Source organism: Mesorhizobium sp. ES1-1, from assembly GCF_020164785.1.
GTDB lineage: Bacteria > Pseudomonadota > Alphaproteobacteria > Rhizobiales > Rhizobiaceae > Mesorhizobium.
On sequence record NZ_JAIUGX010000001.1, the window covers coordinates 57,672 to 288,357 of the forward strand.

General features: G+C 62.6%; 202 protein-coding genes and 2 riboswitches (2 of these 204 only partly in view). Of the genes, 92 read left to right on the plus strand and 110 right to left on the minus strand.

Going from position 1 to position 230,686, the window contains the following annotated elements:
• Positions 1–641, minus strand: the 5' portion of a protein-coding gene (gene ctaD / locus LB513_RS00245) for a cytochrome c oxidase subunit I (RefSeq protein ID WP_224661442.1). 1,012 nt of this gene lie to the left of the window's left edge; 641 of the gene's 1,653 nt are visible here — the first part of the coding sequence; the start codon lies at positions 639–641; the stop codon falls past the left edge of the window.
• Positions 642–678: 37 nt separating this feature from the next.
• Positions 679–1,710, minus strand: coding sequence for a cytochrome c oxidase subunit II (gene coxB / locus LB513_RS00250; RefSeq protein WP_224661443.1), 1,032 nt, complete (start codon positions 1,708–1,710; stop codon positions 679–681).
• A 258-nt stretch (positions 1,711–1,968) separates the two neighbouring features.
• On the opposite strand from coxB (LB513_RS00250), the gene LB513_RS00255 reads away from it, so the two are divergent.
• The 3 genes from LB513_RS00255 (at position 1,969) to LB513_RS00265 (ending at position 4,968) form a co-directional block, all read left to right on the plus strand.
• Entirely contained in the window at positions 1,969–2,538 is a 570-nt protein-coding gene (locus LB513_RS00255; protein WP_224661444.1) for an invasion associated locus B family protein, read from the plus strand.
• Between the two features lie 157 nt (positions 2,539–2,695).
• Entirely contained in the window at positions 2,696–4,108 is a 1,413-nt protein-coding gene (tldD, locus tag LB513_RS00260; RefSeq protein ID WP_224661445.1) for a metalloprotease TldD, read from the plus strand.
• A 203-nt stretch (positions 4,109–4,311) separates the two neighbouring features.
• On the plus strand, positions 4,312–4,968 hold the full coding sequence (locus LB513_RS00265; protein ID WP_224661446.1) for a transglutaminase-like cysteine peptidase: 657 nt from the start codon (positions 4,312–4,314) through the stop codon (positions 4,966–4,968).
• A gap of 10 nt (positions 4,969–4,978) precedes the next feature.
• Here the strand turns inward: LB513_RS00265 and LB513_RS00270 are convergent, their stop codons facing one another.
• Positions 4,979–6,214 (minus strand): class I SAM-dependent RNA methyltransferase, encoded by a 1,236-nt coding sequence (locus tag LB513_RS00270; RefSeq protein ID WP_224661447.1) that lies wholly within the window; start codon positions 6,212–6,214, stop codon positions 4,979–4,981.
• Complete coding sequence (locus LB513_RS00275) at positions 6,211–6,975, minus strand: TlyA family RNA methyltransferase (protein WP_224661448.1); 765 nt, start codon at positions 6,973–6,975, stop codon at positions 6,211–6,213. Before LB513_RS00275 ends, LB513_RS00270 begins: the two co-directional genes overlap by 4 nt.
• A gap of 179 nt (positions 6,976–7,154) precedes the next feature.
• On the opposite strand from LB513_RS00275, the gene LB513_RS00280 reads away from it, so the two are divergent.
• On the plus strand, positions 7,155–7,556 hold the full coding sequence (locus LB513_RS00280; protein WP_224661449.1) for a GFA family protein: 402 nt from the start codon (positions 7,155–7,157) through the stop codon (positions 7,554–7,556).
• A gap of 33 nt (positions 7,557–7,589) precedes the next feature.
• Here LB513_RS00280 and LB513_RS00285 read toward each other — a convergent pair whose 3' ends face one another.
• From LB513_RS00285 to LB513_RS00305, 5 genes are all read right to left on the minus strand, one after another.
• Positions 7,590–7,877 carry a hypothetical protein gene (locus tag LB513_RS00285; RefSeq protein WP_224661450.1) on the minus strand — a complete coding sequence of 96 codons (288 nt, stop codon included), beginning with the start codon at positions 7,875–7,877 and terminating at the stop codon, positions 7,590–7,592.
• A gap of 249 nt (positions 7,878–8,126) precedes the next feature.
• On the minus strand, positions 8,127–9,047 hold the full coding sequence (locus LB513_RS00290) for a pirin family protein (protein ID WP_224661451.1): 921 nt from the start codon (positions 9,045–9,047) through the stop codon (positions 8,127–8,129).
• A 30-nt stretch (positions 9,048–9,077) separates the two neighbouring features.
• Positions 9,078–9,344 (minus strand): DUF2277 domain-containing protein, encoded by a 267-nt coding sequence (locus LB513_RS00295; protein ID WP_224661452.1) that lies wholly within the window; start codon positions 9,342–9,344, stop codon positions 9,078–9,080.
• A gap of 88 nt (positions 9,345–9,432) precedes the next feature.
• Positions 9,433–9,684: an exodeoxyribonuclease VII small subunit gene (locus LB513_RS00300; RefSeq protein ID WP_224661911.1), complete on the minus strand. Its 252-nt coding sequence runs from the start codon at positions 9,682–9,684 to the stop codon at positions 9,433–9,435.
• A gap of 2 nt (positions 9,685–9,686) precedes the next feature.
• Positions 9,687–10,613, minus strand: coding sequence for a histone deacetylase family protein (locus tag LB513_RS00305; RefSeq protein WP_224661453.1), 927 nt, complete (start codon positions 10,611–10,613; stop codon positions 9,687–9,689).
• A gap of 121 nt (positions 10,614–10,734) precedes the next feature.
• Positions 10,735–10,915: riboswitch (cobalamin riboswitch) on the plus strand.
• Positions 10,916–10,960: 45 nt separating this feature from the next.
• Between LB513_RS00305 and bluB the strand changes: the two genes are divergently transcribed.
• Complete coding sequence (gene bluB / locus LB513_RS00310; protein ID WP_224661454.1) at positions 10,961–11,698, plus strand: 5,6-dimethylbenzimidazole synthase; 738 nt, start codon at positions 10,961–10,963, stop codon at positions 11,696–11,698.
• On the opposite strand, the gene LB513_RS00315 is transcribed toward bluB, so the two are convergent.
• The gene (locus tag LB513_RS00315) at positions 11,699–12,682 is read right to left on the minus strand and encodes a hypothetical protein (RefSeq protein ID WP_224661455.1); all 984 of its coding nucleotides are present in this window, start codon (positions 12,680–12,682) and stop codon (positions 11,699–11,701) included.
• Between the two features lie 94 nt (positions 12,683–12,776).
• Positions 12,777–13,385, minus strand: coding sequence for a TetR/AcrR family transcriptional regulator (locus tag LB513_RS00320; RefSeq protein WP_224661456.1), 609 nt, complete (start codon positions 13,383–13,385; stop codon positions 12,777–12,779).
• Between the two features lie 118 nt (positions 13,386–13,503).
• Here LB513_RS00320 and LB513_RS00325 point away from each other — a divergent pair, with 118 nt between their 5' ends.
• Positions 13,504–14,727 carry an MFS transporter gene (locus LB513_RS00325; RefSeq protein ID WP_224661457.1) on the plus strand — a complete coding sequence of 408 codons (1,224 nt, stop codon included), beginning with the start codon at positions 13,504–13,506 and terminating at the stop codon, positions 14,725–14,727.
• Between the two features lie 53 nt (positions 14,728–14,780).
• Here LB513_RS00325 and ribB read toward each other — a convergent pair whose 3' ends face one another.
• Together ribB and aroC are read right to left on the minus strand one after the other, a co-directional pair.
• Complete coding sequence (ribB, locus tag LB513_RS00330; RefSeq protein ID WP_224661458.1) at positions 14,781–15,881, minus strand: 3,4-dihydroxy-2-butanone-4-phosphate synthase; 1,101 nt, start codon at positions 15,879–15,881, stop codon at positions 14,781–14,783.
• 105 nt (positions 15,882–15,986) lie between these two features.
• Positions 15,987–17,087, minus strand: coding sequence for a chorismate synthase (gene aroC, locus LB513_RS00335; RefSeq protein WP_224661459.1), 1,101 nt, complete (start codon positions 17,085–17,087; stop codon positions 15,987–15,989).
• Between the two features lie 180 nt (positions 17,088–17,267).
• On the opposite strand from aroC, the gene LB513_RS00340 reads away from it, so the two are divergent.
• Positions 17,268–17,528, plus strand: coding sequence for a DUF1344 domain-containing protein (locus LB513_RS00340; RefSeq protein ID WP_224661460.1), 261 nt, complete (start codon positions 17,268–17,270; stop codon positions 17,526–17,528).
• A 28-nt stretch (positions 17,529–17,556) separates the two neighbouring features.
• On the opposite strand, the gene LB513_RS00345 is transcribed toward LB513_RS00340, so the two are convergent.
• From LB513_RS00345 to LB513_RS00360, 4 genes are all read right to left on the minus strand, one after another.
• Entirely contained in the window at positions 17,557–18,144 is a 588-nt protein-coding gene (locus LB513_RS00345) for a histidine phosphatase family protein (RefSeq protein WP_224661461.1), read from the minus strand.
• Positions 18,145–18,187: 43 nt separating this feature from the next.
• Positions 18,188–19,006 (minus strand): enoyl-ACP reductase FabI, encoded by an 819-nt coding sequence (fabI, locus tag LB513_RS00350; protein WP_224661462.1) that lies wholly within the window; start codon positions 19,004–19,006, stop codon positions 18,188–18,190.
• 103 nt (positions 19,007–19,109) lie between these two features.
• On the minus strand, positions 19,110–20,030 hold the full coding sequence (locus LB513_RS00355) for a DnaJ C-terminal domain-containing protein (protein ID WP_224661463.1): 921 nt from the start codon (positions 20,028–20,030) through the stop codon (positions 19,110–19,112).
• A 97-nt stretch (positions 20,031–20,127) separates the two neighbouring features.
• A complete protein-coding gene (locus LB513_RS00360; protein WP_224661464.1) occupies positions 20,128–20,589 on the minus strand; it encodes an RT0821/Lpp0805 family surface protein in 462 nt (153 codons plus the stop codon).
• 39 nt (positions 20,590–20,628) lie between these two features.
• Here LB513_RS00360 and pdxH point away from each other — a divergent pair, with 39 nt between their 5' ends.
• Positions 20,629–21,246: a pyridoxamine 5'-phosphate oxidase gene (pdxH, locus tag LB513_RS00365; protein WP_224661465.1), complete on the plus strand. Its 618-nt coding sequence runs from the start codon at positions 20,629–20,631 to the stop codon at positions 21,244–21,246.
• 5 nt (positions 21,247–21,251) lie between these two features.
• Here the strand turns inward: pdxH and LB513_RS00370 are convergent, their stop codons facing one another.
• Both LB513_RS00370 and LB513_RS00375 read right to left on the minus strand, forming a co-directional pair.
• Positions 21,252–22,004 carry a crotonase/enoyl-CoA hydratase family protein gene (locus LB513_RS00370; RefSeq protein ID WP_224661466.1) on the minus strand — a complete coding sequence of 251 codons (753 nt, stop codon included), beginning with the start codon at positions 22,002–22,004 and terminating at the stop codon, positions 21,252–21,254.
• A 19-nt stretch (positions 22,005–22,023) separates the two neighbouring features.
• The gene (locus tag LB513_RS00375; RefSeq protein WP_224661467.1) at positions 22,024–23,793 is read right to left on the minus strand and encodes an acyl-CoA dehydrogenase; all 1,770 of its coding nucleotides are present in this window, start codon (positions 23,791–23,793) and stop codon (positions 22,024–22,026) included.
• Between the two features lie 805 nt (positions 23,794–24,598).
• Here LB513_RS00375 and LB513_RS00380 point away from each other — a divergent pair.
• A complete protein-coding gene (locus LB513_RS00380; RefSeq protein ID WP_224661912.1) occupies positions 24,599–25,708 on the plus strand; it encodes a glycoside hydrolase family 25 protein in 1,110 nt (369 codons plus the stop codon).
• On the opposite strand, the gene purD is transcribed toward LB513_RS00380, so the two are convergent.
• Positions 25,705–26,997 (minus strand): phosphoribosylamine--glycine ligase, encoded by a 1,293-nt coding sequence (gene purD, locus LB513_RS00385; RefSeq protein WP_224661468.1) that lies wholly within the window; start codon positions 26,995–26,997, stop codon positions 25,705–25,707. The two genes, LB513_RS00380 and purD, sit on opposite strands and share 4 nt — an antisense overlap.
• Before the next feature lie 316 nt (positions 26,998–27,313).
• Between purD and ubiA the strand changes: the two genes are divergently transcribed.
• Positions 27,314–28,297, plus strand: a complete 984-nt coding sequence (gene ubiA / locus LB513_RS00390) for a 4-hydroxybenzoate octaprenyltransferase (protein ID WP_224661913.1) — start codon at positions 27,314–27,316, stop codon at positions 28,295–28,297.
• 166 nt (positions 28,298–28,463) lie between these two features.
• Here ubiA and LB513_RS00395 read toward each other — a convergent pair whose 3' ends face one another.
• The 3 genes from LB513_RS00395 to LB513_RS00405 all read right to left on the minus strand — a co-directional run bounded on the left by LB513_RS00395 (position 28,464) and on the right by LB513_RS00405 (position 31,630).
• Complete coding sequence (locus tag LB513_RS00395; protein WP_224661469.1) at positions 28,464–29,030, minus strand: DUF6101 family protein; 567 nt, start codon at positions 29,028–29,030, stop codon at positions 28,464–28,466.
• Between the two features lie 185 nt (positions 29,031–29,215).
• Positions 29,216–30,646 carry an FAD-binding oxidoreductase gene (locus LB513_RS00400; RefSeq protein WP_224661470.1) on the minus strand — a complete coding sequence of 477 codons (1,431 nt, stop codon included), beginning with the start codon at positions 30,644–30,646 and terminating at the stop codon, positions 29,216–29,218.
• A gap of 9 nt (positions 30,647–30,655) precedes the next feature.
• The gene (locus LB513_RS00405; RefSeq protein WP_224661471.1) at positions 30,656–31,630 is read right to left on the minus strand and encodes an L-threonylcarbamoyladenylate synthase; all 975 of its coding nucleotides are present in this window, start codon (positions 31,628–31,630) and stop codon (positions 30,656–30,658) included.
• 171 nt (positions 31,631–31,801) lie between these two features.
• Between LB513_RS00405 and LB513_RS00410 the strand changes: the two genes are divergently transcribed.
• Together LB513_RS00410 and LB513_RS00415 are read left to right on the plus strand one after the other, a co-directional pair.
• Complete coding sequence (locus tag LB513_RS00410; RefSeq protein WP_224661472.1) at positions 31,802–32,242, plus strand: hypothetical protein; 441 nt, start codon at positions 31,802–31,804, stop codon at positions 32,240–32,242.
• Positions 32,243–32,406: 164 nt separating this feature from the next.
• Positions 32,407–32,796, plus strand: coding sequence for a hypothetical protein (locus LB513_RS00415; protein WP_224661473.1), 390 nt, complete (start codon positions 32,407–32,409; stop codon positions 32,794–32,796).
• Positions 32,797–32,873: 77 nt separating this feature from the next.
• On the opposite strand, the gene LB513_RS00420 is transcribed toward LB513_RS00415, so the two are convergent.
• The 5 genes from LB513_RS00420 to LB513_RS00440 form a co-directional block, all read right to left on the minus strand.
• Complete coding sequence (locus tag LB513_RS00420; protein WP_224661474.1) at positions 32,874–33,194, minus strand: ATPase; 321 nt, start codon at positions 33,192–33,194, stop codon at positions 32,874–32,876.
• 110 nt (positions 33,195–33,304) lie between these two features.
• Positions 33,305–35,683: a glycine--tRNA ligase subunit beta gene (gene glyS, locus LB513_RS00425; RefSeq protein WP_224661475.1), complete on the minus strand. Its 2,379-nt coding sequence runs from the start codon at positions 35,681–35,683 to the stop codon at positions 33,305–33,307.
• Between the two features lie 303 nt (positions 35,684–35,986).
• Positions 35,987–36,907 carry a glycine--tRNA ligase subunit alpha gene (locus tag LB513_RS00430; RefSeq protein ID WP_224661914.1) on the minus strand — a complete coding sequence of 307 codons (921 nt, stop codon included), beginning with the start codon at positions 36,905–36,907 and terminating at the stop codon, positions 35,987–35,989.
• A gap of 172 nt (positions 36,908–37,079) precedes the next feature.
• Positions 37,080–38,855, minus strand: coding sequence for a tetratricopeptide repeat protein (locus LB513_RS00435; protein ID WP_224661476.1), 1,776 nt, complete (start codon positions 38,853–38,855; stop codon positions 37,080–37,082).
• Between the two features lie 164 nt (positions 38,856–39,019).
• Positions 39,020–40,036 carry a polyprenyl synthetase family protein gene (locus LB513_RS00440; RefSeq protein ID WP_224661477.1) on the minus strand — a complete coding sequence of 339 codons (1,017 nt, stop codon included), beginning with the start codon at positions 40,034–40,036 and terminating at the stop codon, positions 39,020–39,022.
• A gap of 200 nt (positions 40,037–40,236) precedes the next feature.
• Between LB513_RS00440 and LB513_RS00445 the strand changes: the two genes are divergently transcribed.
• The 6 genes from LB513_RS00445 to moaB all read left to right on the plus strand — a co-directional run bounded on the left by LB513_RS00445 (position 40,237) and on the right by moaB (position 43,985).
• On the plus strand, positions 40,237–40,461 hold the full coding sequence (locus LB513_RS00445; protein WP_224661478.1) for a DUF2007 domain-containing protein: 225 nt from the start codon (positions 40,237–40,239) through the stop codon (positions 40,459–40,461).
• Positions 40,458–41,261 (plus strand): tRNA1(Val) (adenine(37)-N6)-methyltransferase, encoded by an 804-nt coding sequence (locus LB513_RS00450; RefSeq protein WP_224661479.1) that lies wholly within the window; start codon positions 40,458–40,460, stop codon positions 41,259–41,261. Before LB513_RS00445 ends, LB513_RS00450 begins: the two co-directional genes overlap by 4 nt.
• Positions 41,262–41,335: 74 nt before the next feature.
• A complete protein-coding gene (locus LB513_RS00455; RefSeq protein ID WP_224661480.1) occupies positions 41,336–42,196 on the plus strand; it encodes a S49 family peptidase in 861 nt (286 codons plus the stop codon).
• 139 nt (positions 42,197–42,335) lie between these two features.
• Positions 42,336–42,521 (plus strand): hypothetical protein, encoded by a 186-nt coding sequence (locus LB513_RS00460; RefSeq protein WP_224661481.1) that lies wholly within the window; start codon positions 42,336–42,338, stop codon positions 42,519–42,521.
• A gap of 5 nt (positions 42,522–42,526) precedes the next feature.
• The gene (locus LB513_RS00465) at positions 42,527–43,447 is read left to right on the plus strand and encodes a 4-(cytidine 5'-diphospho)-2-C-methyl-D-erythritol kinase (protein WP_224661915.1); all 921 of its coding nucleotides are present in this window, start codon (positions 42,527–42,529) and stop codon (positions 43,445–43,447) included.
• Positions 43,434–43,985, plus strand: coding sequence for a molybdenum cofactor biosynthesis protein B (moaB, locus tag LB513_RS00470; RefSeq protein WP_224661482.1), 552 nt, complete (start codon positions 43,434–43,436; stop codon positions 43,983–43,985). Before LB513_RS00465 ends, moaB begins: the two co-directional genes overlap by 14 nt.
• Before the next feature lie 21 nt (positions 43,986–44,006).
• Here the strand turns inward: moaB and LB513_RS00475 are convergent, their stop codons facing one another.
• Both LB513_RS00475 and LB513_RS00480 read right to left on the minus strand, forming a co-directional pair.
• Positions 44,007–44,981, minus strand: coding sequence for a hypothetical protein (locus tag LB513_RS00475; RefSeq protein ID WP_224661483.1), 975 nt, complete (start codon positions 44,979–44,981; stop codon positions 44,007–44,009).
• A gap of 147 nt (positions 44,982–45,128) precedes the next feature.
• Complete coding sequence (locus tag LB513_RS00480; protein ID WP_224661916.1) at positions 45,129–45,650, minus strand: glycosyltransferase; 522 nt, start codon at positions 45,648–45,650, stop codon at positions 45,129–45,131.
• Between the two features lie 150 nt (positions 45,651–45,800).
• On the opposite strand from LB513_RS00480, the gene LB513_RS00485 reads away from it, so the two are divergent.
• Both LB513_RS00485 and LB513_RS00490 read left to right on the plus strand, forming a co-directional pair.
• On the plus strand, positions 45,801–46,955 hold the full coding sequence (locus LB513_RS00485) for a PA0069 family radical SAM protein (protein ID WP_224661484.1): 1,155 nt from the start codon (positions 45,801–45,803) through the stop codon (positions 46,953–46,955).
• Between the two features lie 152 nt (positions 46,956–47,107).
• Positions 47,108–47,803 (plus strand): ribonuclease HII, encoded by a 696-nt coding sequence (locus tag LB513_RS00490; RefSeq protein ID WP_224661485.1) that lies wholly within the window; start codon positions 47,108–47,110, stop codon positions 47,801–47,803.
• A 228-nt stretch (positions 47,804–48,031) separates the two neighbouring features.
• Here LB513_RS00490 and LB513_RS00495 read toward each other — a convergent pair whose 3' ends face one another.
• From LB513_RS00495 to LB513_RS00525, 7 genes are all read right to left on the minus strand, one after another.
• A complete protein-coding gene (locus tag LB513_RS00495) occupies positions 48,032–48,523 on the minus strand; it encodes a F0F1 ATP synthase subunit B (RefSeq protein ID WP_224661486.1) in 492 nt (163 codons plus the stop codon).
• 10 nt (positions 48,524–48,533) lie between these two features.
• Positions 48,534–49,133, minus strand: a complete 600-nt coding sequence (locus LB513_RS00500) for a F0F1 ATP synthase subunit B (protein ID WP_224661487.1) — start codon at positions 49,131–49,133, stop codon at positions 48,534–48,536.
• Between the two features lie 67 nt (positions 49,134–49,200).
• On the minus strand, positions 49,201–49,425 hold the full coding sequence (locus LB513_RS00505) for a F0F1 ATP synthase subunit C (RefSeq protein ID WP_013896722.1): 225 nt from the start codon (positions 49,423–49,425) through the stop codon (positions 49,201–49,203).
• Positions 49,426–49,497: 72 nt separating this feature from the next.
• Positions 49,498–50,256, minus strand: a complete 759-nt coding sequence (locus LB513_RS00510) for a F0F1 ATP synthase subunit A (protein WP_224661488.1) — start codon at positions 50,254–50,256, stop codon at positions 49,498–49,500.
• A gap of 83 nt (positions 50,257–50,339) precedes the next feature.
• The gene (locus LB513_RS00515) at positions 50,340–50,744 is read right to left on the minus strand and encodes an AtpZ/AtpI family protein (RefSeq protein WP_224661489.1); all 405 of its coding nucleotides are present in this window, start codon (positions 50,742–50,744) and stop codon (positions 50,340–50,342) included.
• A 253-nt stretch (positions 50,745–50,997) separates the two neighbouring features.
• Complete coding sequence (locus tag LB513_RS00520; protein ID WP_224661490.1) at positions 50,998–52,185, minus strand: cell wall hydrolase; 1,188 nt, start codon at positions 52,183–52,185, stop codon at positions 50,998–51,000.
• A 135-nt stretch (positions 52,186–52,320) separates the two neighbouring features.
• On the minus strand, positions 52,321–53,625 hold the full coding sequence (locus LB513_RS00525; RefSeq protein ID WP_224661491.1) for an MFS transporter: 1,305 nt from the start codon (positions 53,623–53,625) through the stop codon (positions 52,321–52,323).
• Between the two features lie 114 nt (positions 53,626–53,739).
• On the opposite strand from LB513_RS00525, the gene LB513_RS00530 reads away from it, so the two are divergent.
• Complete coding sequence (locus tag LB513_RS00530; RefSeq protein WP_224661492.1) at positions 53,740–54,660, plus strand: LysR substrate-binding domain-containing protein; 921 nt, start codon at positions 53,740–53,742, stop codon at positions 54,658–54,660.
• Between the two features lie 56 nt (positions 54,661–54,716).
• On the opposite strand, the gene der is transcribed toward LB513_RS00530, so the two are convergent.
• Positions 54,717–56,153, minus strand: a complete 1,437-nt coding sequence (gene der, locus LB513_RS00535; protein WP_224661493.1) for a ribosome biogenesis GTPase Der — start codon at positions 56,151–56,153, stop codon at positions 54,717–54,719.
• Entirely contained in the window at positions 56,150–56,815 is a 666-nt protein-coding gene (locus tag LB513_RS00540; protein ID WP_224661494.1) for a tetratricopeptide repeat protein, read from the minus strand. Before LB513_RS00540 ends, der begins: the two co-directional genes overlap by 4 nt.
• A gap of 192 nt (positions 56,816–57,007) precedes the next feature.
• Here LB513_RS00540 and LB513_RS00545 point away from each other — a divergent pair, with 192 nt between their 5' ends.
• The gene (locus tag LB513_RS00545; RefSeq protein ID WP_224661917.1) at positions 57,008–58,012 is read left to right on the plus strand and encodes a polysaccharide deacetylase family protein; all 1,005 of its coding nucleotides are present in this window, start codon (positions 57,008–57,010) and stop codon (positions 58,010–58,012) included.
• A 33-nt stretch (positions 58,013–58,045) separates the two neighbouring features.
• On the opposite strand, the gene sbmA is transcribed toward LB513_RS00545, so the two are convergent.
• Positions 58,046–59,305 carry a peptide antibiotic transporter SbmA gene (gene sbmA, locus LB513_RS00550; RefSeq protein WP_224661495.1) on the minus strand — a complete coding sequence of 420 codons (1,260 nt, stop codon included), beginning with the start codon at positions 59,303–59,305 and terminating at the stop codon, positions 58,046–58,048.
• 104 nt (positions 59,306–59,409) lie between these two features.
• Positions 59,410–60,570 carry a YbfB/YjiJ family MFS transporter gene (locus tag LB513_RS00555; protein ID WP_224661496.1) on the minus strand — a complete coding sequence of 387 codons (1,161 nt, stop codon included), beginning with the start codon at positions 60,568–60,570 and terminating at the stop codon, positions 59,410–59,412.
• 190 nt (positions 60,571–60,760) lie between these two features.
• Between LB513_RS00555 and LB513_RS00560 the strand changes: the two genes are divergently transcribed.
• Positions 60,761–62,017: an aminopeptidase gene (locus LB513_RS00560; protein WP_224661497.1), complete on the plus strand. Its 1,257-nt coding sequence runs from the start codon at positions 60,761–60,763 to the stop codon at positions 62,015–62,017.
• A gap of 77 nt (positions 62,018–62,094) precedes the next feature.
• On the opposite strand, the gene LB513_RS00565 is transcribed toward LB513_RS00560, so the two are convergent.
• Entirely contained in the window at positions 62,095–62,433 is a 339-nt protein-coding gene (locus LB513_RS00565) for an ArsC family reductase (RefSeq protein ID WP_224661918.1), read from the minus strand.
• A 156-nt stretch (positions 62,434–62,589) separates the two neighbouring features.
• Between LB513_RS00565 and LB513_RS00570 the strand changes: the two genes are divergently transcribed.
• Positions 62,590–63,294, plus strand: a complete 705-nt coding sequence (locus LB513_RS00570; RefSeq protein WP_224661498.1) for an SOS response-associated peptidase — start codon at positions 62,590–62,592, stop codon at positions 63,292–63,294.
• A 29-nt stretch (positions 63,295–63,323) separates the two neighbouring features.
• Here the strand turns inward: LB513_RS00570 and LB513_RS00575 are convergent, their stop codons facing one another.
• The 8 genes from LB513_RS00575 to LB513_RS00610 form a co-directional block, all read right to left on the minus strand.
• On the minus strand, positions 63,324–63,638 hold the full coding sequence (locus LB513_RS00575; protein WP_224661499.1) for a hypothetical protein: 315 nt from the start codon (positions 63,636–63,638) through the stop codon (positions 63,324–63,326).
• A gap of 112 nt (positions 63,639–63,750) precedes the next feature.
• Complete coding sequence (locus tag LB513_RS00580; RefSeq protein ID WP_224661500.1) at positions 63,751–64,836, minus strand: ABC transporter ATP-binding protein; 1,086 nt, start codon at positions 64,834–64,836, stop codon at positions 63,751–63,753.
• On the minus strand, positions 64,826–65,434 hold the full coding sequence (locus LB513_RS00585) for a helix-turn-helix domain-containing protein (RefSeq protein ID WP_224661501.1): 609 nt from the start codon (positions 65,432–65,434) through the stop codon (positions 64,826–64,828). The genes LB513_RS00580 and LB513_RS00585 overlap by 11 nt, the downstream gene beginning before the upstream one ends.
• 88 nt (positions 65,435–65,522) lie before the next feature.
• Positions 65,523–66,593 carry an ABC transporter substrate-binding protein gene (locus LB513_RS00590; protein ID WP_224661502.1) on the minus strand — a complete coding sequence of 357 codons (1,071 nt, stop codon included), beginning with the start codon at positions 66,591–66,593 and terminating at the stop codon, positions 65,523–65,525.
• A gap of 35 nt (positions 66,594–66,628) precedes the next feature.
• A complete protein-coding gene (locus tag LB513_RS00595; protein WP_224661503.1) occupies positions 66,629–67,444 on the minus strand; it encodes an ABC transporter permease in 816 nt (271 codons plus the stop codon).
• Positions 67,441–68,325, minus strand: a complete 885-nt coding sequence (locus LB513_RS00600; protein ID WP_224661504.1) for an ABC transporter permease — start codon at positions 68,323–68,325, stop codon at positions 67,441–67,443. The genes LB513_RS00595 and LB513_RS00600 overlap by 4 nt, the downstream gene beginning before the upstream one ends.
• Positions 68,326–68,411: 86 nt before the next feature.
• The gene (locus LB513_RS00605; protein ID WP_224661505.1) at positions 68,412–69,695 is read right to left on the minus strand and encodes an NAD(P)/FAD-dependent oxidoreductase; all 1,284 of its coding nucleotides are present in this window, start codon (positions 69,693–69,695) and stop codon (positions 68,412–68,414) included.
• A 46-nt stretch (positions 69,696–69,741) separates the two neighbouring features.
• Positions 69,742–69,885, minus strand: a complete 144-nt coding sequence (locus LB513_RS00610; protein WP_224661506.1) for a hypothetical protein — start codon at positions 69,883–69,885, stop codon at positions 69,742–69,744.
• An 18-nt stretch (positions 69,886–69,903) separates the two neighbouring features.
• On the opposite strand from LB513_RS00610, the gene LB513_RS00615 reads away from it, so the two are divergent.
• The 5 genes from LB513_RS00615 to LB513_RS00635 all read left to right on the plus strand — a co-directional run bounded on the left by LB513_RS00615 (position 69,904) and on the right by LB513_RS00635 (position 75,321).
• Positions 69,904–71,061: a fumarylacetoacetate hydrolase family protein gene (locus LB513_RS00615; RefSeq protein WP_224661507.1), complete on the plus strand. Its 1,158-nt coding sequence runs from the start codon at positions 69,904–69,906 to the stop codon at positions 71,059–71,061.
• A 275-nt stretch (positions 71,062–71,336) separates the two neighbouring features.
• Positions 71,337–72,272, plus strand: coding sequence for a substrate-binding domain-containing protein (locus LB513_RS00620; protein WP_224661508.1), 936 nt, complete (start codon positions 71,337–71,339; stop codon positions 72,270–72,272).
• Between the two features lie 117 nt (positions 72,273–72,389).
• Positions 72,390–73,376: an ABC transporter permease gene (locus LB513_RS00625; RefSeq protein WP_224661509.1), complete on the plus strand. Its 987-nt coding sequence runs from the start codon at positions 72,390–72,392 to the stop codon at positions 73,374–73,376.
• 3 nt (positions 73,377–73,379) lie between these two features.
• A complete protein-coding gene (locus LB513_RS00630; RefSeq protein WP_224661510.1) occupies positions 73,380–74,171 on the plus strand; it encodes an ATP-binding cassette domain-containing protein in 792 nt (263 codons plus the stop codon).
• A 127-nt stretch (positions 74,172–74,298) separates the two neighbouring features.
• Positions 74,299–75,321: a LacI family DNA-binding transcriptional regulator gene (locus LB513_RS00635; protein ID WP_224661511.1), complete on the plus strand. Its 1,023-nt coding sequence runs from the start codon at positions 74,299–74,301 to the stop codon at positions 75,319–75,321.
• A 349-nt stretch (positions 75,322–75,670) separates the two neighbouring features.
• On the opposite strand, the gene LB513_RS00640 is transcribed toward LB513_RS00635, so the two are convergent.
• A complete protein-coding gene (locus LB513_RS00640; RefSeq protein WP_224661512.1) occupies positions 75,671–76,261 on the minus strand; it encodes a TetR/AcrR family transcriptional regulator in 591 nt (196 codons plus the stop codon).
• Between the two features lie 240 nt (positions 76,262–76,501).
• Between LB513_RS00640 and LB513_RS00645 the strand changes: the two genes are divergently transcribed.
• The 4 genes from LB513_RS00645 to LB513_RS00660 all read left to right on the plus strand — a co-directional run bounded on the left by LB513_RS00645 (position 76,502) and on the right by LB513_RS00660 (position 82,190).
• On the plus strand, positions 76,502–76,753 hold the full coding sequence (locus LB513_RS00645) for a hypothetical protein (RefSeq protein ID WP_224661513.1): 252 nt from the start codon (positions 76,502–76,504) through the stop codon (positions 76,751–76,753).
• A complete protein-coding gene (locus LB513_RS00650) occupies positions 76,747–79,923 on the plus strand; it encodes an efflux RND transporter permease subunit (protein WP_224661919.1) in 3,177 nt (1,058 codons plus the stop codon). Before LB513_RS00645 ends, LB513_RS00650 begins: the two co-directional genes overlap by 7 nt.
• 14 nt (positions 79,924–79,937) lie before the next feature.
• The gene (locus LB513_RS00655) at positions 79,938–81,092 is read left to right on the plus strand and encodes an efflux RND transporter periplasmic adaptor subunit (RefSeq protein WP_224661514.1); all 1,155 of its coding nucleotides are present in this window, start codon (positions 79,938–79,940) and stop codon (positions 81,090–81,092) included.
• Positions 81,093–81,425: 333 nt separating this feature from the next.
• Positions 81,426–82,190 carry an SDR family oxidoreductase gene (locus LB513_RS00660; RefSeq protein WP_224661515.1) on the plus strand — a complete coding sequence of 255 codons (765 nt, stop codon included), beginning with the start codon at positions 81,426–81,428 and terminating at the stop codon, positions 82,188–82,190.
• Between the two features lie 48 nt (positions 82,191–82,238).
• Here the strand turns inward: LB513_RS00660 and LB513_RS00665 are convergent, their stop codons facing one another.
• The 4 genes from LB513_RS00665 to LB513_RS00680 form a co-directional block, all read right to left on the minus strand.
• Complete coding sequence (locus LB513_RS00665; RefSeq protein WP_224661516.1) at positions 82,239–85,385, minus strand: efflux RND transporter permease subunit; 3,147 nt, start codon at positions 85,383–85,385, stop codon at positions 82,239–82,241.
• A gap of 226 nt (positions 85,386–85,611) precedes the next feature.
• Complete coding sequence (locus tag LB513_RS00670) at positions 85,612–86,769, minus strand: efflux RND transporter periplasmic adaptor subunit (protein WP_224661517.1); 1,158 nt, start codon at positions 86,767–86,769, stop codon at positions 85,612–85,614.
• A gap of 47 nt (positions 86,770–86,816) precedes the next feature.
• Entirely contained in the window at positions 86,817–87,422 is a 606-nt protein-coding gene (locus LB513_RS00675) for a TetR family transcriptional regulator (protein WP_224661518.1), read from the minus strand.
• A 251-nt stretch (positions 87,423–87,673) separates the two neighbouring features.
• The gene (locus tag LB513_RS00680; protein WP_224661519.1) at positions 87,674–89,314 is read right to left on the minus strand and encodes an acyl-CoA synthetase; all 1,641 of its coding nucleotides are present in this window, start codon (positions 89,312–89,314) and stop codon (positions 87,674–87,676) included.
• 240 nt (positions 89,315–89,554) lie between these two features.
• Here LB513_RS00680 and LB513_RS00685 point away from each other — a divergent pair, with 240 nt between their 5' ends.
• From LB513_RS00685 to LB513_RS00700, 4 genes are all read left to right on the plus strand, one after another.
• Positions 89,555–90,514 (plus strand): sugar-binding transcriptional regulator, encoded by a 960-nt coding sequence (locus LB513_RS00685; protein WP_224661520.1) that lies wholly within the window; start codon positions 89,555–89,557, stop codon positions 90,512–90,514.
• Positions 90,515–90,599: 85 nt separating this feature from the next.
• Positions 90,600–92,654 carry a bifunctional aldolase/short-chain dehydrogenase gene (locus tag LB513_RS00690; RefSeq protein WP_224661521.1) on the plus strand — a complete coding sequence of 685 codons (2,055 nt, stop codon included), beginning with the start codon at positions 90,600–90,602 and terminating at the stop codon, positions 92,652–92,654.
• A 95-nt stretch (positions 92,655–92,749) separates the two neighbouring features.
• Positions 92,750–93,010, plus strand: coding sequence for a type II toxin-antitoxin system ParD family antitoxin (locus LB513_RS00695; protein ID WP_411962675.1), 261 nt, complete (start codon positions 92,750–92,752; stop codon positions 93,008–93,010).
• Positions 93,003–93,290, plus strand: coding sequence for a type II toxin-antitoxin system RelE/ParE family toxin (locus tag LB513_RS00700; RefSeq protein WP_224661523.1), 288 nt, complete (start codon positions 93,003–93,005; stop codon positions 93,288–93,290). The genes LB513_RS00695 and LB513_RS00700 overlap by 8 nt, the downstream gene beginning before the upstream one ends.
• A 70-nt stretch (positions 93,291–93,360) precedes the next feature.
• Here LB513_RS00700 and LB513_RS00705 read toward each other — a convergent pair whose 3' ends face one another.
• From LB513_RS00705 to LB513_RS00715, 3 genes are all read right to left on the minus strand, one after another.
• Complete coding sequence (locus LB513_RS00705) at positions 93,361–94,413, minus strand: substrate-binding domain-containing protein (RefSeq protein WP_224661524.1); 1,053 nt, start codon at positions 94,411–94,413, stop codon at positions 93,361–93,363.
• Positions 94,414–94,461: 48 nt separating this feature from the next.
• Entirely contained in the window at positions 94,462–95,457 is a 996-nt protein-coding gene (locus LB513_RS00710) for an ABC transporter permease (RefSeq protein ID WP_224661525.1), read from the minus strand.
• 82 nt (positions 95,458–95,539) lie between these two features.
• The gene (locus LB513_RS00715) at positions 95,540–97,051 is read right to left on the minus strand and encodes a sugar ABC transporter ATP-binding protein (RefSeq protein ID WP_224661526.1); all 1,512 of its coding nucleotides are present in this window, start codon (positions 97,049–97,051) and stop codon (positions 95,540–95,542) included.
• Between the two features lie 137 nt (positions 97,052–97,188).
• Here LB513_RS00715 and mtnK point away from each other — a divergent pair, with 137 nt between their 5' ends.
• The 4 genes from mtnK to fba all read left to right on the plus strand — a co-directional run bounded on the left by mtnK (position 97,189) and on the right by fba (position 101,519).
• Positions 97,189–98,460, plus strand: coding sequence for an S-methyl-5-thioribose kinase (mtnK, locus tag LB513_RS00720; protein WP_224661527.1), 1,272 nt, complete (start codon positions 97,189–97,191; stop codon positions 98,458–98,460).
• On the plus strand, positions 98,457–99,551 hold the full coding sequence (gene mtnA / locus LB513_RS00725; RefSeq protein ID WP_224661528.1) for an S-methyl-5-thioribose-1-phosphate isomerase: 1,095 nt from the start codon (positions 98,457–98,459) through the stop codon (positions 99,549–99,551). Before mtnK ends, mtnA begins: the two co-directional genes overlap by 4 nt.
• A gap of 57 nt (positions 99,552–99,608) precedes the next feature.
• Positions 99,609–99,751: riboswitch (FMN riboswitch) on the plus strand.
• 76 nt (positions 99,752–99,827) lie between these two features.
• Complete coding sequence (locus tag LB513_RS00730; protein ID WP_224661529.1) at positions 99,828–100,295, plus strand: 6,7-dimethyl-8-ribityllumazine synthase; 468 nt, start codon at positions 99,828–99,830, stop codon at positions 100,293–100,295.
• A gap of 159 nt (positions 100,296–100,454) precedes the next feature.
• Entirely contained in the window at positions 100,455–101,519 is a 1,065-nt protein-coding gene (gene fba / locus LB513_RS00735; protein ID WP_224661530.1) for a class II fructose-bisphosphate aldolase, read from the plus strand.
• A gap of 63 nt (positions 101,520–101,582) precedes the next feature.
• Here the strand turns inward: fba and ftsZ are convergent, their stop codons facing one another.
• Positions 101,583–102,614 (minus strand): cell division protein FtsZ, encoded by a 1,032-nt coding sequence (ftsZ, locus tag LB513_RS00740; RefSeq protein WP_224661531.1) that lies wholly within the window; start codon positions 102,612–102,614, stop codon positions 101,583–101,585.
• A 296-nt stretch (positions 102,615–102,910) separates the two neighbouring features.
• Between ftsZ and LB513_RS00745 the strand changes: the two genes are divergently transcribed.
• Positions 102,911–104,026: an anhydro-N-acetylmuramic acid kinase gene (locus LB513_RS00745; protein ID WP_224661920.1), complete on the plus strand. Its 1,116-nt coding sequence runs from the start codon at positions 102,911–102,913 to the stop codon at positions 104,024–104,026.
• A gap of 32 nt (positions 104,027–104,058) precedes the next feature.
• On the opposite strand, the gene LB513_RS00750 is transcribed toward LB513_RS00745, so the two are convergent.
• The 6 genes from LB513_RS00750 to LB513_RS00775 form a co-directional block, all read right to left on the minus strand.
• Entirely contained in the window at positions 104,059–104,514 is a 456-nt protein-coding gene (locus tag LB513_RS00750) for a GNAT family N-acetyltransferase (protein ID WP_224661532.1), read from the minus strand.
• On the minus strand, positions 104,511–105,920 hold the full coding sequence (locus LB513_RS00755) for an FAD-binding oxidoreductase (protein ID WP_224661533.1): 1,410 nt from the start codon (positions 105,918–105,920) through the stop codon (positions 104,511–104,513). Before LB513_RS00755 ends, LB513_RS00750 begins: the two co-directional genes overlap by 4 nt.
• A 98-nt stretch (positions 105,921–106,018) precedes the next feature.
• Positions 106,019–106,675, minus strand: a complete 657-nt coding sequence (locus LB513_RS00760) for a GntR family transcriptional regulator (protein WP_224661534.1) — start codon at positions 106,673–106,675, stop codon at positions 106,019–106,021.
• Between the two features lie 11 nt (positions 106,676–106,686).
• Positions 106,687–107,991: an aspartate aminotransferase family protein gene (locus tag LB513_RS00765; RefSeq protein WP_224661535.1), complete on the minus strand. Its 1,305-nt coding sequence runs from the start codon at positions 107,989–107,991 to the stop codon at positions 106,687–106,689.
• 6 nt (positions 107,992–107,997) lie between these two features.
• Entirely contained in the window at positions 107,998–109,056 is a 1,059-nt protein-coding gene (locus LB513_RS00770) for a phosphotransferase (protein WP_224661536.1), read from the minus strand.
• A complete protein-coding gene (locus LB513_RS00775) occupies positions 109,053–110,354 on the minus strand; it encodes an ArgE/DapE family deacylase (protein ID WP_224661537.1) in 1,302 nt (433 codons plus the stop codon). The genes LB513_RS00770 and LB513_RS00775 overlap by 4 nt, the downstream gene beginning before the upstream one ends.
• Before the next feature lie 162 nt (positions 110,355–110,516).
• On the opposite strand from LB513_RS00775, the gene LB513_RS00780 reads away from it, so the two are divergent.
• The 8 genes from LB513_RS00780 (at position 110,517) to LB513_RS00815 (ending at position 119,629) form a co-directional block, all read left to right on the plus strand.
• Positions 110,517–111,242: a GNAT family N-acetyltransferase gene (locus LB513_RS00780; protein WP_224661538.1), complete on the plus strand. Its 726-nt coding sequence runs from the start codon at positions 110,517–110,519 to the stop codon at positions 111,240–111,242.
• Positions 111,239–113,950 carry a LuxR C-terminal-related transcriptional regulator gene (locus tag LB513_RS00785; protein WP_224661539.1) on the plus strand — a complete coding sequence of 904 codons (2,712 nt, stop codon included), beginning with the start codon at positions 111,239–111,241 and terminating at the stop codon, positions 113,948–113,950. The genes LB513_RS00780 and LB513_RS00785 overlap by 4 nt, the downstream gene beginning before the upstream one ends.
• 92 nt (positions 113,951–114,042) lie before the next feature.
• Positions 114,043–115,167 (plus strand): class II histone deacetylase, encoded by a 1,125-nt coding sequence (locus tag LB513_RS00790; protein WP_224661540.1) that lies wholly within the window; start codon positions 114,043–114,045, stop codon positions 115,165–115,167.
• Positions 115,112–116,029 carry an urea ABC transporter permease subunit UrtB gene (urtB, locus tag LB513_RS00795; protein WP_224661541.1) on the plus strand — a complete coding sequence of 306 codons (918 nt, stop codon included), beginning with the start codon at positions 115,112–115,114 and terminating at the stop codon, positions 116,027–116,029. The genes LB513_RS00790 and urtB overlap by 56 nt, the downstream gene beginning before the upstream one ends.
• A complete protein-coding gene (locus tag LB513_RS00800; protein WP_224661542.1) occupies positions 116,026–117,012 on the plus strand; it encodes a branched-chain amino acid ABC transporter permease in 987 nt (328 codons plus the stop codon). Before urtB ends, LB513_RS00800 begins: the two co-directional genes overlap by 4 nt.
• Positions 117,009–117,713 (plus strand): ATP-binding cassette domain-containing protein, encoded by a 705-nt coding sequence (locus LB513_RS00805; RefSeq protein WP_224661543.1) that lies wholly within the window; start codon positions 117,009–117,011, stop codon positions 117,711–117,713. The genes LB513_RS00800 and LB513_RS00805 overlap by 4 nt, the downstream gene beginning before the upstream one ends.
• Positions 117,714–117,715: 2 nt before the next feature.
• Positions 117,716–118,417, plus strand: coding sequence for an ABC transporter ATP-binding protein (locus tag LB513_RS00810; protein ID WP_224661544.1), 702 nt, complete (start codon positions 117,716–117,718; stop codon positions 118,415–118,417).
• A gap of 42 nt (positions 118,418–118,459) precedes the next feature.
• Positions 118,460–119,629: a substrate-binding protein gene (locus LB513_RS00815; RefSeq protein WP_224661545.1), complete on the plus strand. Its 1,170-nt coding sequence runs from the start codon at positions 118,460–118,462 to the stop codon at positions 119,627–119,629.
• Between the two features lie 43 nt (positions 119,630–119,672).
• Here the strand turns inward: LB513_RS00815 and LB513_RS00820 are convergent, their stop codons facing one another.
• Positions 119,673–121,319, minus strand: a complete 1,647-nt coding sequence (locus LB513_RS00820) for an acetolactate synthase large subunit (protein WP_224661546.1) — start codon at positions 121,317–121,319, stop codon at positions 119,673–119,675.
• A gap of 342 nt (positions 121,320–121,661) precedes the next feature.
• Here LB513_RS00820 and LB513_RS00825 point away from each other — a divergent pair, with 342 nt between their 5' ends.
• Positions 121,662–122,666: a Tim44 domain-containing protein gene (locus LB513_RS00825; RefSeq protein WP_224661547.1), complete on the plus strand. Its 1,005-nt coding sequence runs from the start codon at positions 121,662–121,664 to the stop codon at positions 122,664–122,666.
• Between the two features lie 97 nt (positions 122,667–122,763).
• Here the strand turns inward: LB513_RS00825 and LB513_RS00830 are convergent, their stop codons facing one another.
• The 7 genes from LB513_RS00830 to LB513_RS00860 all read right to left on the minus strand — a co-directional run bounded on the left by LB513_RS00830 (position 122,764) and on the right by LB513_RS00860 (position 130,194).
• Positions 122,764–123,600 carry an amidohydrolase family protein gene (locus tag LB513_RS00830; RefSeq protein ID WP_224661548.1) on the minus strand — a complete coding sequence of 279 codons (837 nt, stop codon included), beginning with the start codon at positions 123,598–123,600 and terminating at the stop codon, positions 122,764–122,766.
• Between the two features lie 194 nt (positions 123,601–123,794).
• Entirely contained in the window at positions 123,795–124,649 is an 855-nt protein-coding gene (gene fghA, locus LB513_RS00835; RefSeq protein ID WP_224661549.1) for an S-formylglutathione hydrolase, read from the minus strand.
• Positions 124,650–124,782: 133 nt separating this feature from the next.
• Positions 124,783–126,171: an MmgE/PrpD family protein gene (locus LB513_RS00840; protein WP_224661550.1), complete on the minus strand. Its 1,389-nt coding sequence runs from the start codon at positions 126,169–126,171 to the stop codon at positions 124,783–124,785.
• Positions 126,172–126,192: 21 nt separating this feature from the next.
• Entirely contained in the window at positions 126,193–127,101 is a 909-nt protein-coding gene (locus tag LB513_RS00845; RefSeq protein WP_224661551.1) for an NAD(P)-dependent oxidoreductase, read from the minus strand.
• 44 nt (positions 127,102–127,145) lie between these two features.
• Entirely contained in the window at positions 127,146–127,946 is an 801-nt protein-coding gene (locus tag LB513_RS00850) for an N-acyl homoserine lactonase family protein (protein WP_224661552.1), read from the minus strand.
• Positions 127,947–128,004: 58 nt separating this feature from the next.
• A complete protein-coding gene (locus LB513_RS00855; protein WP_224661553.1) occupies positions 128,005–128,808 on the minus strand; it encodes an SDR family NAD(P)-dependent oxidoreductase in 804 nt (267 codons plus the stop codon).
• Between the two features lie 183 nt (positions 128,809–128,991).
• Positions 128,992–130,194 carry a LacI family DNA-binding transcriptional regulator gene (locus LB513_RS00860; protein ID WP_224661554.1) on the minus strand — a complete coding sequence of 401 codons (1,203 nt, stop codon included), beginning with the start codon at positions 130,192–130,194 and terminating at the stop codon, positions 128,992–128,994.
• Between LB513_RS00860 and LB513_RS00865 the strand changes: the two genes are divergently transcribed.
• Complete coding sequence (locus tag LB513_RS00865; RefSeq protein ID WP_224661555.1) at positions 130,178–130,654, plus strand: hypothetical protein; 477 nt, start codon at positions 130,178–130,180, stop codon at positions 130,652–130,654. The genes LB513_RS00860 and LB513_RS00865 overlap by 17 nt on opposite strands.
• 23 nt (positions 130,655–130,677) lie before the next feature.
• Complete coding sequence (locus LB513_RS00870; RefSeq protein WP_224661556.1) at positions 130,678–131,556, plus strand: N-acyl homoserine lactonase family protein; 879 nt, start codon at positions 130,678–130,680, stop codon at positions 131,554–131,556.
• A gap of 48 nt (positions 131,557–131,604) precedes the next feature.
• On the opposite strand, the gene LB513_RS00875 is transcribed toward LB513_RS00870, so the two are convergent.
• Positions 131,605–132,387, minus strand: coding sequence for an SDR family NAD(P)-dependent oxidoreductase (locus tag LB513_RS00875; protein ID WP_224661557.1), 783 nt, complete (start codon positions 132,385–132,387; stop codon positions 131,605–131,607).
• 422 nt (positions 132,388–132,809) lie between these two features.
• Here LB513_RS00875 and LB513_RS00880 point away from each other — a divergent pair, with 422 nt between their 5' ends.
• From LB513_RS00880 to LB513_RS00890, 3 genes are read left to right on the plus strand one after another with little or no spacing between them, the layout of a single operon-like run.
• Positions 132,810–133,739, plus strand: a complete 930-nt coding sequence (locus LB513_RS00880; RefSeq protein WP_224661558.1) for a sugar ABC transporter substrate-binding protein — start codon at positions 132,810–132,812, stop codon at positions 133,737–133,739.
• 37 nt (positions 133,740–133,776) lie between these two features.
• A complete protein-coding gene (locus LB513_RS00885; protein ID WP_224661559.1) occupies positions 133,777–135,324 on the plus strand; it encodes a sugar ABC transporter ATP-binding protein in 1,548 nt (515 codons plus the stop codon).
• Positions 135,321–136,334 (plus strand): ABC transporter permease, encoded by a 1,014-nt coding sequence (locus tag LB513_RS00890; RefSeq protein WP_224661560.1) that lies wholly within the window; start codon positions 135,321–135,323, stop codon positions 136,332–136,334. Before LB513_RS00885 ends, LB513_RS00890 begins: the two co-directional genes overlap by 4 nt.
• A 39-nt stretch (positions 136,335–136,373) precedes the next feature.
• Here LB513_RS00890 and LB513_RS00895 read toward each other — a convergent pair whose 3' ends face one another.
• The 3 genes from LB513_RS00895 to LB513_RS00905 are packed head-to-tail and all read right to left on the minus strand — an operon-like array spanning position 136,374 to position 139,850.
• Positions 136,374–137,102 (minus strand): ABC transporter ATP-binding protein, encoded by a 729-nt coding sequence (locus LB513_RS00895; protein WP_224661561.1) that lies wholly within the window; start codon positions 137,100–137,102, stop codon positions 136,374–136,376.
• A complete protein-coding gene (locus tag LB513_RS00900; protein ID WP_224661562.1) occupies positions 137,099–138,940 on the minus strand; it encodes a branched-chain amino acid ABC transporter ATP-binding protein/permease in 1,842 nt (613 codons plus the stop codon). The genes LB513_RS00895 and LB513_RS00900 overlap by 4 nt, the downstream gene beginning before the upstream one ends.
• Before the next feature lie 10 nt (positions 138,941–138,950).
• Positions 138,951–139,850, minus strand: coding sequence for a branched-chain amino acid ABC transporter permease (locus LB513_RS00905; RefSeq protein ID WP_224661563.1), 900 nt, complete (start codon positions 139,848–139,850; stop codon positions 138,951–138,953).
• 562 nt (positions 139,851–140,412) lie between these two features.
• On the opposite strand from LB513_RS00905, the gene LB513_RS00910 reads away from it, so the two are divergent.
• Positions 140,413–141,579, plus strand: coding sequence for an ABC transporter substrate-binding protein (locus LB513_RS00910; RefSeq protein WP_224661564.1), 1,167 nt, complete (start codon positions 140,413–140,415; stop codon positions 141,577–141,579).
• Positions 141,580–141,662: 83 nt separating this feature from the next.
• On the opposite strand, the gene LB513_RS00915 is transcribed toward LB513_RS00910, so the two are convergent.
• Together LB513_RS00915 and LB513_RS00920 are read right to left on the minus strand one after the other, a co-directional pair.
• The gene (locus LB513_RS00915) at positions 141,663–142,535 is read right to left on the minus strand and encodes an MBL fold metallo-hydrolase (RefSeq protein ID WP_224661565.1); all 873 of its coding nucleotides are present in this window, start codon (positions 142,533–142,535) and stop codon (positions 141,663–141,665) included.
• A gap of 166 nt (positions 142,536–142,701) precedes the next feature.
• The gene (locus LB513_RS00920; RefSeq protein ID WP_224661566.1) at positions 142,702–143,628 is read right to left on the minus strand and encodes a LysR substrate-binding domain-containing protein; all 927 of its coding nucleotides are present in this window, start codon (positions 143,626–143,628) and stop codon (positions 142,702–142,704) included.
• Positions 143,629–143,694: 66 nt separating this feature from the next.
• On the opposite strand from LB513_RS00920, the gene LB513_RS00925 reads away from it, so the two are divergent.
• The 4 genes from LB513_RS00925 (at position 143,695) to LB513_RS00940 (ending at position 147,515) form a co-directional block, all read left to right on the plus strand.
• Positions 143,695–144,735, plus strand: coding sequence for an NAD(P)-dependent oxidoreductase (locus LB513_RS00925; protein ID WP_318011137.1), 1,041 nt, complete (start codon positions 143,695–143,697; stop codon positions 144,733–144,735).
• Positions 144,736–144,758: 23 nt separating this feature from the next.
• Entirely contained in the window at positions 144,759–146,180 is a 1,422-nt protein-coding gene (locus tag LB513_RS00930) for an MmgE/PrpD family protein (RefSeq protein WP_224661568.1), read from the plus strand.
• Positions 146,181–146,203: 23 nt separating this feature from the next.
• The gene (locus LB513_RS00935; RefSeq protein WP_224661569.1) at positions 146,204–146,590 is read left to right on the plus strand and encodes a carboxymuconolactone decarboxylase family protein; all 387 of its coding nucleotides are present in this window, start codon (positions 146,204–146,206) and stop codon (positions 146,588–146,590) included.
• Positions 146,591–146,777: 187 nt separating this feature from the next.
• Entirely contained in the window at positions 146,778–147,515 is a 738-nt protein-coding gene (locus LB513_RS00940) for an SDR family oxidoreductase (protein ID WP_224661570.1), read from the plus strand.
• A gap of 47 nt (positions 147,516–147,562) precedes the next feature.
• Here LB513_RS00940 and LB513_RS00945 read toward each other — a convergent pair whose 3' ends face one another.
• From LB513_RS00945 to LB513_RS00965, 5 genes are read right to left on the minus strand one after another with little or no spacing between them, the layout of a single operon-like run.
• Positions 147,563–149,056, minus strand: a complete 1,494-nt coding sequence (locus LB513_RS00945) for a sugar ABC transporter ATP-binding protein (RefSeq protein WP_224661571.1) — start codon at positions 149,054–149,056, stop codon at positions 147,563–147,565.
• On the minus strand, positions 149,053–150,165 hold the full coding sequence (locus tag LB513_RS00950; RefSeq protein ID WP_224661572.1) for a strictosidine synthase: 1,113 nt from the start codon (positions 150,163–150,165) through the stop codon (positions 149,053–149,055). The genes LB513_RS00945 and LB513_RS00950 overlap by 4 nt, the downstream gene beginning before the upstream one ends.
• A complete protein-coding gene (locus LB513_RS00955; RefSeq protein WP_224661573.1) occupies positions 150,162–152,282 on the minus strand; it encodes an ABC transporter permease in 2,121 nt (706 codons plus the stop codon). Before LB513_RS00955 ends, LB513_RS00950 begins: the two co-directional genes overlap by 4 nt.
• Positions 152,283–152,308: 26 nt before the next feature.
• Positions 152,309–153,313 (minus strand): sugar ABC transporter substrate-binding protein, encoded by a 1,005-nt coding sequence (locus LB513_RS00960; protein ID WP_224661574.1) that lies wholly within the window; start codon positions 153,311–153,313, stop codon positions 152,309–152,311.
• 33 nt (positions 153,314–153,346) lie between these two features.
• Positions 153,347–154,324 carry an ABC transporter permease gene (locus tag LB513_RS00965; RefSeq protein WP_224661575.1) on the minus strand — a complete coding sequence of 326 codons (978 nt, stop codon included), beginning with the start codon at positions 154,322–154,324 and terminating at the stop codon, positions 153,347–153,349.
• Between the two features lie 256 nt (positions 154,325–154,580).
• On the opposite strand from LB513_RS00965, the gene LB513_RS00970 reads away from it, so the two are divergent.
• The 3 genes from LB513_RS00970 (at position 154,581) to LB513_RS00980 (ending at position 157,111) form a co-directional block, all read left to right on the plus strand.
• On the plus strand, positions 154,581–155,108 hold the full coding sequence (locus tag LB513_RS00970) for a DUF982 domain-containing protein (protein WP_224661576.1): 528 nt from the start codon (positions 154,581–154,583) through the stop codon (positions 155,106–155,108).
• A gap of 10 nt (positions 155,109–155,118) precedes the next feature.
• The gene (locus LB513_RS00975) at positions 155,119–156,189 is read left to right on the plus strand and encodes a YihY/virulence factor BrkB family protein (RefSeq protein WP_224661577.1); all 1,071 of its coding nucleotides are present in this window, start codon (positions 155,119–155,121) and stop codon (positions 156,187–156,189) included.
• 91 nt (positions 156,190–156,280) lie between these two features.
• Positions 156,281–157,111: a Ku protein gene (locus tag LB513_RS00980; RefSeq protein ID WP_411962666.1), complete on the plus strand. Its 831-nt coding sequence runs from the start codon at positions 156,281–156,283 to the stop codon at positions 157,109–157,111.
• Positions 157,112–157,372: 261 nt separating this feature from the next.
• On the opposite strand, the gene LB513_RS00985 is transcribed toward LB513_RS00980, so the two are convergent.
• Positions 157,373–157,681, minus strand: coding sequence for a hypothetical protein (locus tag LB513_RS00985; protein ID WP_224661578.1), 309 nt, complete (start codon positions 157,679–157,681; stop codon positions 157,373–157,375).
• A gap of 209 nt (positions 157,682–157,890) precedes the next feature.
• Here LB513_RS00985 and LB513_RS00990 point away from each other — a divergent pair, with 209 nt between their 5' ends.
• Positions 157,891–158,247 (plus strand): hypothetical protein, encoded by a 357-nt coding sequence (locus LB513_RS00990; RefSeq protein WP_224661579.1) that lies wholly within the window; start codon positions 157,891–157,893, stop codon positions 158,245–158,247.
• Between the two features lie 2 nt (positions 158,248–158,249).
• Positions 158,250–158,408: a hypothetical protein gene (locus LB513_RS00995; protein WP_224661940.1), complete on the plus strand. Its 159-nt coding sequence runs from the start codon at positions 158,250–158,252 to the stop codon at positions 158,406–158,408.
• 164 nt (positions 158,409–158,572) lie between these two features.
• On the opposite strand, the gene LB513_RS01000 is transcribed toward LB513_RS00995, so the two are convergent.
• The 8 genes from LB513_RS01000 to LB513_RS01035 form a co-directional block, all read right to left on the minus strand.
• The gene (locus LB513_RS01000; RefSeq protein ID WP_224661580.1) at positions 158,573–159,211 is read right to left on the minus strand and encodes a hypothetical protein; all 639 of its coding nucleotides are present in this window, start codon (positions 159,209–159,211) and stop codon (positions 158,573–158,575) included.
• A gap of 266 nt (positions 159,212–159,477) precedes the next feature.
• Entirely contained in the window at positions 159,478–160,719 is a 1,242-nt protein-coding gene (locus tag LB513_RS01005; RefSeq protein WP_224661581.1) for a flavin-containing monooxygenase, read from the minus strand.
• Between the two features lie 61 nt (positions 160,720–160,780).
• Positions 160,781–161,527 (minus strand): SDR family NAD(P)-dependent oxidoreductase, encoded by a 747-nt coding sequence (locus LB513_RS01010; RefSeq protein ID WP_224661582.1) that lies wholly within the window; start codon positions 161,525–161,527, stop codon positions 160,781–160,783.
• Positions 161,528–161,532: 5 nt separating this feature from the next.
• Positions 161,533–162,288, minus strand: a complete 756-nt coding sequence (locus LB513_RS01015) for an ABC transporter ATP-binding protein (RefSeq protein ID WP_224661583.1) — start codon at positions 162,286–162,288, stop codon at positions 161,533–161,535.
• A complete protein-coding gene (locus LB513_RS01020) occupies positions 162,281–163,066 on the minus strand; it encodes an ABC transporter ATP-binding protein (RefSeq protein ID WP_224661584.1) in 786 nt (261 codons plus the stop codon). Before LB513_RS01020 ends, LB513_RS01015 begins: the two co-directional genes overlap by 8 nt.
• A gap of 8 nt (positions 163,067–163,074) precedes the next feature.
• Positions 163,075–164,121: a branched-chain amino acid ABC transporter permease gene (locus tag LB513_RS01025; RefSeq protein WP_224661585.1), complete on the minus strand. Its 1,047-nt coding sequence runs from the start codon at positions 164,119–164,121 to the stop codon at positions 163,075–163,077.
• Entirely contained in the window at positions 164,102–164,974 is an 873-nt protein-coding gene (locus LB513_RS01030; protein ID WP_224661586.1) for a branched-chain amino acid ABC transporter permease, read from the minus strand. Before LB513_RS01030 ends, LB513_RS01025 begins: the two co-directional genes overlap by 20 nt.
• 124 nt (positions 164,975–165,098) lie before the next feature.
• Positions 165,099–166,280: an ABC transporter substrate-binding protein gene (locus LB513_RS01035; RefSeq protein ID WP_224661587.1), complete on the minus strand. Its 1,182-nt coding sequence runs from the start codon at positions 166,278–166,280 to the stop codon at positions 165,099–165,101.
• A 354-nt stretch (positions 166,281–166,634) separates the two neighbouring features.
• Between LB513_RS01035 and LB513_RS01040 the strand changes: the two genes are divergently transcribed.
• The 7 genes from LB513_RS01040 (at position 166,635) to LB513_RS01070 (ending at position 179,847) form a co-directional block, all read left to right on the plus strand.
• The gene (locus LB513_RS01040) at positions 166,635–167,231 is read left to right on the plus strand and encodes a CGNR zinc finger domain-containing protein (protein WP_224661588.1); all 597 of its coding nucleotides are present in this window, start codon (positions 166,635–166,637) and stop codon (positions 167,229–167,231) included.
• Between the two features lie 330 nt (positions 167,232–167,561).
• Complete coding sequence (locus tag LB513_RS01045; protein ID WP_224661589.1) at positions 167,562–170,684, plus strand: autotransporter domain-containing protein; 3,123 nt, start codon at positions 167,562–167,564, stop codon at positions 170,682–170,684.
• A gap of 273 nt (positions 170,685–170,957) precedes the next feature.
• Positions 170,958–171,854, plus strand: a complete 897-nt coding sequence (gene bcsN / locus LB513_RS01050; RefSeq protein WP_224661590.1) for a cellulose biosynthesis protein BcsN — start codon at positions 170,958–170,960, stop codon at positions 171,852–171,854.
• Positions 171,855–172,035: 181 nt separating this feature from the next.
• Positions 172,036–174,231 carry a UDP-forming cellulose synthase catalytic subunit gene (gene bcsA / locus LB513_RS01055; protein WP_224661591.1) on the plus strand — a complete coding sequence of 732 codons (2,196 nt, stop codon included), beginning with the start codon at positions 172,036–172,038 and terminating at the stop codon, positions 174,229–174,231.
• Positions 174,228–176,636 carry a cellulose biosynthesis cyclic di-GMP-binding regulatory protein BcsB gene (locus LB513_RS01060; protein ID WP_224661592.1) on the plus strand — a complete coding sequence of 803 codons (2,409 nt, stop codon included), beginning with the start codon at positions 174,228–174,230 and terminating at the stop codon, positions 176,634–176,636. The genes bcsA and LB513_RS01060 overlap by 4 nt, the downstream gene beginning before the upstream one ends.
• Before the next feature lie 38 nt (positions 176,637–176,674).
• Entirely contained in the window at positions 176,675–177,694 is a 1,020-nt protein-coding gene (locus LB513_RS01065; protein ID WP_224661593.1) for a glycosyl hydrolase family 8, read from the plus strand.
• A complete protein-coding gene (locus tag LB513_RS01070; protein ID WP_224661594.1) occupies positions 177,691–179,847 on the plus strand; it encodes a tetratricopeptide repeat protein in 2,157 nt (718 codons plus the stop codon). Before LB513_RS01065 ends, LB513_RS01070 begins: the two co-directional genes overlap by 4 nt.
• A gap of 135 nt (positions 179,848–179,982) precedes the next feature.
• Here LB513_RS01070 and LB513_RS01075 read toward each other — a convergent pair whose 3' ends face one another.
• Positions 179,983–180,999, minus strand: coding sequence for an NADP-dependent oxidoreductase (locus LB513_RS01075; protein WP_224661595.1), 1,017 nt, complete (start codon positions 180,997–180,999; stop codon positions 179,983–179,985).
• A gap of 93 nt (positions 181,000–181,092) precedes the next feature.
• Between LB513_RS01075 and LB513_RS01080 the strand changes: the two genes are divergently transcribed.
• Entirely contained in the window at positions 181,093–181,998 is a 906-nt protein-coding gene (locus LB513_RS01080; RefSeq protein ID WP_224661922.1) for a LysR family transcriptional regulator, read from the plus strand.
• Positions 181,999–182,094: 96 nt separating this feature from the next.
• Here the strand turns inward: LB513_RS01080 and LB513_RS01085 are convergent, their stop codons facing one another.
• From LB513_RS01085 to LB513_RS01105, 5 genes are all read right to left on the minus strand, one after another.
• On the minus strand, positions 182,095–182,784 hold the full coding sequence (locus LB513_RS01085) for an ABC transporter ATP-binding protein (RefSeq protein ID WP_224661596.1): 690 nt from the start codon (positions 182,782–182,784) through the stop codon (positions 182,095–182,097).
• Entirely contained in the window at positions 182,784–183,932 is a 1,149-nt protein-coding gene (locus LB513_RS01090; protein ID WP_224661597.1) for an ABC transporter permease, read from the minus strand. Before LB513_RS01090 ends, LB513_RS01085 begins: the two co-directional genes overlap by 1 nt.
• Positions 183,929–185,056 carry an efflux RND transporter periplasmic adaptor subunit gene (locus tag LB513_RS01095; protein WP_224661598.1) on the minus strand — a complete coding sequence of 376 codons (1,128 nt, stop codon included), beginning with the start codon at positions 185,054–185,056 and terminating at the stop codon, positions 183,929–183,931. The genes LB513_RS01090 and LB513_RS01095 overlap by 4 nt, the downstream gene beginning before the upstream one ends.
• A 65-nt stretch (positions 185,057–185,121) precedes the next feature.
• Positions 185,122–194,274: a type I polyketide synthase gene (locus LB513_RS01100; RefSeq protein ID WP_224661599.1), complete on the minus strand. Its 9,153-nt coding sequence runs from the start codon at positions 194,272–194,274 to the stop codon at positions 185,122–185,124.
• 160 nt (positions 194,275–194,434) lie between these two features.
• Complete coding sequence (locus LB513_RS01105) at positions 194,435–195,166, minus strand: 4'-phosphopantetheinyl transferase superfamily protein (RefSeq protein WP_224661600.1); 732 nt, start codon at positions 195,164–195,166, stop codon at positions 194,435–194,437.
• Between the two features lie 391 nt (positions 195,167–195,557).
• On the opposite strand from LB513_RS01105, the gene LB513_RS01110 reads away from it, so the two are divergent.
• The 9 genes from LB513_RS01110 to LB513_RS01150 all read left to right on the plus strand — a co-directional run bounded on the left by LB513_RS01110 (position 195,558) and on the right by LB513_RS01150 (position 206,978).
• Positions 195,558–198,239, plus strand: a complete 2,682-nt coding sequence (locus LB513_RS01110) for an EAL domain-containing protein (RefSeq protein WP_224661601.1) — start codon at positions 195,558–195,560, stop codon at positions 198,237–198,239.
• A gap of 635 nt (positions 198,240–198,874) precedes the next feature.
• Positions 198,875–201,262 (plus strand): FdhF/YdeP family oxidoreductase, encoded by a 2,388-nt coding sequence (locus LB513_RS01115; protein WP_224661602.1) that lies wholly within the window; start codon positions 198,875–198,877, stop codon positions 201,260–201,262.
• A 68-nt stretch (positions 201,263–201,330) separates the two neighbouring features.
• Positions 201,331–201,897, plus strand: coding sequence for a c-type cytochrome (locus LB513_RS01120; RefSeq protein ID WP_224661923.1), 567 nt, complete (start codon positions 201,331–201,333; stop codon positions 201,895–201,897).
• Positions 201,898–201,920: 23 nt separating this feature from the next.
• Positions 201,921–202,889 carry a cytochrome c oxidase subunit II gene (gene coxB / locus LB513_RS01125; protein ID WP_224661603.1) on the plus strand — a complete coding sequence of 323 codons (969 nt, stop codon included), beginning with the start codon at positions 201,921–201,923 and terminating at the stop codon, positions 202,887–202,889.
• On the plus strand, positions 202,886–204,796 hold the full coding sequence (gene ctaD, locus LB513_RS01130) for a cytochrome c oxidase subunit I (RefSeq protein ID WP_224661604.1): 1,911 nt from the start codon (positions 202,886–202,888) through the stop codon (positions 204,794–204,796). Before coxB (LB513_RS01125) ends, ctaD (LB513_RS01130) begins: the two co-directional genes overlap by 4 nt.
• Positions 204,793–205,395: a cytochrome c oxidase subunit 3 gene (locus tag LB513_RS01135; protein WP_224661605.1), complete on the plus strand. Its 603-nt coding sequence runs from the start codon at positions 204,793–204,795 to the stop codon at positions 205,393–205,395. The genes ctaD (LB513_RS01130) and LB513_RS01135 overlap by 4 nt, the downstream gene beginning before the upstream one ends.
• 32 nt (positions 205,396–205,427) lie before the next feature.
• Positions 205,428–205,700, plus strand: a complete 273-nt coding sequence (locus tag LB513_RS01140) for a hypothetical protein (RefSeq protein WP_224661606.1) — start codon at positions 205,428–205,430, stop codon at positions 205,698–205,700.
• Positions 205,701–205,720: 20 nt separating this feature from the next.
• Positions 205,721–206,572, plus strand: a complete 852-nt coding sequence (locus LB513_RS01145; protein WP_224661607.1) for a cytochrome c oxidase assembly protein — start codon at positions 205,721–205,723, stop codon at positions 206,570–206,572.
• Positions 206,556–206,978: a c-type cytochrome gene (locus LB513_RS01150; RefSeq protein ID WP_224661608.1), complete on the plus strand. Its 423-nt coding sequence runs from the start codon at positions 206,556–206,558 to the stop codon at positions 206,976–206,978. The genes LB513_RS01145 and LB513_RS01150 overlap by 17 nt, the downstream gene beginning before the upstream one ends.
• Here LB513_RS01150 and LB513_RS01155 read toward each other — a convergent pair.
• The 3 genes from LB513_RS01155 to LB513_RS01165 are packed head-to-tail and all read right to left on the minus strand — an operon-like array spanning position 206,975 to position 209,540.
• Positions 206,975–207,895 (minus strand): c-type cytochrome, encoded by a 921-nt coding sequence (locus LB513_RS01155; protein ID WP_224661924.1) that lies wholly within the window; start codon positions 207,893–207,895, stop codon positions 206,975–206,977. The two genes, LB513_RS01150 and LB513_RS01155, sit on opposite strands and share 4 nt — an antisense overlap.
• Positions 207,896–207,947: 52 nt before the next feature.
• The gene (locus LB513_RS01160) at positions 207,948–208,325 is read right to left on the minus strand and encodes a hypothetical protein (protein WP_224661609.1); all 378 of its coding nucleotides are present in this window, start codon (positions 208,323–208,325) and stop codon (positions 207,948–207,950) included.
• 21 nt (positions 208,326–208,346) lie between these two features.
• Positions 208,347–209,540, minus strand: coding sequence for a M20/M25/M40 family metallo-hydrolase (locus tag LB513_RS01165; RefSeq protein WP_224661610.1), 1,194 nt, complete (start codon positions 209,538–209,540; stop codon positions 208,347–208,349).
• A 101-nt stretch (positions 209,541–209,641) separates the two neighbouring features.
• Between LB513_RS01165 and LB513_RS01170 the strand changes: the two genes are divergently transcribed.
• Positions 209,642–211,435 carry a PAS domain S-box protein gene (locus LB513_RS01170; protein WP_224661611.1) on the plus strand — a complete coding sequence of 598 codons (1,794 nt, stop codon included), beginning with the start codon at positions 209,642–209,644 and terminating at the stop codon, positions 211,433–211,435.
• A gap of 90 nt (positions 211,436–211,525) precedes the next feature.
• On the opposite strand, the gene LB513_RS01175 is transcribed toward LB513_RS01170, so the two are convergent.
• The 4 genes from LB513_RS01175 to LB513_RS01190 all read right to left on the minus strand — a co-directional run bounded on the left by LB513_RS01175 (position 211,526) and on the right by LB513_RS01190 (position 216,367).
• On the minus strand, positions 211,526–212,977 hold the full coding sequence (locus LB513_RS01175) for a trehalose-6-phosphate synthase (RefSeq protein ID WP_224661612.1): 1,452 nt from the start codon (positions 212,975–212,977) through the stop codon (positions 211,526–211,528).
• A gap of 202 nt (positions 212,978–213,179) precedes the next feature.
• The gene (locus LB513_RS01180; RefSeq protein ID WP_224661613.1) at positions 213,180–214,031 is read right to left on the minus strand and encodes a TIGR01459 family HAD-type hydrolase; all 852 of its coding nucleotides are present in this window, start codon (positions 214,029–214,031) and stop codon (positions 213,180–213,182) included.
• Positions 214,028–215,314: an FGGY-family carbohydrate kinase gene (locus LB513_RS01185; protein WP_224661614.1), complete on the minus strand. Its 1,287-nt coding sequence runs from the start codon at positions 215,312–215,314 to the stop codon at positions 214,028–214,030. Before LB513_RS01185 ends, LB513_RS01180 begins: the two co-directional genes overlap by 4 nt.
• A 9-nt stretch (positions 215,315–215,323) precedes the next feature.
• Positions 215,324–216,367 (minus strand): class II aldolase/adducin family protein, encoded by a 1,044-nt coding sequence (locus LB513_RS01190; RefSeq protein ID WP_224661615.1) that lies wholly within the window; start codon positions 216,365–216,367, stop codon positions 215,324–215,326.
• Positions 216,368–216,545: 178 nt separating this feature from the next.
• On the opposite strand from LB513_RS01190, the gene LB513_RS01195 reads away from it, so the two are divergent.
• From LB513_RS01195 to LB513_RS01220, 6 genes are all read left to right on the plus strand, one after another.
• A complete protein-coding gene (locus tag LB513_RS01195) occupies positions 216,546–217,328 on the plus strand; it encodes a DeoR/GlpR family DNA-binding transcription regulator (protein WP_224661616.1) in 783 nt (260 codons plus the stop codon).
• Positions 217,325–218,704, plus strand: coding sequence for an FGGY-family carbohydrate kinase (locus LB513_RS01200; RefSeq protein WP_224661617.1), 1,380 nt, complete (start codon positions 217,325–217,327; stop codon positions 218,702–218,704). The genes LB513_RS01195 and LB513_RS01200 overlap by 4 nt, the downstream gene beginning before the upstream one ends.
• Entirely contained in the window at positions 218,701–220,245 is a 1,545-nt protein-coding gene (locus LB513_RS01205; RefSeq protein WP_224661618.1) for a sugar ABC transporter ATP-binding protein, read from the plus strand. The genes LB513_RS01200 and LB513_RS01205 overlap by 4 nt, the downstream gene beginning before the upstream one ends.
• Positions 220,242–221,243, plus strand: a complete 1,002-nt coding sequence (locus LB513_RS01210) for an ABC transporter permease subunit (RefSeq protein ID WP_224661619.1) — start codon at positions 220,242–220,244, stop codon at positions 221,241–221,243. Before LB513_RS01205 ends, LB513_RS01210 begins: the two co-directional genes overlap by 4 nt.
• A gap of 82 nt (positions 221,244–221,325) precedes the next feature.
• Complete coding sequence (locus tag LB513_RS01215; RefSeq protein WP_224661620.1) at positions 221,326–222,264, plus strand: ABC transporter substrate-binding protein; 939 nt, start codon at positions 221,326–221,328, stop codon at positions 222,262–222,264.
• 100 nt (positions 222,265–222,364) lie between these two features.
• Complete coding sequence (locus LB513_RS01220; RefSeq protein ID WP_224661621.1) at positions 222,365–223,264, plus strand: sugar phosphate isomerase/epimerase family protein; 900 nt, start codon at positions 222,365–222,367, stop codon at positions 223,262–223,264.
• 200 nt (positions 223,265–223,464) lie between these two features.
• Here the strand turns inward: LB513_RS01220 and LB513_RS01225 are convergent, their stop codons facing one another.
• Entirely contained in the window at positions 223,465–224,574 is a 1,110-nt protein-coding gene (locus LB513_RS01225) for a helix-turn-helix transcriptional regulator (protein WP_224661622.1), read from the minus strand.
• A gap of 250 nt (positions 224,575–224,824) precedes the next feature.
• On the opposite strand from LB513_RS01225, the gene LB513_RS01230 reads away from it, so the two are divergent.
• Entirely contained in the window at positions 224,825–226,318 is a 1,494-nt protein-coding gene (locus tag LB513_RS01230) for a hypothetical protein (RefSeq protein WP_224661623.1), read from the plus strand.
• Positions 226,315–227,418, plus strand: a complete 1,104-nt coding sequence (locus tag LB513_RS01235; RefSeq protein ID WP_224661624.1) for a glycosyltransferase family 4 protein — start codon at positions 226,315–226,317, stop codon at positions 227,416–227,418. Before LB513_RS01230 ends, LB513_RS01235 begins: the two co-directional genes overlap by 4 nt.
• Here the strand turns inward: LB513_RS01235 and asnB are convergent.
• The 3 genes in view from asnB to LB513_RS01250 are tightly spaced (at most 15 nt apart) and all read right to left on the minus strand, a layout consistent with a single transcriptional unit that may run on beyond the window.
• Positions 227,391–229,322 carry an asparagine synthase (glutamine-hydrolyzing) gene (asnB, locus tag LB513_RS01240; RefSeq protein WP_224661625.1) on the minus strand — a complete coding sequence of 644 codons (1,932 nt, stop codon included), beginning with the start codon at positions 229,320–229,322 and terminating at the stop codon, positions 227,391–227,393. The genes LB513_RS01235 and asnB overlap by 28 nt on opposite strands.
• 15 nt (positions 229,323–229,337) lie before the next feature.
• Positions 229,338–230,576, minus strand: a complete 1,239-nt coding sequence (locus LB513_RS01245; protein ID WP_224661626.1) for a glycosyltransferase family 4 protein — start codon at positions 230,574–230,576, stop codon at positions 229,338–229,340.
• Positions 230,557–230,686, minus strand: the 3' end of a protein-coding gene (locus tag LB513_RS01250) for a nucleotide sugar dehydrogenase (RefSeq protein WP_224661627.1). Its footprint extends 1,184 nt past the window's final position; the window shows 130 of its 1,314 coding nt (coding positions 1,185–1,314); its start codon lies off the right edge, out of view; its stop codon occupies positions 230,557–230,559. The genes LB513_RS01245 and LB513_RS01250 overlap by 20 nt, the downstream gene beginning before the upstream one ends.

Here is a 230,686-nt window from a genome sequence, read left to right on the forward strand (position 1 = left end):
GTCATGCCAGGCGCGCGCATGTTGAAGATAGTGGTGATGAAGTTGATGGCGCCGAGGATCGACGACGCGCCTGCGATGTGGATCGACAGGATCGCCAGATCCATGGCTGGCCCGGGCTGGCCGGAAGTCGACAGCGGCGGATAGAGCGTCCAGCCGCCACCGACGCCAAAGGCGCCCGGCGCGCTCGGCACGAACATCGAGGTGAGCAGCAGGATGAAGGCGGGCGGCAGGAGCCAGAAGGAGATGTTGTTCATGCGCGGGAACGCCATGTCGGGCGCGCCGATCATGATCGGCACCATCCAGTTGGCGAAACCGCCGATCAGCGCCGGCATGACCATGAAGAAGATCATGATCAGGGCGTGTGCGGTGGCGAAGGCGTTGTACATGCTCTTGCCGCCATCAATCGCGGCGTCGCCGTTCATGCCGTAGACCATCTGGGCCAGACCGCTGAATATCTGGATGCCAGGCTCCTGCAGCTCCATGCGGATTGCAACCGACAACGCGCCGCCGATGACGCCGGCCATGATCGCGAAGATCAGGTAGAGCGTGCCGATGTCCTTGTGGTTGGTCGAATAGACCCAGCGAACCCAGCCGCGATACGGCTTGTGGTCGTGCCCGTCGTGAGCTGCAGCGTCTGCCATGTTCCGCTCCGTTCCCTGATCTTTTCTGGCCGTCGGCTCAGTTGCCGGCGACCGCTACCTTGTTCTGGCCGTCGATCTCAGCCATCAGCGCCTTGTTGGCGCCGGGCAGATCGGTCTTGGCCGCTGCCAGCCAGCTGTTGAACTGCGCTTCGGATACAACACGGACCGCGATGGGCATGAAGGCGTGGTCCTTGCCGCATAGCTGCGAGCACTGGCCATAATAGATGCCTTCCTTTTCCGCCTTGAACCAGGTTTCGTTCGTGCGTCCCGGAATGGCGTCCATCTTGATGCCGAAGGACGGCACGGCGAAGGAATGGATGACGTCGGCCGCGGTGACCAGCACGCGCGTCATCGTGTTGACGGGCACCACGAGCTCATTGTCGACGGCCAGCAGACGCGGATAGACCTTGCGATCTTCCTTGCCGGCCGCCTTACGGTCGCCGTCCTGGAGGATGGCAGAGTTGAAGGAGAGCGTATTCGCGGTCTGGTACTCATAGTCCCAGTTCCACTGGTTGCCCGTCGCCTTGACGGTGAGCTTCGCTTCTTCCGGCGGCGTGTACTGTGCGGTGAGCAACTGGAAGGACGGGATCGCAAGGCAGAGCAGAACGACGACCGGACCCACTGTCCAGATGACCTCGATCAGCGTGTTATGGCTGGTCTTGGACGGGACCGGGTTCGCGCTCGCGCGGAACTTGACGATGCAAAAGGCGAGAAGCAGCAGGACGAGCACGGTAATCGGGACGATGAACCACATCGTGTAATTTCCGAACCACTCGATCTGCCGCATCATGTCTGTGGCCGGCGCCTGGAAGGTCGTCTCCCATTCCACGGGCTGGTCGGCACGGGCGGAGCCCCCGGCGAAAAATGTCGCGGCGGCGCAGGCGCCAAGAAACGTGGCGCTCAAAAACCCGGCGCTTGCTGGAAACCTGGCGCTAGCTAGGAATTTTCTCATCGCCCTCATCGTCTCCCAGTTCCTCGCGATTGTGGCCGCGCGAATAACCAACAATGCCGGGACGGGAATCCCGACAGTCTCAAGCTGGTTCAAACCATACTCTTTTTCCCTCCGCAAGAAAGGAGCGGGCGAAACCGTGCGGCATTTTTGCGCGCGAGCCGGCATGTCTCGGTAGCGTCAACACAGCCAGCTCCGGTCGGATACGCCAAGCCAAGATCACATACTTGCCCCAGGGGACGTGCTCGCCGTCGCAATTCGGGCGAAATTGGTCAGGAAAAGCGCCATACTGACCTTTTCGGGACAGCCGAGGCGCTGTCTTATCCTTTACTTGGCTTTGGCGCGGCTTAAAGTGCCGTGATTCGCAATGGAGCCGTCATGAACTCTTGGCTATCGGGATCTGGGCTTTCGAGAATAATGGCGAAGGCCATCGTTCTCGCCGCCTTGACAGCAATCGGCCTGCCCGTGGTCAGCCTGGCTCCGGTCGGCATGTCCACCGTGGCCCAGGCCGCCCAACCGAGCGGAACCGTCCGCTCGACGCATGGCGCATGGTCGATCATCTGCGATACGCCAGCCGGCGCGACCTCCGAACAGTGCGTGATGATGCAGAACGTCGTCGCCGAGGACCGTCCGGAGATGGGACTGTCAGTCGTGGTCCTGCGAACCGCCGACAACAAGGCGGAAATCCTGCGCGTCCTGGCGCCGCTTGGCGTCCTGTTGCCCAATGGCCTTGGCCTCAACGTCGACGGCAAGGACATCGGCCGCGCCTATTTCGTACGTTGTTTCCAGGACGGCTGCTACGCCGAGGTCATCCTTGAAAAGCCGCTGCTCGATACGCTGAAGACCGGCACCTCGGCCACCTTCATCGTCTTCCAGACTCCCGAGGAAGGCATAGGCATCCCGGTCGATCTCAAGGGCTTCGCCGACGGTTTCGCCGCCCTGCCCTGACGGCAGGGCTCTTCATTCGACTGAGGATCGCTTAAACCGTTGGCGCCGGTCGCGTGGGGGTCCATTTGTCCCCGCGGCGCGGCGCAACGATTGTCTCGGCGCGCCTTCGCGCCTACATCGGGGCAAAGAACCATTCCTCCTTGCGAACGGACCCGCCATGAACAGCCTGATCGGCCAATTCGACATTTCAGACGATCGCATCAAGCAGATCGTTGCCGACACCATCAACGGCGCCGATGACGGCGAGCTGTTTCTCGAATACAGCGAAAGCGAAGCGCTGATGTTCGACAATGGCCGGCTCAAGACCGCCAATTTCAACACCGACCAGGGTTTCGGACTGCGCGCGGTCGCGGGCGAGGCCAGCGGCTATGCTCACTCCAGTGACCTGTCCGAAGCATCCCTGTTGCGCGCCGCTGACGCCGTTTCGACCGTCAAGGACGGCTATTCCGGCACGCTTGCCACGCCACCCGCTGGGACCAACCGCCACCTCTACGGCGAGGAAAATCCCATTCCGTCGCCTTCCTTCGAGGCGAAGGCAAAGCTGCTGCAGGAAATCGACGCGTGGCTGCGCGCCGAGGATCCGCGCGTACGCCAGGTATCGGCCTCGCTTGCCGCCTCGTGGCAACATGTCGAGATCGTGCGCGCCGACGGCCAGATCGTGCGCGACGTTCGCCCGCTGGTGCGCATCAACGTCTCCGTCGTGGTCGGCAATGGCGACAGGCAGGAGAGCGGCTCTTACGGCATGGGCGGACGCAAGGCGTTTGGCGAGTTCCTCATCGAGGATAGTTGGAAGCATGCGGCCAAGGAGGCGTTGCGGCAGGCCCTGGTGAACCTGGAAGCGATCCCGGCACCGGCCGGCACTTTCGACATCGTCCTGTCCAGCGGCTGGCCGGGCGTCATGTTGCATGAGGCGGTCGGCCATGGCCTGGAAGGTGACTTCAATCGCAAGAAGACCTCGGCCTTCTCCGGCCTGCTCGGCCAGCAGGTCGCCGCCAAGGGGGTCACGGTCGTCGACGACGGCACCATGCCGGAGCGGCGCGGTTCCCTCACCGTCGACGACGAGGGCACGCCCTCGGCTCGCAACGTGTTGATCGAGGACGGCAAACTGGTGGGCTACATGCAGGACCGCCAGAACGCCCGGCTGATGGGCATGAAGGCGACAGGCAATGGCAGGCGCGAAGGCTATGCGCACCAGCCCATGCCGCGCATGACCAACACCTACATGACGTCAGGCGGGATGGACCCGGAAGAGATCATCGCCTCGGTCAAGAACGGCATCTATGCCGTCTCCTTCGGCGGCGGCCAGGTCGACATCACTTCGGGAAAATTCGTGTTCGGCTGCACCGAGGCCTACATGATCGAGAACGGCAAGGTCACGCAGCCGATCAAGGGCGCGATGCTGATCGGCAACGGACCCGATGCCATGCACCGGGTTTCGATGATCGGCAACGACATGAAGCTCGACGCAGGCGTCGGCATGTGCGGCAAGGCCGGACAGGGCGTCCCGGTGGGCGTTGGCCAGCCGCATCTGCGCATGAACCAGATGACCGTGGGAGGCACCAGGGTCTGAGCCGTCAGCTTGGCTCCAAGGCGGAGCAGACCTCTCCAGACCCCTAGGCAGAATGTCGAGACCAATGGAGCTTATGGCTACGTGATTTTTCGTCGATACCTTGAAGCGGACACAATCGACGTTAGGAATTGGTTAAGTCTTTAAATGTCTGGGCCGCGTTCTCCTAAAGCGCGGAACCAGCCTCGGGGAGGTGGTATCTGGCCATGCGGCGTTGCTCCGGCGTTCTGACCTCGTCGCTGCTCTTCGGACTTGCTGCATTCATTGGCGCGATTTCGCTTCAGGCCGGTCCTGCAGAAGCAAAATCGACCTGGTCTTCTTCTACACCGTCCTCCCCCAGCGTCGGCGCAAGTACGAGCGTTCCCTATGGCTGGCTCGATTTCTGCCGCCGGCGGCCTAGAGAGTGCAAGGTACCTGCCTTGCCGGCCGTCGACGTCAAGCTGACGGCCCAGAAATTGAGCACTCTGAAGCGGGTCAATCAAAAAGCCAACAATTGGATCAAGCCGGTCAGCAATTTCGATCATTGGGGCACGATGATGGACCACTGGGATTATCCGGTGGACGGCAAGGGCGATTGCAAGATCTACGCACTCTACAAGCGCAAGCTGCTGCTCGAAGCAGGTTTTCCGCGGCAGGCGCTGCTGATGACCGTTGTGCGCGACCTGCATAATGAGGGCCACACCATCCTGACGGTGAAGACCGACAAGGGCGATCTCGTCCTCGACAATCTGGTCGATGAGATCAGGCCGTGGAATGCGACGGGCTACTACTTCCTTAAACGCCAGTCACAGCAGAACCCGAACATCTGGGTCTCGATCAACCAAAGGGGCGGCACGCCTAAACGGCCGTCGAGAAGCTCGTAGCAGCCTTCAGCTAACGCCGCCGCTTCGGCTTCTCCAGCAGCGCGATCGCCTCGACATGCGGCGACCACAGGAATTGGTCGATCGGTGTCACGCTCTTCAGCGTGTATCCCCCGTCCAGCAGTATGCGCAGATCGCGCGCGAGGGTCACCGGATTGCACGACACGGCTGCGACAAACGGGACATCCGAACGGGCGATCTGCTTCGACTGATCCTCGGCGCCAGCCCGCGGTGGATCGAACACCAGGCCGTCAAAGGCGTTCAATTCCTTGAATGTCAACGGTCGGCGAAACAGGTCACGGCGCTCGCCCGTCACCCGCTTGAGGCCCGTCGCGAAACGCGATCCTCGCTCGAGCGCCGAAAGCGCCGCGGCATCGCCCTCCACCGCATGAACTTCAGACTTCGCCGCCAGCCGCAGCGCGAAGCTGCCGCAACCGGCGAACAGATCGGCGACCTTCTTGGCACGCTTCAAATGCTCGCCAACGATGTCGGCCATTGCCTGTTCGGCTGGCTGCGTCGCCTGCAGGAAAGCCCCTGGGGGCGGACTGACGGCGACGTCGCCGAACATGACAACCGGCTTTCTGGGTTCGATGACGATCTCCTCATCGATCGAAAGCCGGGCAAACCCCTGAGCCATGACGAAGTTGGAGGCGATCCGGCGCTGGTTCTCCCCCAGTTTGCCCGACTCGTAGACCGCGACATCGAGCCCTGAACCGGTCACCGTCACCGCCATCCGGAACGATTTTGTGGTGGCGCAGACCAGTTCGGCAAGCGCTTTCAACCGGTCAAGCGCGGCGACGATCTCCGGCAGGGAAATCGGGCATTCCGATATGGAGATGATTTCCGGTGACAGATGACGATGGAAACCCAGTGCCATGCCGGCATCGGTTCGCCGGGCGGCAAGTACGACACGGCGACGCGTGTGCGGCGCGCACGACACCAGCGCGCCGATTTCGGAAGTGACACCTCTGAGGGCGTGGACCACCTTTTCGCGTTTCCATTGCCGGTAGGCCTCGGCGTCAAGATGCTGGACGGCGCAGCCGCCGCATTCCGTGAAATGGCGGCAGGCGGGTGCGATTCGCTGCGGCGAAGCTTCCAGAACGGCCATCAGCATGGCGCGGTCCCTCTCGCGCGCGGCGTTGACGACCTCTCCGGGCAGGGTGAAGGGAATGAACAGGTCACCGCTCTCGGTTTCGGCGATGCCATCGCCCTGGGCGCCTAGTTTTCTTATGGTGAAGCGCGCGCTCATCGATCCTTGATCCCACCGAGCAGGAATTCACGGTTTCCGTCGCCCCCATCGATGGGCGACAAATGCAGACCGAGGGAGCGCCAGCCGGGCAATGTATCCAGCCAATCCTGCAACGTTCCGGCTACCCGGGCGGCATCATAGGGATCTTTCAACAGACCGCCCTTGCCAATGGCTTCGCGGCCTGCCTCGAACTGCGGCTTGACCAGAAACACAGCCAGGGCCCCATGCTTTGCGAGGGCCAGCGCCGGCGGCAGGGCCAGTTTCAGCGAGATGAAGCTGACATCGGAAACGATGAAGTCTGGAACACGGCCGTCAAGATCGGCGGCCGTCAGGTCGCGGGCATTCAACCCCTCGATGACCGTCACGCGCGGGTCGCCGCCAATATGGGGGTGTATCTGACCATGGCCGACATCGATTGCGGTGACATGTGACACGCCCCGTTCGAGCAGCACCTGGGTGAATCCTCCCGTTGAGGCGCCGATATCGAGGGCTTCGCGGCCAGACGGGTCCAGGCTGAAATGATCGAGCCCGCCGATCAGCTTGAGCGCCGCGCGGGAAACATAGGGTTGCGCCGGATCGTCGATGACGACGAGGCAATCCGGCAGAACGTTCTGGCCGGGCTTGCGGGCCACGGCACCGTCGACGGTTACCGTCCCGCGCTCGACCGCATCGCGCGCGCGCGATCGGCTGGCAAACAGGCCGCGCTGGACGAGCAGGTCGTCGAGCCGCTGGCGTGTGCTGGCTTGCAGGGGCGAGTTCATCGGCCTTCATGGCGAAAGGTGGTCGCGAAGGCAAGGAGGTTGGGGGCGCAATCGCCTTGTTGGAAACGCAGTGGGACCGGGTTGGCGCGGATCGAATTGGCGCCGACTTGCGAAGGCCGCGTCGAATCCGCCACAATGACAGGGATGATTTCCGCCTGATGTCGAGATTGAGAGGCCGAATGCTGAGGGGAACCTGCCACTGCGGCGCGGCGCACTGGACACTTGAGGGCGATGCCGGGGCTGTCACGGCCTGCAATTGTACGCTCTGCCGCCGCTACGGCGTGCTCTGGGCGTATGACTATGTGGATGGACGTATCCAGGTCGAGGGACCGACGAACAGCTATACGCGTGCCGAAAAGAAAGCGCCCTCGCTTGAGATTCTGTTCTGCCCGACCTGTGCCTGCGTGCTCGCCTGGCGAGGCCTGCGGCAGGACGCGAGGGGGCGGAGGCGAATGGCCATCAATGTGAGGCTGGCGCCGCCAGAGGCCGTCGCCGACCTGCCAATCGATCATTTCGATGGCCTCGAAAGTTTCAACGACCTACCACGCGATGGCCGGTGCGTGCGCGACATGTGGTTCTAGACGCGTTCAGCCGGCGGGTGGATCGAGTGAGATTTAAAGTCCAGGTCTCGAAGCCTGTCGCTCGACCACAGGCTTCAGGCCAACAACATCGGCTGCAGTACCCGCTGGCTGGCGCGGGATGGAGATGGATACGTTCTGCCTGGCATTCGGCAGCAGAACCAGTTGCGGGACTTGGCCAAAGGAAAAGCCGCCACGTATGTCGCCCATCCTGCTCGCGACTATCTCCATTGCCGCCTTTTCGAGATTGCGGTCGTAGCGCGCCTCCGCCTTAACCGGCGCGACAGCGGCCAGAAAGGCGACGCCGCAAAGAAGTGCTTTCATATCGTTATCCCCTGCCTTGGCGTCGGTCTAGCAGGATGCCGTTGAAAAACGGCCAAGAGACAGGGTAAGCAAAACGCCAAACGGCAGCGTTAACAGCGCGTTAGGGCTTCAAGACTGCAAATTGAATCAAGTCTTTGAGACGTTGATGAAGGCCCATTTGGCTTTCGGAATGCGCGGCGCCCAGGATAGTCCGAGTCTAGCGTGCCGCGCCAACATGGTCAGGCAAACCGACTGTTGTGTTAAGACCTGCTAGCCCTGCGGCAGTGGAATAAACTCTTCCGCGTCACCGGGAACGATGTCGAAGCGGCCCGTTTTCCATTCTTCCTTGGCCTGTTCGATGCGTTCCTTGGAGGACGAGACGAAATTCCACCAGATGTAGCGCTTCGAGCCAAGCGAGGCGCCGCCGAACAGCATGAAATGCGCGCCCGTGTTCGACGAGACGACGATCTCGTCGCCCGGCCGGAACACGAGAAGCCTTTCGGCTGGGAATACATCGCCTGAAATCGTGACCTCGCCTTCGAGCGTGTAGATGGCGCGTTCTTCCGCGTCGGGCGGGATCTTCACTGTGGCGCCCGGCGTCAGTCTCAGGTCGGCGTAGAGCGTCTCGGAATCGGCCCTGACCGGGGAGCGCAGTCCGTGGAAATCACCCATGACGATGCGGCCCGTGATCCCTTCGGCATCGATCTCGGGAAGCCTGAGCGCCGCGGTGTTCTCGAACACCGGTGCCACTTCCTCCTTGCCGTCCGGCAGTGCCAGCCATGTTTGCAGGCCGGAGATCGACATTGGCGCGCCGCGCAGTTCCTCAGGCGTGCGCTCGGAATGAACGATGCCGCGCCCGGCGGTCATCAAATTCACGTCGCCGGGCTCGATCACCATTTCGGTGCCCAACGAGTCGCGGTGCCTAATCTTGCCGTCGAACAGATAGGTCACCGTCGAGAGGCCGATATGCGGGTGCGGGCGGACGTCGAGTGCCTGGCCGGCCCGCAGGATCGCCGGACCCATGCGGTCGAAGAAGATGAACGGGCCGACCAGCCGCCGCTTTGCGGTCGGCAGGGCGCGACGCACCTCGAAGCCGCCAATGTCCTTGGCGTTCGGGATGACCATCAGTTCGATCTGGTCGCTGGCGAAGGCGTCGCCGGCTTCAGGGTCTTGCCCGGGAAAGAAGCTCATGAACCCTCCTGCTCAGCTGAGAGGCGCGCATCAGGCAAACCGGGCCGCTGATTTTGCCCGCAACTTGGCTGCAACCTCTTCGCGATTGCGCGGATGCTGATGGGTTTCAAGCGAATCGAGTAGTTGGCGCGCCGATGCCGCGATGGCCTCGACCGCATGGTCGAAGGCATGCTGGTTCTGCTTCGAGGGCCGCGTCGACCCGCTCAGCTTGCGGACGAACTGGAGGGCCGCGTCGCGGACTTCGTCATTGGTTGCCGGTGGATCGAAATTGAAAAGGGTCTTGATGTTTCTGCACATCGCTTCCGTCTCCTCTCATCGCTTGGGCGTTCCACCGGAACGCTATCCTCGATCCTGATTTGTCCAGAACCAGCGGGGCGCTGCCGCCTTATTCCGCGTCGAGCGGTTCGGTGCCGACAGGCTTGCCGTCGCGCGACAGCCTGATCTTCTCGACCTTGTCCTCGGCGGCTTTCAGCAGCCGGTCGCAATGCGCCTTCAGCGCCTCGCCGCGCTCATAGATCCTGATCGACTGGTCAAGGGGCACGTCGCCGCGCTCCAGATCATCGACGATCTTTTCCAGCGCGTCGAGTGCCTGCTCGAAGCTCATCGCCTTGACGTCTTCGTTGATCTCACCGGACATCATCATCCTTTCATCAGTCGCCCGACATGGGCGGCGACCGAAAATGCCAATCCCTGCAGATCATAACCGCCCTCGAGCAGGCTGACGAGCCGGTTGCCGCTGTGGCGAGCCGCACGCTGCATCAACTGCCCGGTCGCCCAGTCGAAATCGTCTTCTGTCAGGTTGATTTCGGCCAGCGGATCGCGGTGATGCGCATCGAAGCCGGCCGAAATGATGATCAGGTCGGGCGCGAAATCGTCGAGCGCAGGCAGCACGCGCGACAGGAAGGCGTCGCGAAACAGATCGCTGCCGGTCCTGGGCGCCAACGGCGCATTGACGATGTTGCCGGCACCGGTCTCGCTCTTCGCGCCGGTGCCCGGATAAAGCGGCATCTGATGCGTCGAACAATAGAGCACCGTCGGATCATCCCAGAAGATATCCTGCGTGCCGTTGCCGTGGTGCACATCCCAGTCGACGATGGCGACACGCTCGACGCCATGTTCCTTCTGCGCATGGCGTGCCGCGATCGCGGCAGTATTGAAGAAGCAGAACCCCATGGCCGTGTTCTTCTCGGCATGGTGGCCAGGCGGCCTCGCGGCGACGAACACATTGTCGGCGCGGCCCGCGAAGACGTCATCGACCGCTGCGTTGGCAGCGCCGATCGCCGTGATCACCGCCTGCCAGCTTTTCGGGCTGGCTGTCGTGTCGGCATCGATGCGGGCGATGCCCTCACTGGGAATGCCGACGCGCACGCGGGCGACGAAATCGGCGGGATGCGCGTAGAGGATGGTGGCTTCATCGCCCTCCGGCGCCTCGACGCGGTCGAGTTCGGCGAACGCCTCGTCGTCCAGCACGCGCTCAATTGCGCGCAGGCGGTCCGGCCTCTCGGGGTGGCCGGGCGGCGTGATGTGCTCGAGAAAGATCGGGTGCGTGTAGAGACGGGTGGTCATCGTTCCTATCTAGTGCCCCTGCGCGGCTATGGCCATGCGTGGCGGCTCGATGACTGGGGAAAATCACGTCGGCGTCGTCAAGCATCGCACCGGCTATTGGCGTCGCCGGGGCTTTGGCCTAGGATTGTCGTTACTGCCTGGTGCCCGCCGCGAGCGGGAGAATCGGGAACACGGTTGAATTCCGTGGCGTGCCCAACGCTGTAAGGGGGACCGCGCCGGTAAGTGCCACTGTCGATGACGGGAAGGCACCGGACGCGGGTTGATCCCGAGCCAGAAGACCGGCCTGGCAGGCATCGTCATCCGCATGGTGAGGCGGAGGACATCGTAGCAATCGCAGGGGACACGCGATGCCGGAAGCCATGACCGTTCACGATGAAGACGGATTCGACCAGCCAGCGCGAGACGCGGTCTACCGCGCCATGTTCACGCGACGCGACGTGCGCAGCCACTTCCTGCCTGCCGCGCTCGATGACGCGGTGCTGGCGCGGCTGCTGCTTGCCGCCCACCACGCGCCGTCGGTCGGCTTCATGCAGCCATGGAACTTCATCGTCATTCGCGATGCCGAGCGTCGGGAAAAGGTGCGCGACCTGTTCCTGGCGGCGCGTGACCTGGAATTGCCCGCGATCGAAGCCGAAAGACAGGCGCTCTACCGCCAGCTCAAGCTGGAGGGCATCCGCGAAAGCGCGCTCAATATATGCGTCACCTGCAACCGCGAACGCTCGAAGCATTCACCACTGGGGCGCTGGCACAATCCGGAGATGGATCTCTACAGCACGGTCTGCGCGGTGCAGAATTTCTGGCTGGCGGCGCGAGCCGAAGGCGTGGGCGTCGGCTGGGTCAGCATTATCGAGCCGCAGGCGCTGAAAAGCCTGCTGTCGATTCCCGAGCATGTAACGCCGATCGCCTATCTCTGCGTCGGCCGCGTCACGGAACTCGCACCCAGACCTGACCTTGAAACGCATGGCTGGGGGCAACGGCTGCCGCTGTCCGAACTGATCATGAGCGAGACCTTTTCCGGCCCGGGGGAAACTCTGCTGAAGTCGGCCATCGCGGAACTCAAGACGGGCGGCGCCCCGCCCGGCTGATCATGGCACGGCCCCTGCAGCGCCCCGGCGCGACCCACCGAAAGATCCCAGAGCCTTGTCCCTGAGATCCCTGAACTTCGACGATGCCTCGGCGAGCCGGGCGTCCCAGGCCGGATCGGGCGTCTGCCCGGCGATGGTCTTGAAATAAACCTGCATCAGGCAGGCGATGGCGAATGGCTCGACGAACGCTGCCTTGAAAGCCCAGGCGAAGACAATGGCAAGCACGAAAGCCCAGCCGGCCAGTTGCCCCGGCATCATAAACAGAATGGCAGCGGCGGGGGCCAACATAGCCAAGAAGATGACGAAGGACACGCCCCACATAATGACTGCCAGCCAGACGGCATTCTTGACCATGATCCTGCCGTTCTGCGCATAAAGCACGACGCCTTGCCGAGCCGTCTCGAAGGGCGAGGCGGAATCGATGCGGATGTTGTAGCCGAGGATGATTTCGTCGACATAGGTCAGCGACAGGCGGATCACCGTGTTCATGAAGGAGACCAGCCCGCTTAAGCCCGGGATCGGCAGGAAGGCTGCGATGCCGCCGACCAGGCCGGTGATGGCGCGGATTGCGCCCTTGACCAGTTGGTCGACGAGGAAAAGGATGTTGGCTTCGGCAAATCGCCGGGTGACGATTTGCCTTGCATAGGCGATCTGGTCCTGGCCGCCCGGAATGTCGCGCCCGTCGATCAGGTGGACCATGACGGCGACGTGACCTGCCTTGACGACATAGAGGATATATTCGCGGATCCAGTAGACGGCGATCGAGACGACGCCGAAGCCGACCACGCCGCCCCACAAGGCAAAGGACAGCGGCCCGTCTGGATCGGCGGAGATATGGCCGACCCCATAGCCGACCGAAGCACCTGTGCCGGTCGCCGTGATGTAGGCCAGCGTGATGCCGAAATAAACGATCATGCGGAAGACGATGAAGGGCCAGGTGCGCATCATGATGGACACCGAACTACCGATATCGAAATCCCACATGCCCCGACTCTCCCCTCAGAGATGGCCTGGGAAGGATGCGCCCAAACCGGAGATTGTCAATTGCGACAGCAGCGGCTGGCGCTCTTTGGTGCCGTCAGTTCGATTGGCGATCCGGCTTTCGGAGCAGGCCCTCGAGCAACTGCCTGAAGGCCGCCACGACCATCTTCGATGTCGCTTCGGGGTCGCTCGAATTGGCGATACGCTGTGCCGCCTGGCTACTGGCGCCGTTGATCAGCCGTGCGGCGGTTTCGGGATCGACGTTGGAGACGACCACCCCCTCCTCTTGCAGCGCTCTCAGATGATCGGTCATTGACCCGACGCAGGCATTGGCATTCGACCATTGTGCGGGATCCCCCAGCACCGCCGGGCCGTCCCGGAACATGATGCGCTGAATTTCCGGATCCAGTGCCATCTCGATATAGGTCGTGCATTCATCGACGAAGTGTTGCCACCGTGTCGGCGCTTTCGAGGCAACCTCATTCACCCGAGCCGCCATCTCGCCATCGATTTCGGCGATAACCGCTTCCAGCAATCCCTTCTTGTCGCCAAAATGGTGATAGAGCGCGCCGCGCGTCAGGCCTGCGGTCGCGGTGAAATCATCCATCGACGCTTCGGCATAGCCTGTGGTGCCGAAGGCCTGACGGGCCGCAGCTATGAGCTTGGCGCGCGTCTCGGCGATCATTTCCTTGCGCGGTCTATGCATTGCGGCTGGCCCTATTGACCTACGGTCCGTATGCCAATTGACATACGCCGCGTATGATTTATCTCTACTCATACGCCCCGTATGTAATTGGCAAACTGCGGTCTGTCGAGGAGTTACTATGCAAAACCCCTATGCTGAAATCTTTCGTCCCCCAGGAGCGAAGGGCTTCGCGCTGGCGGGCTTCGTAGCGCGCCTGCCGATCGCCATGGCGCCGATCGGTATTGTTGCCATGCTTTCGCAGACTCGCGGTGAATACTGGCTGGCGGGCGCAGTCTCGGCGACATTCGCCTTGGGCAACGCATTCGTTTCGCCGCAAACCTCGAGGCTGGTGGATCGCCTTGGGCAGACGCGTGTTGCTGTCCCAGCCAACCTCATCACAGTCATCGCCTTCGCGGTGCTGATTGTCGCGACCAACCAGGATTGGCCGGCGTGGACACTGTTCGTCGCGGCGCTGGGGGCGGCGGTCATGCCCAGCATGCCTGCAATGGTTCGCGCGCGCTGGACCGAGCTCTTCCGCGGGCGTCCGCAAATGAACACTGCATTCGCCTTCGAGTCGGTCGCGGACGAGCTGGTCTATATTGTCGGCGCGTCGCTTTCGGTAGGGCTTAGCGCCGCGCTGTTTCCGGAAGCCGGCGTCCTGGCAAGCACGCTGTTTCTTGCCATTGGCTGGACCGCGTTCATCCTGCAGCGTTCGACCGAACCAAAGGTGAGGCCGGTGGGTCGCAGCTCGGCCGGCTCAGCAATCAGCCTGCGGCCGGTGCAGATCATAACCTTCGCCATGGCTTTCGTTGGTGCAACCTTCGCGACGACGGAGGTCGGCACGATCGCGCTAACCAAGGCGTTCGGGCAGCCCGGTGCGGCCAGCCTCGTCATCGGCGTCTATGCACTGGGATCGTTCTTGCTCGGTATTGTGGTTGGCGCTCTCAACCCGAAGGCGCCGCTACAGCGACAACTCGCCATTGCGCTCGCCGTCCTGGCGCTCGGCGCTTTGCTGCCGCTTACGGCCGGCTCGGTGCCCTTGCTGGCCTTGACCGTGTTCCTTAGCGGCGTGGCGATCTCGCCTACCTTCATCACCGCTTTCGGACTGATCGAGCGGCATGTACCGGAAGCGCTGCTGACCGAAGGCATCACCTGGGTGACAACGGGCATAGGCATCGGCATGGCGCTGGGCGCGTTCGTCGCGGGCGCGGTGGTGGATGCGTTCGGCGCCCAGAGCGGGTTCTGGGTCTCCGTTGCATCGGGCGCGATGGCACTGGCCACCGTGCTGCTCGGCCAACGCAGCCTGGCTATGCGCGAATGCGACCTGGACGGATGCGAGGCGACTGTCATACCCGCCGAATGATCGGCGAAGCGCCCGGTTGTCAACGGCCTGGCGCCATCCTCTGTCGACCGATCTCAGAGAATCTCGGTCCTGGCGATGTGGATGCCAAAGCCTTCGAGGCCGACATAATGGCGTTCGCGTGAGGCGATCAGATTGATCGAGGAGATACCGAGATCCTTGAGGATCTGCGCACCGAGCCCGATCTCGCGCCATTCGTTCTCGCGGCGGCGCGCCTCTTCGTGATCCTCGCGGTCGCCGCTCGACGGCCGCTTGCGCTCCTGGTGGGCCACGCCGACCGAGCCCTCGCGCAGATAGACGATGACGCCGCGCTTGCGCTCGCCCAGCAACTTCATGATGTTGTCCAGCCTGTGGCTGGTGCCGAATACATCCGCGATCACATCCTCGGGATGCAAGCGGACGGGCACGTCCTCGCCGTCGCGAATGTCGCCGAAGACAAGCGCCACATGGTGCGTGGAGTCCCAGGGCAGCGTATAGGTGTAGATCTGCGCCCTTCCGCCAGGCGTTTCGATTTCCGAACAAGCCACGCGTTCGACCAGCGTCTCCTTGCGTTGCCGGTAGGCAATGAGGTCGGCAACCGAAATCTGCTTGAGGCCGTGTTCCTCGGCGAAGGCCGAGACTTGGGGGCCGCGCTTGACCGTGCCATCGTCATTGACCAATTCGGAAATGACGCCGACGGGCGGCAGGCCCGCAAGCTTGCACAGGTCGACGGCGGCCTCGGTATGGCCCGAGCGCATCAATACGCCACCTTCGCGCGAGATCAGCGGAAAGATGTGGCCGGGGCGGACGAAATCCGACCCGCCGACATTGCCGTTGGCGAGGTTGCGCACGGTCAGCGTGCGGTCCTCCGCAGAAATGCCGGTCGTGGTGCCGTGCTTGAAGTCGACGCTGACGGTGAAGGCTGTGGTGTGGGCGGAGTCATTGTCGGCCACCATTGGCGACAAATTGAGGCGCTTGGCCTCCTCGCGTGGCATCGGCGTGCAGACGATGCCGGAAGTATGCCGGACGATGAACGCCATCTTTTCGGGCGTGCAATGCACCGCGGCAACGATCAGGTCGCCCTCGTTCTCGCGCCCGTCATCATCCATGACCACGACGATTTCGCCGCGTTCGAAGGCGCGCAGGGCTTCGACGATCTTCTTCTGGTCGTAAGGCATTGGCTCGCTCTGCTCGCAGGGAATTTGGGAATAGGGCAGTAGGGGACTGGAGAAAAGGAATAATTTGGCTGTTTCAGTGGGCTGCGTAGCATACCGCCTGCTAAACTATTCCCTCCCCGTCTGTCCCCGATGGCGCAGATAATGATCGGCGATAGCGCAGGCCACCATCGCCTCGCCGATCGGCACGGCGCGGATGCCGACGCATGGGTCGTGGCGGCCCTTGGTCATGACCTCGACGTCATTGCCGTCCTTGTCGATCGACTTTCGCGGCGTCAGGATCGACGAGGTCGGCTTGACGGCGAAGCGGGCGATGATCGCTTGGCCCGTCGAGATGCCGCCGAGGATGCCGCCGGCCTTATTGGACAGGAACACCGGCGTGCCGTCATTGCCCATGCGCATCTCGTCGGCATTCTGCTCGCCGGTGATGCGGGCGGCCTCGAAACCGTTGCCGATCTCGACGCCCTTGACGGCGTTGATCGACATCAGTCCCGACGCGATGTCCTGGTCGAGCTTGGCGTAGATGGGTGCGCCGAGGCCTGGCGGAACGCCGTCGGCGACGATCTCGATAATCGCGCCGACCGAGGAGCCGGATTTGCGGATGCCGTCGAGATACTCTGTGAAGATGGGCACAGATGCGGGATCCGGGGTGAAGAACGGATTTTCCGCATCACCGACGAAATTCCAGTTCCAGTTGGCGCGGTCGATAGACATCTCGCCCATCGAGACCAGCGCGCCGCGCACCACCATGCCCGGCACAACCTTGCGGGCCAAGGCGCCGGCCGCCACCCGCGCCGCCGTCTCGCGTGCCGAGGAGCGGCCGCCACCGCGATGGTCGCGGATGCCGTATTTGACGTCATAGGTGTAGTCGGCGTGACCCGGCCTGTACTGGCGGGCGATCTCGCCATAGTCCTTGGACCTCTGGTCGACATTCTCGATCAGCATCGAGACCGGCGTGCCGGTGGTGATCATCGTCTCGCCGTCGTCGTCGAGGACGAAGCCCGACAGAATCTTCACTTCGTCGGGCTCGCGGCGCTGCGTGACGAAACGCGACTGCCCCGGCCGCCGCTTGTCAAGTTCGGCCTGGATTTCCGTCCGGGTGAAGCGGATGCCGGGCGGACAGCCATCGACCACGCAACCGAGCGCAGCGCCATGGCTCTCGCCCCAGGTGGTGACGCGGAAAAGATGGCCGAACGTGTTGTGAGACATGGAAAGCGCCCTGCCCGGCAATCCGAGCCGGGTGAGCCTGCCTTCTATTGGCGTTTTTCGCAGGGGTCAAACTGTGATCCGGCGGATTTAGTTTTGACACATTCGGTTGGTTTCTGCTCTCTTCCATTTGCGTTGAAGAGCCGCCGCCACCGTGCCGGCGCAATGACCAAGAGGACGATGATGCGTACCCTGATTGGCGCTGTTGCCGCTACATTGCTGCTCTCGAGCGCCGCTTTCGCCGGTCAGACCGAGGGGCTGATCAAGAAGATCGACAAGGACGCGCTGACGCTGACCCTGGACGACGGCAAGTCCTACAAGCTGAATGCCGAGACCGATCTCGATGCGCTGAAGCCCGGCATGGATATCGTCATCGCCTACGACGTCACCAATGGCGAAAACGTCATCACCGATATGGAACTTCCGGACAGTTCGGCGGACTAGACAAGGTCAGCTCGACAACCCGAACAGCTCACAGCCATTCCAGGCTGTTCCCTTCAAGCTTAAGCAGGCGGTCCTGAGGTATGTCCAGGTTCGACGCCTCTTCCTCGGCCATATCAAGCACGAAGCGAAACAACGTCCGTATGACGCCGCCATGCGTGACGCATACGGTGTTCCGGCTCAAACCGTCGAACCAAGGCTTCACCCGATCGAGTAGCATGCGGTAGCTCTCGGCGCCGTCGCCAGGGGGCTGAAAGTTCCACTTGTCGAGAGTGCGTGCCCTGCTTGCGCCCGGGTATTTCGCCTCGAGCTCGGCAAAGGTGAAACCCTGCCAATCGCCGAAATTGACTTCGACAAGTCTAGGATCGGTCGCGTAGGCGTCCGGATCAAGCTGCATCGCGGCCCGGATGCGCTGCATCGTCTCGCGCGTACGCTTCATCGGGCTGGCGACGAAGTCGAAATCGCGTGCATTGCCGATGTATTCGGACAGCCGACGGCCGTTGCGTGTCGCCTGTTCGCGTCCAAGTGCATTGAGATCGGTATCGGCCTGCCCCTGCAGCCGGAATTCCGCGTTCCACGCTGTCTGGCCGTGGCGCGCGATATAAACCAGCGGGTACATCAGGTCTTCCGGTCTGGGGCGGGGCGGATGAAGGGCGCGGGTGTCAGTCCTTGACCGTCGAAATATCCGGCGCGTCGACGGCCTTCATGCCGACGACATGGTAACCTGAATCGACGTGATGCACTTCGCCGGTGACGCCGCGCGACAGGTCAGAGAGGAAATAGACGCCGGAATCGCCGACCTCTTCCTGCGTGACCGTCTGCTTCAGAGGCGAATTGTATTCGTTCCACTTCAGGATGTAGCGGAAATCGCCGATGCCTGATGCCGCCAGCGTCTTGATTGGGCCGGCGGAAATGGCGTTGACGCGTATCTTCTTGGCGCCGAGATCGACGGCGAGATAACGCACGCTCGCCTCAAGCGCGGCCTTGGCGACGCCCATGACGTTATAGTGCGGCATCACCTTTTCAGCACCATAATAGGTGAGCGTCAGCAACGAGCCGCCATTTGTCATCAGCGCCTCGGCGCGCTTGGCGATGGTCGTGAAGGAATAGACCGAAATGTCCATGGTGCGCAGGAAGTTGTCGCGCGTCGTCTCGACGTAGCGGCCGGTCAGCTCGTCCTTGTCGGAAAAAGCGATGGCATGGACGAGGAAATCGAGCTTGCCCCAATGCTGGGCAACATTGGCGAAAACCTCATCGAGGCTCGCCGGATCGGTGACGTCGCAATGGCCGGCGACAAAAGCGCCCAGTTCCGCCGCCAGCGGCTCCACTCGCTTCTTGAACGCCTCGCCCTGATAGGTCAGCGCGATCTCTGCGCCATGATCGACGCAGGATTTGGCGATGCCATAGGCGATCGATCTGTTATTGGCGACGCCCAGAATAAGGCCGCGCTTGCCGGCCATAAGGCCCTGTCCACCCGCCATGTAAGCGCTCTCCGCAAGGTTCTGCTTTGTGGAGTGCGTATCGCACAGGCACAGAGGCCCTTCAAGCACTCAACCGGACAGTTCGGGGGACAACAGCCGCCAATCAGCCTTTTTGGCCGCGCAACAGCGATTCGAGAGCAGCATCGCCGCCTTCCGGCAGCATGATCCGCACATGGGCGTAGAGATCGCCGTGGCCGCCGGCTTTTTCCGGCAGACCTCTGCCCTTCAGCCGCAGCACCTTGTCGGAACTCGACCAGGCGGGAATGTTGACAGCCAGCTTGCCAGTCGGCGTCTCGACCGGCACCTTGGCGCCGAGCACGGCATCCGCCAGCGTCACCGGGAGATCGGCGTGCAAGTCGCGACCCTCGATGCGGTAGCGCGGATGCCGGCGAATATGGATCTTGACCAGCGCGTCGCCGGGTTGGCCCGGCCCTTGCTCGCCCTGGCCCTTGAGCCGGATGGTCTGGCCGTCCTCGACATAGGCCGGCAGCTTCACCGCCACCTTGCGGCCATCGGGGAACATCGCGGTCACCTTTTCGGCCGTTGCGGCTTCCTCGATGGTTACGTCGAGCGTGACGTTCAGATCAGCGGCGGCAGGCTGGCGCCTGGCACCCCCTGCACCCCCGCGGCCGCCCGCAAAAGCATCGCCGAAGATCTGGCTGAAGATGTCGCTGTTGCCGTCGAAAGGATCGCCGCCAGGGCGGCCGGAGCGGAATTCGAACCGCGAACCGCCTGCGCCTTGCTGGCGAAAGCCGCCGAACGGATCGCCGCCGGCAGCGCCTTCAAAACCCTGGAATCTCGGCTTGCCCTCGGCGTCGATCTCGCCGCGATCGAAGGCGGCACGGTTCTTCTCGTCGCCGACGATCTCATAGGCCTGATTTGCCGCGGCAAAACGATCCTTCGCCTTGGGGTCATTCGGATTCTGATCCGGATGATGCTTCTTGGCGAGTTTCCGATAGGCCGATTTTATGTCCTTGGCCGATGCGTTCTTGGCAACGCCCAGCACCTCATAGGGGTCGCGCATGCTACTGCCCTGGAAATGAGTTGAGTCCACGTCGCCCTCTATATGCGCTCGCATAGGAAGAAATTCCAGTGCAGACCATCATATCGGCAGCGGAAAATCAGAGCGCCTTGAAGTCCTGCATGCGCCAGCCGCCGGCAGCCGCCAGGCATAGCTCACCCTGGAACATGGCGACGCCATCAAAGCTCTCACGCGAGGCCTTGAACCGGCGGCAAGTCTGGCCGTTGTCCTTCAATTCCGCAAGGTTGGTGATTGAACCGCGCGACCCTGTGCCGGCATTCGCCCAGGGCACCGATTGGCCGCCCAGTTGCTCGATGTCGGCGGAGGAGACCGCATTGCCGATCGTCGTCTGGTCGGAATCGCGATCCGTATCGGCAGGCCCCGTCGACGCCGGCGTACTGCTGGTCAGGATAGAGCGGTCGACCTCTGCCTTCTCCAGACTGAAGCCGCCCGCGCCGCAGGCTGCAACCGGCAAGGCGAGCACCACGACCGCGGCTTTCGCGCTGGCCGAAACGATTGCACGCCATTGCCTGCTGTCAAAGGCTTGCGCGATACGCGACAATCGGCAACCTCCTCTGCTTTGCGACGATTTGAGAAAACTATGAGTGACACAGAGTTAACAAGCGGTGACTTTACCGAGGCTGCCGAGCCGTTTCGCCTCTTTGCCACCTGGCTGGAGGACGCCACGAAGAGCGAGATCAACGACCCAAACGGCGTCGCGCTGGCGACCGTCGACGCCGACGGCATGCCGGATGTGCGGATGGTGCTGCTCAAGGGGTTCGATGAAACCGGATTTGTCTTCTACACCAATTTCGAGAGCGCCAAGGGCCAGGAAATATTGGGCAGCATGAAGGCGGCTATGTGTTTCCACTGGAAATCATTGCGCCGGCAGGTGCGCATTCGCGGACCGGTGGAGATCGTCAGCGATGCGGAAGCCGACGCTTATTACCAGACGCGGCCGCGTGGCAGCCGTATCGGCGCATGGGCCTCGAAGCAGTCGCGTCCCCTCGAAAGCCGCTTTGCACTGGAGAAGGCAGTTGCCGAATATACGGCGCGGCACGCCATCGGCGAGATTCCTCGGCCGAAGCATTGGTCGGGTTTCCGCATCGTGCCGCGCACGATCGAATTCTGGCACGATAGGCCATTTCGGCTGCATGACCGGGTGGTCTTCAGCCGTGATGCTGCGGACAGCTGGACCAAGAGGCGGCTTTATCCCTGAAGGGCTCAGCCTTTCTTCCTGGTCATGAATGCCGTCAGCGCAGCGCGCGCCTCGTCGGATTGCAACCGCTCTCGGAAGTGCGCGCTCTCCTCGGCGATACGGGCGACAAGGTCGTCGCGCGAACCGCGCATGAGATCGCGCGCTATCTTCAGCGCCTGTGGGGGCTTGGCGGCGATCTGGCCGGCCGCCGCCAGCACCGAGGCCTCCAGCGAACCCTCCTCGACCACTTCGTGGATCAAGCCTGCGACTTTCGCCCGTTCGGCCGAAAGGCCTTCGCCTAAACCCAGCAGCGCAAACGCGCCTTGCTGTCCCAAGATGCGCGGCGCCAGCAGGCTGGAGCCAGCCTCCGGCACAAGGCCGAGATCGACGAAAGGCGTCCTGAAAACGGTGCGGGGCGTGGCGAAGGTCAGGTCGCAATGCAAATTGAGGGTCGTGCCGATGCCCACCGCAATACCATCGACGCCGGAGACCATGGGCTTTTCGACCTTGGCCAGGGCCATGAGAAAATCCCAGACCTCGTTGCCACCCTCGCCGCCGGTGGCCACGACCATGAAATCGGCAAGGTCGTTGCCGGATGAGAAGGCGCCAGGTGCGCCGAGGAAGACATGCACCCGCACGGAAGGGTCGGCATCGCCCTCGCCGAGGGCGGCCGACATGCTCTCATACATGGCCCGCGTCAGCGCATTCTTCTTGTCGGGGCGGTTCATGCGGATGATCTGGATGGCGCCCTGGCGCTCTATGAGGATGTGCTCCGTCACGGTTCTTTCCTTGTGAGTTTCAGGCCGAAATCAGCGTCTCACCGGCAATTGTGAGGCTTTCGGCGCCATCGACAACCCGTTCCCTCAAGGCGCGCGCCTCGCCGAGAAGGTTTTCAGCAAAGAAGCGGCAAAGGGCAATGCGGCCGCGATCGGCAAGCCCGCCCCGCGCCAGATAGGCGGCGCCGGCAGCCAGCGACATTAATCTGAGGTAGGGCGTGGCACCGGCCAGCGCTTCGTCCGTCCGACCCTCGGCCGCCAACTTCTGCAGGAAGCGGGTCGCTAGCGTCAAATCGGCGAATGCCTCGTCCAGGACATCCGCGGTGCGCCCGAATCCTTCCAGATTGGATGTCCGCAGGGCATTGGCGACCGCGGCAAGTTCGGCGATGTAGCCATGCACATGCGCGCCGCCACCAAGCGGCAGCTTGCGCATCACCAGATCGATCGCCTGGATGCCGTTGGTGCCTTCATAGATCGGCGCGATGCGGGCGTCGCGAAACAGCGCGGCTGCTCCCGTTTCCTCGATGAAGCCCATGCCCCCATGCACCTGGACACCGAGCGATGCGACGTCGACGCCGACATCGGTCGAGAACGCCTTGGCCAGCGGTGTCAGCAGATTGGCACGGTCGCGCCAATGCGCCGCTTCGTCGCCGGATAGCAGGCGCGCCATGTCCATTGCGTGGGCACAGGAATAGGCGACCGCCCGAGCGATCTGGGTCAGCGCCTTCATGGTCAGGAGATTGCGCTGCACGTCGGGGTGGTGGACGATTGGAGCCATGCCGGCCCCGGTGTAGCTCGCCGCCTTGCCCTGGCGACGGTCATTGGCATAGGCGATCGCCTTCTGCGTCGCGGCTTCGGCGACGGCGACGCCCTGCATGCCGACAGACAGACGCGCGTTGTTCATCATGGTGAACATGCAGGCGAGACCCTTGTTCTCCTCGCCGATGAGCCAACCCACTGCGCCCGGGCTGGCACCCTCGAAACCGTCGCCATAGATCATCGTGCAAGTCGGCGAGGTGTGGATGCCCAGCTTATGCTCGAGACCCGAGCAGAAAACGTCGTTGCGCTCGCCCAGCGAACCATCGTCCCCGACCAGGAATTTCGGCACCAGGAACAGCGAGATGCCGCGTGTGCCGGCCGGCGCATCGGGCAGCCGCGCCAGCACCAGATGGATGATGTTGTCGGTGAGATCGTGCTCGCCATAGGTGATGAAGATTTTCTGGCCGAAGATGCGGTAGGTGCCGTCGCCGGCTGGTTCGGCGCGCGCGCGCAGGGCGTTAAGGTCCGAACCGGCCTGCGGCTCGGTCAGGTTCATCGTCCCCATCCATTCGCCCGAGACAAGCTTTGCGAGATACTTGGTCTTGAGTTCCGGGGAGGCGTGTTTGTCGAGCGCCTCGACCGCGCCCATGGTCAGCGTCGGCCCGATGCCGAAGGCCATCGAGGCCGAGTTCCACATTTCAAGCGCGGCGACGCCAAGCATGGTCGGCAGCGCCTGGCCGCCATATGCTTGCGGGCCGGAGAGAGCATTCCAGCCGCCGCCGATCCATCGGCTATAGAGGTCCTTCCAGCCAGGCGGCATGGTGACGTTGGCGCCGTTCAGCGCTGCACCATGTTCGTCGCCGATCTTGTAGAGGGGCGCCACTTCCTCGCTGGCGAAACGGGCGGCCTCAATGAGAATGGCGTCGACCATATCCTCGTCGAGATCACCGAACGAACCGGCATCGAGGGCCGGCTTCATACCGGCCACATGCTTGAGTGTGAAAGCGATATCGTCGACTGGTGCCCGATACATAGCCCGCTCTTCCTCCTGCCCGCCGGCCCTGGTCCACCCCAGGCGTGGCGTTGACGCAAAGCCATTCGGCCTTGGCTGTCCGATCTTCTTTTACGTAAACGTCAAATGTTGTCACGCGATTTTGCAATCGCGCCAACGCTTATTTGATTGCGTGGAGGCCGGACAGGTTGACCGGCCACAGACCGACAGCGACCGGGAACCACGCATGCTTGCCGGCCCGATCTTTATCGCTGCATCGAATGCGGCCTGCCCTATCGGGCCGCCGAATTCCAGTACCGTGAGGGAAGATTCGCGGCGGCGCCTCCTACTGTTCGGATCGCGATATATATTATGCTCGTCGCAATGCTCTCGCCCATCACCAAAAACGCGCCGCGGAAGGTACGCTGAGACAACAGCCCGCACGCGACCCGTTCGAGATGCGTCCCTAGCCTGAAACCGAGTGGTCTACGGGGCCACGACGACCAGGCCATCCAAGGCCACTGGCCCAGAACGCGATCGTAAGCCCAGCTTGCCGAGGATCGATTGTTCCCGGACAATTTGCCCGCCTCTTCTCCCGTTCAGCGGTGGGGCATTGGTGATGTGTTCCAGCATGGCTTCGGGAAGCATTCCTTAACCATGACGGTCCAGACTTTGCCCTTGGTCAACGGGATTGCCTGTTTTGAGATTTCCGGGGCGTTTTCATCGCCGTTCAGGGGGCGCCGTGCGGACTGCCGTTGACAGCCTGTTCCGCGCCCATGCCGTGGCCCCACTATCCCCACGCATCTTCGGGGGGCACGCGCTGACACTTCTCGCTTTAGCGACGAGCATGGCGCTGTCGACGGCGGCGAAAGCATCGGATTTTTCTGAGCCGTGGAAGAAAACCGACCGGGCCCTGGTGGTCGACGCTTACGAGTACAATTCGATCGACTGGGCGAAACTTGCCACCGACAAACGCATTGTCGGCTTCATCAACAAGGCGTCGGACGGACTGCCGCCGCCCTATTTCTGTTTCGGCGGCGACATCGAGGTGAGGCTCTGCAAGGCGTTGTGGAAACGCCATGCTGTAACGCGCGAGCTGTTCCAAACCCGCAGGGTGGTGGCCAAGGCCCTCGGCCTGAAATGGGGCGCCTACCATCTCGCGCGTCCAGGCAATCCGGTCGAGCAGGCCAACAATTTCCTCGATTTCGCCGACCCCGCGCCTGACGATCTTCTGGCACTTGATATAGAGGGCATCGACCCGACACAGTTCATGTCGCTGGAAGACGCCGAGGTCTTCGTGCGCCAGGTGCACCGGCGCATCGGCCGTTTCCCCGTCCTCTACACCAACGGCAAGACCGCCCAGTACATCGCCGACAACAGCTACAAATATGGCCTGCTGTCGCGGCTGCCGCTCTGGTATGCGCGCTACAGGCCCGACATCGACATGCATTTCCCATTGGGCAACTGGCAGCGCTACGCGCTCTGGCAATTCGCGGCGCAAGCCAATTGCGGCCGGGCGCGTTGCCCTTACAGGGTCGCCGGCACGCCGAACGACATCGACGTCAACGTCGCCCCGGTGGATGCCGCCACGCTGCGCGAGCAGTGGCCGTTCGGTGGCCTGATAGACGTCCCTGCCGATTATCTGGCGAGCGTACCGGTTCCCCTCTCTCGAGAGGCGGCCTTGGCCGGCAAGAGCACCATCATCTATGCCGATGTGGCAGCGCCGCCGACTTTAGAGGAAATCGCCGCCGTGCTCGGTTCGGGTTGGTCACGCTTCCGGGATGGCTTCCGCATGCCAGTCATGAACGCGGTGCCCCGGGGGACAGACTTCGGCATTGTCCAATATGTCGCCTGGAATCGCGCCGAGCGGCATTCACCCGGGCAACCCGACGCCGCCTTCGAAGCGGTTGATCCGATCAATACGGCCTCGACCGGAACCGATCGGGATCGGCGTTAAGCTTTCATTCCCGAATGTGCCCGTTCCCGCGCCACGGCCTGCCAGCCGATGTCACGGCGGCAGAAGCCGTCCGGCCAGTCGATGCGGTCGAGCGCGGTATAGGCTCTTTCCTGCGCCTCGCCGACAGTCGCGCCTGAAGCCGTGATGTTGAGGACGCGGCCGCCATTGGCAACCAGCGCACCGCCGTTGATGGCGGTGCCGGCCTGGAAAATCTGGACGCCAGCGACCGCCGCCTCGTCGACGCCGCGAATGACCGACCCTTTTTCCGGCGTGCCGGGATAGCCCCTGGCGGCCATCACCACGGTGAGGGCCGATTCGTCGCGCCAACGCACCGAGCTGTGCGCGAGCTGGCCGTCGGCCGCGGCATTGAGCAGGACCAGCAGATCGTCCTTCAGCCGCATCATCAGCACCTGGCATTCCGGGTCGCCGAAACGAGTGTTGTACTCGATCAGCCTCGGTCCCCTGTCGGTGATCATGAGCCCCGCAAACAATACGCCCGAGAAAGGCGCTCCAAGCTCGGCCATGCCGCGCATGGTCGGCTCGACGATTTCGCGCATGGTGCGCTCGATCATCTGTTGTGTCATCACCGGCGCCGGTGAATAGGCGCCCATGCCCCCGGTGTTCGGGCCTGTGTCGCCGTCGCCGACGCGCTTGTGGTCCTGCGCCGTGCCAAAGGGGAGCGCCGTGGTGCCGTCGCAAAGGCAGAAGAAGCTCGCCTCCTCGCCGGTCATGAATTCCTCGATCACGACCTCCGTGCCGGCGGCACCGAAGGAGCCCTCGAAGCAGGCGTCGAGCGCGGCGCGCGCCTCGTCGAGCGTCATCGCGACGGTGACGCCCTTGCCGGCGGCGAGCCCATCGGCCTTGATGACGATCGGCGCGCCTGTCTGTTCGACATAGGCCCTGGCGGATGCGATGTCGGCGAAACGACCATAGGCAGCGGTCGGGATGCCGTATCGGGCGCAAAGGTCCTTGGTGAAGCCCTTGGATCCTTCGAGCCGCGCCGCGGCTTTGGAGGGCCCGAAGACACGAATGCCCTGCGCTCGCAGATCGTCCGCAATACCGGCGACCAGAGGTCCCTCGGGACCGACCACGACGAGGCCGATGGCCTTGTCCTTGCAAAAGGCGGCGACGGCGGCATGATCGGTGACGTCCAGCTTCACCAATTCGGCTTCGCCGCCGATGCCCGGGTTGCCGGGTGACGCATAGAGCCTAGTCAGCAGCGGCGACGCGGCGAGTTTCCAGGCGAGCGCGTGTTCGCGGCCGCCGGAGCCGAGAAGAAGGACGTTCATGGCCACCTCGTAATGCCGACTTCGAAACAGTCTCTTGGAGCAACCCGCTATTGCCCTAAGCAGGACGGGTCAAGAGATCCGGGTGTTTTGACCAAGATTGCGCACGGGAACGTTACCCTGCCGGATACACTGCCCATGCAGCGAGAGCGTGCCCATCTATGATGCGTATCAGCGCGTGTCGGACGAAGCGCTGGCGTTCATTGGGGTGGCCACGGGCGGTCCGCCACCCGCGACATCTTTGACTCGTGAAAGACGGAGGGACGCGCTCCTCCGCTTGCCGCTTGACGGTTTCGGCCGCCGCTGCCACTCCATGGCGATGGAAACCATCCAGTCGAAAACAGCCCAAGGCCGCGTCGCCGATGCCCCGAACGGCCATTGGGTCTACCGCGTGCTGCCGCGTTCGATTTGGCCTTATGCCCAGCTTGCCCGTTGGGATAGGCCAATCGGCTGGCAGCTGCTGTTATGGCCATGCTGGTGGTCGGCCGCGCTCTCGGCGAGTGCTTATCCGCGGCCCGGCGACCCGCTGCTCTCCCTGCTGCCAGCGCCGTGGTACCTTGTGCTCTTCCTGATCGGCGCCATAGCGATGCGCGGCGCCGGTTGCACCTATAACGACATCGTCGACCAAGACATCGACAACAAGGTCGAGCGCACGCGCTCGCGTCCGTTGCCGGCCGGCAAGACGACGCGGCGGCGGGCATGGGTATTTCTGGTCGTGCAGGCGCTGGCAGGCCTCGCAGTGCTCATCCAGCTCAACGGCTTCGCCATCTTGCTCGGCATCTGTTCACTGGTTGTCATCGCCATCTACCCGTTCATGAAGCGAGTGACCAATTGGCCGCAACTGGTCCTCGGTCTGGCCTTTTCTTGGGGTGCTTTGATGGGATGGGCAGCCGAGTTCGGCGACCTCGATGGACCCGCGGTCATGCTCTATATCGGCTCGATCCTGTGGGTCATCGGCTATGACACGATCTACGCGCATCAGGACAAGGAAGATGACGCCATTGTCGGCGTGCGCTCGACGGCACGCCTGTTCGGCGACAACACCAAATCATGGCTCGCCGGACTCTATGGCGGCGCGTTGATCTGCTTCGCCGTCGCCTTCGCGTCGGCGCAGGCGCCGGTGGTGGCGCTGGCCGGACTGATCGCGGCCGGCGCGCATCTTGCGCGGCAGATCGCGGTGCTGGATATCGACAACCCCGACCAGTGCCTGCGGCTGTTCCGATCGAACAATCAGGTCGGTTGGCTGATCTTTATCGGCCTCATCGCGGGAGCGATTTGGGTGACGCTGAAGCCGCTGGTGTAGCGGCTTTTTCCCTCCTCCCCCTTTGGAAGAAGGTGGATCGGCGCGCAGCAGCGAGACGGCTGAGGGGTGCGGGACGGAGTGCCCCCATTGTCAAGCTGGAACGCCCCTCATCCGACCGAGCTCCGCTCGGCCACCTTCTCCCTCAAGGGGAGAAGGGGGTGCCATCCTAATCCCTGGAAATGATATCCTGGCCGTCGACGACCAGCCTTAGACCGAGATCGCCGGCCCTGCGGCGAGCGAGGAAACGCGGCCGGCGCATGGTCGAGACACGGCCCTTGCGGCGCTCCTGCGGCGGCAATGCCTTGATAGCGGCGCCGAGCGATTCTTCCAGCGTGCGGGCAACGCCGTCCGATTCGATGAGCAGCATGGGCAGGCGATATGCGTCCGCCCAGGCGCGCCAGTCGGCGGCGACATCTTCCAGATCCTCGGCCACCAGCAGCGGCACCGACAGCATCGGATCGTTGTGGAGCAGTTCCAGGGTCACCGTGACATTGCCGTCAGGATCCTCCATGGCGCGGGCGGCAACGCCGCGGAACGCAGTGGCCGGCAAAGCGATGATCGCGGGCACGCCACTCATCTCGAGAATGCGGCGGATCACGGCGCCGCGTTGATCGATGGTGAAGGTCACGTCGCCATAGTCGTCACGGGTCGCGTAGCTCACCATTTGGGGCAGGCGAAATGGGTCGAGGCGCATGTTGCGCCCGGCCCAGACTGGCTTCAGTCCGGTGTTCATGGAGTGCCTTCCTGTCTATCTCCTGAGAGCCGGTGTCCGGTTCTCTCCGGGCCGGTTATTCCGGCCTCGTTTGTGAGGTGACAGTAGCGCCGGCTCCTTACCGCCGCGCTTAAGAAAGTCGGTTAAATTTTGCTGATCTCAGGGATGGTTATCGGAATGCCACCGGCCACTAAATGTTGAAAGGATCAGATAACCTTACCGGGATTCATGATGCCGGCCGGATCGAAGGCGGCTTTGACCCGGCGCATCAGCTCGATCGCCATCGGCGGCGCGGTCTCGATCAGTTCGTCCCGCTTCAACTGGCCGATGCCGTGCTCGGCCGAGATCGAACCGTGAAAGCCGCGCACCACCTCGTGCACCGCCCTGTTCATGGCATGGTACAAGGCGAGGAACGCATCGTCATCGCCGTCGACGGGCCGCGAGATGTTGTAGTGGAGATTGCCGTCGCCCATGTGGCCGAAGCAGACCACGCGCGCGCCCGGACTCACGGCGGCGACGGCTTGGGCGGCTGTCTCGATGAATTGCGGAACCGTTGCGATCGGTACTGAAATATCGTGCTTGATCGACGCCCCTTCGGGCTTCTGTGCGTCGGGCAGGACCTCCCGGAAATTCCAAAAGGCATCGCCCTGCGCGAGGCTTGCGGCGATGACGGCGTCACCGACGATCTCCTGCTCGAGGGCGGCTGAGAGAACCTCCTCGATGAGCGCCCTTGCGTCCTCGGCCGAGCGACCCGAGGAAATCTGCATCAGAACGTACCAGGGCCAATCCTCCATGAGCGGCCGCACCACGCCTTTGGCATGGGCCAGCGTGAAGTCGTATGGCCGCCTGCCGATCAGCTCGAAGGCGGTGAGTGCCGCCCCTGCGCGGTCCATAGCCAGGCCCAACAGCGAAAGCGCCGCCTCGGGCGATGACAGGCCAACGAAGGACACCTCCCTGCCTTTCGGCTTCGGAAACAGCTTGAGCACGGCGGCGGTGATGACGCCGAGCGTGCCCTCGGCGCCGACGAACAGGTCCTTCAGATCGTAGCCGGTATTGTCCTTCTTCAGCTTGCGCAGATCGTCGAAAACCTCGCCCGTCGGCAGCACCACTTCGACGCCGAGGCAGAGTTCACGCGCATTGCCATACGCAAGCACACCGGTGCCGCCGGCGTTCGAAGACAAATTGCCGCCAATCTGGCAGGAGCCTTGCGCGGCCAGCGACAGCGGAAACAGCCGGTCTGCGCCATCGGCCGCTTCCTGCAGCGTCTGGAGAATGACGCCGGCCTCGACCGTGACCGTGTTGGACAGCACATCCAGCTCGCGAACGCGGTTCAGACGCGATAGCGACAAGATGATCTCGCGACCGGTCTTATCCGGAACCTGGGCGCCGACCAGCCCGGTGTTGCCGCTTTGCGGAACCACCGGCGTGCCGGTTTCGGTTGCCAGGCGCATGATGCGGCTGACCTCGTCCACATTGCCCGGCCGCAGCACCAGCGATGTCGCGCCATGCCACAGCCCACGCCGCTCGCTCAGGTAAGGTGCGATTTCGCGTTCGTCGCGAAGCGCATATTTCTCGCCGACAATCGCCGCGAAGCGATCAATGAGAACGGGGGCAAGCGGTGGTGGACTTTCGGTCATGCGGGAAAACTATGCCGCCGGCGCCGGGTTGTCACGAGGAGCCGCCGCCCGCGACAACCGATCGTTGATCGCCTCACCGAGCCCGTCGGACGGTATAGGCTCGACGGCGATGGCTCGCGCGCCGACGCGATCGAGTTCCTGCATATGCGCGAAAAGATTGGTCGCTGCTTCGCGCAGATCGCCCGATTGCGAGAGGTTGCGGAACGCGGCGGCGTGTTGCCATCCCTCTGCCCGCCGATCGCCGAAGCCGAGCAGGGCTTCATCCTGGGCGACAGTCCGCGCATCGAGCCGTACGGCGGCATCGGGCGCATAGTGCGAAGCAAGCATGCCCGGAGCCTCTATGCCGGCACTGCCGCCACGCAACAGTGCCATGCCGACGGCCGCTTCGATCTCTCCGGCGGCGATGCCGCCCGGCCTGAGCAGCCGTAATCGCCCACCTTCGGCTTTGACGATTGTCGATTCCAGCCCGACCGGTGTCGCGCCGCCATTGACCACCAGTCTGATCCTGTCGCCGAGATCCGCCGCGACCGCCTGAGCGGTCGTCGCGCTGATCCTGCCGGACGAATTGGCGCTGGGTGCGGCAATGGGGCGGCCGAGGTTTGCAATCAGGTCGCGGCCAAATCCCCTCGGCATGCGCAAGGCAATCGTATCAAGCCCCGCCGTGACGAGTGGATGGATGCCGTTGCCGGGCCGCTGCGGCAACACCAGCGTCAAGGGACCTGGCCAGAACGCAAGCGCCAGACTTTCCGACAGCCGATCAAACAGCCCGATATGTTCGGCCATCGCCATGTCGGCGACATGGGCGATCAGCGGGTTGAAGCGCGGCCGCCCCTTGGCCTCGAAAATCCGTGCCACGCCGATGCCGTTGGTGGCATCGCCGGCCAGCCCATAAACGGTTTCGGTCGGAATGGCGACGACATCGCCGGCCCGCAGCAGTGCCAAGGCAGGTTTCAACGCCACGCCGGCGGCAAGTATTTCAGCCACTCTCATCACCTCGCAGATGCAGGCTGCGTAATACGATGGCCGCCGTTGGGCAAGTCGGCGTTGGCAGCCCGGCATTGGCAATCCATCAATCTCTAAAATGGTATGTTTCAAAGAAAGCCGACAGCAATTTCGCCCCGTTACCATGCGGCTTCTTTTCAAAGGGAGCTATCCGTGTTTCTGCGTATCCTCTTAGGCGTCACTGCCGCCGCGTCGACTGGCGGCGTTCAAGCGTCATCGCTGGTGTTTCCCGCCGCGCCTTCCTCGACGCCCTCCATCGTTGCGCTGTCTCCTATGGGCCTGGCCAAGACGCGCGATGTGGTGGCCCTGGGCGAGCCCGATGTCACTTATGAAAAAGTGGCGGCGGTCCCGGCGGCGCCGGAGGCACCGGCGCGACACGTATTCATGCCCGCGCCCGTGATCATTCGCGGCGGCGTCGTCGGCGGAAATGCCACGGTGCCGACGCAAGGTGCGGCGCCTGCAGCCGCCACCGCCCCTGCGACCGCCTCGGCAGACTCTCCGCCGGAGGCACAGACGAATCCCAACGAGCCGGCAACATCCCAAGAACCGGCACCCCCCGTCCAGCCGACCAAGCGGACAGTCGGGACCAAGTAGCCGCCGTTCCAATGGCGGATCAACACAATCGCAGCTTGACGGCGGCCCGCTCGCCTGCCCACGATCGCCGGGCAAATCTCAGGGATCAGGTCGGCAGGCGCCGCCGCCTGAATTTCGTCAAGCGGCGATGGCATAGGCGTTTCATCGTTCGAAGGGGGTTGATCATGAGACTATCCAGGACTGTGACAGTGGCCGGGCTTTTGCTGGCATCGCTGATTGGCGCCGCTGCGGCGCATGCCGATGATTTGCTGGGGTCCTATGTCGCGCGTATTTCCGATCGCGATCACCAGGCGAGTGATGGCTACGCGCTGGAAGGCGCCGCGCAGATGGTGCGCCAGGACCGAGCCAATTGGCATAAATTCCACCGCCGCGACCGCGATGACGAGGGTGATTCCTGGTTCAGGAGCAATGACCAGCGAGCCGATTTGCAACGCATGCTGGGACGACCCGGCGCGATGAGTTCCTCGACGCGGCGAGCCATCGTCAACGGCGAACCGCTGATCCAGGTCGATGTGTACGAAAACAGCGTGCGCGTGAGCATTCTCGAAGACTGACGGCCGGCTTCGCTGAGCAAGAAGAAGGGCGACGCTCACGCGCCGCCCTTCCCTGTAAGCAGGAGCGGACCGAAATCTCAGGCCGCTTCGTCCTTTTCGTCTTCATCGTCTTCGGACTCCTCATCTTCGGAATCGTCGTCGCCGTCAGCCTTCACACTGTCGTCGGCGTTATCTTCGTCTTCGTCTTCTTCGTCGCCCGGCAGAGTGGGGTCTTCGGCGCCGTCTTGATCAGACACATCGCCTTCCTCATCGTCGCCGTCTTGGTCGCCATCCGACAGGTCGGCCCCTTCGACCTGGACGGTCGCGGCACGATCGAGCTCGGTCTCGGAAGCGGATGCGAGCGCCTCGGCAGGCGCCGGGGTTTCTTCAGTTATTTCGATTTCGTGATTGGAATTCATGAAAGCCTCCGTTGGATTGGGGAACGTGTCCCTTTTGCCACCGTGAGGTCATCGTCATATGACTGTAAGCCGGCTCGAACCGCCGGCTCGGAGATATTTTTCTCGGTCGCTCAGCCCGCGATCTTAGAGAAATCCGCGACTTGGCCGGTGGCTGTCCTGATGCGGGCGAGCAGCGCCAGCCGGTTGGCGCGGACAGCCTGGTCCTCATCATTCACGAGAACATGCTCGAAGAATGAATCAACCGGTTCGCGCAACACGCTAAGCGCCATCAGTGCCGCCGAAAAGTCTTCGTTTTGAATCGCTTCGCCGGCTTGCTTCTCGGCTTGATTCACAGCGGCGAACAGTGATTTTTCGGCATCTTCCTTGAGCAAGGCAGGGTCGACGATCTTGCCGACCACGGTCTTTTTCTTCTCCTCGGCGGCCAAAATGTTAGCGGCGCGCTTGGTGCCGGCAAGCAGGTTCCTGCCATCGTCCGTATCGAGCAACTTGCCCAGTGCCTCGACACGGCGGACGATCTGCAGCAGGTCGTCGGATTGCGGCGTGATCACCGCATCGATGAGATCATGCCGCGCACCCTGATCGCGGAGGTAGACCTTCAACCGGTCACGGAAGAAAGCGAGGAGGTCGCCGATGAATGGCGACAAGGACGCCTCCATCTCCATCATCCGCTGGCCGTCAAAGAACTCTTGTTCCTGATCGGCATTGCCGGAGGTTGGCGAGCTTGTGCTGGCCAATCCGCCTTTCAAAAGCCCGGAGATCAGGCCAGCTTCCGACAACAACCGGCTGGAACCCTTATAGTCTCGAATGCGGGAATCCAGCATGGCGACCACGCCACGAGGCTCGGCGCCCTCGCCGGGCCGCTGATATGCGGAAAGTGCGGCTGAGACCGCCACTGTAATGGCGGCGCCAAGCGGCAGACTGATACCGTTTTCCAAGATGATCCTGACCACGCCCAGCGCAGCTCGACGCAATGCGTAGGGATCCTTCGATCCTGTCGGCTTCTCGTCAATGGCCCAGAAGCCAACCAGCGTATCCAGCTTGTCGGAGAGCGCAACGGCCACCGACACCGGATCGCTCGGCACATAATCGGACGGACCTTGCGGCTTGTAATGTTCCTCAATAGCCGCCGCCACGGATGGATGCTCGCCCTGGAGCAAGGCGTATTTGCGGCCCATGGCGCCCTGCAATTCAGGGAACTCGCCCACCACTTCGGTGGTCAGATCGGCCTTGGCGAGGACCGCAGCGCGACGCGCCAAGACCGGATCGGCTCCAACGATCGCGGCCAGTTCTTCAGCCAGCAGGTTGATCCGCTCCACCCGTTCGCCCTGCGTACCGAGCTTGGCATGGAACGTCACGCCCAGATGGTCGAGGCGGGCCATGCGCTGATCGAGCGGCTTCGCCAAATCGAGATCGAATTTCTCAGCTGATGCCTCGAGCTGTCCGAGATCAGGCAAATCGCCCTGGTCGGTGGTCCAAAAATACAGTGCGTCGGAGAGGCGAGCGCGCACGACCTTACCGTTGCCGTGCGCGATCTCCTTGCCGCCGTCCCTGGCCTCGATGTTGGCGGTCAGGATGAAGCGGTTGGAAAGCTTGTCGACCACGCCCTGCGGTCTCGTCACGAAGCACTTCTGGTTGGCCCTGATGGTCAGCCGGATGACCTCGGCCGGAATTGCCAGGAATGCCTGCTCGAACTCGCCCATCAGCACGACAGGCCATTCGACGAGGCCGCACACTTCCTCGAGCAGGCCCTCATCCTCCACCAGGTCGAGCCCGCTGGCGAAGGCGAGGTTGCGGGCGTCGGCAAGGATGATTTCCTTGCGCCGATCGGCATCGAGCACGACCTTCGCCGCCTCGAGTTTAGAGACATAATCGTCGAAGCGCCGCACGGTGATGGCATCAGGTGCGTGGAAGCGATGACCGTAGGTGATATTGCCCGAACGGATGCCGTCGATCTCGAACTCGACCACCACCGGCTCCTCGGTCTCCGGCCCGAAGGTGCACAGGATCGATTGCAGCGGGCGTACCCAGCGTAGCGAGCCGGGCTTTGCCGAGGCCGGCCCCCAGCGCATCGACTTCGGCCACGGGAAGTCGCGGATGATGCCCGGCACCAATTCGGCGATGATCTCTTCCGCCGCCCTTCCCGGCTTCGAAATGTGGGCAACATAGAAGTCGCCCTTCTTCGGGTCGGAGTGCACATGCGCCTCGGCGATCGACGACAACCCCGCCTTGCGCAGGAAGCCCTGAACCGCCTGTTCAGGCGCGGCCACCGAGGGGCCCTTGATCTCTTCGCTTACATCCCTCGAGCGCGCGGTGAGGCCCCTTACATCGAGCGCCAGACGTCGCGGCGTCCAATATTCGCGCGCCGCCTCATAAGTCAGTCCCGCCTCCACCAGGCCGTCGGTGAGCATCTTCCTGAGATCACTCGCCGCCTTGCGCTGCATGCGGGCGGGAATTTCTTCCGAGCGAAGTTCTAGAAGCAGGTCAGGCATGATTGGGGCTCGCAGGGCAATGGTCCGCCGGGGGCATAGCAACTCGGCCGACCGCTGTCACCCTTTCCGCGCGGCGATCGCCGACTCCGTCTCGACCAGGATCTGCATGAACCGAATACCCGCGCCGAAGCGACACACACTCAAGACAGGAGCTATTGGCTGAGCGACCATGAAGACGATATCGGCATTGCTGCAAATCCTCGCACTCAGCGCCTGCTTCACGGCGCAGGTTCATGGCCCGTGATGCCTGGCGTTCGCCGAGCCTTGCAGACGATGGAAGCCTTTACGCTCAACAGCCAGACTCTAGGCCGCTAGCCCACCCGCCTTGGTCTTCAGGAACGCTTCGCCGCAGGCTTTCGCCAGATTGCGCACCCGCAGGATGAAGCTCTGCCGCTCGGTGACTGAAATCACGCCGCGCGCGTCGAGCAGGTTGAAGACATGGCTGGCTTTGATACACTGGTCATAGGCCGGAAAGACCATGCGGTGCATGGGCAGATCGTCGTTCGAGGCCGGCGCACCCGCATCAAGCAGCGCCTTGCATTCGGCCTCTGCGTCCTCGAAATGCCTGAGCAGCATCGCGGTGTTGGCGAATTCGAAATTGTGCCGCGAATATTCCTGCTCGGCCTGCAGGAAGACGTCGCCGTAGCTGACCCTGTCGGCGCCTTCGCGGCCGTTGAAATTGAGGTCGTAGACGTTGTCGACACCCTGCACATACATGGCCAGCCGCTCCAGACCGTAGGTCAATTCTCCGGCCACCGGCGCGCATTCAATGCCGCAGACCTGCTGGAAATAGGTGAATTGCGACACTTCCATGCCGTCGCACCAGCACTCCCAGCCCAGGCCCCACGCACCCAGCGTCGGGCTTTCCCAATCATCCTCGACGAAACGGATGTCGTGCAGAAGCGGATCGACGCCGATTGCCGCCAGGGAGCCTAGATAGAGCTCCTGAAGATTGGGCGGATTGGGCTTCAGGATCACCTGATACTGGTAATAATGCTGCAGCCGGTTCGGGTTCTCGCCATAGCGCCCATCCTTGGGGCGACGCGAAGGCTGGACATAGGCGGCGTTCCAGCGCCGCGGCCCAAGGGCGCGCAACGTCGTCGCCGGATGAAATGTGCCAGCGCCGACCTCCATGTCGTAAGGCTGCAGGATGACGCAGCCATAGGCGGCCCAGTAATTGTGCAAGGTCAGGATCAGCCCCTGGAACGAGCGGCTGGGGTGCATATGGGCGGGGATTTCAACGGTCACGGTGGCCTCGACTGGAAAGGCTTGCTTGCCGGCACGTCGTAGACACACGATGGGGGAGCGTCAAGCAAGGCACGTCGCACGTGTGGCCGGGCTTGCTGGACGAAAACGGGGCTCCAGATTGGCGCCCCGTCACTAATCATGCAGGGGCTCACCCCTTGGGGGCGGGCACCGGCTCGGGCTTGACCTTCGGCGTTTCCTGCGCCGTGTTGGCTTCGATCGGCGGCAGGCCTTTCATCAACTTCTGCTGCAAGGTGGCAAGCACATCGGGGTCCGGCTTCAGGTCGCGCGCCTGGTTCCACTGGAACGTGGCTTCCAGCTTGCGGCCGACGCGCCAGTAGGCATCGCCGAGATGGTCGTTCAGAACCGGATCTTCGGGCTTCAGCGACACGGCGCGTTCCATTTCGCGCACTGCGTCGTCGAACCTGCCCATGCGGAAATAGGCCCAACCCAGGGAGTCCACGATGTAGCCGTCGCTTGGCCTGAGATCCACGGCCTTCTGGATCATCGCCAGGCCTTCCTTGAGGTTCATGTTCATGTCGACCCAGGAATAGCCGAGATAGTTCAGCACCTGCGGCTGATCAGGGACCAGTTCCAGCGCCTTGCGGAAATTCGGTTCGGCCTTTGGCCACTCCTTCAGCCGCTCGTAAGCGATGCCGCGCTGGTAGAAGATGTTCCAATTGGCCGCGGTCGGGGTCTTCAGTTCGGCGACAGCCTTGTCGAAAAGATCGGCTGCCGAACGGAAATCCTCCTTCGAAGAATAGACGCCGCCTAGCGCAAGGTAAGCGCGCATGTCGTCAGGGTGCGCTTCGACAATGGACTTCAGATGGGCGACGGCCTCGTCCTGGCGGTTGAGATCGGCAAGGTTGAGGCCAAGCTGCAGGTCCGAAAGCTCTTTCAAGGGCGATGAGGCCGGGATCCGCCGGTACAGCGCGATGGCTCCCTCGCCATCCTTCAACTGCTCGGAAACGGCGGCGAGCTGTACCAGTGCAGCGTCGCTTTCGGGCTTCAGGGCAAGCGCATACTGCAAATAGAGGCGCACGAAAGGCTCCCCGCCGCCACGGTTGAGCGCGGTGGCGAGATCGAGCAGGATCTCTGAGGCTCCGTCGGCCGGACCCGAGACAAAGGGCTCGATCTTGTCGCCCTTGCTGATCTTGTCGCGCAGGGCGACGATCTCAAGCTTGCCCGGTGCGAACGCCTCGGCCTTGTCGAGCACCGACAGCGCCTTGGCTTTGTCGCCCTTGCGGGCCAGGAAGGATGCGTAAGCCTGGGCATTGCGCATCCAAGTTTCGGGAGCCGAGCCGCCGGCTGCGGTATCCTGCATGGTTGCGGCATAGATCGCATCGGCCTTTTCCGGCATGCCGGAAGCATCCGCGATAAGCGCGCGATGGAACGACTTGAACAGTCCGAACCAATCCGGTCCCTGGAGCTTGTCGATGGATGCCATCGCATCGCTGGCGTGGCCGGCGCCTTGCTCGGCCCAGCCGGACATGATCCCGGAAATCAGGCGGTCGAGATCCGATTCCAGCGCCAGCTTGAGCCAGTACTGCGCCTTGGCGAAATCCTTCTTGTGAAAGGAATCGACCGACAGCGCGAGACGCGAGAAGCGCTCGACGTCGGGGACTTCCTTCAGCTTGTCGGCATAGACCAGCGATTCCTCGAACCTGCCCTGCGCGATGAGCGACAGCATCAGGCTCTGTTGCAGGTTGGAGTCGCCAGGGCCGAAAGCCAAGGCTTGCTTATAATAGGCAATCGCGCTCTCAAGGTCATTGTCACCTTCGGCGATACGCGCAGCCAGATAGGCTCCAGAGAACGACGTGATCTTGACCGGTTCGGTGGTTTGCTTTGCGTAGGTCGGCACGGCCGAGATCGCCACACCAGTCACAATTGCCAGCCTTGTCAGCCAGCGCGCACGTCCTTGCCGCATCGTATCCCTTTCAGCCAGGCGCCATCTCCGCGTCAGCGGGATCGACGTAGACTCGATCTTTGCCGATAAAGCATGGCCTTTTTGGGGTCGCGCTTCAATCCGCCTCGAATCACAATCGGGTCAGCCAATTAACAAACCATGGCCGGGCGTTTTGGCAACGCTTCTCAGTTCACCCGGCTGATGCAGAAATCGATGACGTCGATCAGCGCAGATTTCTGTGGGGTCGATTCCAGGGGCGCCAGTGCGTCGCGGGCGATCTCGCCGAAATGGCGGGCGCGGCCTATCGTGTCGGCGATGGCGCCGTGGCGGGTCATCAGGCCGACCGCCTTTTCCAGGCCCGCATCGTCGGTGACATTCTCCTCGATGGCGCGCTTCCAGAAGGTGCGCTCGGCCTTGCTGCCGCGCCGGTAAGCGAGGATGACCGGCAGGGTCACCTTGCCCTCGCGGAAATCGTCGCCGACATTCTTGCCGAGATCCTTGCTGTTGCCGCCATAGTCCAGGGCGTCATCGATCAGCTGGAAGGCCAAGCCGAGATTCATGCCGTAGGAGCGCAGCGCGGCACGGTCATTGCGCGTGGCCTGCGCGATGACGGGGCCGACTTCGGCGGCAGCCGAAAACAGTGCCGCCGTCTTGGCCTTGATGACGGCGAAATGTTCGTCCTCGGTGGTCTCCAGGTTCTTGGCGGCGGCAAGCTGCATCACCTCGCCCTCGGCGATGATCGAGGCCGCGCTTGACAGGATGTCGAGCGCTTCTAGCGAACCGACGTCGACCATCATTCGGAAAGCCTGTCCAAGCAGGAAATCGCCGACCAGCACGCTGGCCTGGTTGCCCCAGATCATGCGGGCCGTCTTGTTGCCGCGCCGCATGCCGCTTTCGTCGACGACATCGTCGTGCAGCAAGGTTGCCGTGTGCATGAATTCGACCGAGGTGGCGAGCTTGACATGACCTTCGCCGGCGTAACCGAACATCTGCGCGGCGGCGAGCGTCAGCATAGGTCGCAGCCTCTTGCCGCCCGAGGAGATCAGATGATTGGCGATCTCGGGGATCATCTCGACGTCGGAACCGGCCTTGGACAGAATCAATTTATTGACGCGACCCATATCGGCCGCCGTCAGATCGATGAGATCCTTGATGGAAGCTGGCTCCCGCTTTCCGTCTTCGATGTTGAGAACGACACCCACGACAAACACTCCCGTCTTGATATAACGCGTGCGACGGCACCCTTAGTCCCACCGGACTCTAGGGCGGCGGACACGGCCACGGCAAGTGGCGAATTGGCGCGGCGCCGACAACAGACCGCCACCGATGCCTCGGGGCGTTGCTTGCCAGGGAAATCCGGCCGCCGGTTTACAGAAGCCCCGCAAACTGAGAGTTTCGCCCGATGATCGAGCTTATCCGCACCAACGACGCCGTCATCATCTCCTTTGTCGAATCGCTGATGCGCGATGCTGGCATCGGCTGCTTCGTCGCTGACCAGAACATGAGCGTGCTCGACGGGTCGCTCGGCATCCTGCCGCGGCGCGTCATGGTCGATGCCGACCAGGCCGACGCGGCCCGTCGCATCCTGACCGACGCGGGCATCGCCAACGAGATCCGCCGCACATGATTTCCGCCGCGCCAGCCGCGCTTGCTCCGGACACGCCGGCCCACACGGTCGACGCCTTCCATCGCGGGCGGTTCTGGCTGGTGCAGCCCAAGCAGGGAGGCCATCGCGCCGGCATGGATGCGATGATGCTGGCGGCGGCCGTGCCTTCCTCATTCTGCGGCCGCGTCGCCGATTTCGGCGCTGGCGCGGGAGCCGCGGGACTGGCGGTGCTGTCGCGCTGTCCGACCGCGAAGACCGTGCTGGTCGAGCGTGCGCCGGAGATGGCGGCCTTCGCGGCGGCCAGCCTTGCCCATCCCGGCAATGCGCATCTCAGCGATCGCGCCACGGTGCTCGTCGCCGATGTTACGGCGTCCGGCCAGGCTCGGGCAAAAGCGGGCCTCGCCGACCATGGTTTCGACTTCGTCATCATGAATCCGCCCTTCAACGCCGCGCGTGATCGCGCCACGCCTGATCGGCTGAGAAGGGAAGCCCATGTCATGGAAGATGGGCTGTTCGAGAGCTGGATTCGAAGCGCAGCGGCGGTGGTCAGGCCGCGCGGCGGTCTGGCCATCATTGCGCGGCCCGAACAGCTCGCTGCCATTCTGAATGCGATGACAGGCCGTTTCGGCGACGCCGAACTGCTTGCTGTCCATCCTCGCCCCGATGCAGCGGCGATCCGCATCGTCGTCAGGGCAGCACATGGCGCACGGGGAAGACTGGCCATCCGCCCGCCCCTGATGCTCCATGCGCAGTCCGGCAACGCACCCGACGGGCGCAGCGAAATGATCGCCAATGGTCTCGCCTCCCTGTTTGGCGATTGAGCTTTTCCGGGCGGCACATTGCCGTTGGCCGGGAAATGCTTACATGCCTGCAAGCATCGACTGGAGACCGCCTCGTGAAACGTCTGTTCAACCGCCTGCTGCCGAAATCCTGGCGCTCCACCGTCGTCACCATCCCGGTTGTCCGGCTGCACGGCACGATCATGTCGGGTGGGCAGTTCCGGCAGAACCTGTCGTTGGCTTCCACGGCCGGCCTCATCGAGAAGGCCTTTTCGTTCGACTCGCCGGCTGTCGCCATCTCGATCAACTCGCCAGGTGGCTCGCCGGTGCAGTCGCGGCTGATCTTCAGGCGCATCCGTGACCTGGCGAACGAGAAGAACAAAGAGGTCCTCGTTTTCGTCGAGGATGTCGCGGCATCGGGCGGCTACATGATCGCGGTCGCCGGCGACGAGATCTTCGCCGATCCATCGTCCATCGTCGGATCGATCGGCGTCGTGTCGGCCTCGTTCGGCTTCCCGGAGTTGATGAAGAAGATCGGCGTCGAACGCCGCGTCCACACCGCCGGACAGAACAAGGCGGTGCTCGACCCGTTCAAACCCGAGAAGCAGGAAGACGTCGAGCGCCTGAAAGCGTTGCAGCTCGAGGTCCATGGAACCTTCATCGATGTCGTCAAGGAGAGGCGCGGCGCCAAGCTCAAGGACGATCCGGACCTTTTCACCGGGCTGTTCTGGACCGGCAAGAAAGGGCTTGAACTCGGCCTGATCGACGCGCTCGGCGACATGCGGTCGGTGCTGAAGGCCCGTTTCGGCTCCAAGGCCCGCCTCAGGCTGATCTCGGCGCCGCGCGGTTTCCTCGGCCGCTTCGGCCTGTTTGGATCGAACAAGGGATTTTCAGGGCCCGATATCGCCGCGGCCGCAGCCGGCGGTCTTATCGATGCGGCGGAAGAGCGCGCAGCCTGGGCTCGGTTCGGGCTTTGAAAAAGCCACAAAGCCGTCTAGCATATGAGACTTGACGTTTCGTGCATGTCGTTTCGCCAAGTCGGATTCCGTTTGGGCGACGTGCAGCAACCGACCCGACCGGCCGCATTCGCCGGCCCAGCGCGGGAGGAGTTTTGACATGCCGCAGATCATTTTCTTCACCGTCGTGGCCGCAGCCGCCTATTTCGGCTACCGCGCTTTCGTGCGCGAAGCCGAGCGCGTGACTGCCAAGGTGCGACGCACCGAAAAGCAGACGGCCAACGGGGCGATTGGAACCTTGGTTAAGGATCCGAAGACCGGCGAATACCGGTTGGCCAAGGACTGAGCATCATCTCGCAGACGACGGACACGGCGGACACCGGCATCGGTTCACGGACCCTGCATGCGCATGCCAAGATCAATCTTGCGCTGCATGTCACCGGCCGGCGACCCGACGGCTATCACCTGATCGAAAGCCTGGCGGTGTTCACGCGTTTTGGCGACAGGGTCGAGATCGCCCTCGCCGACAGCGACGATTTCACCGTGTCCGGCCGCTATGCGCCGGCGGTTCCGCTCGACGTCAGCAATCTCGTCTTGAAAGCCCGTGACGCGCTGCGGCACGCGGCCGGACCGGACGACACACCGCCTGTCTCCATCAAACTCGAAAAGAACCTGCCGGTCGCCTCTGGCGTCGGCGGCGGATCGAGCGACGCCGCGGCCGTGCTGCGCGGGCTGGCGCAGGTCTGGGGGCTGAACATGGGCGACGCCAAATTGGCGCCGATCGGGCTTTCGCTCGGCGCCGACGTGCCGATGTGCTTGGCGGCAAAGCCGCTGGTGGCGCGTGGCATCGGCGACGAACTGTCGGTGGTCCCGGATTTCTCGGCGCTCGGGCTGGTGCTGGTCAACCCGGGCACGCCGGTCTCCACGGCAGATGTGTTCGCGGCACTTTCGCGTCGCGACAACGAGCCATTGCCTCCCATGCCGCGTAGCATCGACTTCCACAGCCTGCGCAACTGGCTGGAAATCACCCGAAACGATCTCCAGACGGCGGCCATGGCGATGCAGCCGGCCATCGGCAGGGCGATTTCGTGGCTGGACAAGGCAGGATCTGGATTCTCGCGCATGTCCGGGTCGGGCGCGACATGTTTCGGCCTGTTCGAGACCGGCAACGTCGCCAAGCGCGCCGCCGCCGAGATCCGGGCGCGCCAACCCGACTGGTTTGTCGCTGCGACGCGCAGCATCGCCTCGGAGGGCGCCGATGCCCAGACTTGACGAGAGCCGTTCCTTCGTTCCCGTGCGCATCGCGGTGCTCACCGTCTCGGACACACGCGGCCTTGCCGACGACAAATCAGGGCAGACGCTGGCCGATCGGATCACCGAGGCCGGTCATATCCTGGCCGCCCGCGATATCGTCACCGACGATCGGGACAAGATCCGCGAGAAGGTGCTTGGCTGGTCGAAGGACGCGGCGATCGATGTAGTGATCACCACCGGCGGCACCGGCTTCACCGGGCGCGACGTGACCCCGGAAGCGCTGGAGCCGATCTTCGAAAAGCGCATGGACGGTTTTTCGGAAGTGTTCCATCGCATCTCCTACGACAAGATCGGCACGTCGACGATCCAGAGCCGGGCGACAGGCGGCGTCGTCAACGCCACCTTCGTCTTCGTGCTGCCGGGCTCGCCCGGCGCCTGCAAGGACGCCTGGGACGGCATCCTCAAAGCACAACTCGACTACCGGCACATGCCTTGCAACTTCGTTGAGATCATGCCTCGCCTGGACGAGCATCTGCGGCGTGGAGGCAACGCTTAAAGCGGGTTCGCGTAGAGCCTCTCAGCGGATGACCGGCTCGCCGTGAAAACGCCGGCGCGAGGGCGGCGACACGCCGAAGCCGACCTCCATCATAAGCCGCGGCGTGCGGGCGGGCACCGTGCCCATATGGAAGCCAAAAGGATCCTCGACGAAACCCATGCCGGCCTCACCGGTCAAGGTCACAGGGCTCTGCTCGCCATAGACATCCAACACCTCCTGCGCGGGATGGCCGACGAGAAGCGTCAACTGATGCTTGAGGCTACGGCGCTTGTGGCTGCCCCTGACATAGACATGGGGACCGGTGTCCGCGTCGACGGGCTTGAGGTAGAAGAAGAATTTCAGCATCCGCCAATCGTCCAGATCGAAATGATACTTGCCGAGCGAGGCGAGGTTCTTGTCGGCGTCGGAAGCGGCACCGGTCGGAAAGCTCCACCAGACGCGCGTTGTGATCATCTTGGCCTGGCCGCCGAGATAATGCGCGGCAATATCCAGGAGCAGCGGGTCGCGCTGGACGGCAAGCGCCGCATCGCAGTCGAGGGTACGCTCGAAATAGTGACCGCTGAGCAATGGGCGGCCGAAGCGCTTTTCCGCCTGCCCGTGCTCGGCCGGCATGAATTCCAGCCGGCGGTCGAAATTGCCGAAACATGGTGTGCGCTCGGCAAACCGGGCGATCTCCTCATGGATCGCGGTCGGCAGGACCAGCCCGGAAAAGAGCCCTTCCGAACGCAGCGCGTCTACGGCCGCGGCGCGGTCCACGCCGGGGAACATGGTGTCTTTCGCATTCGCGGCCGGACGCGCCGGTTTCGCACCGAGCCAATGGAGCCTTCGTCCCGCCATGGTCCGCGCCAGCACGAACATCGGCAGCCATGAAGGGTTTTCGCGCAGATCCTTGAGGTAAGTCGGTACGCGCACTGCAATGCGGCGCAACAGACCGCCGTTGCGAGCAATGGATTCCAGACTGGCGGCGCCGGATTGATCGGGGGCTGGAAGGGTCATCGAGGCCTCGCACGTCGAAGGAACATCGATGCCTTATCGATGCTCACCGCTTCATATGATCCAAACCCAGTTCTGCCGCCGCGATGACATGCTAACTCCGGTCGACTCATTGTGCAATGCACAATGGACGGGTGCAGTTTCAAGCTCTTATTTTGAGTGTCCGTTTGGCTGCCTAGGCGGTGCGACCCAGATCTCGGCGTCGAGCTTTTTCGTCGCCATGCCGCGCGCCACCGCCTCCGCGCTGCCGGCGCTTTTCGCCGCTGCCTGACGCTTGCTGATCACCAATCCCTCCGCCAACGCGCGGTTGCCTGAAAAGACCCGTGCCAGGAACGGCGTCCGGCTGCCGCGCGCCCGAGAAAACCGGGCGGCCATGGTCTGCTTTGCCGTATGAGCGACAACAGCCTCTGTCCACCCGTCCACCAGGCGCGCGCCAGGCTCAATCATCAGCAGCCAGTCACCCTTGGCCTGGCGGATGCCGGCCGCCACCCCACCGCTGCGCACATACTGGCAGCCGGCATGTTCGGCGACCCTGTGGGTATGATCTGTCGAACCGGCGTCACAGACGATGACCTCACGCACCACGCCCTCCACCGCCCCGCCAACCAGCGAGGCAAGCGTGCGGGCAAGTGCCTCCTCGTCATTGCGGGTTTCGATAAGAACGCTGAGCATGATTAGCCGAATAGCTGAAAGTGCGGCGGCGCGCCAGTTGCGGCGCCGCATCATCAAAAGTTCTTGCTTTGTTCTCTTCCACGAAATAGGAATAATTTCATGAGCAGAGCGATTCGAAGCAACTCGGACAGTCCTTGGGAGCGGGCGAAAATGGAACAGATCGTGCGCGCCGACATTGCAGCTTTCGGAGCAGGACGTGCCGAGATGGCCAACGCAATGATCGAGCAGAGCGGCGTGCGTGTCCGTCCGGACCGCAGCCGAGGTCGTTCGGCGGGGATCAACCCCTCGGGGCGGTTCGAGCCGGTCAGCCGTCATGTGTTCGACGATGGCTGGAATTCGCTGGAAGAACTGCCGCCGTTCAAGACCGAGGTCCAGGTCGAAAAGCCGCGCACCATCATCACTCGCAACGAATCCCCCGACATCTCCTTCGATCGTTCGATCAACCCCTATCGCGGGTGCGAGCATGGCTGCGTGTATTGTTTCGCTCGGCCGACGCATAGTTTCATGGGCCTGTCACCGGGCCTCGATTTCGAATCCAAGCTCTTCGCCAAGCCCGACGCGGCACGGCTGCTCGACAAGGAACTGTCGAAGGAGGGCTATCAGCCTCGCACCATTGCCATAGGCACCAACACCGATCCGTACCAGCCCATCGAGAAGCAGTACCGGATCATGCGCGAGATCCTTGAAGTACTGGAGGCGCGTGGCCATCCGGTCGGCATCGTGACCAAATCTGCTCTGGTGACGCGCGACATCGACATATTGTCGCGCATGGCCGAACGTGGGCTGGCCAAGGTGGCTCTGTCTGTGACGACGCTCGATCGCATGCTCGCGCGGACCATGGAGCCGCGCGCGTCGACGCCGACCAAGCGGCTGGAGGCGATCCGGCAGCTGTCGGATGCCGGCATCCCGGCCTCGGTCATGGTGGCGCCGGTTATCCCCGGCCTGACCGACCAGGAGATGGAGCGTATCCTCGATTCGGCGAGCGCCGCCGGCGCGCGCGAGGCTGGCTATGTCGTGCTTCGCCTGCCGCTGGAGGTCAGCCCGATCTTCAAGGATTGGCTGCTGCGCCATTATCCCGACCGCTATCGCCATGTGATGTCGCTGATCCGTTCGATGCGCGAGGGCAAGGATTACGATTCGGAATGGGGCAAGCGCATGAAGGGCGCGGGACCCTATGCGTGGCAGATCGGCCGACGCTTCGAAATCACGGCGAAACGTCTCGGCCTCAATGCCGAGCGTCGCACGCTGCGGACCGACCAGTTCGTCGCGGCTGGCAAGGACCAGGAGCAGTTGATGCTGCTCTAAAGACCGAATCGTCGCCGGCTGGCTCCTTGGGCCACGGCAAACAATCCCGTCCGGCCTGCCCCGGCCTGCAGACGGTGCCCTCCCGGTCCGGCGCCCCACCCGACCCGGAGGGACTTGCGGAGAATCGGAGCCGATGCGAACCTCGCCGCAACATGGCTCGCGCGCGCTCTGATTCTCCGCCTCTCTTTGAGATCATCGAGAGACCAGACTTCTCCTTCGAGACGAAGGCGATGGCCGAAGGGCTGTGGCCCGTGGCCGGCATGGATGAGGCTGGGCGTGGCCCCCTGGCCGGGCCGGTCGTGGCCGCGGCCGTGGTGCTCGACCCCGCCAACATCCCCGAAGGCCTGGACGATTCCAAACGGCTTAACCATTTGCAGCGTGAGGCTCTGTTCCTGAAAATTCTCGGCTCCGCCCTGGGTGTTTCAATGGCGTCGATCAGCGCCGAGGGTATTGATGGCAGCAACATCCTCAAGGCCAGCCTGGAGGCGATGCGCCGGGCGTTGGTGGGGCTGCCGGTTCAGCCGAAGCTCGCTCTGGCCGACGGGCGCGACGTGCCGCCGGGGCTGCCCTGCGCGGCTCGAGCATTGATCAAGGGCGACCAGCGTTCACAATCCATCGCCGCCGCCTCGATCGTGGCCAAGGTGATGCGTGACCGCATGATGTGCGGCTGCGGCAGTCACCACGGCCACTACGGCTTTGAGGTCCACATGGGCTACGCCACGGTACGCCATCGCACCGCGATAGAGGCGCATGGCCCGGTCGCGCGGCTGCACCGCGTGTCGTTTTCACCGTTCAGGCTGGGCGGAACCGAACTGGCTGAAGAAGACAGCATGGCAGCGCTTGATTAAGCAAGCGCCTTACGCATGGGCAAGATGCAGCCGGGGGCGACAGAGGCGGTTGGTTCGACTGGGCCCAACGCCCTTTGATCTGCAGGATCGAGACGACGCGATTCGCTTTGCCACACCACAGGCCGGCCTGACGTTTAGTCGCCCCCCGCCTTCGCGGTTTTAGTCTCAGCCAAAAAGAAAAAGCCGCCGGTCGCCCGGCGGCTTTGATGCTTGACTTGAATATTCAGGTCAGTTGAGCTTGGACCTGACGTCCTGAAGCGAAGCCTGGAACAGGTCAGCGCCCGCCTTGGCATCGATCTTGCCGGCGAGCAGCGTGCGGGCCGCCTCCACAGCGATATCGACGGCGCTCGCGCGCACTTCTGCAACGGCATCGCGCTCTGCCTGGCCGATCTTTTGTTCGGCCAACGCGGTGCGGCGTGCGACATAGTCCTCGGTCTTCTGGTGCGCATCGGCGGCAAGGATCTCCGCCTCGCGCTTGGCGGCGGCGACGATGTCGGCTGCCTCCTGCTCGGCTTCCTTGCGCTTGCGCTGGTACTGGCCAAGCAGTTGCTGGGCTTCCTCGCGCAGGCGGCGCGCCTCGTCCAGTTCATTGCTGATCCTGGCGGCCCGGGCGTCGAGCGCCTTGGCCACCATGCCGGGCACCTTGATGTATATGGCGACGCCCAGGAAGATAATGAGGGCTATGGTTGCCCAGAGCGTCGCGAGAGATGTGGCGTCCATGATGCGCTCCTCACCCAGCCACGGATTTGACGGCCGCAGCGATCTCGGCCTTGCTGGCCTTGCCGCCAAACAGTGCCTCGACGATCGCCGAAGTGGTGTCCTCGGCGATGCCGCTGACTTCCTTCATGGCATTGGCTTTGATGGATGAAATCCGTGCCTCGGCCTCGCCAAGCTTTTCGTCGAGCGCGGTCTCAACTTTCCTGCGCGCGGCTTCGGCATCCGCCTTGGCAGCGTCAGCGGCCTGCTGACCGATCGAGTTGGCGTTCTTCTTGGCTTCCGCCAATTCCTGCTCATAGGCAGCGACGGCAGCGTCGGCCTCGGCTTTCAATCTGGCGGCCTGGTCGAGGTCGCGACTGATGCGATCGTTGCGGACATCGATGATGCCGCCGACGCGCGGCATCACAACGCGCTTCAGGAACAGATAGAACAGCCCGAATGAGATCGCCAGCCACAGGAGCTGCGACGGGAAGGTCGCCGGATCAAATGGCGGAAACACGCCATGCGCTTCGGCAGGCACGCCGGTGCCGGAATGCGTGTCGCCTTCCGTCGCAGCGTGGCTGGTGTCGGCCGCAGGCGCGGACTCTTGCGCGAAGGCAGATGTCACGAACATGGACTATCCCCTGATATCAGGCCCGCCGCCCACGCAGCAGGCCTGTCCAATCTTCCCAACGTTCGGTTCAGCCGAACAGGGCGAGAAGCGCGATGAGGAGCGAGAAGATGCCCAGAGCTTCGGTCACGGCGAAGCCGAAAATCAGGCGGCCGAACTGGCCATCGGCAGCCGACGGGTTACGCAGCGCGCCCGAGAGGTAGCTGCCGAAGATGTTGCCGAGGCCAATGCCCGCGCCACCCATGCCCAGGCAAGCGATGCCGGCGCCGATGTACTTTGCTGCTTCTGCGTCCATTTGTTCAACTCCTTTGGATCTAAAATTTCGTTGCGATTCCATCCGGCGCCAGAATCAGGCCGGAAATTTTGGTCAGTGCCCGGGATGCAGGGCGTCGTTGAGATACATGCAGGTCAGCACGGCAAACACATAGGCCTGCAGGAAGGCAACCAGCAATTCGAGCGCCGTCAGGGCCACCGCCATGGCCAGGGGCAGGATCGAACCCGCGATGCCCAGCGCACCAAGCGCGCTCAGGCTGACGACAAATCCCGAAAACACTTTCAGGGTGATATGGCCAGCCAGCATGTTGGCAAACAGACGCACCGAAAGGCTGACCGGGCGCGACACGAAGGATATCACTTCGATCAGCACCACCAGCGGCATCAGGTAGACCGGCACGCCATGCGGCACGAACAGTTTCAGGAAGCCGAGGCCATGCTTCATGAAGCCGTAGATAATCACGGTCGCGATCACCAGCACGGCCAGCCCGAAGGTCACGATGATGTGGCTGGTGATGGTGAAGAAGTATGGGAAAAGGCCGAGCAGGTTGGCAACCAGCACGAACATGAACAGCGAGAAAACCAAGGGAAAGAACTTCATGCCCTGCGTGCCGGCGGCATCGCGCAACATGTTGCCAACGAATTCGTAGGCCATTTCCGACACCGACTGCAGCCGGCCGGGAACGAGGCTGCGGCTCGATGTCGTGAGGAACAGGAACGCGGCGGCCACCACCACGGTGGTGACCATGAACAGGGCGGAATTGGTGAAAGACAGGTCATAGCCGCCGATATTGATCGGAATCAGCTTGGTAATATGGAACTGGTGGATCGGATCGACCTTGTCAGCTGCCACGTTCTAACCTCGTCAATGCCGCGTACGGCCAGATAAACTTTGCCGCCCGAAGCGGCTATTTCCAAACGTCGCCTGAAGAGCGCTCATTTGTTTTCGTCCCGGTCACGGCGCGATTGGCCCTGCCCGAATTCTGCCACAACGCCTGCGGAACGCATGACATTGAGCACTCCGGCGCCAAAACCAAGCAGCAGGAAAACGATCAGACCCCACGGCGATGTCCCCGCCAGACGGTCGATAACCCAGCCTATGCCAGCGCCCACGACCACTCCAGCGATGAATTCACTGGAGAGCTTGACCGCCTGGCCATAACCAGCCGTACTGCCCGCTTTCGCGTCGTCTTTCCCCTCAAGCCGGTCCGGCAGCCTTGTCGCAAGCGATGCTTCAAGGTCGCGCCGGCGGCGCTCGAGATCGTCGTCACGGATGTCGGCATGATCCTGTTTGCCGGGGCCGGTTTTTCCGGTTCCGTCTGGCCCGTTCGTGTCGGCCATCGCAACCCCCTCGCCCGGCAGAACATGCCGTCCGTCCGCATCTAAAGTCGCCGGCAACATAGTTAGAGGGTTTGCGCCCGTCAAGCCACGGTCGGCGCTTCAACATGATGTATTTTCTTCTGCCGAATCAACCGCTTACGAAGGTGCGACATCGTGCCCATCACGGCGGCGTGAGCGCGTTGGCCGAATCCTCCGGGCAACAGGTCCAAGATCGGTCCCGCCGCACGGGAGAGACCGCCGGGTCGTTCCGCGGTCAGCTCCAGCCGCCGCCATAGGTGCGGTAGAAGATATGCAGGCCGATCTTGGTCATCTTCTGCATCGTGCGCGCCCAGTTGGGGTGGACATACTGAGCGTAGTAGTGCGTCGACGATCCGACCTCCGGGATGAAGATCTTGCCGGCCGTCACGGCCATGGCGATCTCCTGCGCGGTCTGGTAGGCGGCGGGGCTGTCGATGCGCTTCTTCCGGCCGTCGCAGGCGAAGGAGAACTGGCAACGGTTGAACCAGCTATCGTTCTGATAGACGACGCCGCAGATCGAATTCGGATAGGCGGGATTGCGGACGCGATTGAGGATGACCTGCGCGACGGCGGCCTGACCACGCACGGATTCGCTGCGGGCTTCGAAATAGATGCCCTTGGCCAGGCATGCCTGCTCGGGCTTGGAGAAGACGCTTGCCGGAAGCGGGTTCTGGATCCACGAATGATCGCCCTTGGCCATTGGCGGGATGAAGCGGCCGTCGCCCGGCGCCTCGTCCTGGAGCAAGGCTTCGAAGGGTGAAGCCTTGGCGTAGTCGGGTTCGGCCGGGGCATAGGCTGTCGCCAGGACATCCGGATGATCATTGTTGACCAGGGCTGCAAGCATGGACGGCACGCCGCGATCCGGCTTCCTGTCCTCACGCGTATGGAAGGCCGCCGCGATCTGGATTTCCTTGCCTTTGATCCCGGGCTTGGCGAATGCCATCTTCAGGCCGCCGTCTATGCTGGGACGCAACAGGGACGAGGTGCGCTCGAAAATCGACCCTGCATTGAAGTTCCTGGGCGGAGCGACAGGCGACATTTCTATGATGCGGCCCTTCTTGTCGGCTCGCAAGACGCGGTCCTCGTCGGGCGTTGTACCGCGGACCTTGCCACCCTTGGCGCGAAACGAGACGTTGCCGACACCGGCCAGATGTATACCGGATCCGGAGATGGAGCCGGTGATATCTGAATCGACAAAGGGCATCTCGGCCGAATGGGTTGAGCCGGCGACGGATTTCTCGACATAGGAATTCCAGCGTGCGCTCGACGCTTCAAGTCCGGACACGAGGCTCGTCATATCCTGGTAGGCGGCGACGGTCGGGAACCCGATCCACAAGCCGAGGCCGATGACAAGAGGAGGCAGAAAGCCGCGTCTTTTCTCACCGGCGGCGGCAACGAGCCGCTTCAACACACGTCGATGCACGGAACACTCTCCAGGAACGCTACCAACTCACTGGAGAGAAAATGATGCATTAACCTTGATGCGGGGTTAACGCGATCGATCGTGGTTTTTCAAATCGGCCCAAAACGGAACGGCGGTATGAGCCGAGTCGAACCGTCAGTTCGGCCGCAGCAGGATAGGCCAGGCCACGAGCGCGCAAAGCGCTCCCACCAGCCAGACGCCTGGCCACGACAAGATCAGCAGCAAAGAGGGAATCACCGTCGGCACCACGAAGAAGGCGACGAAGACGAAGCTGTTGGCAAGGCCAAGTGCGGTTCCTGCCCGGTTGGCGCCGGCAAGCGTGGCAAGCTCGGTGTAGGCGACGCCATGCCAGGCGGAAATCGAAATTCCGGCAGCGACCAGCAGCACGGCGATGGCGGGTATCAGCGCAACTTGGACGCCCGGCATCGCCATTGCCGCGTACACTAGCAGGCCGAGAGCCGCGAAGCCGGCCGCACTGGTCATGCTGCAGAGGCGCAGGAACCAGCGGCGGTTGCCGTGGCGGTCGGTGAAGCGGCCGCTCCACACCCGCATCACCATGGCGCCGGCCTGGACACTGGCAAGGCTGGCGCTGATCGCCAGCGTGCCCATGCCGGCGAAATCGTGCAGGAATACGGAGGAGAAGGTCAGCACGGCGACCTGCGGGAAACAGAGCAGGCCTACTGCCGCGGCGATGCGCCAGACCTCGACATTGCGCAGGAGCGCCGGGCCGGCCGGCTTGGCCATCGCGATGCGTTCGGCACTGTTGATCCCAAGGTCTTTTTCCGGCGGCTGATGCAGCCAGCGCCAGGCAAACAGCGCCGAGACGGCATTCAAAGCCGCCAGCAGCGCAAACACCGCCGCGAAACCGTGCACCGACGCCAGCGACGGCAGGACCAGCGCGCCGAACCCGCCCCCGAGCGGCACCGCCGTCTGCCTGATGCTCATGGCAAAGCCGCGCTCGCCCTCGCGGAACCAAGCCATGATGGCACGGCCGCTGGAACCATTGACACTGCCGCCGAGCAAGCCGGCGACCAGCAGGCATGCGGCCAGTGATGCAACGCCGGGCAGGTACGTCGTCGATGGCACGATGAAGAGCGCCATCAGCGCAAGCCAAGCCGCCGTCGCGCCGAGCCCGGTCATCAGCACGCCGCGATCGCCCCAGCGGTCGGTGAGCAGCCCCCAGGGCAGTTCGCTCAGGGCCACGCCCAATCCGAGGAGGCCGAGGACAAGGCCGAGATCGCCGTTAGTGAGGTGGTAACCCGAACGCAAAAACACAGCCGCCGCGGGAATGCCGGAGAAGGTGGCTGAGAAACTGGCATTGGCGGCAACGCCGATGCCGAGCACCTTCCAGCGATGATTGGCGCGGAATCGTCCTGCCTTCGAAGTGTCGGGAGCGCGGCCAACCCGGTCTGACTCACAATCTGCATCGACGATCGACATTGCGGGACTCCTGTAATGGCATTTCGGACATTGACGGGGAGTCCCTACCGCTATAGTTTCATCCTGAATATCGGGAAGTTCTTTATCATTGTTCCCGAAAAACAGGACTATCCGTTGCGACGCATAAACTTCGACCTCGACGTGCTCCGGAGCTTCGTCACCGGCATGGAACTCGGCAGCTTCGCCAAGGCAGCCGATCGGCTTGGGCGTTCGACCTCGGCCGTCAGCGCCCAGTTGAAAAAGTTGGAGGAGCAGGCGGCGACACCGATCTTTCGCAAGTCCGGCCGCGGCTTGGCGCTGACCGAAGCCGGCGAAACCATGCTCGGCTATGCGCGCCGGCTGCTCGAGCTGAACGACGAAGCAGCTTCCGCCATCCACGGCGTCGAGTTGGAAGGTTGGGTCAGGCTCGGCTTGCAGGAGGATTTCGGCGAGGCGGTGCTGCCGGAAGTGCTCGGGCGCTTCGCCCGGACGCATCCCAAGGTCAAGATCGAGGCGCGGATCGCGCGCAGCTATGAACTGGCGGAGCGGATCACATCAGGCAATCTCGACATAGCGCTGGCGTGGGAGTGCGGCCAGGCGCTGCCCTACAGCCGCAATGTCGGCGATGTGCAGTTGCACTGGATCGGTCCGGCAAAGCTGATCGAGACCAGCCTGCGCGACGGTGAGCCGCTGCCGCTGGTGGCATTGGAAGCACCTTGCCTGTTACGCACGGTGACGACCGAGACGCTTGACCGCGCCGGCCTGCCGTGGCGGATGGCCTTCTCCAGCCCCAGCCTTGGCGGCATCTGGGCGGCAGTGGCGGCGGGGCTGGGGCTCACGATCCGAACCGATATCGGCCTGCCGGCCACCGTTAGTGCAATGGCTCCGCAGGTGCTGGGTCTGCCGGCGCTGCCGACGATGGCGCTTGTGCTGCACCAAAAAGACGCTGAACTGGACCCGGTGGCGGCGCGGCTGGCGGACATATTGCTGCAGGCGGCGATAGAGGCGCTGCCGCAGGATGCGCGGATGGATGAGAGGTTGAGAGCGGTTGCTTAGGTTCCGGCGATGACAATGCCGTAGGTGTTACGGCAGATGGCCGAGAGGCAATTGCCTCATTTTCGCTTGTTCGCTCGCCCTGCGAACGGGTTGTCCGAAGTCCGCAGCGCGATGCGGATCGGTACGCCCGGCATGTCGAAAGCTTCCCGCAGGCTGTTCGAGAGATAGCGCACATAGGATTGCGGCATCGCATCCGGCCGCGAGCACTGCACGACGAAACCCGGTGGACGCGTCTTGGCCTGGGTGACGTATCTGACCTTCAGGCGGCGGCCGGCGACGGCAGGCGGCGGATGATGTGCCAATATGGCTTCAAGCCAGCGGTTGAGCTTGCCGGTTGAAACACGGCTGTTCCAGACCTTGTGGGTCCTCAAGACCGCGTCCATGAGCTTGTCGAGTCCGCGCCCGGTCTCGGCCGAGACCGGGACGGCCTGGATGCCCCGCGCCTGCGGCAACAGGCGTTCGGTCTTCTCACGCAACTCCGCCAGAAGCTCCTGAGGATTGTCGATGAGATCCCATTTGTTGAAGGCGATCACCGGGGCACGGCCCTCGCGGATGATCAGGTCGGCTATCTGCAGGTCCTGCTTCTCGAAGGGAATGGTGGCATCGAGCACGATGATGACGATCTCGGCAAAGCGAATGGCGCGCAAGCCGTCCTGCACGGACATGACTTCCAGCTTCTCGTGGATCCGCGCCTTGCGGCGCATGCCGGCGGTGTCGAACAGTTTCAGGCGGCGGCCATGCCAGTCCCAGTCGACGGAGATAGAATCCCGGGTGATGCCCGCTTCCGGACCGGTCAGGAGCCGCTCCTGGCCGATCAAAGCGTTGATCAGCGTCGACTTGCCGGCGTTCGGGCGGCCGACAACAGCGATGCGCATCGGCTTGGTGTCGTCATAGGTGTTGACATCCTCGGCGTCAGGATCGGCAATGTCCTCGCCGATCAGAACCTCGCCGGCGGCGCTCTCGTCGCCGTCGTCCTCTTCTTCGCCGAACGCGCGCGCTTCGCCAAGTGCGCCGATGACGGCGTCGCGCAGATCGGGCATGCCCTGGCCGTGCTCGGCCGAAATCGGGATGGGTTCGCCAAGGCCGAGTTCCCACGCCTCCAGCATGCCGCCCTGGGCGCCTTTCGCCTCGGCTTTGTTGGCGACAAGAACGACCGGCTTGCCCGATTTGCGGACGATTTCGGCAAAGGTCTTGTCATCGGGCATCAAGCCCGACTTGGCATCGACCGTGAAGAAGATCAGGTCAGCCTCGCGGATTGCAATCTCGGTCTGCGCGCGCATGCGGCCGGGCAAGGTGGAAGCGGCTGCATCCTCGAAGCCGGCGGTATCGATGACATCGAAATGAAGGTCATAGAGCTTGGCGGAATGGACGCGGCGATCGCGGGTCACGCCCGGCGTGTCATCGACAAGCGCCAGCTTCCTTCCCACCAGCCGATTGAAAAGAGTCGATTTGCCGACGTTGGGTCTGCCGATGATGGCGACTTTAAAGGTCACGACGCATTGCCCGAGCCGCGGATCAGCTCGGACATCAAGGTTGCCCGCTCGCGGGTGTTGCGTGGTGCGCCGTCATCGGCAGCAATCTGGTCGAACAGCTTCAGCGCATCCTGGGCCTTGCCCTCCTTCCAGGCGGAAAGGCCAAGCGCCTCGCGCGCGGTGTGGCGCAGCGTGTTGGTATCCGAGGTCAGCGGCTCGACGCGGCTGGAGACGTCGGCGAATGAGCCATGGTCGACGAGCAGCAGCGCCGCCCGCAGCCGTGCCATGTCGCGAATGCCCGGAGGGATTGCGGTGTCGGCGGCGACATCGTCGAAATCCTTGACGGCTGCGGCAACATCGCCCTTGTCGGCCTTGACGGTCGCGGCGCGCATGCGGGCGAGCAGCGGATAGGCGCCGTAGCCATCCTTCTCCAATTCGTCGAGCGCCGTCAGCGCCTCGTCGTTCTTGCCGTCATTGGCAAGCTTCAGCGCCTGCGAAAACGCATCGCCGGAGCGGTTGGCGCGGCTTTCATCCCAGTATTGATAGCCGACGAAGGCGGCGGTGCCGACCACAACGAGGACAGCGGCAACAATCAAAGCGGGGCCGAAACGGTCCCAGAGCAACTGCGCCTGCTCGCGACGAATCTCGTCGTTGACTTCGCGGATAAAACTGTCGTCCGACATGGATCAAAACCATTCCTGCCCGGCGGGCCTTTGTCAGCCCGCGTTTTAGCGAAATTTTGTCGGCATGGAAGGGGTGTGGCGGGAAAATCGGCCTTTATCAGGACCGTTGCGGGAAAAGGCCGACCGCACCCGCGCCATATTTCCGCGATAGCCGGCTTCAGTCGTTTCCTCAAGGGTCAGTCCAGCTTGCCAATGCTTCGCCCGTCCCGCGCTGTTGCGTTTTTTCTCGCCTCGCTCGCCGCATCCGGCGCGGCGCTGGCCGATCCGCCCGGCCCGCCAAGCCCGGCGAAACCGAAGCAGGTGGTCATCATCTCGTTCGACAGCGCGCGCGACATTTCGCAATGGAAGCGCAGCCGGGCGCTTGCGCAGCGTACCGGCGCCCATTTCACCTATTTCCTGTCCTGCGTTTTCCTGCTGTCTCCGGAAACACGCAAGGCCTACACGGCGCCGGGCAAGAGCGCGGGAAAATCCAACATCGGCTTCGCCGCCTCGAAGCAGGAGGTGGCCGAACGGCTGGAGCAGATCGGTCTCGCCGCGCAGGAAGGCCACGATATCGCCAGCCATGCCTGTGGTCATTTCGACGGCAAGGACTGGAGCAAGGCCGACTGGCTAAAGGAATTCAGCTCCTTCGAGCACATTCTCGAAAACGCCTACGCGATCAACGGCATCGAGCCGGAGCCCGAGGGCTGGCGCGATTTCGCCCGGCATTTGGTGATCGGCTTTCGCGCGCCATACCTGTCGGCAAACAAGGCGCTCTACGAGGCATTGCCCGTGGCCGGCTATCAGTTCGACGCCAGCGGCGTCTCGCGCGGCGCCGTCCTGCCGACGGACGGCAATGGCATCATGCATTTTTCACTGCCGCAGATTCCGGAGGGACCGAAGTCGCGGCCGGTGATCGCCATGGACTACAATCTCTATGTCAGGCATTCCGGCGCTTTGGAGCGGCCGCGAAAGGCCGACGAGTTCAGCAACCGGACCTATGATGCCTTCCGGGCCGCCTTCGAGGCGCAATACAGGGGCAAGCGCATTCCGCTGGAACTGGGCTTCCACTTCACCCTGATGAATGACGGGGCCTATTGGAAGGCGCTGGAGCGCTTCGCTAGCGAGGTCTGCGTCAAGGCCGATGTCGAGTGCATCAGCTTTCGCGACTATGTTTCATCGCGCGATGCCGGCCTGAAGCAGACGGTTGGCGGCTGAACACGCCAAACCGGTTCTTGCGGATACTCGTTCTTAGGCTTGATCCTCGACACCATGCCGTTCGAGATAACGCTGATCGATGGCCGGCAGCGGCTCGCCTTGCAGTGTCGCCTCGAAGGCGCGCAGGCGTTTGTGAACCGACTGAAGTTCGACAATGGTCGACCAGGAAGTCAGCAAGAACTGCAGCGAATTTGTTACCCTGCCAAAGGCGTTCGGTATCTGGTTGAGGACGCCAAGCGTTATTCTGTGCGCCACGATCGATGGCCCCATGACAAAGAACGCAAAGATATTATCGGCCTGCAGGTACGTATAACGCACTACATTGAAATAGATGTAATGGAAGTACAGCCTGAAGTAATTTCGGCGAACGTTGTTGAACAATTCCGCTGTCGTGGCGGGCTGAGCTCGGTCAGCGTGGTCCTCTCCGTACACTAGTTCCTTGCGATACGCCGCTTCGACGCGCTGATTTCGGAACTGCAGGCCGGGCAGCTTCAAACCGGCGATCATTACCGAAATGGTTCCGAACACGCACCAGGCGATCGCCGCAACCACAAGGGGATGAGGTATCGCGCCCACTATTGGCAACTCGCTGATATGGACCTCGAGTTTGATCAATACCGGCAGGAACGCGATCAACGTCATGATCGACTGCACGAAGCTGGTGCCGAGATCCTCCATGATCTGGGCAAAACGCATCGTGTCTTCCTGGACTCGCTGGGACGCGCCCTCGATGTGGCGCAGCTTGTTCCAATTCGTCATGAAATGCTCGTTCATCGCCATGCGCCAACGGAAAATCCAATGACTGACGATAAAGGCATTAACCACGCTGACGTTCATTCCGACCAGCGCCAGCCAGGCGAACGTACCCAGTCGGCCGTAAAACTCTGCGTTGGTGGATTCGATCGTTTTGGAAATGAGTCCTTGGATGTAATCAAAGAACGGACCGTACCAGTCGTTGACGGCGACACTGATCTGCACGTTGAAATAGATCAGGAAGAGGATCAACGCTGCTACGAGGATAGACCAGTTCTGCCAAGGGTGGGGTGAATACAGACGCCAGAATGCATAGAAAAGTGCTACGCAAATCGTGAAATAAACATAGAACCAAAGGAAGGGTTTCGAGATGAGGACCGCGATGCCGACGATAGGGGTATCACCGGCGGCGGCCGGCGGCAGGCCGAGTACCGCGCCCAATTGCTCACCCCCGAAGAACCAGAAGAGGATTGCCGCAAGGCTCCACACAGCTGCCGAAGTGAAGAACAGCTTCGGCTGCGGGAAAAAGGATACGAACACTGTGGCGAATTCCTTGCTTGGTGCCCAAATCAGCGGGCATAAAGTCACACATTAGCGGGAAAGAAAATGGCTGCCCGATGCCCGGCGTGGAGCAGGACGGCAAATCATGGCGATTTTGGCGCGGTGGACCAGGTGATCGCGCCGGAGACGACCAGAAGGGCCGCGGCGACGATCGAGGCGACGAAGAAATCGCCTGATGCCTGCGCCAGCGACCCCGCGGCGAGCGGTCCGATGATCTGGCCCAGACCGAAGGATGCCGTCATGACGGCGAAGATGCGGCGGGGCGCTGCCGGCGCCTGCTGCCGCGCGACCTGCAGGCCAAATGCTGTAATGGTAATGAAGGTGATCCCGAGCAGGAACGCACCCAAGAGCGGCCCGGCCTGTCCGTCCAGGGAAACGCTGGCGGTAACGCCGGCGACCTCGATGAAACACGCCAGCGCATAAACGGCGTGAAGGCCGATGCGCGCGGCAATTTTTTGCCACAGCCATGTCGAGGGGAACCCGGCGAGGCCGGCCACCATCCACACGAGAGCCTCGAAGACGCGACTGCCGCCGCCTTGCCGGACGATGGCGACGAGGAACGTTGCCGTCACCACATAGCCGAAGCCGAACAAGCCGTAGGCAAGAATGATCTTCTTCAGCGCCGGGTCTTTCGGCAGGGGCGGTTCACGGGCGGCCTCGCCGTTGGCAAGCGGACCCTCGTCCACCAACAGCGCGACAACCACGAAGCCGCAGGCCGAAATTGCCGCCGACCACAGCCAGCCCGCCGCCCAGCCGGCATGCACCGTGACCAACGCCGCCATCATGGCCGCTGAGACCGCGATGCCCAGACCTACGCCGCCAAAGTGCCAGGCCTGCAGGTCGCCACGACCGGCGGCGTTGATATGGCTGAAGACTATTCCGGCCATGAAGACCATGACCAGGGCGCTGGCTATACCGGCCAGAAAGCGGATGGCGATAAAGGCAGCCATCGTGCTTGACAGTCCCATCAGCGCCGCGAGGACCACGCTTGCTCCCAGCCCGGCCAGCATGAGCTGACGCTCCCGCCCATGCGCCCAGCCGCCCGCTGCCGCCAACGCTCCAACGAGGTAGCCGAGATAATTGGCCGACGCGATCCATCCGGCATTGGCCGGCGACAGATGCAGTTCTTCCATCATGCCGGGCAGGATGGGGGTGTAGACGAAACGGCCGATGCCCATGGCGACGGCCAGGGCAATCATGCCGGCGACGGTGAACCGCAGGGCTTTCGAGGTGACGGATCTCATTGCGGTGCAGCATAAGGGCGGCGAACACTGAAACAATCCGCATCCTGTTGGGCCAGCGATCGCACGCCGCGAAGTGGTGTCATTCATTGTCGCCGCACCTCACTCACGAGGCCTCCCGGCACGATCAAGGTGGAAAGCACCGGAGCGCCGGTCTATGTTCAGTCGTCATCACATCACGGCAGGCAGAATCATGACCACACATTCGCGCGGCGTTTCCGCATCGATCGACCCGGTGAAGCTCGACAGGCTGGCTGAGGTCGCCATCAAGGTCGGATTGCAATTGCAGCCCGGACAGGATCTGGTGCTGACCTCCTCGATCGCGGCCCTGCCCCTGACGCGGCGCATCGTCGAGCAGGCCTACAAGGCCGGCGCCGGGCTTGTGACGCCGATCTTCAACGATGACGAGATGACGCTGGCGCGCTATCGCTTCGGCGCCGATGCCGGCTTCGACCACGCCGCCGGCTGGCTCTATGAGGGCATGGCAAAGGCCTTTGCCAACAATGCGGCCCGGCTTGCCGTGCGCGGCGAGGATCCCTCCCTGCTGTCGGCGCAGGACCCGTCAAAGGTGGCCCGAGCCAACAAGGCAAATTCGATGGCCTACCAGCCGGCGCTGGAAAAAATCACCGGCTTCGACATCAACTGGAACATCGTCGCCTTTCCGGACGTCGCCTGGGCCAGGCAGGTTTTCCCCGATGACGCCGACGATGTCGCCGTGGCCAAGCTCGCCGACGCCATCTTCGCGGCGTCGCGAGTCGATGTCGAAGACCCGATCGGCAATTGGAAAGCGCACAATGCAGCCCTGCGCAGCCGTACCGAGTGGCTGAACGGGCATAAGTTCCATGCGCTGCATTTCACCGGGCCAGGCACGGACCTGACCGTCGGGCTGGCCGATGGCCATGAATGGATGGGCGGCGCATCGACCGCCAAGAACGGCATCACCTGCAACCCGAATATCCCGACCGAGGAGGTGTTCACGACCCCGCATGCAAGACGGGTCTCCGGCCATGTTTCCTCCACCAAGCCGCTGTCCTATCAGGGCACGATGATCGACGAGATCCAGGTCCGCTTCGAGGAAGGCAGGATCGTCGAAGCCAAGGCGTCGAAAGGCGAGGACGTGCTGGCGAAAGTGCTCGACACCGATGAAGGATCGCGCCGGCTGGGCGAAGTGGCGCTGGTTCCGCACTCCTCGCCGATCTCGGCCAGCGGCCTGTTGTTCTTCAACACGCTGTTCGACGAGAACGCCGCCTGCCACATCGCGCTCGGCCAATGCTATTCGAAGTGCTTCGTCGACGGCGCCTCGCTCAGCCAGGACGAGATCGCGGCGCGTGGCGGCAACAAGAGCTTCATCCACATCGACTGGATGATCGGCTCGGACAAGATCGACATAGACGGCGTGCATAAGGACGGCGCCCGTGTGCCGGTGATGCGCAAGGGCGAATGGGCCTAGGGATTTGAGTTAGCTATCGCCACCACACCTTCGTCATCCTCGGACTTGACCCGGCGAAGTGAGGGGTATTCAGCGCTCTATCTATCCACCGCTGCCTCGTAGACATCAGGCTTGAACCCAACCAAGAGCGCGTCATCGACCTCCAGCACCGGCCGCTTGATCATTGTCGGCTTGGCTAGCATCAGCGCCTTGGCCTTCGCCTCATCGAGAGCCTGCTTGTCCTCGTCCGGCAACTCGCGGAATGTGGTGCTGCCCTTGTTGAGCAGCTTTTCCCAGCCGACCTTGCCGGCCCAGCCGTCCAGTCTGGCTGCTTCGATGCCCTCGGCACGATAGTCGTGAAACCGGTATGGCACGCCGTGACCATCGAGCCAGACGCGCGCCTTCCTGACGGTGTCGCAGGTGATGATGCCGTAGATTGTGATCAAAACAATTGCCCTTCAGACTTCGATTCCGCCACAGAATAAGGACGCCCGGGCGTTTTGCCAGCGGCTTCGGCGCTCGGTCGCACCGCCGGCTGGTTCCCAGGTCTGGCATCGGTTGCAGACAATGGCGGATTCCGCGATGCTGGATGCATGTGCAACCTTTACAACATCACCACGACCCAGGAGGCCGTCCGTCAATGGACGCGCACCTTGCGCGATATCAGCGGCAATCTCGAACCTTCGATAGACATCTATCCCAATCAGCCCGGCCTGGTCGTACGCAACACCCTGGACGGTGAGCGTGAGCTGGCGAGACTACTTTGGGGTTTGCCGACACCGCCGGATCGCATGAAAGGCAAGGCCGACTACTGCACTACGAACGTTCGCAATCCGCAATATCTGCACTGGCAGCAATTTGTCAGCGTCGAGAATAGATGCGTCGTGCCGGTGACCAGCTTCGCGGAACCCAGCCCCTCACCGAACGACAAGGATCCGGAAACGGGAATCCAGCGCAACTACTGGTTTGCCCGTAACGATGACCGGCCGCTATTCTTCTTCGCCGGTTTCTGGACCCGCTGGCAGGGCGTACGAAAGGTCAAGGATGGGCCTGGCGACTTCGAAGTCTACGCCTTCATGACCACCAGGCCGAATGCCCTCATCGCGCCGCTCCATGAGAAGGCGATGCCCGTGATCCTGACCACGCTAGAGGATACGGAGACCTGGCTGACGGCGCCGTGGGCCGAGGCCCGGCATTTGCAGAAGACGGCGCCCGACGATGCGTTGGTGATCGTCGAGAAGCCGGCGACGCAGATCAAATTTCGGCTGGAGGCGCCAGCCCAGGGATCGCTGTTCTAGGATGCGGAAAGGGCCTGCCGGTCTTCTCCTCAGTCATCGTCTCGCCAGATCACCCGGCGAACCATGCGGATCTCGACAAGGCGCCTGACGCGAATTTTCACGCGCTCGGCAGCACTTGGCAGGATCACGCTTGCGTCAAGCTCGCGGCGTTTGCAGCGTTCGCATCGCATATGGCCTTCCACGTCCCAAAAGGGAATGTCGCCGACCAGTTTTGCAAGGTCGCCAGGCAGATAGTGCCGCGTGATGTTGCAGTTCAGGCATCGGACACGAATGAGCTGCCCGACCTCATGTGCCAGGCCCAGGGTTTGCACATTTCGGCGCGGACGGCTGCTGAGCTCGGGCATGAGCTCATTAGGAATTATTTCCTTGTAAGGTCAATCCGCGCCGAACGTCGTGTTCAGTTTGTTCACAGCCGGCAAAAGGCCATAACCTACCCGAGGATCGAGGATGGTCAGACTATGCAGGAAGCATAGGGCAGTTGGCGCCGCGGCGCAGACTGATATGCGCCACGTCGCCGACGCCAAATCTAAAACCCTCGGTCTGGCGCGGGGCGTCGATTACCACCGGCAATCCTTGCCCCAGCTCGGCGTGAAGGCGCAAGGTCCGCCCGTGGAAAACGATGCTGTTGACGCGCGCCGGCGCGGTGCCTGGCGCAGCCTCGGTTGCGGCCAGCAAATCCTCCGGACGCACACCGATGGTACGCACCTCGCCTTCGCTGGGTGACTGACCGGTTTCAGACACAGCCTCCAGGGGCAAGGCGCCGGCGTGGAACCGCAAGCGGTCGCCATCGCGACCGACAAATCGCGATGGCAGAAGATTCATGGTGCCGATGAAGCTGGCGACGAACTTGGTCGCCGGCTGGTCGTAAAGCGTGGCGGGTGGCGCGATCTGCTCGATGCGGCCCTTGTTCATGACGACGATGCGGTCGGATATGGACAACGCCTCCGTCTGGTCGTGGGTGACCATGACGAAGGTGGTGCCGAGCCTGGACTGCAATCGCTTCAGCTCGACCTGCATCTGTTCGCGCAGATGCGCATCGAGTGCCGACAAGGGTTCGTCGAGAAGCAGCACGCGCGGCTCGCAGACAATGGCGCGGGCGAGCGCGACACGCTGACGCTGGCCGCCCGACAATTGCGAGACGCGGGCGCGGATCTTGTCGGCGAGGCCGACCATGTCGAGCGCCTCAGCGACCCGCCTGGCCTGCTCGGCCCCCGAGAGTTTTCGCAGGGACAGGCCGAAGCCCACATTCTGCGCAACGTCCATATGCGGAAACAGCGCGTAGTCCTGAAACACGGTGTTGACCGGGCGGTCGAACGGGCGAAGCGCGGTGATATCGCGGCCGTCGAGCAGCACCTGGCCGCTCGACGGCCTTTCGAAGCCGGCAATGACGCGCAGGCTGGTGGTCTTGCCACAACCCGACGGCCCGAGCAGCGTGATGAACTCGCCGCTGATAATGTCGAGATCGACAGCGTCGAGCCCGACGACGCCACCGGGAAAAATCTTCGAGACGGCCTGCAGCCGGACGAGCGGATCAGGCGCCATCGCGAACCTCGGAGGGCTTCGTGGTGTTGACCCAGAGAATCTGGCAACGCTCGCTGCCTGGATTGCGGAAGGCATGAAAAAGCGTACTCTTGAAGGCAAAACTGTCGCCGGTCTTCAGCGCGTATTTGGTTGAACCCACCACGAGTTCGACCTCGCCGGCCAGCACATAGCCGAACTCGTGGCCGGCATGGGCATAAGCGTCGGCCGTGCCTCCGGCCGCTTCGACACTCACCAACATGCCGGTCAGCGCCGCACCGGGCGGCGACAGCAAAGCCTTGGCGATCCCTTCCGATTTTACTGGGATGGCTCGGCGGCTACCGGCGCGCACACAGTAGAGATCGTTGACGGCATCGTTGCCGTCGGCGATCAGCGCTGATGGTTCGATGTCGAGAGCGGCGGCGAGCGGCCAGATGACTTTGACGCGCAACGAGGTCATGCCGCGCTCGATCTGGCTCAGCGCACCGATCGATATGCCGGCCTTGGCCGCCAGATCGGCAAGCGACAAATTGCGCTCCAGCCGCAACGCCCGAAGGCGCCTGCCGACACGGATGTCGGCATCGTCCTTTGGCTTCGCGGCGGCTTCGTCCAGCATGTCCATCAGTCGTTCCTTGTCAGCATCTCTGTCCGAGCGCGGCGCGGCGTCGAGAAACTCCCCTTCTCCCCTTGTGGGAGAAGGGGAAAAGGGCTCACCCGCCCGCCTTCACCTTTTCGAACATCTTCGCCAGATCGTCGTTCTGTTTCATAGGTCCGGTGAAGATCGTGGTCTTCAGCATCACTTCGGGGTCGGAAGGCAGCTGCAGCTTTTCCAGTTCGTCCTTCGGAACAGCAGCGAAGGCGGTGCTTAGCGAACTGCCATAGCCGTAGGATTCGATGAGGTACTTGCCCGACTCCGCATCGAGCCGGCTGTTGATGAAGTCATAGGCGAGATCGACATTCTTGGCGTCCTTGAGCATCACGAAGCCGCAGGCCCAGGTCAGCATGCCTTCCTTCGGTTTCATGAACTCGACCGGCACGCCCTGCTTCTTCAACGACGTTGCCGACGCGTTCCAGGTCATGGCTGCAACCAGCTGGCCGCTGGAGAGCGCCTGTTCCACCGAAGTCATGTCGGTGGTGTAGTTGGAGAGCAGAGGGCGCTGCTCGCGCAGCTTCGCGGCCACCTTTTCCATTTGCTCGGGCGTCATGTCGAACGGATTGACGCCGGCCAGCAGGGCCGCGACGATCGGCGTATCGTGCACGGCGTCGATGGTCGCCATGCGGCCGGCATATTGCTTGTCCCAGAGCAGGTTCCAGCTCGCTTCCGGGTTCTTAACCAGGTCGGTGCGGTAGAGGATCGATGTGTTGCCCCAGTCCCACGGCACCATCCACACCTTGCCATCGCCGGCCTGCAGATCTGGGAGGTTCTTGAACACAGGGAAGATCGAATCCCAGTTCTTGATGCGCTTGGTGTCGATCGGCTGCAGCAAGCCTTCCTTGTTCCAGCGCGCGACCTTGTCGTAGCAGGGATGGGCGATGTCAGGCCGGAAGCCGGCCTTGACCTTGGTGAAGGCGTCATCGTCGTCGCCAAAGATCGAAGCCTCGACGCCATCGGGGTGCGCCGCCAGGAAGCTCTTGTTGAAATCCGGCAGTTCATAGCCCGACCAGGTGAAATACTGCAGCTTGTCGGCGGCGAAAGCGACGGTGGATGACAGGATTATTGCAAGCGCGGCAAGGCCGGTGCGAGCTTTCTTTGCGGTGGTTGATTTTAGCTCGAATGCCATTTCGGTTCTCCTCTTTTGGTTGTGTGTCATCAGAATCATTTGGCCGATGGGCGCGTTGCCCCGAGCCCGCGATGGCGCACCAGCTCGGCGGTGCCGGCAATGACGAAGGATACGGCCAGGATCGACGTGCCCAACGCCATGACGGTCGGCAGCGATTTGGGGAACCGCAACTGGCTCCAGATGTAGAGCGGCAGCGTCGGCTCGGTGCCGGCCAGGAAGAAGACGACGATGAATTCGTCGAAGGAGATCAGGAACGCCAGCATGAAGGCCGAAATGATCGCCGGCAGGCTGAGCGGCAGCATGACCCTTCGGAATGTCGTCCAGTCGGAAGCACCGAGGTCAAGCGCGGCCTCAGGAATGGTCTTGGGGATGGCGGCAAAACGGCTGCGCATAATCACCACCGTCGTCGGCAGTGCCACCAGAATATGGCCAAGGACGATGGCGATACGCGACGGCCCGAGACCAATGAGATTGACGAGGATCAACAGCGATATGCCGACGATCACGCCCGGAATCAGGATCGGCAGCCGCGCGATGGCGCTGATCGTGGCCGAAAGCGGCGAGCGGCCATAGAGGTCCATATAAGAGACGGTGATGCCGCAGAGCGTAGCGCCAGTGGCGGCGATTGCCCCGATGACGAGGCTGTTCAAGAGCGCACTAGACAGCGCCGAATTGCCGAGCAGCGTGGCGTACCATTGCAGGGTGAAGCCTTGCAGCGGAAACGCCGCCTGGATCGAATCGTTGATAGAAAACAGCGGGATCAGCAGCACCGGCAGATAGAGAAAAATCAGGTAGGCGATCACATAGATGCCCAGCCAGCGTCCGCCCTCGTCCATGCGCGCGGTGCTCATGCGCGGCTGCCAAATCTGCGGTCGGTGGCACGCGCCACCAGCACGACGCAAAGGATGACCAGCATAACGGCGACGGAGAGTGCCGCACCAAACGGCCAGTCATTGGCCTTGCCGAATTGCGCCTGGATCAATGTGCCGATCATTGTGCTCGCCGGCCCACCGACAAGCGCTGGCGTGACGTAGTCGCCGACCGTCGGCACGAAGACGACGAGGGCGGCGGCCAGCACGCCCGGCATGGAATTGGGAAGCACGACACGGCGGAAAGAGGTGAACGGCCTGGCGCCGAGGTCGGATGCTGCCTCGATCAGCGATTTCGGGATCGTGTCCAGCGCAACGTAAATAGGCAGGATGGCGAAGGGCGCATAGGCGTGGGCGAGCGTGACGACGACGGCCGCCGGCGTGTTGAGGAAGGCGAGCGTCGGTTCCGACCAGACGCCGCTTTCGATCAATGCTGAATTCAGCACGCCATTATAGGCAAGCACGATCTTCCAGGCGAAGACTCGCAGGAGATAGCTGGTCCAGAACGGCAGCGTCACCAGGAACAGTAGCAGGCTACGCCGCCGGCCGGCATGGAAGGCGAGATAATAGGCGACCGGATAAGCCGTGACGACAGTCGCGAACGTGACCAGCCCGGCAATGACCAGCGAGCGCAGCGTCACCGTCCAGTACAGCGGATCGGAAACCACGGTGATGAAATTCGCCACGGTGAAACCGGCGCCGAGCAGCGACCCGTCATTGGCTCGAAAGGCGAGGAATATAACAAGGGCCAGCGCAAACAGGATCAGCAGGAACGTGACCAGCGCGCCCGGCAGCAACATTCCAATGCGGAAGCCCGATGATGATCGGACCTCCGGCACCTGCGCTGCAACAATGGTCGACATCGATGTGCCTGCCGAAATTTGAAATTGGCTAAGATTTTTTCATATTCATGAAACTGTCAAGCGGAATTCACTCCGGCTGTCCGCGTTCAACGCTCCAGCGCGTCGAGCAAGCGATACCAGGCGATGGTCGCGGCAACACCAACCTGCCTGAAGGCGTGGAACGGGATCGGCCGGATCGGCGACAGCGGGAAAGGCAATTGCCCGGCATCTCCAGTGGAGAGGTAGGTCGCGATGCGTCCCCCGAGCGCGGTCATCAAGCCGACGCCGCGTCCCTGGCAGCCTACCACCGCCAGGAGTCCCGGCTCGGGTTCATGGAGATGAGGCAAATGATCCGGCGTCATCGCCACCCGGCCGAACCAGCGCTTTTCGATAGCGACACCGGCCAGTGCTGGATAGATCCTCTGCAGCGCCCGCTCCAGATGGGCCCAGTCGGCCGCGCTCGTCGGCAAGGCCATGCGGCCACGTCCGCCAAGCACCAGCCGGCCGTCGGGGGATTTGCGATAGTAGACGAGGATGCGTCTGGAGTCCGATACGGCCTGCCCTCCAGGCAGGATCGTGGCTGCCAGGTCAGGCGGCAATGGCGCGGTGGCGATCTGGAAGGAATGCAGCGGCACGATCGACTGTGCCAGCCCAGGGACCAGACCGTCCGTATAGGCGTTGGTTGCCAGAATGACCGCCCTCGCCTGCACTTTTGCGCCATTGTCGGTCGAAACAAGCCATTTTCCGGCGTCTTTGTCGAGGCGCGAAACCTTGTGACTTTCTGCTATCCGGACTCCGGCCGCTGTCGCGACACGGGCAAGTTCCGAAGTATAGGCAAGCGGATCGATCACCCCGGCGCGACGATCGAGCCAGCCGCCGACATAGCCCCGCGCGCCGGTCATCGAGCCGATCTCATCAGCGCTCAGAAGCTTGACATCGGCTCCCCGCGCCCGCCACTGCCGGTCGCGGTTTGCCGCGGCCTTCAGCGCGATCTCGGTATGAGCCGCCTGAATCCAGCCATTGCGCGCAAACGGCACCGACAGTCCTTCATCGCGGATCAATTCGAAGACCGCGTCCGCCGTCGAGGCGGCGAAATTGACAAGCGTCTCGCCGCGTTCCTGGCCAAAATGCTCCAGCAGCCACTCAGGATCATATTTCAAGCCGGGAATGACCTGTCCGCCATTGAGCCCGGACGCACCGTGACCGATTTCACCGGCATCCAGCACCTGTACGGACATGCCGAGCCGGGCCGCGTGGAGCGCGGTCGACAGACCCATGATACCGCCGCCGACGATTGCGATATCGGCAGGCTGGTCATTGCCAAAGAGAGGCTGGACCTTGCGGGCCGTAGCGGGCTTGCTCCAGATCGGAACTGAAAACGGTAAAGGCAAGGCAACCACCTAAACGATGCATCAAATGAAAATCCTATTCAGGATTTCATATTTTTGAAAGAGGGTCGGGATCATCTTCCATGAACGCCACCATGGAAACCGGATTTCGATCGCCAGCGACGGGATAGACCTTTGACAGGAATCCGGTGAAAGTGCCGCGCCGATCAGGCCAAGCCGCATTGTCGATCATCTCGGAGGACCCAACGCCATGACCAACCAGACGAATCTGCCCGCCGATGGACTCTTTGTCGGCCGGGCCAGGAGCGGCAATACCCCGCATCCTCTGGTGGTCACTGTGCGCGATGGCACGGTCTTCGACATCACGTCGCGCGCGACGCCGACCGTGCGCGACCTTTGCGAGCTGGACGACCCGGCAGGACATGTCCGTTCTGCCTCGGGCAGAGCGATCGGCTCGCGCGACGATATCGCCGCCAACAGTTTCGAGGCCGACCGCGATCCGGCAAAGCCCTATCTGCTCTCTCCCGTCGACCTGCAGGCGGTGAAAGCTTCAGGCGTCACCTTCGTCGTCAGCCTGCTCGAACGGGTCATCGAGGAACAGGCGCGCGGCTCGGCGGAAAAGGCGGATGCCATCCGCGCCGACATCGCCGGGCTGATCGGCCATGACCTCTCGAAGCTCAAGCCGGGCTCACCCGAAGCCATGGAGATCAAGGCCAAGCTCATTGCTCGCGGGGCCTGGTCACAATATCTGGAGGTCGGCATCGGCCCCGATGCCGAGATCTTCACCAAGTGCCAGCCGATGGCGTCGGTCGGTTTCGGCGCCGATGTCGGGCTGCACCCGGTATCGACCTGGAACAATCCGGAGCCGGAAATCGCCATGATCGCCGCCAGCAGCGGCAGAATCGTCGGCGCCACCATCGGCAATGATGTCAATCTGCGCGATGTCGAGGGGCGTTCGGCACTGCTGCTCGGCAAAGCCAAGGACAACAATGCGTCGGCGGCACTCGGTCCCTTCATCCGCCTGTTCGACGAATCCTTCTCCATTGACGACGTCAAGCAGGCCGTCATGCGCCTGAAGGTCGAGGGAGAGGATGGGTTCTCGCTCGAGGGCGCGAGTTCGATGGCCGAGATCAGCCGCTCGCCGGAAGAGCTCGTGGCGGCCGCCATGGGCCCGCATCATCAATATCCGGACGGGCTTGCGCTCTATCTCGGCACCATGTTCGTGCCGTCCAAGGATCGCGGCGAGAAAGGCAAGGGCTTCACCCACAAGGTCGGTGACATCGTCACCATCTCGTCGGAAAAATTCGGCGCGCTGGTCAACCGGGTGCGGTTGTCGCCGGATTGCCCGCACTGGACCTACGGCGCCAGCCATCTGATGCGGGAACTGGCCGCGGCCGACCTTGTCTGAACGAGACGACGCGTCCGTCCCTGCGCTTGCCGATGGCCGATCAGTCCGCGCTCGCCGCGAGGCTGTCGGAAAATACCGTCGAACTGATGCAATCTGATGGGAGCGCCGATGGCGCCTCGTCAGGCGCCAACTACGACTTGCAGATGGAGGCTTGCCATCGGTCGAAAAACAGGATGCTGTGATGCATCCGATCGGCGCTGGCAGGACGCGTCCGGCGGTCGCCGGAAACGAGGGACGGATCCGAACTGATCATCTTTAAACGGGAGGAAAGACAAATGCTGACACGGCTAAGACTCGTTCTATACGGCCTGTTGGTGGCGCTGATGGTTATACCGGCGGCGGCACAGGCCAAGACATTCTACTGGATCTCGCATGGCGGTCCGGCCGATCCGGTGTGGACCTACTTCCTCGCCGGCGCCAAGCAGTGGGCCAAGGATACCGGCAACACGGTCAACACCTCGTTCCACAATGGCGACGTGGCCTCGCAGCAGGAAGCGGTTCGCGCCGCCATCGCCGCCAAGGCGGACGGCATCACCACCACAAGCCCCGATCCGGGCAGCCTTGTCGAGATCGTCAAGGAAGCGCGTGCGGCCAACATCCCGATCATCAATTTCAACACGCCCGACCCCAAGGCCAATTTCAACGCCTATGTCGGCGGCGACAACGTCACCTTCGGCAAGCACTGGGCGCAGTACCTCGTCGACAAGGGCCTGGTGAAGAAGGGCGACTTCGTCTGGATGCCGGTCGAAATCCCCGGCGCCACCTATGGCGTCCAGGAAGAGGAAGGCATCAAGAGCGTCTTCGAACCTCTCGGCATCACCTATGAGATCACCGAAGCGACGCTCGATCAGGCCGAGGTCATCAACCGCATGGTCGACTACCTCACGGCCAACAAGGCCAAGGTCAAGGCGATCATTGGGCTGGGCGATCTCGTCACCGGTTCGGTCAAGCGCGTCTTCGACCAGGTCGGCATCAAGCCTGGCGAAATCCCCGTGGTCGGCTGGGGCAACTCGCTCGACACCACCCAGGAAGTGCTGAACGGCTATGTCAATGCCGGCCAGTGGCAGGACCCGCAGGCGACCAGCTATGTGGCGCTCTCGCTGGCCAATATGGCGGCCGGCGGCATTCCTCCGGGCTTCAACGTCATCACCGGCGCGCTCTATGAAAAGGACACCGCCGAGGTCTACGACAAGATCCTGTCGGGCAAATAATATCCAGGACCTGAACAGTCGCGGCCGATCCTCGGTCGCGACTGCACTCTCCGCATCGCCGGGCCTCACCGCTATCGAGCAAGGCTCAGCCCCTCCCAATCATGTCGCGGGTCATCAGTGGAACATCATTCGCCCATCCAGCGCCTGATCGCGCGGCCTGAATTCGGGCCCCTTGTGCTTCTCATCGTCGAGATCGCCGTTTTCTGGGGCTTCAACCACGACTTCCTGTCGCCACAGAACATCTCAAACACGCTGGCCTTCACGGTCGAGCTCGGCCTCATCGCGCTGGCGATGACGCTGCTGATGACATCCGGCGAGTTCGATCTATCCGTCGGTTCGCTGTTCGGATTCTCCCCGGTGCTGATGTGGACGCTGTTCAACAGCGGCCTCACCTCGCTCGAAGTCGGCTTCGTCGTCGCGGTGCTGGTCGCCGCTTTCATCGGCCTGGTCAATGGCTGGTTCGTGACGCAGCTCAAGATCCCATCGTTCCTGGTGACGCTGGGCATGCTGCTGGTGGTGCGCGGCACGGCGCTTTTCGTAACCGATGGATTTCCGCAGCGCACCTGGAGTGCGGAGGGCAGTTGGCTCGCCAACATGCTGGTCGGCGATTTCTTCATCGGACCTTTCCGCATCTACATGTCGTTGTTCTGGTTCATCGCCGCGGCCATCGCGCTGGGCTATGTGCTGACGCAAAGCCGTATCGGCAACTGGATACAAGCGGCCGGCGGCAATCCGAACGCCGCGCGCGCCCGCGGCGTCAATGTCAGCGGCGTCAAGATCGGCCTGTTCATCCTGTCGTCGGTAATGGCATCGCTTGCCGGCGTCATCTCCTCACTGCGTACGTCAGCGGCCAATCCCAACAGCGGCACCGGCTACGAACTGGAGGTCATCGCCATGGTGGTGATCGGCGGCACCGCACTGACCGGCGGCCGCGGCACCATCATCGGCACCGTGCTCGGCATCCTGATCCTGCGCGTCATGCGCAATGGCATCGTGCTGATCGGCGTGCCGGGCCTTGCCTACAACATTTTCATCGGCGCGATCATCCTTGGCATGATGGCGCTCCATTCATGGCTGGAACGCCGGCATCAGGCAGGGACTTGAACCATGGCCGAGCCATTGATCCGCATGCAGAACATCCGCAAATCCTATGGCCGCGTGCTGGCCTTGGAGGATGCAAGCTTCCACGTCAATGAAAGGGAAATCGTTGGCCTGCTCGGCGACAATGGCGCCGGCAAGTCTACCCTGATCAAGGTGCTTTCGGGCGCGGTGCCGCTGACAAGCGGCGACATCTTCATCCGGGGCAAAAAGGTTACCCTGCGCAGCACCAGCGACGCCATCGCGCACGGCATCGAGACCATCTACCAGGACTCCGCGCTGGTGACGCAATTGTCGATCGCCCGCAATTTGTTCCTCGGACGCGAGCCGATCAAGCCGCCGCGCTTCCTGAACCGCATGGATCAGGATGCCATGAACATGGTCGCCCGCGACCTGCTGAAACAAGTCGGCATCTCCAAGAACATTCCGCCGACGACACCGATCGGCTCGCTCTCGGGCGGCGAACGCCAAGCGGTGGCGATCGCGCGCGCCATGCATTTCGACAGCGACCTCATCATTCTCGACGAGCCGACCAACAATCTCGGCGTCGCCGAGACGCAGGGCGTGCTGAGCTTCGTGCGGGGGGCGCGTGACTCGGGCCATTCCTGCGTCTTCATCGCGCACAACATCCATCACGTCTTCCAGGTCGTCGACCGGATCGTCGTCATGCGCAGGGGAAAGGTCGTGGCCGACGATATCGACCCCAAAAAGGCCAGCGTGGCGGAAGTCGAGCGGATCATCACCGGCATGTCGGACAAGGAAATCCGCGACGCCGTCGCCGACGGTAAGCCAGCGCACTGAGGACGGTTGGGCGCGCCATTTTGCCGAAGCAGTCGAACCGCGTGCCGGTGATGGGGTCCAATCAGCCGTCACCTCAAATCGCATCGCTTGTCTGGCGCGCCACTGCTTCGGTGCATAGGGTCACCGGATGAAAGCCACCGTTTCGGATATCGCGCGTAATTGCGGGCTGTCGACCGCCACGGTCGACAGGGTGCTCAACAACCGGCCTGGCGCCAGTGCGGCCAACCGGCAGCGCGTCATGGAAGCAGCCAAGCAACTCGGTTACCTGCCTGTCGCCGATCAGGTGACGCTTCCATCGCGACCGGCCCATCTCGAGTTCCTGCTGCCGATCGGCAGCAACGCATTCATGCGCGACCTCGCAGGATATATCGAGGACTACGCCGCGCGCCTGCCGCTTGTCGCTTCATGCCGGATCCACAAGCTCGCGGGAATCTCGCCCAATGCATTGCAGGCAGCTGTCGAGAATCTCTCGCTGAAGGCGAACGGGGTGGGTGTCATCGCCATCGACCATCCGCGCACGCGAAACATCCTGCGCGACATCGTCGACGCCGGCATTCGCCTGGTGACGCTGGTGTCCGATATTCCGGCCGCGCCGCGCTCGGCCTATGTGGGCATCGACAACAGGGTGGCGGGACGGACAGCCGCACTCCTGATGGGACGCTACCTCGGTGGCCTCAAGGGCCATCTCGCAATGGTGGTCGGGTCGCGGTCATATCGCGGCCATGAAGAACGTGAAATGGGCTTTCGCTCGGTGCTCGGCGAGGAGTTCCCGAACCTGACCGTCAGCAGCGCCGTCGAGATCAACGATGAGCCTGAAGCCAGCTATACCGAAACGATGAAGGCGCTGCGGAACGAACCGGAACTGCTCGGCATCTACTGCGTCGGCGCAGGCCGTTCCGGTGTCGCGAAGGCGATCAGGGAAACGAGGCCCAACCGCAAGCCTGTATTCATCTGCCATGACCTTACCCGGGAGACCCGGGGCTATCTCGTCGATGATCTCGCCGATGTCGTCATCGACCAGAATGCCAGGCTGATCGCAGAGCAATCCGTCATCCAGCTGCTGGGATCGATCGCATCGTCCGCGCCCTATCTGACCCGAAAATTTATCGAGCCTCGGTTGATCTTCCGCGAGAATATTCCGGTCCAATAGGAACGGAGGAGATGTCCGGTAGTAAAGCAACCAGGCGCTCCGCACGGCGACACGGCAAATCTGCACAGCTGCTATGCAGGATCCGCAATTGCCGAATCGTTGGGCACATCGTAGGTATTGGTTGTCGGCCATCTACTCCTCCCAGATGCGATGCCGACGCTGAGTGGGGTGCACCTCCTCCCGCGCCACACTCGAAATCGAGCCCGCTGCCACCTCCTCCCGGCAGCGGGCTTTTTTCATTTTAGACGCGAAGCAATGCCCGCCCTGCGACCACGGGCGTGAAGAGCGATGGGATTGGCGCCAAGCTCGCTCGACTGAATCGAACAGGCCGCCCTGCGGCAGCCAAGATTTAACTGGCCGCGGCACCCCTGAAGGATACGATCAGGCCTTCCGCCATGCGCACGAACTGCGCGCTTGGGCCCTCGCTTCCCACGGTCTGCACGCTTACACGGGCGCCTTCGAACAGCAGCGACAGCGTATCGGCGAGAAGCTCCGCCTGGCCAATGCCGGCATCCCGACACAGCGTCACCAGTCGCGCACGCTGGGCTTCCTTCAATTCCTTGATCACCAGCCTTGCCGGATGCTCGGGCTCGGTCAACTCGGCAGCGGCATTGGCCATGTCGCAGCCGCGGCCATCAGCGTTGAGCATGAAGGCGGCCTTGCGAACCCAGGCATGCAACTGGGCGAGCTTGTCGCCCGGGAACTCCGCCTCGAAGGCTTCCCACATCGCGCCGGCCTTGGCGGCATTGGCACGCAGACATTCGACGATCAGCTCATCCTTGGATTCGAAATGACGATAGAGCGTCATCTTGTTGGTGCCGGCAGCCTCGGTGATGGCGTCGACGCCAACGCCCTTGATGCCATGCTTGTGGAACATGTCACGAGCCGTCTCGAGGATCCGATCCCGGGGACGTGAGCGCTCCACGACGCCGTCTGTCATCATGATCTCCTTTCGTTTCCAAAAACGCACGGCCACCTCTTGACTAGGGTGTTACCGGTCTGTAACTATGCAGATGTTACTTACTGGTAACACCTATGTCGCTTTTCGTCAATAACAAGGCCGTGAACGCATTTGGCGGGTTGGAACGGCGAAATTGCGACTCATGCGGCTTCGGCCGGTGAAGAAATGAAAAACGGTTCGCGAGCGTGGGCTGCGAATCGACAGACAAGGAGCCGGCCAATGCCACAGCGCCGCGATCTTACCATAGATGAAGCCGTCCGGGATCCGATGATCCGGCTGGTGATGAAGGCAGATGGGGTCGACCCCCGCGCCCTCGAGAAAATGCTTCGCTCGCTTGCCGATGGGCAGCAGCGCGATGTACCCCTGCTGCGGTCCGGGGAAGAGCCCCGCAACGGACGCGCCCAATTGTCCAGGGTCGCCAGCGCCTTCGGGCGGGCAAGAGCTGCCGGCGAGGCGTGCGTGTCGTGGTAAACTTCTTCATCCACCGTCCGATCTTCGCCTCGGCGATCGCCATCATCATGGTGCTCGCCGGGACGATTTGCTATTTCCTCCTGCCCGTCTCGCAGTTTCCCGACATCACGCCGCCCCAGGTGGTGGTCAGCGCCCACTATCCGGGCGCCAGCGCGCAGGTCGTGGCCGATACGGTGACGACGCCGTTGGAGCAGCAGATCAACGGCGTGCAGGGCATGACCTACATGTCGTCGACAAGTTCCAATGACGGCTCATCGACCATCACCATCACTTTCGACGTCGGCTATTCCTTGAGCACCGCGGCGGTCGACGTCCAGAACCGGGTCTCGCAGGCGGCTTCGTCGTTGCCCGCGATCGTCAACCAGAGCGGCGTGACGATCAAGAAGCAGAACCCGAACTTCGTCCTGATCGTCAACCTGACCTCGCCCGACAATTCCATCGATCCGGTGGCGCTGAGCAATCTTGCTTATCTGCAGGTGGTCGATCCGCTGAAACGCCTGCCCGGCGTCGGCGACGTGCAGATCTTCGGCGAACGGCGCTACTCGATGCGAGTCTGGCTCGATCCCGACAAGCTCGCCAATCTCGGCATCACCGCCGTCGATGTCCAGAATGCCATTTCGGAACAGAACGTCCAGGTGGCGGCCGGCAAGATCGGCCAGTCGCCCGCGCCGGCCGGCACGGCCTTCGAGATGCAGGTCAACGCTGTCGGCCGGTTGAGCGACCCGAAAGAGTTCGGCGACATCGTGGTGCGTGCCAACACCGATACCGGCTCGCTGGTGCGGCTGCGCGACGTGGCCCGCATCGAACTCGGCGCCCTGCAATATTCGTCATCGGCCTTCTTCGGCAAGGACCCAACCGTGGTGCTCGCCGTCTACCAGATGCCGGGTTCAAACGCGCTCGATCTACAGCAGCGCGTCAAGGACAAGATGCAGGAATTGTCCGGTCGCTTCCCCAAGGGTGTGTCCTACGCCATGCACTACGACACGACACGCTTCGTCTCGGCCTCGATGCACGACGTGCTGATCACGCTGGGCGAAGCGCTGGTGCTCGTCGTCGCTGTTGTGTTCGTGTTCCTGCAAAGCTGGCGCACGACAATCATCCCGACGATCGCCATTCCGGTGTCTCTGGTGGCCACGCTCGTGGTCATGGAGATGCTCGGCTTCTCGCTCAACATGCTCTCCCTGCTCGGCATGGTGCTGGCGATCGGCCTGGTCGTCGACGACGCCATCGTCGTGGTGGAGAACGTCGAACGACAGCTGGAGGCCGGGCTCAAGCCGCTGGCGGCGACGAAGGCCGCGATGGCGGAAGTCACCGGGCCGATCATCGCCACCACAGCGGTCCTGATGGCGGTCTTCGTTCCGGTTGCCTTCATTCCGGGCGTCTCGGGCCGGCTCTACAACCAGTTCGCGCTGACGGTGGCGATTTCGGTCGGCATCTCGGCCTTCAACTCGCTGACGCTCAGCCCGGCGCTCAGCGCCGCATTCCTGAAGCATCGCCAGCCGACACAGTTCGTGCTGTTCCGCTGGTTCAACACCGGCTTTGACCGGCTGTCCCATGCGTACGCCCATGGCGTGCGCTTCCTCATCCGCCTGCGCTGGATCATGCTCGGCCTGTTCGCCGCCGGGCTGGTCGCGACATATTTTGTCTGGCAGCGCCTGCCATCGACCTTCCTTCCGGTCGAGGATCAGGGCTATTTCTTCGTCGTCATCCAATTGCCCGACGGCGCATCGCTGGAGCGCACCGACGCGGTAGCCCAGAAGGCGCGCGACATCCTGCAGGCGACGCCCGGCGTCGAGATTGTCGGCTCGATCAGCGGCCTCAACTTCCTCACCAGCGCCGCGCAGTCGAACTCGGCGGTCGAGTTCGCTATCCTGAAGCCCTGGGAGGAGCGTGGACCCGACCAGAGCGCGTCCAAGCTGGTTGCCGATGTGCGCGGCAAACTGCTGCAGATGCCGGAAGCCTTCGCTCTGAGCTTCGACCCGCCGTCGATCCCCGGCATCGGCGCTACGGGCGGGTTCGAATTCGTCGTCGAGGATCTCACCGGGCGCGGCAGCGCCGCGCTCAACGATGCGACGCAAGCCGTGATCGCCGAGGCGCGCAAAAAGCCTGAAATCAATCCGCAGCAGCTGTTCTCGCCCTTCTCGACCTCGACGCCGCAGTTCAACTACGACCTCGACCGAGCCAAGGCCAAGCTGCTCGGCCTCAATCTGCCCGACGTGTTCAACACGCTGCAGATCTATCTCGGCTCGCTCTATGTGAACGACTTCAACCTGTTTGGCCGCACCTTCCGGGTGACCATCCAGGCCGACAAGGATTCACGTGCCGGCGCTGCCGACATCTCGCGGCTCTATGTCCGCAACGCCTCGGGCGGCATGGTGCCGCTCAGCACGCTGGGCAAACTGGTGCCGTTCGTCGGCCCTGAAACCGTGCCGCATTACAACAACAATGCCTCGGCCACGATCAATGGCGGCGCGGCCCCCGGCTTCTCCTCGGGCCAGGCTGTCGCCGCGATGGAACGGGCGGCCGCTATCGCGCTGCCCAGGGATTTCGGCTTCGAATGGACCGGCATCACCTTCCAGGAGCTCAAGGCGGGATCGATCGCCTCCGTCGTCTTCGGCCTCGCTATCATCTTCGTCTTCCTGATCCTGGCGGCGCAGTATGAGAGCTGGGCCATGCCGTTCATGGTGCTGCTGGCGGTGCCGCTGGCCTTGTTCGGCGCCTTTGCGGCGCTTTGGGTGCGGGGCATGCAGATCGACGTCTACTCGCAGATCGGCTTCGTCATGCTGATCGGCCTGGCGGCCAAGAACGCCATCCTGATCGTCGAGTTCGCCAGACGGCGGCGTGAGGAAGGCCTGAGGATCGTCGATGCGGCGATGGAGGCGGCGCGGCTGCGGCTGAGGCCCATCCTGATGACGGCATTCGCCTTCATCCTGGGTGTGCTGCCGCTGATGTTCGCCACCGGCGCCGGCGCCGCGAGCCGTCAATCGATCGGCACGACCGTCTTCGGCGGCATGGTCGCGGCGACCATCCTGTCACTGGTCTTCGTGCCGGTCTTCTACGCGGTCATTGAACAGCTACGCGAACGCCGCGTCGAGGACGAGGCGGCTTCGCACCATACTGAACCAACAGCCGACCCCGCCTTCCCTCCCCTGGCGGAAGCGGCCGAATAAGATTGGAGACTATCATGCGTAAATGGAAAATCGCCTTGGGAACGGCCGTCGCGCTGGGAGCGATCTCGGTTGCCAGCGTCCACCTGCTCGACATGGGCAATCTCAGCCTCAATGCCGGCACGGCCGGCGCGGCGACGCCCGCTCCGGCGGCATTCGTCATGCCGGTGCCGGTGGTCAGCGTCGTCAAGAAGACGATCCCGATCTACCTCGACTACGCCGCCCGGACGGAGCCCATCCGCAGCATCACGCTGCAGGCCAGGGTGCCGGGCTATCTGCAGGAGCAGACGGCCGCCGACGGTGTCGATGTGCGTCAAGGCGACCTGCTCTACAAGATCGCGCCTGACGACTTCAGGGCCGCGCTCGACCAAGCCAAAGCGCAGGTGCAGCGCGATACGGCAACGCTGGACTATGCGCGCTCCAATCTCGGCCGGGGCACCGAACTCGCCAAGAGCGGCTATCTGGCCAAGGACAGCTTCGATCAGCGCACCAGCACTTTGCGCGAGGCGCAGGCATCGCTGGCCCTCAACCAGGCTGCCGTCCGCACCGCCGAGCTCAACTTGAGCTACGCCGAGATTCGCGCGCCGTTTCCCGGGCGCCTAGGCCATAGCCAGGCGTCGGTGGGAACGCTGGTCAGCGTCGCCGGCACGGTGCTCAACACACTGGTGCAGCTCGATCCGATCTACGTAACTTTCAACCCGAGCGAGACGGACCTGGCCCAGATCGAGCAGGCCCGCGCTGCAGGTCCGATTGAGGTCGAAGTCCTGCTGCCTGGCGAGACAGGCGCCAGCCAGAAGGGCGAACTCACCTTCATCGACAATTCCATCGACCGCTCGACGGGCACGATCACAGCGCGGGCGACGATCGGCAATGGCAAGTTCACGCTGCTACCTGGTCAGTATGTCCGCGTGCGGCTGCATGTGAAACAGCAGGCCGATGCGCTGATGGTGCCGCAGACTGCGTTGGGATCGAGCCAGCTCGGCAAATATCTCTATGTCGTCGGCAAGGGCAACACGGTCGACCAGCGCATCGTTTCGCTCGGTCCAGTCAACGGCGATCAGGTAGCGATCCTGAGCGGCGTGGCCGAGGGAGATCAAGTCATCACGGGCAATCTGCAGAAGATCGGACCAGGAATGCCGATCTCTCCGCTACCGGAAAAGCCGGCAACCTGAACACCCCCGTCAGGAACGGCCTCAGCGGCGCCCCGACCCTACATAAGGTCGCGGGCGCCGCTATCTTAAATGGTCGACCCAACGCCAGCAGTTCCACGCGAACAGGGCGTTAGATGGCGCGATCAGCAGCGCGGTCTCCAGGTCGGCGCGCGTCTCGACCCGCCGCCCAGGGCGATGCCCACGCCGACCTCTCCGACGCCATCGGCCCGAACGAAAACGCTCATACCCTGCACCGAATTGCTAGGTAGCTCCGGCTTTCTGCTGAATTGCCTGTATTGCCCTTGAAAGAGGCGTGGTTCCCTGCATACCCTTGCGGCACGCAGGGAGGGCCAAATGGACATTTTCAGGCTGGACGGCGATGTCGCTCTGGTGACGGGAGCAGGCAGCGGCATTGGCCAGGCGATCGCGATCGGCTTGGCGGAGGCCGGCTCCGATGTGGCCTGCTTCGGCCATGCGTCGAACGGCGGGTTGGACGAAACTGCGCAGAGGATAACGGCACTCGGCCGCAAGGCCCTGGTGCTGGCCGGCACGGTGACATCCGAGAGCGACCTTGCGGCGGCAATGGACCGCGTCGAGGCCGAACTCGGCCCGCTGACCGTTGCCGTCAACAATGCCGGTATCGCCGGCTCCGAGCCGGCCGAAACATTGTCGCTCGATGCCTGGCGCAAGGTGCATGACGTCAATGTCGCAGGCGTGTTCCTTTCGTGCCAGGCCGAGGCGCGCAAGATGCTGCCGAGACGCAGGGGAGCCATCATCAACATCGCGTCGATGTCGGCAACCATCGCCAACCGGGGCCTGACGCAGGCGCATTACAATTCCTCAAAAGCCGCCGTCATCCACATGTCGAAAAGCCTCGCCATGGAATGGGCAGCCCGGGGGCTGCGCGTCAATGTCCTCAGCCCGGGCTACACGTTGACGCCGATGAACCGGCGGCCGGAAGTCGCCGAGGAAATCAAGATCTTCAAACGAGACACACCGATGGGACGGATGGCTGAGCCGGAGGAGATGGTCGGGCCAGCCATATTCCTGGCCAGCCGTGCCTCCAGCTTCGTCACCGGCCTCGACCTGATCGCCGACGGCGGCTACGTCTGCTGGTAGTCGGGCAAGGCGATCGGGCTGGGACGTCCCAGGCCGATCCGGAGCTCTTCACTCCGCGGCCAAGGCGAGTTGCGGGGGCGGCGCGGCGTTGTCCGCTGTCGTTACCTCGGCTTCCGGCTGGCTCCCCCGGCTGCGCGGCTCGCGGCCGAAGAACAGGGCGTAGCCCGCCGGCAGCACCAGGATGGTGAGCACGGTGGCGACCAGGATGCCGCCCATCATGGCATAGGCGAGCGGCCCCCAGAACACGGCGCGCGAGATGGGGATCAGCGCCAGCACCGCCGTCATGGCGGTCAGCACGATCGGCCGGAAGCGGCGCACCGCCGAGCCGATGATGGCCTCCGAACGGTCCATGCCCCTGGCTATGTCCTGGTCGATCTGGTCGACCAGGATGATCGAGTTGCGCATGATGATGCCGAGCAGTGCGATGACGCCGAGAATGGCGACGAAACCGAACGGCGCGCCGCTGATCAGAAGGGCGGCCGCGGCACCGATGATGCCGAGCGGACCGGTGGCCAGCACCAGCATCGCCTTGCCGAAATTCTGCAGTTGGATCATCAGAAGAACGACGATGACAGCCAGCATGACCGGCGCCTTGGCGGCGATCGAAGCCTGGCTTTCGGCAGAATCCTCAGCACCGCCCTGGATTTCGATCTTGTAGCCGGGCGCCAGACCATCGCGCAGGCCCTGCATGCTCTTGTAGAGCCTGGTGACGACGTCATTGGACTGCACGCCGTCGGGCAGCGTGGCGCGCACGCTAATGGTCGGCAGGCGGTCGCGCCGCCACTCGATCCCTTGCTCCAGCACCGGCACCACCTTGGCAACTTGCGAAAGAGGCACAAAGCCGCCGAAATCGGTCGGGATATAGACAGAGTCGACCGAGGAGAGCAGGCTGCGGCTGGCATCGGGCTCGCGGGCGACGATGGACACCGTCTCCTCGCCGTCGCGGAAGTCGTCGAGCGGCGCGCCGGACATGGTGGCCTGCAGCATCTGGCGGATGCGTTGCGAGGTGACGCCGAGCGCGCGGGCGCGATCCTGGTCGATGACCAGCTTCATCGCCGGCACCGGTTCGAGCCAATCGTCATGGACGGCACCGAGCAGCGGATCTTCCCGGAATTTCGCCTTCACCTGATCGGCGAGGCGTCGCACTTCCTGCCTGTCGGGGCCTATGACGCGCATCTGCACCGGCCAACCGGTCGGCGGTCCGAGGAAGAGGCGGTCGACCTTGGCGCGGATCGAGGGGAAATCTTGCGCCAGAATGCCACGCAGCTTGACGATCAGCCTTTCGCGGGCCGGTTCGTCATTGGCCATAACCAGCAGCTGGGCGAAGTTCGGATTGCGCAGTTGCTGGTCGAGCGGCAGGAAGAAGCGCGGCGCGCCTTCGCCGATATAGGTTGCGATGAAGCGCTTGTCGGTGTCGTCCATCATCCTGGCTTCGAGCGCCTTGGCCTGCGTCTCGACCTCCTTGATGCTGGTGCCTTCCGGCAGCCACAGGTCGACGAGGATCTCGGGTCGCGACGATTGCGGGAAGAAGTTCTGCGGGATGAACTGGAACGCCCACAGGCTGGTGCCGAAGGTCACCAGCGTCATCACGAGTACGATGATGCGATGCCGCACCGCCCAACCGACGGTGGCGCGCAGCCGGCGATAGAAGCTCGTGTCGAAAGCGTCGTGATGGCTGCCAGCATGCTTGCGCTGCTTGAGGATCATGTAGCCCAGCCAGGGCGTGAAATAGACCGCCACGAACCAGGACACGACCAGGGCGATGCCGACGACGTAGAACAGGGTGCGCACATATTCGCCCGCCGTGGAGGCGGCGAAGCCGACAGGGATGAAGCCGGCGGTGGTGATCAGGGTGCCGGTCAGCATCGGGAAGGCGGTTGAGGAATAGGCGAAGCTCGCCGCTTCGATTTTGACGAGACCCTCCTCCAGCTTGCGCTCCATCATCTCGACGACGATCATCGCGTCGTCGACAAGCAGGCCCAGCGCAATGATCAGCGCGCCGAGCGAAATCCGCTGCAGGTCGATGCCGAGCTCGTACATGATGGCGAAGGTTGCCGCCAAAACAAGCGGAATGGCGATGGCGATGACGAGGCCCGAACGCCAGCCGATCGACAGGAAAGAGACGACCAGCACGATCAGCAGCGCTTCGCCCAGCGCATGCATGAATTCGCTCACTGCATCCCTGACGACCTCCGGCTGGTCGGATATCTGGTCTACCGACACGCCATAGGGCAGCGCCTCCTCGAAGCGCTTGTAGGTCGCCTCGACATCCTTGCCGACATCGGTGACCTTGAAGCCCTTGGCCATCACGACGCCGAGCTGCACGCTATCATGGCCGTTGAAGCGGTATTTGCGCTGGAACGGATCTTCCAGTCCCGAAGTCACCGTGGCGATATCGCCCAGCCGGGTGACCTGGCCGCCGGCGCGAAGGCGCAGGTTCCTGATGTCCTCGACCTTACTGACGTCGCCCTCGACCGAGATGCGCACCGAGTTGGTACCCGTATCGACCGAGCCGGCCGGATCGACAGTGTTCTGTCCCTTGATGGCGTTCTGCAAATCCACCAGCGTCAGACCGCGTTCGGCCAGCGCCTTGGACGAGACATCGATATAGAGCTTCTCCGGCTGGTCGCCGATTATGACGGCTTTCTCGACGCCGGCCGTCGTCAGCAGCATGTCGCGCGCCTGGATGGCGAACTTCTTCAACTCCGGATAGGTGAAGCCGTCGCCGCTGATCGAATGCAGGGTGATGAACGTGTCGCCGAACTCATCGTTGAAATAGGGGCCAAGCAGGCCTTGCGGCAGCTCGCCCGCGATATCGCCGACCTTCTTGCGCACCTGGTAGAAGGCGTCATTGACTTCCGCCGCATTAGTGTCGCCCTTGATCTGGACGGTGATGATGGCGCTGCCGGCACGCGTGAAGGAGCGCACGAAGTCTAGATGCGGCGTTTCCTGCAGCTTGCGTTCGATCTTGTTGACGACCTGATCTTCCATCTCCTGGATCGAGGAGCCGGGCCAGATCGCCTGGACGACCATGACGCGGAAGGTGAAATCGGGATCTTCCTTCTGGCCCATCCGCATCAGGCCGAGCGCGCCCGAAATGATGATCAGGCCAAACAGGAACCGCGCAATGGCGGGGTGGCCGATGGCCCAGCGCGACAGGTTGAAGGGCCGCTTCTCTTCCGTGGAATTGGTCATCGGTGTTCGTCCACTTCGTTTGATCGTCGGCGCGGCGGCAATTTCGGCGCGTGTATTCCTGGGACTTTATGGTGGCTTCCGGGCGACAAGGCTCACCGAGCGGTGAACGCTTACCGCGATTGGGACGCAAGACTTGACGCGCGGGGGGTCACATCAAGCGAGCGCCTCGGTTCGAGCTTGTCGCCCGGAAACCAGCGGCCGCGGGAACGCGCGGCCGGTTCAGTTGTCATCGCACCTGCTTGGCGTCGCCGCCGTCGCCGGCCGCCGAAGCCGATTGCAGGACGGTGTCGGCGGCGAGCTTCACCTTGAGATTCTCGGTCATGAACTGCGTGCCGGCCGCAACCACGACATCGCCGGGTTTCAATCCTTCCGCCACGCGCACGCCGTCGGCAGCGAACGCGGCGACTTTCACCTTGCGTGCGTGAACTGTGTCCGCGCTACGATCTACTGTCCAGACGATCGGTTGGCTGCCTTGCTCGGCCAACGCGCTCAACGGGATCGAAACCTGTTGCCGTTCGTTGGCGGCGGACGCTTCGATGGAGGCGGTCATGCCGAGCAGCACGCGTGGATCGTCCGGCAGGCTGACGCGGACGGCGAAGGTGCGCGACTGCGGATCTGCGCTGCCGGCGACCTCGCGCACCTTGCCCTCAAGCGCCAGCGCATCGTCGGACCAGAAGCCTGCCTTGACGACCTTGCCCGGCTTGAATTGTGCGATCTCCATTTCCGGCACCGCGATCAGCACTTCCTTTTCACCGTCGACCGCGACGGTGACGACCGGCGTGCCCGAGCCGACCACTTGGCCGACATCGGCATTGACTGACGTGACGATGCCGGCCGTGTCGGCCTTGAGATCGGTATAGCCGACCTGATTTTTCGCCTGGTCAAACGAAGAACGGGCGGAGTCGCGCGTGGCAACCGCCTGGTCATAGGTGAGCGTCGCCTGTTCGAGCTGCGATTTCGGCGCGAAATTCTTGGCGAAGAGCTGCTCAGCCCGCTTGCGGGCAAGCTCGACGGTCTCCACCTGCCGCTCGGCCGCATCGAGGGCGGCCTGCGCGCTCTTGACCGACAAATCGTAGTCGGTGGGATCGATGCGGGCGAGCACATCACCGGACCCCACGTGCTGACCGATGTCGACAAGGCGCTCGGTGATCTTGCCGTTGACCCGGAAAGCCAATGCGCTTTCAGTACGGGCCCGCACCGACCCCGAATAGGAAAGGGTGCGGGTGTCATGAGCCTGGGCGATCTCGACGACCTTGACCGGACGGATGACGTCCTTGACCTCCGCTTTTTCCTGGCTGCAGCCGGCGAGCCCCAGAGTGACGGCGACAAGCAGCAGCGAACCAGCCGCCGGTAGCCTGCCGATGATCGAGTTGAACGAAGACACGCGCGTACTCCCGAGATGGAGATTACTGTTGGCGCCGGAAACCGGCATTATTTCAAGGCTCTGATGGCATAGTCGATGAGGTCGTCGGGCATCGCCCGGTTCGTCTTGGCGAGGCACTGCGCCACCATCTGCGGATGGCATAGGATGACCGTGGCGGCGCCGAAACAGCGCGATGCGATCACCGGATCCTGTTGTCTGAACTCGCCGGCTTCGATTCCGTCGCGGATCACTTCGGCCAAGAGGTCGTGAATGCTATCGACATGCTTGTCGATCACGGCCCAGTCGCGTTCGAGCGCAATGATGACCATCTCGTGGACCTTCTGCTCGTCCAGCATCACTTCCAGGGTCATCTTGTACTGCGCGTGAACGTAGCGCCGGAGCCTCTCCTCGGCGCTGATGGGCAAGTGCGAAATCTCGTAGGCCATCTGGTAACTGGCGCCGAGCATGCGGCCACAGATCGCCTGATGGATTTCGACCTTGGAGGCGAAAAACCGGTAGATGTTGGCCGGCGACATGCCAAGTTCTCGGGCGATGTCCGCGACATTGGTCTTTCCATAGCCATAGTGACGGAAGAGGCGCTCGGCGCAGTCGAGGATGCGCGTCACATTTTCCTGTCGGCTGGCGTCTACGACTAAATTCGAGGCTTCAGACATTGACCCTGTTGCTTTACGAGTGACGAATTTCGAATTTCGTCACTCGTAAATCGCACGACAGCAGATGTCAATGCGGATTCGTCGTACGCGTATAATTGGTGACAGATGGTGACAGGAGACAGTACGAGACAGTCCCTAGAGGATCGGGCGCGGCGATCGCAGCCGGCCCAAGCAATTGCCATCACAGGGCCAATGAGGTGCGCAGCGACCCGTCTGAGAACCTGAAGCGTCGCACCGTAGCATCTCGGCGCTTACGTCGCCTTCGCCATCTCCCGCAGCCGGAATTTCTGGATCTTGCCGGTCGAGGTCTTCGGGATTTCGGTGAAAGTCACCGCTTTCGGCACCTTGAATCGGGCAAGCAGAGCGCGGCAGTGCTCGATAACCTCTGCCTCGGTCGCAATGGCGCCCGGCTTCAGTTCCACGAAAGCTACGGGCACCTCGCCCCATTTCCCGTCCGGCCGGGCGACCACGCCGCAGGACGCAACCGAAGCGTGTTTGTAGAGCGCTTCCTCGACTTCGATGGACGAGATGTTCTCGCCGCCCGAGATGATGATGTCCTTTGAACGGTCCTTGAGTTGGATATAGCCGTCCGGATGCATGACGCCGAGATCGCCGGAATGGAACCATCCGCCGGCAAAGGCTTCGTCGCTCGCCTTGCGATTCTTCAGATAGCCCTTCATGACGATGTTGCCGCGAAACATGACCTCGCCGATGGTTTCGCCATCCGCCGGCGTCGACCGCATCGTCTCCGGGTCCATCACGGTCAGGCCCTCCAGCGCCGCATAGCGCACGCCCTGGCGCGCCTTCCTGGCGCTGCGGTCCTGCTTCTTAAGGTCGTCCCAGGACGCATGCCATTCGTTGACGACGGCCGGGCCATAGGTCTCGGTCAGGCCATAGAGATGGGTTACCGCAAAGCCGGCTTCGGCCATGCCCGACAGCACGGATTCCGGCGGTGGCGCCGCCGCCGTGTTGAAGGTGACGGTCTGCGGAAAGGCGCGCTTGTCCTCGGCCCGGGCGTTGATCAGCACGGACATGACCACGGGCGCGCCACACAAATGTGTCACCCCGTGATCGGCGATCGCATCGTAGATCGGCTTCGGCCGTACCCAGCGCAGGCAGACATGGGTGCCGGCCTGCACGGCGAGCGTCCAGGGAAAGCACCAACCATTGCAGTGGAACATCGGCAGGGTCCACAGATAGGCCGCATGCTTGGCCATCCCGGCATGGATTGTGTTGGTGTAGGCCATCAGCGCCGCGCCGCGATGATGATAGACGACGCCCTTGGGATTGCCCGTGGTGCCCGATGTGTAGTTGAGCGAAATCGCATCCCACTCGTCATCCGGCATCGCCCAAGGAAAATCCTCATCGCCTTCGGCGACAAACGCCTCATAGTCCAGGGTGCCGATCCGCTCGCCCTTCGGGTAGGGTGCGTCAACGGCGTATTCGGAATCGTCATAGTCGATCACGAGCGGCTTGACCCTTGTCAGATCAAGCGCTTGCCGCATGACGTCCGAGAACTCGCGATCGACGATCAGCACCCGGGTCTCGGCATGGTCGAGCTGAAAGGCGATGACAGCGGCATCGAGACGGGTGTTTAGGGAATGCAGCACGGCCTTGGTCATCGGGATGCCGAAATGCGCTTCCAGCATGGGCGGCGTGTTGGACAGCATGACCGTAATCGTGTCGCCCTTGCCGACGCCGCGCTTCTGCAAGGCTGAGGCAAGCTTCAATGAGCGCTGCCAAAAGGTGCGATAATCGATGCGCTGCTTGCCGTGGATGATGGCGAGATGATCAGGATAAGTCTTCGCCGCGCGCTCCAGATAGCTGAGCGGGGTCAGCGGCTGGTGGTTTGCAGCATTCTTGTCGAGATCCTGTTCATAAGGATTGCCCATGCCGTTCTCCCCGTGCCCTAAGAACAAGTCTGACAGCCCCGACGGCCCATATGGACCACCGCCGTGATGTCTTTCCAAACCCTTCTAATCGGGCGTCCGGCCTGCGTCACCATCGGCGGTGCCAAGCCGAAGGGAATTGGCCAAAAAACCATGCGCAATCGACGGTCTGAAGGGAATTGATGACCTTGCTCGGTTTGACTTTTGTCGACGGCCGTGAATAATGTCAGCCGAGGAGACGGCATGGCGATCCGACCTGCAGAACAGCTGATTCACAAGGCCGCCTGGCTCTATTACGCGCATGGGCTGCGGCAGGACCAGGTGGCGAGCCAGCTTAACATTTCCCGCGCCTCGGTGGCGATGTATCTGCGTCGGGCGCGCGAGACCGGCATCGTCAACATATCGACCTCGACGCAGCTTTTCACCGACGATGTGATGGCGCGCAAGCTGGAGGATGCGCTGAAGCTCGACGCGATCTGGATCGCGTCGGAGAACGACCAGGTCACCGACGCATCGACTGAGATCGCTGTCCTGGGCGCGAGTGTATTCCTGGAACTCGTCAAGAAGGGCGACCGCATCGGAGTGGCCTGGGGCCGCACCGTCTACACGATCGCCGACATCATGCCCTATGCCGACCTGCAGGATGTCACCGTGGTTCAGCTCTGCGGCAATCTCGGAGCGCCCTATTTCTACCGGCCCGACCAGTGCACGATGGAGATAGCGAGGCGGCTGAATGCCAAAGGTCTCAACTTCTACGCGCCGCTTGTGCTGTCGACCGAAGAATTGGCTCGCGCTCTGCGGGACGAGCCGGTGATCCGGGAACAATTGTCCAACATCGGCGACTGCGACCTGGCCCTGTACTCGGTTGGCGCCGTCGACGCCGACAGTCATCTCGTCAAGTGCGGGGCGCTGACGCCAGGGGAAATGGCCGATCTGCGCAAACAGGGCGCCGCTGGAGTGATAGCGGGACAGATCATCGACGCGGACGGATCGATGCTCGATTGCAGCTACAACAGGCGAGTGATCTCCGCGGATTTGTCTTCGTTGCGCGCCATCACCAAACGCTTGATGGTCGTGCAGGAGGACAGCAAGCTCGAACCGCTACTGGCCGCGATCAAGGGCGGGCTTTGTACCCATCTGGTGGTGGGCGCGCGCATGGCGCAGCGGCTGCTGGACCATGCGGAAGCAGCGACGGCATCCTGAATAACAACCATTTGCCGGCGCTTGTCATCACGGCGTCGCGGCATTCCTGTTCACGAAAAACGACAGCAAACCGGACGAAACCAACATGAAGAACCTGTGGAACGACGACGCGGCCGAACAACTCGTTGCCGATTATGCGAAGAAGGGTGTCGGCCGTGATCTCGCCTTGCGCGTCTACACGACACGCCTGCTGGGCGGCGAACCGCGGCTCGTACTGCATGGCGGGGGCAACACATCCTGCAAGACCGTCGCGACCGACCTTGTCGGAGACGAGTGGGATGTGCTGTGCGTGAAAGGCAGCGGTTGGGACATGGGCGTCATCGAGCCCCAGGGCCTGCCCGCCGTCAAGCTCAAGCCGCTACTGAAGGCGCGCTCGCTGAGCAGATTGGGCGACGAGGACATGGTCGCGCTGCAGCGCGCCAACCTCATCGACCCGTCGTCTCCGAACCCTTCGGTGGAGACGCTGCTGCACGCCTTCCTGCCGCACAAATTCATCGACCATACCCACTCCACCGCCATTCTGGCCATTGTCGACCAGGAAGACTCCAAGCCGCTTGTGAAAACGGTGTTCGGCAGCAAGATGGGCTACGTGCCCTACATCATGCCAGGCTTCGACCTCGCCAAGGCGGCGGCCGATGTGTTCGATGCCGATCCGACCGTTGAAGGCCTGATCCTCGACAAGCACGGCATCTTCACCTTCGGAGACGATGCCCGGCAGGCCTATTACCGGATGATCCACTATGTGAACGTGGCGGAGGAATACGTCGCCAGGAACGCCAAGCCGCAAGCGGCCCGGGCGGCGCTGCCAGCAAGGCTCGCAACGCCGGCTTCCATCGCGCCGATGCTGCGCGGCGCGGTCGCGGTGCCGCGCGGCGAAGGCCGCTTCGACCGCATGATCAGCGACTTCCGCACTTCGGACGCGATCGTGGACTTCATCGGTTTGGCCGGGATTGCCGACCTCGCCGGACGGGGCGTCTCGACACCCGACCTGTCGATACGCATCAAGACCGGTCCAATGGCATTGCCGGCGCCGGACGCCGACCAGATCGACGACTACAAGACTTTGATCAAGAGCCACGTCGAGACATTCGCCAAGGACTACCGCGCCTATTTCGAGGTCAACGACGCGCTCGACGACGTCAAGCGCACCATGCTCGATCCGATGCCGCGCCTGACCTTGGTGCCGGGGCTCGGCATGTTCGGCCATGGCCGCACGCTGAAGGACGCCAGGATCGCGTCGGATGTCGGCGAGATGTGGATCGAGGCGGTGCGCGGCGCAGAGGCGGTCGGCCGCTTCCATCCCCTATCCAAGGCCGATCTGTTTCCGCTCGAATACTGGTCGCTGGAACAGGCCAAACTCGCCTCCAACAAGCCGAAGCCACTGACCGGCCAGGTGATGCTGGTCACCGGCGGCGCTGGCGCGATCGGCGCGGCGACGGCAAAGCTCTTCGCCGACAATGGCGCCCATGTCGTCGTGGTCGATCTTGATGCCGAAAAGGCTGCCGACGCCGCCAAGAAGGCCGGCAACAATTCGATCGGCGTCGCTGCCGACATCACCGATCCGGCCCAGGTCCGCGCCGCCTTCGACAGGGCAGTCGCCATGTTCGGGGGCTTAGACATCCTGGTGTCCAATGCGGGCGCCGCCTGGGAAGGCCGGATCGGCGAACTCGACGACGCATTGCTGCGCAAGAGTTTCGAGCTGAATTTCTTCGCCCATCAGTCGGTGGCGCAGAATGCGGTACGCATCATGCTGGAACAGGGCACCGGCGGTGCGCTTCTGTTCAACACGTCCAAGCAGGCGGTCAATCCGGGACCGAAGTTCGGCGCCTACGGCCTGCCGAAGGCGGCGACGCTGTTTTTGTCCCGGCAGTATGCGCTCGACTACGGCGCCTATGGCATCCGTTCGAACGCCGTCAACGCGGACCGCATCCGCTCGGGTCTGTTGACCGACGCCATGATCGCCAGCCGCTCGGGCGCACGCGGCCTGTCGGAGAAGGACTACATGTCGGGCAATCTTCTCGGCCAGGAAGTGACCGCGCAGGACGTGGCCCAGGCATTCCTGCATCATGCCTTGGCCGACCGCACCACCGCCGATGTGACGACAGTCGACGGCGGCAACATCGCGGCGGCGCTGCGGTAGATGGCTTGATTGCCCATGCCGCAAGGCGGGGCAATCTAACAAATATTGTTAGGATCTGTGAGGCGTGGTATAGGACCGGCATGAAAGCCGAACCGATGCGCACCCTCACCATCTCCCTCACCGCGAAGCAGAGTGCGCGCCTGCAAAGCGCCATCGAAGGTGGTGCCTATGCCTCCAACAGCGAGATTGTCCGCGATGCTCTTCGCCTGTGGGAGCAGCGCGAGGAATTGCGCGCGCTAGAGCTTGAGCACCTGAAACGCGCCTATGCCGATGGCATGGCCAGCGGCAAGCCCGTAGGGATTGAACCCGCTGAGTTTATACGCAGTCTGAAGGAAGAACGCCGCGCCCGTGGCTAGATATCGGTTCACACCACGAGCCTCGCAGGATTTGCGAGACATCTGGCAAACCATTGCAATCGACAGCGAAAAGGCAGCAGACAAAGTGCTTTTGCGCATTTTTGACAGGCTGGAGCTGGCGAGCCAGCACCCCAATATGGGCACGGCCCGGCCGGAGTTAAGCGCGACTGCCCGCGTGCTCGTCGAGGGTCGCTATATCATTATCTACGAACCGCAGCCGGACGGCCTTCTGGTTGCGGCGATTGTCCACGGGATGCGCGATCCAGAGCACTGGCTGTAGCCGCATGAACTCCGGACACATAAGAAAAGAGCGGCTCCTGAGCCGCCCTTTTCGTTTGTGAGGATGGTTCCTACTTGGCGTTCGGGTTCGGCATCCAGGCCGGCATCGCGACATCGGCATGGGCGAACTGTGGCAGCTTGGCCGACAGGTCTTCCATGTTCTTGATGTCCTTGTCGAGGAGGTCCTTCTGGGTGATCAGCGTCGGCGGTACAACGACGTTGTGGCCGGGGTCTTCACCGGCCAGCAGTTGCGCCAGGGCACGCACGGAAACCTGACCCACGACGGCCGGGTTGGTTGCGGCGGTGGCCGCCCAGGCGCTGTCGGGCTCGCGCATCGCGGCAATGTCGGAGGTCGAGATGTCGGCGGAGTAGATCTTGATCTTCTTGTTCAGGCCGGCCTCGTCGACGGCGATCTTCACGCCCTTGGCGAATTCATCATAGGGTGCGAACATCACATTGATGTCGGGATGCGCCTGAAGCACAGAGCGCGCCTGATTGGCAACGGAGTTGGCAATCGGGTTGTCGAGCGTACCGAACATGGCGACTTCGCTGATGCCCGAGTACTTCTTCTTGACGTCGACCCAAGTCTCGTTGCGGCGGTCGAGCGGCGCGATGCCGGCGACGTAGACATAGCCCGCCTTCCAACTCTCGCCATTGTCCTTGACCGCCTGCTCGAGTGCGAGGCGCGCCAGATCCTTGTCCGATTGCTCAATCTGCGGGATCTTGGGGTTTTCGACATTGACGTCGAACGCCACGACCTTGATGCCGGCGTCGACCGCGCGCTGCGCGGCGTCCTTCATCGATTCCGTCAGGCCGTGCTGGATGATGATGCCCTGCACCCCGAGCGCGATGGCCTGGTCGACCATGTCCGATTGAAGAGCGGCGTCCTGGCGGCTGTCGAGCACGCGCAGGTCGATACCGAGCGCCTTGGACTGTGACTCCACGCCAGAGAGATAGGCCTGGAAGAAATCGCCGGTCGAAAGATAGCGGACGAGCGCGATCTTGACGCCGGGCTTATCGAAAGGCGCCGGCTTGTCGGCGGCAAGCGCGGGAACCTGCATCAGCATGGTGGCGCCGGCCAGACCGAGCGCGACCTTCCCCAGAAGTCTTCTTGTAATGTTCATATCGTTTTCCTCCACTCTTGTTGAACCCAAAATTCCGTCCCGGTCGAACTATCTCCTGCCCCTGCCCGAAAGGGCAAAGGTAAAGACAAGGGCGATGACCAGAACGACGCCCTTGACGAAATCCTGCGTGTAGTAGGGCGCGTTCATCATCGTCAGGCCTTGCAGCAGGATACCGACGAACAGCGCGCCGACGGCGGTACCGAAGGCGTTCGGCTTGGCGGCGCCCAGCACCGCATAGCCGATCAGCGCCGCGGCGACCGCATCGAGCAGCAGATTATTACCCGACGCAATGTCGCCGCGTCCAAGCCTGGCGGCGAGCAAAATGCCGCCGATCGAGGCAAAAACTCCTGAAATGACGTAGGCCCAGATCTTGTATGCCTTGACAGGCGCGCCGGCGAGTTCAGCGGCACGTTCATTACTGCCGACGGCATACATCATCCGGCCGAAACGGGTGTATTCCAGGAAGAACCAGATCAGCACCGCCAGCACAAGGAGCACGACGACGGACACGGGGATGAGGTTCGGGATGAAGAAATCGAAACGGTGACGGCCGAGCGCCAGGAACGCTTCGGAGAATTTGCCGTTGGCGACCGACCCGTCCGGCATAGTCATGCCGGTGGCGATCGAGCGGCCCTCGGTCGGGATGCGCTGCAGGCCAACCAGCAGGAACATCATGCCTAGCGTCGCCAACAGGTCGGGCACGCGCATATAGACGATCAGCCAGCCATTGATCAGGCCGACAATGGCACCGATGACAAGGCAGACCACAACGGCGACGACGACGTTCTGCTCAAGCACCACCATGACATAGGCAGCCGCCATCATCGCCGATGTGGCGACCGAGCCGATCGACAGGTCGAAACCGCCGACCACAAGCGTTGCCGTGACCCCGAGGGCGAGCACGCCGGTTATGGCGACCGACTGGAAGATGAAGACGGCACTCTGCGGCGAGACGAAACCATCCGCGGCGATCGCGAAATAGGCGATGAGGCCGAATAGGAGGACGATGAAACCATAGCGGATGGCGTAATCGCGCAACGTCATTCAGCGCTCCCGCGCGCCGTTGCATTCTTGATCCAACTCGAACCCATGGTCACTCCGTTCCAATTCCAATTTCCCACCACGCTCAAGCCGCGTTGTGGAGCGGTCCGCCAGCGACCTCGGCCAGCAAACGGTCCAGATCGACGTCGGCATTGCGATGTTCGCCGACGATTGTCTGTTCAGACATGACGAGAATACGATCGGCGGTTTCCAGCGCCTCGTCGATTTCGGTTACGAACAACAGAGTGGCGCGGCCACCGGCGCTTGCCCTCAGCTTGGCGGCGATATCGCGCCGGGCCGAGATGTCGACCCCCTGGAATGGCTCGTCCAGGATGAACAGCGTTGCATCCTGCGCCATCCAGCGTCCAACCATCACCTTCTGCTGGTTGCCGCCGGACAGGGACGACATCTCGTCCTTCTCGGACCTGCAAACGATGCCCAGTTCCTTGATCTGCCGTCGCGCGGTGGCACGTTCCAGCCGGCGCTTGAGGACAGCGAAACGCGACATGCGTTTGTGAAACGGCAGGCTGATATTTTCCTGGATGTTGAAGCCGCCAACGATGCCGTTTTCGCCGCGATCCTTGGCGACCAGGAAAACCCCGGCTGCTATCGCGTCTCCCGCCGAGCGCGGCGCATAGGGCATGCCGTTCATGGTCATCGCGCCGGCAAGAGGTTTGCGCACGCCGAAAAGCGTCTCGGCAAGCGCCGTCTTGCCGACGCCGACGAGGCCGGTGATGGCGACGACTTCGCCGTCGCCGAGTGTCAGCGAGATCGGCTTGGCACCCTGCGCAATGCGCAGGCCGTCAATGGTAAGAATGGGCTTGGCCGAGTCCCTGACGACGATCCGGTCGAGATGGATCTTGCGGCCGAGCATGGCGTTTACGGCGCCCTCATAGTCAAGCGGCTTGCTATCGAAGACACCCGAGACGACGCCGTCGCGCATCGAGACGATCCGGTCCGCGAGGCGCCTGATGTCCGACATGCGGTGCGATATATAGAGGATCGCCACGCCTTGTTCGCGCAGCCTGTCGATCAGCGCGAACAGCCGATCGGCTTCGGCGCTGGACAGGGACGAGGTCGGCTCATCGAGGATCAGCACTTTCGGCTGATGCGCCAGAGCGCGGGCGATCGCCACCATCTGGCGATCGGCAAGGGAAAGGTCGCTCACGCGAGCCTTCAGATCGAACGCCAGCCCCATGCGATCGGCAACGGCCCGCGCCTCGCGGCGTACGCGCGCGGGATTGAACAGCATCGGAGCGTTCGCGCCGCTCAGCCGGTCCAGCGTCAGGTTTGTAGCGACATCGAGATCGGCGACGACGCCGTCATTGATGTTTTGATGAACGGTCACGACGCCGGCGCGGATCGCCTCCGCAGGCGTGGTCGGCGCAAACTCTCGCCCGGCGAGGTCCATCGTTCCGCCGCCGCGCTCATAGACACCGCTGATGATCTTGACGAAGGTGGATTTCCCCGCACCGTTGGCGCCCATCAGCACGGTCACTTCACCGGCATGAAGGGCCAGCGAGACGCCGCCAAGCACCTCGGTGCGACCAAAGGATTTTCTCAGCCCCTCCGCGCGGAACACGGCATTTCCGACCATGCGTTCCTCCCTAGACCTGACGCTATGGTCTGTTCCGGCAATTGTCAACACGATTGACAATTGCCAGACAGCTTCCTAGCTTGGCCCAACTGACCGATGCTTCCCTGTGATCGGACGCATGGGCGGGAGGGAGATGCATGACTGAGAAATTGCCGTTCGAAGCATTGTCGGTGGAGACGCTTGCGACGCGGCTCAGCGCGAACGAAGCGCTGTGCGCCATCATCGGCCGGGACACGGGCGCCTGGAAGGTTCGCGAGGTCGGAGACGGCAATCTCAACCTGGTGTTCATCGTCGAGGGTGACAGCGGCAGCGCGGTTGTCAAACAGGCCCTGCCCTATGTCCGCCTGGTCGGCGACAGCTGGCCGTTGCCGCTCAAGCGCTCCTTCTTCGAATATCATGCGCTGACCCGGCAGGAGGCGCGCGCTCCAGGCTCGGTGCCCTCCATCCACCATTTCGATGAGGGCCAAGCGCTCATCATCATGGAGTATCTGTCGCCGCATATCATCTTGCGGCGGGCGCTGATCGAAGGCCGGCAATTGCCCAATATTGCCCGGGATATCGGGCTGTTCATGGCCCGCACGCTGTTTCGCGGCTCCGACCTCTCGATGGCGGCCAAGGACCGCAAGGCCGATCTGGCGCTGTTCGCCGACAATGTCGAGCTTTGCGACATCACCGAAAATCTGGTGTTTTCCGACCCCTATTTCGACGCCAAATTGAACCGGCACACCAGTCCGCAGCTCGACGGCCTTGTCGCCGAAGTGCGTGCCGATCGCGATCTGAAGGTGGAGGCGCAGCGGCTGAAGCACATTTTCGCCGCCAATGCCGAAACGCTGCTGCATGGCGACCTGCATTCCGGCTCGATCATGGTCACGGACAGCGAGACACGGATGATCGATCCGGAATTCGCCTTCTATGGTCCGATGGCCTTCGATGTCGGCATGCTGCTCGCTAATTTCTGGATGTCGTTCTTCTCGCAGCGCGGCCATGAACAGGACGGATCGCGCGACGCCATGCGCGCCTACCTGCTCGACGTCGTGGTCGAGACCTGGTCTGTGTTCCGCAGCGAATTCTCGCATCTGTGGCGCACCGAGCGCACCGGCATGCTATACCAGAAGAGCCTGTTCGAGGATCAGGGCGACCGGCTCGGCGCCGAGCAGGCGCTCGATCACGTGCTGCACCAGATCTGGACGGACCTGCTCGGCTTTGCCGGCATCGAGGTCCATCGCCGCATCCTCGGCCTTGCCCATAATGCCGATTTCGAGACCATCGCCGACGAGGATCTGCGCGCAACCTGTGAATCGAAGGCGCTCAGATTCGGCCGCCACATCGCCGTCAACCGGCGCCATATCCACAGCATCGAAGAGCTCAACGCCTTGGCCGTGCTGATTGAACAGGAGAATCGAATTTGAACGTCGGCGACCGCCACTATCGGACCATCTGGCTGAGCGACGACGGGCGTTCGGTGGAGATCATCGACCAGCGCTGGCTACCGCATGATTTCCGCATCGAGAGAATCGATACCGTCGCCGGCATTGCAACCGCCATTCGCGACATGTGGGTCCGCGGCGCGCCGCTCATCGGCGTCACGGCGGCGTATGGCGTCGCCATGCGGATGGCCGACGATGCTTCGGATGCGGCTCTCGACGACGTTTGGGAAGTTCTGCACGAGACGCGCCCGACGGCGATCAATCTGCGCTGGGCGCTGGATGAGATGCGGCGCTTCCTGCGTCCGCTGCCGACAGAACAACGCGCGGAGGCTGCCTATCGGCGCGCCGGAGAAATCGCCGACGAGGATGTCGGGCTGAACCGCGCCATCGGCGCCAATGGTCTCGCCATCATCAAGGAGATAGCGGCGCGCAAGAAGCAGGGCGAGCCCGTCAACATATTGACGCACTGCAATGCGGGCTGGCTGGCCACCGTCGATTACGGCACCGCCACCGCGCCGATCTATCTGGCAGCCGAAGCCGGCATTCCTGTGCATGTCTACGTCGACGAGACGCGGCCGCGCAACCAGGGCGCCCAGTTGACCGCCTGGGAGATGGCCGGCCATGGCGTGCCCCACACGCTGATCGTCGACAATGCCGGCGGCCATCTGATGCAGCGCGGCGCGATCGACATGGTGATCGTCGGCACGGACCGCACAACGGCCGACGGCGATGTCTGCAACAAGATCGGCACCTATCTCAAGGCGCTCGCCGCTTCCGACAATGACGTCCCGTTCTACGTCGCCCTGCCCTCGCCGACGATCGACTGGACCGTGCATGACGGCCTGGCGGAAATCCCGATCGAGCAACGCTCCGCCGACGAGGTCTCGTTGGTCTGGGGCAAGACCGCGAGCGGCGAGATCACCCAGGTGCGGATATCGCCCGAGACATCGCCCGCGGCAAATCCGGCTTTCGACGTGACGCCGGCGCGTCTGGTCACCGGCCTGATCACGGAACGCGGCGTCGCCAAGGCCTCACGCGAGAGCCTGAAAGAAATGTTCCCCGAGCGTGGATGATCTCGCGTTCCAGTCGGCGATTGACAGGGCCGCCCTGCCCCGCCATAAAAATCGCGTTAATGTTCTCAGGGCGGGGTGAAAGTCCCCACCGGCGGTAAGGGTTCAGGCCCAAGCCCGCGAGCGCTTTCCGGTTGGAAAGGTCAGCAGATCCGGTGTGATTCCGGAGCCGACGGTTAGAGTCCGGATGAAAGAGGACGAACGGAAGACGGACCGCTCCGGCGGGCCTTCCGACGTATCGTGCGTCCTGGTTCTGGTTCGAAACGGAAGATGGGACCCATGAATCAGCATTCCAACAAAGATTATGAAACCAACCGCATCGCCGTCATTCGCGCGCGCTGGCATGCCGACATCGTCGACCAGTGCGTGGCGGCATTCGAGGCCGAGCTTGCCGCGCTTGGCGGCTTTGCCATCGAAGTCTTCGATGTGCCGGGAGCCCATGAAATCCCGTTGCATGCCAAGACACTCGCCGAGACCGGGCGCTATGCGGCGATCCTCGGCACGGCCTTCGTCGTCGATGGCGGCATCTACCGGCACGACTTCGTCGCAAGCGCCGTCATCGACGGCATGATGACGGTGCAGCTTGCGAGCGGGGTGCCAGTGTTGTCGGCAGTTCTCACGCCGCATAACTACCATGAGAGCAACGAGCACCACCGCTTCTTCCACGAGCATTTCAAGGTGAAAGGCAAGGAAGCAGCAAAAGCCTGCGTCGAGGTCTTTGCCGAACGCGCAAGAATCGCGGCCTGAACCGTGGATCGGGAGGCGCATCGGAACTAAACCGATTTGGATTGCAAGACCGCGCGTTGAGTGGGTTGCGGTCCGTGGGAAATACAGCCAGAAACAGTTGGACGGGCTTCGGCCCAACCTGCCAAATCGCGCCTGCAACCAGATACGGGAGACTATTCGTTGGCTCGCATCACACTGAGACAATTGCTCGATCACGCCGCCGAATACGGCTACGGCGTGCCTGCTTTCAACATGAACAATATGGAACAGGGCCTCGCCATCATGGAGGCGGCGGAGGAGACAAAGTCGCCGGTGATCCTGCAGGCCAGCCGCGGCGCCCGCGCCTATGCCAATGACGTGGTGCTGGCCAAGCTGATCGACGCGCTGGTCGAAATCCACCCCGACATCCCCGTCTGTATGCATCTCGATCATGGCAACAACGAAGCCACCTGCGTGACCGCGATCCAGTATGGCTTCACCTCCGTGATGATGGACGGCTCTCTGAAAGAGGACGGCAAGACGCCGGCCGACTACGCTTATAATTCCGGCATCACCCGGCGCGTCGTCGACATGGCGCATTGGGGTGGCGTCTCGGTGGAGGGCGAGATCGGCGTGCTGGGCTCGCTCGAGAGCGGCGGCGGCGAGCAGGAAGATGGCCACGGCGTCGAAGGGGCGATCAGCCACGACCAGTTGCTAACCGACCCCGAACAGGCCGTTCAGTTCGTCAAGGACACACATGTCGATGCGCTGGCGGTGGCCATGGGCACCAGCCATGGCGCTTACAAATTCTCGCGCAAGCCGGACGGCGCGGTGCTGGCCATGAACGTCATCGAGGAAATCCACCGCCGCCTGCCCAACATGCATCTGGTCATGCACGGTTCGTCCTCGGTGCCCGAGGATCTGCAGGAGATCATCAACAAATATGGCGGTCAGATGAAGCCGACCTGGGGCGTGCCGGTGGAAGAGATCCAGCGCGGCATCAAGCACGGCGTGCGCAAGATCAACATCGACACGGACAACCGCATGGCGCTGACCGGCGCGATCCGCAAGGTGCTGACGGAGAATCCGAGCGAGTTCGATCCGCGTAAATATCTGACGCCGGCAATGTCGGCGATGCGCAAGCTCTGCAAGGAACGCTTCGAACAGTTCGGCACTGCCGGCAACGCAGAGAAGATCAAGCCGCTGCCGGTCGCCGAGATGGCCAAGCGCTACAAGTCGGGCAGCCTCGACCCGAAATTCGGCTGATCTCGATCCCAGCGGAACCGCTGGACCATTCCGGCGGTTCCTTCATTGCCCGCGAGATATCGCTTATTGAAGCGTGCGCAGGGGCGCCTGGCCGGCACGGTCACGCGCGATGCCGGCATCGATATCCTCGACGCTGCGATCGAGCCCGGTCGCGACCACCGAAACCCGGAAGCGCCCTTCCATGCTCTTGTCGAAGATGGCGCCGACGATGATGTCGGCATCCTCATAGACCTCTTCGCGGATGCGGGTCGCAGCCTCGTCGACCTCGAACAGGGTCATGTCCCTGCCGCCCGAAATCGAGACCAGCACGCCCTTGGCGCCCTTCATAGATACTTCGTCGAGCAGAGGATTGGCGATCGCGGCTTCCGCCGCCTTCATCGCCCGGCCCTCGCCGGATGCTTCGCCGGTGCCCATCATGGCGCGGCCCATGTCGCGCATCACCGATTTCACATCGGCGAAGTCGAGATTGATCAGGCCTTCCTTGACGATCAGATCGGTGATGCAGCTGACGCCGGAATAAAGCACCCGGTCGGCGATGACGAAGGCATCGGCAAAGGTGGTCTTGGCGTCGGCGATACGGAACAGGTTCTGGTTGGGGATGACAATGACCGTGTCGGCGCTTTCGCGCAGCCGTTCGATGCCCTCCTCGGCCATCTGCATGCGGCGCCTGCCTTCGAAGGTGAAAGGCTTGGTGACGACGCCCACCGTCAGGATGCCGGCCTTGCGTGCCGCCTGGGCGATGATCGGAGCCGCACCGGTTCCGGTGCCGCCGCCCATTCCGGCGGTGACGAAACACATATGTGTGCCGGCCAGATGATCCATGATCTCGTCGAGCGACTCCTCGGCTGCGGCCCGGCCGATCTCGGGGAGCGATCCTGCGCCCAATCCTTCGGTCACGTGGGCGCCGAGCTGGATCAGCCGCGTCGCTTTCGACATGGTCAGCGCCTGGGCGTCCGTGTTGGCCGCGATGAACTCCGTCCCCTGGAGTTGTTCCGCGATCATGTTGTTGACCGCGTTGCCGCCGCCGCCTCCAACGCCGATAACGGTGATCTTAGGCCTCATCTCGGAGATTTCGGGCTTCTTGAACTCGGCCATGCCTGTTTCTCCTTCGCCAATCGCGTGCGCTTCACGGCTCATCCGCAGACTGCCCGCACACATTGCGATCGAGCGGCATGTCGCGAATCAGTCCGCCGATAGCTACCCCAAAAAGCCAGAGTGCGGCCAGAGGTGCAAGGGCGCCCGAGGTCAAGATTTGTGATGGCGACAGCATCGCCTGCCGAGAGGTCAGTGGTCGCTGCATGGCCGGCACGCACATTTCCAGTTGACCGCGGAATCCGCCCGACACCTGATGACGACCGCAGAATCACTGCGCGGATCGACGAGGAATGACCATGGAACCAATCTGGGCCGTCGGCCTGATGACCGGCACCGTGCTTGACGGCAATATCGACGTCGCGCTGATCAAGACCGATGGCGAAAGCATCGCCGATTTCGGCACCTATCGGCTGATGCCCTATCCTCCGTCGATTCGCTCGCTTCTTGAAGACACGCTGAAAGAGGCACGAGCCTGGAACTTCGATGGACCCGAGCCGGAGATCTTTCGCGAGGCCGAGGACGCGCTGACGCGAGCCCAGTCAGCGGCGGTCGAAGAGCTGGTCGAGGGCCATGGCATGACGATGGCCGAGATCGGCGTGGTCGGCTTTCATGGCCAGACCGTGCTGCATCGCGCTCCGCAGCCAGGCAGGATCGGCCAGACGCGGCAGCTCGGCGACGGCGAGTTGATGCATTCCATCCTGGGCACGAAGGTTGCCTACGACTTCCGCTCGGCCGATGTCCGCGCCGGCGGACAAGGCGCGCCACTGGCTGCCGCCTATCATACCGCGCTGATGCGCAGTGCGGGTGCCAGCGGCGAAGTGGCCGTGCTCAACCTCGGCGGCGTCGGCAACATTACCTGGTGGGACGGCGCAAACAATGTCGTCGCTTTCGACACCGGGCCTGCCAACGCACCGCTCAACGATTTCATCAAGGCAAGGGGTCTCGGCGAGATGGACCGCGACGGCACGCTCGGCCGCGCGGGAACTGTCGACGAGGCGCGGCTGGCCAGACTGCTGCAACATCCCTATCTGACGAAGCCCTATCCGAAGTCACTCGATCGTTTCGACTTCGGCGCCGCAATGGCCGACGGCTTGAATGCCGAGGACGGCGCGGCCTTGCTGACCGCCTTCACCGCCGCCGCCGTCGGCAAGGCGCTCGACCTTCTGCCGACACGACCCAAGAAACTGGTGGTCAGCGGCGGCGGCCGCCACAACCCGACGATGATGGCGATGCTTGCCAGCCGCGCCGGTGTCGAGGTGATGCTTGCCGAAAGCCTTGGCTGGAGCGGCGACGCGGTGGAAGCGGAGTGTTTTGCCTTCCTCGCCGTCCGGGTGCTGCGCGGCCTGCCGATCAGTTTTCCGAGCACGACCGGCGCGCCGATGCCGATGCTCGGCGGAAAACTCGCTGGATAGGGCTAGTTTGCCGGGATCCAAAACGGAACTCGCTACGCGCTGACCCCTGCATCGTTCTGATCCGCTGCCACCAATGACTTGCGCAGAAAGATGCGGTCGCGGCCCACAGGGAAATCGGCAAGCGTGCCGAAAGGCTGGTAGCCTTGGCGCTGATAGGTCTTGGCGGCGACCGGATTGAAGGTGTCTATCCAGGCGTTTCGACAGCCGCGCTTCATGGCCTCATGCTCGGCGGCATCCAGCATCTTGCCGGCCATGCCTTGGCCGCGCAATTTCTCATCGACCCAGAGCCACTGAACAAAAAGCCAGCCCCAGGCGGTGTAGCCGGAGATGCCGGCGACGACCGCGCCAGCATCGTCCCGCACAAACACGGCAAGCGCCTTGCGGCCTGATGGGCCGACATCGCCGTCATTGAATGCCGTCAGGCGCTCGCCAAGATAGGCGAGCTCTTCCGGCATGGGATCCGCGGTGGTTTCGAGCGTCGTGTTCACGGCATTTCCGCAGGCGTAGGCGGGACAAGGTCGAAGACCCGCCCGCGATTAAGGATGTTTGCAGGGTCGAAGACTGCCTTTAGCCGCCGCATGGTGGCAATCTCGGCGTCGCTGCGCACCAGATGCAGCCATTGCTTCTTGTCGAGGCCGATCCCGTGCTCGGCCGAGACGCCGCCTCCGGCCGCAGCCACGCCACGGTAGATGGTGTCATAGGCCGCGGCCGGATCGACCGTGCGAACCTGATAATGCAAATTGCCGTCGCCCAGATGACCGAAGACATAGATGTCGGCGGCGGGATCGGCGGCGTGAATTGCGATGTCGGCTTCGCCGAGGAAGGCTCCCATGCGCGCCAGCGGGACGCTGATGTCCACCCCGACCAGGCCTTTCATCGAAAACAGAACGCGATTGGCATCCTCGCGTACGTCCCACAGAGCCCGGAATTCGCGCGGCGACTGCGAGACGACGACGTCGTCTGCGATGCCATCCTCGATCGCCCGCATCAGCACTTCGGTGAAGCGCTCGCCGTCACGCTCGGGCTCGCTGCCCTGGATTTCGGCCAGCACATAGACGGGCGAGCCGGCAGGCAGCGGCGCCGGCATGGCCATGGTGGCGACCATGATGTCGTAGAGTGGCGCGAAATTGACCTCGTAGGCGGACAGGAGCGGGCCAAGGCTTTGCCGCAGCAATCCCAACAGGGCGATTGCCGCGTCGAGCGAAGGGAGCGCGCAGAAGGCGTTGATCTCGGAGGCCGGCTTCGGATGCAGCCGCAGCGCGGCGCGGGTGACGACGCCAAGCGTCCCTTCGGTACCGATGAAAAGCTGGCTGAGATCGTAACCGGAGTTGTCCTTTCGCAGACCCTTCAGCGATGTCAGCACGCTGCCATCGGCAAGCACGGCTTCGAGCCCCAGGACCTGCGCCCGGTACATGCCGTAGCGCAAGACGCGTATGCCCCCGGCATTGGTAGCGATATTGCCGCCAACCGTCGCCGAGCCGCGCGCGCCGATGTCGACGCCGAACATCAACCCGGCGCCATCCGCGGCTTCCTGCACGGATTGCATCGTCGCCCCAGCGCCGGCGACGATGCTGGCTTCCTGACGGTCCGGCGCCGCCACGCCCGTCATGCGCTCCATCGACAGCACCACCTCACCCGGCTTGACGCGCGCGGCGCCAGTCAGCCCGGTGCGCCCTCCCTGCACGACAACAGGCTGGCCGAGACGGCCGCAGGTGATCAGCGCTGCCGCTACGCCCTCGGTGTCGCGCGGGCGCAGAACCGCTTCGGGGAGCGCGCCCAGCTTGCCGTCGGGATCGTCGCGATACCGCTGGTCCACGTCGGGGCCGGCGATCACGCCGCCAGCGCCCAGCCGGTCGCCGAGAGCCGCTAGAAGCTGTTCTGTTTCGGGTGACATCGATCAATCCTAGTCATGATCGCACGCCGGTCAAACCCTCGTCATCCTGCGCGACCGTCTGGACGAAAGGAAGACCATCGGACATGCCATGCCGGCGGTCACCCGGTTACTCGAAGCGTTGCGGACAAGATAGCGGCGGCTGCGGCGATGTCCTGTTCGATGGACAGCCGAACGGCCGCGGCGTCCCCCTGATCCAGCGCCGCGACAATCCTGACATGCGCGTCATTGGACTGCGGAACGTAGTCATCGGCCTGCATAAGCAGCGTGAGATAGGGCCCGACCCGACCCCAGAGGTCGCGGATCATGTTGAACAGGATCGGCGCACCGGCATGCCCGTAGATGGCGAAGTGAAAAAGTTCATTCAGCCTGAGATACGCTTTTGCGTCACCTGCCTCGATAGCCTGCCGCATGCCGGCGAGCGTCGTCCGCAGGTCGGCCAGTCCGCTTTGCGTCATCCGCGATGCCGCCATTTCACCGGCCAGCCCCTCGACGGCGACCCGGATGCGCGTCAGTTCCTCGAAGGCGGATGAGGTCAGCAGGGGCACAATGACCGATCGGTTGTTCTGCATTTCGAGCAGCCGCTCGGCGACGAGCCTTTGCAGCGCCTCGCGGATCGGCGTCGTGGAGATGCCGAAGGTTTCGGCGAGTTTGCGGATCACCAATGCCTGTCCGGGGCTGAAGCCGCCTGAAATCAGCTCCTGTTTGAGCGCGACATAGGCGCGGTCATTGAGGGTCTGGTGCTCAAGCTTCAGCATGCACAGGCCCGTCACCAATGCGACAATGCGCGGTCGAGCGTCTCGGCCAGCTGCTCGGCATTGTCGCGCGCAAACGGCAAGGGCGGCCTGATCTTCAACACATTGCCGCGCGGACCGCAGGACGAGATCAGCACGCCGTCCTCGCGCATGGCTTCGACAACCGCCGATGTCTTGGTGGCAGCAAGTGACTCGTCACCGTCGGCTTCCAGCTCAACGCCGAAATAAAGCCCGTTGTGCCTGACATCGGCGACCGCGCCGTGCCGGCTTTGCAAGGCGTCCAAAAGATCGCGCGTATAGGCGCCGACATCGCGCGCATTCTCGATCAACCCCTCGCCCTCTATGACGTCGAGCACCGCGATGCCGACCGCAGCCGCGACCGGATTGCCCCCGAAAGTGTTGAAGTAGCCGGTGTTCGAGCCGAACGAAGCGACAAGCGCCGGCCGCACCAGAACGGCGCCCATGGGATGGCCATCGCCGATCGGCTTGCCCATGGTGACGATGTCTGGCTCGATGCCGTAATTGGCAAAGCCCCACATGCCCTGGCCAAGCCGGCCGAAGCCGGACTGGACCTCGTCCGCGATGATGATGCCGCCGGCTGCTCTGACGTGATTCGCCGCCTCGCGCATGACAGCCGCACCGGGAAAGAAGATGCCGTCGCTGGAAAAAGCCGAGTCGAAAAGCAGTGCGGCAGGCCGGATATTTTGTGCGCGCATGTCGTCGATAGCGGCAGCTACGTTGCTGGCAAAGTCGCGCGCGGCGCGACCACGGTCGCGGAACGTGTCCGGCGCGGCGACGGTCCGGTGATGCGTGCCCACGCCCCGGGCGCCAACCGCGGCCGGCGATAGCTGCGCGGTGGCGATCGTCGCGCCGTGGTAGGCGAAGTCGGTGATGATCACGCCTGTCCCGCCGCTCGAATGCTGGGCGATGCGGATGGCCAGGTCGTTGGCTTCGCTGCCGGTGCAGGTGAACATGGCGTGGCCGAGATGGGACGGGGCGGTACCGAGCAATTTTTCCGCGTAGTCGAGGATGATTTCGCTGAGATAGCGCGTGTGCGTATTGAGCGTAGCGGCCTGCCCGGCCAGCGCCTCGACAACGCGCGGATGGCAGTGACCGACCGAGGCGACATTGTTGTAGGCATCGAGGAACTTGCGGCCCTGTGCGTCGTAGAGCCAGACGCCGCTGCCGCGCACCAGATGGATCGGGTTGCCGTAGAAGGCTCGATAGGTTGGGCCAAGCAATCTGGCGCGGCGTTCGAGCAGCGCGCTATCCGAGACCGTGGCGTCCTTGTTTTCAGAAAATGGCGAGGACTGGGACACGTGCGTCTACTCCGGATTGGAATGGTCGAGGAAATAGCGGCGGGCATCAGCGGACGAGAGCGCGTCCAGCCTTTCGAGCGAGGTCCAGACCTCGGTGATCAGGCGCAGGACATAGTCGCGCTTGGCCGGGAAGCGCTCGGCCTGCCAACTGGCGATGTTGGCGATGAGGGCAAGCCTTGCGCGGATCAGCTCGAAAAGAATGCCGATCTCTTCCGCCTCGAGCGGCTGCACAGACTGGTAACCCGCGACGAAGCGCGCGGCGGGCGCCAGCGGGTGGCCTTCCGCCGGCCAGCGATAGACGGCGCCGATGGCGAGGTCGCAGATCAGCGGTGAATGGATCATATCGCCGAAGTCGAGAATGCCGCTGACCAGTTCCGGCCGCGAGGCGTCCATCACCACATTGTAGGAATTCATGTCGTTGTGGACAATCTGGGCGCGCAGTTTCGGGATGACAGGCGCCGCGTGCGCTTCGAAGGCGTCGATCGCGCGTTCCACCAACGCACGATTGCCGGGGTCGGTAATATCACCCGACATCGGGCGCGTCTTGGCGACCTTGCGGATATCCCAGAGCAGATCGCTGCCGGCAGCGGGATGGAAGAAGCCGCGTAGCGCCTTACCGAGCCGCGCGAGAAAGACGCCGAGATTGCGATCCTGCGCAGCCGAGGGGGGCGAGCGCGACAGCAACACGCCCGGAAGATAGGTAACCAACCGGATGATGCGCGGCGCCGATCCGGCCACGCCGATGGCGAATTGCGCTTCACCCCGCAGGCTCTTGCGCACCGAAGGCACCGGCAAGGTCGGGTCGACCAGCGCGATGTGATCGAGCGCCTTGTTCTGGAAATCGGTGAAGCCCGCCTCTTCCGCCGGATGAGAGATTTTCAGGACGAACTCGCCGTCTTCCTCCGTCTTGATGTGGAAGTTATGGTCGCGCTCCCCAGGCAATGGGCGCGCGCTGCCGGTGAGCCCGTAGTGCTCGGCCAGGATGGCCAATGCGTCGGCTTCGGAAGCATCCGGCGCATCCTCGGCAAGCGTCTCTCCGAAGGCGTCTGGCGCGGCCGCACTCACGCGCTGGCCCCGGGTTCGATGGGTTCGAGGCCGCACCAATCGGCGATGAACAGCGCGATTGTTTGGGTGACCTTGCGGACCGAGTCCAGGTCGACTGCCTCGTCATAGCCATGCGGCATGCGGCAGATCGGACCGTAGACGATCGCCGGCGTATCGGCATAAAGGCCGAAGAAGCGCGCATCAGTGGTCGCGGAGGTGACGTGTTCCTGCAGCGGCTCGCCCCAGACGGCAACATGGCTGCGCCGCAGCACGGCCTCCATTTCGTCGGCACCCTCCAGCACATAGCCTTCGGCCATGAAGCCGTTGTAGGTCATCGTCGGCGGGCGATTGGCCAGGAAGGGGTCAGCGCGTGCCGCATCGGCGATGCAGGCTTCCAACTCGGCCCGGGCGCTCTCGAGGCTCTGGCCGGGATAGGTCGCAACCCGCATCTCGAACACGCAGCGCGCGGGCACGCTCGATGTCCATTCACCGCCCTCGATCTTGCCGAGATTGAAACGGATCGGATGCGGATGGTCGTAGAAATGCGGATCATCGACCTTGCGCGCGTTCCACACGACCTCCAGCTGCTTCAGCGCCTGGATGATAAGGAAGGCCTTTTCGATGGCGTTTGATCCGGCGGAGAAGGCTCCCGAGGCATGGCGCGGATCACCTTCGACCTCCACCCGGAACCAGATCGGCCCGACCTGCGCCCGCATCAGCCTTGGCTCCAGCGGCTCCGGGATGAAGGCGGCGTCGGCGCGGTAGCCGCGCTGCAGGCAGGCAAGCGCGCCATTGCCGGTGCACTCTTCCTCGACCACCGACTGCAGGAAGATCTTCGCGGCCGGCTGATAGCCAAGACCCCGCAACGCGGCCAGCGCATAGAGGCATGCCGACAGGCCGGCCTTCATGTCCCCGGCGCCCCGGCCATGCATCCAGCCATCCTCGATGGCCGGGTCGTATGGATCGCGAACCCAGCGGTCCAACGGCCCGGTCGGCACCACGTCGATATGGCCGTTGAGAATCAGGGACCGGCCGGTCGCATTTCGCGGCGTGTGGGTGGCGACCACATTGAAGGCATCGTCATAGGAGACCGCCACTGGCGAAAAGCCCGGCAGATCGCGGATGTCCTCGACATCGACCCGCCACATGTCGACCGTATACCCGTGTGCCTCATAGGTGTCCGCCATGAACGATTGCGCTGCATGTTCTTGGCCCCTCTGTGAAGGGAAGCGTACGAGTTCGGCCAGGAAAGAGACCTGCCGCGCGAAGCCATCATCCACTGCGCTGAGTATGGCCTCGTCGGCGATCCGTTCTGTCATGTGATGTCGCTTTTCAATCGATGGTGTATCATATCTCATATGCCATCTGCGTGAGATGCAAAGAGGCGCGCCGGCACTTACGTCAGTCCACAGGGGCCGATTCAATTCCGCCACGGAGTTGGCAGTTGGCAACGGCCGCCGCGACCCGGTACTGCTATCGAGATGAACGCGAAGAGGAAAGACTTGATCATCCAAGACTCGATACCGGCCGAAATCACCCATCTCGCCCCTGGCTACAGACGCCTGCCGGCGGGCAAGCTTGCCAATGCGGTGACATGGATGGAGGCCCGTGCGCCGAAGCCCGGCCTGGCGCGGCCGCTGCTCATGACCCGGATCACCAATCCCGACTGCGCTTCGTATCGGGCGATCTTCTTTGAAATCGGGGCGCCATGGCTGTGGGACAGCGTCTCCGAAATGTCGGACGCTGATATCTCCGAACATTTCGCCGATCCGCGCGTCCATCTTTACTACGGTCATGATGAAAGCGGCGCGCATCTTGGCATGGTCGAATTCTTCGTCGCCGACAACAACGACATCGAGATTACCTATTTCGGCCTGTTGCCTGCCCTGACCGGCCGCGGGTTCGGCAAGCGGCTCATGGCCGGCGCGCTGGACTTGGCTTGGCGCCTCGATCCGATCCGCGTTTGGCTTCATACCAGCAGCTTCGATCATCACAGTGTCATCGGCTTCTACGCCGCCTGCGGGTTCGTGCCTTTCGCCACGGGATTTGAAATCATTGACGACCCCCGGTTGAAGGGAACCCTGCCGCGCACGGTCGCGCCGCAGATTCCGCTGATCGAAACTGAATGGAGCGGAATTAACGCGGCGAGCAACCTGACACAGCCACGCACTCTCGCGCAACGCCGCAGGCTACGCGGAGATAGATGAAAACAGCCCCGCCGCCCGCCACGCATGCATCGCCGCATCATCGGCGTTGGGTCCGCCGCGAGACCATCCTGTCGGCATTGCGGCGGCATATCGATACGCGGATCGTGCTGTTCGCGGCCCCCGCCGGCTTCGGCAAATCGACGACGATGGCGCAATGGGCCACAGAGGTCGCACACCACGGCCGGCTTACCGCGTGGCTGTCCTGCGAGGCATCGGACAATGACGAGGGCGCCTTCCTTTCCCATATGGTCGGCGCCCTGCGCCATCTCATGCAGACGCCGGCGGAACTCGACCTTGCTTTCCAGTCCAGCCCGATCCCGCAGCTCGATGTGGTGCTCGCCGCACTGCTGAACGGGCTTGCAGCGCGCGCCGACGGCACCACCTTGTTCTTCGACGATTACCACGCCATCGAGACGCCAGGGGTAAGGCGGTTCATGGAACGCCTGACGCGGCAGGCGCCGTCCAATGTCGCCTTCGTTATCGGTTCGCGCGGCCTGCCCGACCTGCAACTCGGCAAGCTCAGGGTGCTTGGCGACGTCTTCGAGATCGGTCCGGACGACCTGCGCTTCGCTTCTTCCGAAGCCGCGGCGTTCTTCAACGAGAAGCTGGGCCTCAGCGTCAGCAGCGGCACAGTGGAGACCCTATGCTCGCGTACCGAAGGGTGGGCCGCCGGGCTGCAACTTGCGTCGCTGTCGCTCAGTGCCGCGAATGCGCCTGAAACCGTGATCGGTAATTTCACCGGCGCCAACCGCAATGTCGCCGACTTCCTGATGGGCGAAGTATTCCTCGAACTGCCGCCCGCCATTTCGAGATTCCTGCTTTACAGCTCGATCTTCGAACGGTTTAGCGCCGAGGCTTGCCGGACGGTGATGCGCGCCGCCGACGCGGAGGCAACGATAACCGAGATTGAGACGCGCAACCTCTTCCTGGTGCCCCTCGACGAGGAGCGGCGTTGGTTTCGCTATCATCACCTGTTCCGCGACTTCCTCAGCCGCGAAATGGAGCGGCGCGAGCCGGAGATGATCGCGCCGTTACATCTGGCGGCCGCCGAATGGTTTGGCGAACGCAGGATGCTGACGGAGGCCATCGGACACGCGCTGGCCGCCGGCGACCAGGCTCGGGCGGCGGTATTCATCGAGAACAATGCGCTGGAACTCATCGCCCAGTGCCAGCTTCTCTATGTGCGGCAGTTGCTGGCTCTTCTGCCGAGGAAGCTGATCGACCAGCGCATCCGGCTGCAGCTTGTCGTGCTCTGGCTGGCCGTTCACAGCAGCCAACCCGAGATAGCCACGCAGACGCTGAGCAACGCACGCACGCTGATCGCAACCGGACCGGTGGACGGCAAGGATCCGGGTACCATGGCCGGCACCACGATCGAGGCCGAACTCGCTGTGCTCGGTTCCGCCGTGCACAGCACGCTGGAGCAATTCGAGGACGCCCGCGACACCGCGCTGGCCGCCTTGCGCGTCATCGCGCCCGATGCGTGGTTCATGGAGGGCGCGACCGCCAATGTCATCGGCTACAACCTCTATGCGCTGGGCGACCTCGATGGCGCGCGCGCCGCGATCGAGGCGGCGCGACAGGCGCATGAGCGAAGCGGCAGCCTGCTCGGCATCACCATCGCCAATTGCTACATGGCGGTCGTCGAACGTTCGGCCGGCCGCCTGCCCGCGGCGGAGCGGCTGCTGCGCAACGCAATCATCGAAGCCAGGGCGCGGATCGGCGCGAACTCCTATGCCGAGGCGTTGGCCGGGACGCTGCTGGCCGAACTGGCCTACGAGACCAATTCGTCGGGCGAAGCGCTGTCGCTGGTCGAGAATCTCGGACCACTGATCGAGGGTGCGGCGGTGATCGTCTACCCACTGGCGAGCGTGCCGACCTATGCCCGTGTTCTGCAGCTGACCGGTCGCAGCGAAGCGGCGCTGGACATGCTCGAACGGGTCTATCAGCGCGTGCGCGGCACGGTTTACCGGCGGCTGGCATCGATGATCATCCATGACCGCATACGCGTTCTGCTGGACCAGAACCGCACCGCCGAGGCGCGCGCGCTCCTAGCCGAGCACCGCAGCCAGGAGCCCGACGCTTCGATGGTCATGAGCACGGCCAACGAGTTCGAGTTCTTTGCCGAAGGCCGCCTGCTGACAGCGGAGAAATCCCATACCGAGGCGGCCCGTATTCTCGACGCGCTTATCGAGCGAACCCGAACGGGCGGCCGCGTGCGCCGTCACATCCTGGCGCTGATCCTGCGCTCCAAGACGGCAGGCCACGATCAGCGCGAGGGCGATCGGTATCTTCTCGAAGCGCTGCGTCTTGCCCGGCCATCGGGCTTCATCCGTTCCTTCGTCGACGAGGGAAGGCCTGTGATCGAAGGGCTGATGCGGCTGCGGGCGGCCCAGGCGAGGACGGACCCTGCCCTGTCCGCCTATGCCACGCGCATCATCGATGCCGCGCAGACAAAGCCTGTCGCGGCACGCCGGCCGGCCCTGACGGTGGCCGAAAAGGAACGGCTAACCCAGCGCGAGGGCGAGTTGCTGCGCTGCCTGAGCGAGGGCATGTCCAATCGGGATATCGCGCTTGCCATGTCGGTGAGCGAAACGACGGTGAAGTGGCACCTGAAGAACATTTTCGGCAAACTGGCGGTGTCTAACCGTGTCCAGGCGGTGCGTGCCGCCCAGGCCGCCGAAAATCTCCTACCCCTCCGAAAGTAGGGGGCGTCGATAAATGTGCGGCCCTCCTTTCGAGGCGGGCAAGGCGATCGTTAGCCTGCTAGCGTCATCAATGTTTCAGAGGACGATAGCTGATGGCGACAGGTTACGTTTTTCACGAACAGCTGATGTGGCATGACACCGGCTCGAGCGCCGACATGATGCCTCCAGGCCGTTTCGTGGAACCGGGACGCCATCTGGAATCACCAGGCTCCAAACGCCGCCTGAACAATCTCATCCAGGTCAGCGGCCTGTCGCGCCATCTGGTGCCGATCATTGCCGAGCCGGTCTCGGTCGAGGACCTGCTGCGCGTGCACACGCAACGTCACATCGATGACATCAGGATGCTCAGCGAACGCGGTGGCTCGGGTTTCGCCGGCCCGCAGGCGCCGATCGGGGTCAACAGTTTCGACATCGCCCTGCTGTCGGCCGGCACCACCTATGCCGCGATGCGCGCGGTGCTGACCGGCCGCGTCGACAATGCCTATGCGCTGGCGCGGCCGCCAGGTCATCATGCGGAGCCCGACCAGGCATTGGGCAACTGCCTGTTTTCCAACATCGGCGTCTCCGTGCGGCGGTTGCAGCATGAGGGCCTGCTCGGGCGTGCCGCGATCGTCGACTGGGACGTGCATCACGGCAACGGCACCGAGACCATCTTCTACTCCGACCCGTCCGTGCTGACCATTTCGCTGCACCAGGACAATCTCTATCCAACCGGGCGCGGCGCGATGGCAGACAATGGCAAGGGTGAAGGCGAGGGCTACAACATCAACATCCCGTTGCCAGCCGGCAGCGGAACGGGGGCCTATGAAGCGTCCTTCGACCGTGTCGTCGCCCCTGCGCTGCGCGCCTTCCGGCCGGATCTCGTCATCGTCGCTTCCGGTTTCGACGCCTCGGGCTTCGATCCTCTCGGCCGCATGATGCTCAACAGCGAGTGCTTTCGGCGGCTCGCCGCCCGCATGGTTGCGCTGGCCGCCGAGACCTCGCAGGGACGGCTGATGATGAGCCACGAAGGCGGCTACTCGGAAGGCTATGTGCCGTTCTGCGGCCATGCCGTCATCGAGACGCTGGCCAATCATCGCACAGAGGTGGTCGATCCGCTGTCGGACCACATCGACGAATGGGCCGGGCAAGACCTGCAGCCGCACCAGGCCAAGGTGATCGATGCCGCCGAAAGTCTGCTCGCCGGTCTGCGCCGGCGCCTGGCAAGTGCTGCCTGACGCGATGGATTTTGTCGTCACCACGCTCCTCAATGCGCTGACGCTGATCAGCATCCTGATGCTTGTCGGGCTCGGGCTGGCCATCAGTTTCGGACTGATGAACGTGACCAATCTGGCGCATGGCGAGTTCGTCACCGTGGGCGCCTTCGCGGTCTATTTCGTGCAGAGCGTGGGCGGCTCGTTCTGGATTGGGCTTGCCGCCGCCCCCATCGCCGGCGCGGTGGTCGGCTGCATCCTCGAATTTGCGATCATCCGGCATCTCTATTCGCGGCCGGTCTCGACCGTGCTTGCCACCTGGGGCGTCAGCCTGATCCTGCAGCAAGGGCTGGAGTTGGCCTTCGGCCTCGGCGCAAAGCCGGTGACGCCGCCGATCGAGGGGACGTTCGACCTGTTCTTCACCGTCTATCCGGCCTACCGGCTCATCCTGATCGCGATCGCCATGCTTACTCTCCTCGGCGTCGTCCTGCTGATCAGCCGGACGTCGTTCGGGCTCGACATCCGCACCGTCATTCAGAACCGCGAGATGGCCGAAGGCGTCGGCATCAACACGCGCCGCACCTATGCCATCGCCTTCACTTTCGGCGCGGCCATCGCCGGGCTTGCAGGGGGCCTGGTCGCACCGCTGGCGATCGTGCTGCCTCAGATGGGGGTCAACTACCTCGCCAATGCCTTTTTCGTCGTCATCGTCGGCGGCGTCGGCTCGATCGGCGGTCTTGTCGCCGGCAGCGTGTTCGTGGGCGGCCTGACCAGTATCCTGAACTATCAGATCTCGCCGTCCCTGGCGCAGGCTGTGGTGTTGCTGGCCGCCATCGTCGCCGTCCGGCTGCGGCCCAATGGCCTGTTCAATGGGGCATCGCGATGATGGCCCTCGACCGCAACTGGCTGCTGATCTTCGCCGTCTGCGTCGTGCTCGCAATCCTCTATCCGCTTTTCGCCGACGGCTACCAGTTGACCGTGATCCGCGACGCGCTGATCTTCGGCCTGTTCGCGGCAAGCCTCGACTTCTTCTGGGGCCGCACCGGCATCCTGTGCTTCGGCCACGCCGCCTTCTTCGGCATTGGCGGCTACATCATGGCGCTGGTCACGCTCAACGACGCCATCCCGTTCGCAAGCCTGCTCGGCGTCTTGGGCGCCGTGGCCGGTGCGGCCTTCGTTGCAGCCATCATTGGCTATTTCCTGTTCTTCGGCGGCATCCGCGGCAGCTATTTCACCATCGTCACGCTGGCCATGGGCGTGATCTGCCAGCAGGCCGCCGTGTCCTGGAGTTCCGTTACAGGCGGTGACAGTGGCCTGATCGGCATTCCGCCGATCGCGTTCGATGTCGGCGTTACTCAGGTCGATCTGAGCCAGGATCTGCCCTCCTATATCTTCGTCGCTTCGATCGTCGCGGCGGTTGTCCTGGCGCTGTGGTCGATCAGCCGCGGCCGCTGGGGCACGGTGCTGACCGCGATCCAGGACAATGAGGTCCGTGCAGCCGCGCTTGGCCACAATGCGCCCTTGCGGTTGCTGATAACCTTCGTCCTGTCGGCCGCCATCGCCGGCCTTGCCGGCGCGCTCTATGTCTGCATGGCCGGGTTGGTTGCGCCCGATCTTTCCGGGTTGCTTCTGTCGACAGAGGTTATCGTCTGGGTGGCCGTGGGCGGACGCGGCACATTGCTGGGTCCCGTGCTCGGCGCGATCTTAATCCAGCGCGCGCAGCAGACGATCAGCAGCTTCAACCCGAGCTTGTGGCCGCTGCTGCTCGGCTGCGTCTTCGTCATTATCGTCTTCGTCCTGCCCGACGGCATCCTCTCTATCTATGCACGGCTGAAAAGCCTGCTCAGGGGCCGGAGGCGCGCGCAATGAGCGATGTCCTGCTCCAGGCCGAGAATGTCGGCATCCGCTTCGGTGGCCTGCAGGCGCTGGAGGCTTTGAACCTTACGGTGCGCGACAAGGAGCTCTGCTGCATCATAGGGCCGAACGGGGCGGGCAAGAGCACCTTCCTCAATGTGCTGACCGGCACGCTGCGCCCGACCAGCGGCAGCGTGCGGTTCCTGGGCCACGACATAGCCGGCCTGCCGCTGCACCGCATCGCCCGCCTCGGCATCGCGCGCAAATTCCAGATTCCATCGATCTTCCCCAACCTGTCGGTGGAGGACAATCTGAAGGTGGCGCGCTGGGGCGTCCCGTCCCCAGGTCGTCCGGTGCGCGAATTGCTGGATCTGGTCGCGCTTGGAGACCGCGCCGCAGCGCTCGCCGGTGAACTGGCGCACGGCCAGAAGCAATGGCTGGAGATCGGCATGGCGCTGGCGATCGAGCCAAGGCTGCTGCTGCTCGACGAACCCACGGCCGGGATGACCCCACAGGAGACGCTGGCGACAGCCGAGATGCTGTTGCGGCTCAAGGGCGAGTTCTCGATCGTCGCGGTCGAGCACGACATAAGGTTCGTGCGGGCGTTGAACTGCGAAACACTGGTGCTGCATCAGGGACGAAGGCTGCGCAGCGGTCCTTTCCACGACATCGAGACCGACGAAATGGTCCGCGATGTCTATCTGGGGAGGCGCTGATCATGCTGCGGACGCTGGCGATTTCGGCAGGCTACGGCCTGCTCCCGGTGCTGAACGGCATCGATATCAGCGTCGCGCCCGGTGAAGTCGTCGGCCTGCTTGGCCGCAACGGCGCCGGCAAGACGACGCTGCTGCGTGTCATCGCCGGCGCGCTGCGCGCGAGCGGCGGGGCTGTTATTCTCGGTGACCGGGACCTCACTAACACCCCTGCTTTCCGTCGGGCGCGGGCTGGGATCGCGCATGTGCCGCAGGGACGCGGCATATTCAATCAATTGACGGTGCGGCAGAATTTGGAAGTCGGCACGCGCGCCGCTAAGGGTCGCGGCGACGGCGGCATTCCGGATGACATCTTCGGTTATTTCCCGATCCTGCGCGAACGTGAAGCGCAGATCGCGGGCACGCTTTCCGGCGGCCAGCAGCAGATGCTGGCCATCGGCCGCGCCCTGTGCGGCCTGCCATCGGTGCTGCTGCTCGACGAACCGTCGGAAGGCATACAGCCCAACATCGTGCAGTCGATCGCCGAGCTTGTGCCGCGGATCGCCCGCGAGCGCGGCATCGCCATCGTTCTGGTCGAGCAGAATCTCGATCTCGTTCTCAAGGCGGCCGACCGCTGCCTGGTGATGGAAAAGGGCAGGATCGTCCATGAGGGTGCGCCGGAGGCGTTCGCCGACGAGACGCTGCTGAAGGATCTATTGGCTTTGTAAGGCGCGCATGGGGCGTGTCTGGGACTGAAAGGGAACATAAAAATGATAAGCAGAAGAACCATCCTGAAATCCGGCGGCGCCGCCGCTGCCTTTGCCGTGGTCGGTGCGCCGTCGATCCTGCGTGCCGCTGATACCGTCAAGGTTGGCGTGTCCATCCCGATCACGGGGCTGCAGGCGATCCTCGGCGAAACGCTGCTCAATTGCTACAAACTCGCCGCAGCCGAGCTCAACGCCGCCAACGGCATCGGCGGACGCCAGGTCGAACTGTTCATCGAGGACAACCAGACCACCACCAAGGGCGCGATCGACAAGGCCCGCAAACTGCTCAACGAAGACAAGGTCGACGTGATCATGGGCACGATCATTTCGCCCGAGCGCAGTGCTACGCTGTCGGTGACGTCCAAGGCCAAAAAGCTGTTCTTCTATCCGACCAATTTCGAAGGCGGCGAATGCAACCGCTATTTCGTCGCGACCGGCCCGATACCAATGCAGCAGGTCGACCCGATGATGCCATGGGTGGCCGAGAACCTCGGCAAGACCGTCTACATCATGGCTTCGGATTATGCGTGGCCGCAAAAGATGACCGAGGCGATCACGGCGGCCTATGAGAAGGCCGGCGGCAAGATCGTCGGCGCCGATTACTATCCGTTCGGCACCACGGATTTCGGCCCGGCCTTCCAGAAGATCAAGTCGCTCAAGCCCGACGTGGTCTGGTCGATGGTGGTCGGCAACGACGCCGTCACCCAGCTCAAGCAGTATCGCTCCTTTGACATCAAACAGCCGCTGATCGCACCGCTCGACGAGGTCTTCAACAAGGATGCGCTGCCGCCCGGCGTGGCCGCCGGCACCTACGCGCCGCAGCCTTACTGGATGGCGCTCGACAATCCGGTCAACAAGAAGTTCATTTCCAGCTTCCGCGAAAAATTCGGCAAGGAGAAGATGGTCAATGGCATTGGCGAAGCCGGCTATAACGGCCTGCATCTCTACGCGCTGGCGGCCGAGAAGGCCGGCTCGCTGAAGGACGACGATGTGCTGAAGGCGCTGCCGACCATTGAGTTCGACGCGCCGCAAGGCAAGATCCGTGTCGACGCCACCAACAACCACACGCTTTGCCATTCCTATGTCGGCAAGGCGGCGGCCGATGGCATCGGCTACGAAATCGTCAAGGATTTCGGCGTCATCGCGCCTGTGACCCCTTACTGCAAACTGTAGCTACCCGACAAGTCCAACCACCCCGACGGCGGCCTCGCCGCCGTCAGGGCGTCCGCGGCGCCGGCAGTCTTGCGCGCAGTTCGTCGACAAGCACCCTGGTGTTTTCGGAATAGTCGATGGGCACCACGACAAGATGCACGCCGCCGCCGGCGAAGGCCTGTTCCAGCGCCGGCTGCAATGCCGCGACTTCGGTAACCCTGGTCCCCCTGGCGCCGTAGGCTTCGGCGTATTTGACGAAGTCGGGATTGCCGAACGTCATGCCGAAATCCGGGAATTCGTCTACAGCCTGCTTCCAGCGGATCATGCCATAGGCGTGGTCTTCCAGCAGCAGGACGACGAGGTTGAGCTTGAGCCTGACGGCGGTCTCCAGTTCCTGGCTGTTCATCATGAAACCGCCATCGCCGCAAATGGCCATGACACGCCCCTGCGTGTAAAGCAGCGCCGCCGCCATGGCCGATGGCAGGCCGGCCCCCATTGTCGCCAGCGCATTGTCGAGCAGAAGCGTATTCGCCATACGCGTCCGGTAGTTGCGCGCGAACCAGATCTTGTACATGCCATTGTCCAGGGCAAGAATCCCGTCGGACGGCATCACGGCCCTCACATCATGCACGATCCGCTGCGGCGTGAAGCGATCCTCGGTGGCGCGGGCGGCGATGCGGCTCAGGATGCCTTCACGCAGCGGCAGTAGTGCGCCCGCATTAGGGATCTTGCCTTCTATGCGGTCGGCCAGAAGCGCAAGCGACGGACCAAGATCGCCGACGATCTCGGCCTGCGGGAAGTAGACCTGCTCGACATCCGCCGACTGGTAGCCGACATGGATCACTTTCGGTCCCTTGGCACCCATGATGAAGGGCGGCTTCTCGATCGTGTCGTGGCCGATGGTGATGATCAGATCGGCCTGTTCGATCGCCTCGTGCACATAGTCGCGCTCCGAAAGCGCCGCCGTTCCCATATAAAGCTCGGTTCCCCCGGGCACCGTGCCTTTGCCCATCTGTGTGGTGAAGTAGGGGATCTGCGTGCGCAACACGAAGCGCGCTATGTCGGACGTCGAGCGCGGACGCGACGCGGCGGCGCCGAACATAAGCAGCGGCCTCTGGGCCTGGATGATCATATCGGCGGCGCGGTCGAGCGCACCGGCGCTGGCCACAGGCAGCTCGACTGGATGCGTCGGCACCAGTGCGAGGGGTTCGCACTCCGCCGCGGCGATATCCTCAGGCAGTTCCAGATGCACGGGGCCTGGACGCTCTTCCTGCGCGACGCGGAATGCTTCGCGCACCAGTGACGGGATCATATTGGGCGACACGATCTGCCGCGACAGCTTGGTCAGCGGCTTCATCGCAGCGACAATGTCGACGATCTGGAATCGGGCCTGCCGGGAGGACAAGATGCCCTTCTGGCCGGTGATCATGATCATCGGCATGGCGCCGAGCAGGGCATAGGCGGCGCCGGCCGTCAGGTTGAGCGCGCCCGGCCCAAGCGTGGTTATGCACACGCCCGGCTTGCCGGTAAGTCTGCCATAGGTGGCAGCCATGAAGGCGGCGGCCTGCTCGTGGCGGGTGAGGATGAGTTGGATGGAGGAATTGCGGATGGACTCGACGATATCGAGGTTCTCCTCGCCCGGAATACCGAAAATGCGTTCGACGCCTTCATTCTCGAGTGCCGCGACAAACAGATCGGAGCCTTTGGTCATGGGCGGTCACTCCAGCATCGTGCAAATTCCATCGGACACCTCATAGTGCCGACGGCTCGCTAAGCTTCAAAGCCGCATCGCGTACGGCGACAGCAAAGCCGTGGTTCATTAACCCGGTTGGCGGCGCAAACCAAATATGGGCTGTCATTGAGGACAACAAATAGTCTTCGCTCGGCGCTGTCGCCCTTGAAGGTAGGGCCTTGCATTCCCAAATGCGGATCGCGGGCCGGGCTCCTCTGACTGTCGCCTTTGTGGCGATTGTGATGTCGGACCGCGTTAACGGGCCCGTTTTCCAACCTATCGGTCAAGCGGGCTCATCTCTTTTTCGGTTTGGAGCCCCGCATGACATCCTGCCTTCCTGGTTCTCGCAAAGGCCGCTTTGCAACGCTCTTCGCAGGGCTGCTCCTGGCATTCTCACTCGTCGCCATGGATCATGCCGAAGCTCGTCGCGGCGGCAGCTTCGGAAGTCGCGGTACGCGCACGTTCCAATCGGCGCCGCCGACCAGGACCGCTCCGTCGCCGACCGCTCCGGTCGAGCGTTCGATGACGCCAAATACCGGCGTCAACTCTGCCGCCCGGCAGCCGCAGGCCGGCCTGCAGAGACCGGGCTTCATGAGCGGCTTCGGCGGAACGATGATGCGCGGCCTCCTGCTCGGCGGCCTGATCGGCCTGTTGATGGGCCAGGGTCTGGGCGGCCTTGCCGGCATGTTCGGCTTCCTGCTTCAAGCCGTGCTCATTGGCGGCGCGATCATGCTGGCGATCCGCTTCTTTCGCTCGCAATCGTCGCGAGGCACCGCGCCCGCGTTCGCCGGTGGCGGAAATGCCCAAGCGTCGAGATTTGAAAACCGGGCGGCCACGGCACGGGAAAACAGGACGGGCTCCTTCACACTTCCCGGTTTTGGTGGCGGTTCAAGCGCAGGCTCTTCGGGCCCCGAATCTGAGGATTTCGCGCCCGATCAAAAGGACCTCGACGCATTCCAGCAGTTGTTGACCGACGTCCAGGAAGCGTTCGGGCGCGAGGACCATGCAGCGCTGCGCCGCGCGGTGACGCCGGAGATGGTTTCCTATTTGTCGGAAGAGCTGGCCGAAAATGCTCAGAGAGGTCTTCGCAACGAGGTCACGGACATCGCCTTACTGCAGGCCGATATCGCCGAAAGCTGGCGCGAGGATGACCGCGATTACGCCACGGCTGCCCTACGCTACGAATCGCGCGACGTGAAGCGCGACCGCGCCACCGGCAAGCTCGTCGAGGGTGACGAGGACCATCCGACCGAGACCACGGAACTCTGGACATTCACGCGCCAGAATGGCTCAAGCTGGAAGCTGTCGGCGATACAGCAAGCCTAGATCCGTTCTCGCTGCAAGCCGCTCGGGCACGGTCCGTGTCCGCGCGGATCCACGGTCGCGACCGTCAAGCCGCGGCCGAATCCGAGGCGGCGCCGCGCTATTCCAGCCGCCATAGTTTGACAGCGTTGGACCGCAAAAGCCGGTCTCGTTCCGAATCTCCGCAGCCGGTAAGCAGCGCCTGTGTCGCCGCCACCCATGTGGAGAGGCCGCCGCCAAGCGTGCAGACCGGCCAGTCGCTTCCCCAGACGACGCGATCCCAGCCGAAGGCCCCGATCGTGTGTTCGACATAGGGCCGCAATGTCTCGACCGTCCAGTCGGGACCAGCATAGGCAACGACGCCGGAAACCTTGGCCGCGACATTGGGACGCCGGGCGATCTCGCTCATATGGGCGCGCCACGGATGCTCGGCTCCGCTTTTGATGTCAGGAACGCCGCAATGATCGAGAACGAACATCACGTCGGGCGCCAGATCGACAAGTGCAATCGCCTTGGGGATCTGATGCGGCAACACGACGAGATCGAAAACCAGCCCCGTACCGCTCAGCCGCTTGATGTTCTCCCGAAACAGCCCTCCTTCCGAAACGTCGTCCGGCACCACATGGAGGACGCGGCGGAACCCTTTGACGAAAGGGTTTGCCCGCTGGCGATCGAGATAGGCTGGAAAGTTCGCCTCCTCGGGCCTGCAGGACGCGATCGCTCCAGCCAGCATGCTGCCGGGCTGCCGCGACTGTGATTCCACTCGAGCGGTCTCGGCTTCGATATCCGCCGGATCGACATCGACCTCCATGTGAAGCACACGCTCGACCCCGACGCGCTTCGCCTCCGCGGCGTATTCCTCGTAGGAGAAGTCGCGATTGATCGCCGGCACGCCGGCAAGCCAGGGATAGCGCAGTGCCGAGCGATCGATGAGATGAAGATGCGTGTCGATGATCATGGCTGTTCTCCTCCCGGCGTTTTAATTCATCTCGCTTAGCCTTCGACGGGGCTCTCCGCCACGCCTGCATGGATTGTCAGTTTCTAACGCCTTGGCATGCAAGGAAACCGGACGTCCAGAATTTCAGCATCACCCGCCCAGCAGTGTTTCACCTAAGTCGAGATTGACGTAAAGCGGTGGTGAGCGTGGCTATATCAGGCGCGGCTCGACAATCTCTGGCCGTGCCATTTCAGATGATCGTCCATAAAGGTCGAGATGAAGAAATACGAGTGGTCATATCCATCCTGCATGCGCAGCGTCAGCGGAATGCCGGCCTTGGCGCAGGCTGCTTCGAAAAGCCAGGGCTTCAGCCCGTCATTCAGAAAGCCGTCTGTTGTACCCTGGTCGACGAGGAATTCCGGGAAACGGCAGCCATCCTCGATCAATGCCGTGGCGTCATAGCCGCGCCACAACGCCTCGTCATTGCCGAGATACTTCTCGAATGCCGGCCGTGACCAGCCCGCCGTGCTCGGCTGCACGATCGGCGCGAAGGCCGAGCAGCTTCTGAAACGCTGTGGGTTTTTCAACGCAATGGTCAGCGCGCCGTGACCGCCCATCGAGTGGCCAAAGATCGCTTGGCGCGTCATATCGGCCGGAAACTGTCGCGCGATGAGGGCCGGCAATTCCTCGGCGACGTAGGAATACATGCGATAATTCCTCGCATAGGGCGTTTGGGTCGCATCGACGTAGAAGCCTGCGCCGCAGCCAAATTGCCAATTGTCCTTTTCATCGGGGATGCCGGCGCCGCGCGGACTCGTGTCGGGGCAAACGATGATCAGGCCAAGCTCGGCGGCCAAACGCCTGTACTCGCCCTTATCCATCACATTCGCGTGGGTGCAGGTGAGACCCGACAGATACCACAGCACCGGGCAAGGCGTTTCGCGCGCCTGCGGCGGCACGAAGACGGCAAACGTCATTTCGCACGCGCAGACTTCGGAAGTGTGGGCGTAAACGCCCTGGACGCCGCCATGTGATTTGGCGATGGAGATGTGTTTCATCTGTTCGGGCATGTGATCCGTCTCCAGCAAACGCCGATCCCGGCCGGTGTATCTACGGCATCGGTCGCCGCAGCCGCAAGCGGTGTGAGTCGGCCCTGCTTCGGCTGCGGGGCCGGGCAACAACCGCACTTCGGGATAGAGATGCTTATGCGCCAGCCACTGCGACGGCAGGTCGGGCAAGTTTCATGACATCGCCGGCGCTCTGCTGATCCGCAAGAGCCCAGAGCATGTCGGCAAGGGGATCAACGGCGAGTGCCGGACAACCATAGTGAGCGAGGGCAGCGAATTTCTCACGCAGCGCCTGGTCCGACATCGGCCGAGCCAGGCTGCCGGTCGCAACCTTCTCGGACACCGCCAGGGGAGAGCCATCCGCATATCGGATCATGACATGGGCCGCATCCACTGGCGTGCCGGCATCGATCTCGACCGGGCGAATTTTTGCGCGCAATTCGCGAACCAGCGGGTCGTTTACCAACGCATCGCTGAATTCTTCGGCGCCGGCACGGCCGCGCAGCAAACTGACAGCCACAGCATGCTGTGCGCTTACCTGCGCCTCCCGCCCCGTCGTGACTTCGGGCCGGTCGGCACGAGCCTTGAGCAGGGGGGCACCGCGGACGACAATCTCCGCAACTCGACCGACTGAGAAATCGGGGGCGGCGCGAGCCGCGAGGCAGGCATCGATCACGGGGTTGAGCACCACACCGCAAGGATAGGGCTTGAACATGTTGCGCCGGATTTCCCAGCTTTGTCCCAGCCCGGCCTCGATCAGTTCAGGCTTTGGATGATCAGAGCAGACCCTGAGAAAACCACGGGGACCTTCGAGCGGCGCTGGCGGGCCCTCGACGCCGCTTCGCGCCATCAGGGCCGAAATGAGCCCCCCGCGCGCGGCATTGCCGACCCCAGTGCTCTTGGCCATGAACCCCAGCGTCTCGACCAGACCCGACGCCTGCGCCGACGCATTGCCGAGCGCCCAGACCATCTCGTCCTCGCCGAGATCAAGGAGCTTGGCGGCGGCCATGGCGGCGCCAAAGATGCCGCAGGTGGAGGTGATGTGCCAGCCGCGGTCGTAATGGCCAGGCGAGACGGCGTTGCCGATACGGCAGGCAACCTCGACCCCAAGCGTGAAGGCGTGCAGCAGTTCCGCGCCGCTGACCGCGAGAATTTCCGCCAGCGCCAGCACGACCGGCAAGACCGGCGCGGTGGGATGGATGATCGTGCCCGCATGCGTGTCATCGAAGTCGAATACATTGATCGCCGCGGCATTGAGAAAGGCCGCCGTCAATGCGTCACGCCGCTGAGCGTGGCCTATGACGGTCGCGACCTCGCCAGCGGAAAACGGCGCGAGGCTTTCCGTCAGCCGCAGCACCGCCTGATCGGACGACCCGCCTAACGCGGTTCCAAAACCGTTGAAGACCGCTCTCATCGCGTGCGCGCGCACCGGCTCCGGGATGTCTTCCCAACGGGAGCGGTGCACGAAAGCCGCCAGTCGGCGCGAAAGGCCAGCCACGGAAGGCTGAAAAATGTCTGCGGTCATAGGCCGGTCTCCGATCAGGGCTCAGCCCCTCGCCTTCGCGCCTGCCACGGTTACCCCCGCCCAGCCCTCGATCGGCTTGATGATTTCGGTCAGGTCCGCGTCCGCGCCAAGGTCGCTTTTTGCCACCGTCAGAAGCTGCCGCACGGCGCCGCCGACGATCATCGGCACGCCGAGTGCGTCGCTCTCCTCGAGGCACAGCCGGATATCCTTCGCCGACAGACCGATCGAGAAGCCGAAATCGAAGCCACGCGTCAGGACGAATTTCGGAATCTTGGTCAGCGTTGCATTGGAGCTGCCGCTGCCCGAATTGATCACTTCGATAAGAACATCGGGATCGAGCCCGGCTTTGGTGGCAAGGACCAGCGCTTCGGAGGCAATGGAGAGCGCCGTGACCGACATCAGATTGTTGATCACCTTCATCATCTGGCCCATGCCCGGCTCGACGCCGACATGGATAGGCTTGCCGAGTGTCTCGAGGATCGGACGAACCGTCTCCATGACCGACAAGTCGCAGGCCACCATCATGGCGAGCGTTCCTTTCTCGGCGCCGCCCACACCACCGCTCACAGGGCAATCAACTGTCGCGATGCCGGCAGCCTTCAGGCCTTGTGCCAGCTGGCGCTCGGTGCGCGGGCCGGTGGTCGACAGATCGATGACGATTTTTGCTCCCCGGCCAGAGGTGAGCCCATCGGGTCCGAGCGCCACGGCCTGGACGATCTCCGGCGTCGGAAGCGACAACAGGACTACATCGGACAGACCCATGAGTTCGGCCGGCGTCTTGACGCTCGCCGCTCCCGCCATCGTCAGGGCAGAGACGGCGGCGGCGTTGGTGTCGTAGACGCTCACAGAGTAACCGGCCGCCAGCAGCCGTTTCACCATAGGCGTCCCCATGCGCCCGATACCGGCGAAACCCAGTTTCAATTTCGTCATAATAATCTCCACTTAAAGGTCCGGCGCCGCTCAGGTGTGCTCGATCAGGGCGTCGCGGCGACGGGATCGAGGTCCAGGCGCACGATGTCGCCGACCCCCGGCAATGCAGCTGGATAGCGGGTCAGCACCAGCGGATCATGGCCCGGAATGACATGTCCGGGCGAGCTGGCGAGCTGGCGCATGGTGGCATAGCCCTCCAGCATGTCGGTCGCGCTCTCCAGCACGGGGAACGGTCTGTTCTGTTCGAAATTGGCATAGAAATGCGAGGCATCCGAGCCAAGCACGACCCAGCCGCGGGCCGTCTTCACCCGCATCACCTGCAATCCCTTCGAGTGGCCGCCGACGCGATGCACCGTAATGTTCGGAGCGATCTCACTGACGCCGTCGTGGAAGGTCACCCGCCCGGCAAAGAGCTTGGCGACCATGTTCGAGACGTCCTCGTAGTCAAAGGGGTGGCGAAGGTAGTCATGGCACATGCAGCGGCCTGTGCAATACGCCATCTCCGCGTCCTGGACGTGGTAGCGAGCTCTCGGAAACAGTTCGTGATTGCCGGCATGATCGAAATGCATATGCGACAGGATGACGTCCTCGACCTTGTCGGGATCGATGCCGATCATCTTGAGCCCCTCGCCCACGGGGCGCAGCAGGTTGCGCTGCCGCTTGCGCGCCACATCGGCGTCAAAGCCGGTGTCGAACACGTAGGTCCTTGTCTTGCCGACAATGGCCCAGACGAAATAGTCGAGCGGCATCGGGCCGTCATGTGGATCACCGCCGATGAAGTTCGCCGCCGCGTTGCGGTCGTGATGCCCGTAGCGAACCGCGTAAAGTTCGTAGATATCATCCATGCATGCCTCCCTTGGCCCCTAAGCCAGCCCGCTCCAAAGCCAGCCGGTCCGAATCCACTCAACTCGCAAGCCATCCCCCCTCGACGGGAAGCATGGCGCCCGTCATGTCACGGGCAATCGGCCCGCACAGGAAAACAAGCAGGTCGGAGACGCTTTGCGGTGAAACGAAGGTGCCGCCGGGCTGCTTGCCTTCCAGGAACAGCCGCTCCGCCGCGCCCCGGTCGATGCCGCGGTCCGCCATCAACTCCTCCACACGGCTCTCGGTGCCGGGCGTCAGAACCGAACCCGGACAGAGACTGTGGCAGGTGACGTCGACGTCGAGATTCTCCAAAGCCACGGCACGGGTAAAGCCAAGGATAGCCGATTTGGTCGTGACATAGCCGACACGCCCCGGCGTGCCGCGCATGCCGTAGACGGACGTAATGTTGAAGATACGCCCGAAATTCCGGGCTCGCATCTGTGGCAACACCAGCCGGACCGCATGGAAAATGGCAGAGAGGTTCACGGCCAGCGCCAGATCCCATTGCTCGGGCGGAAAATCGATGATCGACGCGAAGTGCCGCACGACCGCGTTGTTGATCAGAATGTCGACGCCGCCAAGTTCGGCGCCAGCGGCCGCGACAAGCGACTGGACACCCGCCGCCGTGGACAGATCGGCTTTGTGATAGGCGACCTGCACGCCAGTCCTGCGAGCCAGCGCTTCACGTTGCGGCTCGACCGTCTCGGCTGTTTCGAGGCCGTGCAGCATGACGCTGCAACCGGCCTCCGCGAGCCCGGCGGCTATCGCTTGCCCCAACCCAGCGGTGGAGCCGGTGATCAGTGCGCGGCGTTCGCCAAGGGCCTTTGCCGGGGCAGCTGGCATCGGCGGTGCCTTATCCTGCGACAGGCTCATAGCCTGGTCCGCTGCTTAATGAGCATCACCAAAGTCCCTCGTCCTGGTCCGAATACCGGCCGTTGCAAGGTGATCTTGTCTGTTACCGGTAACAGATATTGAGTTTAGAACAGCGCCGTTCGCGATGCAACGGGTGATACCGGATATCTGAGGTCAGGTGCTTTCGCGCTGGATCAGCTCGAATTTCAGGTCGATCACGCTGCCGCGCAGATGCTCGGCACCGTCGATGATCCGGCTCAACAGAATGCGCGCCGTCCGTTCGCCGATGTCATAACGGGGCAGCCTCAGCGTGCTGACGGATGGGCTGACGTGACGCAGAAGATCCACGTCGTCGAAGCTCGCCAGGGCAATCCGGCCAGGAACGTCCCAGCCGCGCTTCTGGCACTCGAAGAGCGCCCCGACCGCCAGCACGTCACCGGCGCAAAACAGCGCGTCGACCTCGGGTACGCTTTGCACCACGCGCGCCATCACTTCCGCCCCCGAGGCGAGACCGCGCTCAGTCTCGAGCACGATGCGCGGATCGGGTTCCAGTCCGAGTTGACCAAGCGCGGCGTGATATCCTTCCAGTCGGTCTTTTGAGCGATCATTGTGAACGGAATAGAGGCTGGCGAAAGCAATCTTGCGATATCCAAGCCGGCCGAGATGCATCGTCATGGCATAGGCTGCGTCATGATTTGAGAAACTGACCACCATATCCAGCGGTTCTGCCGGTATATTTCCGTTTTCTACGACAGGTATGCCCGATTTCCTGATCTTCTCGGCAGCTTGCGGAGTATGTTCGGTGCTGTGCAGGACAAGGCCGCTGACGCGCTGGCTGAGAAAGATCGTGATCAGCTCCTCTTCCTCATTGGGATCATAGCCCGACTCGGCGATCATGAGCTGGAATCCGGAACGCTTCAGCACCTCCGACAAGCCTTTGACGGTTTGCGTATAGATCGAGTTGTCAATGCTCGGCACGATCAGGCCAATCGTCGTTGACCGGCTCGAGGAGAGGCTTCCGGCCAGATGGTTCGGCAGATAGCCGATCTCCCGGACAACGCGGAGCACTTTTTCGCGCATCTCGGGCGAAACCTTGCCGGGTTCGTTGAGCGCGCGTGAAACAGTCATGATGGAGACGCCTGCGCGAACCGCGACATCGCGCATCCGCGCGCTCCCAACGCGCGGATTTCCGTCTACCGTGGGTTTTTTCGGCATTGCTGTCACAGCCCGGCGTTGCGAAGAAATCAAACCATCACGCGGGCAGATAAACAACCCTTCACGACAGAAACCCGCAAATCTGTTGTTACCGCTATCAAAAACCGCTATTGAAGCTTGCGCACTGATGATGCCGGGGATCGCAATGGATGGGACCGCCAACAGCCGAGCCGAACAGGCGGTGCTGCATTATGTAGCCGCCGCGCGGCCAGTGCAGCGGTTGATCAGCGCGACATTGACGCAGGTCGCTGGCTTCGCGCTGCTGCTGCTGACATCGCGAAGCCGCGTGTCGCTGGCCGAAGGCGCGCTAGCCGGCGCGCAGGAAGCAGCGATGCGAGCAGCCGAGGAGGTTCGCGCGCTGGCTGTTCCCGACATTGCCGCCCACCATCACCACCATCTGCGCGGTGCCGCCGAGACGCTCCTTCAGGCCTGCGCCGCAGCTTCCGATCAGGTCCGCGCGCGCAGCTCGGATCAAGGCGATGCGCTCTCAAGCAGGCTGCGGGCATCAAGCGATCACCTGCGCACGACAGCCAGTTTGTTGCCGGGGTTTGAGCTTGTCGATTTCGGCCAGGCGTGCTGCGCGATGCACGCGCCGAAGCGTCTCCTGCGAGACGCTCCGTAGGCCATCATATCAGGGAGGAAAATATGGCGGATTACTCGATCTGGGTGCTCGAATATGCGGCGGTGGAGAAGTTTCCCTTCAGCGTGATGATGTACGGGCCCCAACACCAGGGCACGCGCAAGCTGCCTTACGCCTACGTGTTGATCAAGGGGAAGGGCGAGACGATCCTCATCGACACCGGCTATGACCACGTCGCCTATGGCGAGCAATTGGCGACGGCCTATGGCGTCTCGAATTATCACGGCCCCCGCGAAGTCCTGGCAGAATGCGGCGTCAGTCCCGAAGACGTGACAAGCGTGTTGATCACCCACGCCCATTTCGACCATATGGGGGCCATCCATCTGTTTCCAAACGCAAAGTTCTATGTCCAGAAAACCGAATTGGACAAATGGGTCTGGGCGTTGACGTTGAACCCGGAATATCGCTTTCTGACCGGTGGCGGCGATCCGGCTGATATCGTGCGCGCCGTCGAGGCGGCTAAGGAAGGCCGGATGATCTGCATCGACGGCGACCAGGAGGATGTCCTGCCTGGTATCGACGTCCATCTGGCCGCGGATACTCACACCTATGGCAGTATGTATATAACCGTGCGCAACGACGGCTCGCGCGAAAGCGAAGACAAATGGATTTTCGCCGGCGACCTGATCTACACCTATGACAATCTGACGGGCCTTGATCCCGAAGCGCCGCAGATCGTGCCGATCGGCCTGGCTGTCGGAAGCCAGCACAATCTGATATTCGCCAGCGATCGGATGATGAAATCGGTGGGCGGCGAAGTAAGGCGGGTGATCCCCGTCCACGAGGACCGGCTGCGCACCACCTTCCCTTCACGGCTTACCGACAAGGGTCTGCAGGTGGTGGAGATCGCGCTTGCAAAGGGCGAGCAAAGCCGGGTTGCCTGAACCTTCGGGGGCGCGCAGGCGCCCCCGATATCGACCCGTCTATAGCCCTCAGAGTTGATCCGCGCCGGCGACGAAGCCGCCGCCGTCGATGACGACCGCCTGGCCGGTGATGAACGACGCCGCGTCGGACGCCAGGAACAGCACGAGTTGGGCGATTTCCGACGGGTCGCTGATGCGGCCCATGGGAATCATCGGCAGGACCGTATCCTTGGCGCCTTGCTCACTGCCGAACATGCCGGACAATAGCGGCGTCATTACCGAGCCGGGCGCGATGGCGTTGACGCGGATGTTCTTGCGCGCCACCTCCAACGCCACGGAGTTGGTCAGGCCGATCACACCCCATTTGCTGGCGCAATAGACGGCGGTGGTGGCGAAACCCATGACCCCGAACAACGAAGATGTATTGACGATGGCGCCGCCGCCTTTCGCGGTCATGTGCGGGATCTGGTGCCTCAGCCCATTGAAAATTCCCCGCAGATTGATGTCCATCAGCAGGTCGTAGTCCGCATCATCGAGTTCGTGCACCGGCGCCGTCTTGCCGGGTACGCCCGCATTGTTGAAGGCGACATCGATCCTGCCGAAGCGGTCGAAAGCCTTCTCATGCAGCACGGCCATCGCCTTGCTGTCGCGGACATCGGTTTCCAGGAATTCGATCTCGACGCCGAGCGGCTTCACCTCCTCCTTGAGGCTCTCTCCGAGTGCGGCGCCAATCCCCGAGACGTAGAGATTTGCGCCCGCTTTGGCAAAGGCCAACGCGGTGGCGCGGCCAATGCCGGTCGTCGCGCCGATCAAAATGACGTTCTTTCCGGAAAAATCGTATTTCACTTGCATGTGGATCCTCCTGATGGCCTCGCCCGCGAGATAGTCGCGGCAATTTCAGCGTCGCTCTCGCCATCCATAGCCTTGACGTGATACCGCTAACAAGAGAAAATAGGCAGTGAGGCGAGGAACATGACAGAGGCACGCCGTTTTGGCTAAAAAGCGATGTTTTTTGGCGGTTTCGGTTCCCTGTTGATTGACCTTTCGAAGGCTTGCGGTGATACCGCTATCAAATCCGTCTCAGCCGGGACCTGAGCACAGCGGCTGGACAAGAATTTTCTCGACGCTGCTCGGGCTGGGACAGACGTACCGCTTCGAGGCTATGGCGTGGAGATATCTGGGATACGAGGGAAAGGGAGTTAACCCGAACCTCGTGAAAGGAAGGCGCCGGCCCCGTCCCGGGGACGGTCGGACAGGGAGAGGAGGATTTCCCAATGTATAAGATATTGCTTGCCGCTTTGACGGCCGGAGCCATGATGGTGGCGACGGTCGCTCAGGCGAAAACCCTTGGCATTGTTGCACTTCTGGCCAATGATGCCCTCAACATCGCCGTTATCGGCGGCGCGACCGAGGCCGCCAAGGCGGCTGGCTGGGATGTGAAGGTCACCGATACCCAGGCGAGCGCCGACCAGGCCAATGCCGCGATGAATTCCTTTGCCGCGCAAAAGGTCGACGCGATCTTCGTGCTTGCCTTTGCCAGCAGTTCCATCGGTTCCGGCCTTGCCGCGGCGCGCGACGCGGGCATTCCGGTCGCCACCTGGGGCGGCGAGATCGTTCCCGGCATCGTGGTGACGACGAGCGGTCGCCAGGTTGGCGACGATTCGGTGAAGTTCCTGACCGACAAGGTTGGAGGCAAGGCCGACGTGCTGGCGATGACCTTCCATCCCGGAAAGCTCTGCATCGACCGTGGCGTCGCCTTCGACGAGGGCGTGAAGGCCAAGACCGATATCAAGGTGGATTATAGCGAAGTGACGGCGCCCGGACAGGTGCAGTTCGGCAACGCGACTGCGGCGGCCTGGCTGACCGCGCATCCCGCCGGGGGCGACAAACCGCTCGCCATCTGGGCGTGCTGGGACGAGCCCATGCAGGGCGCCGTGGCTGCAATGCGCCAGGCCGGCCGCACCGACGTCACAACCGTCTCGATCAACGGCAGCCCGCAAGCGCTTCAACTGGTCAAGGACGGCGACCTGACGGCAACCGTCTGGCAGCCGGCGTTCCAGGAGGGCAAGGAAGTCTTCCAGGCGATCCTCGATTCAATGAAGGCCGGCGCCTCCTGGCAGCCCAAGACCATCCAGATCCCCGGGATCGTCGTCACCAAGGACAATGTCGACAAGTTCATGGCCGACCATCCCAATGGGCTGTGAACTGATCTTGCCGCATCTGGCACGGCAGCGCCGCTAGATGCCGTCCGCCGCTCCAGTCGGGCCATGGATGCGCATCCGTGGCCTGACCAAATCCTTTGCTGGTGAACTTGCCCTTGACCATGCCGATCTCGACATCGAGCGTGGCAAGGTGCACGGCCTGGTCGGCGCCAACGGCGCCGGCAAGTCCACGCTGATCCGGTGTCTGGCCGGCGTGACGGTGGCCGACGAAGGCAGCGTGACCATTTCAGGCGAAGAGCTGCAAAAAGGTTCGCCACGCGCTTCGGAACAGGCTGGGCTTGCCTTCATCCATCAGGAACTGAACCTCATTCCGCATTTCAACGCGTTGCAGAACATCCTGCTCGGCGCTCCAAAGGCCACCCGCTTCGGCATGATCGACTGGACGCGTTCCGGCGTCGCCGCTCGGGCCGCCGCCGAACGGGTCGGCATCCGCTTTCCGCTCGAAACCAAGGTCTCCGAACTGTCGGTGGCGCAGCGCTGGCTCGTCATGATCAGCAAGGCGCTGGTGCGCGACGCCAGCATGATTGCGATGGACGAACCCACGGCCTCGCTGTCCGGCCCGGAGAGCGAGCAGCTTTTCGATATTATCCGCGACCTGTCGGCACAGGGTGTCGCCATCCTCTACGTCTCGCACCGGCTGGAGGAAGTGCTTCAGCTCTGCGACAGGATCACGGTATTGCGTGACGGTCGGATCGTCGATGCGGCCGAGCGCGGGGCGCTGAACAAGAAGGGCCTGGTCAGGGCCATCATCGGCCATGATATGCGTGCCCCAGACGAGCGCGCGCGGTTCGCCACCGATCGCGACCAGAGGCCGATCTTTTCCGTCCGTGACGTCGCTTGGAAAAGTGCCGTCAAGGGCGTGAGTTTCGATCTTTATCCGGGAGAGGTCCTTGCGCTGGGCGGTCTCGTCGGAGCCGGACGGACGGAACTTGCCCATCTCATCGCCGGCGCGGCGAAGCCCGACGCCGGTCATTTCGAGCTCGAAGGCAGACGGCTCGCTATCCCTAACGAGGCCGAGGCGGTGCGCGCCGGGATCGCGCTGGTTCCCGAGGAACGTCGCTCGCAAGGCGTGATGCTGCAACAGTCAGTCGCGTTCAACATCAATATATCCACACTGAAGGGCCTGCGCGCCGTTCCCGGTCTCCCTTTCATCTCAGACCGGAAGGCACGCCGGCAGGCGGAGGGACTGGTGGCGCAGTTGGGGATCAAGACGCCCGGCATCGAGGCAAGGATCGGCGGCCTCTCGGGCGGCAACCAGCAAAAGGCCCTGATCGCGCGGTGGCTGAACGCCGGAACCAGGCTGCTTGTCCTCGACGAGCCGTCGCGAGGGGTCGATGTCGGCGCCCGCGAGGAGATTCATGACGCAATCCGCGCCCTCGCCCGATCCGGAGTCGGTATCCTCGCGATCTCATCGGACGTCGAGGAACTCACGCTTCTAGCCGACCGCGTGCTGGTGATGCGCGAGGGCCGCATCACCGGCGAGTTGACCGGCGCCGATATCACCGAGGCACGGATCATCGAACTCAGCTATCACGATACCAGTGACGAACAAGGAGACATCGCATGATGGCCCAGGCTGGAACCGCGACGAAGGACGTAGCCCCGCTTCGCAAATCCTCGTGGAAGCGGACGGCGTTGATGTGGCTGTCGCGCTACGGCACGATTGTCGGACTTCTGTTGATGGTGGTCTTCTTCTCTGCCAACGCGCCGACAATCTTCCTGTCGCGGGCCAATTTCCTCAACATCCTCAGCCAGGCGTCCTTGACGGCGATCATCGCTTCCGGGCTCACCTACACGCTCGTCGTCGGCGAGTTCGACCTGAGCATCGGCTATGTGGCGAGCTTCGTCGGGTTGATCGTCACCGGGCTCATGGCCTACCAGGGGCTTCCGATCTGGCTCAGCATTGTCAGCGCCCTGCTTCTCGGCGCCGCAATCGGGGCCTTCAACGGCGTGCTGGTGACCAAGGTCAGGATCAATGCGGTCATCTCGACGCTGGGCGTCGGAACGATGCTGACGGGCATTGGATTTACCTACAGTTCGTTTCCGATTGCGACCGGGATTCCGCGCGCTTTTACCGATATCTCTCTGGGTCGCCTGGTCTTCGGCCTGCCCAATCCGGTGATCATCATGGTGATCGTGCTGATCGCGCTGTGGGTCATTCTGAACAAGACCGACATTGGCCAGAAGATGCAGGCTGTCGGCGGCAATCTGGAGGCAGCCAGGCTCTCGGGCATCCGGGTGGACCGGATCAAGATCTTTGCCTTCGCCACCGCCGGCTTCTGTGCTGCCCTGACCGGGACATTGCTGTCCTCTCTGCTCGGCAGCGGAACCCTGGCGGCCGCCGATGGCTATCTCCTCGACGCCTTCGCCGCGGTTTTCCTGGGTTCCGCTACGTTACGAGAAGGCGAATTCCATATTTCGGGAACCTTGATCGGCGTGCTGATCCTGGCAGTCGGGTTCAATGGGCTCAGCATCTTCGGCGCGCCGACGCATTTCCAGCCGATTTTCAAGGGCGGGATCCTGGTGCTCGCGGTCGGCATGTCGGCTCTCGCCCGGCGCTATGCGGCTTCGGCCTGACCGAAGCCGGCGGCAGGTTGGGCAAATCGATACGGGTCTCTAGCCCAGATATTTGTTGAGGATCGACATGCCACCGGAACGGACGATGTCCGGCGTCATTTCCTCGACGATCTCGCCATGCGCCATGACATAGAGCCGATCGCAGACGCGGGTTGCCACATCGACGCGCTGTTCGACGAGCAGAAGCGACGCACCGCGTTTGCGCAACTCGAGCATTGCCTTGACCACGATGTCCACGGCGACGGGCGACAGTGCGACCGACGGCTCATCGAGCAGCATGATTTCGGGATCGCTCATGAGCATGCGGCCGATGGCGACCATCTGCTGCTCGCCGCCACTGAGGAATGACGACAATCGGTGGCGATAGCTCTCGAGCACCGGGAACAGCTCGTAGACCGAGTTCCGCAGCCTCTCCACCCTGGCCCGGTCATGCCGCAGATGCAGCGCGCCCAACAGCAAATTGTCTTCAACCGACTGGTCGAGAAAGAGGCGCCGTCCCTCTGGCGCGATGGCGGCGAGGCCGCGCGCGATGCGGTGCGTCGGCAGGTTTGACACGTCGGTCGACCCGATGCGGATCAGGCCTCGACGCTGCTTGACCAGGCCCATGATGGCGCGCAGCACCGTGGTCTTGCCGGCACCGTTGGGGCCAAGCAGGGCCACCGCCTCACCCTTGCCGACGGTCAGCCCGATGTCACGCACGACGTCGAAGCGGCCGTAACCGGCACTCAGCGCGTTGATTTCCAGTATGGGGGCCGATTGGTCGCTCATTCGCCGAGATAAACCTGTCTGACCACGGGGTCGGAACGAACCTCGTCGGCCGAACCGGTGAGGATCACTTCACCGGCGTTGAGCACGGTGACGCGATCGCAGAGCGGGAACAGAAAGCGCGTCTGATGCTCGATGATGATCATGGTGACGCCCTGGGTCTTGAGATTGGCAAGGATGGTCGCCAGGTGCCGCACCTCCTTGGCCGAGAGGCCGGTCGCCGGTTCATCGAGGACGATGACGTCCGGCCCCGCGACGCAAACCGTCGCAAGCTGGGTGAGCTGCTCGATGCCATGCGGGACGTTGCCGACCTGCCGCGACGACCATTCGCCGGCCCCGACCAACGCAAGCGTGTCGACGGAGCGCCGATGCATCGCCGCCAGATCGCGCCTGCCAGACGGCAGCATCGGCCAAAGAGCGGCGCGGCGGACGATGCCCGGGACCCGGTCGAACAGGCCGACCATCACATTCTGCGTCAGCGTCAGTTCCTTGACCAGCTGCGCCGCCTGGAAGGTCCGCCGAAGGCCGAGTCTGGAGCGGCTGCTCGCCGGCATGCCGTCGACACGCTTCCCCTTGACCAGAACCGCGCCGGCATGCGGCGTCAAGCGGCCGGAAATGACGTTGGCCAGCGTGCTCTTTCCGGAGCCGTTCGGACCTATGAGACCATGGATATGGCCGCGCCGGACGGCGAGGTCGACATTGCGCAGCACTTTCGGCCCGAGCCCATAGCCGAATTCGATGCCACGACATTCAACGATGATCTCGTCCCCGCTGGTCGGGCCGGCCGGCGCGGGAACGATTGCGGGCGAAGAGGTTTCGCCAAATGCGACAATCTCGGGGGCTGGGGCCGAACGCCCGATGAGCGGCGCCAGAATACGCTTGGCGACGCCGACAATACCATCCGGCAAGAGCGTGATGGCGAGGATCGACAGCGCGCCGTAGACGATCTCCTGCAGCCACGGATTGATGTTGACGACGTTCGGGAACATCGAGACGAACATGGCGCCGATCACGGGACCGATCGTCGTGTTGATGCCGCCGATCAGGACCATCACCAGCACGTTGAGCGAAACCGACCAGTCGAACTGGCTGGGAGATACGACGCCGAGGAAGGAGAACAGCCAACCGGCTCCGCCGGCGATCGCTGCCGACACGCCGAAAACGCCGACCTTGATCGCCGCGGTTCGCGCGCCGGCGGCCTCCGCGAAAGGCTCGGCATCGCGGATCGAAAGCAGGATCGGGTAGAACGGCGAATGGCGGATGTTCCAGACCAGAACGAGACAGAGCAGAAGTCCTGTCATGGTACACCAGACCAACGGGGTGCCGAGCCATTGCAATGCGTCCGGAAAGTCCGGGAACGCCGGACCGAGCAAGCCTTGCAGCCCCCCTGTGACGTTGACCATATCGGTTGCAAGCACCGTCAGGACCAGCGTGAAGATGAAGGTGGTGATTGCGAAATAAAGGCCGCTGACGCGCAACGACATGGCGCCGACCGCCACGCCGGCGAGGCCAGCCACGACAAGAACCAGCACCAGCAGGCCGAAGACGTTCCAGCCCTGGTCATTGGCAAGGATGGTCGTCATATAGGCGCCAATGCCGAAAAAGCCGCCCTGGCCGAGGGAATAAAGACCCAGCATGCCGGCAACAAGGTCGAGGCTTATGGCAAGAATGCCGAACACGGCAGTCACCAGGACCAGGCTCTGAAAGCCGAGATCCGACTGCGCGATATAGGCTGTCGCCAAGAGGTAGGCGGCCACCACGGCAAGAAGAGCTGCGGCGCGCCAGCTGCCGGCCGGCAATCCCTTTGCGGTGGCGGAGGCCTGATCGGTCGTCGGATTCACGCGCCGATCCTCAACGGCTGGCCGACGCCGGACGGCGCGGACGGAAAAGCGGGTTGCTGGCGCTGAACAGTCCCTTCGGCGAGACGATCAGGATGACGACCAGCACGATGAAGGGAAACCAGTCCGAAGCCTGCGAGTTGATGAGCCCGTTGGCGCCTTCGGCGCAGACACCCAGCAGGATACCGCCGAACATGGCGGCGATCGGCCGCTCGGTGCCGCCGCCGATCATCATGGCGATAAAACCGTAAGTGCCGAACGTATCGCCCAGATAGGGATTGGCGAAGGTGGTTGGCCCGATGAGCAATCCGGCAATGCCGGCAAACGCGGCGGAGACGGCGAAGGCAACGATGGCGACCACGGTGGTGTTGGCGCCGATGGCCGAGGCCATTTCCGGATCCGCCGCCGTCGCCATGCCAAGCTTGCCGAAAAGCGTGTAGCGCCGCACGATCTCGAAGCCGGCCGCAAGGACGGCGGCGGTGACAATTGCGAGAATCTGCTGAGCGGTGAGCACGGCGCTACCGATCGGGACGCTGATGGAGTTGAGGATCGGCGGGAAGGCTTGCGAGGTCGGACCCCAGATATAGGCGGCCGCGTTTTCGACGATCACGGCGAAGCCCAGCGTCGAGACCAGCCAGCCGAAACTGAACCGGTTCGACAAGAGAATCGGCCGGACTGCGATCAGATAGGACAGAATGCCAATGATGCAGGACGAGGCCAGGCCGGCGGCCGCTGCCAGCCATACCGGATGGCCGGATGACGCCAGCTCGGCGGTGATCATCACCGTCACCATCATGAGCTGTCCCTGCGCGAAATTGATGATGCGGGTGACATAAAACGAAATCGCCAACGCCATGCCGATGAGACCGTAGATCGATCCTATGGCAACGCCGCTCAGCAAGAATTGCAGCACTGGTGGCTTCCCCCATCATGCGGCCGTCACCGGTTTGCGCCGGCTTGAAGCACCCGCGGCCCCAATCCGCCCGGCCGATACCTGTACGTTTCACAACATCAGTCAGACGGCATTCCTGGCGCGACATCGAGATCGGGCACGGCGCGGCAATACTGAAGAGGTAGTCGAAAACCTGCGCTCTGAAATAGCTCGTGCGGGTGACATAACAGCTATGAAGAACGCGATGGACGAAGCCGCCGGGCGATACGAAATCGAACCGAAGCGAGCCATGCGACGGCGTACACAACACCTGAGACCAGAAAAACAAAATGTATTAATGGCAACGGCTTAACGCCCAGGCGAGGCCCTCTGGAGACGCCGTTCGTCTATCACATTCGGAGTTGTCGATCCCAGTCCTTCGAGGTCCTTTCGGCCAGATCTTGGCAGTTGGCCTCGCGTTGACAAGACGGGGGTCATGGGTGGCAAAATTCCGGGCGAAGACACGCGCGTCCGCATCGGGCGCTGGGCAAAAAAGCGATCGGATTGTCGGAGACGGGCCCGCGATCGCAGGGAGGGAAGCAATATGAGAAAGCTCGCTACGACGTCCACCTTGCTGCTGGCTGCGACGGCCCTGTGCGGCGCGACCATCCAGACGAATGCGGCGGACGATTACCTTGTCGGCCTGATTGCCGGCACGACCGGTGCCTACGGTTCGACAGGCGTCGCCACGGTCAACGGATCGCAGATGGCGGTCGACGAAGTCAACGCCGCCGGCGGCGTCGATGGCCACATGTTCAAGCTCGATCCGCATAATGACAATGCGTCGGCGACGCTTTCCGGTCAGCTTTACCAAAAGCTGATGTCGGCCGGCGCCATCGTCATCGCGGGTTCGCCCGACACCGGTCCGGTGACCGCCCAGCTTGCGGAGCGTCACAAGTTCCCGTCCATCGGCGTCGTGGACGATGGCGGCCTCACGGTCAACCCGAACGGTCCGACCAGCCCGCCCAATCCATGGGTGTTCGATTTCGGTCTCAACACCTTTGCCTGGGGCGAGAAGATCGGCGAGCATGCCCTGAAGCATTGTCCCGATGGCCTCGCCGTTCTGCATGACCCATCGACCTACGGTCAGGGTGGGCTCTTCGGCATCCAGCTGGCCTATGACAAGGCCGGCAAGAAGATCGCGATGGATCACGCTATCACCGAGAACTGGTCGACAGGCGCCACCGCCGGCCTGATGCCGGAAGTGAACGCCATTAAAGCCGCGGGCATCAAATGCGTCGATGTTTGGCTCACGCCGCAGGACCAGGCCGCGTTCATGCAGGACCTGCACTCGATAGGCTATGACGCGATCGTCTACGGCAATGACGAGACGAATGCCGACGACACTTTTGCGAAGCTGGCGGGCGACCTGTCCGACGGCATGATCACGGCCATGCTGACCACGGAATTGCACCCCAGCCCTGAACTCCTGGCGTTCCGCGACGCTTACAAGAAGAAGTTCGGCGTCGATGCCACGCCATTCTCGGCGGGCGCCTATGACAGCATCAAGATGCTGGCGCAGGTGATCAAGGACGTGAAGTCGACGAAGCCGGCAGACCTGCAGAAAGGCTTCAACGCCGTCAAGGACTTCAAGGGCATGACGGGCAAGATCGGCTTCTCGGAGTCAAGCCACATCACCATCACGGCGGCGCAGGTCACCCTCGTCAAGCACGACGCCAAGAGCAAGAGCTGGGTCGAAGTCACCGACTGATCGTTCTGTCGCACCTCCCAAGCGCGGACAGAAAGGGCCGGCCCCAGGGGGCCGGCCCATGGCAATCCAACAGCCGACCTGAACTAGAGTTCGACCCGCCACGCCTCGGGCACGAGCCGGAAGCCTTCGCCCTCCTTCACCAGATGGGCAAAACCCGGCAGGTGCAGGTGACCACCGGTGACGAGCAGGCGCTCGCTGGAGACATGATTGAAGATCTTGCGGCGGTTCTCGGCCGCCAGTGTTTCATCGACGTCGAATTCGCTGGTAATATCGGGCACAGGGATCTGCAGTTCCGGCACGTGCACCGTGTCGCCCCACATCACCAATGTCTCGCCGGCGGAATCGAGCTGATAACCGCTGTGGCCCGGCGTGTGGCCCGGCAGCGGCAGTTGGGTAATGCCCGGCGCCACCTCGCCTCCCTCCACAACACGGAAGCGGCCCCGATGGCTAGACAGCAAGGCATCGGCGGATCCTGTGTAGGGAACCGCGGCTGCCGAGCGCCCACGCCGGTCGGTATCGGACCAGAAGTCGAAATCGTCTTTGTGGATGATGATCTCGGCGCGCGGGAAGAGCGGCTGGCCGGTTTCGTCCATCAGTCCGCTGGAATGGTCAGGATGGATGTGGGTCAGGAGAACGGTGTCGAAGTCCGAGGGAGCGAAGCCGGCGGCGGATAGATTGGCCGGCAGCCGCCCCATCGAATACACGGTCGTCGAACCGCCGCCGGCGTCGACGAGTATCGTGTTGTTGTCTGTCTCGATGACGAACGCATTGACGGTCAAACGAGGCCCGCCTTCATGGAAATGCTCCCGCAGCAACGCCTCCATGTCAGCCTGCTCGCTGCCACGAAGAATGGCCATCGGAATGTCGAGGAAGCCATCGTTTATGACCGTGACCATGGCATCGCCGACCTTGCGTCTGTAGACTCCGGGCGCCTGCTTCCGCGACTCGTCGGTCATGTAGTCTCCTCCCAGCAAACAACGATCGAACGCGGGTTCCTCCCTCGCGTTCGGCCACAATGTGACGTTCGGTGGACGCCAAGTGAAGCAAACTCGGTGCTCAGATTTGCGATAACAGATATATCGCTTCCGGCATGCGACGGGGGATAGGCAGGGAAATCGCGGTCTAAGCCTTCGGCTCCCAGATCCCCAGTTTGCGCAGCGCACGGACCTCGTCGCGGATCATGCCCGTCAGTGCCCGAATGACGGTTGTGGTTGGTCTCTGGCTCGAGGTCGCCAGCAGCAGTTCCCGTTCGATCGACGGGTTCTGGATGCGCCAGTAGCTGATCCTGCCTTGCGCGACGAGGTCGTGGCAGCTGGAATAGGACAGGATCGTGTAGCCCATTCCTGCCTCCACGAGACGAAGCGTCGAGGGCATCGCCTCGACCTCCACCTCGATCCTGGGCTCGATGCCGACGGAGCCGAATATCTGGTCCAGCAATACCCGCAGGCCATGCGGTCGCGCCGGCAGGATCATGGGGATCTTGGAGACGACAGCCGCATCGACCGGCGACGAACCCAGCTTGGAGGGATCATTCTTGGCGCCAAGCAAGAACAATTCGTCGCGCAGGATCGGTTCCGCCAGAAGGTTGTTCATACGAGGCGCGTTGTAGAGCACCGCCACGTCAATCTTTCCCATGACGAGCCATTCGAGAAGATGGCCGCTGAAGCCCTCGACGACGCGCATGCTCACCTGCGGAAACTGCTCGCGAAAGTGCTGCACGAGCGGCGCGGTCAGCACCACTCCCACGGACGGCGGCATTCCCAGCACGATCGCGCCGCGCGGGTTCGACCGCAGCGCGCCGAGTTCGGTGGCGGCGCGCGAGGCCTGCTCAAGGATCGCAGTGGCGTAATTCTGCAGAAGCTTGCCCGCCTCCGTCAGGACGATGCCGCGTCCGTTGCGGTAAAGCAGCGCGATGCCGATACTTTCCTCGAGCGACTTGATCTGCCGGCTGAGCACCGGCTGGCTGACCGACAACGCAACGGCGGCCCGGGAAAAGCTCCCGAACTCCGCCACCGCCGTGAACAGTTGGAGCTGCCTTAGGTCGAACATGGTTTGCCTCGTCGCAGAACGCGGAAGTGAGAATTTCCGTTGGCATGCAACGAATTGGCGAGTTTGGTGCACATCGACGCCGTTGACAAGCGATTGGCCGGCCCGAGGCAAAGCTGTTATGCGCCCGGCGAGCATTACCGCACCGGCCCGAATTGCCTAATCTCAACCAATTCGAAGCTCATAGAATCCATCATAGAGTCGAGAGGAAAAGTCGTGCAGCGTCAAACGCTTGGGTTCATCGGCCTCGGCCGCATGGGTGCGCCGATGGTGCGCCGACTGACCGAGGCCGGCCACCATGTGTTCGTTCACGACACGCGGCCGGACGCTGCGAAGGAACTGACCGCCGAACTGACGACATTTGCGTCATCGCCCAAGGCGGTCGGGGATGCAGCCGACATCGTATTCTGCAGCTTGCCGACGCCTCCCATCGTCCGCGAAGTGGTGTTGGGGGCGGACGGAATCGCGGCCGGCTCGAAGGTCAAGACAGTGATCGACCTATCGACCACCGGACCGAGCATGGCGAAAACCATTTCGGCAGGCCTTGCGAGCAAGAACATCGCATGGGCGGACGCACCGATATCGGGAGGGATCGCGGGCGCGCGCAACGGTACGCTCGCCGTCATGATCTCCTGCCCCAAGCAGACCTATGAGGAAATCGACCCCGTCCTGGCCAATTTCGGCCGCCGGTTTTATTGCGGCGAGGCGCCGGGGAGCGCCCAGGTCGCCAAGCTTGGCAACAACATGATCGCCGCCGGCGTCATCCTTCTGTCGGCGGAGGCCCTTGCAATGGGCGTCAAGGCCGGCCTGGATCCGACTGTGATGTGCGACATCATCAATGCCTCGAGCGGGCGCAACAGCGCGACGCAGGACAAGTTTCCGCGGGCCGTCCTCCCCGGCACCTTCGATTTCGGTTTCTCCACCGCGCTGTCCTATAAGGACGTGCGCATGTGCGTGGATGAAAGCGAGAATTTGGGCGTTCCCATGGTGGGCGGGTCACTGGTTCGCCAGATGCTGGCCGCCACCAACGCCCGCTTCGGGCCGGACTCGGATTTCACGTCGATGGTGCGCATCATCGAGGAATGGGCCGGCGTGGAGATTCGCGCCTAGGACAGCGTTGTGGGGAGCGGCACATGACTACGCGCGCGACGGAATTGGCGGCCGCATTGGCCAACCTTGCCGCGCCGGTTTTCGATCCGGCAACCGTCGGCAAAGCCAAGCTGTGCCTGCTCGATTTTCTTGGTTGCGCGTTTGAGGCTTCGGAGCTGGAACCCAGCCGGCAGGCGGCAGCCGCGGTGCCTGCCGCGCCGGGCGGCCACATGATCGGCGAAAGCGCGACGGCGACGCCGGCTGACGCGGCGTTCGTGAACGCCGTCAAGGGTCACGGTCTCGTCAGGGAGGATATGCACGCCGCTTCGGTCAGCCACCATGGTGTGGTTGTCTGGCCCTTGCTGCTGGCCCTGGCGGAAACCAACACTGTCCACGGCATGGATCTCCTCAGGTCCGCGGTGGTCGCCTATGAGGTCGGCGGGCGTCTCGGACGGATGCTGATCGATCCCACCGTATCGGCGCTCTTTCGCCCGACGGGATTGGTGGCGCCAATCGGATCGGCGTGCGGCGGCGCCTGGATGCTGAAACTCGACCAGCAGCAGATGGCCGCGACGATTGCCCTGGCCGCGAATACCGCATCCGGATTGAATCAATGGCCGCAAAGCGGCGGCTCTGACATGTTCTTCCATCCCGGCTTTGCCGCCCGCAACGCCTGGATGGCCGTCCGGCTGGCACAGTCAGGAGCCTTCGGGAGCCCAGACATACTCGAGGGCCGGTCGGGATATTTTGCCGCCCTGGCGCGTCGGCCGATGCCCGGCCGGATCGAACTCTTCCCCGATGGCGAGGCGGATATCCTGAACGTCTACCACAAGGCAGCACCAGCCTGTAATTTCGCGCAGACGGCCTGCCAGACTGCCCTGAAGGTTGTGGAGATGATCGGCTCCGACGCGGCGCCCGTCGAACGCATCCGCATCAGCGTGCCGGCTGCCGCGGCATCCTATCCCGGGTGCGACCGGACCGGGCCGTTCGACAGGACGCTCCAGGCCAAAATGAGCATTCCTTTCGGCGTGGCTGCGGTGTTCGCACATGGACGGCTCTCCGAAGATATCTATAGGTATCTGGACGACCCCGAGACGATGCGCCTGATCGCGGTGAGCGAGCTTGTCGCCAGCCCGGATCTGACGGCGCTGTTTCCCGGCCAGCAGGGCGCGGCAATCGACGTGGTTCTTGGTGACGGCCGCAAGCTCTCGATGGGCCTGCCCGACGTCGTTCCGGCAACGGAAGCGCAGGTGCGCGAACGCTTCCGCAAGGCGGCCGCCGATATCGTCGGCGTCGCCGGGGCTGAGGCCATCGAAGAGTTCGTCGACAGACTCGACACCAGGAAGGATGCAGGCCGACTGCTGTCGCTTTGCGCAGTTGGAGGGCCGGCCAGAAGGCAGCCGACGCGAGCAGCGGCGCGAGGCGCCGGCAAGCGCACGCGGGCGCCGTCCACACAGGCTATGTAGCAATCTCAAACAGGAGCAGATTCATGTCAAAGGAAGTTCTCGAACGTGGCCTGGCGATCCGCAAGGATGTGCTGGGCAAGGAGTTTGTGGAAAAATCATTTGCCGCGGCGGATGACTTCAACCGCCCCATGCAGGAACTCGTGACCGAGTATTGCTGGGGAGCGGTATGGGGTCGCGAAGAGCTGCCCCGCAAGACACGCTCGATGCTCAACCTCGCCATGCTGACCTGTCTCAACCGGCCTCACGAACTCAAGATGCACGTCAAAGGCGCGCTCCGGAACGGCGTCACCCGTGAAGAAATCCGCGAGGTCTTCCTGCAGGCGGCGATCTATGCCGGTGTGCCAGCCGGAGTGGATTCCTTCCGCATCGGGCGCGAGGCCTTTGCCGAATTCGACGCCGAGAAGGCGTGACCAATACCGTCTGGCATTATGCCGGCGCTGTATGGATAACAACCCACCGGACGGTCAGCTCTATGTCCCGTTCGGTGATCCCAAACGGTTGCTTAGGCAAGCCTTGGGTCCACATCAGCAAACGCCGTGCCCAGGCGTTTGTGCAGTGCCAAAGCCGGCGTGAACAAACGGTGCGGAGGCGAGCGACATGAACAATGTGCAAAGGATCGCTTTCGTCACCGGTGCCGCCAGCGGCATCGGTCGCGCCATCTGCATGAGCCTCCATCAAAAGGGCTGCCGCATCGTGTTGGCGGATCGGCAGGAAGCCCAACTCAATGCCCTTGCGACCGAGCTTGGCGGCACTGTCTTTCCGCTCCACCTCGACATCGGCGACGGCGCCGCCGTCGCTGATTGCCTCGGCCGATTGCCGCCGGAATTCCGCGACATCGACATATTAGTGAACAATGCCGGCCATGACATCGGAGGGCGTAAGCGTTTCGACATCGGGTCGGCCGACGACTGGTCGGCGATCATCGAAACCAACCTGATCGGCCTGATGCGCGTCACGCGGGCGATCCTGCCAGGCATGATCGAACGCGGCCGGGGCGACATCGTCAACATGAGCTCCATCAGCGCCATCCGGCTGGTGCCGGACCAGGCGCCCTACTCCGCCAGCAAAGCCGGCGTGCATATGCTGAGCGATATCATTCGCGGCGAACTTGCCGAAACCCCGATCCGGGTGACCGAGATCTTGCCAGGGCTGACCCGCACCAACATCGTCACCGCCCGCCACCGCGGCGACGAGGAAGCCGCCCGGGAATATTTCGAGCGCTTCGGCATGGCGCTGGACCCTGAAGACATCGCCCGCTGCGTCTCGTTCGCGCTGGACCAGCCGCCGCACGTCCAGATCGCGCAGATGTTCGTGGTGCCCACCAACCGGTGGTAGAACCGGCGCGATCGTTGCTTCCGTTTAGTGCGGGTCCGGCCCGCCCTTCAGTGGACGGCGGCGTACATGATCCGGCTTTCGGTCGCCTCGGCGACGTCCATTTCCTCGACGATCCTTCCCTGCCGCGCCACCAGGATACGGTCCGACAGCGCAATGATCTCGGGCAGGTAGGATGAGATAACCACGACGGCCATGCCGCTGTCGGCAAGATCGTTGATGAAATTGTGGATCTCGACGATCGTGCCGACGTCGACGCCGCGCGTCGGTTCGTCGAGGATGACCAGCTTGGGTTTCTGGACAAGCGCCTTGGCCAGCACGACTTTCTGCTGATTGCCACCCGAAAGTTCGATGACCCGGGCATCGGCGTCGATAGCCCTGACGCCCAGCCGCTTCGTCCATTCGACGGCGAGGTCCCTTCCCTGCCGCGGTGTGGTCGGCGTCAGAAGATTGTCGCCCTTGGCAAGATCCCCAAGCTGGATGTTGCCAGCGATGGTCATGGTTTCGAAGAAGCCCTCGATCTTGCGGTCTTCGGTGACGTAGACGATGCCGTCCCGCACCGCCGGCCGCGGCGTCCGGTAGCGCACGGGCCGATCCTCGAAGCGCACAGTGCCGCCATGGAAGTAATCGCGCTTCAGCACGCCGGCGACGATCTTCATCGTTTCGGTGCGGCCCGCGCCGACCAGGCCAAACAAGCCCGTCACCTGCCCGGCGAACACGGAAAACGACGTGTTGCGGACCGTGTTGCCCATCGACAGGTTCTCGACGCTGAGGATCTTCCTGCCCATGGGGCGGGGCACGCGCGCCTGGTCTGAATAGAGTTCGCCGGAAAGACTGCGTCCGACCATCGCCTGCACGATCCGGTCACGATCGAACTTGCTCGTCTCATCGGTCACTACAACCTTGGCGTCGCGCATCACCGTAATGCGGTCGGCCAGTTGCAGGGCCTCCTCGAGCGCATGGCTGATGAAGATGATCGCCATGCCCTCCTCCTTCAGGCGGCGGGCCAGATTGAAGAAGTGGAACTTCTCTTCCGGCGTCAGCGTGGCGGTCGGCTCATCGAAAATGATGAGCCGCGCATTGTGGTGGACCGCGCGCGCGATCTCGACCAACTGCTTCTTGCCCGCCCCGAGGAACGACACCTGCACGGTGGGATCGACATAGAAGTTGAGCGACAGCAGGTAGCGTTGCGCCTGGATGTTCAATCCGCGCAACCGGTTGAATAGCTTCTCGTCGCCCAGGTAAATATTCTGGGCGACCGACATGGACGGCACCAGGTTGGTTTCCTGAAAAACCATCGCAATGCCGTGACTGAGCGCGTCGGAAGGAGACTTCAAGGTGGCCGGCTGGCCGTCCAGCAGCATCTCGCCGGAACTCGGCTGGTAGACGCCGGCCAGCACTTTCATCAATGTCGATTTTCCGGCGCCGTTCTCGCCGAGGATAGCGTGTATCTCCCCCGGGCGAATTTCGAAATTTACTTCGGAGATCGCCATGACGCCGCGAAAGTCCTTCGAAACGCCTCGCAGTTGAACAAGCGGCGTCATGCTATGTGTCCTGCCAGTTCGTGGATTGCCACGATCTTTCCCGATCCCTTGGCCCCGACGAGAAGCCGGCCTTCGACTTCGCACAGCGACGTCACGCCATGGACGCCGCCATCGGCGCGGCTTTGATAGTTTCGCAGCATGGCCATATCCTTGTCGCAGCGCACGACCAGACCCGTCGACCAGGCCGGCGACCATGGCTTCAGCATGTTGAGCTTCTTGCGCGCACCCCCCTGGATGGGTTCGAGAAAGCTTCTCCCGGTCGCAAGGGAGGGTGCGATCCAATAATCAGGTTCAATGGTCTCGATCATGCGCCGGCGATACGCATCCTCCTTGAGCACGAATTCGACGAGGGGATTTCGCGGCGCGAACATGGCCAGCCAGAAGCCGCCCTCCGACGCCTGGGCGATGCGCCCGGGATAGGCAGGCAGCGAGCCAAGGGCGATGCGCTGGCCCGACCCGTCAATACCCATCGACAGGACACGGTGGCGCCAGGCCTCCGAGACGAAGACGCGGCCGTTCGACACGAAGATCCCGGAGGGAAAGGCGAGCCCCGAGGCGATCGACAGAGCGCTGCCGGCCTTGATGTCGACACGCCAGACCGAGCCAGCCGCGGTCTTGGTCATCAGGTCGCGCTTCCACTCCTGCGCAGGATTGCGTTCCGATCCCAGCGCGACGAGCAGGGTGGAGCGATCTGCGAATGCCATCGCCGTGACGCAGCGTGTATCGAGCTGGCCCAGCCTGATCGGTTCCGAAGACACGCCGCCCGGACCTTCGAGACGGATGCCTTCGCCCTCGACCGCAACAGCCAGCATGTCGCCAAGGGCAGCCATCGCCGTCACCGGTTTGCCCGCGTCTCTCGAATGGCTGAGGGAGAGCGACTGCCCGGTCTCCCCGGCCGTTGCCGCCAGCGTATGGATATCGCTGCCGACCGAACAGAGGACCTGTTGCCCCCAGATTACGAGGTTGTCGACGTCGGCGATATCCAGCAGCACCGGGGCCGCGTCGAGTTTCGCGTTCGGCCGGAGCGGACCGTCCATCGGCGGCACGGTGCTGCCGGTCAGGTCAAAGCCACGGAAATTCGCCCAGCCGCGCTCGATTGCACCGATCATGCGCGCGGCCCCCAATAGGCGTCCTGCGCGCACCAGTTGGGGTCGGCGTCCGGCAATTTGTAGCGGCCTATCCTGTTGTTCGAAACGCCACCCAGATATAGCCACCCCTTGTGTTCGCGCATCGACGTGATCATCGGGTGGTTGCGACCGCCGAGATCCCACAGATTGTCGAGGATCTCCCCCTTCTCATTGAATTTCACAACGCAGCCGGTGTTGATGTTCGGATAGAGCCACTGATCCGGCGCCACGCGGCGCGCCATGCGCTTGCGGAAGCCCGGCATGCGCATGGCAAGATCAAGCGCCGGGCCGCGCATGCCAAGCAGCGCCAGCCAGTAATTGCCGTCCGAAGAGCGGTTGATGTTGTCGGGGTAGCCGGGCAGGCTCGAAATGACTTTCTCCGTCTTGCCCTTCTTCGGCCCGTCGAACCAGTATCGGCTGATGGAACAGGTCCAGCTTTCCGCAAACATGAAGGACTGGCCGTCGGGGCACATGGTGACGCCGTTGGCAAAGACCAGCTTCGGGATTTCCGTGTGGGTCTTGCCGGTCCTGGGGTCGTAACAGATCATGCGTCCGCTCGGCCGGCTTTCCAGCGCGTCGGTTGCCCAGTCCTCCTGCTCGTAGCGAATCGTCGCTTCGCTGAAATAGATGCGGCCGTCGGGCGCGACGTCGACATCATCGGCCAGGCGAAGCCGCGAATCGTCGACGATCGACGTCCAGCTCCTGTTCGTCTCGTCGGTGAGCTTGGTCACGGTCCTGTCGGGCGCAACCTGGAACAAGCCCATGCCGCCTATGCAGACCAGCAGATTGCCGACGCGGTCGAACGCCATGCCCAGCGGATGGCCGCCAATATGGGCGAAAACCTCGGAACGCTGATGGTCCGGGCCAAAGAAGCGGACGATATCGCCATGCCTTGTGCCGCAATAGAGATTGTCGTCTCGGTCGAGGATGACGTCTTCGGGTCCCTCGATCTGTCCGAGCCCGATGATCTCCACGGAACGCAGGCGGTCGTTCAGCACATAGGGCGATCCGGGCGCGTCGACTTTCGGGGCCGGCGGCAGCGCCAGGTAGGCGGGCGAGACGTAGACCTTGGCCAGAATGCGGTGACGGTGCTTCTGCCAGCGCATGTCCACAAAGACGGCGGTCAGCAGGATCGCCCCCAGAATGGTGGAGTTGATCGGGCCGCTGATGCCCAGGTTGATCAGGCCGTTGGTGAGAATCAACACCAGCAGGCTGCCGATGATCGCCTTCGCCACCGACCCCCGGCCGCCGCCGATTGCCGTGCCACCCAGGACCGCGGCGGTGAGGGCCTGCACTTCGAGCCCGACGCCGGTATCGGATCCCGTGCTGCCGAGGCGCGCGGCGAAAAGGAAGCCCGCCAGCGCGCACATTGTGCTGGACGCGACATAGGTAAGGAACACCATGAACCGCACGTCTATGCCGGCATTGAAAGCCGAGCGCCGTGCGCCGCCCACGGCCGTGAGGCGCCAGCCGGGGCGCATCCGCGAGAGGACCAGATGCCAGGCAAGTGCGATGATCAGCGTGATGACCAGCGACGTCGGAACGCCAAGGATGGTGCCCTCGCCGATGAACAGCCAGAGATCGGACATCGAGAAGCCCGACATCATGGCCGTGGACATCTTCACGAACACGATCTCATAGATCGAGCGAAAGATAATCAGGCTGACCAGGGTGGTCAGGAAAGCGCGCAGGCGCAGATAGCCGACAAGCACGCCATTGATGGCGCCGCAAAAGATGCCCATCACGAGGATGCCGGCAAGTACTACCGGGATCGGCAGAGCGTAGACATTCACCCCGATCAGCGAGAACAGGACCGCGAGCGAGAAGACGGAAGCGACCGAAAGGTCGATGCCGCCCGAGATCATCACGACGGTCAGGGCCAGCACGACAAGCCCGAATTCCGCGAACTGCCGGGCAAGGTCCGAAAGGCTCGACACGGACAGGAAGTCGGGGATGATCGAGCCCATCACCACGATCGTTATCACGAGCGCGGAGAACGGGATCGCATTGTCGATCCAGCGCTTCGACAAGATCTCCCCGATCAGATGATCGGGAAGATAACGCGAGCGCAGGTAGGCGAATGTGTCGCTGCTGGCCATGATGATCTTGATATTCTCTTGGTCCGCTACTTCAGCTGGTCAAGCTGCCAGCAGGTGCGCGGGCTGACATTGTCCTTCGTCAGCAGCGTAAGCGGCGTGTAGTAGGAGGTCTTGCTCTCTCCGGCCTTGGCCGGCGACAGCAGCGACTGCACGATCTGCTGGTTGATCGCGTTGCCCTGGAGGGGGACGTCGTAGCTGATGATCATATCGAGCAGGCCCTTGCTGATGTTGTCGCAACCGATCTGATTGCCGCCGCCCGAGGTCACGACATAGATGTCGTCGGCCTTTCCGGCAGCCTGGATCGCGGCGCCCGCGCCGACATCCTGATTGTCCCAGTTTCCGACGACGCCGCAGAGATCGGGATGCTGCTGCAGCACGGTCTCCATGATCGCACGGGCTTTGGCCGGGTCGTACTGGGCGGCCTGTTCCGACACGACCTTGATCGACGGATCCTTGGCGAAGGTCTGTTTATAGGCGTAAAGTTCATAAAGGTCGGACGCAGCCGTAGGCTGGCCCCTGATGATGGCGATCTTGCCGGATTTGCCCGAGCCGGCGCCGCACTGCTTGACCAGGGCCTCCGCCTCGATATAGCCGACACGCGACCAGTCGGCACCGACATAGGCATCGGTCGGAACCACGGATTCCAGATTGAGCTGGACGACCTTGATGCCGGCGTCCATGGCCCGTTTCAGCAAGCGCGCGTAGGACTGCACATCGGGATTGTGCGCGATGATGAGGTCGGGCTTTTCGGCGATAAGGGCGGTCAAGGCCCGCGTGCCGGCATCCGTGCTCCAGTTCGGATCGCGGATTTCAAGCGTATAGCCAAGATCGGCCGCCTGCTTGCGCATGATGGCTGCCCAGCCCTCTGTTAGGTCGAAACCCATTGCCAGAGGGATGAAGACCACGCGCTTTCCCTTCAGCCCGTCATAGAATGGATTGCGCGACGGGTTGTCGAGCCCGTCATCGGCATGTGTGGCGCCTACCAGCCCGAGGGCCATCAGGCCGGCGGCCAGGATCGTGCGAATTTTCATGGTTTCCTCCCGTTGAATCAGACACGTTTTAGTTCAGATGTCCCCTTGGCTTTGTTGCGAGGTCTGCTCGTCCCTGGGGTTGATGAAGCTGTCGACCATGATCGCGAGCAATAGGATCAGGCTCTTGATCAGGTTCTGGGTGGTATAGGTGATGTCCAGGATGGTCATGCCGTTGAGCAGGACGCCGACCAGCAGCGTTCCGACCAGCACGTTGCGCACGCCGCCGCGGCCGCCGCTCAAGCTGATTCCCCCCAGCACCACGACGAGCAGGACGTCGTAGATCATGGTGGAGTTATAGACGCGCGTGCTCATGCCGGACACTGCCGCGGCCATGACGATGCCGGCCAGGAAGGCGATCAGCGAACTCACGACATATTGCAGCACGATCAGCGGACGCAGCGGCACACCGGTGATGCGGGCCGCAAGCGGATTGTCCCCGGCGGCGTAGACAAACCTGCCGAAACGCGTGCGCATAAGCATAAGCGCGATCAGCGCGGCCAGCACCGCGAAGGCAGCTATCGGCATCGGCAAGCCAAACAACAAACCGCGGCCGAGGAAGTCGAACCAGGCGACACCGGATGGCGTGTTCTGCACATCGATCTGGAACAGGAAAGCGCGGCCGGAGCCGTAGATCACCAAACCCATGGCCAGGGTGGTGAAAATCGCTGGAATATCCGCATAGGCGATCAGGATGCCGCTCGCCAGGCCGATGGCGACGGCAAGCAGGAAGCCATATGCCAGGGCGGTGTCGAATGGCGTGCCGGCCTGCGCCATGGACAGGACCCAGGACAGGGTGACCACCATGGTGGCGATCATTGCCAGGTCGATTCCCCGGCCGATCACAACCAGCCCCATGCCAAGGCCGAGGATGCCGAGAATCGAGACGCTGCGCACAAGTGCTATAAGGTTGCCAGCGGTCAGGAAATTGTTGAGCAGCACCGCGAAGACGGCGAACAGCGCAACGGCCAGCGCGAAGACCACGCCCTCCTGCGACAATCGCACCTTCCCCATTTCGGACCTCCCAGACCGGCCGATGTCGATCCGTGAAGCGAACCTGCGCGATCGGCGTCGTGCTGGAAATCAGCATCCCTTTTTTAGGCAGGGCTAGACAGACCCGCGCATGGAATATCAGTTATGTTGGCTGGCGGGTCCACGGCGCGTGGACTGGCCGTCGGCCCGATGCGCGGCCGCTGCTGGAACGGGTTTCCCGCCCCTGCGTTGTCGTGGCGCGCTCGGACGATCGTTCCGAGGAAAGCGGAGGCGGGCAATGACAGACACGACGTTCGAGAAGCCGGCCAAAGTGCGGCTGCGCGAGGGTGGCAAGATCCAGCAGGTCACTTCGGCACAAGACGCTTCGATCCTGCTCGACAGCGCCGACTGGCCGGGCGATCGAACAGAGGGACACCGCGTTGCCAGTCAAGCCGCCGATGAAGCGCTGAGCGGCGATGGAGCAACGACGGAGGCTTTCAATGCCTTCATCCTCGCAGCCAGGGAGGCGGACATTCTCGTCGAGGCTTCGTCCGAGGAGAAAGCCAAGACCAACCGTATTTTTTTCGAACGCAGCGTGTGCATAAGGCCTCACGGCGGCAACTCGGTTCGGGAGGTGAAATCCGTCAACGGCGCCTGCGAAATCCTGATCGACTGGCCACACGCCAAACGCGGTCCCTATTATCAGTCCGCCCGTGAAGTGGTCCAAGCGGCGCTCGACGGCAAAGCCACTCCGCATCAGGCGAGAGAGGCGTTTGTCGCCCTGGCGGGCCATGCGGACATACTGATAGACGGCGGCGCTGAATAGGCCTCCGCAGATGGCTTCGGAAGCGACACGGGGCCAACAGCCGGCGGAAGAGCACCCTTCCCTGATCGATGGCGAAGCAGCCCAGCGCGCGACTGCCACCACCGAGAATAGCAAGACCGTGCTCAGGACCGAGCCGGGAGGCCGAGGTCGCGATGCCGCCTGGCCCTCACAAATACCCGCGCTCGGCTGGAAGGACATTTTCTGGCGGCTATGGGAGGAGTTCAACAAGGACAGGGTCCTGCTGGTGGCAGCCGGGGCTACATTCTACCTGTTGCTCGCCTTGTTTCCCGCTTTGGCCGCGTTCATATCGATTTACGGTTTCGTCGCGGATCCCATGACGGTCGCCGACCATGTCGCCTCCCTCAGCGGATTGCTTCCGTCGGGCGGATTGGACCTCATTCGCGGCCAGTTGCTGGCGCTGGCCCGGCAGAAATCAACGGCTCTCGGGACCGGCTTCTTCATCGGCCTTGGCATCGCGCTGTGGAGCGCCAACAGCGGAATGAAAGCGCTGTTCGATGCGATGAACATTGCTTACGAGGAAGCCGAAAAACGCAGCTTCATCACCCTCAACCTGATGTCGATCCTGTTCACGGTCGGAGCCTTGCTGATCGGGATGGTGCTGTTGCTCACCGTAGGCGTCGTGCCTGCGCTGCTGCGCTATTTTTACCTCGATGCATGGACGGAAACGCTCGTCGCCGTTTCTCGATGGCCGATTCTCATCGGCTCGATGCTGACAGGTATTTCGCTGCTCTACCGCTTCGGACCAAGCCGAGAGCGGGCCAAGTGGCGGTGGCTGAGCTGGGGCACGCTCATCGCGACGGTCGCATGGATCATGGCTTCGTGGCTGTTCTCGTTTTATCTGCAGCACTTCGCCAATTACAACGTCACCTATGGATCGCTTGGCGCTGTCGTCGGCTTGATGATGTGGACATGGATTTCCGTCATCATTTTGATAGCCGGCGCGGCGATCAATGCGGAAATGGAGCATCAGACCGCCATCGACTCGACCACCGGTCCGGCTCAGCCCATGGGCAAACGCGGCGCTGTCGTGGCCGATACGCTCGGCAAGACGGCGGATTGATTATTTCGCGGCCAACCTCACCTGCAGAGTGATCGCGCAGAAGGAACAATTCAACGGCAATGTCGTTTGCCCCGACCAGCAAAGGAAGAACATGATGGTCGCTCCGCGTGCTGCCTGGAAGGGCTTCTTGAAGGTTGGTTCCGTCACTTGTGGCGTGAAAGTCGTAGGCGCCACAAGCGAGGCCTCCAAAATCCACTTCAAGATCCTGAACCGGAAGGACGGCCTTCCGGTCAAAAGCGTCTACGCTGACGAGGACACGGGCGAGCCGGTCGACGCGGAGGACCAGGTCAAAGGTTTCGAGGTCGAGAAGGATGAGTTCCTGCAGATCGATCCCGATGACATCAAGGCGCTGAAGCTCACCTCGGATCATACGCTGGAAGTCGGCGAGTTTGTGGAGATCGACCAGATCGACACGCGCTACCTGGAAAAGCCCTACTATCTCATCCCTGCCGATGCTGCCGCGACCGAAGCGTACGGCGTGATCCGCGACGCGATGAAGAACAAGGGTGTCGCGGCGAGGTCGTGCATCGTTCTGTATCAGCGTGGCCGGGAAGTCCTGATCCAGCCATATGATATGGGCATGGTGATGACAGAATTGCGCAACCATAAGGAAATGGTCCCTGAGACCAGCGTGTTCGGCGGTTTGAAGAAGCAGGAATACGACCCTGAACTGCTCGAAATCGCCGGCATGCTGATCGACAAGAAGGTGACGACTTTCGATCCTTCCAAGTTCGAGGATACCTATGAAGACGCGTTGATCGCGATGATCGATGCCAAGCGCAAAGGCAAGAAACCGCCAAAGCAGGTACCGAAGCCAAAAGAAAACGTCATCGATCTGGCAGAGGTGCTGAAAAAGAGCCTCAAACAGGAAGGCTTGGCGACGCCGAAGAAGGCGGCGTCCTCGAAACGCAAGACGGCGTAACTCCGCCCGCATCGGTGGGAACTTTGTGAATTGCGGACCCAGGGCGCGGTCTGTTTGGCGAGAAGCCGTGGCTATGCGACCGGCTTCGGCATGGCAGCGGTTGCCGCCTTGTCGGCAATGGCGAACCGCTCATGACTGCAAGTGCCGGTCAGAAGACGTTAATCCTGTCGCGCCCGCATACGCCCGGATATTCAGCATTGCGAAGCCGCAACTGCTCAAGCACGACGTCCAGTCGCGCTTGCGATGCAAACGGGTCGAGGCTCACTGTTGGTCGTTGTAGGGTTCTTTTGTTTTTCCGACCATCTTTGCCAGTTCCGTAAATGGCGGGATGTCAGCTTCCCCTTGCGCGTTGTTTGCGATCCTCAGAAGCCGGATCGGAAAGCAGATGGCGTCGCGATTGGCGGGCGACATGTCTTCGAAGGTCCGCTCGTCGCCCGTTACAGAGGCTTCCACCCTTCGCAGGGCGGTATCGATGTCGTCGATCGAAAGCAGCCCGCGATGGACCAGCAGATTGTTTATGGAAGCGACCGCCATCATAAGGCCTTCGAGCTGAAGATTGGCGACATTCATGGGCGGGCACCCTTCTTTTCGCTGCTCGGTGTCGAGTGTCCGGGCGGATTCTGGCCATCCGACTGGTGCGTCTTGTCATCCACCTCATCCGTGGGACGGGTCAATCCGATCCCGCTATCGGGCTTCTTGTTGCCGGCTGCGTCCTGCGAAAAGGCGTCGGACGGGTCTGGCCCCCTCCTCGCGGGGTATTTTGTTGCGCCGGTTTCACGATGGTTTTCGTTGCCTGGCATTTTGTCTCTCCAATGATGACCGATAACATGCCCGGGAGCCGCGAGTTCCGCATTCCATGGAACATTCGCGACGGCGCTTCGTTGGCCAACGAACAAAGGAACCACTGCGATGGCCACGATCAAGAACCTAGATGCGGCGCCACAATCGAGCGCAAGGGAACCAACGTGACTGACGGCGATCCAGCCCCATCGAACTCCAAGACGGCACCCAAGACGGCGGGCGCTGCTCCGGACGGGGAACGTCCCCTTCCCGATCCGTTCACGGCAAGGCAAAGCGATGCGCGGCGGCCGATGGCAGGCAAGACGCCGCGCCCGACCGACAAACCCGGAGAATGATCATGCCTCCCAAACCAGAGCCCAGCGAAGATCCTCCGGCGGATGCGCCTACCTGGACGCCGGACGTTCGGGAACCCGACCCCGATCTTTTGCCGGACGAACTGCCGAATCCTAATCCCGACGAGAACCGCGATCGAGAGAACGGCGCGTCATCGTCGTGAATGGCGACGGGGCAGAACCGATGGGAATGCCCGGAATGCGCATGAATCCGGTTCGAGAGAAACGGCCTGGATAACCCCGCTCATGAAGCTGACCATGTCGGCGTGGCCGCCTGTAGAAAACCGTCGCACCGTATGGTGCGACGGATTTTGCCAGATGTGGCCGACTATCTACGGGAAATAAGCAGGCAGAGCTGGCGCAAATCGCGGTCGTAGCTGCCTGAGCTGCTGAGCACATCGACGCAGCGCTTCTTCATGCGCGCAATCTGGCTGTCAGACATTTCGGCAACGACGCCCGGCAGGTTCGGCTGAGCCGGGTTGCTCGGATTGCTGGGGTTCGCGGGATTGCTTGGGTTGGTTCCGACGCCGACGCCGACGCCTACACCGACGCCTGTTGTGCCACCGACTGTGGCTCCAACGCCGGCGCTCACACCATTGGTGCCGCCGACATTCGCGCCGACGCCTGCGTTCACGCCGCTCGTGCCACCGATATTCGCGCCGGCACCCGCGTTCACCCCACTCGTGCCCCCGACCGAGGCCCCGAGACCGGCGCTGGTGCCATTCGTGCCGCCGACATTGGCGCCAGCGCCCGCATTGACGCCGCTACCGCCGCCGATTGACGCGCCTGCGCCTGCATTGACGCCGCCGCTGCCTCCAATCGAGGCGCCCGCGCCGGCATTGACGCCGCCGCTACCGCCGACCGAAGCGCCGACACCCAATCCTGCCGCACCGGCCGGAACGGACAAAGCTGCTACGAACACACCGCCGGCCAAGGCTCTGGCAAAGTTCTTGAAAAAGGAATTCATGACACTCTCCTGTAAGTTGCCTTCAACAGTCGTTCGTGACTGTGGAAGAGCAACGTACGATTGCCGCTGCGGACCCACCCTCGGCGACTTTCATTGGAAAGTTGGCTTTCGACCTCTCAACAAAACAGAATCAATTTGAACGAATTTCCTTCACCCACGATCTTGCTTGCCCAGGCGACAGGTCCGGGCATGGTCGCGAAGCCGACAGGACGGAACACCCGGGCAGGCCACGGCCTAGCGTTAAAGCTCCGAGGATCACCGGCCCGCTAGCGCAGCTTCGCTTCGGCCGCCTCAAGTTCGACGACCCAGTGGGCGAGCAGCCAGTCCATGCGCCCCGATGCTGCTTCGTCGGCGAATATGGTCGTCGACAGCGGCTTGCCCAGCGCAAACCTAGCTGTCACCAGTTTCGCCAGGGTTTCGGCGCCGCGGCCGTAATTGTGCGGGGCACCGCCGCGGGGGCTGCACATGCCCGAGAAATAGAAATTGTCGAAATCGGCTGAAAGCAGGCCGCCAACCTTTCGCGCCGGGAAATCGCCGATATAGGTCAGGCTGCCCTCGGGCAGGAAAGGGACAGGGGCTTTATAGCCGGTCGCCCAGATAATGGTGTCCGCTTCGGCCGACGTGCCGTCAACGAAAAGCACCCTGCGCCCGTCGAGACGTGCGATCTGGGGGACGGCCTTGACGCGGCCTCGCTGCGCCCAATACGGCACAAGCGTGGAGAACGTAGGCGGCCTGGCTGTCCAGTCCTCGTCGCTCGGCTGGGGGAAGCCGTATGAGCTGGGCTCGCCGACGGATATCTTCACCATCAGATGGCTGAGTTCATCGCCCGACGAGCCGGGAAAATGCGGCTGGTAGGTGAGGTCGGCGCGCGGCGTGCCGAAAAAGGATTGCGGGACGAACCAGGTCGGCCGATGCAGCGACATCAGCGCCTGCCGACCCGAAGCGATCGCGTCCGTCACCATGTCGCAGGCGGAATTTCCCGAGCCGACGACCAGCACGGTGTTTCCCACCATATCCGCCGGAGTACGATATTGCGACGTGTGGATCATCGGGCCGTCGAACCTGCCTTCGACGTCCGGGATCCTTGGCGCCCAAAGATGGCCATGCGCGGCGACCAGCGCGTCGAAATGCTCGGTTGTCCCGTCGGACAGGGTGACGTCCCATCCCCGCGAGCCTCCGTCGACCGGCACGGCCGCGACAACGGCCGTGTTGAAGCGGATATAGCGCAGAAGCCCTGCTTCCTTGGCGAACCAGCGAATATAGTCGCGGTATTGCTGCCCGGTGGGAAACTGGGGCGTCGTCTGGGGCATCGGATAGCCCTTGAACGATGTTGCCCGCTTGGACGTCAGCAATTGCACCGACTCATAGACATTGCGCCAGATGCCAATGACATCGTCCGTCTTCTCGTAGGCTTGGACATCGTGACCCTCGGCGACCAACTCGCGGATCGCCACCAGACCGGTCACACCTGCGCCAACCACACAGACACGGGCTGCTTTCTGCACCATGAAACTCCACCTTAGCTTGCCGTTAGGGCGGCCGACGCCAGACGCGGTAACGCCGGCTTGTTCAGCTCATCAATTCGCCGCCAGTGACCTTGATCGTTTCGCCGGTGACGAAGCTGACCGTCTCGCGGCTGGCCAGCATCCAGACCCAGCCGGCAATCTCGTCGGGTTGCGCGACACGGCCGAGCGGAATGTGCTTCTCGGCGCCTACCATCCTTCCCGTGGCTGCGTTGCCCGGCGTATTCACCCATCCGGGCGCAATCCCATTGACGATGATGTCATCGCCGGCGACAGAGGCAGCGAGGATACGCGTCAATGAAACAACGGCTGCTTTCGAAGCGCTGTAGATCAGTTGTTCGGTCGAAGCCGTAAAGGCGTCCGCCGAACTGATGGTGACGATGGCGCCCTTGGTACCGGCGGCCCGCATGTGCCCAATCGCCTCGGCGGCGACATTGAGCGTGCCGAGGACGTTCACGCGCATGATGCGGTCGAACTTTTCCGCCGTGAAGGTCGACAGGTTCGTCGGCGGGAAAATGCCGGCCGCAGTGACCGCGGCCGAAAGCCCGGCGCTGACGCCGCTGGCATCGATCGCGTCCGCGACAGCAGCGCGGTCGGTCACATCGAGCGATTTGGTGATGAGAGGAACCTCCCTGTCCGCTTGAGCCTCCTTGAGCCGGTCGAGCCCCTCGACCGACAGGTCCATCGCCAGAACGCCCCACCCCTCGGCGAGAAATTTCTCGGCAAAGGCGCGGCCCATCCCGCTGCCCGCGCCGGTGACGATGGCCCACTTCCGGCCCTGTGTTGTCGACATGAAGATCAGCTCCTTTTTCCCAGATATGCCTCGGTCATCATCGGCGCGGTCGCGACCATGTCCGGCTTGCCCTCGAGAACGACCTGGCCGGCGGCGAGCACATAGGCGTAATCCGCCACCCGCAGCGCGGCGCGCGCGTTCTGCTCGACGATGAAGACCGCGATCTTCCGGTTCTTGATCTCTTCGATGATCTCGAAGACGCGTTTGACCAAAGCGGGCGCGAGACCCATCGACGGCTCATCCATGATGACGAGCTCGGGGTGACGGATCAGCGCACGGGCAAAGGCCACCATCTGCTGCTCGCCGCCCGACAGGACGCCCGAGGGACGGTGCACCAACTTCTTCAAGGGCGGAAAAAGATCGAGCATCTCGGCAATGTCTTCGCGCGTGGCGCGCCCCTTGCTGCCCGCCCAGGCGCCCAGCTGGAGATTTTCCAGAACCGTGAGCGACGAGAACATTCGCCGCCCCTCCGGAACCACACCGATGCCGCGCGCCATGCGCCTGGGCGTCGGCTCGTGGGTAATCAGCTCATCCTTCCAGAACACCTCGCCAGCTGTGACGGTCGTGGTGCCGCTGATTGTCTTCATAGATGTTGACTTGCCCGATGCGTTGCCGCCCAGCAGCGCCACGACCTGGCCGGGGTAGATCCGATAGCTGACATCGGTCAGCGCACGGAACTTGCCGTAATTGACGCTGACATTTTTCAATTGCAGCAGCGGCGTTTCATCCGGCATTTGCGCGTTCTGGAGCTGTTCAGCCAAGGAAAGCCTCCACGACTTTCTCGTCCTGCTGGATGACGCCGACCGGGCCCTGGGTGATGATTGTGCCGCTGTTCAGCACATAGACGTTGGCGCAGAGATCGCCGATCACGGACATCTTGTGCTCGACCAGAAGCATCGACATTGCCTGGGCATGGTTGAGTGCGCGCAACTGGTCTGTCAGTTCCTCCGTTTCGTGCGGGTTCATTCCGGCCATGGGTTCGTCAAGCAATAGAAGCCTGGGCGAGGTCATCAGGGCCCTCGAGATCTCGACCCGGCGGCGATTGGCATAGGACAGCGACAGGACTTGTTGATCGGCGCGCGGCAGAAGCCTGTCGCCGAACAGCGCCATGATCTCTTTGGCCTGCTCGCGCCGCGCCGCCATTTCCCGCCGCGCGGGCGGCGTGCGCAGGATGCCGGCGACGTAGCCCGTGGAATAATGGATATGGCCGCCAAGCAGGATGTTCTGCTCCACCGTCAAAGTGTCGAACAGCCGGACCCCCTGGAAGATGCGCGACATGCCCGAAGCAGCACGCCGGTATGCAGGCATATGGCGCACGTCCATCCCGTTGATGCGCACTTCGCCCTCATATGGTCCGCGATAGGCGCCTGAGACGACATTGATGAAGGAGGATTTTCCCGAGCCGTTCGGCCCGATGAGCCCGACGATTGCGCCCCGCGGCACGACGAGGCTGACACCGGCCAAGGCTGTCACGCCCCCGTACCGGAGGGTCAGGTTCGATACGGACAAAGCCTCGTCCACTGCCGGCGTCTGATTCATGTCGGCCGTCATTTCTTGATCAGGTTCGTGATCTTGGTCTTGCCCAGGATGCCCTGGGGTCGCGTCGCCATCAGGATCACGATCAAGAGGCCGGCCAGCAGCAGGCGATAGTCCTGGAGCGGCCGGAGTAGCTCGGGCAGCAGGATGATGATGCAGGCGCCCAGGACAGAGCCGCTGATCCGGCCGAGCCCGCCGATGACCGCCATCTGGAATATGAGAAGGCTGGCCGTGACATCGAAGCTGCGGAACCCGACATAGCCGAGATAGTAGCCAAGCAGCGCGCCGGAAAGACCAGCCAGCGCAGAGCCGATGGCGAAGAAATAGATTTTCGGCGCGGCGGTCGCGATGCCGATGGAAACGGCGGCGACCTCGTCATCGCGGATCGCTTCCATCGTCAGTCCGAACCGGCTTGAGACGATGGCCTGGGTGATGACGAGGCTGAGCAGGACGAGGCCAACGACCGCCAGGTAGAAGGGCGCGCCGACGCCTAGATCGAATCCCAACAGATGCATGGTCGGGACGCCCGTCAGGCCGGTGGCGCCGCCGGTCACATCGCCCCATTGCAAAATGATATCGAGCACGATGAGGTTGAACCCCAGCGACACGATGAAGAGGTAGTCGCCATTGATACGCAGGGCCGGGAAGCCGACGAGGGCGCCGAGGACGCCCGACAAGAGCATCGCCGCCGGGATCGTCGCCGCCGCGTCGAGATTGTAGCGCACGGCCAGCACCGCCGAAGTATAGGCGCCGACACCCACGAAAGCCGCCTGCCCCATGGCCAGCAGGCCGGCATTGCCGATGATCAGGTTTTGCCCGACCGCCGCCGGCACGTAGATGACCGTCAGCAGAGCGGCCGCCGGCCAGATCGGCGGAAGGCCGAGCAAGGGGATTGCGATCACGATCCCAAGCCCGAGCACCCATCCCACGACCAACATCATGCGCGCCCGGCTCAACGGGAGGCGCGCCCGGGCCGATTCCTCGCCGTGGTCCTTGCCGGGCATCGCTTCAAAGGCGCTGTTCACATCCAGCCCCTTCTCACGGGCGGGAAGCGACATGGACACCGGCTATGCCGGTCGGCCGGAACAAAAGAAAGGCGATGAGGAGCCCGAACGTCACCGTGTTGAGAAGGGCCGAACTGACATAGCCGGTGACCATTGCCTGCAGCACGCCCAGGAGCAGGCCACCCGCGAACGCGCCCCATACGCTGCCGATGCCGCCGATGACGGTCGCGGTGAAGGCATTGAGCGTGCCCGAAAAACCCATCGTGACCGAGAGCGTGTTGTAGTAGGCGCCGTAAAGGATGCCACCGACCACCCCGAACAAGGCGCCAAGCACATAGACGGTCACGACCACCCGGTCGACCGGCACGCCCATCAACTCGGCTGTCGCCAGATCGTCCTTCACGGCCCGCATGGCACGGCCGAGGTCAGTTTTGGTGATGATGATCCACAGCAAGGCCGCCATGGCTATCCCGACCACGGCGACGACGATCTGCAACGGACTGAGCACCACCGGCCCGAGCCGGATGATATCGGTCTGGAACGGAAACGGCATGGGCCGGATTTTGGACGTCCAGATCAGGCGGGCTACGTTCTCGATGATCAGGCCCACGCCCACAGCAGTGACAGTCGGCGCCAGGCGGTTGCCGCGCACCGGACGATAGGCGAACCGTTCGACCGCGATCGCGATCACGGCGCCGGCCACCAGACCGGCAATGATGGCTAGCCAGAGTGGGCATCCGCTCGTGATCAGCGAGGCCGTCACGAACGTTCCGAACATATAGACATAACCATGCGCGAAGTTGATCTGCTGCAATATGCCGTAAACGAGGCTGTAGCCGACGGCCAGCATCGCATAGACGACGCCCGAGGTGAGCCCGTTCAGCAATTGCGTGGTGAAGAACTGCATCTGGTTGGAGACCTTCCGTGGGACGCCTCGCCACCTCGCGGATGGCGGACCATCGCGGGCAAAGCGAGATGGTGACTGAGACGGGCCGAAGCGAATGCCTGCCCTCGTTTTCGGCCCGATACGCTCAGTGAGCGGTCAGCTTCTTGGTGCTCGCTTCGTCGAACACCCATTTGCCACCGGTCAGACGCAGCACGACGAGAGAGCCTCCGACATTGTCGCCGTTCTTGTCGAAGCTGATGGTTCCCATGGCGCCATCATGCCTGGTGGCGCGAATGACCGGCATCAGGTTTTCCGTCGACCCTTTATTGTCCTCGATCGCCTGTTTCAGGACATAGATATTGTCATAGCCGGCTGCCGCCTGCACACCCGGTTCAGCGTTGAACTTCTTGGTGTAGGCCGCAACGAACGCCTTGTTCTCCTTGCTGGGATTGTTGATGTCATAGACGTTGGTGACCCAGGTGCCTTCGGCGGCGGCTCCGGCCAGCGACACATATTCGGGAACCTGTGTCTGGGCGTTGGCGAGAAGCGGGATATGCTTGTCGCCGAATGCCCGAACGGACTGGCTCACCGCGGCGCCCATATCGGCATAATAGCCGGCGAGGTAGAGCGCATCGGGATTCGCCGCCGCGATATTGGCGAGGACCGACGAGAAGTCATTGGTCGAGCCGGTCACATAGGTCTCGGCCGCTACGATCTCGGCTCCCGAAGCGGCAGCGGCGTTCTTGGCGATCGCAAGAAGGGCCTGGCCGTAATCGTCGCTCGGGTAAAGCACGGCGATGCGCTTGTAGCCCAGCACCTTAGTGCCGAGGTTCATGCTCCCCGCCCCCTGGATATCGTCATTCGGTATGATGCGGGCAAAATTCTGGTAACCCTTGGCCGAAAGGGCCGGCGAACTCGTCGTGGCGGCCAGGACAGGCAGTCCCACACGTCCGAAGATCGGGATCTGGGCGAGCGTCGCCGAGCTGCAGACATTGCCGACGACCGCAACGATATCCCTGTCGCTGATGATCTGGTTTGCCGCCGTCGCGGCCGGCGTCGGGTCGCACTGGTCGTCATATTCGGAAAGCTTGATCTGCTTGCCGCCGATGCCGCCCGCCGCGTTGATCTGTTCGATCGCGAGACGGACACCGTTCATCGTTTCAATTCCGTAGGCGGCGGCCGAACCGGTCAAAGGCGCGGTCGAAGCAATATGAATGGCATCATCGGCAGCCGTGGCCGTACCGCCGAGCGGACCGGCCAAAATCAAACCCGTGACCGCAAAGGCCGCAAGGGCGCGCTGAGTGATGGCCTGGAAAGCTAAGAGCATGATTTCCCCTTCTCTATCGGCTGAACCGGAACGTCAGAGATTACGATCATGAGCAAAAGCAGGCTTGCTCCTGCCTTCCCACCATCGAGCACAGCGCGTTTGCGCACACATCAGGGGCAAACACCGTTTTGCTATGAAATTCATACCGCTCAAAAAAGGAGTGTCAATAGGTTAGATACTGACGGCTTGCGTTGATCCCCATTTTTGGGCAAACCGCGATGCAGCGCCTGCCGCCGTGGCGCAAGGACCAGGCGGACCTCAAGCGGCGAGCTTGAAAATGACGCGCTTGAGCAAAATCTATTTAGCTACTGCCTCTGTCGGACTGCCGATAGTCGAGCAAGGAGTGACGCACAGATGAACAGTTTCCTTTTTGGTCCTGACGTTCTCCCCTCCGCAGCAATGACCGTCGCGCTTATCAACACGTCGCCCGGCCGCGGGGGCGAGGAGGGCCTGAACGACACGGAAATCCTCAGGGCAATGGGGCGTGAGACGGGAGTATTCTACCTGCCGGACGGGTCGAAGGCCGAGATCCTCGCCATGCGCAAGTTGCGCGACCGGCTCGACGAGATCGTGAAGACGCCAGAGAACCCTCAGCGTTTCGCCATGCTCAACGAGCTGTTCTATTCGGCATCGGCCATCCCGCAGATCGTCACGCATGTCGAAACACCCGAGCCGCACTTCCATTACACGCTCGAGGATGCCTCGTATGTCGACCACCTCAAGGGGGTCACCGCCTACGCGCTGGCGCGGCTCATTATCATCGGCGAGTGGCAGCGGCTGCGCACCTGCTCCGGCACTGCCTGCAATCGCCTGTTCTTTGACACCACCCGAAACGGCAAGCGGCTATATTGCGACAGCCGGACCTGCGGCAATCGCATCCATGCCGCGCGCTATCGCGTCCGAAGCGCTGGGCGGTCACAGGTCGAGATCCAACTCGACGGCGCGGAATAGCTGGCGGCCCCGTCGCATACTTGATCGCGTCGCGGCCAAGTCCACCGGCACGACAACACATGCAAGCGTGATCGAGCCGCACGGGAAGCGCGTTCGCAAATGCAACCGGCCGATGCGCAATCGCAATCGATCGGAGGCAGATCGGCGCGGAAGATGAAGATGGGACTTTGGCGCGACAACTAGCCTGCCTGTATAGACATACATGCGTCCGGGATTCATTATCCGTTAGAAGATGATTCGTTCCCCCCGCGTCTGTCAGACAGAATGATTGGAGTTTCGTCTATGGCGAGACCTAGATCAGTTCCTGTTTGGTCCCGTGAGCGGCTTGCAATGGCGGCATTCCTGGGTTGCCTGGAGTTTGCTCCGCTGCATGCGTTGGCGCAGGAAGCCGGCCCCCGCCCCTTTCGGATTATGGCTTCGGATGTCGATGACCGTTCGTCATCAGGCACTTCACCGTTCGAGATGACCAAGGAGGACGTCGCGCCCAATCTCGCCGCGGCGGGCCGGGTGACGACCTATGAAGGAACCGAGTCGGCCGGCAATGCCGCGATCACGAACAATCAGGACGAGTCGGTAGAATTTCTGGACCAGAGCACCGCCGCGCAAGCCACGATCATCAACAATTCCGGCGGCAGCGCGCTATTTGCTGACCAGTCCACGGCGGGCAGTGCGTTCATGACCAACAATGCCGGGAGTTCCATCCGGTTCACGGGACAAGCAACCGGCGGCGGCTCCAACATCACCAACAATGAGAATGGCACGATCTCCTTTGACGATCACGCCGTTGGAGGTAACGCCGCGATTGCCAACAACGGCACCATCCTGTTCCAGGACGACGCCAATGGGCAGCAGGTGAACATCGTCAGCAACGGCGGCGCCACTATCGTTTTTTCTGGCAATGCCACGGCCGGCACAGCGCAGATCGCCAACAATGGCTCGCTCGATTTCACGGGGCAAGCGAGCGCCGGTCAAAGCCTCCTCACCAACAATGAGACCGGGGAGACGACATTTTCCGGCAACAGCACGGCCGCGATTGCCGCCATCACCAACAATGGCGCGCTCACATTCGAGGATGAAGCCACGGCCGGGTCAGCGAGCATCATCAACAATCAATCCGGCCTGGTTCTCTTCTCCGGCAGTGCCGATGCCGGTTCGGCCTTCATCGCCAACAGCGGCGAACTCGATTTCGGAGGTACCGCGTCAGCCGGGGCAGCGGAAATCGCCAACAATGCCAGCGGGGTCTTGGCACTCTCGGATTTCTCCTCGCTCGGCAATGCATCGCTCAACAATGCAGGGCTGGCGACCTTCTCAGACAATGCAACGGCAGGTGCCGGCACGATCGTGACCGGACCAACCGGACGAACGATCTTTCGTGACCGGAGTTCCGGCGGCACGGCCGCCCTCGAGACGAACCTCGGCGGCGTCGTGGATTTCTCCGGAATAAGCGATGGTCAGATCGAGGTCGGGTCGATCCAGGGACCGGGAACCTACTATCTCGGCGGGATCGCGGTCGCCGTAGGAGGAAACAATCTCTCGACGGCGGTTGACGGCGCGCTTCTTGACGGCGGGTCGTCGGGCGGTTCGGGCGGTTCGCTGATCAAGACCGGCACCGGCACGTTGACGCTTTCGGGCGCCAACACCTACACGGGAGCAACCGATGTTCGTGGCGGCGTGCTTCAGGCTGGGGCCGCAGGATCCTTTGCGGCGCGATCTGCCTTCACGATCGCGGATGGCGCGCTGCTCGACCTGGCCGGCTTCGACCAGACGATCGGCTCGCTGGCCGGCACCGGTTCCGTCGACCTGGCAACCGCGACGCTGACGGCGGGCGGGGACGGGACCGATAGCGTCTTCGCCGGCGAGATCGGCGGCACCGGAGGTCTTGTCAAGACCGGTGCCGGCTCGATGGAATTGGCGGGCGTCAGCAGCTATTCGGGCCTGACGGAGATCATGCAGGGATCGCTGATCGTTTCGGGTTCGATCGCGGCTTCTCCTGTCCAGGTCGATGCGGGCGCGACGCTTGGCGGCGTTGGCATCGTCGGCAGCACCACGGTGGCGGGAACGCTGGCGCGGGCAAATGACGGCGGCACGTTGAGGGTGAACGGCGATCTCACCCTGGGCGCCGGTTCGGTCTACAGTCTTTCATTGGACCCAGATCCCGTTCCGAGCCTGGTGACAGCCACGGGAACCGCGACGATCGACGGGAGTTCGCTTATCGTCTCGACGAGTGGAGGCTTCACGCTCTCGGGAACCAGCTTCAGGATCCTGACGGCAGCGCAGGTCAATGGCAATTTTGCCGCCGTTGAGAGCGAAATGCCCTTCATCGACCTGGACCTCACCTATGGCTCCGGAACTGTTGACCTTGATGTTTCAAGGAACGACACCAGCTTTGGCGCGATCGCAGAGACCGCCAACCAGCGCGCCGTGGCCAATGCGGTAGAGCAATTGCCGGGCGGCGCCATCTCCGATGCCATCGTCGCCTCCGCCGATGCGGCTTCGGCGCGTGGCGCCTTCGACGCGCTTTCAGGGGAAATCTATCCGAGCCTCGCCAACGGTCTCCTCGAAAGCGACTTGGTCCTGCGCGACATTTTGCTCAGCCGCATGAGAGACCCTGCCACGCAAAAAGGCGCGACGGCGGGATCAAGAGCGTGGTTCAATCCCTACTCCACGGATGCCGCCGCCGGCTCCGATGGCAATGCGGCGGACAGCGACATCAGTCGTTCCGGCTTTCTGACGGGCGGCGATGTCCCGCTAAACGAAAGCTGGCTGGTCGGGGTCGCGGCGGGCTATGGCCAGAGCGACTTCGGCGTCGACGCACGCGCCTCGAGCGCAAGCGTCGATACGCTCAGCCTGGCCGCCTATTCGGCTTGGTCTGGCTCGGGGTTTCGCGGCAAATTCGGCGGGCTCTATTCGTGGCACGACATCAAGTCGGCCCGCCATGTCGCCTTCGGCACGTTCGAGGACGACGTCACAGGCGCCTATGATGCGTCGAGCGGCGAGGTGTTCGGCGAGATCGACTATCCGATTATGGCGAACCGGGTGGAGATCGCTCCGTTCATCAATCTAACCTACGCCCGTTGGGATTCGGAAGATTGGTCCGAGAGCGGCGGCGACGCCTCCCTGGATGTTCAGGCCTCTCATATGAATGGCCTGGTGACGACATCCGGCATGCGCATTGCGGCCGACATGTCCTTGGACCGGGACCTGCTTGTCCGCTTCGGCGCCATGGCCGGATGGCGGACGTCTACCTTCGACGAATCCGGGCAGTGGCATCAGTTGGCGGGCACAGCCCCGTTTTTCATCGGCGGCGTCCCCGTCGAGCGGAACGCCGCGGTGTTGGGTGCCGATATGCGCATCGTTTTCAAATCCATCTCGCTTGGCCTGGCGTATGACGGAATGATGGGAGGCGACACGCAGCACCACTCATACCAAGGTTTCCTCAACGTGAAATTCTGATGATTAGTGGCATTTTTGACTCGGTCGCAAGTTTACTTGGGGGCAAGCACTTGCAATCGGCATTAACCCTTCGACGGCGGGGGCGAATCTTTTAGAGTCGTGGCCATGGACTTCGCTAGCGCCAGTCACGTCTGTTCCTTGCCGAGGGCGCGCACCGCTTCAATTTGGGCTGGCGCGGCTTCTTGGCTGAATGCCGTGGGGATCGCGGCGGCACTGGTCCTTGGCGGCTGTGCGGCTCAAACGCGCCCGCTTACCAACGCTTCCGATACCAGCATGGTCCCCAATGACACCGCCTTTGCGTTCCTGGCGCCCGGCGGACCCGCGATCTCCGCGGTGCTCGAGCGACGATTTTCCAACGCCACGCAGCAGGACATCCTGCTTTCGACGTCGGCGCACACACCCGGGCAAAACATGTTGCGGGTGCAGATCTTCGGGCCGGTCGACACGACTGAGGCAGGACAGGACAGGCTTCGCGAGGGCTATCTCCCCATTGGCAATGTCGGCTCGGAAATGCGGCAGGTCCTGCCTGGCATCCGGATGCAGACATCGCCCTACTACGTTCAGAACAAATACGGCCCGTTCGGCTATGCCGTCGGACGCTCGGCTTCAGGCGACACCTGTCTCTATGGCTGGCAGCGCATAAGCTCGATGGGGACAACGCAGACCTGGGTCGGCAACAGGGGGTCTGTCCAGGTGCGGCTGCGCATCTGCGACCAGAACGCGAGCGAGCAAAAGCTGCTCGAAGTCATGTATGGCTATACGATCAGCACCTATTTCAAGTCACGCAACTGGAATCCTTACGGCGTGCCCGCCTCGCCCGACCCTTCGCTGGGACGGTCCGGACAACCGATCTATCCCGTGGGCGTGTCGCGTTTCGAGACGGTGACCAGCCCGCCGCCCCCGCGCCAGCCCGTGCCTCGCGCCAGCCGGGCGCGGTCCGAGATTGCCATCGAACCACAGCAGGCCGCGGTGCTCGCGGCGCCTGTCGGCCCGACGGTACCGCCGCCGCCCGGCTCAGGCCCTTCGACGCAGAGCCCGAGAGCCGCAGCGACGATCCGGCCTCCGACATCGCCAGCCGCGGCAGCACAAGCCGCCGACCCGGGCTTGGGAATAGTCGTTCCACCGCCCCCATGCGCCCCAACCGCGGCGTCGGACGGCTGCAAGCCGTGAGCGTTTAGACAGTGTTTACCAAGACGCGACGCGAGAGTGGCGCGCAATCCTACATCAACCATTGCGTGCTTTGATGCTACACTGGCCAATGGGTGAAAGCTTCGCAGTCGGGCATCTGGCGGTCGTTGCCGGGACGCGGTCCAAAACGGGCGGCAGGCGTCTAAACGTAAAGGCGCGTTGAATGCGGAAGTTCCTGATGGTTGTGCAATGGGCGGTGGCGTCGGCATGCGTGCTGACGATGGTCACGCTGCCCATAAGCCTGGAGACCCAGTTGGTTGCCGGTATGCTGGTGCTGTTCGGCATGATGGTGCTTAAGCTGATCCGGCCCGATGGCATCTGGCGATTGGTGGCCCTTGCGTTCGGCACGGCCATCGTCATGCGCTATGTCTACTGGCGCACGACAAGCACCCTGCCGCCCTTCAACCAGCTTGAAAACTTCATTCCCGGGTTTCTGCTTTACCTGGCGGAACTATACAGCGTCATGATGCTGGCCCTGAGCCTTTTCGTGGTTGCGTTGCCACTGGCGCCGCGCCCATCGCGGGCCAATTCCAATGATCGCCTGCCTACCGTCGACGTGTTCATCCCGACCTACAACGAGGACGCCGATCTGTTGGCCAACACCATGGCGGCGGCAAAGGGCATGGATTATCCCGCCGATCGGGTGAATGTCTGGCTGCTTGATGATGGCGGCACCGTCCAGAAGCGCAACGCCGACAAGATCGGCGACGCCAACAATGCGCAGCGCCGCTACGAACAACTGCAGAAGTTGAGCGCGGACCTGGGTGTGAAATACCTGACGCGCGACCGCAACGAGCATGCAAAGGCCGGCAATCTCAACAACGGACTGGCACAGTCGACCGGCGAACTCATCGCGGTGTTCGATGCTGACCACGCGCCGGCGCGCGATTTTCTCAAGGAGACGGTCGGCTATTTCGACGAGGATCCGCGACTCTTCCTCGTCCAGACCCCGCACTTCTTCCTTAATCCAGACCCGGTCGAACGGAACCTCCGGACCTTCGAAAACATGCCGTCCGAAAACGAGATGTTCTACGGGATCATCCAGCGCGGGCTCGACAAATGGAACGCTGCGTTCTTCTGTGGCTCGGCTGCCGTTCTGCGGCGTGCGGCGCTGGTCGAAACCAAAGGCTTCAGCGGCGTCAGTATTACCGAGGACTGCGAGACGGCCATCGAACTGCACGCGCGCGGCTGGCACAGCGTCTATGTCGACAAGCCATTGATTGCAGGGTTGCAGCCGGCAACCTTCGCCAGCTTCATCGGTCAGAGAAGCCGTTGGGCGCAGGGCATGATGCAGATCCTGCGGTTCCGTTTCCCACCCTTCAAGAGAGGGCTCTCGATCCCGCAGCGGCTTTGCTACATGTCATCGACGCTATTCTGGCTGTTCCCCTTCCCGCGCACGATATTCCTGGTCGCGCCGTTGTTCTATCTGTTCTTCGACCTGCAGATTTTCACCGCGTCGGGCGGTGAATTCATGGCCTACACGCTCACCTACATGATCGTGAACCTGATGATGCAGAATTATCTCTACGGCGCCTTCCGCTGGCCATGGGTGTCGGAGCTTTACGAGTATGTGCAGACCGTCCATCTGCTTCCCGCGGTGATCTCCGTTATCCTCAATCCGCGCAAGCCGACCTTCAAGGTCACGGCGAAGGATGAATCGATCACGACGAGCCGGCTTTCCGAAATCGGCAGGCCGTTCTTCGTCATTTTCGGCGTCCTGCTGGTGGGCGTCGCGATGACCGTCTACAAGGTCTATGCCGAGCCCTTCAAAGCGGACGTCACGCTGGTGGTGGGCGGTTGGAACCTCATCAATCTGATCATGGCCGGCTGCGCCTTGGGCGTTGTGTCCGAGCGCGGCGAACGATCCGCGACGCGGCGCGTCAAGGTCAGCCGACGCTGCGACTTCGAGTTGAACGGCAGATCGCTGCAGGGCACCATAGAGAACGTGTCGGCCAACGGGGCGCGGGTGCTGGTGTTCGGCGCGGATCTCGACGAACTCAGCAAGGACGCCGAGGCGGGTATTCGTTTCAAGCTTTTCGCCGACGGGTCCGAGGCCGTGCTGCCCGTGACCATCAGGAACTTCGAACGGACAACCGACAGCATTGCCATCGGTTGTCTTTACATGCCGACCGAAGCCGTTCACCACCGGCTCGTGGCCGATCTGATCTTCGCGAATTCCAAGCAGTGGGAGCAGTTCCAGCTCTCACGCCGTGGAAACCCCGGTCTGCTGCGCGGCACGTTCTGGTTCCTGCGGCTGGCGATTTTCCAGACCTCCCGGGGCCTGCTCTATTTCTGGCGGGACTTGCGCGGCGCGTCCGCACCCTTGCCAGCAGGACAGCTTGCGGAGAAGCGGACATGAGGATCGGTTTCGCACCGTTTGCTCTGCTGCTCCTGGCAGCCTCGCCGGCAGGCGCGCAGTCCAACTCGTTCGACATGTCCACTGAGAAGCCGGCCACCCCAGCACCGGCCGCGCCGGCACCGGGCGCTCCAGCACCAGTAGCTCCAGTACCGGCGGCTCCAACTCCGGCGGCTGCAACGCCCACACTCGCGCCCAATCCGGCGCCCGTGCAACAACAGGCCTCTCCTGCCGCCAACGAGCCAATCGCTGCGCCAGAAGCCGCGGCTCAGGCGCGACGTTACATAGTCCCTTTCTCCGACCTCGTTTTTTCCGGAGAGTATGCTCAACGCTCCTGGTCCGTCTTTCTCACGCCGGAGCAGGCAGCGTCCAAAACCGAGTTCCACCTCGGCTACCAGAATGCTGTCGTCGTCGCGCCCGAGGCATCGCGGCTGAAAGTATCCATCAATGGGAGCTCGGTGGTCGATGCGCCAATAGCTTCGTCGGACAATCCATCCGACATGGTGGTCGACGTCCCGGCGAATGTTCTGCATGCGGGTCTGAACGACATCGTCATGTCCGCGGTACAGAGGCATCGCACCGATTGTACCATAGAATCGACCTATGAATTGTGGACGCAGATCGAGACCGGCAGCACCTTCCTGTCGTTCGATGATGCTGATGCCGGTCGTTGGAAGCGGATCGAGGATGTGCGCGCAGTCGGCGTCGACGAAAACGGCTCGACGACCTTCAATCTGATCGTCCCCTCGATGGGGCAGACCATCTCTACATCGCCGACGGTCCGTCTTGGCGAGGGACTGGCCTTGATGGCGAACATGCCGAACCAGTCGTTCAACGTCAGCGAAAGCGGTTCACCCTCAAACAAGCCCGGCACGGCTACCATCGTCCTCGGGCCGGCCTCCGAACTGTCCAACGTTCTGGCGACGGTCCCGGCAGGCGCCGAGGCAGGACCTATCGCCACATTGGTCGATGATCCCAAGTTCGGTCCCTCCACCCTGGTGGTCAGCGGTCCCAATTGGCAGGCCATCAACATGGCGATCGACGACATCGCCAAGCAGGTCGACCGGCCCGCGACCAGTCTCAGGGCAACGCTGGCCACGCGCACGTGGCGCACTCCCGACGTGCCCATGCTGTTGACCGCCAGCAACCTCAAATTCTCGGAACTGGGGGTGAGCACACTGGAATTCGCGGGACGCAGGGTACGCACGGATTTCGCGGTCGGCGTGCCGTCCGACTTTTATGCCGAAGCCTACGGCCAGGCCACGATCCTGCTGGACGCCGCCTACACGCAAGATGTTCTGCCCGGAAGCCACATCGACGTCTATGTGAACGACAATATCGCCGCCACCGTGCCGATCACCACATTCGGTGGCGAAATCCTGCGGCATCTGCCCATCAAGGTGACGATGCGGCATTTCAAGCCGGGCGCCAATACAGTGGCCATCGAGGCCGTCCTCATGACCCAGGCGGACGCGACCTGCGCGCCAGGGGCAACGGCACAAAGCGGCCAGCGTTTCGTCGTATTCGACAGCTCCGAATTCGTCATGCCGAGCTTTGCCCGGATCGCCAGGACGCCCAACCTGGCGGCAATCAGCGGAACCGGCTTTCCCTATTCACGGGCCGAATATGCGATTCCTCTGATCATGGACCGCACGCAGCCGGAAATCATATCCGCAGCGGTCACGTTCATGGCTCGCATCTCGGTAGCGGCCGGCCGGCTGATACCGGTGGATTCCTCGACCGCTGCTGCCGCGGTGGGCAACCGGAATGCCGTTTTCGTCAGCGCGATTTCGCAAGTGCCGTCCGCCGTGCTGGCGCAGGTTGGCATCTCTAACCAGACCTCCTCGGCCTGGGGCGAAACCGTTGCATCCATACAGCCCAACACCGAGGCGACGTTCGATCAATGGCGAGAGAAGCTGCGCGGCGGCGGCTGGCGCGGCCAGGTCAGTTCGCTGCAGGACTGGATGAACCGGACATTCAACCTTTCAACCAACTCCTTCCGTATCTTCCCCGGCCGCGCACCGGATTTCACCCCGCAGGGCACAGCGCGCTTGGTGATTGCCCAGGAAGCCAGCCCGATCAGCGGAGGCACCTGGACGCTGGTCACAGCGCCGACGGTCGGCGCGCTTCGTGACGGCGTCCGAGCGCTGACCGACCAGACAATGTGGCGGAAGATGGGGGGACGTATCACGACGGTGGATGCCGGGGAAAACAAGGTCTCCACGCTTCCCGTCGCGCGCTTCGATTTTTTCGAGACGCAGCCCTTCTCCCTGGCGAACTACCGCCTCATCGTCGCGAACTGGTTGTCAGCCAACGCGCTGTCCTACGCCGTGATCTTGATACTTCTTTCGATCGTGCTGGGTTTTGCCACGGCCGGCCTGCTGGGCTCACTGGGCCGGAAAAAGTGAGAGGTTCCGCGCGATACCTGTTTCTGACGCTTGCGGCCATGTTGCCAGTAATCGCTGCATGTCCCCGGCCCGCGCTCGCGGCTGGGGCAGTAACGGCCAAGGAATGGGCTCTCTACCGGGAAAAATTTCTCGACCCGACTGGAAGAATCGTAGACAACGCGAATGGCAATATCAGCCATAGTGAGGGACAGGGATACGGTCTGCTCTTGTCTTACCTTGCCGAAAATCGCGGCGATTTCGATCGCATCTGGGCGTTCACCCGCACTGAGATGCTGCTGCGGGACGACGGATTGGCTGCCTGGAAATGGGAACCGGGCGCGACACCGCATGTGACGGACGCCAACAACGCCACTGACGGCGACCTGCTGATCGCCTACGCGCTGGCGCTTGCAGGACACGCCTGGGAGCGTCCGGATCTCACCACAGCGGCCGCCGGTATCGCTGCTGCGCTTGCGGCCGGGGGCGTCGAGAAGGTGGGAGACCTGGTGTTGCTCAAACCGGGCAATTCGGGGTTCGGGGCCGCTGACCGAGCCGACGGGCCGGTGATCAACCCTTCCTACTGGGTTTTCGAGGCGCTCCCCGCAATGGCGGAGCTCATGCCCGACGGGCCGTGGTCGGAGCTTTCCGACAGCGGCAAGACAGTACTCGCGGCCAGCATGAAGATCGGTCCGTCGGGCCTGCCTCCGGATTGGGTTTCGCTGAGAGCCAAGCCGCGTCCTGCCGACGGGTTTCCCCAGGAATTCGGCTATAACGCGTTCCGCATTCCGCTTTACCTCATTCGCGCCGGCAGCCGCGATCGCGCTTTGCTGGAGCCGTTCGTCACGCATATGCGCGATGCGGAAGGGCGCGTGCTTGTCGTCGACATCGCCCTCGGGCAAGCACGACAGGCGCTCGCCGATGTCGGCTATCGCATTATTCCAGCACTCGTGTCTTGCGTGCTCGATGGAACGCCTTTGCCGGACGAGATGCAGTCATTTGCACCGACGGACTATTATCCATCGACCCTTCAGCTGCTGGCACTTTCCTTCGCTAGGCGTCAGCATCCGGAATGTCTATGAAACCGGTCCTGTTCATAGCCGTCGGCATCTTGGCGCTTGGCGCTTTGGTGATACACAAAGCGGGTTACCTGGACTCCGGTGCGCTGCCGGTTCCCCCTACTGCGCCCAACGCAACTGTTGAAGACCAGGCACAGGGAGGTTCCAGCCAACCGACCACGGTCGCGCAACAGGCGCCGGCCCCAGCGGCGCAGGACACGCCCGTACCTGCTGCGCCGGCGGCGTCAAGCGGACCGGCAACCGCGCCGCAAGCGGATGCGGCAGCGCCGAAAGTCGACGAGACAGCGCTCCGCTACTTTGCCGCCAAGGGCGACACCAGGCGGCTTGAGGCGGAAATCGCCCGGCTGAAGGCTCTCTATCCGGAATGGACACCGCCAGATAACCCGCTGGCCTTCAGGCAGGGAGGCGATCCACAGCTCGACCAGATGTGGAAGCTGTATTCGGAAGACAAGCTGGCGGAAGTGCGCAAGGCGATTGCCGACCGGCAGGCTGCACAGAGCGGCTGGCAGCCTCCGGCGGATTTGCTCGAGCGGCTGGCCGTCGCGGAGGCCAGGGAACAGCTGGTCAACGCTTCCGATCTCAAGCAGTACGATGCCGTCATCCGCATAGGATCGGCGAATGCCAGCCTGCTGACATGCGGAGATGTCGACGTGCTGTGGCGGGTCGCCGAAGCATTCGCGAATACGGATCGCAAAGGCCGGGCCCGCGATGCGTATCTGTACGTACTGAACACGTGCAAGAAGCCGGAGGAACGCGTCGCGACCATCCAGAAGGCGCTGCCACTGCTTCCGCGGCAGGATCTCGACCAGCTTCTCGCCACCGAGCGCAAGACCGCCGACGGCAAGGGTGAATTCGAAGCGGTGCGCGGCGACATTGCCCGCCAGAGCCTGGCGAACGCCGATGCCGACCCAAAGCTGGTGATCTCGCCGGAGGACATCGCGACGGTCAAGGCATTGGCCGATAAGGACGGTCTGGCATCCGACGACATGCTGCTGGGCTGGTACTATGTGCGCCGAGAGAACCCGAAAGATGCGGAAACCTGGTTCCGCAAGGCGCGCGACAAAGAAAATACGGCCGCGGCTTCGCAAGGGCTGGCACTTGCCTTGATCCAGCAGTCCCGCTCGGCCGACGCCGAGGCGATCCTCTACGAATGGCGCGACGCCAACGACGACGTGCGGCGCGTCTACCTGGCCGCTGTTGCCAATCTCCTGGCCGTTACGCCGCCGGTGCCGCTGGCCCCCGAAGTGTTGCAACGCATGGTCCAGGCGATCTACGCGGCCAAGGATCCGGCGGCGGCCCAGCAACTGGGCTGGTATGCCGACGGGTTAAGCCAGTCGCAGACCGCGGCCCAATGGTTCAGGCTCGCCCTGGACTGGAAACCCGATGACGAGCCCTCCGCTTATGGACTAGCCTTGTCCTTGTGGAAAACCGGCGACAAGGCGGGCGCCAGGGAAATACAAGCCGCCTGGATCGGGAGATCCGAGCGCATACCGACTGTCGGCGAACGCAGCGTCGAGACCGCGGCCGTCGGCAGGCGAGCCAGGAACGCGGCACGCGCACGCGCGCAGGATGAAGACCAGCGCGTCGCCGTCGAGCAACCGACAAGGCCCGCCTCGGACGGCAGGGCAAGCCCGCAAGCGCGTGGGTGCCTGACGTCAATCGATCCGAGCACGCTTTCGCCGGAGCAGGCGCTGACGCGCGCCTGGTGCCTGATGGGCGTAAACCGGCCAGTCGAGGCCGCTGCCGCCTTCGAGGTCGCGCTGCGCGGCACCGGCAAGACGCAGGCCGACGCCGCTTACGGCCAGAGCCTGGCTTATTTGCGGGCCGGCCTCACGGACATGGCCGCCGTGGCGGCCTCCAAGGCCCCGATGGATGCCGACCGCAGCGTCGGCGTGCGAACGTTGCTTCTGGAGAACCAGGCGACAACGGCATTCAACCAGGGCCGCTATGTGGAGGCGCTGATGGCTTTGGACGAACGCTCCCGTATCGCGCCGGAGCGAACCGGGCTGATGGTGCTGCGCGGTTATGCCTATTTGAAGCTGCGCCGGTATGGCGATGCGGAGCAGGTCTTCCGCGCTGCGGCGGGAACGGGAAATCATGACGCGCTGAAGGGACTCAACGACGTCAAGACCGCCCGGGAGACAAAGATCCAGTAGTTTCCTCCGTGTCGCCAGTTGTCAGAGAACTCAGGGCAAGCGAGCGATTATCGCCCTGCGTTGCCCGGCGCTTGCGGTCCGATCAGATTGGCGACGAGACGCCTCGACAGGTCCACAAGCGCTTCGAGGCAGCAATCACTTTACCTCGAGCACGATCTTACCCTGGATGTGCCCTCGCGCCGCCCTTTCGTGCGCCAGCCGGGCCTCGGCGAGCGGATAGGTGCTGTCGAGCACCACTCGGATCGAGCCATCTTCGAGCAAACGCCCGACCTCCGCCAACTGCGCACCGCTCGAGCGGACCTGCGTTGCTGAAACCGTTACGCCCAGCTTCGCCGCTTCCTCGGCACCAGTGAAACCCAGCGGAAACACCGGGAACAATGCGCCGCCCTTCTTCAAAGTGCGCAGAAAACGCCCCGAGTTCGGCCCGCCGAGGGCGTCGATGACCAGATCGACGTCATGCGCCACGTCTTCGGGAGCCGTTCTGATATAGTCGATGAACCTATCGGCGCCGAGTTCGCGCAGAAGCGTCTCATGCTGGCCGGATGCCACGGCGGTGACATGGGCGCCCTTCAGCCTGGCGATCTGCACCGCGAAATGTCCGACGCCGCCCGCAGCCCCGTTGACGAGCACGGTCTTGCCCTCCAGCGGCACCGGCCGGTGCTGGCTTGGCTGGAGCGGGTTCGCCACATCATGACCCAATTCGATCAGGAACTGCCAGGCGGTCAGCAGCGACATTGGCGCTCCCGCGGCGTGTGAATGGTCGATCGCGGCCGGCTTGATCGCGACTTCGGAAGCCGGCACGCTGACATATTCGGCGTAGGCCCTGCTGTCGCCAGCGAGGCCAGAGGGAAAGCGGACCATCGAATAGACCTCGTCCCCGACGGACAAACCAGTAACATCGCTGGCCACCGCCTCGACGACGCCGGAGATGTCGGTCCCGAGGATGAGCGGGAAGGACACAGGCGGCTGCCATTCGGGTGGAAGCATCTTGTAGCCTTCACGCAGATACCAGTCGGGAGGATTGAGGCCGACGGCGTGGACCCGTACCAGCACTTCTCCGGGCTTCACCTCCGGCATTGGGGCGTCTTCGAAAACCAGAACGTCCGGGCCGCCGAATTCATGCTGCCGGATCGCCTTCATCATCTTTGTCATCTGGAATCTCCATCATGCAAGTTAGCGCCGGCAAGGGACATAAGTCTGCTCCCGGCGGTTGATAATTTTGCTCGATGGCTCTTCAATAGTGCTGTGAAGGAACAAATGGCACTGGAGCGGCTCACCGGCCTGATCGCGTTCGCAAGGGCCGGTTCCTTGGGCAGCTTTACCGCGGCCGCCCGTTCCTTATCCGTTTCGCCGTCAGCCGTCAGCAAGAGCATCCAGCGGCTCGAGCGTCATCTTGGGGTGCCACTTTTTACGCGCACGACCCGCTCGCTCGTACTGACGCCGGAGGGCCGCGACCTGCATGAGCGTGCGCTCCGGCTGTTGCGCGAAGCGGAGGAGATCGAGCAAGCCGCGATGACGGCGCGCTCGGAACCGTCGGGAACATTGCGAGTGGCGGCGTCATTGCCGATCGGGCTGCATGTAATCGCGCCCGCGCTGCCGTCGTTCCGGGCGCTTCACCCGAAGGTCACGGTCGATCTGAGACTGACGGACAGGATGGTTGACATCGTCGAGGAAGGGATCGACGTGGCCGTGCGCATCGGCGATCTCTCGGACTCGAGCCTCCTGTCGCGCAAACTGCCCCCATATCGGCTCTGCTGCTTCGCGTCGCCGTCTTATCTGGCGGCGCGCGGAACCCCGGCGCATCCAGACGATCTGCAGGACCACGAACTCGTCAACCTGCGGTATCAAAGCACGGGCCAGGTCTTCCGTTGGCCGTTCTGGGTTGGCGGCCGCGAGATCGAGATCATTCCCACCGCCGGCGTCGACATGAGCGACGCTGTGCTTGCGATGCTGGCGGCCGGCGGCGGCATCGGCATCAGCGCATCCTTCATAGCCGCGCCCTACGTCGCGCGCGGTGAACTCGTCGCGGTGCTCTCCGACTTCGCCGTCCAGCGGAGCAATATCACCGCCCTGTGGCCTGAGAGCCGCCGCGCCAACCCAGCCGTACGGGCTTTCCTCACCTTGTTGCGCCACGCTTTTCAGGGCGGCTGACTTCGTCATCGGCTTCGCCCTGAGTGTCGTTCATGGCGTGCTTGGATGCGCATCCTGGAATGAAGGGGCGGAAAGCAGGCCTGGGCCGAAACTGGTTCAGCGCGCCCGGCCGTCCTCGAGTTCCAGCTTGGAATCGAAATAGCCGACCCACCTGACATCATGGGTGACGACGCAGATCGCGACCTGACGAGTGTCCGCGAGATGGCGAAAGACCTTCATCACCATCTCCGCTCTTTGGCCGTCAAGGGCCGCGGTCGGCTCATCGGCCAGAATTACGGTCGGATCGTTGGCTAGCGCTCGGGCGATCGATACGCGCTGCTGTTCGCCGCCGGAAAGCTGGGCCGGATAGTTGGCGCCGCGATCGCCCATGCCCAATGCGGTGAGCAGGCGGCCGGCCCGCTCATGCGCCTTTTGGTGCCCGACATCATTGAGTTGCATCGCGATGGCGACATTGTCGGCAGCATTGAGGAAAGGGATCAGGTTTGCCTTCTGGAACACAAAGCCAAGATGCGTCCGCCTGAAAGCGCGCAGGTCGTTAAGCCGAGAGCCCGGCCGGGAAATCACCCTCCCGTCGAAAAGTACCTCTCCGGCGGTTGGAGTTTCCAGCAGGCCCGCGATCATCAGCAACGTCGTCTTGCCCGAGCCGCTCGGGCCGACGATACCGGTGACCGTGCCGGGGCTGAGCGCGAGAGAGCCGGAAGCCAAGGCCGTTATCCGCGAGCCGGCGCTCTCATAAATCTTGCTGACGTTGCGCACCTCCAATGTTGCCAGACGACGCGTGGACATCAAGCGAGCACGTCCTGCGCCCGGACCGCCAGAGCCCGGCGTATGGCAAACCAACTTGCGGAGAGACTGAGCGCCATCAGCACCGCCGACAGGACGCCGAGATCGGCCTCGGTAATGACGACACTCCTGGGAAATCTCGGATAGATGGTAAATGAAATCGCGATGGCCAGGACGAGGCCGCAAAAGCCGATAAGCGCCGCCTGCTGGGCGATCATACCGATGATCACCCGGTCGCGCGCGCCGATAAGCTTAAGCAACGCGATCTGTGCAACTTTCTCGATGGTCATCGTGTAGATGGTCAAGGCGATGACGGCGCAGCAGATGAGCAGCGTCATCGTCGTGAATGCCAGGATCTGGATCCGCAGCTTGCCTAGGCGCCCGTCCAGCAACAGCGTCTCCTGATCCTTCTTGGTCAGCACCTCGACATCGCCCCAGCGTTTGATCGTGTCACGCACGACCTCCATATCGGCGCCGGGCAAAGTCTCGACGATCACGGCGGCGACACTTCCGGTGTCATCGCCCAGCCCCATGCGGGTTTTGCCCTTGGCAGCGCGGTTGAGGAGTATCGCTTCGCTTGGCAACAGCCGGTTGATCACCTGGGCATCCGCGATGGTCACGAACAGCAGGCCGTCGCCTCCCATGTCGACCTGTCCCGCCGAGACGCCTACGATCGTATAAGTATCGCGGCCAAGCCGCACTTCATCGCCAACCGAAAGCCCCAGGGTCTTGTCGGCAATCGCTTCATAGCGGTTGGATTGAAAATAGCGTCCGGCGATCAATGGTATCCAGCTGCCACTGTCGCTGGGGAAGTCGACACCGGTGATCGACATTCTGAGCGGCAATCCGTCGAGTGTGAACTGTTGATTGTACTGGATAAATCTTCGCGTTCCGGCGACCCCGGCCACGCCCGCCACGCGGCGATCGAGGTTGGCCGGGACGGCAGAGGATTCGCCGAAGGGACCGGACTTGCCGCCCTCTACCACCCAGAGATCGGCGCCAATACCGTCGATGACAACAAGCGCCTCATGGACAATACCACGATACATGCCCAGCATTCCGATCGTCGCCGCCATGAGCAGGCCGACGCCGAAGACGGTGAGGACGAACCGCAGAAGATTGTGCCTGATGTCCTTGAGCGCCAGACTCATTGGGCAGGCGCCGCCACGGTGACCGCTTGATATTGAAAGCGTCCGATCGGGTTCAGCACGACGTCGCCGACAGCAAGGCCCCGCGTGATCTCAATGTCTGTGCCGCTGGAATAGCCAAGCGAGACCGGCGTCCAGTAGGCTCGGCCGTTGCGGGCAACCCAGAGACCGACGCGACCTTGGTCCCGCGCCAGGAAGTGCTGCGGAATGGCTAGGCCCGGGGCCGGCGATTGAGCCTGGATAACCACGTTCGCGCGCTGTCCGACAGCCCAGCTTGCCGGCACCTCCTCGAGCCTGAGGTCGACCGTGAATTCACGTGTCTCCTGGTCGACCTGGCGGCCTATGCGCAAAATGGAGGCAGCATATGATCGCTGCGGATTGGACGAGAACGTTACCTTCGCCGTCTGGCCCGGGTGCAGCGATGCCATGGCGGATTCATCGAATCTAGCGAAGACCAGGAGCGACTTGGGATCGACGATCTGCATCAATTCGACACCAGGCGACAAGAGATCGCCCACCGTGCGGCTGCGGGACACGACCACACCCTCCACGGGCGATCGGATGGAGGTTTCGGCAACCCGGCTCCGCAGTTGCTCGACTTCGGCTGACGCTTTCGCCGACTGAGCCTTCGACCGCTCTATCGTGACGACCGCGCGCGCCATCTCGGCTTCCGCCTGCTTTTGTGTGCTTTCGGTCAGGTCGAAGTCGGATTGAGAAACCGACTTGCGCGCGAGCAAGATCCTCCGGCGTTCGAGATCGGCTTTGGCGGCGGCGGCCGCAATGGCAAGTCGGTCACGCTCAAGCTCCGACTCGCGCACCGTTTCGGCCGCCGCCCGTTCGTTGGCGATGGCTGCCGCAAGCTGGTATTGAAGATCCGTGGCGTTGAGAGTGGCTAGGACCTGTCCGGTCCCCACCTGATCATTCTGGTCGACAAGGACCTCGGCAAGAAAGGCTTGAATGCGTGCCGTCACCACGACTTGGTTGGTGGCACCCAACAGGCCCGGCCCGGCAACTTCGCGCGCGAGCGAGCGCTGCGTGGCAACATAGGCCTCGACATTCGCCGGCCAGATGTACCAGCCCGAGAACACGCCTATTGCCGCCACAACGGCGAGCAAGGTTGAGATCAACCGAACCAAGTGCCCCTACCCCGCTCCGGCTTGGCCGGCTCCACTCCTGCCTGGGTGCGTTGCCATCAGACCGCCGCCTGTTCGACCGGCTCTGCAGCCCACTGACCGGCCAGCAGCCGCTCCGCGACGTCGCGCAGAATATCGTCTGCTTCCGCATGGTCATAGCCCATCGTGTCGAATGTCAAGGCCAGGCCAAGGCCGTCCTTTGTCGGGAAGCTGCGAAAATCCATCTCGCTTATACAGGGTCGCTCTCTGCGCATGTCGGGCAACGGGGTGACCTTGAACATGCCAAGATCGAGTTCGCCCGTCGCATTCGAGCGCTGCAGCGCGGCAGATTGTGTGCCGCGGGTCCATTTGTCGACTGTCCGGCTGCCCACGACAAAAAGGGCCGTATAGGAACCCTTCGCAACGACCTCGTCGTGAAGCTCGCCAAAATAGTTGGCGTCCATGAAGGGGGCGAATTGTGTGGCTTCGTCGACCTGGTCCCGAATTGCCGCAGCCAACGCCTCCAGCGTCTTGAAGGCGGGAGGGCGCACGCGCACCGGCAGATCGGAGGCGACGAAATTCACGTAGTTTTCCAGGCGCCGGTCGTGGCGCAAGGCCGAAGGAACCTGCAGGATCATGTCATCGACACCGCCGCGAGCCGCAACCATCTGCGCGAAGGCAGCGATGACCATGGCGACTTCCGTAGTCCCCGCGTCCTTAGCCCGTCTCTGCAATATTTCGCGCTGTCGGCGAGGAATCGAAAGCGACACTTCCGCGCCTAGGCTGCAATCCACGAGATCGACGTTCGGCCGATGTCCTTTGGCCTTGCGCCCGAGGTTCGGGATTTCCGGCAATGGCTCGGCGAATATTTTGCGCAGGAAGACGTCACGACCCTCGAATGAACCGGGCCTCCCGACATGGTCGAAGTCGCGAATGAACTGATCGATGTTGATGTGGACGGGGTCGAGCGGAAGGCCAAGATAGGCCTTGACCGATTCTTCCAGGATCAGCCCCAGCGAGTAGCCATCGAGGACAAGATGGTGTCCCTTGGCAATGATGATGTCGCATTCGGCGCCAAAGCGAATGAGGGTGATGCGAAACATCGGGCTTGCGATATCGATGCTCTCCTGTGCGAGTTCGCTCGCGCGCTGCATGGCATCAGCCTCATCCGCCGCGTGTTCGACCGAAAAGAAGTCGGTCGGCCTCCGTTCCAGATAGGCGCCGTAGCGGTCGCCTTTTGGGAAGAAGCGGGTGCGCATCACATCATGGCGGGTCATGACCACTTCGATTGCCTTTTTCAGACGATCGACATCCATCTGCGGACGGATTTTGAGCTCCTTGCTGACCGTGAAGGCGATGCGTGCAAGCGGGGTGGCTTCCGGATGGTCCTGAAACCACAGCAGCGCCGATTGCGTGCTGGTCACCGGTATTTCACGCTCGACATTGGCAATGCCGCCGAGGGGCGAGCTTCTGCCCTGAATGGGGGGTTGGTGTCCGGCGAACCAATCGCCCTGCTTCCAGCGCGCGTCTTCCAGACCTGCATGTGCGGAGCCTGCCAATAGTTCGCCAAGCTCGCGGACATAGGTTTCGACGAGCCGCTCGGCTGCGGTTTCGTCGAGAACGTCGAAGTCGACGCTCAGCTGGATGCGCAAATCTGCATCGCGAACAAGCACCGCGAGGTGGACCTCGTGGGCACCGACAGGGACCGCGTCGAAGCCCGGCGCTTCGGTCGAACTGGCCGAGTTGTGGTCGAGAAGGGCGAAACCGAATTGCCGCAGGTCGATGTGGCGCCGGCGCAGGTCTTCCTCGAAAGCCAGCTCGATCGATGCAGTATCCATCTGCCGGTGTGTGCGACCGTTGCCGTCGGCCAGTTCGATCTGCCTGAGGAGGCCCGAGCGGGCATCATCGGTGCGCAACACAATCGGATAGGAACTCTCCAGCGGGCCTATGAGACCGTCGGTGCCTGTGTCGCCTCGCTCGCTGAACCACTTGTCGAGGATGAGCGCGTCAACACAGAAATGACTGGCCAAAGCCTTCGCGTAAGCCGCCGCAAAGACCGCGCCTGCCGGCCTTGGTACACCGGCAGGGTTTCCGGTGGAAAGCGTGGCTTCCAAGATGCCAATCCTGCCCCTGTTCGATCCCATACCGGCCGGTGCCGCGGCTCGGCGCCGCCCGGGGATGGAAACGATCGTCGGTGCGTTGTGGAGGATCTCTTTCCAATAGGCGGTGTCACGGCGATGACCGGGAGAGCCAGGCTCGGCCTGATCGGTTCGAGCATAATGGGCGAAGCTGCGAGCCATTTCAGCTGCCGCGCCGCTCGACCGTATCAACTGCGCCACGATGAGATTGACCGAGACGTTGTCCGCGGCGGCGCGGTGCGCCCTCACCTGCAAGTCATAACATCCGTCGGGCCCCGACGAGACGCCAACGCGCCACAGAGGGCCAGGCAGCTCGATATCCCCGAGGCGAACGCCCGACGGCAGGAGTTCGAGGACCGGCTCGGCATCGAAGTTGATCTGCACCTCGCCATTGGCCGATAGCGAACCTCTCATTCGCAGCGAATCGTTGCGCTCGGCCAACCGGACCAGCCCTGCCGAAAGCGCGCCCGGCTGCATACCCGGGCTTGCCTTGGCGACGACCAGGATCTGGTTGTTTGCCTTGGCCACCGGCGACGACATCGGTCTTGTATCGAGCCGGATCGCATGGACCTGCCGGGCCAGCGGCCGGAAGGCATCTGGGATAACAGCTATCTCTGTTTTGGCGTGCGCAGTGGCCAGCTGCTGGGAGATCCTGAGCTTCGCCTCGAATGCCGAAGCAACGAGGCTCGACAAGCCGGCGATCGTCGGCGCCTGCAGGAACTTGGCGACAGGAATATCGACTTCGACCTGGGCCTCAACGCGGTTCTTCAGTTCGAACGATGAGAGCGAATCCAGCCCGAGTTCGCTGAGTTTGCGGTCATCCGCCAGCGCGCCGGCTTCGACCTTCAAGACCTTAGCTACTTCACGCCGGATCATTTCCGCGAGCAAGCCGTTCCACGCTTCGCGCGGGGCAGCGGCCAGGTCGGCCTGGATGCGGGACCGACCACCGCTGCGCTCGCCCAGCAAATGTGAAATCCTCGGATTTGACGCTGCTGCCGGGTTTGCGCGTGCGATCGCAGTCCAGTCGAGATTGGCAAGGCCGAGATTTTCCGATCTCGCGCGCAGCAAATAGGCCAGGGCTGCGGCGGCCTCCGTATCCTGCACCGGCTTGATGCCCACACTATCGAGATAGTTGGTCACAGCCTCCGACCTGGCGACGAAGCCGCTTCCGGCAATCATGCCCCATGCGGCTGACGAACCGGACATTCCGCGGCTTCGCCGATAACTGGCGATCGCATTCAGCACGGAGTTGGCCGCGGTGTAGTTGGCTTGCCCCACCGAGCCGATAATCTGGGCGATGGATGAAAAATTCACCAGGAAATCGAGGTCCACGCCGTGTTTCAGGCTCGATACGTGCAAGTTCCAGCCGCCGGCGATTTTTGGCCTCAGCACGCGGTCGATCTTTTCGGCGTCGAGCTGCGAGATGAAGGCGTCCTCTATGACGGCAGCGCCATGGACGATGCCATGCAATCGATGCTCCCCTGCCGCATATTGCCCGATCAACCTGTCCACGGCCGCCGCATCGCACACGTCCAACTTGGCGCACACAATGCGGGTGCCGCGCTGCTCCATGAGCTTGATGGCATCGGCGGCTTCGGCATCCGGCATGCCGCTGCGGTTGGCCAGGATCAGCGTTCCGGCGCCAGACTTGCTTAGCCAATCAGCGACCGCAACGCCAAAGCCCTTGAGCCCGCCGGTGACCAGGTATGACCCCTTGGCCGACGCCTCGAACCCGCGTTGAAGATCGAGTTCGACGTCGATCACCCGCTCGTCCAAGGTGACGACCACCTTGCCGATATGCTGAGCCCTCGACAGCAACCGCATGGCGTCCGCCACGGATGATGCGGGAAACCGCGTCGCCTCGAGCGGCCTGTAGGTCCCCGCAGCAATCTTTGCCTCCACCTCGACGAGGAGTTGCTTGAAAAGATCCGGCTTCTCGATCGGCAGTGTCGACAGGTCGATGACCGAATAGGTGTTGTTGCGGTAAAGCGAGCGAAGCCCGATGGGTTTGTCTTCCGCCAAGTCGCGCTTGCCGATCTCGACCAAGCGGCCAAATGGCGCCAGGCACTCCAGACTTTTGTCGATGCCGCTGCCAGACAGCGCGTTCAGCACCACGTCGACGCCTCGTCCGCGGGTCGCTGCACGCACCTCATCAGCGAAGTCGAGCGAGCGGGAATTCATCACCTTGTCCAGGTCCAACGCACCGAGAAAGGCGCGCTTCGTCTCGCTGCCCGCTGTCCCAAACACCGACGCGCCCCGATCTCGGGCAACCTGTACCGCAGCCAGCCCAACGCCGCCCGAAGCCAGATGGATCAGCGCAGTTTCCCCTCGCCCCAACCTGGCAACGTGGTCGAGGGCGTAGTGAGCGGTGAGAAAAGCCGTCGGCAGGGTCGCGGCTTCTCTCAAGTCGAGCCGATCGGGCACACGCATGACGTAGTCGGCGTGAACCTTGGCGAAACGTCGCAAATATCCCTTGCCCATGCCCATAATGCGGTCGCCTGGCACGACATTGGTTACAGCTGAACCGACCTTTCGAACAATGCCGGAAAATTCCAGGCCGAGATTGCGCCAGTAAGCGTCATCATTCTCGAGTTCCCCCGGCAGGATCGCCGTCGCGGCCATGATGTCGCGAAAATTCAGACCGACAGCCGCAATTTCAACCAGGGCCTCATCCGGTCCTAAATTCGGCTCAGCCGTCTCACGCAGCACGATGTTGTCGATAGTGCCGGGCCTGGTCATGGTGACGGCGAAATTTGACGCGTCGCCCTCTGTCTCGATCTTACGCGACGATGGGGCGAGTTCCTGCAAGGCGAGCTGTTCCAAACGTGGTACGTAGCGCTGCTCGCCACGCAGAACGAATTCCGTTTCCGCCGTGTCTTCCAGCAGGACGTCGCTAAGCGCGGTAGCCGAACTCAGGGCTGAGGCGTCCGCGTCGATGAGACGGACGCTGAAGCCTTTGCACTCATTGGCCAATGTGCGCGCCACGCCGATCAGCGCACTTTCACACAGGCCCTGAATGGACATCGGTGCATCGTCTTCCACGGCCCGGCTCGCCGAGGTGATGACAACCAGTTCCGGCTTTGCGCTGATGCTATCGGCCATGCGTTCGAGAATTCTTGCCAGGGCGATCAGCTGGTGGACCACAGGCGTGATTGCGGCCATAAGCTCTGTCCCGTCGCACATTTCGTCGAGACTGTCGGACACCAAGGCGCTGAACAGGACACCTGACCTGGCCTCCGACGCGGCCATCAGAGCCTGGATCGACGCGAACGCCTTCTCGGACTCCAGGTCCAGCAGCAGTGACGGGTCGGCAAGTTCGGCCATGAGTCCGCGCCTGGCCAGATCTGCCATGGTCGGCTCGAGGCGCCTGCTCCCATTGCCCATCAGAACCCAACGCGCGCAGCGAGCAGAGTCGCTCGCCGGTCTGGGCTCCTGCCGGATGAAGTGCTCCTCGAAGGCGCTTGCGCCTGCCCCCCCTGCCGGGCGTGCCCCCCTGATCCTGCCGAGCGACTTGGTCTGCAAGTCGTCGATTACGATAAGAGGCTCGCCATCCGCCGAGAAGACGCTGAAACGCATGGAGTCCGGCTCAAAGCTCGGCTCGATGTCGACCCGGACTTCCGCCGTCATCGCGGATTTTAGCATGATCTTGCGTGCGCCGGTCGGAAGCCTCAGCCTGTACTCGGTCTTGTCATCCCCCTCCGGTGGGAGCGGCTGTCCCGGAACCCACAGGCCATCGCGGCGGGAAGACAAGCCGATGCCGGCCTGCAACGCTGCATCCAACAACCCGGGAAAGGCGAAATATCTTTGCGCGGTCTCCGTGTCACGTACTGACAGCCGAGCCGACGCCCGATCACCCTGGATGTCGAGACTGTCCAGAGATTGAAAGGTTGGGCCGTAATCGAGACCATGCCGTTCGACGAGGCGATAGAATTCGCTTCGATCGGTAAGGCCCCGGCGGCTCTCCAGAAAGTCCTCGGCAGCAGGGGGAAGCTCGTAATGGTGGCCGAAGCCATAAGCCTCCGCACGCAGCCTCCAGCCCTCCTGCGAGCCGCGGTGGAGCGTCGAAATCCGAAGCTTGGCGGCAACAGGGTCGAAAATCGTCGAAAACAGGATGACATCGTCTTCGGTGATGGATAGCGCCTCGTGCAGCCTGAAATCGCGCAATTCCACAGCCGGGCAGCCAAAATGGTCGCGCAATGCCGCGCCCATGATTTCGATGTAGCCGACGGCCGGAAACAGGCAATCGCCGCTGACCCGGTGATCGGCCAGGAACTTGAAGCCCCGCAGCGTGACCTCGTTTGTCCAGGACGGAGCCGAGGAGAAGTCGCGCCAGCCGAGCAAGGGATTGCGGGGCGCTTCGAAGAGGAAACTCCTGGTTTCCTCGGACATGTTCACCAGATGCTGGTTGTTCCAAGGCATGCGCGGCACGGCCGCTTTGCCGGCGACCGATTGCAGCCGTTGCGGGTCAACCCCGGACACGTGCAGATGGCCCTCTGCCCGCGCCAGGGTCCAGAAATCGTCGGCGGCACGATCGAGCGAGTTGATTGCAACGACGTCCGCCCCCCGTTCCTGCGAAATGCCGCGGATCAGTGGCGTAAGCGTGCGGTGCGGACCGATCTCCAGAAAGGCGTTGACGCCATAGTCGAGAGTGAATGCCAGCGCCTTGGTGAAACTGACGGGCTGGCGCAAATTGGCCCACCAATATTCGGCGTCGAACTTCGTTTCGAACATGCCGGTGACGGTCGAAACGATCGGCAGGCTGCCTTCCTTCCAGGCGACCGGGCCAAGCTCGCTTAGGAACCACTCCTTGCAGTCTTCCAGATGCGCGCTGTGCCAGCCGAAATCCATGGTCATGCGCCGGGCCGTTGCGTCTGGATAAGCCTCCGCAACCTTTGCCAGCACGTCGAGGACGGCTTCCTCCATGCCGGAGATTGTTTGCGCAATCGGCCCGTTGTAAGCGGCGATGACCACACTGTCGTCGCCCGGCAAATAGGGCTCGAGCTGGTCCACGGTCAGCCCGATCGTGGCCATCGCTCCGCGCCGCTCGCTCTTCAGCGGGATGAGGCCACGCTTGGCAATTATCCGGCCCGCGGTCTCGATATCGATGACGCCCGAGACATAAGTCGCGGCCACCTCGCCGAAGCTGTGGCCGACAAGAAGCTCCGGCTTGAACCCCTTCGTCGTCCAGCGCTCGTAGAGGGCGATCTGCGTGGCGAAGATCGATGCTTGCGTCACGTCCGCGTCGTTGATGCGCGACGTTGCTTCATCTCGAAGCATCTCCGTGACGGTAGACCATCCAACCATGGGTCGAAGCACCTCGTCGAACATGTCGGCGGTTCGACGGAAGGCAAAATCTTCCTTCAGCAGGCGCCGCGCCATCGCCCACCATTGGCCGCCCTGGCCGGAGAAGGGCATGGCCAGACGCCGACCGGCGGCGCGGCCGGTGATGACGGTCGGCCCGGCAGAGGCCTGGGCGATCTCTCCCTTCGCGAGGCTGCGCAACTGTGTCCGCAGGGCAGACCGTTCGGGCTCTGCAATCAACGCCGCTCGCTGGTCGAAATGGTCGCGCGTCTGGCGCAGTTGATCGGCGATATCCTCGATCGGCGTGTCGGCGAGCGACCCTTCGTCCTCGAGTTCGTCGGCCAGACGTTGCGCCCACAGCTCCAGCCCCTTTGCGCTTCCGGCTGAAATCGGGATGGCGATGGGATGATCGGGTTGGGGAGACCTTGCGGTCCTGTAAGCACGCGAGGGGATTCCGCCCCAACCTTCAACCAGGACGGAGGCGTTCGTGCCACCGAAGCCAAACGAATTGACCACAGCCAAGGTAGGGCGTGCGTCATGCTCGATTGCGGCCGGCTCGACGGGCACGGTGATGTTGAGCGCATCGAACGGAATGCCGGGGTTCGGACGGTCGAAGTTGCGGTTTGGCGAAACGAGCCCATGCGAGACCGTGAGCAGGGCCTTGATAAAGCCTGCAATGCCCGACGCCGACTCCAAATGCCCAAGATTTGGCTTGAAGGAGCCGACGGGAAGCGGCTTGGCCCGTCCGCTCACGCCGAAAACACGACCGATGGCTGCAGCCTCGATTGGATCTCCGACCGGTGTGCCGGTCCCGTGAGCCTCGACATAGTCGACGTCGGCGGGATCGATGGAAGCACCTTCCGCAAGCGCCTCCAACATCGCTTGCTGGGCCTTGCCGTTGGGCGCAGTCAGCGTGGGCGTGTAGCCATCCTGATTGACCATCGAATGACGGATCACACCATAGATGCGATCCCCATCGGCGATCGCGCGCGCAAGCGGCTTCAACAACACAATGCCGCACCCTTCACCGCGGACGAAGCCGTCGGCCCGTTCGTCGAACGTATAGATGCCGCCCGTCGGCGACAGCATGTTGGCACTGGAAAAGGCCACGAACGGTGCCGGATCGAGCATGCAGTTGACACCCCCGGCCAACGCCATCTCGCAGGTTCCCATGCTGAGGTGACGGACAGCCTGATCGATAGCCACGAGAGCCGACGAGCAGGCCGTATCAACGGCGATGCTTGGTCCCTTCAAGTCGAAGCGGTGCGAGATCCGATTGGCGGCAATGGAGAATGCGGAACCGGTGCCGGCGAAGATGTCGCCACCGCCTGCGCGTCCTCGCCGCAAATTCTGTGCGAAATCATTGGTCGATATGCCAACGAACACGCCAGTGCGAACGCTTTGCAGGTCAGAAAGCGCGCGGCCGGCATCCTGGACCGCCTCGAAGGCAATCTGCAAAGCCAAGCGCTGCTGCGGGTCCATCGACGTCACTTCCCGCGGCGACATATCGAAGAAAGCCGGGTCGAACCCGAAGACGTCGTTGGTCAGAAACCCGCCCCAGCGCGTGCGCATTTTGCCGGGAGCATCAGGATTGGGATCGTAGAAGGCATCAATGTTCCACCGATCCGAAGGGATATCGATGATTGCGCATTTCTTTTCCAGAAGAAACTTCCAGTAAGACTGTGCGTCATCGATCGCGCCGGGGAAACGGCATCCTATGCCGATGACTGCAACAGAATGTTGCTGAGTCTGACTGAGATCGACAACCGCCCCGCTACCGACATCGACGTTCATTCACCTGCCCCCTGCAGACATATGCGCACTAGCCCAGCTGAATTTGCGTTCTGCATCCCTTGCTTGGCAAGCTGCCAATTCGCTTAACTTTGGTCGATCGTGCATTTTCGGACGCTGGGCATCTACGGGGCGGTCGGCCCCAATCGACGAAGGCGTCGCCCTAGCCCTGATGGATCCGCCGGAGCCGTTGGAACCGCACGCCGAGGGGCGCGACGGGGGACGCAATAGCGAGGCCGACAATATGGTCCTGTGTCGGCCGCAAACTCCAAAGCCGCCAGCGATCCTCCTCGTCGTCCACGGCGTCCGTAAAGCTGATAACCGGCGAAACGCCCGCAAAATCCAGGCTAAGCTCCTTCAGGGGAAGTGACAGCCCTATGCCGCGCGCCTTCACGTAGGCCTCCTTGAGGGTCCAACGCGTAAAGAAGAAATCCCGTCGATCGGAGTGTCGCAATAGCCGAAACCGCAGCAGCTCCGCCGGTGCGAGCGCGGCAGGCGCCAGATCGTCCACGCTGACATCGCGATCTCGTCGCTCAACGTCCACCCCGATTTCCTCGACCGGACCGACCGCGCATACGACCAGCCCCTGCGTGTGGGAAAGATTGAAATGGAGATCGGCTACGCCGAGCTGCGGATCGATGGACGGCCGGCCGTATTGGTTGGCAACGAAGCGCCATTGCCTGGGCTCTATGCCATGATATCGTGAGAGAACAGTGCGCAGCAGGCCGCGCCCGGCAATGAAATTGTGCTGGGCGGCCTGCGAGTGGATGGCGTCATGGCGCTGTCGTTCGGCCCCACTCAACAATTGCAGGCAGGCGGATTGGTCCTCAGCGCTAAAGTGGTCGAGCAAATAATACCAGACGTCGATCCGGTTTGGGTCCAGAGCTTGTTTCAATCCAGCCACCTAAGCCGCCGGAAGGCCCGGCAGGTCGTGGACGTAGCACTTGCAAGTAATCAGGCAAAGTGAGTCAAACGACGACCGGAAGATGGCTCGTCGTGCTTGCCCAGGACGGTGCAGGAATACCAGGCGAATGGCAAACCGGCCGTGGCTTGCTATGTGAGAGAGAAATCAACCTGACAGAGGCTCTAACCGGACAGTCAGTAGAGACGAACTAAACGCACCTTGCCAGCGTGCAACGGCGCCCATTCTGTTCGCATTTGAACGATAAGCATGGTTTTGGCTGAGGGCTTAGCAGTATTTGCATTCGGTTGGAGAGCTTTCACTAACGTTTGGCGGATAGGTTCAAGCGGTTGCGTGCTCACCAGCAGACCGGAGGACCTGCCTCGTGAAAAAGACAACGTCGAAAGCTGCAAGGACTTCGGAAGCGCAAGGCATCGCTTCGCTGGCGAAATTGGCGAGGAGTTCCTACAATGTGCACGATGCAGATCTTGAGGCAAAGATCGAGCATCTCGAAGCGCAGGCGCGGCGGTTTTCGACGATCGTCGATAACATATCGCAAGGCATCTGCTTGTTTGATGCCGAAGAGCGGTTGATCTTATCGAACCGACGATACTCGGAAATTTACCGGATATCGTCCGAAGGTTTGGTTCGCGGCACGAGGCTAAGCGAGATCGTAGCGCAACGCATTGCTGCGGGCACATGCGCCATGTCCATTGAAGCCTATCTCGCTCTGGCTCGGTCGATCAATTCGGGCAAGGGGCAACGGATGTGGACCGCCGACCTGGCGGACGGCCGCACAATACAGGTTTGGCACCAACCCATGGCAGACGGGGGTTGGGTTTCAACTCATGAAGACATTACCGAGCTGACCGCAACGCGTCAGATCGCCGACGAGCGGATATCACTTCAGACATTGATCGACTGGGTCCCTGACTACCTCTGGGTCAAGGACGCGCAGAGCCGTTTCATCGTGGTCAACAGGGCGCTCGCGACGGACAGTGGACGCGGGAAGACCAGCGATATGATTGGATTGACAGATTCCGATCTGCACGCGCCCGATGCGGCGAGCAAGTTCCGGGCAGTCGAACTGGACATTCTGCAAACTGGCCAGCCCATCTTTGACAAGGAAGAATTCGTCATCGATGCCTCGGGCGAGGGCAAATGGCTGTCCTCCACCAAGGTGCCGCTGCGCAACGCGCAAAATGAGATCCTCGGCCTGGTTGGGATCGCTCATGACATCACCGAGCGCAAGAAGGCGGATCTCCTGCGCGATGGGCAGGCCCATATACTCGAGATGATTGCCACAGGGGTGCCGCTGGAGGACGTGCTCAGCCACTTGGTGCTTCTGATGGAATCCCAACTCACCGGAATATTTGGCTCCGTGTTGCTGCTCGACAAGGAAGGGCGGCACTTGCGTCATGGCGCGGCGCCGAGCCTGGCCAAGGGCTATATCAGGGCGATCGATGGGGTCGCCATTGGGCCCAAGGTCGGCTCTTGCGGCACCGCCGTGTTTCGGCGCGCACCCGTGATCGTCACGGATGTGACGCTTGACCCGCTCTGGGAAGACTACCGCGATCTCGTAATGGGCTATGGATACCGCTCCTGCTGGTCAACGCCTATCATTTCCCATCAGGGCGCAGTTCTGGGCGTTTTTGCAATGTATTCGAAGACGGTGCGCGAGCCGGCCGAAGCTGAGACGCGCCTGATCGCGTTTACCACTCGCATCGCAGGTATAGCGATCGAGAGGAAAGTGGCCGAAGACCAAATTCACTACATGGCCAACCACGATGTCCTCACGGGTCTCCCCAACAGAGCTCTGCTTGAAGACCGACTGTCGCAGGCGATCCTGCACGCCCGGAGATACGATCGATGGGTCACGATCGTCTTCATCGATCTGGATAATTTCAAACTCATCAACGACACCCTCGGTCACAATGCCGGTGACAAGCTGCTCAAGACATTGGCGGAGCGAATGGTGGCATGCGTGAAATCGACCGACACGGTCGTACGGCTTGGCGGCGACGAGTTTGTGCTCGTCCTGTTCGATCAGCCGAAGAACGTGAATCTTATTGCGGAGACACTGCAGGAACTGCGCACGACGATTGCCGAACCGATCCAGTTGGGCAACCGTTGCGTGAGGACGACAGCCAGCATCGGCATCGCGAATTATCCCAAGGATGGAACAGGTCCGGAGACTCTGATAGCCAACGCGGACGCAGCGATGTATCGCGCAAAGGAAATAGGGCGCGACAATCTGCAGTTCTACGCTCCCGAGTTCAACACGAGAGCGCAGGAACGCTTCCTGTTACAAGAGGAGCTCCGCAATGCCTTGGCTCGTTCAGAGTTCGTCCTGTTCTACCAGCCGCAGGTGGATCTGCGCACCGGCCGCGTTTTCGCTGTCGAGGCGTTGATACGATGGAACCACCCTACGCTGGGCATAATGTCTCCTGTCTCCTTCATCCCTACGGCGGAAGAAACAGGAATGATCGTGCCAATTGGCGATTGGGTCCTTCATGAGGCCTGTCGGCAGAACAAGGCGTGGCAGGACGAAGGATTGCCGCCGATGAGCGTGTGCGTAAACGTGTCGGCCCGCCAATTCAGGGAGCGGACGCTTGTCGAGCGTGTTGTCCACGCGCTGGGCGAGAGCCGTCTGAACGCTCATGACCTTGAACTGGAGGTCACAGAGAGCCTCATCATGCAGGACGTCGAGCTTGCGGTTTCAACGATGAACGAGCTCCAGGCCCTGGGCGTTCAGATCGCGATCGACGATTTTGGGACAGGCTACTCAAGTCTCAGTGCGCTCAAGAATTTTCCGGTCGGGCGGCTCAAGATCGACAAGTCCTTTATCAAGGACGTTGCCAGCAACGAAGGTGATCAAGCTGTCGCGAGCGCTATCATATCGCTGGCCCAGACGCTTAAAATGAGGGTGATCGCCGAAGGGGTGGAGACAGCGGAGCAGATGGAATTTCTCCGCAGGAACAATTGCGACGAGATGCAGGGGTACCATTTCAGCAGACCTGTTCCGGCCGAGGAAATGGGCCAACTTCTGAGAAGCCTCGATGTGTAGGCCTCACCACGGATGATCCTCGGTCAGTTACTGTCCGGCGGCGAACCATAACAGAATAACATAGAGGACGCCCATCACGCGTCCTTGAATTTTGGCAGATTAGACACTTGGTCGCCTGGTGACGGACCTGGTTCGACCGATGGCGCCATCACAGGGATATCCAGATCCGAGGCAGCTCACCTATCGGCTGGCACCTCCGCCGCTTCCCCGTCTTTGCATGCCTCACTACAAGGCCGACATGTGGTTAGCCAGCAGACGCTTCCCCGATAATGCTCCCCGATCTCGGTGCGGCCTCGAAAGCCGAATACTCTGCTCAAAATACCTGCTCGACGCTGTCGGACCCAGGAACCTGTCGGCCAATGGAAAGTTCAATTCCGAAAGACCCCTGGAACGTGGGCGATCATAGCCCGCCAGGTCGAGTGAACATTTCTGGTTGAGCAATATGTGGAAGTGCAACACAGGGACTGCGAGTTCGTCTCGAACGATCGGGCCGCATGACCTCACCAGGTCCTCTGGCCCCCCCTACGAGCTGAAGCAGCTTGAAAATTCGGTCGCCGGCCTTGAGGTCATGAGACACCGGCCCGCTTTGATCGGAACACCAATCTTTCCTGGTTTGTAATGCGCAGGTGCCACTCATGACGACGAAGCCGAGTTCAGCCAAGATAAAACCATATGACGGGCCTGCCGGCGGCTGGGGGTCAGCAAAGTCCGTTACTGAAATAACCCTCAGGGAACATATCCCGATCAAGGGGCCATCCCTATTGGCAACCCAGAACAAGCCCGAAGGCTTCATGTGCGTGAGTTGCGCCTGGGCAAAGCCGGCCAAGACGCATCCGCTGGAATTTTGCGAAAATGGTGCCAAGGCGACTGCCTGGGAAACCACGTCCCGGCGGGCCGACCGAGCTTTTTTCGCCAAGCACACGCTGGGCGAGCTCGAGCAGTGGCCCGATCATGACCTTGAAGAGCAGGGTCGGCTTACTCATCCCATGCGCTGGGATGCTGCTACTGACAAATATGTCCCCGTGACGTGGAACGAAGCCTTCGAGGAGATCGGCAGGGAACTTCGTGCCCTTGATCCGCACCAGGTCGACCTCTATACGTCCGGGCGCGCATCCCTGGAAACGAGCTACATGTACCAGCTGTTTGCGCGCATGTACGGCAGCAACAATTTGCCGGACAGTTCCAACATGTGCCACGAAAGCTCTTCGGTGGCGCTTCCCGAGAGCATCGGCGCGTCGGTTGGCACGGCAATTCTCTCCGACTTCGAAAATACCGATTGCATCTTTTACTTCGGCCAGAATGTCGGGACATCGTCGCCGCGCCTTTTGCACGACCTCCAGGACGCGGTCGATCGCGGTGTAAAGATCGTCACCTTCAACCTTCTGCGCGAGCGCGGCCTCGAGCGCTTCATCAATCCGCAATCGCCGAGCCAGATGCTCACCGGCAAAGAGACCAAGATTTCGTCGCAATATTATCAGGTCAAGAATGGCGGCGACATCGCCGCTCTGTTCGGCCTGTGCAAAGCCCTTATCGAGGCTGACGACGCGCTCATGGCATCGGGCGCCAGCAAGGTCGCGGGTGACGACGCCCGGCCAAAGGACCCGGACAACGCTGCCATGGTCGCCTTTGCGGCGTCGATCGCCTCCGCGGACAAAAAGCACGTCCTCGACCATGATTTCATCAAGGAGCATACGACCGGCTTCCAGGAGTTTGCGCAGGCCGCTCGAGCACATCAATGGTCAGATCTGGAGCGCTTTTCCGGGCTGAGCCGCGAGCAGATGGTGGAAGCGGCCGCGACCTATGCAAAGTCGGATGCAGTGCTGACGATCTACGGCATGGGCCTCACCCAGCATCTCATGGGTGTCCAGAATGTGCATATGATCTGCAATCTCGCATTGCTCCGCGGCAATATCGGCAAGCCTGGAGCCAACATCTGTGCCGTGCGCGGCCATTCGAACGTGCAGGGCCAGCGCACCGTCGGCATTACCGAAAAGCCTGGCCTTGTCCCTCTCGACAAGCTTTCGCAGCTGTACGGGTTTGTGCCACCCGAATGGACCGGCCGGTCGACCGTTGAGACCTGCGAAGCAATCATGGATGGCCAGTCGCGCGCGTTTATAAGTCTGGGCGGGAATTTCCTCAAAGCCGTACCCGAAACCGAAGCCATGGAGACGGCTTGGCGTAAGCTCAGGCTTACCGTGCAGATCGCCACCAAACTCAACCGAAGCCATGTGGTGCATGGGGAAATTGCTTATCTGCTTCCCTGCCTGGGCCGCATCGAGCTCGACGAGCAGGCGACTGGCCCGCAGGCAGTGTCGATGGAAAGCTCGATCGCGCATTTCCACGGTTCACGCGGCAAGGCCAAGCCGGCCAGTCCCGAACTCCTGTCCGAGCCTGCCATCGTCGCCGGAATAGCCAAAGCCACGTTGGGCGAGACCAAGGTTCCCTGGGACGCATGGGTAGGCAACTACGCCGAGGTGCGCGACGCCATCGAGCGGACCTATCCTGAAACCTTCAAGGACTTCAACAAGCGTCTGTTCAAGCCAGGGGGGTTCGCGCGACCCTTGCCCGCCCGCGAACGCAAATGGGTGACGCAGAGCGGCAAGGCCAATTTTCTCACCCCCGAGAGGCTGTTTCCGGAGCTATCGACCGCGTCGAGCCCGGATGTGCTTCACTTGGCCACCCTTCGATCGAACGATCAGTTCAACACCACGATCTACGGCTATAGCGACCGCTTCCGCGGAGTGGAGGGCACGCGGAGAATCGTCTTTATGAATAAAGAGGATATTGGCAGCCTCGGCTTCGCCGACGGAGAGATCGTGGACATCACAACCGCGATAGATGAGGACACCGTGCGAACGGTGAACGGGTTCAGGATCGTGCCCTACCACATCCCCAAAGGGTGTTGCGGGGCCTATTTCCCGGAGACAAATCCGCTGTTTCCCACAGCCCATCACGACCCGAAGTCGAAGACGCCGTCGTATAAGATGTTGCCTGTTCGTATTACCCGATCGCCTGGAGCTTAAGTTGATTGACCCCAGGGTCAGAGGACGACTTGATAGAACGAGTGACTGAAACAGCAAAGCGGCTCATGATGGCGGGCGCGCTCGTGGTGGTTGTCGGTGCCGGCGGCGTTCTGGGTGGGCTCGATCAGCCGCGGGAGCTCCGTCTTGATCCGCCCGTGTCCTACGACCTGGAGCGGTTCCGGCTCATGCCGAACGGGATCAGCGGCGCGCCTCCCGAGATCTATTTCGCTCTTGGCAAGCCCTATGAGAGTGACGCCTACAACCTTAGCCAGGGCAAACGGCTGTATGCATGGTTCGGATGCGGCACTTGTCATGGCGCCGAGGGCGGCGGGAAGATAGGCCCCTCCTTCCTGGACGGATGGTGGCTGTATGGCCCGGAAATGGTGTCGATTGTGGCGTCGATTCGGGATGGCCGTCCGCACGGCATGCCTGCGTTTCGGGACCGGATGCCGATCGAGCAGATCTGGCAGCTGGCAGGTTACGTTCAAACCATCGGCTCCTACACGCCGAAAGTCGCGGCTCCGGGCCGCAATGACGACAAACAGAGCCGGCCCGCGGAGAACCGTGGTCCAGCCATAAAACTGTTTCAGGAGGGCCCGGTGGGCAACCATCCCGATCAGGGCCCCTCGCCATGAGAACCGGGCGTCCGGGTCTCGTCATGCTGGCGTTTGCTGTGAGCGGCTGCGCCGGCAACCAATCGGCGCTCGATCCCCAGGGCGCGCCGGCCATTCACGTCGAGCATCTCATCATCGGGATCGTCGCCGTCTGCACGCTGGTGTGGATTCTTGTGATGGCCATGCTCGGGGTCGCGCTCCTTCGGGGGCGCCGGCGGGCTGCGCAGGCACCCGCCGCATCTGAAAAGTCCATTACAATGGCGGTGGGGGCAGCAGTTGCAGCCACAGTCGTGACCATCGCGGCCCTTACCGTGGCGAGCTACTATACGACCCGTGGCATCGGCGTGCCGGCACCCGCCGCCGTGACCATAACGGTGAAGGGACAGCAATGGTGGTGGCAGGTGTTCTATGCCGCGTCCGGAACGGACCCGGGTTTCGAGACCGCCAATGAAATCCACATTCCGGTCGGCCGGGATGTTCGGCTCGAACTCCAGAGCCAGGACGTCATTCATTCGTTCTGGGTGCCGAGCCTGGCGGGCAAGCAGGACCTTGTCCCGGGCAGAACCAACATCTTGCTTCTACGGGCCGAAAAGCCAGGCGTTTACAGGGGTCAATGCGCGGAGTTTTGCGGACTGCAGCACAGCCACATGGCCGTGCTGGTGGTCGCCGAAGCGCCGGAGGCTTACGAGCGCTGGGCCGCGGGTCAGCGGCAGGACGCGATGCCGTCGTCCGATACAGAAGCACTTGCGGGAAGAGAAGCGTTTTTGGCAAAGCCCTGCGCGGCCTGTCACACCATCCGAGGCACCTCGGCCAGCGGCAAGACCGGCCCCGATCTTACCCATGTCGGCGGGCGTCGGACCATTGCCGCCGGCCTGCTGGACACCACCCGTGGCTCACTGGCCGCCTGGATTGCCGATCCTCAGACCCTGAAGCCGGGAAGCAACATGCCCACCGTCCCAATGTCCAGCGTCGAGTTGCGGGCAATCTCCGCCTACATGAAGAGCCTGAAATGAGCGGCAAGGGCGACAGCAACCGGCGGGACACGGCGTTGAACGACGCCGAACTGCACAGATGCCTTGCCTCGACCTGGTCGACACCGGCGGGACTCTGGAGCGCATTATCGACGGTCGATCACAAAATCATCGGGCGTCGGTATATCACCACAGCGTTTGTGTTCCTGGCCCTTGGCGGAGTGCTGTCGCTGCTGATGCGCCTGCAGCTCTCACAGCCTGAAGCGCGCTTCATCGGACCGGACCGGTATAACCAGATTTTCACGATGCACGGCACGAACATGATGTTCCTGTTCGCAGTGCCCGTCATGCAGGCGGTGGCGGTCTATCTGGTGCCGCTGATGGTCGGGACCCGCAACATCGCCTTCCCGCGCCTCAACGCGTTCTCCTACTGGATGTATTTGGCGGGCGGCCTGCTGCTTTGGATCGCTTTTGCGATCGATACCGGACCGGATGTGGGGTGGTTTGCGTATGTGCCCCTGGCAGGTCCCCAGTATGCCGCCGGCAAACGGGCCGACATCTGGGCGCAGATGATAACGTTCACCGAGGTCTCCGCGCTTGCGGTTGCCGTTGAGATCGTTGTGACCGTGTTCAAGCAGCGCGCCCCAGGTATGTCGCTTGACCGGATACCCCTGTTCGTCTGGTCGATGCTTGTCACCGCGTTTCTCGTCATCCTGGCCATGCCCGCGATCATGATTGCAAGCACGGCCCTCATTCTCGACCGCCTGGTCGGCACCCACTTCTTCAATCCCGCGGAAGGGGGCGACGTCCTGCTGTGGCAGCATCTGTTCTGGTTTTTCGGCCATCCGGAGGTCTACATCATCTTCCTGCCGGCAGTTGGCATGGTGTCGACCATTGTCGCGACTTTCGTACGGCGGCCCGTTTTCGGCTATCTCGGCATGGTGATGGCGCTGATCGCGACAGGCATTCTCGCCTTCGGTCTGTGGGTCCACCACATGTTCGTCGCAGGTCTTCCACGCCTCGGTGAAAGCTTCTTTACGGCCTCGAGCATGGCCATCGCCGTCCCTGCCGGACTGCAGATCTTCTGCTGGCTGGCGACGATGTGGGCGGGCCGGCCGATTTTCAAGACGCCGTTCCTGTTCGTCATCGGTTTCATGGTGATCTTCGTGATCGGCGGAATGACGGGGGTGATGGTCGCTTCGGTGCCCTTCGACACGCAAGTCCACGATACCTATTTCGTGGTCGCTCACTTCCACTATGTCCTTGTCGGCGGGGCGGTGTTTCCGCTTCTGGGCGCCATCTATTATTGGTTTCCCAAGATCACCGGCCGGATGATGAGCGAGACCCTCGGTCGCTGGGCATTCGGACTGATCTTCACCGGCTTCAACCTGACCTTCTTCCCGATGCATATCCTTGGTCTGCGGGGCATGCCGCGGCGCATCTACACCTACCAACCCGAGATGCCGTGGTCGGGCCTAAACATGTTCATCAGCCTCAGCGCCGTGATCCTGGCGGCAGGCTTCCTGCTGTTCTTTGTCGACGTCATTCGTAGCGCTCGTTCGGGGCCGCGCGCGGAAGCAAATCCCTGGGGCGCCACAACCCTGGAATGGGCGACATCCTCGCCACCGCCGCCTTATAATTTCGCGCATCTGCCGGTCGTCAGCAGCCTGCAACCGCTGGCCGATACGCCTGACTTGCTGCCGGTTGCCTCGGGCCTGCGCGTAGACCGCCGCGAACTCCTGATCACCAGTGTCGTGCAGGCCTCCCCGGAAGCCCGGGAATCCTCGCCAGGTGACTCAATCTGGCCCTTCTGGGCGGCGGTGGCTACAGCCGTCACGCTGATCTGGTCTATCTTCACGCCCTGGGCGGTCGTCTGGGGTTCCATCCCCGTGGCGATCGCGCTCACCGGCTGGTTCTGGCCCAAAGGCGTGCCGGAGGACGACGCATGAACCATACAGCCGTACTCGACGTGGCCGACCTCCCGGAGCACGGGCTTGGAACCGCCAGCCAGACCTACTGGGGCACGCTGGCCTTCATGCTGATCGAGGGGACCGGCTTTGCCCTAGCGATTGTCGTTTATCTCTATCTGATGAGCCTGGCGCCACAGTGGCCGCTGGGCGCACCGCCGCCCGACCTGCTTGCGGGAACGACCCTGACCGGGGTGCTGATTGCGAGTCTGGTTCCCAATCTCTTCCTGGCGCGTTGGGCCCAACGGCAGGAGCTGTGGAAGGTGCGGATCGGCCTGATCGTCATGACGGTGCTGGGCATAGCGCCGTTGATCTTGCGCGTCTTCGAGTTCCCGGCAATGCACATCGAATGGGACCGGAACGCTTACGGTTCGATCGTTTGGCTTATGCTTGGCCTGCATACGACGCACATCATCACCGACCTGGTGGAAACGGTAGTGCTGACTTGCCTGATGTTCTCGCGGCATGGCGACAGCCCGCGCCGCTACGGCGACGTCAGCGACAACGTCATGTACTGGAACTTCGTCGTTATCACCTGGTTGCCGATCTACGCGTGTCTCTATTGGTTTCCACGCCTATGACAGGAACATGGCTTCGTCAGATCGGACTGTTCATGCCTCCCGCGGCTTGGGCGGTGGGGACGCAGCTCGCGCAGATCTTCCCGGATATTGACTGCCATCAAAGAACGCCATGGATGGCCGCTTCATGCGGGGCCCTCCTGGTCATCGCGATTGCGGGCGTCGCCCAGTCCCGCAGAGCGCCAGGCTCGGCCGACAAGGCTGAGCGTTTCATCATCAATGTCGGTTTTCTGATTGCATTGACGTTCGTCTTTGCGTTGGCATTGCAGGGGGCGGCGGTTGCGCTGCTTGATCCATGCCAACGCTAGTCCTTGCCCTCCTATGGCTCATGATCGCGGGCCCGGCCGCCGCGCATGGCGACGAGGCGCACGGCGCGGGCTTGCCCTGGACGTTCGACCCCTGGGTCGTGGTGCCTCTGGCGACGCTGGCGCTCGCCTATGGGACAGGTATGGCCAAGCTTGCGCGGCGAAGGCGCCGACCACCCCTGCCCGCTCGCGATGTGATGTTTTGGACCGGGCTGGCGACCCTGGCTGGGGCGTTGCTTTCTCCTCTCCATTGGTTGGGAGAGCACCTGTTCAGCTTTCATATGGTTGAACACGAGATCGTCATGGCGGTCTCGGCGCCGCTTATCGTCCTGGCGCGGCCGATGGGAACACTTATGTGGGGGCTTCCTGCAAATGTTCGACGGGTCGCGGCGACATATTCCGCCAGCCCCCCGTTACGCGCGATCTGGAGACGGGCCACGGTTTCGGCTACTGCGACCATTGTCCATGGCGCTGCCATCTGGGCCTGGCATGTGCCGGCCCTGTTCGATGCGGCGGTGACCAATCTGGTCTTGCACCGCCTCCAGCATGCGACGTTCTTCGCCTCCGCACTCCTGTTCTGGTGGGCCATCATCTGGCGGACCGAGCGCGGCCAGGCGGCGTGGCATCTGTTCGCGACCATGGTCCACACCAGTCTGCTGGGCGCCCTGATGGCCCTGACGCCGCGCGTGCTTTACATCGCCCAGACCCGCACTGCTTTGGACTGGGGACTCACTCCGCTGGAGGATCAGCAATTGGCGGGCATGATCATGTGGGTGCCTGCCGGCACCGTCTATGCCGGCGCGGCGATGGTCATGCTGGCGCTCTGGATACGCGGCTCAACCCAAGGGAATGCGCGAGATGCCAGAGGCTTTTGACAAGGTGCCGTTTCGGGTGTTGCTGACCGGCGCTGCCTTGGCCTTGGCCGCAGCCGCGTTCGTCGCGGTGAAGGCAGCGCGCGACAATAGCACCCGGACAGACATCGCCATAAAAATAACGGGGGGAGACCCAGACCGGGCACCGCAACTCTTTCGCCGCTATGGTTGCGCGGGGTGCCACACCATCCCTGGAATTCCAGGCGCGGACGGCCAGACCGGGGCACCGCTGACGGCCCTGTCCAAGCGGCTCTACATTGCCGGCGTCCTGCAAAACAGTCCCGACAACCTCGTCGCGTGGATCGTCTCGCCGCACCGCTTTTCGCCACAGACCGCCATGCCTGAGACCGGGATCACCGAGCAAGAAGCCAAGGACCTGGCGGCTTATCTCTATGCGCATGGCAGCTAAGGCTTCTGCGTCGCCTGGGGCGGCAAGGATTTGATGTAGCGGGCGATTGCCACCCGATCGCTCTCAGGCAATTGTGCCGTGTTCGTTACCACATCCGACATCGATGATCCGACGCGACCGTGATTGGGGGTCTCGCCAGTGGTCAGCATTGTCACGATGTCCTGTTCCGTCCATCCGGCCAGCCTTTCCTGGGTAATGTTCGGGACGAAGCCCGTACCCTGCGGATCCACCGCACCGGCAAACCGTGTACTTGGCTTTATGGCGCCGAACGCGTTGCGGGTGGAATGACATTCAGCGCAGTGCGACACACTCTCGACGAGATAGGCACCTCGATCGTGCACAGGGTCGCCGGTGGTAGCGGCCGCGCTTGAGCCTTCCTGGAAAAACAGAAGCTTCCAGAAACCAACCGACCGGCGCAGGCGAAAGAGCAATGCCGGATCGTGCGGAGGCACCTTGCCGGAGACCTTTGGGAGGGTCTTCAGGTATGCAAAGAGGTCTCGAATATCGCCAGCGTTCATTCCGGTGTAGCTCGTATAGGGGAAGGCCGGGTAGTAATGTTCGAGCTCAGGGGAGACACCTCCAATAAGGGCATTGGCAAGATCAGTAGCCGACCATGCGCCGATCCCATCCACCGGGTCGGGCGAAATATTGGGCGGGCGGAAAGTTCCGAACGGGGATGCCAGCGCTATTCCGCCACCGAGCTTCAACCGGTCAGGCTGTCCTGGCGTCGCATGGCAGGACGCGCAATCGCCAGCATCGAACACGATCTTGCCCCTCGCCGCATCGCCGGGCGCTTCATATCGGCTGTCAGGATGCGAAAATGGTGGCACGGCCGCAGTGACACGCCAAAGCCCTGCCGCGGCTACCGCAGCAGCAGCAACCAATGCCACGAGCGCTGGCTTTACCCAAGCACGCATCGTTGTCCGTTCGCGAGGGATTGCGTATGAGGCCTGCACGAACGACTCCATTTCAACCCATGCGCCAGCCTAGGCCGAGAAACAACACTGCGGCAATCACGACGACAGCAAGAATTATCATGATGGGCCAGCTGAAAATCCCACGGCTCTTCGAACCATCCTGGTCAAAGCGTCGCATCGCCGAACCATGACTGGCAGCGTTAAATCCGGGCTCTACGTCGACACCAAGCGGTTGCGCGGTCAAGCTCGGGCCACGTGGTATGGAAGACATGTCTGGAGCCGTGGCTGCGCCGCCGGCTTCAGCGTCAGCTTCCATTGGCGCGGCCGCCGGATCGAAGCCTGACACCTTGTCGCCTGTCTTTCCCTGATCGATAGCGCCCCTGTCGGCGGCAGCTGAGCTTGGGTAGTCTCTCCCTGACGGTGTCGACATATTGTTTTCCTCAATTGGCCCTTACCAGGGCGTGAAATCCGTATCAGGCCGCACGCTCCGGCAGAACGCGCAAACCAGGTCGATGGTGGCTTCGATGTCGTCCAGGCACAAAACCTCTGACGGCGTGTGCATGTAGCGCAAAGGAACCGAGAGGAGGCCCGTCGCCACCCCGCCTCTGTTCGTCTGCATGAGCCGCGCGTCGGTTGGGCTTTTGTCGCCATAGGCCTGCAACTGGTAGGGAATGCCGTCACGGTCCGCGGCGGTCTTCAGAAGATCAAACACAACCGGGTTGGTGTTTGGACCCTGCGAAATTCCCGGCCCTTTGCCGAGATCGAGCTTGCCCTGATCCTCAGGCCTAGCAAGGGGATAGTCCATGGCAACACCCATATCGACAGCGATCGCTGCATGCGGCGCCAGATTGAATGCAGCGGTCTGGGCGCCTCTGGAGCCGATTTCTTCCTGCACCGTGCCCAGGACATAAACGCCGACATCAGGATGGAGGCCGCCATCTTCCTTCAGTCGCCTGACGATCTCGCTGCCGATAAAGAGCCCGGCCTTGTTGTCGAAGGCGCGCGCGACCGCCCGGTTGCCAAGCAGCGTGGCGAACTCCGCCTTCAGGGTGACCGGGCTGCCGATCTTCACGACGGCCTCTGCTTCTTCCCTGGTGGTGGCCCCTATATCGATCCACAAGTCCTTGAGGGTCGGGGTTTGGCTGCTGTCGGCCATTTTGAAGGTTTGGATCGCCTTGCGGCCGATGACGCCCGCGACGCGCTCATGGCCATGCACCCACACCCGCTGACCGATCTCGGTGGCGACGTCCGTGCCGCCTATCTCGTTGAAAAATAGAAAGCCGTCCTCATCGATGTAGTGGACGATGAAACCGATCTCATCCATGTGGCCGGCGTACATGATGCGCAGCCCCGCGTCAGGGTTCAGCACCGCACTCACATTGCCCATGACGTCGATCGTAAGCCTGTCGGCAAACTCTCCGACATAGTCACGGTAAAGAGTGGCAACAGGCTGTTCGAAGCCGCTTGGTGACGGCGCCTCTATCAACGCTTCGAGGTAAGCAAGAGATTGGTCGCGCACATTGTTCTCCCAGATCTGGCGGTGGGCTCGGGATCCTAACCTGCCGCCAAACTCTTCGTTCCGCTCTAATTGAAGGGCGGTACCGGCAATCGGCTTCGCGTGCCGGGCAACATTCCCGTCGACCATTCGAGCGCACGAGCCTTGCCATATATCCGCGAGACGAAAAACGTCGGAACCAACTGGGGCGAACCAAGTTGCGTTAGGTTAAGCTTAGATCGGGGTTTGGAATGACTGAAATGCCGCAGGCCGATGGCATCGCCACTGTGAGCCCGGGGATGGAAGGCGACGAGAAGCGGGACTTCGACTACCAGGATTTTTTCGAGAACGGTGCAGTTGCGCTGCGTCTTGTGGGGGCAGACGGGATTATCCTGCATGCCAACCAAGCCGAACTCGACCTGTTGGGCTATCCCGCGGCGGAGTATATCGGCCGGCACATCGGCGAGTATTATGCCGAACAGGCCACCAGCGACGACATTTTAGGGCGCCTCGCCCGTGGCGAAAAGATCGTCAGATATCCGGTCCGGATGAGAGCCCGAGATGGTTCGATCAAGCATCTCGAAATCACCTCTAGCGGCCATTTCCGCGACGGCCGGCTAGTCAACGCCCGATGCTTCACCGTCGACGTCACCGACCTGGAGCGGACACGCCTGGAGCTCAAGCAAAGGATCAATACCTATCACCAGATCCTCGACGGCCTTCCGGTCGCCATCTACACGACCGACCGGGATGGCACGATCACCTATTATAACAGCGCTGCCGCCGAGCTCGCAGGCCGCCAACCGCTGATCGGGCACGACAAATGGTGTGTGACCTTCAAGCTGTTCACGGCGGATGGAAACGAATTGCCGCATGACGAGTGTCCGATGGCCATCGCGCTCAAGGAGAATCGACCTGTCCGCAACCAGGAGGCCATCGCGCAACGACCGGACGGGTCCTTCTTCCCGTTCCTGCCTCATCCGACGCCGCTACGGGACGAGAATGGCGAATTGATCGGCGCCGTGAACATGCTGCTCGACCTCACGGACCGCCAGCGGGCCGAAGAGGTCAAACAGCACCTGTCCGCTATTGTGGAATCCTCGTTCGACGCCATCGTGAGCAAGGATCTCAACACTATCATCAAGAGCTGGAACCATGGCGCGGAACGGCTTTTCGGCTATACGGCGGAGGAAGCAATCGGCAAGTCGGTGACAATGCTGATCCCGGATGATCACCAGGATGAGGAGCCCCGCATCCTCGAACGCATCCGCCGCGGCGAGCGGGTCGAGACCCTCGAGACGGTACGTCGGCGAAAGGACGGCAGCCTTGTGCCCGTGTCGCTGACGATATCGCCTGTGCGCAATGCCTCAGGTCAGATCGTCGGCGCCTCGAAGATCGCGCGGGACATCACCTCGGCACGGGAAAACGAGCAACGCATCCGCATGCTGATGCGCGAGGTCAACCATCGGGTCAAGAATCAGTATTCGGTGATCCTGTCGATGATCCGAGAGACCAACAAACGGTCGGAAACACCGGACCAGTTCGAGGCCCAGGTGCGCGAGCGCATCATGGCGCTGTCGCGATCCCACGACCTTCTGGTATCGGGCGACTGGAAAGGAGCCACCATCAAGGAGCTCCTGACCGCCCAGGCCAAACCTTTCCCGCGGGGTGAGTTCATCGATATGGACGGCCCGTCCGTAGTACTCAGTCCTAATGCCGTCCAGCATCTCGGGATCGCCTTCCACGAGCTCGCGACCAACTCCGCCAAATACGGCGTGCTCTCGGGCGACGACGGGACGATCTCGGTGAGTTGGAAAACCACCGGGTCCGGCGAAGCCCGTCTTTTTCACCTTAGCTGGGTGGAAAAGGATGGTCCGCAGGTCCAGAGCATCGTGCAGGGTGGCTTCGGATCCGTGGTTCTGAAGCGCGTTGCGCCCACGGCGGTGGGTGGCCATGCAAATCTCGACTATGGGTCGCATGGGATAAGCTGGACTTTGGAGGCGCCGTTGGCCGGGGTGGGAACATCCGCAAGCAGCGAGACCTGAAGGTCGCACGGCGTACTCGATCAGGCCTCACTCGTACCCCGACATCATCATCGTCGAGCGCCGGCCTGCAGCGTTGGATGCCAAGGCAGGCTAGCTCTCGTCTGCCAACGCCTTGATAAAGGATCGTCGCCACTCCGCAGCATCATTACGCTTGATACGCTTGAGCAGTGCGCCATGCCTTTCAATCCTCTCGTTCAACGGCATTGCGAGCGCCGTCGCCATTGCGTCAGCGACCTCGTCGACCGAATACGGATTAACGATCAAAGATTCCGCAAGCTGTTCCGCCGCGCCTGCAAAACGAGACAACACCAGGACCCCGGGGTCGCTCTCGTCCTGTGCGGCGATGTATTCCATCGCGACCAGGTTCATTCCATCTCGAAGCGGTGTAACCAAACCGACCTGGCTGGCGCGCAAGAGACCGGCTAGCCGCGAGCGTGGTACGGCGCGGTGGATGTAGCGGATCGGGGTCCAGGCCAGATCCGCGTATCTTCCGTTCACTGCGCCGGCAGTCGCCTCGAGCTGCCCACGGATTTCAGCATAGGCGCTGACCTCCTCGCGTGTGGGCGACGCAATCTGCAGATAGGTTGCCGCCCGCTCGTGTTCCGGATGCCGTTCCAGAAGGCGCGCGAAGGCCTGCATGCGGCCAGGCAGGCCTTTGGAGTAATCAAGGCGATCGACCCCGATGATCTGTTTGAGACCCAGAATCTGCCGGCGCATGGAATCAATCTGCACATCCTCGGCCGCCTCGCTGGCCATGCGAGCGAAGGAATCAACGTCGATGCCAATGGGGAAGCACTTCGTCAGCACCGTCCGGCCATTGGCCTCAGCCGCTCCTGCGGCGTCGAAGCTTGTGGAATTGGTCGCATGAACCGAGCGCCGAAAATTCGCCACGTCGGTTTCGGTCTGAAAACCCACAACATCATACTGAAGAAAATTCTCAATAAGCTCGGCGTGATCGGGCGTGGCTACGAACAGGTCAGGCGGCGGAAACGGTATGTGAAGGAAAAAGCCGATGCGATTGCGAACGCCCAGCCGCCGCAATTCGGCGGCCAAAGGGATGAGGTGGTAATCTTGAACCCAGATGAGGTCGTCATTGCCTGACAGCAGCCCGGCGAGCGCCTGCGCAAAGCGCGCATTGATCTGCCTATAGGCCTGTAGAAACTCTTGCCGGTGATCCACAAGGTCGAGCCGATAGTGGAAAAGCGGCCAGAGCGTAGTGTTGGCATAGCCGTTATAATACGCTGAGTATTCTTCGCGCGGCAGGGTCAGCGCCGCCGTCTCGATCCTGCCATGGCGTTCCATGCGGATGAGCGGCGGCTCGTCCGCTCCTGAATCCTGGTGTTCTGAACTTGCACCCAGCCACAGCCCTCCCCGCTCAGCCAGGGCATCCGCCACCCCGACCGCCAGCCCGCCAGCTTGCGACAGGTCGCGAACGTTACCCAACCGGTTCGAGACGACAACTAGGCGACGCGGCATGGCATCGTCGCCGGTTCGCCGCGCCACGCCCAATACGTCGCCATGATCGGTGGGATCGTCAGCCATTTTCGAGCCGTCTTTGAAATTTCAATTTGATCGCTGCAACAAGAGAGCCCCAGCTGGGAGACCCTCGGGGAACGGTCTGCCCCCGCCATTGTTCCACTGCTCCAGGCAGCGTCCGCCAGCATCATATGAAAGTCTGGCCCTGCTGCGGCTTGATTGTGCAGTTCCCTGGAGAACGGCTCCTACGGGCATAGGCCCGTGACCATCAACGCCAGCGAAATGAGCCGATGATATAGTTGGGCTGACTGTTGCACCGCGCGAAAAGACCGGCAAGATCGGCTTCATCGGCCAATATCCCGGAAAGGACCAGAGCAGTCGCCATGCCAGCGCGGTTGCCCCCGGCGACGTCGTGCTCGAGGCTGTCGCCGACGCAGACCACACTACCCAATTCGGGATTTCCAACGATTGCCAGTGCCGCCTCGTAGATCGCGGGGAAAGGCTTGCCGATCCGTATAGCGCTGCCGCCGAGTTGTTCGTAAAGATCGGCGATCTCGCCGGCGCCAAATCGCGGACCTGCCGTTGTCAGCATGGTCCGGTCGGGATTTGTGCAGAAGCATGGCACCCGCCGCGCCGCTGCCGGACGCAGCAATTCCCTGTAATGATCGAGATCATAGCGATCGCCCTCGCTGGCCGAAATCAGGACTAGTTCGGCATCATCGCCGTGATTGGTCAAGGCCAGCGGCAGTCCCTCGATGGCGGAACGGTCGCCGTCTCGGCTGATCAGCAGGCATCTCGTCTCGTGGCGCAACACTCCCGTTGCGGCCATTTCGTGGAAAGACCGCCACGCCACTTCACCCGAGGAAACAAATTGGTCCCAGCTTCCAGGTTCGAAGCCGAGCTTCAGCAAGCGGCGCTCGTTGGGTTCGGCTCGCTTACCCGAATTCGAGATCAGCACGATGGTTTTTCCAGCACCTTTGAGCGCCGACAGGGCTTGGACCGCGCCAGGATATGGACTCGCGCCATCGTGCAGCACGCCGAACTGGTCGAGCAGAAACACTTGATATCGCTCGGCCAGCGCGGCGATGCCGTCTAGGCGTTGGGGTGCTTCCGCCGTCATAGAAGCCCCGCTGCGCCCGCGCCCTTCAAGGCCAATCGCGCCGTCCCGGCCGCCGCCTCTTCCGACAGGGCCGGCAAGAACGCGACGCCAAGCTTGCGTTGCCGGATCGTCGTCCACGCTGGATTTGCCGCACCGCCGCCTACGCTCCTGACCGATGTCAGCCGGGGGGCGCCAAGTTCGGCAAGCCGGCGATAGCCAAGCGCTTCGATCGCCGCCATGCCCTCGAACATTGCTTTCAAGAAGTCGGCATCGTCGGCGGGCCGCGGCTCGAGGCGCGGCGGCAAGGTGGGATCGGCTATGGGGAAGCGTTCGCCCGGTGCGGCCAGCGGATAATAGTCGAGGCCGGTGTCGGTCGCCGGATCGATTTGCTCGCTTAGCTCGACGATGCGGGAAACGGGGAAATGCTGGATCAGCACCTTACCGCCTGAATTCGACGCGCCGCCAGCCAGATAGGCATCTCCCAGCCGGTGGCTATAGATGCCGAATTGCGGCGCCGAGATCGGCCGGTCGGACAGGATCTTGACGGTAAGCGACGAACCGAGTGCGCTGACGCCGTCGCCGGCCGCCTCGGCGCCTGTTGCCAGGAACGACGCGCAGCCGTCGGTGGTGCCGGCGACCACCACAATGTCGCGCGCAAGACCGAACTTATCGGCGGCGCTTTGGGAAAGCGTCCCGGTGATATCGCCCGGTCGCACGATTCGAGGAAGGAGTTCCATGCGCATGCCCGTCGCCGCGATCCAGTCCGGCCAGCATCGGGCCTCGACGTCGTAGCCCGTTTTCAGCGCATTGTTCTCATCGCTCACGTCGAAGCGGCCGGACAACTGTCCGGCGATCCAGTCGGCCTGGTGCAGCATCTTCACCGCATCGGACATGCCGTGCAGTTGTTGAAACCAGAGTGCCTTTGCAAGGCCGGAGGTCGGCCCGTGCGCAGCACTCTGCTGGGAGGCCAGGCGCCCGATTGCGGCCAAGACCGCATCGTCGGCAACCTTGTCGTTGTACATCAGCGGTTCGGAGAGCGGCCGCCCGGCGCCGTCTACCGGCAGCAGCGTGCCGGAAGTACCATCGACGGCGATCGCGCGGACAGCCCTGCGATCAATCCGGGAAAGCAGTTCGGCCAGCGCCGCGCCAACCGCCTCCCACCATGCGGCAGGGTCGCGGGCGTTCAGGCCGAACCCGTCGAGTGAAACGGCGACTTGCGCGGCGACGGAAAAGTCAGGACGCATGGCAACGGCGCGGGCACCCGAGGTGCCGATGTCGATCCCTATTGCAAGCGGGCCGATCATGGAGCCATGTCAGCTATTGGCGGCGTTGAGCTTCTGGCGATATTTTTCGGCGTCCCAGTTGATCAGTTCGTCATTCTCCGCTGGGGTGAGATAGTTCAGCTTCGCGTGGACGTCGATCCGCGCCGTCACGTCGGCGAGGCAGCGTTGCATAGCGTCGGCGCCGGGGCTGGTATCGCCGCGCATGAGCACGCCGAACCCCGGAAACAGGATCGCCGCCGGCGCCTCGCCGAGCCGCTGGGCCACGCGCTTCGCGTCCTCGCCCGCTTGAGCCACGACCGAACCTTCGCCTAGGAAAATGACGTGGTCGGGATAGAGGCTTCCGCCGGAAGCCATACGGCGGCTTTCGGGGTCGATCGCCACTCGATGCGCCTCGATGTCCGCTGGCAATCTGTAGCCGCTGTCGCGGGCGAGCGCCGTCAATGCCGCGGTGTCGGGCTCGGCCACATTGCGCGGCGGCCGGGCAAGCAAGCTTGTCACGCGTCGCAGCAGCTTTTCGGCCTCCGCGACGGTTTCGGCCGCGACGACCAGGCCGTGATTGCCAAGGATCAGGATGTCCACCCCCGGCCGCAGGCGCTCGGCAATGCCTTGAGCAAGTGGCAGGCCTGGCCGGCGATAGGGAACATACGCCCATTCATGGCCAGCAAGCCGCTTGGCGACCTCGGCCTCGCAGTCGGCCTGCACGGCCAGCGAAATGGTCTCGATACAATGGACATGCACAACGACACGCTGCGGCATCAGCGCATGGACCGTGGTTTCTATCGATGGACGCAGCTTACGCGCGTTCAGTGCTTCGATGGTGAAGGTCTGCGGCCGTTCGGCGGCCGGGTCACGCCGTTCGATCGCATCGAGCAACGGCGGGATGCCCACCGGCACCATGATGTCTTCGGCGCACGCATCCCTCAGCCATGTGCCCGAGGCCTTGATCCAGAGCGTATCACCGGCTTTGAGCGAGGTATTGCCACCGGCGGCTTGGGTTAAATGCGGGTCGCTGCCGATGGAGGCCGAAAGCGCCCGCAAATCAGCCAGTTCCTGCGCGTCAGCTTGGCTTGCCATGGCGCCTTTACCTCAAACGCTTGCCGGAATCCCCTCACGGGACCGATGCTAGCGCTGATATCGCAGATGCGAGCGACTTACGTCAACAGTGATCTACTATCGTCAAAAGCGGCTTGCAAACTCGCAGCTATTGAGTAACTTGCACCATTGTCCATCGACTGTCCTGGGAGGAAAACGGTTGAACGACTCTGGCCGCCAACGTCAGATCGTCGAGCTCTTGCGGGATCGGCCATTCGCATCGGTGCGAGAGCTGCAGGAGCGGCTTGGCGTGTCAGCGGCGACGGTCCGGCGCGACATCGACAAGATCGACGAAGCCGGCGAGGCACGGAAAGTCTATGGCGGTATCTCGGCGCTTGATGGCGCCGCGCAAGGCGGCGTCGCCTATGCCCGGCCCTATGACGAGAACCGTGATCTGGCGGTCGAGGCCAAGCGGCAGATCGCGGCCCTCGCCGCGACCATGGTGCGCGACGGCGACGCGGTCATCGTGCATGGCGGTTCGACCTGCTTCCATCTCGGCGTCAAGCTGGCAGACCGCAACATCAGGCTTTACACCAACTCGATGCCGCTCGCGGCTTATCTCAGCGACCAGGGCCATTGCAGCCTGACGGTCGCCGGCGGCGATCTTTACCGGGAACCTGGGATCATTCATTCGCTGAGCCAGGCGGCGCCGTTCTACGGCTCGAAATTCTTCCTTGGCGCGCAAGGCATCGGCCAGGAGGGCTTGCTGGAATCGCATCCGCTGCTGGTCCGCTCGATCGCCGAACTCAGCCTCTGGGCCGACCAGATCGTGGTGTTGGCCGACAGCCGTAAACTGTCGATCCACGCGCGTAACGTGGCATTGCCGCTGTCGCGGATCGGCACGCTTGTCACCGATGACGGCCTGTCCGACGCTGACGCGCACATGCTTGAGGACGCCGGCGTCACTGTGCGGATCGCCACTTCCGCGGGGGGCACGCATTGACCGTAGCCGTCCTCGATTTCGGCAAGACCAATTCGAAGCTGTTCGTCTTCGGCCAGGACGGGCGGATCCTCGACGAGCGCCGCACACAACCGAACTGGGTCCGCAAATGCGGCTTCAGCGTGCTCGATGAGGCGGCCCTTCACGACTGGGCCGCTCGCGCCATCGATGACATGGTCAATACCCATGGCATTGACGGGCTGATGGTTTCGGGCCATGGCTGCACCTTCGCACTAATCGACGATACCGCACTGACGCACCCGATCCTCGACTACGAACAGGAGCCGCCTGTCGCGATCGCCACGCAAATCGATCGCCGCATTCCGGATTTTGCGGAGACTTTTTCGCCGCGCCTGCCGCTTGGCTTCAACTACGGCCGCCATATGTTGTGGCTGCAGGAGGTCAAGCCCGACGCCTTCACGGCAGCGAAATCGATCCTCGGCTACCCCCAATATTGGAGCTGGCGCTTCGGCGGCCGGCCGGTCTCGGAAGTGTCCTATCTTGGCTGCCACTCGCATCTGTGGACGCCGCGCAAACGCGATTTCAGTTCACTGGTGGACAATGAGGGCTGGCGCGGCCGGATGCCGGCCTTCGAGCGGGCCGGCACCGTGATCGGCGAGCAGCGCTTCGGGCAGTCCAGGCGACCGGTCGCCATCCATAATGGCGTCCATGACTCGAATGCTGCACTCCATGCCTACCGTCGGCAGCAACTGGGCCCGGTGACCGTGGTTTCGACGGGCACCTGGGTCGTTGTCCTCAATCCGGACTGCCCTCTCGATGCGCTCGACGGCACCCGCGACATGCTGGTCAATGTCGATGTGGATGGTGGTCCGGTACCGACCATCCGCTTCATGGGCGGACGCGAGTTCGCAACGATCTGCGCCGGCTGGCAGGGCGAGATCGCGCCTTCCCTGTTACAAGGTGTGATCGACGCGGGCATCATGGCGCTGCCGAGTTACGCGCCCGGCGGCCCGATGCCACAGCATCGTGGCGAACTGGTCGGCCGCACACCTAGCGTCGAGGAAAGCGCGGCCGTGGCGCTGCTTTATGTGGCGCTGATGGTCGATCTGTGTCTCGATCTGATCCATTCCGATAATACGGTGATCGTCGATGGCGGCCTGAACAATGGCGGGTTGCTTGCCTCGCTGCTGGCGCAACTGCGACCGGCGCAGGCTTTCCTGCAAGGCGCGACGCTTGAGGGCAGTGCTACCGGTGCGGCGGCGCTTGCCTTCGAAAGCACTGGACGGGTGTTTGCCGCCGACGCGCCGGAGCCGGTGCATGCCGCCGACTTTATCGGCCTTGCCGGCTACCGCATCGACTGGCGCGGTCTCGCCGCAGAGCGGCGCGCGCCAAGAGCAGCCGCGGGAGGCGCCCGATGAGCGCGGCGGCCCAGATCAAAACGGCCAGTCGACCGGTGCTGGAAATGCGCCGAATCTCCAAGACCTTCGGTGCAATCCGCGCCTTGCAGGATGTATCGCTAACCGTCCATGCCGGCGAACTGCACGCATTGATGGGGGAGAACGGCGCCGGCAAGTCGACCCTGATGAAGGTTCTGTCGGGCGCCTACAAGCCCGATCCCGGAGGCGAGATCCTGATCGACGGAACACCCGTCGCCACCGGCGATCCGGTCAAGGCGCGGGCCCAGGGCATCGCAGTCATTTATCAGGAGCTGTCTTTGGCGCCCAATCTGACGGTCGCGCAGAACATCTTTCTCGGCAACGAGCCGCGACGGTTCGGCATCATTGATCGTGAGCAGTGCAACCGGCGCGCCACCGAGATCATCGCGCGGCTCGGCGTAAGCTTCTCGGCGCGCACATCCGTTGCCAGCCTGTCGCTTGGCGAACGCCAGCTGGTCGAGATCGCCCGCGCGCTGTCGACCAATGCCCGCATCATCGTCATGGACGAGCCCACCACGTCCCTGACTTCGCGCGAGACCGACCGGCTGTTCGAGGTGATCACGACGCTGAAATCGCAAGGCATCGCCATCATCTACATCAGCCATCGCATGGAAGAGGTCTACCAACTCGCGGACCGCGTCAGCGTATTACGCGACAGCGGCTATGTCGGCACGCTGGATCGCGCCGACCTGAACGCTTCGCGCCTGGTGTCGATGATGGTCGGGCGCGATCTGTCGACTTTCTACAAGAAGGACCATCGCCTGCCGGAAGCGACGCGCGGCGTCGCGTTGTCGGTGCGCGGAATGTCGGATGGCAATCTCATCACGAATTGCTCCTTCGAACTTCACAAGGGCGAGGTGTTGGCATTGGCCGGACTGGTCGGATCGGGTCGCACCGAACTGGCAAGGCTGATCTTCGGCGCCGACCGGCGCAAAGCCGGCACGCTCGAACTCGGCGGCAAGCCGATAACAATCGATTCGCCGCGTGAGGCGCTCGAAGCCGGCATCGCCTACCTGACCGAGGATCGCAAACAGCTTGGCCTGTTCCCCGACATGTCGATCTCGGACAACATCAGCATGGGCGTACTGGCCAAGGATGCGACGGCGGGCGGTTTGCGCAACTTCGCCGCCGCCGAAAGGCGCGCCGGCAAGGCGGTCTCCGACCTCTCCATCCGCACTGGCTCGGTGCAGGCCAATACCGGCTCGCTGTCGGGCGGCAACCAGCAGAAGGTGCTGCTCGCCCGCCTGCTGGAAACCGAGCCGCAGGTCGTCATACTCGACGAGCCAACTCGCGGCGTCGACGTCGGTGCGAAGTCGGAGATCTACCGGCTGATCGACAATTTGGCCAAGAAAGGCATCGCGATCCTGATGATCTCCAGCGAATTGCCGGAGGTGATCGGTATCGCCGACCGAGTGCTGGTGATGCGCGACGGCACCATCGCCGGCGAGGTGACAGCGTCGGACGGAGAACCGTTGCGCCAGGAAGCGATCATGGAACTTGCGACGGGAGCGGCTCAGCGATGACCGACAAGGCAACTCAAACGATAAAAGAGGACGGCCGGGCAGTCGGAACAAGCAGAAGGTGGCGCACCGCCTTCGCCGCCCTCGGCATGCTGCCGATCCTGGTCCTGCTGGCCGTCGGCTTCCAGTTCATGAACCCGCGCTTTTTCACGCAGACCAATTTGCTGATCGTCATGCAGCAATCGTCGATCAACATCGTGCTGGCGGCGGGCATGACATTCGTCATCCTGACCGGCGGCATCGACCTGTCGGTGGGTTCGATTCTTGCCGCCTCGGCGATGGTTGCGGTGATGGTGTCGCTGGTGCCCGATTGGGGATTGTTGGGCGTGCCGGCGGCCATTCTCGTGGGTCTCGGCTTCGGCCTCATCAATGGATTGCTGATAGCCTATATCAAGCTGCCGCCCTTCATCGTCACGCTGGGTTCGCTGACCGCGGTGCGCGGCGTGGCCCGCCTGCTCGGCCAGGACACCACGGTATTCAACTCGGACCTGCCATTCGACTTCATCGGCAATGGGTCGCTGTTCGGCGTCCCGTGGCTGGTCATCATCGCGCTGGCGGTCGTCGTGCTCTCCTGGCTGGTGCTCAAGCGTACTGTGCTGGGCACCTGGATCTATGCCGTCGGCGGCAATGCCGAGGCGGCACGCCTGACCGGCATCAAGGTGCCGCTGGTGCTGCTCTTCGTCTATGGCGCTTCCGGCCTTCTTGCCGGCCTTGGCGGCGCCATGTCGGCGGCGCGGCTCTACGCCGCCAACGGGCTGCAACTCGGACAATCCTACGAGTTGGATGCGATCGCAGCGGTCATCCTCGGCGGCACCAGCTTCGTCGGCGGCGTCGGGTCGATCTGGGGCACGCTGATCGGCGGTCTGATCATCGCGGTGCTTTCCAACGGGCTCATCCTCGCCGGTGTTTCGGACATCTGGCAGTACATCATCAAGGGATTGGTCATCATCGTGGCGGTCGCCCTCGACCGCTACAGGCTCCAGACTGGAGCGAGAACGTGATGGCCCTTAGTCGCCGGCAAAGCAGCCGGTTTCATGTGTAACGCACCGTGAGAGGCGCGGGGCAACTGGAGGAAAACAGACAATGAAGACCATCGCTAAACTGCTCTGCGGCGTCGCCATTACGGCCGCCATTATCGCACCGGCTTCGGCCAAGGACCTGAACAAGGTCGGCATCTCGGTCGGCCTGCTCGGCAACCCGTTCTTCGTCGCCACCATCAAGGGCATCGAGGATGCAGCCAAGAAGATCAACCCGAACGTCCAGGTGACGTCCGTATCGGCCGATTACGACCTGAACAAGCAGGTTTCGCAGGTCGATTCCTTCATTGCCGCCGGCGTCGATGTCATAATGCTCAACGCCGTTGATGCCAAGGCGATCGCGCCAGCGGTGAAGAAAGCGCAGGCGGCCGGCGTCATCGTCGCCGCATTCGACGTCTCGGCGCCTGGCGCCGACGTCACCGTGATGACCAACAACGTCAAGGCCGGCGAAGAGGCTTGCCAGTACCTGGTCGACCATACCGACGGCAAGGGAAACTACGTCATCCTCAACGGGCCGGCATCCTCCTCGATCCTGGAGCGGGTCAAGGGCTGCAAGAACGTGCTTTCAAAGCATCCCGACATCAAGATCCTCTCCGACGATCAGAATGCTGAAGGTTCGCGCGACGGCGGCCTGAAGGTGTTCCAGTCTCTGCTGACCCGCTTCGACAAGATCGACGCGGTGTTCGCGATCAATGACCCGACGGCTATCGGCGCGGAGCTTGCCGCAAAGCAGCTCAACCGCTCCGAGTTCATCTTCACCGCGGTTGACGGCGCGCCCGACATCGAAAAGGAACTCGCTTCCGGCAAGTCGATGATCAAGGCCTCGGCTTCGCAAGATCCCTATGTGATGGCTGGGCAATCGCTGACGATGGCGGCCGATCTGCTTGCCGGCAAGAAGCCGGCCGAGGCAACCGTTCTGCTCGACCCGAAACTGATCACGGCCGAGAACCTGAAGGACTACAAGGGGTGGACCGCCGCTCGCTGAAGCCTCCCAAGGCTGGTGAGGCCGGGATGACCGGCCTCACCATTTTTGCTTTCCGGCCCCGGATTTATCCCCGTTGCCTCTTCAATCGTCGGAGACGATCATGTCGCGTATCGGAATTCACTCCTTCGTATGGTCTGCGGGATCGTCGCAGAGCGAGCTCGAACGGACGCTGGCCAACACCAGGGAGGCGGGGTTCGACCTGATCGAATTCTCCTACCTCGACCCCGCCAATGTCGACATTGACGGTCTGGCCAAGCGTATTGCCGATCTCGGCCTTGGCGTCGCGATCAGCATTGGACTGCCTGCCGACGGGGACATATCCAGCGACGACAGTGCGGTCGCCGCGCGAGGGGTTGGGATCCTCAACGAAACGATCGCGCTGACCCGCGATCTCGGTGGCCAGAAGGTCGCCGGAATCCTGAGCACCAGCCATGGCTTGCAGAAGCAGGCGCCGACGCGCGACCAGTGGAAGCGCAGCGCCGGCACGCTTGCCGAAGTCGCGGAGACGGCAAAGGCGGCCGGAGTCACGCTCAACCTCGAAATCGTCAACCGCTTCGAAAGCAACCTGCTCAACACCGCCGCCCAAGGCATGGCCTTCATCGAGGACACGGGCTCCGACAACATCTTCCTGCATCTCGACACCTTCCACATGAACATCGAGGAGGCGGACGCCGCATTGGCCATCCGCAACGCGGCAAGTAAAATCGGATACGTCCATATCGGCGAGAGTCATCGGGGCTTCCTCGGCACAGGCAGCATCGATTTTGCGGCGATCTTCGATGCGCTGACCGCCATCGGCTACGGCGACGACCTTAGCTTCGAATCTTTTTCATCGGAGATCGTCGACGAGAAGCTGTCGAAGACTACCGCCATCTGGCGCAATTTGTGGGCAGACAATATGGAGCTTGCCAAACATGCGCGCCGCTTCATTGGCCTGGGACTGGAAACCGCGCGGCTCAAGGCGGAGCTTGTCTCTGCATCGCAGAGGCCGGACTCCTGAATGGCGGAAAGCCAGAATGAGCGAGCTTCCGATTGGCCGAACAGTTAGTCGGGCGACTTTCCGCAGGACACTTGGATAGGCCCCCTTCTGTTGCCGCTACAGGAATTCCAGGAAAATTGAGAAGCGGTTTTCCGTCTGGACGTTGCATCGAAGGCAGTTCGCCGTTCGATGAAACGGTGAACTCCTCTAACTTTTTGCGATCAGCTGGCGGAATTGGTGATCGGGCCGGCAGATTTCAAAAGCGCGACCAACTCCATTTGCCGGTGGGTGCCGGTCTTTGCAAATATTCTCTCGAGGTAGGTGCGAGCGGTTTTGACGGTTACATCACCGGCCGAAGCGGCTTCAGCCAGTGACGATCCGGTCGCGAGTACGGCGGCAATCCTCGCCTCGGACGGCGTCAGATCAAACAGGCCATGCAGAACGCTCGGTGGAAGCATGGCACCCTGCAAATGGACCGCGGTGACGGTGACCAGGATTCGCGCTCCGGAAAAGATATCGTGGACCGCCCCCATGACCGGCATCAGATGGACGACGAAAGGTGGATTATCTCCTACGCGCGGAACTGGGATCGAGCCAACGCCGGTGTAAGTGCCTGAACGCAGATCCGCTATCGCTTGCTGATAAAGCGCGTCGGCCGGCCGGTCGAGGATCGATATTCCGCCGAAGGCGGCGGGGCGGAATACCGGCGATAAGGCCTCCAGCAAACCATTGGCGGCAAGGACCTGCCCTGAACTGGACAGCATCGCCGCAGGCAGGCCGATCGCTTCCAGCGCGGAAACAGATGCTCTGGCGCGCTCCAATCCGAGCCGCGCAGACATCAGTCCGGCTCGTGCCAGATGAGGCCTGAGCGCTTGCAGCGCGGCAACTGCTTTGGGCTTGTGCCGGCCATCTCCTAGGCTTCGCTCGAAGGTGAAGCTGACGACTTCACCAGTCAGCATCGGCAGGACGGTGGTGATCTGCTCGCCCAGCCCAAGGCTGCGCAGAACCAGATGCACACTGTCGCGTTCGATCTGCTCTGGCTCCAGGAAGTCATTAAGATAAAGGAACTCCGAAAATGCCCCCGGCGGTGGAGTGGAAAACAGTTTCGGTACGCGCTCGCTGCGCCGCCAAAGATCCGTGGTCGTGAATTCATGCAATGCGGCTTCAGTACGGGCCGTGGTCTTGTAACGAGGCGGTTGGTCCTCTCCCGCAAACACCAGCACCGCCGCCGACGCCGAGCCCGACATGGCGGCCACGCCATCCAACACCGCTGGCCACTGATCCGGGACAAAAGCGGCCTCGTAGATCTTGTCGGCGAGATCGGCGAGCATTGTCGCATGACTCTTTCGGGGACTTGTCGTCTCGTCGGTTCCTTGCCGCGCTCGACGACAGGGACTTACCGGCGTGGTCAAGATGCCATGCTCGAATTTGAGGTCAACCCTAGAGTGTGTCATTCGACTGATGACAGTAACTGACGGCCGCCCCGCCCATAATTGCGGACCAGCCCCCGCTCAACCCATTAAGCGGTGTTTAGGACAGTTCGCATATTCGTCTCATGGGTCGACTGATGCGGTGATGCCGATGGGCACGATTGACATAATGGTGCCGAAAAACGACGTGCGTGGCGTACACCGGCTGGTGGTGACGCGGCTTTCCGAAAAGGGTCACGACGTTGCGCTCGTTGGCGTCGATGCCCCGGCGCAACCTCGGACACTCGACACCATTCTTGCTTTCGAACGAAGGATGTTGCGCCTTCCGGGAGATGATCTCGCCAGGCGCCTAGAGGGCGCAACGCTGAGGACAGCCCGGCCTGAAGCCGAATTGCGCATTAATATGTCGGGAGCCGCGCTGGATGTCGCATCGCCCGCTTTGCAGCCGGGTTTTGTCGGTGGAGCTGGTGTCGCCTGGGCGGCGCAGCAACTGATGGTGGGAAGGCTTCCAAATATTGAAGTCATGCTTGACGGTGATAAATGCATTGCACGCGCGGCTCCCATGGTCGACAGCCGTGTTTCCGTCGCTCGTGGTCTCAATGACCTCCTGGCGCGGACCGTCACGCTTCTGGTGGATACGACTGACAAATATCTGAAAGGCGAGAAGAGCCAGCGGGGCTTACCGCTCGCAGGACCTTCGAAGGCTGCATGCCCCACTAACGGGCGGCTCATAGGCTACTATCTCGTTTCCGTATTGCCGCGTTTGCTTCTCGGGGCTGTCACGAGGTTTGCTTTTCGGGTCAGCCGCTGGAGCGTCAGCTACCGTTTTCGTGACGGCGACACTGTTGCAGCGACTGGCATCCTGGCTGGAAAATCCTGGCGGGAGCTTCCCGACGGCGGCGACAGGTTCTACGCCGATCCATTCGCTTTCGAATGGCAGGGGCGACATTTCATCTTTGTGGAGGACTTTCGTCACAAGGACAGCAAGGCCGTCATATCCGTGGCCGAGGTTTTCCGAGAGGGCGCACCAACAGTGCCGCGCAAAGTCCTGGAAGAGCCTTATCATCTGTCCTATCCGCAGGTGTTCAGTCATGGCGGCGAGATATGGATGCTGCCGGAAGGCGGGTCGGGCGGCAATCTGGTCCTCTACCGGGCCGAATCCTTTCCGGATCGCTGGGTCAAACATTCAATCCTGATTCGGGACCGCGAGCTTTTCGACGCGACATTGCTGCAGCATGCAGGGCGATTCTGGCTTTTTGCCACCGAGCGCGACGGTCACGGCAGCGCGTCCGACACGCTCGTCGTCTATCACGCACCGTTCCTGGAAGGCCCTTGGGCCCCGCATATGAGCAACCCCATAAGAATTGACCGCGCCGCAGCCCGCCCTGGCGGAAGCTTCGTCAGTGTGGGGGACCGCATCGTGTTGCCCCTGCAGGACGGGACGGGCGGTTACGGCAGCGGCCTTGGACTTTCCGATCTTGTCCAACTCGACGAACAAACTGTGTATCTGACGCGGCCGGTGCCAATTCTATCAGAGGGGAAAAACCCCTACCCGGAAATCCATACGCTCAACAGCAATGATCATCTCGAGGTTTGCGACTTTATCGCACCTCTTCCTCGTCTGGGGCTTCGCAGGTTCGGATGAACGGGGTGCATCAGATCCGTGTCCTTTGCATCGTGCCACGCGGCTTGGCCGGCCGCGGCGGCATCGAGACGCTGTTCTTGCATTTCGACGAGCAATTGCGCTTGCAGGCCGACACCGGCCTCCACATGGAGTTTCTGGCCTCTCGCGGCGATGCCTCCGGCGCGGGGTGGGTTTTTCACTTCCCGTTCGCTCTGATCCGCTACGCCTGGCTGCTGGCGACCCGACGCTATGACATCGTCCACCTCAATGCGGCGACCGACGCATCCGCCTGGCGCAAGTCACTGATGCAGCAAATCGCCCGGCTTTTCGGCGTCGCCACGGTCGTGCATGTCCATGGATCGGCTTTTCCTAAGCCTGGCGTTCCAAGGCGGGCATGGGTGAGCATCCTGGCGCGCGTCTTTGAACGAGCGGATGCGATTATCGTGCTTGGCGGCTTTTGGCGCGACTTCGTCGCCGGTTTCTACGGCATGCCGCGCGAGCGCTTCGAGGTGATCGCGAACGGTGTTGCCGATTTCGCACCGGATGCACCGCAACCGCGCGCCGAGGACGCTCCGGTACGGTTGCTGTTTGCCGGGAACCTGACAGACGCAAAGGGCGCCAACGTCCTCTTGCAGGCGCTGGCCTTGCTGCCGGCCAGCCTCCCGCAATGGCAGGCGACCTTCGTTGGCGCCGGAGATGTAAGCCGATTCCGGGACCGCGCGTTACAGGCAGGAATCTCCCGCCATGTGGAATTTGCCGGCTGGGTCTCGCGCGACACAATACTGCCGCTCTACAGGCAAGCCGACATCGTGATCCTGCCGTCGCGAAACGAGGTTTTGCCGGTGTCTCTCCTCGAAGGCGCGTGCGCGGGAGCGGCCCTCGTCGCCACTCCTGTCGGTTCTGTGCCCGACGTGCTGATCGAGGACGGGAACGGACTGACGGTAAAGCCCGACGATCCTGAGGGCCTTGCGGATGCCCTGGCCCAATTGATTGGCGACCGGACACGGCTTGCACGCTTCCGCGCCGCTTCGCGACAGATCTATCTTTCGCGCTTTCGGATCGAAGACATGGTCGAGGGCATGCGTGCCGTCTATCAGAAGGCGTTGGCCGCACGCCGGTAGTCGGCTCGCCCTTGTGGGGCAGCCTCCTCGATCGTCGGCCGGAAAATCCTGAAGAACTGCTCCAGATTGGCCAGCGCCCAAAGAATCTTCTCGTGGTTATGCACGCCGTCGAGATGTTCTTTCATCAGGCGGTCGATTTCGCGTGGGTTGCAGACCTGGCGCACCGCCGCGTCGCCGCTTTGCAACAGGTCGCGAAGCTGATCGGACATGCCTGCGCGGAACCAGTGCTCCACCGGCACGCGAAAGCCGACCTTCTTGCGTCCGATGATCTCCTTGGGAAGCAGATTATCGGCCAGAGCCCGCAGCACCCGCTTTCCCTTCGGCGCCCCTGTCAGGAACGCGTCTGGGAAACGCGCGACAAGTTCCGCCAAACCCACGTCCATGAAGGGCATGCGTCCTTCAATCGATCCGGCCATCATCATGCGGTCGCCGCGCTCGAGGAGGTTGTCCGGGAGCCATGATGTCTGGTCGAAATGCAGCATCCGCTTGAGTGCGCTGCTTGCTCCACTCGAAGCGAAGGGCAGACCATCGATCTCGCGTGACTGCGGCAGCCCAGCATAGAGGGCTGCCGCCTGGCCGCCATCGGCGCCGCCGAACCACGCCACCATACGGGCCTCAGTGTCGCGAATACCCGCGACGCCGGCAAGGACCTTCAGCCTGCGCGCCGAGTAGGGTAGCGCACGAGCGCCCGGTGCAACCAGGGCGTCGTGCAACGCGCTCGGCACGAGGCCTTGGTATCTGGACACCCAGGGCTCGGCGCGATGCTTGGGATAGCCGCCCAGCAGTTCGTCCGCGCCCTCGCCGGTCAGCACCATCTTGACCGTGCGGCTTGCCATCCTCGACAGGAGAAGGACCGCGAGGTCGGAAGGTTCCGAGACCGGGGCGCCGCGCCTGAGTACGGCTTCCTCCCACACCGACGTGAAAGCGTCCATGCCGACGACCAGCTCATTATGATCGGTGCCGAAGGCCGCCGCCACCTGACCGGCATAGGGCAGTTCGGACGCGCCCGGTACGTCGAAACCCACCGAAAAGGTCGCCACGGGGCGTCCCATGTGCCGGCTCATCAGCGCGACGATCACCGAGGAATCCAGGCCACCGGAAAGATAGGCGCCGAACGGCGCATCGGAGCGCAATCTCAACCGAACCGCCTCGTCCAGTTTTTCGCCAAACAGGGTCACGGCTTCATCAAATCGATCGATGTCGGGGGCGGTCCGGGAAAACGGGGTGGTGAAATAGCGAACCGTGCGCAGCCTCTCGCCTTTGATCTCCATGAAACTTCCAGGCGGAACCTTGGAAATGCCCCGGAAGAAGGTGGCTGGTCCCGGCACGTACCGATAGCTCAGGAATTCGCGCAAAGAATCCTGGTCCAGCCTGTCGTCGATCCCGCCGAATCTGCGCAGTGGCTCGATCTCTGAGGCAAAAACATGAGCCCCTTCGCTTTTCGCAACGAAGAGCGGCTTCTTGCCGAAAGGATCGCGGCCGGCGAACAGGCAGTCCGATTCGGAGTCCCACAACAGGAATGCGAACATACCGTTGAGCCGCGGCAGGCAGTCCTCTCCCCAGGCCCGCCAAGCCTCGATCAGGACCTCGGTGTCGCCTTGGGTGACGAAACGATGGCCAAGGGCGAGGAGTTCGGCGCGCAGCTCGATATAGTTGTAGATCTCGCCATTGTAGACAATGATGAAGCGGCCGTCGTGCGAATGCATCGGCTGCGGGCTGCCCTCGATGTCCAGGATCGAAAGCCTGCGATGTCCAAGCCCTACCTGCCATTGCCGATCGTGACTCTGAGCCAGGAAGGTCCCGCGTCCGTCGGGACCACGGTGCGCCAGGAGATCGGTCGATCTATCCAGCCTGTCGGTCAATTCCAGGCGCGACCCGGCGTGAAACCCGAAGATGCCGCACATAATGAATCCTGGTCCTTAGCCGCGAGGAGCTGGTTCTTGCACAACGGAACTCCGACGCCGTTCTCCAAACACTGCGTCATAGGCGGCCAGCAGCTTCGGCGCTTCATGGCTCCATGCCAATTCGGTGCTCACGCGCTGGCGTCCCTTTTCGCCCATGAGCCGGCACCTTTCAGGATCATCGAGCAATTGCGCGATCTTGTCTCCGAAATCGGACGGCTCGGTGCAGACGGCATAGAGCGACGAGTCGCGAGCGGAAAACCGGCCCTCCCGCAGATCATACTGAACGATCGGCTTTCCGAGCGCCATGTATTCCATGATCTTGTTCATGGTCGACTTGTCGTTCATTGCCGAAGGCCGGTCGGGATTGACGCAGACATCGGCCGTAGACAGCGCGGAGAACAGGATCTCGTCCGGGCATCGGCCGGTGAAGGTCACATAGTCGCCAAAACCGCGCTCGACGGTTTCCTTCATGATGTTGCCGAGTTCCGGCCCGCCGCCGCAGATGACGAACTGTATGTCCTTGCGATGCTTGACGTTCACCAGATGGTCAATGGAGTCGAGCAACAGATCCAGGCCTTCCTGCTTGCCGATCACGCCAACGTAACCGACGACGAAGCTGCGACCGTTTTTCCATTTCGGATCGGGCGGCATGAGGCGCACCCGGTCCAGATTTGGCCCCGAGCGGACGATGTGTACCTTGTCGGGAGCCATGCCGCCACGGGTGATAGCGATGTCGCGATAGCTTTCGTTGGTCGCTATCGACAGGTCGGCGGTGCGGAACGAGAGGCGCTCCAGCCACAGCATCAGTTTCCAGCCGAAGTCACGGCGGCCGAATTTTGCTTCGTAGAGTTCCGGGTTGATGTCGTGATGGTCGAACACGAACTTCTTGCCCATAAGCCGGTAGAAGAAGCCGATCAGGAAGATCGTATCGGGCGGATTGCAGGCATGGACGACATCGAAGCCGCGCTGCCACGCGACCTTCAGGGAAAGCAAGAATTCCCAAAACAGCGCGGCGCTGTACTCCAGAGCGTAGCCGAGCGCGCCTTCGGCATCGAAGGGCAAGGGGTGCCGGTAGATGTGGACACCGTCGATGACCTCATACGAGGCCGTAGCGCCTTTGCCCTTCGGACAAATGACCGAGACTTCATAGCCGGCCTTGACCAGCGTGGTCGCTTCCGACCAAACCCGCCGATCGAAGGGGACGGGCAGGTTCTCGACGATGATGAGAACGCGCCTACCAGTTGATGCCGTCATAGGTCCCCGCAATTCTGCCGACGTTGGGAAGGCGCGCCATGTCAAGCAGGACCTGGTCCGGCCGCAACTTCTCGACGACCGCTTCATATTCGGGCGAACGGCTGGTCGCC

What these genes read in the sequence shown, in the direction of transcription:
- LB513_RS00255 (WP_224661444.1), top strand. Translation starts at nt 1,969, where the DNA reads ATGAACTCTTGGCTATCGGGATCTGGGCTTTCGAGAATAATGGCGAAG.
- tldD (WP_224661445.1), top strand. Translation starts at nt 2,696, where the DNA reads ATGAACAGCCTGATCGGCCAATTCGACATTTCAGACGATCGCATCAAG.
- LB513_RS00265 (WP_224661446.1), top strand. Translation starts at nt 4,312, where the DNA reads ATGCGGCGTTGCTCCGGCGTTCTGACCTCGTCGCTGCTCTTCGGACTT.
- LB513_RS00270 (WP_224661447.1), bottom strand. Translation starts at nt 6,214, where the DNA reads ATGAGCGCGCGCTTCACCATAAGAAAACTAGGCGCCCAGGGCGATGGC.
- LB513_RS00275 (WP_224661448.1), bottom strand. Translation starts at nt 6,975, where the DNA reads ATGAACTCGCCCCTGCAAGCCAGCACACGCCAGCGGCTCGACGACCTG.
- LB513_RS00280 (WP_224661449.1), top strand. Translation starts at nt 7,155, where the DNA reads ATGCTGAGGGGAACCTGCCACTGCGGCGCGGCGCACTGGACACTTGAG.
- LB513_RS00285 (WP_224661450.1), bottom strand. Translation starts at nt 7,877, where the DNA reads ATGAAAGCACTTCTTTGCGGCGTCGCCTTTCTGGCCGCTGTCGCGCCG.
- LB513_RS00290 (WP_224661451.1), bottom strand. Translation starts at nt 9,047, where the DNA reads ATGAGCTTCTTTCCCGGGCAAGACCCTGAAGCCGGCGACGCCTTCGCC.
- LB513_RS00295 (WP_224661452.1), bottom strand. Translation starts at nt 9,344, where the DNA reads ATGTGCAGAAACATCAAGACCCTTTTCAATTTCGATCCACCGGCAACC.
- LB513_RS00300 (WP_224661911.1), bottom strand. Translation starts at nt 9,684, where the DNA reads ATGTCCGGTGAGATCAACGAAGACGTCAAGGCGATGAGCTTCGAGCAG.
- LB513_RS00305 (WP_224661453.1), bottom strand. Translation starts at nt 10,613, where the DNA reads ATGACCACCCGTCTCTACACGCACCCGATCTTTCTCGAGCACATCACG.
- bluB (WP_224661454.1), top strand. Translation starts at nt 10,961, where the DNA reads ATGCCGGAAGCCATGACCGTTCACGATGAAGACGGATTCGACCAGCCA.
- LB513_RS00315 (WP_224661455.1), bottom strand. Translation starts at nt 12,682, where the DNA reads ATGTGGGATTTCGATATCGGTAGTTCGGTGTCCATCATGATGCGCACC.
- LB513_RS00320 (WP_224661456.1), bottom strand. Translation starts at nt 13,385, where the DNA reads ATGCATAGACCGCGCAAGGAAATGATCGCCGAGACGCGCGCCAAGCTC.
- LB513_RS00325 (WP_224661457.1), top strand. Translation starts at nt 13,504, where the DNA reads ATGCAAAACCCCTATGCTGAAATCTTTCGTCCCCCAGGAGCGAAGGGC.
- ribB (WP_224661458.1), bottom strand. Translation starts at nt 15,881, where the DNA reads ATGCCTTACGACCAGAAGAAGATCGTCGAAGCCCTGCGCGCCTTCGAA.
- aroC (WP_224661459.1), bottom strand. Translation starts at nt 17,087, where the DNA reads ATGTCTCACAACACGTTCGGCCATCTTTTCCGCGTCACCACCTGGGGC.
- LB513_RS00340 (WP_224661460.1), top strand. Translation starts at nt 17,268, where the DNA reads ATGCGTACCCTGATTGGCGCTGTTGCCGCTACATTGCTGCTCTCGAGC.
- LB513_RS00345 (WP_224661461.1), bottom strand. Translation starts at nt 18,144, where the DNA reads ATGTACCCGCTGGTTTATATCGCGCGCCACGGCCAGACAGCGTGGAAC.
- fabI (WP_224661462.1), bottom strand. Translation starts at nt 19,006, where the DNA reads ATGGCGGGTGGACAGGGCCTTATGGCCGGCAAGCGCGGCCTTATTCTG.
- LB513_RS00355 (WP_224661463.1), bottom strand. Translation starts at nt 20,030, where the DNA reads ATGCGCGACCCCTATGAGGTGCTGGGCGTTGCCAAGAACGCATCGGCC.
- pdxH (WP_224661465.1), top strand. Translation starts at nt 20,629, where the DNA reads ATGAGTGACACAGAGTTAACAAGCGGTGACTTTACCGAGGCTGCCGAG.
- LB513_RS00375 (WP_224661467.1), bottom strand. Translation starts at nt 23,793, where the DNA reads ATGTATCGGGCACCAGTCGACGATATCGCTTTCACACTCAAGCATGTG.
- LB513_RS00380 (WP_224661912.1), top strand. Translation starts at nt 24,599, where the DNA reads ATGGCGCTGTCGACGGCGGCGAAAGCATCGGATTTTTCTGAGCCGTGG.
- purD (WP_224661468.1), bottom strand. Translation starts at nt 26,997, where the DNA reads ATGAACGTCCTTCTTCTCGGCTCCGGCGGCCGCGAACACGCGCTCGCC.
- ubiA (WP_224661913.1), top strand. Translation starts at nt 27,314, where the DNA reads ATGGAAACCATCCAGTCGAAAACAGCCCAAGGCCGCGTCGCCGATGCC.
- LB513_RS00395 (WP_224661469.1), bottom strand. Translation starts at nt 29,030, where the DNA reads ATGAACACCGGACTGAAGCCAGTCTGGGCCGGGCGCAACATGCGCCTC.
- LB513_RS00400 (WP_224661470.1), bottom strand. Translation starts at nt 30,646, where the DNA reads ATGACCGAAAGTCCACCACCGCTTGCCCCCGTTCTCATTGATCGCTTC.
- LB513_RS00415 (WP_224661473.1), top strand. Translation starts at nt 32,407, where the DNA reads ATGAGACTATCCAGGACTGTGACAGTGGCCGGGCTTTTGCTGGCATCG.
- LB513_RS00420 (WP_224661474.1), bottom strand. Translation starts at nt 33,194, where the DNA reads ATGAATTCCAATCACGAAATCGAAATAACTGAAGAAACCCCGGCGCCT.
- glyS (WP_224661475.1), bottom strand. Translation starts at nt 35,683, where the DNA reads ATGCCTGACCTGCTTCTAGAACTTCGCTCGGAAGAAATTCCCGCCCGC.
- LB513_RS00430 (WP_224661914.1), bottom strand. Translation starts at nt 36,907, where the DNA reads ATGCACCCCAGCCGCTCGTTCCAGGGGCTGATCCTGACCTTGCACAAT.
- LB513_RS00435 (WP_224661476.1), bottom strand. Translation starts at nt 38,855, where the DNA reads ATGCGGCAAGGACGTGCGCGCTGGCTGACAAGGCTGGCAATTGTGACT.
- LB513_RS00445 (WP_224661478.1), top strand. Translation starts at nt 40,237, where the DNA reads ATGATCGAGCTTATCCGCACCAACGACGCCGTCATCATCTCCTTTGTC.
- LB513_RS00450 (WP_224661479.1), top strand. Translation starts at nt 40,458, where the DNA reads ATGATTTCCGCCGCGCCAGCCGCGCTTGCTCCGGACACGCCGGCCCAC.
- LB513_RS00460 (WP_224661481.1), top strand. Translation starts at nt 42,336, where the DNA reads ATGCCGCAGATCATTTTCTTCACCGTCGTGGCCGCAGCCGCCTATTTC.
- moaB (WP_224661482.1), top strand. Translation starts at nt 43,434, where the DNA reads ATGCCCAGACTTGACGAGAGCCGTTCCTTCGTTCCCGTGCGCATCGCG.
- LB513_RS00475 (WP_224661483.1), bottom strand. Translation starts at nt 44,981, where the DNA reads ATGACCCTTCCAGCCCCCGATCAATCCGGCGCCGCCAGTCTGGAATCC.
- LB513_RS00480 (WP_224661916.1), bottom strand. Translation starts at nt 45,650, where the DNA reads ATGCTCAGCGTTCTTATCGAAACCCGCAATGACGAGGAGGCACTTGCC.
- LB513_RS00485 (WP_224661484.1), top strand. Translation starts at nt 45,801, where the DNA reads ATGGAACAGATCGTGCGCGCCGACATTGCAGCTTTCGGAGCAGGACGT.
- LB513_RS00490 (WP_224661485.1), top strand. Translation starts at nt 47,108, where the DNA reads ATGGCTCGCGCGCGCTCTGATTCTCCGCCTCTCTTTGAGATCATCGAG.
- LB513_RS00495 (WP_224661486.1), bottom strand. Translation starts at nt 48,523, where the DNA reads ATGGACGCCACATCTCTCGCGACGCTCTGGGCAACCATAGCCCTCATT.
- LB513_RS00500 (WP_224661487.1), bottom strand. Translation starts at nt 49,133, where the DNA reads ATGTTCGTGACATCTGCCTTCGCGCAAGAGTCCGCGCCTGCGGCCGAC.
- LB513_RS00505 (WP_013896722.1), bottom strand. Translation starts at nt 49,425, where the DNA reads ATGGACGCAGAAGCAGCAAAGTACATCGGCGCCGGCATCGCTTGCCTG.
- LB513_RS00515 (WP_224661489.1), bottom strand. Translation starts at nt 50,744, where the DNA reads ATGGCCGACACGAACGGGCCAGACGGAACCGGAAAAACCGGCCCCGGC.
- LB513_RS00525 (WP_224661491.1), bottom strand. Translation starts at nt 53,625, where the DNA reads ATGTCGATCGTCGATGCAGATTGTGAGTCAGACCGGGTTGGCCGCGCT.
- LB513_RS00540 (WP_224661494.1), bottom strand. Translation starts at nt 56,815, where the DNA reads ATGTCGGACGACAGTTTTATCCGCGAAGTCAACGACGAGATTCGTCGC.
- LB513_RS00545 (WP_224661917.1), top strand. Translation starts at nt 57,008, where the DNA reads ATGCTTCGCCCGTCCCGCGCTGTTGCGTTTTTTCTCGCCTCGCTCGCC.
- LB513_RS00555 (WP_224661496.1), bottom strand. Translation starts at nt 60,570, where the DNA reads ATGAGATCCGTCACCTCGAAAGCCCTGCGGTTCACCGTCGCCGGCATG.
- LB513_RS00560 (WP_224661497.1), top strand. Translation starts at nt 60,761, where the DNA reads ATGACCACACATTCGCGCGGCGTTTCCGCATCGATCGACCCGGTGAAG.
- LB513_RS00570 (WP_224661498.1), top strand. Translation starts at nt 62,590, where the DNA reads ATGTGCAACCTTTACAACATCACCACGACCCAGGAGGCCGTCCGTCAA.
- LB513_RS00575 (WP_224661499.1), bottom strand. Translation starts at nt 63,638, where the DNA reads ATGCCCGAGCTCAGCAGCCGTCCGCGCCGAAATGTGCAAACCCTGGGC.
- LB513_RS00580 (WP_224661500.1), bottom strand. Translation starts at nt 64,836, where the DNA reads ATGGCGCCTGATCCGCTCGTCCGGCTGCAGGCCGTCTCGAAGATTTTT.
- LB513_RS00585 (WP_224661501.1), bottom strand. Translation starts at nt 65,434, where the DNA reads ATGGACATGCTGGACGAAGCCGCCGCGAAGCCAAAGGACGATGCCGAC.
- LB513_RS00590 (WP_224661502.1), bottom strand. Translation starts at nt 66,593, where the DNA reads ATGGCATTCGAGCTAAAATCAACCACCGCAAAGAAAGCTCGCACCGGC.
- LB513_RS00595 (WP_224661503.1), bottom strand. Translation starts at nt 67,444, where the DNA reads ATGAGCACCGCGCGCATGGACGAGGGCGGACGCTGGCTGGGCATCTAT.
- LB513_RS00600 (WP_224661504.1), bottom strand. Translation starts at nt 68,325, where the DNA reads ATGTCGACCATTGTTGCAGCGCAGGTGCCGGAGGTCCGATCATCATCG.
- LB513_RS00610 (WP_224661506.1), bottom strand. Translation starts at nt 69,885, where the DNA reads ATGATCGACAATGCGGCTTGGCCTGATCGGCGCGGCACTTTCACCGGA.
- LB513_RS00615 (WP_224661507.1), top strand. Translation starts at nt 69,904, where the DNA reads ATGACCAACCAGACGAATCTGCCCGCCGATGGACTCTTTGTCGGCCGG.
- LB513_RS00620 (WP_224661508.1), top strand. Translation starts at nt 71,337, where the DNA reads ATGCTGACACGGCTAAGACTCGTTCTATACGGCCTGTTGGTGGCGCTG.
- LB513_RS00630 (WP_224661510.1), top strand. Translation starts at nt 73,380, where the DNA reads ATGGCCGAGCCATTGATCCGCATGCAGAACATCCGCAAATCCTATGGC.
- LB513_RS00635 (WP_224661511.1), top strand. Translation starts at nt 74,299, where the DNA reads ATGAAAGCCACCGTTTCGGATATCGCGCGTAATTGCGGGCTGTCGACC.
- LB513_RS00640 (WP_224661512.1), bottom strand. Translation starts at nt 76,261, where the DNA reads ATGACAGACGGCGTCGTGGAGCGCTCACGTCCCCGGGATCGGATCCTC.
- LB513_RS00645 (WP_224661513.1), top strand. Translation starts at nt 76,502, where the DNA reads ATGCCACAGCGCCGCGATCTTACCATAGATGAAGCCGTCCGGGATCCG.
- LB513_RS00655 (WP_224661514.1), top strand. Translation starts at nt 79,938, where the DNA reads ATGCGTAAATGGAAAATCGCCTTGGGAACGGCCGTCGCGCTGGGAGCG.
- LB513_RS00660 (WP_224661515.1), top strand. Translation starts at nt 81,426, where the DNA reads ATGGACATTTTCAGGCTGGACGGCGATGTCGCTCTGGTGACGGGAGCA.
- LB513_RS00665 (WP_224661516.1), bottom strand. Translation starts at nt 85,385, where the DNA reads ATGACCAATTCCACGGAAGAGAAGCGGCCCTTCAACCTGTCGCGCTGG.
- LB513_RS00675 (WP_224661518.1), bottom strand. Translation starts at nt 87,422, where the DNA reads ATGTCTGAAGCCTCGAATTTAGTCGTAGACGCCAGCCGACAGGAAAAT.
- LB513_RS00680 (WP_224661519.1), bottom strand. Translation starts at nt 89,314, where the DNA reads ATGGGCAATCCTTATGAACAGGATCTCGACAAGAATGCTGCAAACCAC.
- LB513_RS00685 (WP_224661520.1), top strand. Translation starts at nt 89,555, where the DNA reads ATGGCGATCCGACCTGCAGAACAGCTGATTCACAAGGCCGCCTGGCTC.
- LB513_RS00690 (WP_224661521.1), top strand. Translation starts at nt 90,600, where the DNA reads ATGAAGAACCTGTGGAACGACGACGCGGCCGAACAACTCGTTGCCGAT.
- LB513_RS00695 (WP_411962675.1), top strand. Translation starts at nt 92,750, where the DNA reads ATGCGCACCCTCACCATCTCCCTCACCGCGAAGCAGAGTGCGCGCCTG.
- LB513_RS00705 (WP_224661524.1), bottom strand. Translation starts at nt 94,413, where the DNA reads ATGAACATTACAAGAAGACTTCTGGGGAAGGTCGCGCTCGGTCTGGCC.
- LB513_RS00710 (WP_224661525.1), bottom strand. Translation starts at nt 95,457, where the DNA reads ATGACGTTGCGCGATTACGCCATCCGCTATGGTTTCATCGTCCTCCTA.
- LB513_RS00715 (WP_224661526.1), bottom strand. Translation starts at nt 97,051, where the DNA reads ATGGTCGGAAATGCCGTGTTCCGCGCGGAGGGGCTGAGAAAATCCTTT.
- mtnK (WP_224661527.1), top strand. Translation starts at nt 97,189, where the DNA reads ATGACTGAGAAATTGCCGTTCGAAGCATTGTCGGTGGAGACGCTTGCG.
- LB513_RS00730 (WP_224661529.1), top strand. Translation starts at nt 99,828, where the DNA reads ATGAATCAGCATTCCAACAAAGATTATGAAACCAACCGCATCGCCGTC.
- ftsZ (WP_224661531.1), bottom strand. Translation starts at nt 102,614, where the DNA reads ATGGCCGAGTTCAAGAAGCCCGAAATCTCCGAGATGAGGCCTAAGATC.
- LB513_RS00745 (WP_224661920.1), top strand. Translation starts at nt 102,911, where the DNA reads ATGGAACCAATCTGGGCCGTCGGCCTGATGACCGGCACCGTGCTTGAC.
- LB513_RS00755 (WP_224661533.1), bottom strand. Translation starts at nt 105,920, where the DNA reads ATGTCACCCGAAACAGAACAGCTTCTAGCGGCTCTCGGCGACCGGCTG.
- LB513_RS00760 (WP_224661534.1), bottom strand. Translation starts at nt 106,675, where the DNA reads ATGCTGAAGCTTGAGCACCAGACCCTCAATGACCGCGCCTATGTCGCG.
- LB513_RS00775 (WP_224661537.1), bottom strand. Translation starts at nt 110,354, where the DNA reads ATGACAGAACGGATCGCCGACGAGGCCATACTCAGCGCAGTGGATGAT.
- LB513_RS00780 (WP_224661538.1), top strand. Translation starts at nt 110,517, where the DNA reads ATGAACGCGAAGAGGAAAGACTTGATCATCCAAGACTCGATACCGGCC.
- LB513_RS00785 (WP_224661539.1), top strand. Translation starts at nt 111,239, where the DNA reads ATGAAAACAGCCCCGCCGCCCGCCACGCATGCATCGCCGCATCATCGG.
- LB513_RS00790 (WP_224661540.1), top strand. Translation starts at nt 114,043, where the DNA reads ATGGCGACAGGTTACGTTTTTCACGAACAGCTGATGTGGCATGACACC.
- urtB (WP_224661541.1), top strand. Translation starts at nt 115,112, where the DNA reads ATGCCGCCGAAAGTCTGCTCGCCGGTCTGCGCCGGCGCCTGGCAAGTG.
- LB513_RS00800 (WP_224661542.1), top strand. Translation starts at nt 116,026, where the DNA reads ATGATGGCCCTCGACCGCAACTGGCTGCTGATCTTCGCCGTCTGCGTC.
- LB513_RS00805 (WP_224661543.1), top strand. Translation starts at nt 117,009, where the DNA reads ATGAGCGATGTCCTGCTCCAGGCCGAGAATGTCGGCATCCGCTTCGGT.
- LB513_RS00810 (WP_224661544.1), top strand. Translation starts at nt 117,716, where the DNA reads ATGCTGCGGACGCTGGCGATTTCGGCAGGCTACGGCCTGCTCCCGGTG.
- LB513_RS00815 (WP_224661545.1), top strand. Translation starts at nt 118,460, where the DNA reads ATGATAAGCAGAAGAACCATCCTGAAATCCGGCGGCGCCGCCGCTGCC.
- LB513_RS00820 (WP_224661546.1), bottom strand. Translation starts at nt 121,319, where the DNA reads ATGACCAAAGGCTCCGATCTGTTTGTCGCGGCACTCGAGAATGAAGGC.
- LB513_RS00825 (WP_224661547.1), top strand. Translation starts at nt 121,662, where the DNA reads ATGACATCCTGCCTTCCTGGTTCTCGCAAAGGCCGCTTTGCAACGCTC.
- LB513_RS00830 (WP_224661548.1), bottom strand. Translation starts at nt 123,600, where the DNA reads ATGATCATCGACACGCATCTTCATCTCATCGATCGCTCGGCACTGCGC.
- fghA (WP_224661549.1), bottom strand. Translation starts at nt 124,649, where the DNA reads ATGCCCGAACAGATGAAACACATCTCCATCGCCAAATCACATGGCGGC.
- LB513_RS00840 (WP_224661550.1), bottom strand. Translation starts at nt 126,171, where the DNA reads ATGACCGCAGACATTTTTCAGCCTTCCGTGGCTGGCCTTTCGCGCCGA.
- LB513_RS00845 (WP_224661551.1), bottom strand. Translation starts at nt 127,101, where the DNA reads ATGACGAAATTGAAACTGGGTTTCGCCGGTATCGGGCGCATGGGGACG.
- LB513_RS00850 (WP_224661552.1), bottom strand. Translation starts at nt 127,946, where the DNA reads ATGGATGATATCTACGAACTTTACGCGGTTCGCTACGGGCATCACGAC.
- LB513_RS00855 (WP_224661553.1), bottom strand. Translation starts at nt 128,808, where the DNA reads ATGCCAGCTGCCCCGGCAAAGGCCCTTGGCGAACGCCGCGCACTGATC.
- LB513_RS00865 (WP_224661555.1), top strand. Translation starts at nt 130,178, where the DNA reads ATGGATGGGACCGCCAACAGCCGAGCCGAACAGGCGGTGCTGCATTAT.
- LB513_RS00870 (WP_224661556.1), top strand. Translation starts at nt 130,678, where the DNA reads ATGGCGGATTACTCGATCTGGGTGCTCGAATATGCGGCGGTGGAGAAG.
- LB513_RS00875 (WP_224661557.1), bottom strand. Translation starts at nt 132,387, where the DNA reads ATGCAAGTGAAATACGATTTTTCCGGAAAGAACGTCATTTTGATCGGC.
- LB513_RS00880 (WP_224661558.1), top strand. Translation starts at nt 132,810, where the DNA reads ATGTATAAGATATTGCTTGCCGCTTTGACGGCCGGAGCCATGATGGTG.
- LB513_RS00885 (WP_224661559.1), top strand. Translation starts at nt 133,777, where the DNA reads ATGCCGTCCGCCGCTCCAGTCGGGCCATGGATGCGCATCCGTGGCCTG.
- LB513_RS00890 (WP_224661560.1), top strand. Translation starts at nt 135,321, where the DNA reads ATGATGGCCCAGGCTGGAACCGCGACGAAGGACGTAGCCCCGCTTCGC.
- LB513_RS00895 (WP_224661561.1), bottom strand. Translation starts at nt 137,102, where the DNA reads ATGAGCGACCAATCGGCCCCCATACTGGAAATCAACGCGCTGAGTGCC.
- LB513_RS00910 (WP_224661564.1), top strand. Translation starts at nt 140,413, where the DNA reads ATGAGAAAGCTCGCTACGACGTCCACCTTGCTGCTGGCTGCGACGGCC.
- LB513_RS00915 (WP_224661565.1), bottom strand. Translation starts at nt 142,535, where the DNA reads ATGACCGACGAGTCGCGGAAGCAGGCGCCCGGAGTCTACAGACGCAAG.
- LB513_RS00920 (WP_224661566.1), bottom strand. Translation starts at nt 143,628, where the DNA reads ATGTTCGACCTAAGGCAGCTCCAACTGTTCACGGCGGTGGCGGAGTTC.
- LB513_RS00930 (WP_224661568.1), top strand. Translation starts at nt 144,759, where the DNA reads ATGACTACGCGCGCGACGGAATTGGCGGCCGCATTGGCCAACCTTGCC.
- LB513_RS00935 (WP_224661569.1), top strand. Translation starts at nt 146,204, where the DNA reads ATGTCAAAGGAAGTTCTCGAACGTGGCCTGGCGATCCGCAAGGATGTG.
- LB513_RS00940 (WP_224661570.1), top strand. Translation starts at nt 146,778, where the DNA reads ATGAACAATGTGCAAAGGATCGCTTTCGTCACCGGTGCCGCCAGCGGC.
- LB513_RS00945 (WP_224661571.1), bottom strand. Translation starts at nt 149,056, where the DNA reads ATGACGCCGCTTGTTCAACTGCGAGGCGTTTCGAAGGACTTTCGCGGC.
- LB513_RS00950 (WP_224661572.1), bottom strand. Translation starts at nt 150,165, where the DNA reads ATGATCGGTGCAATCGAGCGCGGCTGGGCGAATTTCCGTGGCTTTGAC.
- LB513_RS00955 (WP_224661573.1), bottom strand. Translation starts at nt 152,282, where the DNA reads ATGGCCAGCAGCGACACATTCGCCTACCTGCGCTCGCGTTATCTTCCC.
- LB513_RS00960 (WP_224661574.1), bottom strand. Translation starts at nt 153,313, where the DNA reads ATGAAAATTCGCACGATCCTGGCCGCCGGCCTGATGGCCCTCGGGCTG.
- LB513_RS00965 (WP_224661575.1), bottom strand. Translation starts at nt 154,324, where the DNA reads ATGGGGAAGGTGCGATTGTCGCAGGAGGGCGTGGTCTTCGCGCTGGCC.
- LB513_RS00970 (WP_224661576.1), top strand. Translation starts at nt 154,581, where the DNA reads ATGACAGACACGACGTTCGAGAAGCCGGCCAAAGTGCGGCTGCGCGAG.
- LB513_RS00975 (WP_224661577.1), top strand. Translation starts at nt 155,119, where the DNA reads ATGGCTTCGGAAGCGACACGGGGCCAACAGCCGGCGGAAGAGCACCCT.
- LB513_RS00980 (WP_411962666.1), top strand. Translation starts at nt 156,281, where the DNA reads ATGATGGTCGCTCCGCGTGCTGCCTGGAAGGGCTTCTTGAAGGTTGGT.
- LB513_RS00985 (WP_224661578.1), bottom strand. Translation starts at nt 157,681, where the DNA reads ATGAATGTCGCCAATCTTCAGCTCGAAGGCCTTATGATGGCGGTCGCT.
- LB513_RS00990 (WP_224661579.1), top strand. Translation starts at nt 157,891, where the DNA reads ATGGTTTTCGTTGCCTGGCATTTTGTCTCTCCAATGATGACCGATAAC.
- LB513_RS00995 (WP_224661940.1), top strand. Translation starts at nt 158,250, where the DNA reads ATGCCTCCCAAACCAGAGCCCAGCGAAGATCCTCCGGCGGATGCGCCT.
- LB513_RS01000 (WP_224661580.1), bottom strand. Translation starts at nt 159,211, where the DNA reads ATGAATTCCTTTTTCAAGAACTTTGCCAGAGCCTTGGCCGGCGGTGTG.
- LB513_RS01005 (WP_224661581.1), bottom strand. Translation starts at nt 160,719, where the DNA reads ATGGTGCAGAAAGCAGCCCGTGTCTGTGTGGTTGGCGCAGGTGTGACC.
- LB513_RS01010 (WP_224661582.1), bottom strand. Translation starts at nt 161,527, where the DNA reads ATGTCGACAACACAGGGCCGGAAGTGGGCCATCGTCACCGGCGCGGGC.
- LB513_RS01020 (WP_224661584.1), bottom strand. Translation starts at nt 163,066, where the DNA reads ATGAATCAGACGCCGGCAGTGGACGAGGCTTTGTCCGTATCGAACCTG.
- LB513_RS01025 (WP_224661585.1), bottom strand. Translation starts at nt 164,121, where the DNA reads ATGTCGCTTCCCGCCCGTGAGAAGGGGCTGGATGTGAACAGCGCCTTT.
- LB513_RS01030 (WP_224661586.1), bottom strand. Translation starts at nt 164,974, where the DNA reads ATGCAGTTCTTCACCACGCAATTGCTGAACGGGCTCACCTCGGGCGTC.
- LB513_RS01035 (WP_224661587.1), bottom strand. Translation starts at nt 166,280, where the DNA reads ATGCTCTTAGCTTTCCAGGCCATCACTCAGCGCGCCCTTGCGGCCTTT.
- LB513_RS01040 (WP_224661588.1), top strand. Translation starts at nt 166,635, where the DNA reads ATGAACAGTTTCCTTTTTGGTCCTGACGTTCTCCCCTCCGCAGCAATG.
- LB513_RS01045 (WP_224661589.1), top strand. Translation starts at nt 167,562, where the DNA reads ATGGCGGCATTCCTGGGTTGCCTGGAGTTTGCTCCGCTGCATGCGTTG.
- bcsN (WP_224661590.1), top strand. Translation starts at nt 170,958, where the DNA reads ATGGTCCCCAATGACACCGCCTTTGCGTTCCTGGCGCCCGGCGGACCC.
- bcsA (WP_224661591.1), top strand. Translation starts at nt 172,036, where the DNA reads ATGCGGAAGTTCCTGATGGTTGTGCAATGGGCGGTGGCGTCGGCATGC.
- LB513_RS01060 (WP_224661592.1), top strand. Translation starts at nt 174,228, where the DNA reads ATGAGGATCGGTTTCGCACCGTTTGCTCTGCTGCTCCTGGCAGCCTCG.
- LB513_RS01065 (WP_224661593.1), top strand. Translation starts at nt 176,675, where the DNA reads ATGTTGCCAGTAATCGCTGCATGTCCCCGGCCCGCGCTCGCGGCTGGG.
- LB513_RS01070 (WP_224661594.1), top strand. Translation starts at nt 177,691, where the DNA reads ATGAAACCGGTCCTGTTCATAGCCGTCGGCATCTTGGCGCTTGGCGCT.
- LB513_RS01075 (WP_224661595.1), bottom strand. Translation starts at nt 180,999, where the DNA reads ATGACAAAGATGATGAAGGCGATCCGGCAGCATGAATTCGGCGGCCCG.
- LB513_RS01085 (WP_224661596.1), bottom strand. Translation starts at nt 182,784, where the DNA reads ATGTCCACGCGTCGTCTGGCAACATTGGAGGTGCGCAACGTCAGCAAG.
- LB513_RS01090 (WP_224661597.1), bottom strand. Translation starts at nt 183,932, where the DNA reads ATGAGTCTGGCGCTCAAGGACATCAGGCACAATCTTCTGCGGTTCGTC.
- LB513_RS01100 (WP_224661599.1), bottom strand. Translation starts at nt 194,274, where the DNA reads ATGAACGTCGATGTCGGTAGCGGGGCGGTTGTCGATCTCAGTCAGACT.
- LB513_RS01115 (WP_224661602.1), top strand. Translation starts at nt 198,875, where the DNA reads ATGACGACGAAGCCGAGTTCAGCCAAGATAAAACCATATGACGGGCCT.
- LB513_RS01120 (WP_224661923.1), top strand. Translation starts at nt 201,331, where the DNA reads ATGGCGGGCGCGCTCGTGGTGGTTGTCGGTGCCGGCGGCGTTCTGGGT.
- coxB (WP_224661603.1), top strand. Translation starts at nt 201,921, where the DNA reads ATGCTGGCGTTTGCTGTGAGCGGCTGCGCCGGCAACCAATCGGCGCTC.
- ctaD (WP_224661604.1), top strand. Translation starts at nt 202,886, where the DNA reads ATGAGCGGCAAGGGCGACAGCAACCGGCGGGACACGGCGTTGAACGAC.
- LB513_RS01135 (WP_224661605.1), top strand. Translation starts at nt 204,793, where the DNA reads ATGAACCATACAGCCGTACTCGACGTGGCCGACCTCCCGGAGCACGGG.
- LB513_RS01140 (WP_224661606.1), top strand. Translation starts at nt 205,428, where the DNA reads ATGCCTCCCGCGGCTTGGGCGGTGGGGACGCAGCTCGCGCAGATCTTC.
- LB513_RS01145 (WP_224661607.1), top strand. Translation starts at nt 205,721, where the DNA reads ATGATCGCGGGCCCGGCCGCCGCGCATGGCGACGAGGCGCACGGCGCG.
- LB513_RS01150 (WP_224661608.1), top strand. Translation starts at nt 206,556, where the DNA reads ATGCCAGAGGCTTTTGACAAGGTGCCGTTTCGGGTGTTGCTGACCGGC.
- LB513_RS01155 (WP_224661924.1), bottom strand. Translation starts at nt 207,895, where the DNA reads ATGCGTGCTTGGGTAAAGCCAGCGCTCGTGGCATTGGTTGCTGCTGCT.
- LB513_RS01160 (WP_224661609.1), bottom strand. Translation starts at nt 208,325, where the DNA reads ATGTCGACACCGTCAGGGAGAGACTACCCAAGCTCAGCTGCCGCCGAC.
- LB513_RS01165 (WP_224661610.1), bottom strand. Translation starts at nt 209,540, where the DNA reads ATGGTCGACGGGAATGTTGCCCGGCACGCGAAGCCGATTGCCGGTACC.
- LB513_RS01170 (WP_224661611.1), top strand. Translation starts at nt 209,642, where the DNA reads ATGACTGAAATGCCGCAGGCCGATGGCATCGCCACTGTGAGCCCGGGG.
- LB513_RS01175 (WP_224661612.1), bottom strand. Translation starts at nt 212,977, where the DNA reads ATGGCTGACGATCCCACCGATCATGGCGACGTATTGGGCGTGGCGCGG.
- LB513_RS01180 (WP_224661613.1), bottom strand. Translation starts at nt 214,031, where the DNA reads ATGACGGCGGAAGCACCCCAACGCCTAGACGGCATCGCCGCGCTGGCC.
- LB513_RS01185 (WP_224661614.1), bottom strand. Translation starts at nt 215,314, where the DNA reads ATGATCGGCCCGCTTGCAATAGGGATCGACATCGGCACCTCGGGTGCC.
- LB513_RS01190 (WP_224661615.1), bottom strand. Translation starts at nt 216,367, where the DNA reads ATGGCAAGCCAAGCTGACGCGCAGGAACTGGCTGATTTGCGGGCGCTT.
- LB513_RS01205 (WP_224661618.1), top strand. Translation starts at nt 218,701, where the DNA reads ATGAGCGCGGCGGCCCAGATCAAAACGGCCAGTCGACCGGTGCTGGAA.
- LB513_RS01210 (WP_224661619.1), top strand. Translation starts at nt 220,242, where the DNA reads ATGACCGACAAGGCAACTCAAACGATAAAAGAGGACGGCCGGGCAGTC.
- LB513_RS01215 (WP_224661620.1), top strand. Translation starts at nt 221,326, where the DNA reads ATGAAGACCATCGCTAAACTGCTCTGCGGCGTCGCCATTACGGCCGCC.
- LB513_RS01220 (WP_224661621.1), top strand. Translation starts at nt 222,365, where the DNA reads ATGTCGCGTATCGGAATTCACTCCTTCGTATGGTCTGCGGGATCGTCG.
- LB513_RS01225 (WP_224661622.1), bottom strand. Translation starts at nt 224,574, where the DNA reads ATGCTCGCCGATCTCGCCGACAAGATCTACGAGGCCGCTTTTGTCCCG.
- LB513_RS01230 (WP_224661623.1), top strand. Translation starts at nt 224,825, where the DNA reads ATGGGCACGATTGACATAATGGTGCCGAAAAACGACGTGCGTGGCGTA.
- LB513_RS01235 (WP_224661624.1), top strand. Translation starts at nt 226,315, where the DNA reads ATGAACGGGGTGCATCAGATCCGTGTCCTTTGCATCGTGCCACGCGGC.
- asnB (WP_224661625.1), bottom strand. Translation starts at nt 229,322, where the DNA reads ATGTGCGGCATCTTCGGGTTTCACGCCGGGTCGCGCCTGGAATTGACC.
- LB513_RS01245 (WP_224661626.1), bottom strand. Translation starts at nt 230,576, where the DNA reads ATGACGGCATCAACTGGTAGGCGCGTTCTCATCATCGTCGAGAACCTG.